Source organism: Demequina sp. NBRC 110057, from assembly GCF_002090175.1.
GTDB lineage: Bacteria > Actinomycetota > Actinomycetes > Actinomycetales > Demequinaceae > Demequina.
The window spans coordinates 55449-280305 of the sequence record NZ_BBRN01000005.1 but is presented as its reverse complement, the minus strand read 5'-3'; the positions used below and the strand labels follow the sequence as shown (position 1 = coordinate 280305).

The 224857-nt window shown below is 70.5% G+C and carries 213 protein-coding genes, 1 tRNA gene, 1 other RNA gene and 1 riboswitch (2 of these 216 only partly in view); of the genes, 142 read left to right on the top strand and 73 right to left on the bottom strand.

What is annotated here, in order from left to right:
• The 5 genes from B7K26_RS09750 to B7K26_RS09730 all read left to right on the top strand — a co-directional run.
• Positions 1-316 carry the final stretch of an ABC transporter ATP-binding protein gene (locus B7K26_RS09750; protein ID WP_084079001.1) on the top strand. 473 nt of this gene lie to the left of the window's left edge, so 316 of the gene's 789 nt are visible here — the last part of the coding sequence; its start codon lies off the left edge, out of view; the stop codon is at positions 314-316.
• A complete protein-coding gene (locus tag B7K26_RS09745) occupies positions 313-1074 on the top strand; it encodes an ABC transporter permease (RefSeq protein WP_084079000.1) in 762 nt (253 codons plus the stop codon). Before B7K26_RS09750 ends, B7K26_RS09745 begins: the two co-directional genes overlap by 4 nt.
• A 106-nt stretch (positions 1075-1180) precedes the next feature.
• The gene (locus B7K26_RS09740; protein ID WP_084078999.1) at positions 1181-1978 is read left to right on the top strand and encodes a Bax inhibitor-1/YccA family protein; all 798 of its coding nucleotides are present in this window, start codon (positions 1181-1183) and stop codon (positions 1976-1978) included.
• An 86-nt stretch (positions 1979-2064) separates the two neighbouring features.
• Positions 2065-3051, top strand: a complete 987-nt coding sequence (locus tag B7K26_RS09735) for an acetylxylan esterase (protein ID WP_084079201.1) — start codon at positions 2065-2067, stop codon at positions 3049-3051.
• Positions 3052-3072: 21 nt separating this feature from the next.
• Positions 3073-4416 (top strand): low temperature requirement protein A, encoded by a 1344-nt coding sequence (locus B7K26_RS09730; RefSeq protein ID WP_084078998.1) that lies wholly within the window; start codon positions 3073-3075, stop codon positions 4414-4416.
• Here B7K26_RS09730 and B7K26_RS09725 read toward each other — a convergent pair.
• Both B7K26_RS09725 and msrA read right to left on the bottom strand, forming a co-directional pair.
• Complete coding sequence (locus B7K26_RS09725) at positions 4370-4858, bottom strand: nucleoside deaminase (protein WP_084078997.1); 489 nt, start codon at positions 4856-4858, stop codon at positions 4370-4372. The genes B7K26_RS09730 and B7K26_RS09725 overlap by 47 nt on opposite strands.
• Positions 4855-5505 (bottom strand): peptide-methionine (S)-S-oxide reductase MsrA, encoded by a 651-nt coding sequence (gene msrA, locus B7K26_RS09720; RefSeq protein ID WP_084078996.1) that lies wholly within the window; start codon positions 5503-5505, stop codon positions 4855-4857. The genes B7K26_RS09725 and msrA overlap by 4 nt, the downstream gene beginning before the upstream one ends.
• Positions 5506-5603: 98 nt before the next feature.
• On the opposite strand from msrA, the gene B7K26_RS09715 reads away from it, so the two are divergent.
• Together B7K26_RS09715 and rlmC are read left to right on the top strand one after the other, a co-directional pair.
• Positions 5604-6911 carry an AI-2E family transporter gene (locus B7K26_RS09715; RefSeq protein WP_084078995.1) on the top strand — a complete coding sequence of 436 codons (1308 nt, stop codon included), beginning with the start codon at positions 5604-5606 and terminating at the stop codon, positions 6909-6911.
• A gap of 4 nt (positions 6912-6915) precedes the next feature.
• On the top strand, positions 6916-8061 hold the full coding sequence (gene rlmC / locus B7K26_RS09710) for a 23S rRNA (uracil(747)-C(5))-methyltransferase RlmC (RefSeq protein WP_084078994.1): 1146 nt from the start codon (positions 6916-6918) through the stop codon (positions 8059-8061).
• A 65-nt stretch (positions 8062-8126) separates the two neighbouring features.
• On the opposite strand, the gene greA is transcribed toward rlmC, so the two are convergent.
• Positions 8127-8609 (bottom strand): transcription elongation factor GreA, encoded by a 483-nt coding sequence (gene greA, locus B7K26_RS09705; RefSeq protein ID WP_234998777.1) that lies wholly within the window; start codon positions 8607-8609, stop codon positions 8127-8129.
• Between the two features lie 88 nt (positions 8610-8697).
• Positions 8698-9108: a DUF4307 domain-containing protein gene (locus B7K26_RS09700; protein ID WP_159449660.1), complete on the bottom strand. Its 411-nt coding sequence runs from the start codon at positions 9106-9108 to the stop codon at positions 8698-8700.
• Positions 9109-9147: 39 nt separating this feature from the next.
• Here B7K26_RS09700 and B7K26_RS09695 point away from each other — a divergent pair, with 39 nt between their 5' ends.
• The gene (locus B7K26_RS09695) at positions 9148-9369 is read left to right on the top strand and encodes a hypothetical protein (RefSeq protein ID WP_084078991.1); all 222 of its coding nucleotides are present in this window, start codon (positions 9148-9150) and stop codon (positions 9367-9369) included.
• A gap of 3 nt (positions 9370-9372) precedes the next feature.
• Here B7K26_RS09695 and B7K26_RS09690 read toward each other — a convergent pair whose 3' ends face one another.
• Positions 9373-10029: a hemolysin III family protein gene (locus B7K26_RS09690; RefSeq protein ID WP_084078990.1), complete on the bottom strand. Its 657-nt coding sequence runs from the start codon at positions 10027-10029 to the stop codon at positions 9373-9375.
• A 76-nt stretch (positions 10030-10105) separates the two neighbouring features.
• Here B7K26_RS09690 and B7K26_RS09685 point away from each other — a divergent pair, with 76 nt between their 5' ends.
• Complete coding sequence (locus B7K26_RS09685) at positions 10106-10870, top strand: isoprenyl transferase (protein WP_084078989.1); 765 nt, start codon at positions 10106-10108, stop codon at positions 10868-10870.
• Positions 10871-11117: 247 nt separating this feature from the next.
• The gene (locus B7K26_RS09680) at positions 11118-12503 is read left to right on the top strand and encodes a PhoH family protein (protein ID WP_084078988.1); all 1386 of its coding nucleotides are present in this window, start codon (positions 11118-11120) and stop codon (positions 12501-12503) included.
• Between the two features lie 150 nt (positions 12504-12653).
• On the opposite strand, the gene B7K26_RS09675 is transcribed toward B7K26_RS09680, so the two are convergent.
• The 7 genes from B7K26_RS09675 to B7K26_RS09645 all read right to left on the bottom strand — a co-directional run bounded on the left by B7K26_RS09675 (position 12654) and on the right by B7K26_RS09645 (position 19577).
• The gene (locus tag B7K26_RS09675) at positions 12654-13493 is read right to left on the bottom strand and encodes a siderophore-interacting protein (protein WP_084078987.1); all 840 of its coding nucleotides are present in this window, start codon (positions 13491-13493) and stop codon (positions 12654-12656) included.
• Positions 13494-13580: 87 nt separating this feature from the next.
• Positions 13581-14681 (bottom strand): ABC transporter substrate-binding protein, encoded by a 1101-nt coding sequence (locus tag B7K26_RS09670; protein WP_084078986.1) that lies wholly within the window; start codon positions 14679-14681, stop codon positions 13581-13583.
• A gap of 12 nt (positions 14682-14693) precedes the next feature.
• Positions 14694-15209, bottom strand: coding sequence for a hypothetical protein (locus tag B7K26_RS09665; protein ID WP_084078985.1), 516 nt, complete (start codon positions 15207-15209; stop codon positions 14694-14696).
• On the bottom strand, positions 15206-16000 hold the full coding sequence (locus B7K26_RS09660; RefSeq protein ID WP_084078984.1) for an ABC transporter ATP-binding protein: 795 nt from the start codon (positions 15998-16000) through the stop codon (positions 15206-15208). The genes B7K26_RS09665 and B7K26_RS09660 overlap by 4 nt, the downstream gene beginning before the upstream one ends.
• A complete protein-coding gene (locus B7K26_RS09655; RefSeq protein ID WP_084078983.1) occupies positions 15997-17028 on the bottom strand; it encodes an iron chelate uptake ABC transporter family permease subunit in 1032 nt (343 codons plus the stop codon). Before B7K26_RS09655 ends, B7K26_RS09660 begins: the two co-directional genes overlap by 4 nt.
• Positions 17025-18017 carry an iron ABC transporter permease gene (locus B7K26_RS09650; protein WP_084078982.1) on the bottom strand — a complete coding sequence of 331 codons (993 nt, stop codon included), beginning with the start codon at positions 18015-18017 and terminating at the stop codon, positions 17025-17027. The genes B7K26_RS09655 and B7K26_RS09650 overlap by 4 nt, the downstream gene beginning before the upstream one ends.
• A gap of 237 nt (positions 18018-18254) precedes the next feature.
• Positions 18255-19577 carry a glutamyl-tRNA reductase gene (locus B7K26_RS09645; RefSeq protein WP_159449659.1) on the bottom strand — a complete coding sequence of 441 codons (1323 nt, stop codon included), beginning with the start codon at positions 19575-19577 and terminating at the stop codon, positions 18255-18257.
• Between the two features lie 53 nt (positions 19578-19630).
• On the opposite strand from B7K26_RS09645, the gene hemE reads away from it, so the two are divergent.
• From hemE to B7K26_RS09620, 5 genes are all read left to right on the top strand, one after another.
• A complete protein-coding gene (gene hemE / locus B7K26_RS09640; protein WP_084079200.1) occupies positions 19631-20722 on the top strand; it encodes a uroporphyrinogen decarboxylase in 1092 nt (363 codons plus the stop codon).
• Positions 20715-22001 (top strand): NAD(P)/FAD-dependent oxidoreductase, encoded by a 1287-nt coding sequence (locus tag B7K26_RS09635; RefSeq protein ID WP_159449658.1) that lies wholly within the window; start codon positions 20715-20717, stop codon positions 21999-22001. The genes hemE and B7K26_RS09635 overlap by 8 nt, the downstream gene beginning before the upstream one ends.
• Positions 22002-22210: 209 nt before the next feature.
• On the top strand, positions 22211-23278 hold the full coding sequence (locus tag B7K26_RS09630) for a hypothetical protein (RefSeq protein ID WP_200811083.1): 1068 nt from the start codon (positions 22211-22213) through the stop codon (positions 23276-23278).
• A gap of 111 nt (positions 23279-23389) precedes the next feature.
• Complete coding sequence (gene hemQ / locus B7K26_RS09625; protein WP_084078979.1) at positions 23390-24064, top strand: hydrogen peroxide-dependent heme synthase; 675 nt, start codon at positions 23390-23392, stop codon at positions 24062-24064.
• Positions 24061-25257 carry a ferrochelatase gene (locus B7K26_RS09620; protein WP_084078978.1) on the top strand — a complete coding sequence of 399 codons (1197 nt, stop codon included), beginning with the start codon at positions 24061-24063 and terminating at the stop codon, positions 25255-25257. The genes hemQ and B7K26_RS09620 overlap by 4 nt, the downstream gene beginning before the upstream one ends.
• Positions 25258-25372: 115 nt before the next feature.
• Here the strand turns inward: B7K26_RS09620 and B7K26_RS09615 are convergent, their stop codons facing one another.
• Positions 25373-27052, bottom strand: a complete 1680-nt coding sequence (locus B7K26_RS09615; protein ID WP_084078977.1) for an FAD-dependent oxidoreductase — start codon at positions 27050-27052, stop codon at positions 25373-25375.
• Between the two features lie 82 nt (positions 27053-27134).
• Between B7K26_RS09615 and B7K26_RS13040 the strand changes: the two genes are divergently transcribed.
• The 3 genes from B7K26_RS13040 to B7K26_RS09605 all read left to right on the top strand — a co-directional run bounded on the left by B7K26_RS13040 (position 27135) and on the right by B7K26_RS09605 (position 29072).
• A complete protein-coding gene (locus B7K26_RS13040; RefSeq protein WP_200811080.1) occupies positions 27135-27293 on the top strand; it encodes a hypothetical protein in 159 nt (52 codons plus the stop codon).
• Positions 27293-27556, top strand: a complete 264-nt coding sequence (locus B7K26_RS09610; RefSeq protein ID WP_084078976.1) for a metal-sensitive transcriptional regulator — start codon at positions 27293-27295, stop codon at positions 27554-27556. Before B7K26_RS13040 ends, B7K26_RS09610 begins: the two co-directional genes overlap by 1 nt.
• A gap of 160 nt (positions 27557-27716) precedes the next feature.
• On the top strand, positions 27717-29072 hold the full coding sequence (locus B7K26_RS09605) for an NtaA/DmoA family FMN-dependent monooxygenase (protein ID WP_200811076.1): 1356 nt from the start codon (positions 27717-27719) through the stop codon (positions 29070-29072).
• Positions 29073-29109: 37 nt separating this feature from the next.
• Here the strand turns inward: B7K26_RS09605 and B7K26_RS09600 are convergent, their stop codons facing one another.
• A complete protein-coding gene (locus B7K26_RS09600) occupies positions 29110-29895 on the bottom strand; it encodes an AraC family transcriptional regulator (RefSeq protein ID WP_200811074.1) in 786 nt (261 codons plus the stop codon).
• Positions 29896-30017: 122 nt separating this feature from the next.
• Here B7K26_RS09600 and fepB point away from each other — a divergent pair, with 122 nt between their 5' ends.
• From fepB to B7K26_RS09575, 5 genes are read left to right on the top strand one after another with little or no spacing between them, the layout of a single operon-like run.
• On the top strand, positions 30018-31046 hold the full coding sequence (gene fepB, locus B7K26_RS09595; RefSeq protein WP_084078973.1) for a Fe2+-enterobactin ABC transporter substrate-binding protein: 1029 nt from the start codon (positions 30018-30020) through the stop codon (positions 31044-31046).
• Between the two features lie 4 nt (positions 31047-31050).
• The gene (locus B7K26_RS09590) at positions 31051-32091 is read left to right on the top strand and encodes an iron ABC transporter permease (protein ID WP_084078972.1); all 1041 of its coding nucleotides are present in this window, start codon (positions 31051-31053) and stop codon (positions 32089-32091) included.
• Positions 32088-33128: an iron chelate uptake ABC transporter family permease subunit gene (locus tag B7K26_RS09585; RefSeq protein WP_234998776.1), complete on the top strand. Its 1041-nt coding sequence runs from the start codon at positions 32088-32090 to the stop codon at positions 33126-33128. Before B7K26_RS09590 ends, B7K26_RS09585 begins: the two co-directional genes overlap by 4 nt.
• Positions 33125-33919 (top strand): ABC transporter ATP-binding protein, encoded by a 795-nt coding sequence (locus tag B7K26_RS09580; protein WP_084078971.1) that lies wholly within the window; start codon positions 33125-33127, stop codon positions 33917-33919. Before B7K26_RS09585 ends, B7K26_RS09580 begins: the two co-directional genes overlap by 4 nt.
• Complete coding sequence (locus B7K26_RS09575; protein WP_143340631.1) at positions 33916-35220, top strand: enterochelin esterase domain-containing protein; 1305 nt, start codon at positions 33916-33918, stop codon at positions 35218-35220. The genes B7K26_RS09580 and B7K26_RS09575 overlap by 4 nt, the downstream gene beginning before the upstream one ends.
• Positions 35221-35305: 85 nt before the next feature.
• Here B7K26_RS09575 and B7K26_RS09570 read toward each other — a convergent pair whose 3' ends face one another.
• Positions 35306-36040 carry a siderophore-interacting protein gene (locus tag B7K26_RS09570; protein ID WP_084078969.1) on the bottom strand — a complete coding sequence of 245 codons (735 nt, stop codon included), beginning with the start codon at positions 36038-36040 and terminating at the stop codon, positions 35306-35308.
• A 196-nt stretch (positions 36041-36236) separates the two neighbouring features.
• On the opposite strand from B7K26_RS09570, the gene B7K26_RS09565 reads away from it, so the two are divergent.
• Positions 36237-36725, top strand: coding sequence for a hypothetical protein (locus B7K26_RS09565; RefSeq protein ID WP_084078968.1), 489 nt, complete (start codon positions 36237-36239; stop codon positions 36723-36725).
• 123 nt (positions 36726-36848) lie between these two features.
• Here the strand turns inward: B7K26_RS09565 and B7K26_RS09560 are convergent, their stop codons facing one another.
• From B7K26_RS09560 to B7K26_RS09545, 4 genes are all read right to left on the bottom strand, one after another.
• A complete protein-coding gene (locus B7K26_RS09560; protein WP_084078967.1) occupies positions 36849-38162 on the bottom strand; it encodes an NAD(P)/FAD-dependent oxidoreductase in 1314 nt (437 codons plus the stop codon).
• Between the two features lie 239 nt (positions 38163-38401).
• On the bottom strand, positions 38402-39805 hold the full coding sequence (locus tag B7K26_RS09555; protein ID WP_375537581.1) for a class II fumarate hydratase: 1404 nt from the start codon (positions 39803-39805) through the stop codon (positions 38402-38404).
• Positions 39806-39909: 104 nt separating this feature from the next.
• Positions 39910-40848 (bottom strand): carbohydrate kinase, encoded by a 939-nt coding sequence (locus B7K26_RS09550; RefSeq protein WP_084078965.1) that lies wholly within the window; start codon positions 40846-40848, stop codon positions 39910-39912.
• Positions 40845-41117: an exodeoxyribonuclease VII small subunit gene (locus B7K26_RS09545; RefSeq protein WP_143340629.1), complete on the bottom strand. Its 273-nt coding sequence runs from the start codon at positions 41115-41117 to the stop codon at positions 40845-40847. The genes B7K26_RS09550 and B7K26_RS09545 overlap by 4 nt, the downstream gene beginning before the upstream one ends.
• A gap of 86 nt (positions 41118-41203) precedes the next feature.
• Between B7K26_RS09545 and B7K26_RS09540 the strand changes: the two genes are divergently transcribed.
• Positions 41204-41635: a hypothetical protein gene (locus tag B7K26_RS09540; protein ID WP_159449657.1), complete on the top strand. Its 432-nt coding sequence runs from the start codon at positions 41204-41206 to the stop codon at positions 41633-41635.
• A 14-nt stretch (positions 41636-41649) separates the two neighbouring features.
• Here the strand turns inward: B7K26_RS09540 and xseA are convergent, their stop codons facing one another.
• A complete protein-coding gene (xseA, locus tag B7K26_RS09535) occupies positions 41650-42912 on the bottom strand; it encodes an exodeoxyribonuclease VII large subunit (protein WP_084078963.1) in 1263 nt (420 codons plus the stop codon).
• Between the two features lie 31 nt (positions 42913-42943).
• Between xseA and B7K26_RS09530 the strand changes: the two genes are divergently transcribed.
• On the top strand, positions 42944-43915 hold the full coding sequence (locus B7K26_RS09530) for a 4-hydroxy-3-methylbut-2-enyl diphosphate reductase (RefSeq protein ID WP_375537580.1): 972 nt from the start codon (positions 42944-42946) through the stop codon (positions 43913-43915).
• A gap of 275 nt (positions 43916-44190) precedes the next feature.
• Here B7K26_RS09530 and rmuC read toward each other — a convergent pair whose 3' ends face one another.
• Positions 44191-45657: a DNA recombination protein RmuC gene (gene rmuC, locus B7K26_RS09525; protein WP_143340627.1), complete on the bottom strand. Its 1467-nt coding sequence runs from the start codon at positions 45655-45657 to the stop codon at positions 44191-44193.
• Positions 45658-45929: 272 nt separating this feature from the next.
• On the opposite strand from rmuC, the gene B7K26_RS09520 reads away from it, so the two are divergent.
• The 4 genes from B7K26_RS09520 (at position 45930) to B7K26_RS09505 (ending at position 51513) form a co-directional block, all read left to right on the top strand.
• Positions 45930-47594: an ABC transporter substrate-binding protein gene (locus tag B7K26_RS09520; RefSeq protein WP_234998775.1), complete on the top strand. Its 1665-nt coding sequence runs from the start codon at positions 45930-45932 to the stop codon at positions 47592-47594.
• Between the two features lie 307 nt (positions 47595-47901).
• Positions 47902-48828 (top strand): ABC transporter permease, encoded by a 927-nt coding sequence (locus tag B7K26_RS09515; RefSeq protein WP_084078959.1) that lies wholly within the window; start codon positions 47902-47904, stop codon positions 48826-48828.
• The gene (locus B7K26_RS09510) at positions 48821-49768 is read left to right on the top strand and encodes an ABC transporter permease (RefSeq protein WP_084078958.1); all 948 of its coding nucleotides are present in this window, start codon (positions 48821-48823) and stop codon (positions 49766-49768) included. Before B7K26_RS09515 ends, B7K26_RS09510 begins: the two co-directional genes overlap by 8 nt.
• Positions 49765-51513 carry an ABC transporter ATP-binding protein gene (locus B7K26_RS09505; RefSeq protein WP_084078957.1) on the top strand — a complete coding sequence of 583 codons (1749 nt, stop codon included), beginning with the start codon at positions 49765-49767 and terminating at the stop codon, positions 51511-51513. Before B7K26_RS09510 ends, B7K26_RS09505 begins: the two co-directional genes overlap by 4 nt.
• 76 nt (positions 51514-51589) lie before the next feature.
• Here the strand turns inward: B7K26_RS09505 and B7K26_RS09500 are convergent, their stop codons facing one another.
• Complete coding sequence (locus B7K26_RS09500; RefSeq protein WP_084078956.1) at positions 51590-51796, bottom strand: hypothetical protein; 207 nt, start codon at positions 51794-51796, stop codon at positions 51590-51592.
• 78 nt (positions 51797-51874) lie between these two features.
• Between B7K26_RS09500 and ychF the strand changes: the two genes are divergently transcribed.
• On the top strand, positions 51875-52960 hold the full coding sequence (ychF, locus tag B7K26_RS09495) for a redox-regulated ATPase YchF (RefSeq protein ID WP_084078955.1): 1086 nt from the start codon (positions 51875-51877) through the stop codon (positions 52958-52960).
• A gap of 115 nt (positions 52961-53075) precedes the next feature.
• Here the strand turns inward: ychF and B7K26_RS09490 are convergent, their stop codons facing one another.
• Positions 53076-54029, bottom strand: a complete 954-nt coding sequence (locus tag B7K26_RS09490) for a DMT family transporter (RefSeq protein ID WP_084078954.1) — start codon at positions 54027-54029, stop codon at positions 53076-53078.
• 80 nt (positions 54030-54109) lie between these two features.
• Between B7K26_RS09490 and B7K26_RS09485 the strand changes: the two genes are divergently transcribed.
• From B7K26_RS09485 to B7K26_RS09470, 4 genes are all read left to right on the top strand, one after another.
• Positions 54110-55027: a LysR family transcriptional regulator gene (locus tag B7K26_RS09485; RefSeq protein WP_084078953.1), complete on the top strand. Its 918-nt coding sequence runs from the start codon at positions 54110-54112 to the stop codon at positions 55025-55027.
• Positions 55028-55226: 199 nt separating this feature from the next.
• Entirely contained in the window at positions 55227-55556 is a 330-nt protein-coding gene (locus tag B7K26_RS09480; RefSeq protein ID WP_084078952.1) for a nucleotidyltransferase family protein, read from the top strand.
• A 20-nt stretch (positions 55557-55576) separates the two neighbouring features.
• Positions 55577-55906, top strand: a complete 330-nt coding sequence (locus B7K26_RS09475) for a HepT-like ribonuclease domain-containing protein (RefSeq protein WP_084078951.1) — start codon at positions 55577-55579, stop codon at positions 55904-55906.
• A 36-nt stretch (positions 55907-55942) separates the two neighbouring features.
• Positions 55943-56281 (top strand): nucleoside triphosphate pyrophosphohydrolase, encoded by a 339-nt coding sequence (locus B7K26_RS09470; protein WP_159449656.1) that lies wholly within the window; start codon positions 55943-55945, stop codon positions 56279-56281.
• A gap of 24 nt (positions 56282-56305) precedes the next feature.
• Here the strand turns inward: B7K26_RS09470 and B7K26_RS09465 are convergent, their stop codons facing one another.
• Positions 56306-56899, bottom strand: a complete 594-nt coding sequence (locus tag B7K26_RS09465) for a class I SAM-dependent methyltransferase (protein WP_234998774.1) — start codon at positions 56897-56899, stop codon at positions 56306-56308.
• Between the two features lie 161 nt (positions 56900-57060).
• On the opposite strand from B7K26_RS09465, the gene B7K26_RS09460 reads away from it, so the two are divergent.
• Entirely contained in the window at positions 57061-57837 is a 777-nt protein-coding gene (locus B7K26_RS09460) for a hypothetical protein (protein WP_143340625.1), read from the top strand.
• 22 nt (positions 57838-57859) lie between these two features.
• Here B7K26_RS09460 and B7K26_RS09455 read toward each other — a convergent pair whose 3' ends face one another.
• The gene (locus B7K26_RS09455; protein ID WP_084078947.1) at positions 57860-58108 is read right to left on the bottom strand and encodes a hypothetical protein; all 249 of its coding nucleotides are present in this window, start codon (positions 58106-58108) and stop codon (positions 57860-57862) included.
• A gap of 182 nt (positions 58109-58290) precedes the next feature.
• On the opposite strand from B7K26_RS09455, the gene B7K26_RS09450 reads away from it, so the two are divergent.
• Positions 58291-58839, top strand: coding sequence for a GNAT family N-acetyltransferase (locus B7K26_RS09450; RefSeq protein ID WP_084078946.1), 549 nt, complete (start codon positions 58291-58293; stop codon positions 58837-58839).
• On the opposite strand, the gene B7K26_RS09445 is transcribed toward B7K26_RS09450, so the two are convergent.
• Both B7K26_RS09445 and B7K26_RS09440 read right to left on the bottom strand, forming a co-directional pair.
• Positions 58800-59711, bottom strand: coding sequence for a pseudouridine synthase (locus B7K26_RS09445; RefSeq protein ID WP_084078945.1), 912 nt, complete (start codon positions 59709-59711; stop codon positions 58800-58802). The two genes, B7K26_RS09450 and B7K26_RS09445, sit on opposite strands and share 40 nt — an antisense overlap.
• 75 nt (positions 59712-59786) lie before the next feature.
• Complete coding sequence (locus B7K26_RS09440; RefSeq protein WP_084078944.1) at positions 59787-60209, bottom strand: iron chaperone; 423 nt, start codon at positions 60207-60209, stop codon at positions 59787-59789.
• Positions 60210-60318: 109 nt separating this feature from the next.
• Here B7K26_RS09440 and B7K26_RS09435 point away from each other — a divergent pair, with 109 nt between their 5' ends.
• Positions 60319-60708: a DUF2510 domain-containing protein gene (locus tag B7K26_RS09435; protein WP_084078943.1), complete on the top strand. Its 390-nt coding sequence runs from the start codon at positions 60319-60321 to the stop codon at positions 60706-60708.
• Positions 60709-60713: 5 nt separating this feature from the next.
• Positions 60714-61214 carry an ATP-binding protein gene (locus B7K26_RS09430; protein ID WP_084078942.1) on the top strand — a complete coding sequence of 167 codons (501 nt, stop codon included), beginning with the start codon at positions 60714-60716 and terminating at the stop codon, positions 61212-61214.
• 10 nt (positions 61215-61224) lie between these two features.
• Here the strand turns inward: B7K26_RS09430 and B7K26_RS09425 are convergent, their stop codons facing one another.
• Positions 61225-62073, bottom strand: a complete 849-nt coding sequence (locus tag B7K26_RS09425; RefSeq protein ID WP_084078941.1) for a helix-turn-helix domain-containing protein — start codon at positions 62071-62073, stop codon at positions 61225-61227.
• Between the two features lie 125 nt (positions 62074-62198).
• On the opposite strand from B7K26_RS09425, the gene B7K26_RS09420 reads away from it, so the two are divergent.
• A complete protein-coding gene (locus B7K26_RS09420; RefSeq protein WP_084078940.1) occupies positions 62199-62966 on the top strand; it encodes an SDR family NAD(P)-dependent oxidoreductase in 768 nt (255 codons plus the stop codon).
• Positions 62967-62971: 5 nt separating this feature from the next.
• Here B7K26_RS09420 and B7K26_RS09415 read toward each other — a convergent pair whose 3' ends face one another.
• Positions 62972-63193, bottom strand: coding sequence for an SCO4848 family membrane protein (locus B7K26_RS09415; protein ID WP_234998773.1), 222 nt, complete (start codon positions 63191-63193; stop codon positions 62972-62974).
• A gap of 182 nt (positions 63194-63375) precedes the next feature.
• Here B7K26_RS09415 and B7K26_RS09410 point away from each other — a divergent pair, with 182 nt between their 5' ends.
• Both B7K26_RS09410 and B7K26_RS09405 read left to right on the top strand, forming a co-directional pair.
• Positions 63376-63864, top strand: a complete 489-nt coding sequence (locus B7K26_RS09410; RefSeq protein ID WP_084078938.1) for a toxin-antitoxin system HicB family antitoxin — start codon at positions 63376-63378, stop codon at positions 63862-63864.
• Positions 63861-64694, top strand: coding sequence for a DUF4097 family beta strand repeat-containing protein (locus tag B7K26_RS09405; protein WP_084078937.1), 834 nt, complete (start codon positions 63861-63863; stop codon positions 64692-64694). Before B7K26_RS09410 ends, B7K26_RS09405 begins: the two co-directional genes overlap by 4 nt.
• 13 nt (positions 64695-64707) lie before the next feature.
• Here the strand turns inward: B7K26_RS09405 and B7K26_RS09400 are convergent, their stop codons facing one another.
• Complete coding sequence (locus B7K26_RS09400; protein WP_084078936.1) at positions 64708-65244, bottom strand: CGNR zinc finger domain-containing protein; 537 nt, start codon at positions 65242-65244, stop codon at positions 64708-64710.
• Positions 65245-65282: 38 nt separating this feature from the next.
• Between B7K26_RS09400 and B7K26_RS09395 the strand changes: the two genes are divergently transcribed.
• The 5 genes from B7K26_RS09395 (at position 65283) to B7K26_RS09375 (ending at position 74931) form a co-directional block, all read left to right on the top strand.
• Positions 65283-66293, top strand: coding sequence for a DMT family transporter (locus tag B7K26_RS09395; RefSeq protein WP_084078935.1), 1011 nt, complete (start codon positions 65283-65285; stop codon positions 66291-66293).
• 346 nt (positions 66294-66639) lie between these two features.
• Entirely contained in the window at positions 66640-69366 is a 2727-nt protein-coding gene (locus B7K26_RS09390) for a helix-turn-helix transcriptional regulator (protein ID WP_084078934.1), read from the top strand.
• A gap of 172 nt (positions 69367-69538) precedes the next feature.
• A complete protein-coding gene (locus B7K26_RS09385; RefSeq protein ID WP_200811071.1) occupies positions 69539-72229 on the top strand; it encodes a glycosyl hydrolase family 18 protein in 2691 nt (896 codons plus the stop codon).
• Positions 72230-72382: 153 nt separating this feature from the next.
• On the top strand, positions 72383-74350 hold the full coding sequence (locus B7K26_RS09380) for a glycosyl hydrolase family 18 protein (RefSeq protein ID WP_084078933.1): 1968 nt from the start codon (positions 72383-72385) through the stop codon (positions 74348-74350).
• Positions 74344-74931 (top strand): hypothetical protein, encoded by a 588-nt coding sequence (locus B7K26_RS09375; protein ID WP_084078932.1) that lies wholly within the window; start codon positions 74344-74346, stop codon positions 74929-74931. The genes B7K26_RS09380 and B7K26_RS09375 overlap by 7 nt, the downstream gene beginning before the upstream one ends.
• 3 nt (positions 74932-74934) lie before the next feature.
• On the opposite strand, the gene B7K26_RS09370 is transcribed toward B7K26_RS09375, so the two are convergent.
• Together B7K26_RS09370 and B7K26_RS09365 are read right to left on the bottom strand one after the other, a co-directional pair.
• Positions 74935-75273, bottom strand: coding sequence for a DUF952 domain-containing protein (locus B7K26_RS09370; protein WP_084078931.1), 339 nt, complete (start codon positions 75271-75273; stop codon positions 74935-74937).
• 88 nt (positions 75274-75361) lie between these two features.
• Positions 75362-77179, bottom strand: coding sequence for a phosphoenolpyruvate carboxykinase (GTP) (locus B7K26_RS09365; RefSeq protein WP_084078930.1), 1818 nt, complete (start codon positions 77177-77179; stop codon positions 75362-75364).
• Between the two features lie 112 nt (positions 77180-77291).
• Between B7K26_RS09365 and B7K26_RS09360 the strand changes: the two genes are divergently transcribed.
• Positions 77292-78728: a helix-turn-helix transcriptional regulator gene (locus B7K26_RS09360; protein WP_084078929.1), complete on the top strand. Its 1437-nt coding sequence runs from the start codon at positions 77292-77294 to the stop codon at positions 78726-78728.
• 6 nt (positions 78729-78734) lie between these two features.
• Here the strand turns inward: B7K26_RS09360 and B7K26_RS09355 are convergent, their stop codons facing one another.
• Positions 78735-79298, bottom strand: coding sequence for a PH domain-containing protein (locus B7K26_RS09355; RefSeq protein WP_084078928.1), 564 nt, complete (start codon positions 79296-79298; stop codon positions 78735-78737).
• 119 nt (positions 79299-79417) lie between these two features.
• Here B7K26_RS09355 and typA point away from each other — a divergent pair, with 119 nt between their 5' ends.
• From typA to B7K26_RS09325, 6 genes are all read left to right on the top strand, one after another.
• Positions 79418-81316, top strand: a complete 1899-nt coding sequence (typA, locus tag B7K26_RS09350) for a translational GTPase TypA (RefSeq protein ID WP_084078927.1) — start codon at positions 79418-79420, stop codon at positions 81314-81316.
• A 153-nt stretch (positions 81317-81469) separates the two neighbouring features.
• The gene (locus B7K26_RS09345; protein ID WP_084078926.1) at positions 81470-81820 is read left to right on the top strand and encodes a hypothetical protein; all 351 of its coding nucleotides are present in this window, start codon (positions 81470-81472) and stop codon (positions 81818-81820) included.
• Positions 81807-84077 carry a VanW family protein gene (locus tag B7K26_RS09340; protein WP_084078925.1) on the top strand — a complete coding sequence of 757 codons (2271 nt, stop codon included), beginning with the start codon at positions 81807-81809 and terminating at the stop codon, positions 84075-84077. The genes B7K26_RS09345 and B7K26_RS09340 overlap by 14 nt, the downstream gene beginning before the upstream one ends.
• 81 nt (positions 84078-84158) lie before the next feature.
• On the top strand, positions 84159-84476 hold the full coding sequence (gene fdxA, locus B7K26_RS09335) for a ferredoxin (protein ID WP_084078924.1): 318 nt from the start codon (positions 84159-84161) through the stop codon (positions 84474-84476).
• A gap of 11 nt (positions 84477-84487) precedes the next feature.
• Positions 84488-85609, top strand: coding sequence for a succinyldiaminopimelate transaminase (gene dapC / locus B7K26_RS09330; RefSeq protein ID WP_084078923.1), 1122 nt, complete (start codon positions 84488-84490; stop codon positions 85607-85609).
• A gap of 57 nt (positions 85610-85666) precedes the next feature.
• Positions 85667-86956, top strand: a complete 1290-nt coding sequence (locus tag B7K26_RS09325) for a citrate synthase (protein ID WP_084078922.1) — start codon at positions 85667-85669, stop codon at positions 86954-86956.
• A 112-nt stretch (positions 86957-87068) separates the two neighbouring features.
• Here the strand turns inward: B7K26_RS09325 and B7K26_RS09320 are convergent, their stop codons facing one another.
• Both B7K26_RS09320 and dapD read right to left on the bottom strand, forming a co-directional pair.
• On the bottom strand, positions 87069-87986 hold the full coding sequence (locus B7K26_RS09320) for a hypothetical protein (RefSeq protein WP_084078921.1): 918 nt from the start codon (positions 87984-87986) through the stop codon (positions 87069-87071).
• Between the two features lie 12 nt (positions 87987-87998).
• Complete coding sequence (dapD, locus tag B7K26_RS09315; protein ID WP_084078920.1) at positions 87999-88946, bottom strand: 2,3,4,5-tetrahydropyridine-2,6-dicarboxylate N-succinyltransferase; 948 nt, start codon at positions 88944-88946, stop codon at positions 87999-88001.
• Between the two features lie 117 nt (positions 88947-89063).
• On the opposite strand from dapD, the gene dapE reads away from it, so the two are divergent.
• The 3 genes from dapE to B7K26_RS09300 all read left to right on the top strand — a co-directional run bounded on the left by dapE (position 89064) and on the right by B7K26_RS09300 (position 91264).
• Positions 89064-90161: a succinyl-diaminopimelate desuccinylase gene (gene dapE / locus B7K26_RS09310; protein WP_084078919.1), complete on the top strand. Its 1098-nt coding sequence runs from the start codon at positions 89064-89066 to the stop codon at positions 90159-90161.
• A 55-nt stretch (positions 90162-90216) separates the two neighbouring features.
• On the top strand, positions 90217-90990 hold the full coding sequence (locus tag B7K26_RS09305; RefSeq protein ID WP_084078918.1) for a TIGR00730 family Rossman fold protein: 774 nt from the start codon (positions 90217-90219) through the stop codon (positions 90988-90990).
• Between the two features lie 106 nt (positions 90991-91096).
• Positions 91097-91264: a DUF3117 domain-containing protein gene (locus tag B7K26_RS09300; protein WP_084078917.1), complete on the top strand. Its 168-nt coding sequence runs from the start codon at positions 91097-91099 to the stop codon at positions 91262-91264.
• An 83-nt stretch (positions 91265-91347) separates the two neighbouring features.
• Here the strand turns inward: B7K26_RS09300 and B7K26_RS09295 are convergent, their stop codons facing one another.
• Complete coding sequence (locus B7K26_RS09295; RefSeq protein ID WP_084079195.1) at positions 91348-91983, bottom strand: O-methyltransferase; 636 nt, start codon at positions 91981-91983, stop codon at positions 91348-91350.
• A gap of 124 nt (positions 91984-92107) precedes the next feature.
• Between B7K26_RS09295 and sigE the strand changes: the two genes are divergently transcribed.
• Genes sigE through B7K26_RS09260 form a run of 7 tightly spaced genes read left to right on the top strand, consistent with a single transcriptional unit; the run spans position 92108 to position 98238 of the window.
• Entirely contained in the window at positions 92108-92704 is a 597-nt protein-coding gene (gene sigE, locus B7K26_RS09290) for an RNA polymerase sigma factor SigE (RefSeq protein WP_084079194.1), read from the top strand.
• Positions 92701-93549, top strand: a complete 849-nt coding sequence (locus B7K26_RS09285) for an anti-sigma factor (RefSeq protein ID WP_084078916.1) — start codon at positions 92701-92703, stop codon at positions 93547-93549. The genes sigE and B7K26_RS09285 overlap by 4 nt, the downstream gene beginning before the upstream one ends.
• A 19-nt stretch (positions 93550-93568) precedes the next feature.
• A complete protein-coding gene (locus tag B7K26_RS09280; protein WP_143340621.1) occupies positions 93569-94933 on the top strand; it encodes a trypsin-like peptidase domain-containing protein in 1365 nt (454 codons plus the stop codon).
• A 17-nt stretch (positions 94934-94950) separates the two neighbouring features.
• The gene (locus B7K26_RS09275; protein ID WP_084078915.1) at positions 94951-95319 is read left to right on the top strand and encodes a twin-arginine translocase TatA/TatE family subunit; all 369 of its coding nucleotides are present in this window, start codon (positions 94951-94953) and stop codon (positions 95317-95319) included.
• A 50-nt stretch (positions 95320-95369) separates the two neighbouring features.
• Positions 95370-96383: a tryptophan--tRNA ligase gene (trpS, locus tag B7K26_RS09270; RefSeq protein ID WP_084078914.1), complete on the top strand. Its 1014-nt coding sequence runs from the start codon at positions 95370-95372 to the stop codon at positions 96381-96383.
• Between the two features lie 4 nt (positions 96384-96387).
• Positions 96388-97401: a YihY/virulence factor BrkB family protein gene (locus B7K26_RS09265; protein ID WP_084078913.1), complete on the top strand. Its 1014-nt coding sequence runs from the start codon at positions 96388-96390 to the stop codon at positions 97399-97401.
• Between the two features lie 60 nt (positions 97402-97461).
• Positions 97462-98238, top strand: coding sequence for a DUF4190 domain-containing protein (locus B7K26_RS09260; protein WP_084078912.1), 777 nt, complete (start codon positions 97462-97464; stop codon positions 98236-98238).
• Between the two features lie 95 nt (positions 98239-98333).
• Here the strand turns inward: B7K26_RS09260 and B7K26_RS09255 are convergent, their stop codons facing one another.
• From B7K26_RS09255 to sdhC, 4 genes are read right to left on the bottom strand one after another with little or no spacing between them, the layout of a single operon-like run.
• Positions 98334-99101, bottom strand: a complete 768-nt coding sequence (locus B7K26_RS09255; protein WP_084078911.1) for a succinate dehydrogenase iron-sulfur subunit — start codon at positions 99099-99101, stop codon at positions 98334-98336.
• Between the two features lie 14 nt (positions 99102-99115).
• Positions 99116-100891, bottom strand: a complete 1776-nt coding sequence (sdhA, locus tag B7K26_RS09250; protein WP_084078910.1) for a succinate dehydrogenase flavoprotein subunit — start codon at positions 100889-100891, stop codon at positions 99116-99118.
• Positions 100892-101341, bottom strand: a complete 450-nt coding sequence (gene sdhD, locus B7K26_RS09245) for a succinate dehydrogenase, hydrophobic membrane anchor protein (RefSeq protein WP_084078909.1) — start codon at positions 101339-101341, stop codon at positions 100892-100894.
• Positions 101341-101676: a succinate dehydrogenase, cytochrome b556 subunit gene (gene sdhC / locus B7K26_RS09240; RefSeq protein WP_084079192.1), complete on the bottom strand. Its 336-nt coding sequence runs from the start codon at positions 101674-101676 to the stop codon at positions 101341-101343. The genes sdhD and sdhC overlap by 1 nt, the downstream gene beginning before the upstream one ends.
• Positions 101677-101767: 91 nt before the next feature.
• Between sdhC and B7K26_RS09235 the strand changes: the two genes are divergently transcribed.
• The 9 genes from B7K26_RS09235 (at position 101768) to B7K26_RS09195 (ending at position 112094) form a co-directional block, all read left to right on the top strand.
• The gene (locus tag B7K26_RS09235; protein ID WP_084078908.1) at positions 101768-102856 is read left to right on the top strand and encodes a mannose-1-phosphate guanylyltransferase; all 1089 of its coding nucleotides are present in this window, start codon (positions 101768-101770) and stop codon (positions 102854-102856) included.
• A 164-nt stretch (positions 102857-103020) separates the two neighbouring features.
• Positions 103021-104109: a BMP family protein gene (locus B7K26_RS09230; RefSeq protein WP_084078907.1), complete on the top strand. Its 1089-nt coding sequence runs from the start codon at positions 103021-103023 to the stop codon at positions 104107-104109.
• Between the two features lie 126 nt (positions 104110-104235).
• Positions 104236-105753, top strand: coding sequence for an ABC transporter ATP-binding protein (locus tag B7K26_RS09225; protein WP_084078906.1), 1518 nt, complete (start codon positions 104236-104238; stop codon positions 105751-105753).
• Positions 105750-106967, top strand: a complete 1218-nt coding sequence (locus B7K26_RS09220; RefSeq protein WP_234998772.1) for an ABC transporter permease — start codon at positions 105750-105752, stop codon at positions 106965-106967. Before B7K26_RS09225 ends, B7K26_RS09220 begins: the two co-directional genes overlap by 4 nt.
• A complete protein-coding gene (locus B7K26_RS09215) occupies positions 106964-108259 on the top strand; it encodes an ABC transporter permease (RefSeq protein WP_084078905.1) in 1296 nt (431 codons plus the stop codon). The genes B7K26_RS09220 and B7K26_RS09215 overlap by 4 nt, the downstream gene beginning before the upstream one ends.
• Before the next feature lie 11 nt (positions 108260-108270).
• Positions 108271-108672, top strand: a complete 402-nt coding sequence (locus B7K26_RS09210; RefSeq protein WP_084078904.1) for a cytidine deaminase — start codon at positions 108271-108273, stop codon at positions 108670-108672.
• Positions 108669-109976 (top strand): thymidine phosphorylase, encoded by a 1308-nt coding sequence (locus B7K26_RS09205; RefSeq protein ID WP_200811069.1) that lies wholly within the window; start codon positions 108669-108671, stop codon positions 109974-109976. Before B7K26_RS09210 ends, B7K26_RS09205 begins: the two co-directional genes overlap by 4 nt.
• 2 nt (positions 109977-109978) lie before the next feature.
• Entirely contained in the window at positions 109979-110986 is a 1008-nt protein-coding gene (locus B7K26_RS09200; RefSeq protein ID WP_084078902.1) for a hypothetical protein, read from the top strand.
• 40 nt (positions 110987-111026) lie between these two features.
• Positions 111027-112094, top strand: a complete 1068-nt coding sequence (locus tag B7K26_RS09195) for an adenosine deaminase (protein WP_084078901.1) — start codon at positions 111027-111029, stop codon at positions 112092-112094.
• A gap of 156 nt (positions 112095-112250) precedes the next feature.
• Here B7K26_RS09195 and B7K26_RS09190 read toward each other — a convergent pair whose 3' ends face one another.
• Complete coding sequence (locus B7K26_RS09190; protein WP_084078900.1) at positions 112251-112565, bottom strand: multidrug efflux SMR transporter; 315 nt, start codon at positions 112563-112565, stop codon at positions 112251-112253.
• An 11-nt stretch (positions 112566-112576) separates the two neighbouring features.
• Positions 112577-112639: riboswitch (guanidine-III (ykkC-III) riboswitch) on the bottom strand.
• 55 nt (positions 112640-112694) lie between these two features.
• Between B7K26_RS09190 and deoC the strand changes: the two genes are divergently transcribed.
• The gene (gene deoC / locus B7K26_RS09185) at positions 112695-113387 is read left to right on the top strand and encodes a deoxyribose-phosphate aldolase (protein WP_084078899.1); all 693 of its coding nucleotides are present in this window, start codon (positions 112695-112697) and stop codon (positions 113385-113387) included.
• 85 nt (positions 113388-113472) lie between these two features.
• Here deoC and B7K26_RS09180 read toward each other — a convergent pair whose 3' ends face one another.
• Entirely contained in the window at positions 113473-115185 is a 1713-nt protein-coding gene (locus tag B7K26_RS09180) for a phospho-sugar mutase (RefSeq protein ID WP_084078898.1), read from the bottom strand.
• Positions 115182-115982 carry a purine-nucleoside phosphorylase gene (locus tag B7K26_RS09175; RefSeq protein ID WP_084078897.1) on the bottom strand — a complete coding sequence of 267 codons (801 nt, stop codon included), beginning with the start codon at positions 115980-115982 and terminating at the stop codon, positions 115182-115184. The genes B7K26_RS09180 and B7K26_RS09175 overlap by 4 nt, the downstream gene beginning before the upstream one ends.
• A gap of 94 nt (positions 115983-116076) precedes the next feature.
• On the opposite strand from B7K26_RS09175, the gene B7K26_RS09170 reads away from it, so the two are divergent.
• Positions 116077-117477, top strand: a complete 1401-nt coding sequence (locus B7K26_RS09170; RefSeq protein ID WP_234998771.1) for an NAD(P)H-quinone dehydrogenase — start codon at positions 116077-116079, stop codon at positions 117475-117477.
• A 2-nt stretch (positions 117478-117479) separates the two neighbouring features.
• Here B7K26_RS09170 and B7K26_RS09165 read toward each other — a convergent pair whose 3' ends face one another.
• From B7K26_RS09165 to B7K26_RS09135, 7 genes are all read right to left on the bottom strand, one after another.
• Complete coding sequence (locus B7K26_RS09165; protein WP_084078895.1) at positions 117480-119435, bottom strand: endonuclease/exonuclease/phosphatase family protein; 1956 nt, start codon at positions 119433-119435, stop codon at positions 117480-117482.
• A 51-nt stretch (positions 119436-119486) separates the two neighbouring features.
• Complete coding sequence (locus B7K26_RS09160; RefSeq protein WP_084079190.1) at positions 119487-121265, bottom strand: biotin carboxylase N-terminal domain-containing protein; 1779 nt, start codon at positions 121263-121265, stop codon at positions 119487-119489.
• Positions 121266-121490: 225 nt separating this feature from the next.
• Positions 121491-122132: a nucleoside triphosphate pyrophosphatase gene (locus B7K26_RS09155; RefSeq protein ID WP_084078894.1), complete on the bottom strand. Its 642-nt coding sequence runs from the start codon at positions 122130-122132 to the stop codon at positions 121491-121493.
• Positions 122133-122219: 87 nt separating this feature from the next.
• Positions 122220-123089 carry a sugar phosphate isomerase/epimerase gene (locus B7K26_RS09150; RefSeq protein WP_084078893.1) on the bottom strand — a complete coding sequence of 290 codons (870 nt, stop codon included), beginning with the start codon at positions 123087-123089 and terminating at the stop codon, positions 122220-122222.
• The gene (locus B7K26_RS09145; protein WP_084078892.1) at positions 123086-124252 is read right to left on the bottom strand and encodes a DUF993 family protein; all 1167 of its coding nucleotides are present in this window, start codon (positions 124250-124252) and stop codon (positions 123086-123088) included. The genes B7K26_RS09150 and B7K26_RS09145 overlap by 4 nt, the downstream gene beginning before the upstream one ends.
• An 8-nt stretch (positions 124253-124260) precedes the next feature.
• The gene (locus B7K26_RS09140) at positions 124261-125445 is read right to left on the bottom strand and encodes a Gfo/Idh/MocA family protein (RefSeq protein WP_084079189.1); all 1185 of its coding nucleotides are present in this window, start codon (positions 125443-125445) and stop codon (positions 124261-124263) included.
• A 435-nt stretch (positions 125446-125880) separates the two neighbouring features.
• Positions 125881-126930, bottom strand: coding sequence for a LacI family DNA-binding transcriptional regulator (locus B7K26_RS09135; protein WP_234998770.1), 1050 nt, complete (start codon positions 126928-126930; stop codon positions 125881-125883).
• Between the two features lie 227 nt (positions 126931-127157).
• Between B7K26_RS09135 and B7K26_RS09130 the strand changes: the two genes are divergently transcribed.
• The 9 genes from B7K26_RS09130 (at position 127158) to B7K26_RS09090 (ending at position 137461) form a co-directional block, all read left to right on the top strand.
• Positions 127158-128081 (top strand): PmoA family protein, encoded by a 924-nt coding sequence (locus tag B7K26_RS09130; RefSeq protein WP_084078888.1) that lies wholly within the window; start codon positions 127158-127160, stop codon positions 128079-128081.
• Positions 128078-128800, top strand: a complete 723-nt coding sequence (locus B7K26_RS09125; protein ID WP_084078887.1) for a cupin domain-containing protein — start codon at positions 128078-128080, stop codon at positions 128798-128800. Before B7K26_RS09130 ends, B7K26_RS09125 begins: the two co-directional genes overlap by 4 nt.
• Positions 128797-129888, top strand: coding sequence for a Gfo/Idh/MocA family protein (locus tag B7K26_RS09120; protein WP_084078885.1), 1092 nt, complete (start codon positions 128797-128799; stop codon positions 129886-129888). The genes B7K26_RS09125 and B7K26_RS09120 overlap by 4 nt, the downstream gene beginning before the upstream one ends.
• Before the next feature lie 380 nt (positions 129889-130268).
• Positions 130269-131600 (top strand): ABC transporter substrate-binding protein, encoded by a 1332-nt coding sequence (locus B7K26_RS09115; protein WP_084078883.1) that lies wholly within the window; start codon positions 130269-130271, stop codon positions 131598-131600.
• A 73-nt stretch (positions 131601-131673) separates the two neighbouring features.
• Positions 131674-132654, top strand: coding sequence for a carbohydrate ABC transporter permease (locus tag B7K26_RS09110; RefSeq protein ID WP_084078881.1), 981 nt, complete (start codon positions 131674-131676; stop codon positions 132652-132654).
• Positions 132651-133562 carry a carbohydrate ABC transporter permease gene (locus tag B7K26_RS09105; RefSeq protein WP_084078879.1) on the top strand — a complete coding sequence of 304 codons (912 nt, stop codon included), beginning with the start codon at positions 132651-132653 and terminating at the stop codon, positions 133560-133562. The genes B7K26_RS09110 and B7K26_RS09105 overlap by 4 nt, the downstream gene beginning before the upstream one ends.
• A gap of 1 nt (position 133563) precedes the next feature.
• Positions 133564-134232 carry a DUF624 domain-containing protein gene (locus tag B7K26_RS09100; RefSeq protein ID WP_084078878.1) on the top strand — a complete coding sequence of 223 codons (669 nt, stop codon included), beginning with the start codon at positions 133564-133566 and terminating at the stop codon, positions 134230-134232.
• 146 nt (positions 134233-134378) lie between these two features.
• Positions 134379-136355, top strand: a complete 1977-nt coding sequence (locus B7K26_RS09095) for a beta-galactosidase (RefSeq protein WP_084078876.1) — start codon at positions 134379-134381, stop codon at positions 136353-136355.
• On the top strand, positions 136352-137461 hold the full coding sequence (locus B7K26_RS09090; RefSeq protein WP_084078874.1) for a glycerate kinase: 1110 nt from the start codon (positions 136352-136354) through the stop codon (positions 137459-137461). The genes B7K26_RS09095 and B7K26_RS09090 overlap by 4 nt, the downstream gene beginning before the upstream one ends.
• Positions 137462-137532: 71 nt before the next feature.
• Here the strand turns inward: B7K26_RS09090 and B7K26_RS09085 are convergent, their stop codons facing one another.
• From B7K26_RS09085 to B7K26_RS09070, 4 genes are all read right to left on the bottom strand, one after another.
• The gene (locus tag B7K26_RS09085; protein ID WP_084078872.1) at positions 137533-138156 is read right to left on the bottom strand and encodes a TetR/AcrR family transcriptional regulator; all 624 of its coding nucleotides are present in this window, start codon (positions 138154-138156) and stop codon (positions 137533-137535) included.
• Entirely contained in the window at positions 138153-139523 is a 1371-nt protein-coding gene (locus B7K26_RS09080) for an MATE family efflux transporter (RefSeq protein WP_200811067.1), read from the bottom strand. The genes B7K26_RS09085 and B7K26_RS09080 overlap by 4 nt, the downstream gene beginning before the upstream one ends.
• Positions 139524-139527: 4 nt before the next feature.
• Complete coding sequence (locus B7K26_RS09075) at positions 139528-140526, bottom strand: phosphotransferase family protein (protein WP_084078870.1); 999 nt, start codon at positions 140524-140526, stop codon at positions 139528-139530.
• A 167-nt stretch (positions 140527-140693) separates the two neighbouring features.
• Positions 140694-142346 (bottom strand): MFS transporter, encoded by a 1653-nt coding sequence (locus B7K26_RS09070; protein ID WP_084078868.1) that lies wholly within the window; start codon positions 142344-142346, stop codon positions 140694-140696.
• 153 nt (positions 142347-142499) lie between these two features.
• Between B7K26_RS09070 and B7K26_RS09065 the strand changes: the two genes are divergently transcribed.
• Positions 142500-142937, top strand: coding sequence for a MarR family winged helix-turn-helix transcriptional regulator (locus B7K26_RS09065; protein WP_084078866.1), 438 nt, complete (start codon positions 142500-142502; stop codon positions 142935-142937).
• 81 nt (positions 142938-143018) lie between these two features.
• On the opposite strand, the gene B7K26_RS13205 is transcribed toward B7K26_RS09065, so the two are convergent.
• On the bottom strand, positions 143019-143519 hold the full coding sequence (locus B7K26_RS13205; protein ID WP_084078864.1) for a MarR family winged helix-turn-helix transcriptional regulator: 501 nt from the start codon (positions 143517-143519) through the stop codon (positions 143019-143021).
• A 98-nt stretch (positions 143520-143617) separates the two neighbouring features.
• Between B7K26_RS13205 and B7K26_RS09055 the strand changes: the two genes are divergently transcribed.
• On the top strand, positions 143618-143977 hold the full coding sequence (locus B7K26_RS09055) for a DoxX family protein (protein ID WP_084078862.1): 360 nt from the start codon (positions 143618-143620) through the stop codon (positions 143975-143977).
• A gap of 7 nt (positions 143978-143984) precedes the next feature.
• On the opposite strand, the gene B7K26_RS09050 is transcribed toward B7K26_RS09055, so the two are convergent.
• From B7K26_RS09050 to B7K26_RS09040, 3 genes are read right to left on the bottom strand one after another with little or no spacing between them, the layout of a single operon-like run.
• Positions 143985-144623: a vancomycin high temperature exclusion protein gene (locus tag B7K26_RS09050; protein ID WP_159449655.1), complete on the bottom strand. Its 639-nt coding sequence runs from the start codon at positions 144621-144623 to the stop codon at positions 143985-143987.
• Entirely contained in the window at positions 144602-144847 is a 246-nt protein-coding gene (locus B7K26_RS09045) for an acyl-CoA carboxylase epsilon subunit (protein ID WP_084078858.1), read from the bottom strand. The genes B7K26_RS09050 and B7K26_RS09045 overlap by 22 nt, the downstream gene beginning before the upstream one ends.
• Complete coding sequence (locus B7K26_RS09040) at positions 144844-146433, bottom strand: acyl-CoA carboxylase subunit beta (RefSeq protein ID WP_084078856.1); 1590 nt, start codon at positions 146431-146433, stop codon at positions 144844-144846. Before B7K26_RS09040 ends, B7K26_RS09045 begins: the two co-directional genes overlap by 4 nt.
• A gap of 38 nt (positions 146434-146471) precedes the next feature.
• Here B7K26_RS09040 and B7K26_RS09035 point away from each other — a divergent pair, with 38 nt between their 5' ends.
• The 7 genes from B7K26_RS09035 (at position 146472) to B7K26_RS09005 (ending at position 158087) form a co-directional block, all read left to right on the top strand.
• Complete coding sequence (locus tag B7K26_RS09035; protein WP_084078854.1) at positions 146472-147344, top strand: biotin--[acetyl-CoA-carboxylase] ligase; 873 nt, start codon at positions 146472-146474, stop codon at positions 147342-147344.
• 355 nt (positions 147345-147699) lie between these two features.
• A complete protein-coding gene (locus B7K26_RS13200; RefSeq protein WP_084078852.1) occupies positions 147700-150102 on the top strand; it encodes a glycoside hydrolase family 3 N-terminal domain-containing protein in 2403 nt (800 codons plus the stop codon).
• Between the two features lie 109 nt (positions 150103-150211).
• Positions 150212-150628 carry a hypothetical protein gene (locus B7K26_RS09025; protein ID WP_084078851.1) on the top strand — a complete coding sequence of 139 codons (417 nt, stop codon included), beginning with the start codon at positions 150212-150214 and terminating at the stop codon, positions 150626-150628.
• A 145-nt stretch (positions 150629-150773) separates the two neighbouring features.
• Positions 150774-153773 carry a glycoside hydrolase family 3 C-terminal domain-containing protein gene (locus B7K26_RS09020; RefSeq protein WP_084078850.1) on the top strand — a complete coding sequence of 1000 codons (3000 nt, stop codon included), beginning with the start codon at positions 150774-150776 and terminating at the stop codon, positions 153771-153773.
• Between the two features lie 117 nt (positions 153774-153890).
• Positions 153891-156302, top strand: coding sequence for a glycoside hydrolase family 3 C-terminal domain-containing protein (locus B7K26_RS09015; RefSeq protein ID WP_084078849.1), 2412 nt, complete (start codon positions 153891-153893; stop codon positions 156300-156302).
• A gap of 12 nt (positions 156303-156314) precedes the next feature.
• Complete coding sequence (locus B7K26_RS09010; protein WP_200811065.1) at positions 156315-157055, top strand: hypothetical protein; 741 nt, start codon at positions 156315-156317, stop codon at positions 157053-157055.
• Between the two features lie 15 nt (positions 157056-157070).
• Positions 157071-158087 (top strand): glycosyltransferase family A protein, encoded by a 1017-nt coding sequence (locus B7K26_RS09005; protein ID WP_084078848.1) that lies wholly within the window; start codon positions 157071-157073, stop codon positions 158085-158087.
• Positions 158088-158135: 48 nt separating this feature from the next.
• On the opposite strand, the gene B7K26_RS09000 is transcribed toward B7K26_RS09005, so the two are convergent.
• The 4 genes from B7K26_RS09000 to B7K26_RS08985 form a co-directional block, all read right to left on the bottom strand.
• On the bottom strand, positions 158136-159395 hold the full coding sequence (locus B7K26_RS09000; protein ID WP_084078847.1) for an alpha/beta hydrolase-fold protein: 1260 nt from the start codon (positions 159393-159395) through the stop codon (positions 158136-158138).
• A gap of 111 nt (positions 159396-159506) precedes the next feature.
• On the bottom strand, positions 159507-160826 hold the full coding sequence (locus B7K26_RS08995; RefSeq protein WP_084078846.1) for an ATP-binding protein: 1320 nt from the start codon (positions 160824-160826) through the stop codon (positions 159507-159509).
• The gene (locus tag B7K26_RS08990) at positions 160823-161539 is read right to left on the bottom strand and encodes a LytTR family DNA-binding domain-containing protein (RefSeq protein WP_084078845.1); all 717 of its coding nucleotides are present in this window, start codon (positions 161537-161539) and stop codon (positions 160823-160825) included. Before B7K26_RS08990 ends, B7K26_RS08995 begins: the two co-directional genes overlap by 4 nt.
• A 137-nt stretch (positions 161540-161676) precedes the next feature.
• Entirely contained in the window at positions 161677-162366 is a 690-nt protein-coding gene (locus tag B7K26_RS08985) for an SOS response-associated peptidase (RefSeq protein ID WP_084078844.1), read from the bottom strand.
• An 87-nt stretch (positions 162367-162453) separates the two neighbouring features.
• Here B7K26_RS08985 and B7K26_RS08980 point away from each other — a divergent pair, with 87 nt between their 5' ends.
• The 12 genes from B7K26_RS08980 to B7K26_RS08920 all read left to right on the top strand — a co-directional run bounded on the left by B7K26_RS08980 (position 162454) and on the right by B7K26_RS08920 (position 178397).
• Positions 162454-163680 (top strand): CpaF family protein, encoded by a 1227-nt coding sequence (locus B7K26_RS08980; RefSeq protein ID WP_084078843.1) that lies wholly within the window; start codon positions 162454-162456, stop codon positions 163678-163680.
• A 1-nt stretch (position 163681) separates the two neighbouring features.
• Positions 163682-164539 (top strand): type II secretion system F family protein, encoded by an 858-nt coding sequence (locus B7K26_RS08975; RefSeq protein ID WP_084078842.1) that lies wholly within the window; start codon positions 163682-163684, stop codon positions 164537-164539.
• On the top strand, positions 164536-165459 hold the full coding sequence (locus B7K26_RS08970) for a type II secretion system F family protein (protein WP_084078841.1): 924 nt from the start codon (positions 164536-164538) through the stop codon (positions 165457-165459). The genes B7K26_RS08975 and B7K26_RS08970 overlap by 4 nt, the downstream gene beginning before the upstream one ends.
• A 44-nt stretch (positions 165460-165503) precedes the next feature.
• A complete protein-coding gene (locus tag B7K26_RS08965) occupies positions 165504-165692 on the top strand; it encodes a hypothetical protein (RefSeq protein WP_084078840.1) in 189 nt (62 codons plus the stop codon).
• Positions 165673-166062, top strand: coding sequence for a TadE/TadG family type IV pilus assembly protein (locus B7K26_RS08960; protein ID WP_084078839.1), 390 nt, complete (start codon positions 165673-165675; stop codon positions 166060-166062). The genes B7K26_RS08965 and B7K26_RS08960 overlap by 20 nt, the downstream gene beginning before the upstream one ends.
• Positions 166059-166568: a pilus assembly protein gene (locus B7K26_RS12855; protein WP_143340619.1), complete on the top strand. Its 510-nt coding sequence runs from the start codon at positions 166059-166061 to the stop codon at positions 166566-166568. The genes B7K26_RS08960 and B7K26_RS12855 overlap by 4 nt, the downstream gene beginning before the upstream one ends.
• Positions 166569-166648: 80 nt before the next feature.
• Entirely contained in the window at positions 166649-167056 is a 408-nt protein-coding gene (locus tag B7K26_RS08945) for a hypothetical protein (RefSeq protein WP_084078834.1), read from the top strand.
• 188 nt (positions 167057-167244) lie between these two features.
• Positions 167245-169527 carry a formate C-acetyltransferase gene (gene pflB, locus B7K26_RS08940; protein WP_084078832.1) on the top strand — a complete coding sequence of 761 codons (2283 nt, stop codon included), beginning with the start codon at positions 167245-167247 and terminating at the stop codon, positions 169525-169527.
• Positions 169528-169538: 11 nt separating this feature from the next.
• Positions 169539-170438, top strand: a complete 900-nt coding sequence (gene pflA / locus B7K26_RS08935) for a pyruvate formate-lyase-activating protein (RefSeq protein ID WP_143340617.1) — start codon at positions 169539-169541, stop codon at positions 170436-170438.
• Positions 170439-170545: 107 nt separating this feature from the next.
• Complete coding sequence (locus B7K26_RS08930) at positions 170546-171727, top strand: diguanylate cyclase (protein WP_084078830.1); 1182 nt, start codon at positions 170546-170548, stop codon at positions 171725-171727.
• A 180-nt stretch (positions 171728-171907) separates the two neighbouring features.
• Entirely contained in the window at positions 171908-174631 is a 2724-nt protein-coding gene (gene adhE, locus B7K26_RS08925; RefSeq protein WP_084078828.1) for a bifunctional acetaldehyde-CoA/alcohol dehydrogenase, read from the top strand.
• A 217-nt stretch (positions 174632-174848) separates the two neighbouring features.
• Positions 174849-178397, top strand: a complete 3549-nt coding sequence (locus B7K26_RS08920) for a 5-oxoprolinase/urea amidolyase family protein (RefSeq protein ID WP_084078826.1) — start codon at positions 174849-174851, stop codon at positions 178395-178397.
• Between the two features lie 30 nt (positions 178398-178427).
• Here the strand turns inward: B7K26_RS08920 and B7K26_RS08915 are convergent, their stop codons facing one another.
• Positions 178428-179072, bottom strand: a complete 645-nt coding sequence (locus B7K26_RS08915) for a TetR/AcrR family transcriptional regulator (protein WP_084078824.1) — start codon at positions 179070-179072, stop codon at positions 178428-178430.
• 118 nt (positions 179073-179190) lie between these two features.
• On the opposite strand from B7K26_RS08915, the gene B7K26_RS08910 reads away from it, so the two are divergent.
• The 7 genes from B7K26_RS08910 (at position 179191) to B7K26_RS08880 (ending at position 187872) form a co-directional block, all read left to right on the top strand.
• On the top strand, positions 179191-180081 hold the full coding sequence (locus tag B7K26_RS08910) for an urea amidolyase associated protein UAAP1 (RefSeq protein ID WP_234998769.1): 891 nt from the start codon (positions 179191-179193) through the stop codon (positions 180079-180081).
• Positions 180078-180755 carry an urea amidolyase associated protein UAAP2 gene (locus tag B7K26_RS08905; protein WP_084078821.1) on the top strand — a complete coding sequence of 226 codons (678 nt, stop codon included), beginning with the start codon at positions 180078-180080 and terminating at the stop codon, positions 180753-180755. Before B7K26_RS08910 ends, B7K26_RS08905 begins: the two co-directional genes overlap by 4 nt.
• Complete coding sequence (gene atzF / locus B7K26_RS08900) at positions 180752-182518, top strand: allophanate hydrolase (protein WP_084078819.1); 1767 nt, start codon at positions 180752-180754, stop codon at positions 182516-182518. The genes B7K26_RS08905 and atzF overlap by 4 nt, the downstream gene beginning before the upstream one ends.
• 88 nt (positions 182519-182606) lie before the next feature.
• Positions 182607-184181, top strand: coding sequence for an ABC transporter substrate-binding protein (locus B7K26_RS08895; protein WP_084078818.1), 1575 nt, complete (start codon positions 182607-182609; stop codon positions 184179-184181).
• A gap of 23 nt (positions 184182-184204) precedes the next feature.
• Positions 184205-185923: an ABC transporter ATP-binding protein gene (locus B7K26_RS08890; RefSeq protein ID WP_084078816.1), complete on the top strand. Its 1719-nt coding sequence runs from the start codon at positions 184205-184207 to the stop codon at positions 185921-185923.
• A complete protein-coding gene (locus B7K26_RS08885) occupies positions 185907-186875 on the top strand; it encodes an ABC transporter permease (protein ID WP_084078814.1) in 969 nt (322 codons plus the stop codon). The genes B7K26_RS08890 and B7K26_RS08885 overlap by 17 nt, the downstream gene beginning before the upstream one ends.
• A 1-nt stretch (position 186876) precedes the next feature.
• Positions 186877-187872 carry an ABC transporter permease gene (locus B7K26_RS08880; RefSeq protein WP_084078812.1) on the top strand — a complete coding sequence of 332 codons (996 nt, stop codon included), beginning with the start codon at positions 186877-186879 and terminating at the stop codon, positions 187870-187872.
• A 12-nt stretch (positions 187873-187884) separates the two neighbouring features.
• Here B7K26_RS08880 and B7K26_RS08875 read toward each other — a convergent pair whose 3' ends face one another.
• Positions 187885-189186 carry an ion channel protein gene (locus B7K26_RS08875; RefSeq protein WP_159449653.1) on the bottom strand — a complete coding sequence of 434 codons (1302 nt, stop codon included), beginning with the start codon at positions 189184-189186 and terminating at the stop codon, positions 187885-187887.
• A gap of 44 nt (positions 189187-189230) precedes the next feature.
• Between B7K26_RS08875 and prfB the strand changes: the two genes are divergently transcribed.
• Positions 189231-190343 (top strand): peptide chain release factor 2, encoded by a 1113-nt coding sequence (gene prfB / locus B7K26_RS08870; protein ID WP_084078809.1) that lies wholly within the window; start codon positions 189231-189233, stop codon positions 190341-190343.
• 32 nt (positions 190344-190375) lie between these two features.
• Here the strand turns inward: prfB and B7K26_RS08865 are convergent, their stop codons facing one another.
• Entirely contained in the window at positions 190376-190906 is a 531-nt protein-coding gene (locus B7K26_RS08865; RefSeq protein ID WP_143340613.1) for a hypothetical protein, read from the bottom strand.
• 131 nt (positions 190907-191037) lie between these two features.
• On the opposite strand from B7K26_RS08865, the gene ftsE reads away from it, so the two are divergent.
• From ftsE to smpB, 4 genes are all read left to right on the top strand, one after another.
• Positions 191038-191730, top strand: a complete 693-nt coding sequence (gene ftsE, locus B7K26_RS08860; protein WP_084078805.1) for a cell division ATP-binding protein FtsE — start codon at positions 191038-191040, stop codon at positions 191728-191730.
• Positions 191730-192641, top strand: coding sequence for a permease-like cell division protein FtsX (gene ftsX / locus B7K26_RS08855; RefSeq protein ID WP_084078804.1), 912 nt, complete (start codon positions 191730-191732; stop codon positions 192639-192641). The genes ftsE and ftsX overlap by 1 nt, the downstream gene beginning before the upstream one ends.
• Entirely contained in the window at positions 192638-194038 is a 1401-nt protein-coding gene (locus tag B7K26_RS08850) for a peptidoglycan DD-metalloendopeptidase family protein (RefSeq protein ID WP_084078802.1), read from the top strand. Before ftsX ends, B7K26_RS08850 begins: the two co-directional genes overlap by 4 nt.
• A gap of 67 nt (positions 194039-194105) precedes the next feature.
• On the top strand, positions 194106-194570 hold the full coding sequence (gene smpB / locus B7K26_RS08845) for an SsrA-binding protein SmpB (RefSeq protein WP_084078800.1): 465 nt from the start codon (positions 194106-194108) through the stop codon (positions 194568-194570).
• 130 nt (positions 194571-194700) lie between these two features.
• Here the strand turns inward: smpB and B7K26_RS08840 are convergent, their stop codons facing one another.
• Entirely contained in the window at positions 194701-196590 is a 1890-nt protein-coding gene (locus B7K26_RS08840) for an HNH endonuclease signature motif containing protein (protein ID WP_084078798.1), read from the bottom strand.
• A 101-nt stretch (positions 196591-196691) separates the two neighbouring features.
• Here B7K26_RS08840 and B7K26_RS08835 point away from each other — a divergent pair, with 101 nt between their 5' ends.
• A complete protein-coding gene (locus tag B7K26_RS08835) occupies positions 196692-197555 on the top strand; it encodes a formate/nitrite transporter family protein (RefSeq protein WP_084078796.1) in 864 nt (287 codons plus the stop codon).
• Here B7K26_RS08835 and B7K26_RS08830 read toward each other — a convergent pair.
• A complete protein-coding gene (locus B7K26_RS08830) occupies positions 197548-198597 on the bottom strand; it encodes a serine hydrolase (protein WP_084078794.1) in 1050 nt (349 codons plus the stop codon). The two genes, B7K26_RS08835 and B7K26_RS08830, sit on opposite strands and share 8 nt — an antisense overlap.
• A 104-nt stretch (positions 198598-198701) precedes the next feature.
• Positions 198702-201266 carry an MMPL family transporter gene (locus tag B7K26_RS08825; RefSeq protein ID WP_084078792.1) on the bottom strand — a complete coding sequence of 855 codons (2565 nt, stop codon included), beginning with the start codon at positions 201264-201266 and terminating at the stop codon, positions 198702-198704.
• A 144-nt stretch (positions 201267-201410) separates the two neighbouring features.
• On the opposite strand from B7K26_RS08825, the gene B7K26_RS08820 reads away from it, so the two are divergent.
• The 6 genes from B7K26_RS08820 to araA all read left to right on the top strand — a co-directional run bounded on the left by B7K26_RS08820 (position 201411) and on the right by araA (position 205852).
• Positions 201411-201956: a TetR/AcrR family transcriptional regulator gene (locus B7K26_RS08820; protein WP_159449652.1), complete on the top strand. Its 546-nt coding sequence runs from the start codon at positions 201411-201413 to the stop codon at positions 201954-201956.
• Positions 201957-202016: 60 nt separating this feature from the next.
• Positions 202017-202384: a transfer-messenger RNA gene (ssrA, locus tag B7K26_RS08815) on the top strand.
• A gap of 82 nt (positions 202385-202466) precedes the next feature.
• Complete coding sequence (locus B7K26_RS08810; protein WP_084078788.1) at positions 202467-203423, top strand: aldo/keto reductase; 957 nt, start codon at positions 202467-202469, stop codon at positions 203421-203423.
• Positions 203424-203484: 61 nt separating this feature from the next.
• Positions 203485-203613, top strand: coding sequence for a hypothetical protein (locus B7K26_RS13175; protein WP_255376077.1), 129 nt, complete (start codon positions 203485-203487; stop codon positions 203611-203613).
• Entirely contained in the window at positions 203610-204332 is a 723-nt protein-coding gene (locus B7K26_RS08805; protein ID WP_084078786.1) for an L-ribulose-5-phosphate 4-epimerase, read from the top strand. Before B7K26_RS13175 ends, B7K26_RS08805 begins: the two co-directional genes overlap by 4 nt.
• Entirely contained in the window at positions 204329-205852 is a 1524-nt protein-coding gene (araA, locus tag B7K26_RS08800; protein ID WP_084078784.1) for an L-arabinose isomerase, read from the top strand. The genes B7K26_RS08805 and araA overlap by 4 nt, the downstream gene beginning before the upstream one ends.
• 189 nt (positions 205853-206041) lie before the next feature.
• On the opposite strand, the gene B7K26_RS08795 is transcribed toward araA, so the two are convergent.
• Complete coding sequence (locus B7K26_RS08795) at positions 206042-207118, bottom strand: acyl-CoA desaturase (RefSeq protein WP_084078782.1); 1077 nt, start codon at positions 207116-207118, stop codon at positions 206042-206044.
• Between the two features lie 148 nt (positions 207119-207266).
• Between B7K26_RS08795 and B7K26_RS08790 the strand changes: the two genes are divergently transcribed.
• From B7K26_RS08790 to B7K26_RS08740, 11 genes are all read left to right on the top strand, one after another.
• Positions 207267-208232, top strand: a complete 966-nt coding sequence (locus B7K26_RS08790; protein WP_084078780.1) for a calcium/sodium antiporter — start codon at positions 207267-207269, stop codon at positions 208230-208232.
• Positions 208233-208289: 57 nt separating this feature from the next.
• Positions 208290-209072 carry an ABC transporter ATP-binding protein gene (locus tag B7K26_RS08785; RefSeq protein ID WP_084078779.1) on the top strand — a complete coding sequence of 261 codons (783 nt, stop codon included), beginning with the start codon at positions 208290-208292 and terminating at the stop codon, positions 209070-209072.
• Complete coding sequence (locus tag B7K26_RS08780) at positions 209054-210670, top strand: hypothetical protein (RefSeq protein WP_143340612.1); 1617 nt, start codon at positions 209054-209056, stop codon at positions 210668-210670. Before B7K26_RS08785 ends, B7K26_RS08780 begins: the two co-directional genes overlap by 19 nt.
• 222 nt (positions 210671-210892) lie before the next feature.
• Positions 210893-211180 carry a DUF3039 domain-containing protein gene (locus tag B7K26_RS08775; RefSeq protein ID WP_084079186.1) on the top strand — a complete coding sequence of 96 codons (288 nt, stop codon included), beginning with the start codon at positions 210893-210895 and terminating at the stop codon, positions 211178-211180.
• A gap of 44 nt (positions 211181-211224) precedes the next feature.
• The gene (gene clpS / locus B7K26_RS08770) at positions 211225-211512 is read left to right on the top strand and encodes an ATP-dependent Clp protease adapter ClpS (protein WP_084078775.1); all 288 of its coding nucleotides are present in this window, start codon (positions 211225-211227) and stop codon (positions 211510-211512) included.
• Positions 211509-212162, top strand: a complete 654-nt coding sequence (locus B7K26_RS08765) for a DUF2017 family protein (RefSeq protein WP_084078773.1) — start codon at positions 211509-211511, stop codon at positions 212160-212162. Before clpS ends, B7K26_RS08765 begins: the two co-directional genes overlap by 4 nt.
• A complete protein-coding gene (gene murI, locus B7K26_RS08760) occupies positions 212155-212967 on the top strand; it encodes a glutamate racemase (protein ID WP_084078771.1) in 813 nt (270 codons plus the stop codon). The genes B7K26_RS08765 and murI overlap by 8 nt, the downstream gene beginning before the upstream one ends.
• Positions 212964-213740 carry an MBL fold metallo-hydrolase gene (locus tag B7K26_RS08755; RefSeq protein WP_084078769.1) on the top strand — a complete coding sequence of 259 codons (777 nt, stop codon included), beginning with the start codon at positions 212964-212966 and terminating at the stop codon, positions 213738-213740. Before murI ends, B7K26_RS08755 begins: the two co-directional genes overlap by 4 nt.
• A 22-nt stretch (positions 213741-213762) precedes the next feature.
• Positions 213763-214515: a ribonuclease PH gene (rph, locus tag B7K26_RS08750; RefSeq protein WP_200811063.1), complete on the top strand. Its 753-nt coding sequence runs from the start codon at positions 213763-213765 to the stop codon at positions 214513-214515.
• A complete protein-coding gene (gene rdgB / locus B7K26_RS08745) occupies positions 214512-215126 on the top strand; it encodes an RdgB/HAM1 family non-canonical purine NTP pyrophosphatase (protein WP_084078768.1) in 615 nt (204 codons plus the stop codon). The genes rph and rdgB overlap by 4 nt, the downstream gene beginning before the upstream one ends.
• 2 nt (positions 215127-215128) lie before the next feature.
• On the top strand, positions 215129-215680 hold the full coding sequence (locus tag B7K26_RS08740; RefSeq protein ID WP_084078767.1) for a mismatch-specific DNA-glycosylase: 552 nt from the start codon (positions 215129-215131) through the stop codon (positions 215678-215680).
• On the opposite strand, the gene B7K26_RS08735 is transcribed toward B7K26_RS08740, so the two are convergent.
• Positions 215677-216219 (bottom strand): NUDIX hydrolase family protein, encoded by a 543-nt coding sequence (locus B7K26_RS08735; RefSeq protein ID WP_084078766.1) that lies wholly within the window; start codon positions 216217-216219, stop codon positions 215677-215679. The two genes, B7K26_RS08740 and B7K26_RS08735, sit on opposite strands and share 4 nt — an antisense overlap.
• Before the next feature lie 136 nt (positions 216220-216355).
• Between B7K26_RS08735 and trxA the strand changes: the two genes are divergently transcribed.
• Entirely contained in the window at positions 216356-216718 is a 363-nt protein-coding gene (trxA, locus tag B7K26_RS08730) for a thioredoxin (protein WP_084078765.1), read from the top strand.
• A gap of 62 nt (positions 216719-216780) precedes the next feature.
• On the opposite strand, the gene B7K26_RS08725 is transcribed toward trxA, so the two are convergent.
• Positions 216781-216862, bottom strand: a tRNA-Leu gene (locus tag B7K26_RS08725).
• Between the two features lie 84 nt (positions 216863-216946).
• Here B7K26_RS08725 and mnmA point away from each other — a divergent pair.
• The gene (gene mnmA / locus B7K26_RS08720) at positions 216947-218032 is read left to right on the top strand and encodes a tRNA 2-thiouridine(34) synthase MnmA (RefSeq protein ID WP_084078764.1); all 1086 of its coding nucleotides are present in this window, start codon (positions 216947-216949) and stop codon (positions 218030-218032) included.
• A gap of 18 nt (positions 218033-218050) precedes the next feature.
• Here the strand turns inward: mnmA and B7K26_RS08715 are convergent, their stop codons facing one another.
• Entirely contained in the window at positions 218051-218977 is a 927-nt protein-coding gene (locus B7K26_RS08715) for an NADP-dependent oxidoreductase (protein WP_084078763.1), read from the bottom strand.
• Between the two features lie 316 nt (positions 218978-219293).
• On the opposite strand from B7K26_RS08715, the gene B7K26_RS08710 reads away from it, so the two are divergent.
• From B7K26_RS08710 to B7K26_RS08695, 4 genes are all read left to right on the top strand, one after another.
• Entirely contained in the window at positions 219294-220640 is a 1347-nt protein-coding gene (locus B7K26_RS08710) for an ABC transporter substrate-binding protein (RefSeq protein ID WP_084078762.1), read from the top strand.
• A gap of 96 nt (positions 220641-220736) precedes the next feature.
• Positions 220737-221690, top strand: a complete 954-nt coding sequence (locus B7K26_RS08705) for a carbohydrate ABC transporter permease (protein WP_084078761.1) — start codon at positions 220737-220739, stop codon at positions 221688-221690.
• Positions 221690-222541: a carbohydrate ABC transporter permease gene (locus B7K26_RS08700; RefSeq protein ID WP_084078760.1), complete on the top strand. Its 852-nt coding sequence runs from the start codon at positions 221690-221692 to the stop codon at positions 222539-222541. The genes B7K26_RS08705 and B7K26_RS08700 overlap by 1 nt, the downstream gene beginning before the upstream one ends.
• Positions 222542-222544: 3 nt before the next feature.
• A complete protein-coding gene (locus B7K26_RS08695; RefSeq protein WP_084078759.1) occupies positions 222545-223645 on the top strand; it encodes a LacI family DNA-binding transcriptional regulator in 1101 nt (366 codons plus the stop codon).
• On the opposite strand, the gene B7K26_RS08690 is transcribed toward B7K26_RS08695, so the two are convergent.
• Entirely contained in the window at positions 223642-224223 is a 582-nt protein-coding gene (locus B7K26_RS08690; protein WP_084078757.1) for a TetR/AcrR family transcriptional regulator, read from the bottom strand. The two genes, B7K26_RS08695 and B7K26_RS08690, sit on opposite strands and share 4 nt — an antisense overlap.
• 61 nt (positions 224224-224284) lie before the next feature.
• Here B7K26_RS08690 and B7K26_RS08685 point away from each other — a divergent pair, with 61 nt between their 5' ends.
• A protein-coding gene (locus B7K26_RS08685; RefSeq protein WP_084078755.1) for an FAD-binding protein crosses the window boundary here: on the top strand, positions 224285-224857 show its start. The gene runs 1098 nt beyond the window's last position; only the first 573 of its 1671 coding nucleotides appear in the window; the start codon lies at positions 224285-224287; its stop codon lies beyond the right edge, outside the window.

Genomic DNA, 224857 nt, shown 5'->3' with positions numbered 1-224857 from the left:
GTTGGACGAGCCGACGACCGGCCTCGACCCGCATGCCCGGCTAGAGGTGTGGGACACCGTGCGCGCGCTCGCTGCGGCCGGCACCACCGTGCTGCTCACCACCCAATACCTGGAGGAGGCGGAACAGTTGGCCCACCAGGTGGCGATCTTGCACGAGGGGCGCATCATCGTCGACGGCACGCTCGCCGACGTGATGGCGCTGGTGCCCCCGGCCACGATCGAGTACGTGGAGCGCCGGCCCAGCCTCGAGGACATCTTCCTCGCCGTCACCGGCGCCGGCACCGCCGGCCCGCACACCACAGGGGAGGAGCGATGACCGCCATCGCCGACACCGCCACGCTTACGGGCCGCAGCCTGAGGCACATCGTCCGCAGCCCCGACACGATCATCACGACGGTCATGATGCCCGTCGCGTTCCTGCTGCTCTTCGTGTACGTCCTGGGCGGCGCGATCGAGGTCGGGACGGACTCCTACGTGACGTACCTCCTGCCGGGCATCCTGGTCATCACGATCGCCTCGAGCGTCTCCTACACGGCCTACCGACTGTTCATGGACCTCAAGGGCGGGATCTTCGAACGCTTCCAGAGCCTGCCCATCGCGAGGTCGGGACCGCTGTGGGCGCATGTGCTGACGACGCTCGTCGCGACGGCCGTGTCCCTCGCGATCGTCGTCGGCGTCGCGTGGGTGATGGGCTTCAGGTCGCCCGCAGGCGTCCTCGACTGGCTCGCCGTCGCGGGGATCTTGGGCCTGCTCACCCTCGCCCTCACGTGGCTCGCGGTGATCCCCGGACTCACGGCGAGCACCGTCGACGGGGCGAGCGCGTTCGCCTACCCACTGATTCTCCTGCCCTTCGTCAGCTCGGCTTTCGTGCCCACGGCCACCATGCCGGGACCCGTGCGCGTCTTCGCCGAACACCAGCCGGTGACCGTGATCGTCGACGCGCTCCGCGACCTCATGGCGGGCCAGGCGCCGGGATCGGGCCTGTGGGCGGCGCTGGCCTGGTGCGTCGGCATCGCCGTGATCGCGTACGCGGCCGCCATGGCGGTGCATCGGCGCCGCGGCGCGAGGTCGTGACGGGGGAACGCCTGTCCGCCCTCAGAGAATCCCCCTCACGGCCGATGCCGACGCCCGGGTCCCGTTCGTTAGTCTGACGAGGACCGTACCCCTCGAGGAGGACCACATGGCCAGCCCCGTGTTCAGCAGCTCCAACAGCGCCTTCAAGCCCGGAGCGACCATCAACCAGGACGGCTCGACCGTCACCGCCGAGGACCTGCAGTCGCAGTTCGACGCCCCCAGCGCGACGTCCCACGACATGGGTCGCATGACCTACGAGGGTGTCACCACCAAGGCCGCCGGCATGATCGTGCTCGCGTTCATCGCGGCGATCCCCGGCTACCTGTTCCCCTCGACCGCCGGCCTCTTCATCTCTGCCATCGCGGGCATGGTGCTGGGCCTGGTGCTCGCGTTCCAGCGCACCACCAACCCGGTCATGGCACTGATCTACGCGGGCGTGGAGGGCTACTTCCTCGGCTCGCTGTCGATCTACATCGAGACGGGCTTCGACGTCCCCGGTGCCGCCATGCAGGCGCTGCTCGCGACCGCCATCACCTCGGGCGTGTGCCTGTACCTGTACCGCACCGGCAAGGTGCGTTACACGTCCAAGATGCGCAAGATCCTCATCATCGGCGGCATCTCGTACCTCGTCTTCTCCGTCGTCAACATCTTTGTGATGATCTTCGGCGGCACCGACTCCGCCTGGGGCCTGCGTGCCGGCTGGCTCGGTGTGGCGATCGGCCTGCTGGCCGTCGGCCTCGCCTGCATCTCGCTCATCGCGGACTTCGACTTCATCGAGAACGGCGTGAAGCGCGGCCTGCCCCAGCAGTACGAGTGGACCGCGGCCTTCGGCCTTGTCGTCACGCTCGTCTGGATGTACACCGAGTTCCTGCGCCTCATCGCTATCCTCCAAGGACGCGACTGACACCCTGAACGCCTGACCGTCCGACCGCCCGTCGCGTACGGCCCCTCGAGGGCCGCGCGGCGGGCGTCGTCATGTCCGGAGCGATGATGCCCCAGTTCGACCTGCCCCTCTCCGAGCTCGAGACCTACCGACCCGACGTCCGCGAGCCCGCGGACTTCGACGAGTTTTGGGCCGGCACGCTCGCCCAGGCGCGCGAGGTCCCCATGGAACCGCGGATGGCCGATGCCGGGGCCGGGCTTGGCGGCGTCGACATCCAGGACGTCACTTTTCCCGGCTTCGGTGGACAGCCGATTCGCGCCTGGTATGCGCGGCCCCGAGGCGCGGCGGCGGATCTTCCGTGCGTGGTCGAGATTGCCGGGTACGGCGGCGGGCGCGGCCTGCCGATCGAGCACACGCTGTGGCCGTCCGAGGGCATCGCGACCCTGTGGGTCGACTCCCGCGGCCAGGGCTCCGAATGGGGCAACGGCGGACACACCGCCGACGAGGGCGCGACCGGTCCCGCGTCGTCCGGCGTCATGACGCGCGGGATCGAGGACCCCCGCGACCACTACTACCGGCGCATGTTCACCGACGCCGTCCGCGGGGTCGACGCGGCGAGGGTCCTCCCCGGTGTAGACCCGTCGCTGGTGTTCTTCGCCGGTACCTCCCAGGGTGGGGGCGTGGCGCTCGCCGTCTCCGGGCTGGTGCCCGACCTCGCTGGCGTGATGGCCGATGTGCCGTTCCTGTGCCACTTCGAGCGCGCCATCTCCATCACCGACGACTTCCCGTACGGCGAGATCGTCCGTTACCTCGCGGTGCACCGGGACGCGCGCGAACGAGTCCTCGCCACGCTGTCCTACCTGGACGGGGCCAACCACGCGCGCCGCGCCCACGCCCCGCTGCTGACCTCGGCCGCGCTGCGCGATGGCATCTGCCCGCCGTCCACGGTGTTCACCGCGTTCAACCGCTACGGGGAACTGGCCGGGGCCTCGCCCGCCAAGCGCATGGAGGTCTACCCCGACAACGGGCACGAGGGCGGGCAGGGCTTCCAGACCGTGAGACGCCTGGAGTTTGTGCGCTCTATTCTGGGCTGACGCGCCACCCAGGGAGGCCCCGTGACCGAGCAGCAGGCGACATCGGCCGTCGAGGAGGAGCGCCACGCCTCGTGGCCCGAACTGTTCTTCGACCTGGTGGTCGTCGCGGGCGCCGGCCTGCTGGCCCACCTCATCGAGGACGGCGAGGGGTGGTCGAGCCTGTTCCTGTTCGCCGTCGCGTTCGGCGCCTTCTGGATGATCTGGACGTGCTTCACGGCGTACGGAAACGTGCGCGGCGACGCTGCACGGCTGCCCACCTTCCTCGTCGGCATGGCGGTGCTGTCCGTCATGGTCGCCGCGGTCCCCGGCATCCACGAGGGGCACGCGCAGGCCTTCGCGATCGCCTACGTGGTGGGGCGCGTCGCCGCGGCCCGGCCGTGGCACGGCGCGGCGGTCGTGGTGGACCTGCCCGTCATCCAGGCGTTTACCGGGGTGCTGCCGTGGGTCGTCTCGTTCTGGGTCGAGGGCGACGCGAAGTACCTCTGGTGGGCGGCCGGCCTCACCATCGACCTGGTCCAGCTGCTGCGCTCGCGCGAGGAGAGGGTGGTCGAGGAGGCGCAGGAGCGCCTTGACCGGCTCACCGACCGGATGGCGGACCGCGAACGCGGATTCGAGCGCAAGGTTGACCGCCTGGCGGAACTCCACGGAGACGAGGTCCGCGGGCACGAGCGGGTCGAGCGGCGGCGCGGACGCTACGCGCGCCATCAGCGCGAGGTCCCCAGCTCGATCGTGACCCTGCGCACCGACAACGTGCACCTCGCCGAGCGCTTCGGGCTGTTCACTCTGATCCTGCTGGGCGAGGGGCTCATCCAGATGCTCAACGCCGCGTCGGGAGCCGAGTGGGACGCCATGCTCGCGGTGGCGTGGGCGGGCTCCTTCGCCCTGATCGTGGGGCTGTGGAACCTCGCGGTGCGACACGGCAGCGCCGGGGTGGCGCTGCTCGCGCACGGCGTGATCCCGGTGCGCCTGCAGTGGGTCGCCCACCTCGTCACGTCGCTGTCGCTCGTGGCCGTGTCCGCCGCGCTCGGGGTCGTGGTGGCCCATCCCGGCCACGCGCTCGAGGACCACGAGGCGTTCATCGTCGCCGGCGCCCTCGCCCTCTACCTTCTGGCGTCGGCGACCGTTCACGCCGTCGTGGCACGCCGCGGAGGCGGGGCCGATGCCGGGCGCCGGGCCGCGTGGCTCGCGGGAGCGGGCGTCTTCGCGCCCGCCGTCGTGCTGCTGGCGCGGGAGGAACTGTCCGCGGCAGCGGTCGTGTGTGTGCTCGCCGCCGCCGTGGTGATCGTGTCGATCGTTGATAGGCGCGGCCGGCTACGCGTCAGCGACCCGAGTGCCGGGCATGCAGCGCCCGCATCGGCGCCGTGAACTGAGCGACCGGACCCTCGACGGTGACCCGCGGGGCGATCGTGTGGATGGGAAGCGGCTGCACCGGCCCGGGCGCCACGCCGTCCTCCGCACGCCACCGCAGCAGCTGCGCGGTCGAGGTCGCGTAGACGATGCGGCCCAGGCCCACCCACGCGTGCGCGGCCGCGCACATGGCGCAGTGCTCTCCGGAGGTGAACACCGTCGCGGCGGCGCGCTCGTCCACCGTGAGGTGAGCGGCCGCCCACCTCGCCAGCGCGATCTCGGGATGCGCCGTCGGGTCGCCGTCGCCGGTGCGGTTGTGATCCTCCGCGAGGACCTCGCCCGCGCCGGACACCAGCACCGAGCCGAACGGCGCGTGGCCCGCCTCCAGAGCCTCGCCGGCGAGCTGCACGCACCTCGCAAGGTGGCCCAGCTCGCCGGCGCTCAGCTCAGGCTCGCTCATGCCGAGACGTAGGACGCCTGGCAGAACCCGTGGTTGCAGTAGCCGCCGGGGTTCTTGTGGAGGTAACCCTGGTGGTAGTCCTCGGCGTAGTAGAAGACGCCGTCGCCGGCCTCCTGCACGGGCACAATCTGGGTCGTGATCTCGCCGAACCCCTTGTCCGTCAGCGCGGCCTGGTAGCGCTCGCGCGACTGACGCGCCGCCTCCAGCTGCGCGTCGGTGGTGGTGAAGATCGCCGACCTGTACTGGGTGCCGATGTCGCCGCCCTGGCGGTGCAGCGTCGTCGGGTCGTGGTTCTCCCAGAAGCGTCCCAGCAGGGTGTCGACCGAGACCACCTCTGGGTCGAACACCACCATGACGGTCTCGGCGTGGCCCGTCTGCGCGGTGCAGGTCTCGATGTAGGTCGGGTTCGGCGTCCAGCCACCCATGTAGCCCACCGCGGTCGCGTACACGCCCTCCGTCTGCCAGAAGATGCGCTCCGCGCCCCAGAAACAGCCCATGCCCACGTAGAGCACCTCGTGACCCTCGGGCCACGGTCCCTTGAGCGGGCTGCCGAGCACCACGTGACGGTCCGCGACCTCGAGCGCGGCGTCGCGCCCCGGCATCGCCTCGTCCGCGGTGATCATGCGAGTCTTGTCGATTCCCAGCATCTGACTTCCTTTCCTCTAGGCCACACAACGCTGCCTGCCGCGCGGGTGTTCCGCGCGCGCCACGGGGAGATGTCCGATGCTGGCGCTAGGCTCGCTGCATGGCCGAACGTGAGCATTCTCCCAGGGGTGCGGGTGACGAGGTGACGCGCCGGGTCCCGCTCGGGCTGCGCGTCTCCGCCGCATGGTCCTGGCGACTGATCGTCCTGGGCATCGTGCTGGGCGCGTTCTTCTGGATGTTCACCACCCTGTCGACCATCGCCGTGCCGCTCATCATCGCGCTGCTCATCGCCGCGCCGCTCGAGCGCGTGGTGCACCACCTCGAACGCTGGCACATCCCGCGCGGGCTGGGTGCCGCGCTGTCGATCATCGTCCTGCTCGGCATCGTGTCCTTCCTCCTGGGCGCCGCCTCGACGTCGATCGTCGCCGGCTTCGGCGACCTCAAGGACGCAGCGCTCGAGGGCTTCCAGACCTTCATGGACTGGCTCGCACAGGGTCCCCTCCACATGAGCGAGGACCAGCTCGACCAGATCGTCGACCAGGTCCAGGGCTGGGCCACCGACAACGCCTCCGGCATCGCCAGCGGCGCGCTGGGCGCTGCCTCCACCATCGGCGGGGTCGTCGCGAGCGCCGTGATCGCGCTGTTCGCCCTCTTCTTCTTCCTGCGTGACGGCCGCAAGCTGTGGCTGTGGTCCGCGCGCCTGGCGCCGGGCGAGAGCACTGACCGCGTCGACAAGGCCGGCATCCACGCCTGGAACACGCTGCGCCGCTACACCCAGACCACGGTGTTCGTCGCGTTCGTCGACGCCGTCGGCATCGGCCTCGCCGCGTGGATCCTGGGAGTGCCGCTGGCGCTTCCCATCGCCATCCTGGTCTTCCTGTTCTCCTTCATCCCCATGTTCGGCGCCACTCTGTCCGGCGCCATCGCGTCTCTCGTGGCGCTCGTCGACGGCGGATGGACCACCGCGCTGCTGATGCTGGGAGCCGTGCTGCTCGTCCAGCAGCTCGAGGGCAACGTCCTGTATCCGTGGCTGTTCGGCAAGGCCCTCAGCCTCCACCCGCTGGTGGTGCTGCTCACCATCTCGGCCGGAACCATCACCCTGGGCCTCGTGGGCGCGGTCATCGCGGTCCCGATCGTGTCCTTCTTCTACGCCTTCTCGCGTGCGCTGCGCTCGGAGTACGAGCCGGACGAGGAGGAGGTACCACCCATCACCGCCACGGTCCCCGTCCTCGCCGAACGGTCCCGCCAGATCGTCAACCGCGCCCGCGGCCGCAAGCCGGCCAGCACCACCGAACTTCCCGTCGGCGGCACGCACGAGTCCGACCAGGACGAGGAGCAGCCGCCCACCACCGGCACCATTCGCGTGCGCCGTCCCGAGGAGCGCGACGGGGACGGCCCCGCCTCGTAACGTCATGCAGTGCGCCTACTGGGACGCCGGCGTGTGCCGGTCCTGCACCCTCATCGAGACCCCCTACGCCGCCCAGCTCGACCACAAGCAGGCGGGCGTCGAGGCACTCCTCGCGCCGCTCGCGCCCGGCCTGACCTGGCGGGACCCGGTGGGCTCCGACGAGGCGGGCTTCAGGACCAAGGCGAAGATGGTGGTCGCGGGCACGATCGACGCCCCGACTCTCGGCATCCTCGACGCCGACGGCCTCGGCACCGATCTGCGTCGCTGCGGGCTGTACCCGCCCGCGCTCTCGGCGGCGTTCCCCGTGCTCGCCGAGTTCGTCACTGTCGCGTCACTCGAGCCCTACTCGGTGCCGGAGCGGCGCGGCGAGCTCAAGCACATCCTCGTCACCCTAGCCCCGTCCGGCGGGTTGATGGCGCGGTTCGTCATGCGCTCCACCGAGGCGCTGACCCGGCTCCGCAAGCACCTGCCGTGGCTGATGGAGCGGCTGCCGGCGCTCAGCGTCGTCACGCTCAACGTCCTTCCCGAGCACAAGGCCGTCACCGAGGGCGACCGCGAGATTGTCCTCACCGCCGCCGACACGCTTCCCATGACCGTCAACGGCGTGACCCTCCACCTGGGCCCGCGTAGCTTCTTCCAGACCAACACCGACGTCGCCTCCGCCCTGTACCGGCAGGTGGCCGCGTGGGTCGACGGCGCCGCGCCCGCGTCGCTGTGGGACCTGTACTGCGGCGTGGGCGGGCTTGCGCTTCACTGCCTCGCCCCCGGGCGCCGCGTCACGGGAGTCGAGATCTCCGACGCCGCCATCGAGTCCGCGCGGCTCAGCGCCGCCGAGATGGCCGCGGCCGGCATCGGCGGGGCAACCGAGGCGGCCTTCCTCGCGGCCGATGCCGTGGCGTGGGCCCAGAATCAGGACTCCGCTCCCGAGGCAGTCGTGGTCAACCCTCCGCGTCGCGGGCTGGGGCCCGACCTCGCCGGGTGGCTCGAGCACTCGGGCGCCAAGACAGTCGTCTACTCGAGCTGCAATCCGACAAGCCTTGCGCGCGACCTCGAGGCGATGCCGTCCTACGTGGCCCGCGAGGCGCGGCTGTTCGACATGTTCCCCCACACCGGACACGGAGAGGTGGGCGTCCTGCTCGAGCGCCGCTAGGACGCCCCGAACGCACCGCGGCCCGCCTGCCGAGGGCAGGCGGGCCGCGGTCGCGCGGGTGAGTGTCAGCCGGTGAACGGCTCCACGGAGATCACCTTCACGGGAATCTGGTTGCCGTTGGGCGCGGCGTACGAGGTCTCGTCGCCAGCCTTCTTGCCGATGAGGGCGGAACCGAGCGGCGACTGGGCGGAGAACACGTCGATGTCGGTGCCGCCGGCGACCTCGCGCGAGCCCACCAGGAAGCGCATCTCGCGGCCCATCACGTCGGCGACGACCACGGTGCCGGAGGCGATCTCGTCGGCCGTGGCCGCCTCGCCCACAGTCGCGGTCTCGAGGATGTGGCGCAGCTGCTGGATGCGGGCCTCCTGCTTCGCCTGCTCCTCGCGGGCCGCGTGGTAGCCGCCGTTCTCCTTGAGGTCACCCTCCTGGCGACGCTCGTCGATCTCCTTCGCGATCGCGGCACGGCCCTCGCCGGCAAGATGGTCGTACTCCGCCTGCAGGCGGTCGTAGGCCTCCTGGGTCAGCCAGGTTCCGGGCGTCTCGGTCACGGGTTCCTCCAAGGTGATGAGCGTGAGCGTGGTCAGCGTGACTGGTCAGGCTACCAACAGGCAACGAAAAGGTGAAAGGGCCGGCGCGCTACTGCGCGACCTCGCAGTAGTTCACCTGGGCGCTCGTGGCCTCCTCGACGGTGGTGATGGGGAGGGTGATGCGCTGGCTCGTGCCCTCCGCGGGGTCCACCGTGACCTCGGCGACGCCCACCTCGGCGTAGCTGGTCGACAGCGCGCGCACCTGACAGACGGCGGGCTCGTCGGTGTAGAGGTGCACGTCGAAGGTGATCTCCGCCTGGGTGGGGGAGTCGATCGCGAATCCCACGTCCTGCCATCGCACGGGCTGGTTCGCCTGCGACAGTCCGAACCAGGCGGCGACGGCCGTCAGCGCGGCGACGCCAAGGATCGACAGCACCCATCCGCGGCGGGACAGCCGCGGGCGGCCGGAGGCGACGTCCTCGACGTCGTCGGTTCCTGGGGTGTGCGCTGGCTCGCTCATCATGAGGCAGGATAGTTCACGGAAAGAAGGTGAAAGACAGTGGCAGATTTCTCAGGAGGCCCCGGCTTCGCGGCGTTCGTCGCGACGTTCCTCATGGTTGCCGGCGCCGTGGTGCTGATGCTGTCGCTGTCGCGGCACCTGCGCAAGGTCCGCACGCACCCGCCCGAGGGCGAGGCGACCACGGCATCGGCCGCCGGTGCCGGCGAGACCGCCGCGTCCACGGAGGCCGCCGGCGAGGAGCCCACCGCAGGCAAGGCCTGATCGTCAGGAGACGGTGAACACCACCAGCGCGATCGCCACGTAGTGGCACAGGAATCCCGCGATGGTGAGCGAGTGGAAGATCTCGTGGAAGCCGAAGTACTTCTCTGATCCGCGGGGCCACTTGGTGCCGTAAATCACGGCGCCCACGGTGTAGCACAGGCCGCCGATGACGATCAGCGTCACCACGGCCGCGCCGCCCGCCTCGTAGAACGGGCCCATGAAGCCCACGGCGACCCAGCCGAGCGCCACGTAGAGCGGCACGTACAGCCAGCGCGGCGCGCCGAGCCAGAAGATCCTCAGCAGCAGTCCCACGAGGGCGCCCGTCCAGACGGTGACGAGCACGGCGGTGCGCGTGGTTCCCTCGAGCAGCATGACCGTCAGCGGCGTGTAGGTGCCCGCGATGATGAGGAAGATGTTCGCGTGGTCCATGCGGCGCAGCACAGCCTTCGCCGTGGGGCCCCAGTTGCCGCGGTGGTAGACCGCCGAGGTGCCGAAGAGCATGACCGCCGTCAACGTAAAGATCGCGGTGGACACGCGTCCCGCGAGCGTGGGTGCCCACACGACGAGCACCATTCCGGCGATGAGGGCGAAGGGGGCCGCACCGAGGTGCAGCCAGCCGCGCATCAGCGGCTTCGCTGGGTCAGGCAGGTTCTCGGCCATGAACCTACGTTACCGTAGGTTAGCGGCCCGGAGTACCGTAGGCCTCGGCACCCGGCCACGCGACGAGAGGACGGCGATGGGACTGCGCAGCCTGCTGTACAGGCCCTATGAACGCGACCTTGAGCGCACCCTGCGCACCTCCGGCCAGACCCCGCGCCACATCGGCGTGATCCTCGATGGCAACCGGCGTTGGGCCAAGCAGTCGGGAACGTCGACCGCCGACGGCCACCGCCGCGGCGCCGACAAGATCTCCGAGGTGCTGGGGTGGTCGGAGGAGGCCGGCGTCGAGGTGGTGACGCTGTGGATGCTGTCCACGGACAACCTCGAACGCGACGCCGCCGAGCTCGACGCCCTGCTGGAGATCATCTGCGAGGCGGTCGAGACGCTCGCAGCGGACGGCCGCTGGCGCTTGCAGCACGTGGGTTCCGCCAACCTGCTTCCGGCCGATGCCGCCGCACGCCTGGGGGCGGCGGTGGACCGCACGTCGGGGGCGACGGGGCTGCACGTGAACGTCGCCGTCGGGTACGGCGGCCGCCACGAGATCGCCGATGCCGTTCGCTCCTACCTGCGCGACGCCATCGACGCCGGGCACACGATGGAGCAGGCAGCCGAGTCCTTCTCCGTGGAGCACATCGCCGAGCACCTGTACACGAAGGGCCAGCCCGACCCCGACCTGGTGATCCGCACCTCGGGCGAGCAGCGGCTGTCCGGCTTCCTCATGTGGCAGTCGGCCCACTCCGAGTTCTACTTCTGCGACGCGTACTGGCCCGACTTTCGGCACGTCGACTTCCTGCGTGCCCTGCGCGCGTACTCGCAGCGCGAGCGCCGGCACGGCCGCTGAGCCGCGCGCTCCCGACCCGGCCCCGGCATCGGCCGCCCCGGCGCGGCGCGACGGCGTGTTGCGCCCGCACCAGCGGCGACCCGCCCGGGCGCGGGGCGGATGTGACGAACGTGTGACACGCGGCGTGTCGCTCCTTGACATCCGGGCCCAGGCGTAGCGTCGGCCTCGTGGTTGAAGCAACACGCCGCGTCCACCGGATGCGGGACTGACACCGAGCGCCGTGGGGCGGTCGGCGCCCTGCGGCCTGATGAGCGGGGAGCCCCACGTGAGCATCACAGAGTTCGACACCACACCCTCCATCAACGCCGCGAACGCGACGGAACTGCGCACCTACGTGCTCGACACGTCGGTGCTGCTGTCCGACCCGCGGGCGCTGAAGAGATTCGCCGAGCACGCGGTGGTGCTGCCGGTGGTGGTGATCACGGAGCTCGAGGCCAAACGCCACCACCCCGAGCTCGGCTACTTCGCACGTTCGGCGCTCAGGACCCTCGACGAGCTGCGCATCCAGCACGGCAAGCTCGACCAGCCGGTCGACGCCAACGAGCACGGCGGCACGGTGAGGGTCGAGCTGAACCACACCGATCAGAGCGTCCTGCCCAGCGGCTTCCGGCTGGGTGACAACGACACGCGCATCCTCGCGGTCGCCGCCAATCTCAAGGCAGAGGGGCACGCCGTCACGGTGGTCTCCAAGGATCTGCCGATGCGAGTGAAGGCCTCGGCCCTCGGCATCGAGGCGGAGGAGTATCGCGCGGAGCTCGCCGTCGACTCGGGCTGGACGGGCATGCGCGAGATCCAGCTCACCGACGAACAGATGGGCTCGCTGTACGACGCGGAGGGCATGGACACCCCGCCGCCCGCCGCCGAGTGCGGCGAGGACCTCGCGTCCCTGCCGGTGCACACGGGGCTCGTGATCCACTCGCCTCGCGGCTCGGCGCTGGGCCGCGTCGACGACGAGGGCGGCATCAGGCTGGTGCGCGGTGACCAGGAGGTCTTCGGCGTCCACGGCCGCTCCGCCGAGCAGCGCGTCGCTATCGACCTGCTGCTGGACGAGACCGTGGGCATCGTCTCCATGGGCGGCCGCGCCGGCACCGGCAAGTCCGCGCTCGCGCTGTGCGCGGGCCTCGAGGCGGTGATGGAGCGCCGCCAGCACAAGAAGATCATGGTGTTCAGGCCGCTGTACGCGGTCGGGGGCCAGGACCTGGGCTACCTGCCGGGTTCCGAGGCCGAAAAGATGAACCCCTGGGCGCAGGCGGTCTTCGACACCCTCGGCGCGATGGTGTCCTCCGAGGTGGTCGAGGAGGTCATCGCCCGCGGCATGCTCGAGGTGCTGCCGCTCACGCACATCCGCGGCCGCAGCCTCCACGACGCCTTCGTGATCGTCGACGAGGCCCAGAGCCTCGAGCGCAACGTGCTGCTGACGATGCTCAGCCGTATCGGCCAGGACTCGCGCGTGGTCCTCACCCACGACGTCGCTCAGCGCGACAACCTGCGGGTGGGCCGCCACGACGGCATCGCCGCGGTGATCGAGGCGCTCAAGGGTCACCCGCTGTTCGCCCACGTCACCCTCGAGCGCTCCGAGCGGTCGGCGGTGGCGGCCCTGGTGACCGACATGCTCGAGCGGCTCGACCTGTAGGCCGAGCCCGCCCCAGAACGACGGAAGGGCCGATGCGATGGTGACCATCGCATCGGCCCTTCCGTGTGTTCCTGGTGGCCGGAAATGCGGCAGGAGCGGTGCCCAGGTGACGCAAATGCGGCCATTTGCGCCAGAGGGCGGGGGAGGGGGTTAGAGTCCGAGCTCCTGCAGGTAGGGCTCCAGCTCCTCCCAGTTGACCTCGTCGGGACGCGACTCGTCCCAGATCTCCATGTAGCGGGCCTTCTGCGCCTCAGTGAGCGCGTCCCACTTGCGCATCTGCTCCTCGGCATCCACGTGCCAGTAGCCGACGATGCGGTACAGCGTGTGGTGGCGGGTCCAGTTCTCGCGGATGAACTTGCGGGCCTTGCGCGACTGCGCGGACTCGCAGGCCACCCACACGTAGGTGTCGCCCTCGGGCGCCTCGAGGCGCTCCATGCAGCTCACCAGCGCCGAGGGGCCGCGGCCGTTGCCGGACACGCGCCACTCGAGGTTGACGGTGGCGGGGGAGGGAAGCGCGATGGCGTCGTCCATCGAGATGAGCTCGATGAGGACGTCGAACGTCTCCTCAGGCGAGGCCTCCTCGAGGATGCGGGCGACGGCGGGAAGGCCCGTCGCGTCCGCGATCAGGAGGCGACGGGTCGAGCCGGCGGGCGGCTCGTAGTAGCCGTGCGCGTCGGACACGGCGACCACGTCGCCCTCCTGGCAGTCGCGCGCCCAGGAGGCGCCGCGGCCGTGGCCGTGGGTGACGATGTCGATGTCGAGGCGACGGTGGGAGGGGTCCCAGCGGCGGATCGTGTAGTGGCGGGCGATGTCGTGGTCGTCCTCCCACCCCTCGGCCGGCTCGGCATCGGGGATGTGGACGTGGACGAACTCGTCGGCCTTGCCGGTCGACTCCCAGCCCTCCAGCGAGGGCCCGGTGAGGGTCACGCGGCGCAGGTTGGGGCTGAGCTGCTCAGCACCGGCGACGGTGACGACGAACGAGTCGGTCATGGTGACTCCAGAGACGGTGGGGTGGGGACTGGCCGTGAGGACGGCCGATGCGGGAGGCGCCGGGGTGCGGCGCCTCCCGCGGGGGTTTTACTCGGCTGCGGCGGGCTCGGTGGCCGGGTCGCCGTCAAGCGCCGCCTCAAGGAGCGGCACGAAGCCCTCGATCGAGTAGGCGATCGACGAGGGGGAGTTCGCGAAGAACGCGCCCTCGAGGACGGTGTCGGTCAGCCAGACGTTGCCGCCGGTCTCGGTCGCGGTGAGCGAGTCGAACAGCGGCAGGGCCTCGAGCTCGCCCTGAGCGTCGGGCGTGGTGGCGACCTGCCACACGACCGAGTCGAGGTCGCCGATGGCGGTGTCGAGCTGCTCGGCCGAGATCTGCAGCCAGGCGGCGTCGGTGCCCTCGACGGCGGTCACGTCGAGACCGAGGTTGGCGAGGAACTGGTTACGCGTGTCGGACGCGGCGTACACGAAGGCCTGGCCCTCGTAGAAGCCGCCGACCTGCGAGGTCATGCCCTCCCACTCGGGGTGAGCCTCACGCACCTCGGCGTACTGGGCGTCGATGTCCGCGATGATCTCTTCGGCCTTGTCGGTCGTGCCGGTGGCCTCGGCGAGCAGGTTCAGCTCGTCCTCGAGGGTGACTCCCCACTCGACGGTCTCGTTGCCCTCGGAGTCGGTGGCGGGACGGGTGACGACGGGCGCGATGCCCGACAGGAGGTCGTACTCCTCCTGCGTCATCTCGTGGTTGGGGTACGTGGCGACGATGAGGTCGGGCTCGAAGGCCGCGATCGCCTCGGCGTCGTACGTAGTGGTGCCGGGCTCGAAGAGCTCGGGCTCGGCGCCGGCGGCCTCGCGGTCCGCGTCGGCCCACGGGCCGGTGCCGTTGTCGTAGCCCTGCCAGGACACGGGCACGGCGACGGGGGCGACGCCGAGCGAGTACAGGTACTCGTGCTCGTGCGAGCCGAGGGTCACGACGCGCTGGGGCTCGGACTCGATGGTGACCTCGCCCATGGCGGTGTCGAGGGTGACGGGGAACGCGGCGGCGTCGGCCGAGGCATCCGCGGAGGCGGACGTGTCGGCGGCGGGGGAGGTGGTCTCCTCCGTCTCGGCGTCGGACGAGCAGGCGGCAAGCAGAAGCGCCGCGGCTGCGGCGACGGACACGGCGGACGCGCCGCGCGTGATGCGCTGGTGCATGGTGTTCCTTTCCTAGGGGTGGGTCGTGCGGGTCGGGTGGGACATGAGGCCGGACGTGGTCAGCAGGTGGGCGACAAGGCAGGCGGCCGATGCGGCAACCGCCGCCTCGTCGAGGTCGCCTGCGGGCACGCGACCCGACTGATCACGGACGGCCACGACGGAGACGCCAAGCGAGGCGTCGGCGCGCACCACTGACTGCAGCGGGGCGCGAGTGTGGCCGGAGTCCCGCAGCGCCGCGACGGCGAGCGGGGCGGGAAGAGGAGTGACGAACCAGCGCACGGCGCCGCGGGCGATGAGGCCCGTCGCGTGGTCGGCGTCGTCGAGGTGGAGCGTCGCGCCCTCGAGGCCCTCGCCGTCGAGGTGGCGCTCGAGCACGAGCGAGCGGAAGGTGTGCCCACACATGGTGGCGTCGTCCGCCGCCCCGGCGACCACGGCATCGGCCCCCGGCACGGTGAGGCGGGCGGTGAGGCCGGGCACGGCGCCAAGGAGGGCTGCCGCGGAGCGGATCTGCGGGGCGGAGACGGTCATCGCGTCACCCCCGGGCGGTGCGACGGGACGATGATGGGCGTCCCGGTGACGGGGTCGGGGACCACGCGTGCGTCGAAGTTGAAGACGCGGCTCACGAGGTCCTCGGTGAAGACCTCCTCGGCGGTGCCGGAGGCTGCCACCACGCCGTCGTGCATCGCGATCACGTGGTGCGCGTACCTGGCGGCCTGGTGGAGGTCGTGGACCACCATGACGATGGTGCGGCCCTGGCGCTCGTTGAGGCGGTGCAGTAGCTCGAGGACCTCGTACTGGTGCGCGATGTCCAGGTAGGTGGTGGGCTCGTCGAGCAGCATCAGCGGGGTGTCCTGCGCGAGGGTCATCGCGATCCAGGCGCGCTGGCGCTGGCCGCCGGAGAGCTGGTCGACGACCTCGTCCTGGATGTCGGTGAGGTTGGTCGAGTGCAGGGCACTCATCACGGCGGTTTCGTCCGAGCTCGACCACGGGCGCAGCACCTTCTGGTGCGGCGTGCGGCCGCGGGCGACCAGCTCCTTGACCGTGATGCCGGCCGGGGCGATGGGCGACTGCGGCAGCAGTCCGACGCGGCGCGCCACCTCGCGGGTGGGCATGCGGTGGATGTCCTGGCCGTCGAGCGCGACGGTTCCCTCGGAGGGCGTGAGCAGGCGGATCAGCGCGCGCAGGAGAGTCGACTTGCCGCAGCCGTTGGGGCCCACGATCGCGGTGATCTTGCCGTCGGGGACGTCGACGTCGACGCCGCGGACGATGGGCTTGTCGCCGTAGCCGATGACGGCCTTGCGGGTCTCGAGCCTGCTCATGAGGGACCTCCTCGGGATGCGCGCCACACCAGCCACAGCAGGTAGGGGGCGCCGATCGCGGCGGTGAAGATGCCGACGGGGAACTGAAGGGTGGCGGGCATGAGCTGGCTGAGCTGGTCGGCGGCGAGCAGCAGCAGCGCACCCATGAGCGCCGAGGGGATGAGGGTGACGCCGGCGTTGCGCGTGAGGCGCAGGGCGAGCGCGGGGGCGACCAGGGCGATGAAGCCGATAGGGCCGGTGATGGCCGTGGCTCCCGCGGCGAGCAGCACCGAGCACAGGGCCAGCACGATGCGCGAGGAGCCCACCGAGATGCCGAGCGCCTTGGCGGTGTCGTCGCCCATCTCCATGGTGCGCAGGGCGCGGCCGTGCCACAGGACGATCGGAACGATGACGGCGAGGATGACGGCGGCGACCGTGACGTGGGTCCAGGTGCGTCCCGTGACCGAACCCACGAGCCAGCCCAGCGCCGTGCCGGCGTCGTGCACGTCCATGCGGGTCAGGAGGTACTGGGTGAAGGACTGCGCCACAAAGCCGACGCCGATGCCCGCGAGGATGAGGCGCAGCGGCACGATCCCGCGGCGCCAGGACAGTGCCAGGATCAGCGCGGACGTGACGAGCGCGCCGATGGCCGCTCCGGCGGCCGTGAACCACAGCGACGTGCTGAGGCCGAGCCACAGGGTGACGACGCCACCGGTGCTCGCTCCCGCGGTGATGCCGATGAAGTCGGGCGAGGCCAGCGGGTTGCGCGTGAGCGACTGGAGGATGGCGCCCGCGAGGCCGAGCGTCGCGCCCACCAAGATGGCGGTGAACGCGCGGGGGGCGCGCACCTGACCGACCACGAAGTCGCCGGGGGAGCCGACCGAGATGCCGACCGCCGCCTTGAGCGAGTCGAGCACCGTGACGTCGGCCTTGCCCCAGGCCAGGGCGAAGACCAGGAGCGCCGCGAGCGTGGCAAGCATGACGAGGCCGACCGCGAAGGTGCGGCGGTGCGTGGTGATGCCGAGCGGCCCGATGCGGAGGATCCTCACAGCTCCACCACCTTCATGCGGCGGGCCATGACGGCGAAGATCGCGCCACCGATGAACGCGGTGGTGATGCCCACGCCGATCTCACCGGGGGGAGCGACCACGCGGCCGATAACGTCGCACACCAGCACCAGGGCGGCGCCGCCCAGGCCGCTCACCACGAGCAGCCACGGCAACGAGGCGCCGATGAGGGCGCGGGCGAGGTGCGGCACCGCGAGGCCCACGAACACGAGGGGGCCGGCGGCGGCGGTGGCCGAGGCCGCGAGCGCGGTCACCGTGACGATGACGGCGATGCGGGTGGCGGTGATGTTGATGCCGAGCGCGCGGGCGGCATCCTCGCCGAGCGCGACGGCCTCGAGCGGCTTGGCGACGATCAGCGCGACGACGATGGCCACGAGGACGAACGGGACGAGCGCCATGACGTCGTCGCTGTCGCGGCCGGTGAGCGAGCCGGCGACCCACAGCCGGTACTGGTCGAGCGTCGCATCGTCCACCAGCAGGACGGCGTTGATGATCGACGTGATGAGCGCGGTGAGCGCCACTCCCGCGAGGGCGAGGCGCACGGGGGCGCCCGCCGCCGCGCCGCGCGCGCCGATCGCGTAGACGATGACGGCCGCGATCGCGGCGCCGAGGAACGCGAAGGGCACCTGGGCGGCGAAGCCGGTGATACCGAGCGTGAGCGAGATGACGACCGCGAGCGAGGCGCCGGCGTTGATGCCGAGCAGGCCGGGGTCCGCGAACGGGTTGCGCGTGAGCGACTGCATGAGCGCGCCCGCGATGCCGAGCGCGGCGCCCGCGAGGATGCCGATGACCGTGCGTGAGACCCTGAGGTCAGTGACGATGAGCTGCTCGGGATCGTTCGGGTCGAGGTCGGTGATCGCCTGCCACACCGTGCCCAGGTCGATGGCCCTGGCGCCGATCGCCAGCGACAGCGCGATCGCGATCAGCAGTGCCGCGGCGGCAGCAACAGCGATCAGGGCGCGCCGGGGCATCGTGCTCCTTGGGACAGGGTGGGGGGCGCACGCCGTGGTGCGCCGGTGAGGCTCACCTAACTTAGATCATTCCCGGGCATTAAAGCAACGCGCTCGTCTGGTAATTGAGTGCGGCCGGGGCGTGGTAGCCGCGCCGTCTGTGGCGCTTTACCAGGGCCGATGCCGCGGGTGCCGCGCGGCGGTGGGGATGCGGCCGGCAGCGTTGTTGCAGAAACGTTGCGCGGCGACGCTGCCGCGCTAGCGCGCGGAGGTGCCGTGGTCGGCGTCGAGGTGCGTCGCGTCCTGGTCGATCTGGTCCGCGGGGCAGGCGTCCGCGGGGAGGTCCACGTCGATCCCGTACAGCGCGCGGATGGCGCCCAGGTAGCGGTCGGCCTGGCCCGCCTGCGCGTGCTCACGTGCACGCACGGTGGGGGTGTGGAGCAGGGTGCGCGCGAAGCGACGCAGCGCCTGCTCGGTCGCGTCGGCCTCGGCGACGGCCTCGGGCGAGGCGCCGGCGGCGGGACGCACACGGGCGACCTCGCGCTCCAGCAGGCCGAACACGTGCTCGCGCAGGGCAACCACCGCGGGGTCGAGGGCGCGGGCCGTCTCGCCGTCGCCGAAGCGGGCCACGGCGTGAGCGACGATGGCGCGCGCCGCCTCGATGGCGTTGATGGACTCGCCGGGCGCCGTGGCGCCCACGGAGTCGAGGTCCACCACGTGCACGCCGCGCATCTGCGCGACGCCGGGGGCGACGTCGCGGTGAAGCGCGAGGTCGACGATGGTGAGGTCGCGCGTGGCCTCCGTGCGGGCGGCGGCCACCATGGCGGGGGTGAGGACGATGGACTCGCCGCCGGAACAGGCGAGCACCATGTCGACGTCCGCGAGCGAGGACCGCAGCTCGTCGAGCGACAGCGAGGCGATGCCATGGCGGCGGCCGAACTCGTCGCCGCGGCCGGACGGCGAGTACACGCCGGCGATGTCGACGCCGCGGGCCAGTAGCGAGCCGACTCCTGTCTCGGCGAGCGCGCCGGTGCCGATGAGCACCACGCGGGCGCCCTCCCAGGTCACGGTGGCGGAGGCGAGGTCGAAGGCGACGGACACGACGGAGCGCCCGGAGGTGCCCAGGCCCGTCGAGGAGGCCACGACGCGCGAGGTGCGCAGCGCGGACTGGAAGAGCCTGTCGAGCACGGGGGACAGGTGGTGGGCCGACTGCGCGTCATTGTGCGCGCGGCGTACCTGGCCGGAGATCTCTCGTTCCCCGACCACCATGGACTCGAGGCCGGAGGCGACGGAGAGCAGGTGCTGCACGGCGTCGTCGCCCTCGTAGGTGGCGAGAGCCTGCTCGATGGCGGCGCGGTCGAGGGACGTGGCCTGCTCGATCGCGTCGATCACGGCGGTGCGTCCCGACTCGACGTCCTCGACCTCGAGGTACACCTCGAAGCGGTTGCACGTCGGGAGCACGACGGCACCACGGATGGGGGAGTCGCCCTGCACCACCGCGGAGCCGAGAGCGTCGGAGCCGACACTCAACTGCTCCAGCACCGTGAGGTCACGGTTGTGGTGGCTGGCGACGAGAGACATCAATACCACGTCGTCCATTCTGACACGCGCGCCGGACAAGGCAGAATCGAGCCATGAGCTTTGACGCATTGCCAGCTGACCACCCCCTCGCGACGGGAGTCACCGCGGACGCCCCGCTCGTGGCCGCGCTCGAGGGAAGGGCCGCCACGCATCGGCCCGTGTGGTTCATGCGGCAGGCGGGCCGGTCGCTTCCCGAGTACCTGAAGGTGCGCGAGGGCACCACCATGCTGGAGTCCTGCCTGAAGCCCGATCTCGCCGCGGAGATCACCCTGCAGCCTGTGCGCCGCTACGGCGTGGATGCCGGCATCTTCTTCTCGGACATCGTGGTGCCGCTCAAGGTGGCCGGCGTGGGCGTCGACATCGCGCCGGGAGTGGGTCCCGTCTTCGACCACCCCATCCGGACGATGGCCGATGTCGACGCGCTGCCCGCGCTGGGCGAGCCCGGCGACGGTGGCGCCATGGACGAGGCGCTCGAGCCCGTGCGCGAGGCGGTGCGCCTCACGGTGGCCCAGCTCGGGTCGACGCCGCTGATTGGTTTTGCCGGCGCACCGTTCACCCTTGCCGCGTATATGGTGCAGGGGCGTCCCTCGCGCGATCACATGGCAGCGCGCGAGCTCATGTGGTCCGCGCCCGAGGTGTGGGAGGCGCTCGTGTCGTGGACGTCGCGCGCCGCCGGCCTGTTCCTGCGCGCGCAGGTGCTCGCGGGCGCGTCCGCGGTGCAGTTGTTCGACTCGTGGGCCGGGTCGCTGTCCGAGAAGGCCTATGTCGAGAAGTGCGCGGGGGGCTCGCGCGCGGCACTCATGGCCGTCGCCGACCTGGGAGTGCCCCGCATCCACTTTGCCGCCAACGCCGGCCACCTGCTCGATCCGATGGGCGCGGCCGGCGCCACCGCGCTGGGCGTCGACTATCGCACTCCGCTCGACGAGGCCTCGCGCGCGGTCGGCGGCCGCTTCCCGCTGCAGGGAAACATCGACCCCGCAATGCTCGCGGCACCCACGGCGACCCTCGAGGCGCACGTCCTCGACGTGCTGCGGCGCGGCGCCGAGGCGCCGGGGCACGTCGTCAACCTCGGCCACGGGATGCCTCCGCACGCCGATCCCGATGTGGTCAAGCGCGTCGTGGAGCTGGTGCACGAGCGTGGCTGAGCCACGCTCCTGGATCGTCATCGGAGCGGGCCCCGCCGGCCTGCTCGCGGCGCGCCGCCTGGCCGCCGCCGGCCACGAGGTCACGGTCCTGGAGGCCGAGGACAGCATCGGCGGTCGCGTGTCACGGGTGCGCGTCGACGGCATCGAGCTCGATGCAGGGGCCGAGTCCTTTGCCACGCGCGGCGGCCACGTCGAACGCCTGGTCCGCGAGCTGGGGCTCGAGGACAGGATGGTCGCCCCGACGGGTGGGCCCGCATGGGTCGTCGCGCCCGACCGCGCGTACCCGATGCCCGCGGCCGGCTGGCTCGGCATCCCCACCGCCTCCCTCGCGCCGGACGTGGTCCGCGCGCTCGGGGTGCGCGGAGCGGCCCGCGCCGCGATCGAGCGGTGGATCCCGCGCGAGGACGTGGCGCCCGACGCGATGCTGGGGGAGGTGGCGCGCCGCCGGCTCGGCGACGTGGCCGTGGACCGGCTCCTCGCGCCGGTGACGCGAGGCATCTTCTCACGCCCCGTGGACGAGCTGCGTGTGGACGCGGCGGCCGCCGGGCTCGCCGCCGAGATCTCCGAGATGGGTCTGACAAGGGCGGCAGCGCGCCGGCGCGCGAAGGCCCCCGCCGGCTCCGCCGTGCTGGGCCTCGTGGGCGGCGTCGCCGGGCTCACGGACGCGCTCGCGGCCGATGCCGTGAGCAGGGGAGTCACGATCCTCACCTCGACCGTCGTGTCCTCGCTGCGGCGCAAGGGCAGGCAGTGGGAGGCGTGGACGGAGGACGGCAGGCACGTCGCCGATCAGGTGGTGGTGGCCGCCTCCCGCCCGGCGGCGGCCGCGCTCGTCCCGCAGGTGGAGCGCGCCCCCGACCGTCAGGTGGCGCTCGTCACCCTGTCCCTCGACGCCCCCGAGCTCGACGCTCACCCGCGCGGCTCCGGCGTCCTCGCGGTGGACGGCGTGACGCGCGCGAAGGCGCTCACCCACGCGACCGCCAAGTGGGACTGGGTGGCCAAGGCTGCCCCGACCCGGCACATCGTCCGCCTGTCCTACGCGCTCGACAACGCCGAGGACCTTGCCCCGCACGCCGTCTCCGACGCGTCCCGTCTGCTCGGCGTCCCCATCGCCGATCGGCAGGTGAGGGACCTGGTGCAGGTGGTGTGGCACGACGCCGCGCCCACGCGCGCGGGGGCCCGCGAGCCGGTGCCCGGGGTCCACCTCGTGGGTGCCTCGGCCGGGTTCTCCGGCCTCGCGGCCATCGTGGACGACGACCAGCGCTCGAGCCTCGGCGAGTAGCCCGCACCGCGCATCGTCCCGCGACACGCCGCCGGCGAGTGACAAAGTGACGGTCTGTCGGGCCGACACGCCGCGCATCGGCATGCGACACGCCGCCGGGCGCCGCGACGACCGTCACGTCGTCACGCGCCCGAAACTCGGGAATGCCGGGCGGCCGCGAGGCGTGTACCTCCGTGACACCGACCCCGACCCCCGTGGAGAGTGCCACCGTGCGCGCACGCGACGACCTCGCGATCGTCATCGCGGCCGACCCGGGCCTGCCCTCACGGCGGGCGGCCGCCATCCAGGACGACGTGCGTGCCTTGCTGGCCGATCTCTACCAGTGCGACGTCAGGGTGAGCACGACGACCTCGACCCTGCGGACGCTTCCCCACGGCGACATCGATACCGCGACGGCGAGCGCGATCGCCGATGACTATGAGCGGTGCGACGCCGTGGTGGTGCTGACCGAGGTCCCGCGCCGTACACGAGGCCAGCCCCTGGTCGCCGAGGCGTTCCCCGACGAGAGCCTCGTCGTCATTTCCTGTCCCACCCTCGGGGCGTGGGCCACACGGGCGCGCATCCAGCGGGTCCTCGTCGACAGCGTGACCCGCGTGGTCGGAGATCCTCCTGCCGGTCAGGAACCGCCTCGTCGCCTGCGCTGGAGCGGATGGTCCGAGCGGGCCTCACGCGGTTCGCTCACCTTGCACGCAGACACCGTGACGGGTGCCCCGCGCCTCGTGATGGGCATGGTCGCGGCCAATGAGCCGGCCCGCACCGCGCCGCGGCTGTCAGGCGCGCTCGCTGCGGCGACGGCGACGGGCGCCTTCGGCGTGTTCTACAGCTCCATCTGGCAGATGGCGGCGGCGCTCAGCCCGCAGCGCCTGGCAGTGATCGCCGTGATGGCTATGGTCGCGATGGTCGCGTGGCTCATGGTGTCCAACCGCCTGTGGGACCGGCGTGAGCGGGCGCGCCTGGCGACCGTCATCCTGCTGTACAACCTCTCGACGGTGCTGACGCTTGCGCTCGTGGTCGCGGCGCTGTTCGTGGTGCTGTTCGTCGTCATCCTGGGGGCCTCCGCGCTCGTGATCGACCCCGGATTCATGGGGCAGGTACTGGGCGAGGACGCGACGGTGGGGTCCTACGTGAGGCTCGCGCTGCTCGCGGCGTCGATGGGAGTCGTGGCAGGTGCGCTCGGATCCAACTTCGACTCCGATACCGACCTGCGCCAGCTCACCCACGGCCAGCGCGAGCGCGCCAGGGTGAGGGACGACGCCGAGGGCGCGCCTGGGACCTAGGTCCCAGATCTGTCAGGGCCGATGCCATCTGCCGGCCTCGTACGGGGGCCAGCTCCGGCATCGGCCGCCCGCGGATTTCCCTCACGGGCGTGCGGCGGTGAGAATGGGGACATGACCGATCAGCCTCACGGTTTCACCCTGTTCTCCGTCCTCGACGGCTACCTCGACACTCCCGATGAGGAGCTGAGTGAGGTCGTCGAGCACTTCGATGCCGCCGTCGAGGAGCTCGCCGAGCACGACGTGGTCCTGCGCGGCATCTACGACGTGTCCGGCCTGCGCGCCGACGGCACCGTCATGCTGTGGCTCCACGGCCCCGACCTCGCCGACCTGCAGCTGGCGCTGCGCGAACTGCGCGCCACGGAACTGCTGGCCGACACCAAGCTCACCTGGTCCGCCGCGGGCGTGCACCGCGCGGCCGAGTTCAACCGCGCCCACGTGCCCGGCTTCCTGCGCGGCGAGCGTGCCCGCGACTGGCTGACCGTCTACCCCTTCGTGCGTAGCTACGAGTGGTACCTGCTGAGCGACGAGGAGCGCGGCCAGATGCTGCGCGAGCACGGCATCAAGGGCGCCGCCTTCAAGGGCGTGGTGGCGAACACCGTCGCCGCCTTCGCCCTGGGCGACTACGAGTGGCTGCTTCCCATGGAGGCCGACGAGGTCACCGACCTTGTCGACATGATGCGCGACCTTCGCTACACCGAGGCCCGCCGCCACGTGCGCGAGGAGGTGCCGTTCTACACGGGCCGCCGCATCGAGACGGCCGAGGCCGTGGAGGTGCTCGCCTCGTGACCGAGACGCTTGCCGCCGCCGAGCGCACGCTCGACGCCACCACCTACGACTGCATCCTGCTGGCCGGCTTCGGCGGCCCCGAGGGCCAGGACGACGTCATCCCCTACCTGCGCAACGTCACGCGTGGCCGCGGGGTGCCGGACGAGCGCCTCGAGGAGGTCTCGCACCACTACCGCCACTTCGGCGGCATCAGCCCCATCAACCAGCAGAACCGCGACCTCAAGGTGGCGCTCGAGGAGGAGATCGCCAAGCGCGGCCTCGACCTCCCGGTGTACTGGGGCAACCGCTTCTGGGCCCCCTACTTTGGTGACGCGCTGAAGGAGCTCCACGCCGACGGCCACCGCAAGGTGCTCGTGCTCGTCACCACCGCGTTCTCGTCGTACTCCGGCTGCCGCGCCTACCGCGAGGACCTCGCCGAGGCGCTCGAGGAGACCGGCCTCACCGGCGAGCTGCGCCTGGACAAGGTGCGCCAGTACTTCGACCACCCCGGCTTCGTGCAGCCCAACATCGACGCGGTGCTGTCCGGCCTGCGCGAGCTCGAGGCCGCCGGCAAGGCCGAGGGCGCCCACGTGATGTTCGCGACGCACTCGATCCCGTCGGCCGCCGCCAACGTGTCCGGCCCGCGCGAGGCGCTGCCCGACGGCTCTCCCGTCCCGGTGAGCGACGGAGAGGAGTGGTACGAGGGCGGCGGCTGGTACGTCGCCCAGCAGCGTGCCGTCTCCGCGCTCGTCATGGACGCGGTGGAGAAGGAGTTCCCCGGCGTGCCGTGGTCGCTCGTCTTCCAGTCGCGCTCCGGCGACCCGTCGATCCCGTGGCTCGAGCCCGACATCAACCTCGCGATCGAGGCGCTGCCGGAGGACACGACCGGCCTGGTGGTGTCGCCCATCGGCTTCGTCTCCGACCACATGGAGGTCGCCTGGGACCTCGACAACGAGGCGCTCGAGACCTGCGAGGAGCGCGGCCTGCCGATGGTGCGCGTTCCCACCGTGGGCGTGGACCCGGCATTCGTCGCCGGCCTCATCGACCTTGTCGAGGAGCGCCACGTGGCCTCCGAGGGCGACTCCCCGCGCGAGCGCGTCGCCCTGACGGACATGGGCCCGTGGCAGGACGTCTGCCCCGCCGACTGCTGCATGAGCCGCGCCAAGAAGCCGACCATCGCGTCGGCGGCCGCGGACGGGGGAGTGGGCGCCTAACCCCCCCTCACTGTGAACCAAGAACGACGCGACGCGCCGGCGGCATCCACCCGCGAGGGGGACGCCACCGGCGCGTCGTGGTCTGTTCCGGTTCAGATTGTCGGGGCGGGAACCGTCAGCGGGCCGATGCCGCGGCCGGCTCGCGCGTGAGGCTCGCCTGGGCGTCGCGCCACGTGAGCCAACCACCGTCGAGGTTGACGGCGTCGTAGCCGAGCTGGCGCAGCAGGCGCGTCGCGGTGTGGCCGCGCTGGCCCACCTGGCAGTGCACCACGATCCGGCGGCCGCGGGGGAGCTCGCCGTGGCGCTCGCGTAGCTCGTCGACGGGGATCACGAGAGGGTCCTGCCACGGCACCGTGACGGTGCCGCGAGCGTGCTCGGCTGCCGTGCGCACGTCGAGAACGAGCGGCGCGTCGTCGGCGGCGGCGAGCTCGTGCCACTGCAGCGACGGCGTCTCGCCCGCGGCGAGGTTCTCGGCGACGTAGCCGAGCATGTTGACCGGGTCCTTCGCAGAGCCGTAGGCCGGCGCGTAGGCGAGCTCGAGGTCGGCAAGGGCCGATGCCGTGAGGCCACCCGCCATCGCCGTGGCGATCACATCGATGCGCTTGTCGACGCCTGCCTCGCCCACGCCCTGAGCGCCGAGGATCAGGTCCGTCGCGGGGTCGACGAGGAGCTTCAGCGCCATCTGGGTGGCGCCGGGGTAGTAGCCGGCGTGGTCCATCGGGTGCGTGTGGATGGCGCGGTACGCGCGCCCCTCGGCGGCGAGGCGGCGCTCGGAGCGCCCGGTCACTGCCGCGGTGAGGCCGAACACGCCGACGACGGCGGTGCCGACGCTCGGGACGGGCCGATGCGCTCGCCCGGCGATCACGTCGGCCACCCGGCGTCCGTGCCGGTTGGCGAGGTTGGCCAGGGGGATGAGCGTGGGCTCGTCGGAGAGGGCGTCGGCCTTCGCCGCCGCGTCGCCCACCGCGAAGATGGCGGGGTCGGACGTGCGCATGTCAGCGTCGACGAGGATCGAGCCGCGCGGCCCAAGCGTGAGTCCCGCGTCGGCCGCGAGGGAGCCCTCGGGGCGGACGCCGATCGCGGCGACCACCACGTCCGCCGCCACCGACTCGGTGGAGCCGTCCGCGGAGGCGACCACGGCATCGGCCGTGCCAAGGCTCTCCACGCTGGCGCCGGTCATGACGCAAATGCCGTGGTCCGTGAGGCGCCGCTCGACGCGGATGGCGAGTTCGGGGTCAAGGGCCGTGAGCACCTGCGGGGCGAGTTCGACGACGGTGACGGCGATGCCGCGCCGCGCGAGGTTCTCGGCGACCTCGAGGCCCACGAAGCCGGCGCCGATCACGACGGCGCTGCGTGCGCTGTCTGCGGCGGCGGTCAGGCGGTCGACGTCGGCGATGTCGCGCAGGGGAAGGGCGCGCGCGGAGCCCGGGACGTCGGGGATCACCGGCGAAGCGCCCGGGCTCAGGATGAGCGAGTCGTAGGGCTCGGCGTAGGTTCCGCCGTCTGCTGTGGCGACGGTGACGGTGCGCGCGGCGCGGTCGATCGCCGTGACGCGCGAGCGCACGCGGACGTCGATGGCGAAGCGCGCGGCGAGCGCGGCCGGGCTCTGGAGCAGCAGGGAGTCGCGCTCGGGGATGACCCCGCCCACGTAGTAGGGGAGTCCGCAGTTGGCGAAGGACGGGTGGTCTCCGGCCTCGAGGACGACGATGCTCGCGTCCTCGTCGAGGCGTCGCAGGCGAGTGGCGGCGGACATTCCGGCCGCGACCGCCCCGATGATGACGACCTTGTGGGTCATGTGTTCCTCCTGGAGTGTTGCATGCAACATACCCCAGGGGGTATCGTCGTCGCAAACGACCCCCCTCGTGAGGAGAACCCCTATGTGCTCACCGACCACCTGCCGCCAGTGCGGCAAGACCACCTGGGCCGGCTGCGGCCAGCACGTCGACTCCGTCAAGGCGACGGTGCCCGCGGCGCAGTGGTGCGGCGGCCACGACAAGCCCGCCGGCCGCTCCTTCTTCCCCTGGCTGCGACGCTGATGGCCGCCGATACGGAGGTGCAGCGCGCGGCGCTGAACCGGCTGAAGCGTGCGCGCGGCCAGCTCGACGCCGTGATCCGCATGGTCGAGGAGGGCGCGGCCTGCGAGCCGACCGTCACGCAGCTCGCCGCCGTGTCGAAGGCGCTCGACCGCGCGGGCTTCATGATGATCTCGACGGGCCTGCGCGACTGCCTGGCCGGCGACGAGGACGACCGTGAAGACAGCCTCGCGCGTCTGGAGAAGGTGTTCCTCTCCCTCGCCTAAACCGTCAAATGGATCCATTTGGCTTGCCTAAGAGCCTTGATGAGACGGAATCGACCGCGTCGCAAGTGCGGCGGCCTTGCGTGGCGCGCAGCGCGCAGGCGGTGACGCGAGGCGCTCACCGATGCCCGCGACGGTGAGCCGGGCGCCTACCTTGGCGTCCGTGCCTCCCGCCGCCGCCTCTCCCGCCGCCTCTCCCAATGCCGTGCCCACGCGCCCCCTCGTCATCGGCCTGTCGCTGTCGCCCACCTGGGTGCGCGCCGCCGCCTGGCGCCGCCCCGATAGCCGCATCGAGGAGGCGTTCGGCCTCGACTTCTCCGTCGACGCCGCCAGGCGCGCCGAGGCCGCTCACCTCGACTTCGTGTTCAAGCCCGATGCCCTCACGCTCGACCCGACCGTCCTCGCCACGGCGCTCGGGTTCGCGACGCTCGACCCCACGGTGCTGCTCAGTGCCGTCGCGAGCCACACCGAGCGCATCGGCCTCATCTCCACGGCGTCGGCCACCTTCGCGCCCCCATACCTCGTGGCGCGGGAGATTCAGAGCCTCGATCGGGTCTCGCGCGGCAGGGCCGGCCTCAACGTCGTGATGTCGCTGGGCGGCCAGGAGAACTTTGGGCTGGCGCAGATGCCGCCGAGCGACGAGAGGTTTACCGCGGCGCACGCCTGGCTCGACGATGTGCGGGCGCTGTGGTCGAGCTTTCCCGGCGAGGCGCTCGTGCTCGACCGCGAGGCGGGCCGGTTCGCCGACGTGGAGCGGATTCGCGCGCTTCCTGACCTGCCGGGAAGGCCCCGAGGACCGCTCGACGTCCCCGGCCACCCGGGAGCGAGGATCCCGATCCTGCAGGCCGGCGGGTCGCCCGCCGGCAAGGACTTCGCCGCGCAGCATGCCGACGCGGTCTTTGCCGCCGCGGCGACGCAGGCGAGCGCCGCCGGGCAGCGTGAGGACCTGCGGGGGCGGGCTGAGGCCCACGGCCGCTCGCCTGGCGGTGTGCGGCTCCTGTCAGGGCTGTCGATGTTCCTGGCGCGTACGCGGGACGAGGCGTTCGCCCTTCACGCGGAGAGCATTGACGGCTCGGACCTGCCGCAGTCCCTGGTGGGCCTGTCCCGACTGGTGGGAATCGACCTCGCCGCGCTGCCGCTCGATGAGCCGATCCCCGCGGCGCTCGCGGCCGGCCTGGCGCGCGAGGAGGCGCCGGTGTCGGCGATCGCCGCACTCATCGACGCGGGCATCACGCCCCGCGCCCTCACGCGTCATCCGGAGGGTGCCGCCAGCCTGCACTGGACCATCATCGGTACGCCGGCCGATGCGGTGGCTCAGATCGTCGCCCGGGCGCGTGCGGGTGCCATGGATGGGTTCATCGCGCTGCCGTCGGGGTCGTGGGAGTCCCTCGCGTTGTTCCTCGACGAGGTGGTGCCGGCGCTTGTCGACGAGGGGCTGTTTCGCGAGCGCTACGAGACGGCGACGCTCGCCGGCCACCTCGGCATCGGCCCGGTGCCTGCGGTCGATTCCGTCTCGTGAACGGTCCTAGACGAGCCACGTGGATCCATGTGACGGGTTAGGCGGCGGTGGCGTGACGCCCCGGCGTGTGGCCGAACTCCCGGCGGAACGCCGCGATGAAGGCCGACGTGCTGCCGTAGCCCACCTTTGACGCCACCGCCGCGACGGGAGTACCGCGGTCGAGGAGCTGGCGGCTGCGCGCCAGGCGCACCCGCCGCAGCCACTCGGTAAACGTCATGCCCGTCTCGTCGACGAACGCGCGCCGCAGGGTCGCCTCCGACGTGAACGTGAGGTTCGCCCACTCGGACAGCGACGTGTGGGAGGCGGGGTCGGCGAGAAGCGCCTGGGCCACCCTCCGCGCCGCCCCGGTCCTGGGCAGGGCGGGGCTGCTGCCGCCGTCGAGGCTCGCGCGGACCTCGTCCAGGACCTCGGGGATGAAGCACTCGGGGGAGTCGAAGAGCTGGGCGCGTAGCTGCCGCGTCACGGCCCGCCGGAGCGCTCCCGTCATGGCGATGCCGATGGGGTGGGGCGGCAGGGTGGCGTCGAAGCCGTCGTCGCCGGTGATGACGGGCAACAGGACCGCATCCTCGGACATGCGCACCGCGTGCACGCAGGCAGCCGGCAGCCATAGCGCGGAGTCCTCGGTGACGTGCCTTTCGGAGCCGTCCTGGAAGCGTGCCACCACGTCGCCAGCGACCACCGCGAGCACCTCGCCCCACTGATGCCAGTGGTCGGTGTGGCCCCACGAGAGCACGGGCACCACATCGTCCGCGAGCGCCGGGTCCGGCGTGCGGGGGGCTGACCGCTCCGCGCTATCGCGTGAGCGTTGATCGACATGGCTCATCAAAACGCAATACTAGCGTTCCGTAAATAGAGCGCGAGGTCGCGCCTCTCACGGCGCCGATGCGCCACCCCCTCACATCCCAGACGCCGGGTGCGCGTAGGCGCACCCACAAAGGAGTTCCGATGGCCCTGCGCCGCCTGTCCGCCACCGTCGCCATCACCGCCGCCGCGGTGGTGTCCATGGCCGGCTGCTCGTCCGACACCGAGACCGAGGAGACCACCACCGCCGGCGCCGAGGCCGCCGCCGTGGAGGAGGCCCCCTCGGAGGCCGCCGCGTTCCCGCGCACCATCACCCACGAGCTCGGTGAGACCGTCATCGAGGAGCAGCCCCAGAACATCGTCTCGACGGCCATCACTGTCACGGGCTCGCTGCTGGCCATCGACGCCCCCGTGACGGCGACCGCCGCGACCACCGTGAGCCCCGGCCTCACCGACGACAACGGCTTCTTCGCGCAGTGGAGCGACGTCGCCACCGAGCAGGGCGTCGAGGTGCTCTACCCGAACCTCGAGTTCGACATCGAGGCCGTCATCGCGGCCGAGCCTGACCTCATCGTCGCGTCCACCACGGGCGCCGACGCCGCTGCCGACTACTACGACGAGCTGTCCGCGATCGCGCCGACGGTCGTCATCGACTACTCGGACAAGACGTGGCAGGAGGTCGCCGAGATCGCCGGCGAGTGGACCGGACTCGAGGACAACGCCACCGCGGTGGTCGAGGACTTCGACGCCGCCGTCGCCGACGCCGCCGCGTCCATCACCCTCCCCGAGGGCACCTCGCAGGCGGTCGTCTACAACGGCCTCGAGACTCAGGCCGCCGTGGGCAAGCTCACCGGCGCGCACGCCACGCTGCTGAGCGCGCTCGGCTTCGACGTGATCGAGGCCGACGAGTCCCTCGACATCTCCGAGGAGGCGCGCGAGGACTTCACCTTCGTCGCCCCGGAGAACATCTCCGCGGGCGTGACCGCGGACTCCGTGTTCCTCGTCAACGGCACCGACGACACCAAGGCCGACTTCGAGTCCGCCGAGGTGCTGTCCTCCCTGCCCTCGGTCACGAGCGGCCAGGTCTACCCGCTGGGCGAGACCTCGTTCCGCATCGACTACTACTCGGCCCTGCAGATCGTCGACACGGTCAAGGGTTACTTCGGCGCCTAAGTCGATGACCACCGCGCTCCTCGCGGGCGCACCGCCGCGGCGGGTCCGGGCCCAGCGCCTTGCGCTGGGCCTCGGGCTCGCCGTCGTGCTGCTCGCGCTCGCCATGCTCGCTTCGCTGCTGTGGGGCACCAGGGCCATCGCGCCCGACGCGGTCTGGCACGCCCTGACGGGGGCCGATGCAACCTCGGACGAGGCGCTCGTCGTCACCTCGCTGCGCGTGCCGCGCACCATCCTCGGCGTCATCGCCGGAGCGGCGCTCGGCACGGCCGGCGCCCTCATGCAGGCGATCACCCGCAACCCGCTTGCCGAGCCCGGCATCCTCGGCGTGAACGCCGGAGCGGCGGCGGCCGTCGCCGCGGGCATCGCCTTCGCGGGAGCTACCGCGGCCGACGTCTACCTCTGGTTCGCCTTCGCCGGCGCCGGGCTCGCCGCCGTCGTGGTCTACGGCGTGGGCGGCGTGCTGAGCGACAAGGGCTCCGTGGTGCGACTCACGCTGGCGGGCGCCGCCGTGACCGTGGTGCTGTCCTCCTTCACCACGGCGCTCCTCATCAACTTTCCCGACGCCTACGACCGCTTCCGGTTCTGGGACGTCGGCTCCATCCAGGGGCGCGGACTCGACGTCGTGTGGACCGTGACCCCGGCGATCGTGGTCGGACTCGTGCTCGCGATGAGCCTCACGGGACGCCTCAATGTCATGGCGCTGGGCAACGAGCTGGGTCGCTCCCTCGGCGCCAACCCGCGCACCACCGTCATCATCGCCGCGATCGCCGTGACCCTGCTCGCCGGCGGCGCGACCGCCGCGGCCGGGCCCCTCGCCTTCATCGGCCTCGCCGCGCCGCACGCCGCGCGCATGATCACGGGCCCCGACCATCGCTGGCTCATCCCGTACTCGGCGGTGCTGGCCGCGGTGATCCTGCTGGGTGCCGACGTCATCGGCCGGGTGATCGCCGCGCCCGCCGAGATCGAGACCGGCATTATGACTGCCATCATCGGCGGCCCCGTCTTTGTCGCCCTCGCCCGGCGCCGGCGTTTGGCGGCGATGTGAGCGCCGCCGCCGCGCCGCCGGTGAGGCGCACCCGCATCGGCCGCCTGTCATGGGTGTGGACGCCGCGCGTCGCCGTGGTGGCCGCGATCGTCGTCTGCCTCGTGCTCGCCGTCGGTGCCGTCGCGCTGTCGACCGGCACCATCACCGTGCCGGTGCCCGATGTGGCGCGCGCCGTCTTCGGCCAGGGCGAGCCGATCACGGTGAAGGTGGTGCGGGACCTGCGCCTGCCGAGGTTCGTGACGGCCGCGCTCGTGGGGGCGAGCCTGGGCATCTCCGGCGCCGTCTTCCAGTCCATCTCCCGCAACCCGCTGGGCTCGCCCGACATCATCGGCTTCACCATGGGCGCCGCGACCGGCGCGGTGGTGCAGATCGTCGTGTTCGGCGGCGGGGCCTTCGCGACGGGCGCGGCGGCGGTGGCAGGAGGAGTCGTGACGGCGGTCGTCGTCTACGGGCTGTCCTATCGCCGGGCGGCGTCCGGGGGCTACCGGCTGATCCTCGTCGGCATCGGCATCGGCGCCATCCTCAAGGCCATGAACGGGCTGCTGCTCACGCGTGCGGACATCGACACGTCCATTGCGGCCCAGCGCTGGCTCGCCGGCAGCCTCGACGTGCGCACCTGGGACTACGTGGTGACCGTCGGTCTCGCGATGGTGCTGCTGGTGCCGGCGGCGCTGTGGTTCCAGCGCCGCCTGGCGTACATGGAGATGGGCGACGACACGGCGCGGCAGCTGGGCATCCGCGTCGAGCGCACGCGGCTGCTGGCGGTCGCCGTCGCCGTGGTGCTGGCCGCTGTGGCGGTCGCCGCCACTGGCCCCATCGCCTTCATCGCCCTCGCCGCAGCGCCCCTCGCGAAGCGACTCACGCGCCACCCCGGGCCGGCCGTCGGCTCGGCGGCGCTCATGGGCGCGCTGCTGCTGACCAGCGCCGACGCGCTCACGCAGTTCATCCCGTGGGACTACGCGATGCCCGTGGGCGTCGTGACCGGGCTGCTCGGCGGCCTGTACCTGGCCTGGATGCTCGGAAGGAGCAGGATATGACCGCGACCCTCATGGCCGATGCCGTGGAGCTCGCCTATGACGAGCGCGTGATCTCGACGGACCTGACCGTCGGCATCCCCGAGCACGAGTTCACCGTGGTGATCGGGCCCAACGCGTGCGGGAAGTCGACGCTACTCAAGGCGCTCGCGCGTCTCCTGCCGCCGCGGGACGGACACGTGACGCTCGACGGCAGGGACGTGAAGGCGTTCGGGTCCAAGGAGTTCGCGCGGGCCCTCGCGCTGCTTCCGCAGTCCTCGCAGGCTCCCGCCGGCATCTCGGTATCCGACCTCGTGGCGCGCGGAAGGTTCCCCCACCAGCGCTTCCTTCAGCAGTGGTCGGCGGCCGACGAGGCGGCGATCGCGCGCGCGATGACCGCCACGGGCGTCGACGAGCTCGCCCTGCGGCCCGTCGACGAGCTCTCCGGCGGCCAGCGTCAGCGCGCATGGCTCGCCATGGTGCTCGCCCAGGACGCGCCGATCACCGTGCTGGATGAGCCCACCACCTTCCTCGACATCGCCCACCAGATCGAGGTGCTCGACCTGTGCGAGTCCCTGCACGCCGAGGGCGGGCGCACCATCGTCGCCGTCCTCCACGACCTCAACCAGGCGGCCAGGTACGGCACTCACATCATCGCGATGAAGGACGGCGAGGTGGTCGCGGAGGGTGTGCCGGACGAGGTCATCACGGTCGATCTTGTCGCCGAGGTGTTCGGCGTGCGCGCCAGGATCCTCGTCGAGCCGGAGTCCGGCTCGCCCTTCGTGATGCCGCTGGGCCTGGTGGGGAGGCCGTGAGCGTGGCCGATGCCGTGGCCGGGTCCGATGCCGCCGTCACCCCCGGCCTGTGGGGTCCCGCGGCGACGCCGCTCGGCGCCGACGGCGCGCCCCGCGGCGTCGTCGAGCCTCGCCTGGCGGCGCTCGCCGACCTGCCGCGCGGGGAGCGCGCCGCCGCGGCATCGGCCCTCCTCGATGCCGCGGGCCCCACGCCCTGGCGCGGCGAGCGGCGGGTGATCGACGGCGTCGCGTGCGTGGCGACCACGTTCGTCGCCGAGGAGCCGCAGGCCGCCCAGGTGCTGCTGCACGTCAACTCTCTGACGGACCGCATCCGCGAGGCCGTCGCCCCCGCGCTGCTCGCGCGCGTCGACGGCACCGACGTGTGGCATCTCACGTGGTGGCTGCCCGAGGACCTGGTGGCGAGCTACAGGATCGCCGCGGGAGAGCCCTTTGCGCTCGACGTGGGCGGCACGCGCGACGGGTGGCTGAGCGTGCACGAGCGGGGACGGCCCGACCCGCGCAACCCGCGCGTGCTGGTCAACCCGCTGGGTCACGACTCGTCGGTGCTCGTGGGGCCGGCCGCGCGCGTGCACGGCGCGTGGGACCGTGCGGAGCCGCCCCTGGCGCGGGCGCGGGTCGACGAGCTGACCATCGAGGACCCGGTGCTGGGAGGGCCGCGCCGGGTATGGCTGCGGGTGCCGGCCGAGGCCACGCGTCTGCTGGTGCTGTTCGACGGCGCGACCTGGCACCGCCACCTTGCGCTCGCTGACGCGCTCGACGCGGCGGGGGACCGGCGGACGGCAGTGGCGATGGTCGACTCCCGCACGCTGCGCGAGCGCTCCGAGGTACTCCCGCACCCGGACCGCGTCTCGGCCCTGCTCGAGGACGGCGTGCTCCCCGCCGTTCACACGGCCCTGCGCGCGGGCGGCATCGGCGCCCCAGGTCCCGAGCGCACCATCGTGGCGGGGGAGAGCTTCGGGGGCCTCGCGGCCCTCGGCGTCGTGGTCACCCGTCCCGACCTTGCTCGGCGTGCGATCGCCCAGTCGCCCAGCCTCCACTTCAAGGCCGGGCGCGAGCGGCGGCGCGACGACATCGAGCCGGGCGACGTGGTGCGCCTTGCCGAGGTCGGCGTGGACCCGACGGTCGAGGCGGTGCTCACCTGGGGGACCGAGGAGGAGCACCTCGCGCTCGCCGTGCCGGCCATGCGCGCGGCCTTCGCGGCATCGGGCGCTGTCCTGCACCCCCGTGCGTATGCAGGCGGACACGACTACGCCTGGTGGAGGACGGGCCTCCTCGACGCGCTGTCGACCCTCCCCGCCTAGCCGCGCCTAGCCGTCAAATGGATCCACTTGGTGCGCCTAAGGCCGTAGAAGAACCACAATCCACCGCTCCGATGCCGTGGCGGCTTCAGTCCGAGGTGCGGCCCCTGAACCAGTAGAACTGGCTGAATTGCTCCTTCTTGCTCAGCCCGAGCCCGTCGGTGAACGCGCCGCGCAGTGCCTTCACGAGCTCCTTCTCGCCCGCGCCCCAGGCGTAGACGGCGCCCGGCCTGGCACCGCCATCGGCGACGGTGGCGGCGAGCGCGTGCCCGCCCTCGTCGGCCGCGGTCCACGTCACGGTGACTCCCGCGCGGGCCGACACAGGCAGGCCCGCGTGGTCATCGCCGTCGTCGGCCACGAAGATTTCGATGGGCATCCCCTCGGGCGCCTGCTCCACCCACGAGTTGATGGCCGGGAGCGCGGTGATGTCGCCAGCGAGCACCAGCCGTTCGGTGTCTTCGGGGACCTTGGGACGTGCGGGAGTGAGCGCGATCTCAACCTCGGTACCCGGAGTGACCGCGGCCGCCCAGGCGCTCGCGGCACCGTGCGGCTCGTGGAGGACAAAGTCGGCGGCAAACGTTCCCGCAGCGATGTCGAGGTCGACGAAGGTGTAGCCGCGCTGCACGAGGACGTCGTCGGTGAGGTGCCTGGCCCAGAGCCGGAACCACAGGGTGGGGAACACCTCAAGATCGGCGACAGCGCCGGGCGCGTGGAACCACACCCGGCGGTACCGGGGTGTGAGGTCCTCGACGCGGCTGACCGTCGCCGGGTGGTTGCGGATGCGATACAGGCGGTTGACCGGGCGATGCCAGGACGGCTTCATCAATGCTCCTTGGGGGGCGGCCGATGCCCCGGTGCGGTGGATTCTGGTTCTTTGACGGCCTTAGGCGCACCAAGTGGATCCATTTGACGGGGGCGTTCACGTTTACGAAACATGAGCATTGCATAATTGGCGTGGCGCGGCTAGCGTAGCCGCATTGCCTCGCACGCGGGGCCCCGCCAGCGACAAGGAGAACCGCATGACCATCCCGGTGTCGACCCTCGTCCAGGTCTCGGCCCTCGCCGCGGCGGTTCCGCAGCTCACGGTCTCGCTCGACACGGACGGCGGCACCACGGTCATCGTGGGCGACTTCCCCGAGGCCTCGATGTGCACGCACGCTTTCCGCCACGTGGTGGCGAACTGGCCCGCCCACGGCGACCACCAACCGTGCGTGGACCAGATTTACTTCGACGGCGCCGAGGACCGGGGTCCCGTCCTCGCCCAGGGTGAGGCGCGCTGGTTCGTCTCCGAGATGGGGGCGCAGCCGACCGTGGTCGCGCTGCGCACCGTCGGCCCTCGCTCGCGCGGCGCGGAGGCGCAGGTGCGCTTCGACTCCGTGCTCGGCGTCTCCGTGGTCCGCCTCGCGTCGACAACGCTGACGCCCGAGGCGCTCGACGAGCTCGCCACCGAGGCCTACGCCGCCTGCGTCACGGAGCACCTGCTCGCCTCGGCGGCCGCCGCGGCGTAAGCGCCAGGTCCCGCGGCCTCAGCGCCCGGGGTACCGGCATCGGCCGCCGGCACCGTCCCCTCGAGCGAGCCTCGGTCACGACCCGCCATCAGTCGTGACCGAGGCTCACCAGGGTGGACGGCGTCAGCTGTCCGCGGCCTCCTTGAAGGCGCGACGCGGCTCGTGGAGGCGGCCCATCGACACGAGGTCGCGACGGAAGAACAGCGCCGTGGTCCAGTCGACCACCACCCGCGCCTTACGGTTAAAGGACGGGATCTGGGCCATGTGATACGTCCGGTGCATGAACCACGCGGGCCAGCCGCGCAGCTTCACACCCATGATCTGCGCGACACCCTTATTGAGGCCCAACGAGGCCACCGTGCCCAGGTGAGCGTGCTTGTACTCCTTCACGGGACGCCCGCCCAGCTTGGCCGCCATGTTGGCGCCCAGCAGCCGCGCCTGACGCACCGCGTGCTGCGCCGACGGGGCACACCAGGCGCCCTCGCCCTTGGCGAGGTCGGGGATCTGCGCGTTGTCGCCTGCGGCCCAGACGCCGTCGAGCACCTCGCCGTCCTCGGTCGCCACCTGCAGCGTGGGCAGGGTGTTGACGTGCCCGCGAGGTCCGGTGGGAAGGTCCGACTCCCCGATGACAGGGTTGGGCTTCACTCCCGCTGTCCACACGACGGTGTCGGCGTCGAACTCCTGGCCGTCGGAGAGCTTGATGCGGCCCTCCTCGCACGACTCGAGGCGGGTGGCGAGGTAGATCTCCATGCCCCGCTTGCGCAGCACCTCGAGCGTGTACCCGCCCATCTCCTCGCCCATCTCGGGAAGGATGCGGGTGGCGGCCTCGACCATCACGAACCTGAGGTCCGCCGGCTGGAGCTCGGGGTAGTGGCGCAGGGCCGCGCGGGCCATGTCCTCTGTCTCCGCGAACGCCTCGATGCCGGCGAAGCCACCGCCGACGAACACGAAGGTGAGGAGGCGGCGGCGCAGGTGCGGGTCGCTCGTGGACGCGGCGCGCGCGATGCGCCCGAGGATGGTGTTGCGCAGCCCGATGGCCTCCTCGACCCACTTGAAGCCCACGCCGATCTCCTTGAGCCCGGGGATCGGGAGCGTGCGGGGGATGGCGCCGAGGGCGATCACGACCTCGTCGTACTCGAGGTCCTGGGTGTCGCCGAAGTCGGTCTCGACGCGTGCGCGGCGCTCGGCGTGCGAGATCTCGGTGACCTTTCCCTGCACGATGCGCACGCCCTTGAGCTCACGGCGCAGCGGCACCACCACGTGGCGCGGCTCGATGGAGCCGGCGGCCGCCTCGGGCAGGAACGGCTGATAGGTCATGTAGGGGCGGCGGTCGACGATGGTGATGTCGACGTGGTTGCCGGCCTTCTTACGCAGCGTGAGGGCCGTGTATAGGCCCACGTAGCCTCCGCCAAGGATGAGGACTCGGGTCGCGGTCATGGGTGCACCTCCGTGAGGGTGCAACCACGCGCGGCCGCACCCTGTTCCGTGCGTCGTGGGGAAAGGGTCGGACGCGGCGACGCGTCGGGCCTGGCGCTGGGACGGGTCGCGGCCGTGCCACCACCCTAGGCGAGAGCCGCGGCGCCGTCACCCCCGTTTCACGACGGGAGAAATGCGGACGGCCGATGCAGCGGCCGGGGCCCGTACGAGGCCCGGCCACCGCATCGGCCGTGAAGGATTTAGCGCTTGCCCACCATGGTGGTGACGTCGAGCAGCGCGTCGAGCTGCTCCTCGGTGATCTCGCCGCGCTCCACGAAGCCCAGGTCGAGGGTCGCCTCGCGGACCGTGAGTCCGGCCTTGACGGAGTGCTTCGCGATCTTCGCCGCGTTCTCGTAGCCGATGACGCGGTTGAGCGGGGTGACGATGGACGGCGAGGCCTCGGCGAGGCGGCGGGCGCGCTCGACGTTCGCGGTGATGCCGTCGATGGTGCGCTCGGCGAGCACCTGCGAGGCATTGCCCAGCAGTCGCATCGACTCGAGCACGCCCAGGGCCATCACGGGGATCTGGACGTTGAGCTCGAACGAGCCCGAGGCTCCCGCGACGGCGACGGTCGCGTCGTTGCCGATGACGCGCGCGCACACCATGAGGGTGGCCTCGGGGATGACGGGGTTGACCTTGCCGGGCATGATCGAGGATCCGGGCTGCAGGTCGGGAAGGGCGATCTCGCCCAGGCCAGTGTTGGGGCCCGAGCCCATCCAGCGCAGGTCGTTGCAGATCTTCGTGAGGGACACCGCGATGGTCTTGAGCGCGCCGGAGACCTCGACGAGCGCGTCGCGCGCGGACTGCGCCTCGAAGTGGTCGCGCGCCTCGGTAATGGGAAGGCCGGTGTCCTCGGCGAGCAGAGCGATGACCCGCTGCGGGAAGCCATCGGGCGTGTTGATGCCGGTGCCGACGGCGGTGCCGCCCAGGGGCACCTCGGCGACGCGCGGCAGGGCGGCGTTCAGGCGCTCGATGCCGTAGCGGATCGCGGCCGCATAGCCGCCGAACTCCTGGCCGAGGGTGACGGGGGTCGCGTCCATGAGGTGGGTGCGGCCCGACTTGTAGACCTCGGCGAACTCGGAGGCCTTGGCCTCGAGCGACTGCGCCAGGCGGTCGAGTTGGGGAAGGAGGTCGTTGACGAGCTGGCTCGTGGCGGCGACGTGGACAGAGGTGGGGAACACGTCGTTCGAGGACTGCGAGCAGTTGACGTGGTCGTTGGGGTGGACGTCGCGGCCCAGCGTGCGGGTGGCGAGCGTCGCGATGACCTCGTTGGTGTTCATGTTGGAGCTGGTGCCCGAGCCGGTCTGGAACACGTCCACGGGGAAGTGAGCGTCGTGGGCTCCCGAGGCGACGTCGTCCGCGGCCGCCACGATCGCATCGGCCACGTCCTGGTCCAGCACGCCGAGTTCGGCGTTCGCGCGGGCCGCGGCCTTCTTCACGCGGGCGAGCGCCTCGATGTGGCGGCGCTCCAGGCGAATGCCGGAGATGGGGAAGTTCTCCACGGCGCGCTGGGTCTGCGCGCGGTAGAGGGCGTCCGCGGGGACGCGGACCTCACCCATGGTGTCGTGCTCGATGCGGTAGTCGGTCTGTGCGTCGTTGCTCATGGCGCTCATTGTGTCAGGACGCCGACCCCGCTCCCTACCCGTCAGATGGATCCCATTGGTGCGTCTAAGGCCGTAAAAGAACCAAGTGGATCCATTCGACGGGGTTAGGGGAGGGCGTCGAGTTCCGCCGCCGTGGGCGGGTTGGCTCCCGCGCGGGAGACGGTGATGGCGCCGATGCGAGCGCACCGCGTGAGGATGCCGCTCAGCGTGGCGTCGTCGATCGCGTAGAGCGCGTCGCGGCGCTCGGCTCCGAGCAGCCCCGCCGACCACAGGCCGTCGATGAGGCCGGACATGAACGAGTCGCCGGCGCCGACGGTGTCCACCACGGTCACGGCCGGTGCCGCGATCGCGACCTCGCGGCCGTCGGGGGTGAGGGCCGTCGCGCCCTCGCCGCCGCGGGTGACGACCACGAACGCCGGTCCCGCCTCGGCCCAGCGCCGCGCGAGCGCCTCGGCGTCGCCGTCGGTCGCCTGGGCGAGCCAGGCGAGGTCCTCGTCGGAGACCTTGACGACGTCCGATGCCGCGATCACCGCGTCGATGCGCGCGAGTGCCGTCGCAGGGTCGCCCATGAGGGAGGGCCGGGCGTTGGGGTCGTAGGTGACCGTGGCGTGAGACCTGGCGTCCCGGATGAGGGCGAGGACAGCATCGGCCCCCGGCTCGAGGACCGCCGCGATGGAGCCGGTGTGCGCCACGACGGCGCCCGGCCGCGGCGCCGCGGAGGCAGCGACGTCCCAGGTGAGGTCGAAGTCGTACGTGGCGGCGCCGGACGCGTCGAGGGTGGCGGTGGCCACCGAGGTCGCGGGGGCGGCGTCGGAGCCGCGCGCGAGAGACACCCCCGCTTCCTCCAGGTGCGCGCGCACGGCGTCCCCGTGGGAGTCCGCCCCCAGCCACGTGAGCAGCTCGGCGTCGCGACCCAGGCGGGCGAGCCCCAGGGCCACGTTCGCCGGAGAGCCACCGGGATGCTCGGTGAGGGAGCCATCGGCGCGGCGCACGGCGTCGACGAGTGCCTCGCCGATGGCGAGGGCGTGGCGCTGCTCGCTCACGAGTCGCCGTCCTCGTCGGCGGGGATGATGCCGATCACGCCGGCGTCCGCCGCGTCGTCCTCGTCGTCGCCGCGGCTCGCGGTGATGCGGTCGCGTGCGCCGTCCAGCAGCTCCTGGCAGCGGGCGGCAAGGGCCTCGCCGCGCTCCCACAGCCCGAGCGACTCCTCGAGGGTGGCGGCCCCCGCCTCGAGCTTCGCGACGATCGCGACGAGCTCGTCGCGAGACTCCTCGTAGCTCAGGGATGCGATATCTGCGTCATTTCCAGCCATGTCGGTCAAAATACCGCGTCATAGTCCCGGGCGTCGTCCCTCTCATGGGGTGCACGTGCCCCCGACATCACAACGGAGTGACTGCCATGTTTAGCGAGAATTACTCACGCCAGACCGCCCTGGCAAGCCTGAAGGACCTCGACGCCGACCTGTCCGACCGCGACCTCGTGACCTACTCCCGATCCGAGGAGGCCATGGTGCGGGCCGCCGTCGCGGAGCGTCCCACGACCCCGCTGACGACCCTGCTCAAGCTCGCGCGTGACGAGTCGCCCACGGTGCGCGCCGGCGTCGCGAGGAACGTCCGCGTGGACATGCCCGAGCAGGTCTACCAGGACCTCGCCGGCGACAAGGTGGTCGAGGTGGTGCTCGCGCTGATCGGCAACCCGCAGGTGCCCGACTCGCTCGTGGCCAAGTTGGGCCGCCAGTTTCACAAGGAGTACGCCGGCGCCGCCCGCGAGCGACTCGCCGGCAAGGGTGGTGCCGCCGGCCTGCTCGGCCGCGTCGGGATCGCCCGCTGACACGCCGATGAGGATCAGGCCGACGCCGAGGTGACCTCGGCATCGGCCGTGCCCGCGGCGAAGCGCAGGTGGAGCGCCTGGCCCGGCGTCAGCGTCGAGGCGTCGCGCACCACGGCGCCGTCGGCGGTGCGCGCTACCGCGTAGCCGCGGTCGAGCGTGCCCTGGGGCGACAGTCCCGTGAGGCGGGCAGCGAGTTCCCGCGCCGCGGCATCGGCCGCCGTGAGGATCGCGACGAGGCCGCGTCCCGCGGCGTCGTGCGCGCGGCCCAACTGGTCTACGAAGGGGTCGAGCATGCGCTGCGGGTGGGCGAGCACGGGACGGGAGCGGAACTGCGCCAGGCCGGCGCGCTCGCGGTCGACGAGGGCAGTGGTGGCGCGGGCCGCGTCGGCCCTGAGCGTGGCGATGGTCTCGCGCTCGATCGCCGCGTCGGGGACGATGCGTTTGCCGGCGTCCGTGGGCGTGGAGGCGCGGTAGTCGGCGACGAGGTCGAGGATGGGGGAGTCCTTCTCGTGCCCGATGGCGCTCACGAGAGGGGTGACGGCGGCCGCCGCGACCCGCACGAGCTCCTCGTCGGAGAACGGCAGCAGGTCCTCGAAGGAGCCGCCGCCGCGGGCGACGACGATGACATCCACGTCGGGGTGGGCGTCCAGCTCGCGGATGGCCGCGGTCGTCTCGGGAACGCAGCGCGCGCCCTGGACCGTGACGCGGCGGATCTCGAACCGCACGGTGGGCCAGCGTCGCTGGGCATTCTCGACCACGTCATGCTCCGCGTCGCCCTGATTGGCGCAGACGAGTCCCACGACGCGGGGGACCAGGGGCAGGTCGCGCTTGCGGTCGGCATCGAACAGGCCCTCCCTCGCGAGGGCGTCCTTGAGTGCCTCGAGCCGTGCCAACAGGTCGCCGAGCCCCACCGCGCGCATCGCGTCGCCGACCATCTGCAGGTCGCCGTTCTTCATCCACCAGCTGGGCTTGGCGTGGATGACCACCCGTGAGCCGTCGGCGAGGGTGCCGCCCAGGGCGTCGACCTCGCTCGCGGGGACAGTGACCTTGAGCGACATCTGCTCGTCGGTGTCGCGCAGGGTGAGGAACACCATGTGCTTCCAGCGCTTGACGTTGAGGACCTGACCCTCGACCCACACCTCGGGCAGGCGCGCCACGAAGTCCCGGATCTTGGGAGAGAGGTGGCGCACGGGCCAGGGCCGGTCAGGGGACGTCTCGGCTGCCGTCGCCGGGAGCGTCACGGAGCCTCGGTCGTTATCGAAGGGGGCGTCGGTCACGCCCCTCAGCCTGCCACGTAGGATGGACCATATGCCTGACACCACCGCCACGCGCGTGCTGCTCGCCGCGCCCCGCGGCTACTGCGCCGGAGTCGACCGCGCGGTGATTGCCGTCGAGAAGGCGCTCGAACTGCACGGCGCCCCCATCTATGTCCGCAAGGAGATCGTCCACAACAAGTATGTGGTCGAGACCCTGACCGACCGCGGCGCGATCTTCGTAAACGAGACCGACGAGGTGCCCGAGGGTGCGCGCGTCGTGTTCTCGGCGCACGGGGTGTCTCCCGCGGTGCGCGAGGGTGCCGCCGAGCGCAACCTCCTCACGATCGACGCGACGTGCCCCCTCGTGACGAAGGTGCACAAGGAGGCCGTGCGCTTCGCGAAGTCGGAGCAGACCATCCTCCTCATCGGCCACGAGGGTCACGAGGAGGTGGAGGGCACCGCGGGTGAGGCTCCGGAGCACACCATCATCGTGAACTCGCCCGAGGAGGCGGACACGATCGAGGTGCCGGACCCCGACAACGTGGTGTGGCTGTCCCAGACCACCCTGTCCGTCGACGAGACGATGGAGACGGTGCGCCGCCTGCGCGAGCGCTTCCCCAACCTCCAGAACCCGCCGAGCGACGACATTTGCTACGCGACGCAGAACCGCCAGGTCGCGGTGAAGAAGCTCGCCCCCGAGTGCGACCTCGTGATCATCGTGGGGTCGGCCAACTCGTCGAACTCGGTGAGGCTCGTCGAGGTGGCGCTGCAGGCCGGTGCCACCGCGTCCTACCGGATTGACCGTGCGGCGGAGCTCGACGAGTCGTGGCTTGAGGGCGTGCGCACCGTGGGCGTGTCCTCGGGTGCGTCGGTACCGGAGATTCTGGTGCGCGACCTGCTGGACCGCCTCGCCGGCCTGGGCTTCGCCTCGGTCGAGGAGGTCACGACCGCGACCGAGGACCTGATGTTCTCGCTGCCGCGTGAGATCCGCGCCGACATGAAGGCGAAGGCCGCCGCCTCCTGACCCCGCGCCGGTGAGCGGGCACATCGCCGACCGCTGCCAGGCGCGCTCGTGGTCACTCAGGGTGTCTCGACGCATCTGGGTGACGCGAAGTGGACGCCCAGGGTGGTGTCCGCTGGTACGTGTCACGTGTCACGTGTCACGTGGCCAACGTTCCATGACGCGTGGGCTCTGCACCCTCACTGACCACTGCGGCGCGCCAACGTGCAGAAGGGCGCCTTCGCTGACCACCATGGCGCAGGATGCACGGTTTCGGCGCGGGAGCCTGCCGTTCGCGGTCAGTCGGTGAGTTCCGGGGCCGCGAGGGTGCGCGGCTCGGAGGCGACCTGCGGCGGAGACTCGAGCTCCGCCTCGATCTGTTGCATCTGCCCAAACCGGCGCGCGCTCACCAGCACGCGAGACTCGAGTGACGCGACCGTCGCGTTGTACGCCTTGGTGGCTCCCTCGAGCGAGCGGCCCACCTTCGAGAGGTGCTCGCCCATGGTGGCGAGGCGGTCGTGGAGGTCCTTACCTGCGAGGAGCACCTGCTGGGCGTTCTTCGCGAGAGCGTCCTCGCGCCACGCGTGAGCGACGGTGCGCAGCATCGCGACCAGCGTGGTGGGGGAGGCGATGAAGACGCGCTTGCCGTAGGCGTACTCCTGCAGGTCGGGGTCCTGCTCGAGCGCCGCCTGATAAAACGCCTCGGAGGGCACAAACATGACGACGAACTCCGGCGCGGCGTCGAACTGGTCCCAGTAGCGCTTGCCTGCGAGGTCGTCGACGTGCTTCTTGACGTGGCGCGCGTGGGCGGCCAGTCGCGAGGCACGCACGGCTTCGTCGTCCGCCTCGAACGCCTCGAGCAGCGCGGACAGTGCCACCTTCGAGTCGACGACGATGGTGCGCCCGCCGGCGAGGTGGACCGTCATATCCGGTCGCAAGACGTTCCCGTCGGCGTCCCTCACCACCTCCTGCTCTGTGAAGTCCACGTGCGGGAGCATCCCGGCAAGTTCCACGACGCGGCGCAGCTGCACCTCGCCCCAGTTGCCGCGCACGTCGGAGCGGCGCAGCGTGTTGATGAAGTCGCCCGTGCGCTTGTCGAGCTGGGCAGAAGCCTCCAGCATCTGGCGCACCTGCTCGGTGAGCTGCGCCTGGCCGGCGGCGCGGGTGCGGTCCGCCTCGGTGGTCTGGCGCTGCACCTCGGCGAGGGCCTTGGCGACGGGCTCCACGAGCTGACGCACAGCCTCCTCGCGCTTGGCGAGTTCGGCGTCGGCCGCCACCCTTTCCTTGCCCAGGCGCTCCTGCGCGAGCTGAACGAGGGCCTCCTGCGAGCCCCGCAGCGCCTTGGCGGACAGTGCCTCAAACTCTCGCCTGAGGGACTCGTGATCGCCCCTGACCTGCGCGACGTAGCGCTCGTGATCGGCGGCGACCTCGCGCAGGCGCTGCTCGTGTTGGGCGACCAGCTGCTCCTCGCGCTGCGAGGCAGCACGCGTGTCGAGCGCCCACTGATCCCGGACGGATTCGAGCCGGGCGGTGGCGCCGGCAGCGTCGGACTGGGCACGAGAAAGCCGTTCGCGCAAATCCGTGATGTCCAACATATGAGACGCGCACGCGTCCTGCTGTACGACCAGTGCCGACGTCGCGGAATCGGCCCGCGCGGACGCGAGCGCGGCCTCGCGTACGGCGGCGGCGGAGCGACGCGCGGCCAGCAGGTAGCCGCAGGCGGCGCCGGCGACCAGCGAGGCGGCGACAAGAAGGATCTCGATCATGCCTACGAGCCTGTCACGGACCTCTGACATCGAAAGCCGTCTCGCATCGCGAGACGGCGAGTCTGTGAGATCCGTCACATTTGGGCCCCGAAACGTCACGATTCGGGAACAAAACACGCACAGGATGGCCGCAGGAAACACATCGGCAAAAAACGCCTGCCTATTCTGTCTGCACCCTGCGGGCACGTCCGTGGGAAACCTGTGTGTCGCTTCGAGACCCGGAGCGTCCCATGCCCAGTCCCGCGCATCCGCACGGGGCGCAAGGAGGAATAGTGAAGAAGAACAAGGCCATCCTGGGTGGCGTGGCGGCTGCGCTGAGCGCGTCGCTCGTCCTCGCCGGATGCTCGTCGGAGGACCCGGCAGAGACCTCGAGCAGCGCCACCGAAGGCGCCACCGAGGCCACGTCGACCGCGGTCATCACCACCAACGGCTCCGAGCCCGCCAACCCGCTCATCCCGGTTGCGACCAACGAGACCGGTGGCGGCAAGATCATCGACGCGCTCTTCGCGGGTCTCGTGTACTACGACGGCGACGGCGCCGCGCACAACGAGGTCGCCGAGTCCATCGAGACCGAGGACTCGCAGACGTTCACCATCACGCTGAAGGATGGCTGGACGTTCACCGACGGCACCCCCGTGCAGGCGCACAACTTCGTTGACGCCTGGAACTGGGGCGCGGACCCGGCCAACGCCGCGACCGCCCTCAACTCGTACTTCTTCGAGCCCATCGAGGGCTTCGACGGTTACAACACCGACGAGGGCGCCTCGAACCCCGCGATGTCGGGCCTCGAGGTCATCGACGACCTGACCTTCTCGGTCACGCTCGCCGCCCCGAACGCCGAGTTCCCCCTCGCGCTGGGCTACTCCGCCTTCTACCCGCTTCCCGACTCGTTCTTCGAGGACCCCGAGGCCTTCGGTAAGGCTCCCGTCGGTAACGGCATCTACACCCTCGCGTCGGCCGACGACTGGCAGCACGATGTCCAGATCGAGCTGGGCGTCAACGACACCTACGCCGGTGAGCGCACCGCTCAGAACGGTGGCCTGCTGATCACGTTCTACTCGACCCAGGACGCGGCTTACGCCGACCTCCTCGCCGGCAACGTCGACGTCATCGACGGCATCCCGGACTCGGCCTTCGCCACCTTCGAGGCCGACCTTGGCGACCGCGCTGTGAACCAGCCCGCCGCCATCTTCCAGTCGTTCACCATCCCCGCGAGCGACACCCGCTTCGAGGGCGAGGCCGGCCTCCTGCGCCGCCAGGCCCTGTCGATGGCGATCAACCGTGACGAGATCACGGACGTCCTCTTCGAGGGCACCCGCACCCCCGCGTCGGACTTCACCTCGCCCGTCATCGACGGCTGGTCGGACTCCCTCGAGGGCTCCGAGGTCCTCGCGTACGACCCCGAGGCCGCCGCTGAGCTGTGGGCCGAGGCCGACGCGATCGAGCCCTGGACCGGCACCTTCGAGCTCGCCTACAACGCCGACGGTGGCCACCAGGCCTGGGTCGACGCTGTCGTCAACTCGATCAAGAACACCCTCGGCATCGACGCGGCGGGCCTGCCCTACGCGACCTTCGCCGAGTTCCGCACGGACATCACCGACCGCAACATCACGGCGTCGTTCCGTACCGGATGGCAGGCGGACTACCCCTCGCTCGAGAACTTCCTCGGCCCGCTGTACTACACCGGCGCCGGCTCGAACGACGGTGACTACTCGTCCGAGGCGTTCGACTCGCTGATCGACGAGGGCAAGTCGGCCACCGACACCGCCGCCGCGACCGAGGCGTTCCAGGAGGCCCAGGAGGTTCTGTTCCAGGACCTGCCCGCCATCCCGCTCTGGTACTCCAACGTGACCGGTGGTTACTCCGAGTCCGTCTCGAACGTCGTGTTCGACTGGCACTCGGTCCCGCTGTTCTACGAGATCACCAAGGCTGAGTAAGCCCTAGCGATCCACATCCGGACGGGCCCGCCTCGCCCCTAGGCGCGGCGGGCCCGTTCGTGTGTCCGTCAGGACACCGGCCGATGCGACGGTCACCACCCGCATCGGCCACTCCCGCCCGGACCAGGGCACCCAGGCCGCCGCACCCCGGCGCCGGCCGACCCGCAGGGACGCTGCGACGGCGACGAGATCGCGTCGCGCCCGCGCCTACGGGTACTCTCGCTGACAGCATGCGCTACCCGTGTGCGTGTTCACACTAGAATCGGCACCCTATGCATTCACTGACTCGAGCCCGAGGAGTGCGCAGATGACGCTTTATGTGCTCAAGCGCCTGCTCCAGGCCATCCCCGTGTTCTTCGGAACGACGTTCCTGATCTACTTCATGGTCTTCTCCATGCCGGGAGACCCCGTGCTCGCCCTCTTCGGCGACCGCACGCCCAACCCGGCAGTGCTGGAGGCGGTCCGGGAGCAGTACAACCTCGACCAGCCCTTCATCGTGCAGTACTTCCTGTACATCAAGGACTTCTTCACCGGTGATCTTGGCGTCACGTTCTCGGGTCAGTCCGTGAACGAGATCTTCGCCCGAGCATTCCCGACGACGCTGATGCTCGTCACGATCGCGGTGGTCGCCGAGTTCATCCTGTCGGTGGGCTTCGGTCTCCTGTCGGGCCTGCGCAAGGGCAAGTTCGCCGACCACGCGTCGCTGCTGCTCGCGCTGGTGCTGAACTCCATCCCCCCGTTCGTCGCGCTGTTCGTCGCCCAGTACTTCATCGGCATCAAGCTCGGCTGGGCGCCCGTGACCGTGGGTGCGAACGTGACCTGGGGCGCGCTGATGCTCCCCGGCATCACGATCGCGCTCACCATTTACGTGGTGGGTATGCGCCTGATGCGCGGCTCGGTGATTGAGGCGCGCGAGGGCGACTACGTCCGCACCGCCTACGCCAAGGGCCTCACGTCGAAGCGCGTGATTCCCGTGCACGTGGCGCGTAACTCGCTGATCCCGGTCATCACCAACACGGCGGCGAGCTTCGGCGCGCTGATCGCCGGTACGACCGTGACTGAGGGCATTTTCAACATCCCCGGTATCGGCAAGGTGCTCTACGACGCGATTGGTCTGAGCGAGGTCTCGACCATCGTGTCGTTCGTGACGATCCTCACGGTGATGTACATCATCGTGAACATCCTCGTCGACCTTCTGTACGCCGTGCTCGACCCGAGGATCCGCTATGTCTGACCGCCACCCCGATCACTACGTCGCCCCGGTCGACGAGACCCAGCCGGGCGCGGTCGACCAGGTCAAGCTGTCGGCCCGCAAGTCCAACATGTGGCTCGACGCCTGGCGCGACCTGCGCAAGCGTCCGCTGTTCTACGTTGCCCTGGTGCTGGCGCTGCTCGTCACCGTCGTGGCGCTGTTCCCGTCGTGGTTCACGCCGCTCGACCCCAACGCCCCCGGCGCGTGCCTCCTTGCCGACAGCAACGGCGCGCCCGTCGACGGCCACCCCCTCGGCTTTACTCGCCAGGGTTGCGACGTCTACTCGCGCATCATCTACGGCGCCTCCACGTCGCTGACCGTCGGCCTCCTGGTCGTCGCCATCACCGGCGCCATCGGTATCCCGATGGGTGCCATCGCCGGCTTCTACGGCGGCTGGGTGGACTCGTTCCTGTCCCGCGTGGGTGACATCTTCTTCTCGATTCCTTACTTCCTCGCGGCCGTGGTCGTCATGTCCGTCATGTCGGAGTACCGCAACCCGCTGGTGATCTCGTTCGCCATCGGTGGCTTCGCGTGGGCATCTCTCGCCCGCATCGTGCGTGCCGAGGTCTTGAGAAACAAGAACCTCGAGTACGTCATGGCGTCCGAGGCGATCGGCCGCTCGCGCGGCTCGACGCTCCTCAAGCACGTGCTGCCCAACTCGATGGGCCCCGTCATCGTGACCCTGACGCTGTCGCTCGGTGCGGCCATCACCGCGGAGGCGACGCTGTCGCTGCTCGGTATCGGCCTCAACGGCTACATGTCGTGGGGTAACGAGATCGCCCAGGCCCAGCAGACGCTGAGGACCAACCCCTCGGCCCTGTTCTGGCCCTCCCTGGCACTGACCCTGACGGTGCTCGCCTTCACCTTCCTCGGCGAGCTCATCCGTGACGCCCTCGACCCGAAGGCGAGGGCCCGACGATGACGGAGACCATCCCCGTGACCGACTCGCACGGCACCGTGCCCGTGGCCGACCCGAACCAGCCGCTCGTGTCGGTGCGTGACCTGGAGGTCACGTTCCGGACCCAGAACGGCCCCGTTAACGCCGTCCGCGGCGTCTCGTTCGACATCTTCCCCGGCGAGACCGTGGCGATCGTCGGCGAGTCCGGCTCCGGCAAGTCCACGACCGCGACCGCGCTCATGAAGCTGCTGCCCGGCAACGGCGGCATCTCCGGCGGCGAGGTCCTCGTCGAGGGCACCAACATCGTCGACCACGACGAGAAGAAGATGGCGGCCATCCGTGGCGGCGTCATCGGCTACGTGCCCCAGGACCCGATGTCGAACCTCAACCCGGTGTGGTCGGTCGGCTTCCAGGTCCGCGAGGCTATCCGCGCCAACGGCGTGGCCAGCGGCAAGAAGGAGATCGAGGCTCGCGCCATCGAGGTTCTTCAGCAGGCCGGCCTGCAGGACGCGGAGCGTCGCCTGAGCCAGTTCCCGCACCAGTTCTCCGGCGGTATGCGTCAGCGCGTGCTGATCGGCATCGGCCTCGGTGCGGACCCCAAGCTGCTCATCGCGGACGAGCCCACCTCGGCGCTCGACGTCACCGTCCAGAAGGTGATCCTCGATCACATCGAGTCGCTCACCAAGGACAACGGCACCGCCGTCCTGCTCATCACCCACGACCTGGGCCTGGCCGCCGAGCGCGCCAGCAAGGTCATCGTGATGAACCAGGGCCGTATCGTCGAGGCGGGCCCCAGCAAGGACCTGCTGACCAACCCGCAGCACCCGTACACGCAGCGCCTCATCGCGGCGGCCCCGTCGCTCGCGTCGCGTCGTCTCGAGTCGACGTCCGCGCGTGAGGAGGGCGCCGATGCGGCGACCTTCGACATGGCGCAGATGGCGGAGCGTCGTGCGGAGTCGGTGGATGCCGACGCGGCCCCGGTCGTCTCGGTGAAGAACCTGACGAAGGACTTCTCGATCCGTAAGAAGGGCTTCCGTTCGGAGCCGTTCCGCGCTGTCGACACGATCTCCTTCGACATCCCCAAGGGCACGACGCTTGCGCTCGTGGGCGAGTCAGGTTCGGGCAAGTCGACGGCGGCGAAGATGATCCTGGGCCTCGAGGAGCCGACCAGCGGTGAGATCACCGTGAACGGCACCGCGATGACCGGTGTGTCCCGCAAGGACCTGTTCAAGCTCCGCTCGCGTATGCAGCCGGTGTTCCAGGACCCGTACTCGTCGCTCGACCCGCAGCGGTCCATCGCGTCGTCGATCGCCGAGCCCATGCGCGTGCACGGCATCTCCGACAAGTCGGTGCGCCGCGAGCGCGTGCTGGAGCTGCTCGACCAGGTCTCGCTTCCCGCGGAACTGTTCAACCGCTACCCGAACGAGCTCTCCGGTGGACAGCGTCAGCGCGTGGCGATCGCCCGTGCCCTGGCGCTGAAGCCGGACGTGGTCGTGCTCGACGAGGCGGTCTCCGCCCTCGACGTGCTGGTCCAGGCGCAGATCCTGCAGCTCCTTGCCGACCTGCAGGCCGAGCTGGGCCTCACCTACCTGTTCATCACGCACGACCTCGCGGTGGTGCGCGTGATCGCCGACAACGTCGCGGTCATGGAGCGGGGAAAGATCGTAGAGTCCGGCAGCACCGACGAGATCTTCGAGTCGGCCAAGCAGCCGTACACGCAGCGACTCCTCGACGCCATCCCCGGCGCGGGGCTCGACTGGGGCGTCTGACCCTTCGCGTTTCACACGGCCCGGTACCCCTCAGGGGTGCCGGGCCGTTCGGCTTTCTGGCGGCCGATGCTGTGGCTCAGCCCTCGTCGCGCCTCACCCGCGGCGGCTCGGGCAGAATCGCGGCGTCGGCCGTGCCGATGGCGGGGATCACCACCTCGCAGCCGTCGTCGGTGATCAGCGGGGGACTGGGAGCCGGGACTGGCGCGGGCAGCACCTTCTCGCGCGCCAACTCATCGATGGCATCGGCCGCTCCGGGAAGGAAGGCCTCCTCGAGTCCACTCATAGCCGTCACGCTACGCCGGGTGGGGTGTGACCGCCCGCCGGACCCACGCATCGGCCGTCGCTACTAGAATGAACGACCGTGGCTCTCACTATCGGAATCGTCGGCCTGCCCAACGTGGGCAAGTCCACCCTCTTCAACGCCCTCACCCGCGCCGAGGTGCTCGCCGCGAACTACCCGTTCGCGACCATCGAGCCCAACGTCGGCGTGGTGCCGCTCCCCGACGCCCGGCTGGGCCAGCTCGCGGAGAAGTTCGGCTCGGAGAAGCTGGTGCCCGCGACGGTGTCGTTCGTCGACATCGCCGGCATCGTGAAGGGCGCCTCCGAGGGCGAGGGCCTGGGCAACGCGTTCCTCGCGAACATCCGTGAGGCCGACGCGATCTGCCAGGTGACCCGCGCCTTCGCCGACTCCGACGTGACCCGCGTCGACGGCTCGGTGGACGAGGCCGGCGACCTCGAGACCATCTCGACCGAGCTCATCCTTGCCGACCTCCAGACCATCGAGAAGGTGCTCCCGCGCCTCGAGAAGGAGGTCAAGATCAAGAAGGGCTCGCCCGAGCAGCTCGCCGCCGTGCAGCAGGCCAAGGAGGTCCTCGAGGCAGGCCAGACGCTGTTTGCTGGCGCGGCCGCTGCGGGCATCGACGCCGCCGAGCTGCGTGAGTTCAACCTGCTGACCACCAAGCCCTTCATCTACGTCTTCAACACCGACGACGAGGGCCTCATGGACGAGGACCGCAAGGCCGCGCTGGAGGCGCTCGTCGCCCCCGCGAAGGCGATCTTCCTCGACGCCAAGTTCGAGTCGGAGCTGATCGAGCTCGACGGAGACGAGGCGCGCGAGATGCTCGAGTCGACCGGTCAGAGCGAGTCCGGCCTCGACCAGCTGGCGCGCGTGGGCTTCGACACGCTCGGCCTGCAGACCTACCTCACGGCGGGTCCCAAGGAAGCGCGCGCGTGGACCATCCCCAAGGGCGCGACCGCCCCGCAGGCGGCCGGCGTTATCCACACCGACTTCGAGCGCGGCTTCATCAAGGCCGAGGTGGTCTCCTTCGACGACCTCATGGAGCACGGCTCGATGGCCGATGCCAAGGCCGCCGGCCGGGTGCGCATGGAGGGCAAGGACTACGTCATGGCCGATGGCGACGTGGTGGAGTTTAGATTTAACGTGTAGTGGCTCGGCCGCAGGGGCTGCGCGCCGTGGCGTGTTGCGCTGGGTGCTGAGAGGCATCGGTTGTGCCCGCGATGTGGGCATCATCGCGGGCGTCGATCCTCGCGGCCGTGCGCCGTCACGCGTGGGGGCCTCCTGGCGCTCTCATCTCGACGCCGGGTGCCGTCGAACGGAGATTGGCTCGGTGATTCTTGCCCGAGTCGATGGACTGCCGGACGCGCTTGCGCTGGCTGATGACCATGACCCCTGCCACGATGATCAGCCCACCGGCAATCTCGGCGACGAGCGGGACGTCGCCGATCCAGGCCCACGTGATGAACACTGCGACAGGCGGCACGAGGTAGAGCAGTGATGTCGAGGCTGCGACTGGCATCCGCCCCACCGCGTACGCCCACAAGACAAATCCGAGGGCCGAGGGAAGCAATCCGAGGTAGATCCCTGCCGCCCAAGCCCCGCCAGACGCGCTGACCATCTGTGGCCATCCGAAAGGCACTAAGGGGATGGTGAACAGTGTGCCAGCGACCATGGCGTAGGTGGCGACCTCCAAACCCGTGTAGTGGCGGGTCAGGGGGCGCTGGAGCGGGTGATAGATGCCTTGCACGATCATGGCGGCTAAGACGATGGCGACAGAAGCTGAGAGTGACACGTGCGCACGGGCGAGGCACACGAGGGCGACGCCGCCGAAGGCGATCGCGCTGCCCACTACAGTGCGGCGGGTGACGGGCTCACGAAAGAGCACCCATGCGGTAGCCACCGAGACGAGGGGTGCGGCGGAGACGATGATGCTCGCGGTTCCCGCCGGCACGAAGATTTCGCTCGCGTTGAGCAAGAGCTGATAGGCGAACATGCCGAAGAAACCTGCGGCGGCGATCCACGGCACGTCTTCTCGCCTGGGCATCCGAAGCCCGACAAGCGCGCCCACGGTGAGCAGGGCGGCTGTCGCGACCGCAAGGCGGACGAACGAGAGTCCGATGACGCCGAGATCAAGCACGGCGACGTGGATAGCGGGGAAGGCGCTTGCCCACAGGACTACGACACACAGGCCGGCCAGGCGGGCGCGATCGATCTTCATGGTCCAAGCATTGCCCACGCACGATGTTCAACACAATTGAATTATTGTTGAGCAAAAGATCAGCATGCTTTAATGATCGGATGATCGATGTGAGGAAGCTCGGGATGCTCGCCGCGCTTGACAGGCTGGGCACCATCGCCGCCGTAGCTGATCACCTCCACCTCACAGCGCCAGGGATCTCCATGCAGTTGCGCTCGCTCGAGCGCGAGATAGGTCTTCCCCTGACCGAACGCCGGGGTCGGCGCCTGGTGCTGACGCCGGCCGGGCGGCGGCTTGCGTCGCATGCGCACGACGTTCTCAACCGACTTACCCTCGCCGAGCACGAACTTGACGCCCTCAGGAGAGGTGAGTCGGGCTCCTACTCCGTCGCGGCGTTCCCGTCGGCTGCCCGGACAATTGTCGCGGAGCTTTGGGGAGAGCTTGCCTCCGCGGGAGAAGGGCCCGTCCTTCGGCTCACCACTCTCGAGCCTGAAGCTGCGCTCGCCGCGGTGGCGAAGGGCGGCGCTGACCTCGCAGTCGTGCATTCTTACTCAAACGTCCCGCGCGATATCCCGGATGCCGTCATCACCACGCCGTTGATGACCGAGCCCGTCTGGATTGCCATTCGGGCCGATGACCCTGCGGTGAACGAGCGCATCGACCTTGCAGATCTGCACGGAAACAGTTGGGTCGCGCCCGCCACGGATCTCACGTGCTTCACGATGATGGAACGTGCCTGCGGCATCGCCGGGTTCCGCCCTCGGGTCGTCGCAGAGTCTTCGGACTTCGACGTATTGCTTGCGTTGGTCTCCGCGGGCGTCGGTGTCGCGCTCGTGCCCGACCTCGCGGTGGCATCGCTTCCAGAGAACGTCATCCTCGTCGCCCCCGCCGCACCCATCGCGCGCCACGTGCACTGTGCGCGCAGGGCGTCGCAGAGCACAGACCCTGGACTGAACGGCCTGATCCGAAGGCTCGAGGCTCGTGCTCACGCTCGAGCAAGGCCGACGGAACTTGGCTGACAGGTGGTCACCATGGCCTCGTTGTGGGGCGAGCGCAAGAAGTTGTTCGGCTTCGGAACGTGGTGGATTTCTGCTTCAACGTGTAGTTTTCGTCGCAGATCTGTCGCATAGAGACGGCGTCCACCATGCCTGGCCGCGTAGGGGACGCGGTCTGTCTGCTTCTTCGACCGTTGGCGAGACGGACCCTATCCTTGGGGGTATGTCTGCCACCGACGTGACTCCCGAAAGCCTTGCGCTTCGTGGACTCGTTGAAGCGCGCCGCGAGGAGTTCGAGGCCCTGTTGGTCAAGTACGCGGCGACTGGTCCGCGGCTGTTCGGTTCTGCCGCGCGAGGCACGGCCCAAGAGGGCAGTGACATCGACATCCTCGTGGAGATGGATCCCGCCGATGGCAACCTCCTCATGCGGGCTTCGGGCTTGATGGAGGAGCTTCGGACACTGTTCGGCCGTGACGACATCGATGTCTTCCCAGTGCAATTGCTGAAGCGGCAGATCTCGCAGACAGCCATTGCCGATGCGGTCGCTTTGTGAGCTGAGGCGTCGAGCACAGGATCGCCGACATCCTCGAGGCGATCGCGCGGTGCGAGCGATATGTCGCTGTTCTTGATGGCGGCTACCCCGACGTCATCGACATGGCTGAGGATGCGATCGAACGCAACCTTCAGATCATCGGCGAGGCCGAAAACCATCTGACCGCCGAGGTCTTCGCAGCGCACCCCGAGATTGCCTGGCCCCAGATACGCGGCTTCCGCAATATCCTGGTGCACGAGTACTTCGGCGTTGACATCGACGTGATCCGAGACGTGGTGAATAACTTCCTCCCGCCGCTCGAACGAGCGATGCGCCAGCATGTCGCTGCTAATTCGCGTGAGGATGCCTGAGCCCTCAAGAGGGGGATTTCCGGCATCATGGGCGCCATGGGGAAACTCATCCGCGATGGAGTACCGGCCGCGGTCCAAGCAAACGGCGGACACATCGTGACACGGGCGCTCTCACCCGCGCAGTTCACAGAAGCGCTACAAGCCCAACTCGTGGAAGAGGCACACGAAGCGGCAGTCGCGCGCACCGAGGAGCAATTGCTCGAGGAGCTTGGCGACCTGTATGAGCTGATCTCGACCTTGGCGCGAATGCGCGGTTTCTCGTTGACGGACGTCGAGCGGGCGGCTGACTCGAAGCGCTCGAACTACGGTGGGTTCAGCCTGCGGCTCGAGTCTGTCGAGTACGTGGCTGGCGACGGGCGCCCGTCGGGGCGGTGAGGGTGTCGCGCCGCGATCTCCCCGCTACGGCCGTCCAATACGTGTGGCGGTGATGAAGCCGTGCGTACGTGTGGCGGACTCCACGCGCGTCTGGCTCATGGTGACCGCGAATCCGCATGCCTCGATCCGCTCGGCAAGCGCGGATGCCGGCCACTGGTAGGTGGTTGCCACCGCATGGTCGAAGGGCTCGCACTCGTCACCCGCGAAGTATCCGATCGCCAGACCGCCGCCGGGTCGCACGCAGCGCGCGAACTCGGTGAGCGGTGAGTCGATCCCCGCGGGCGGGGTGTGAATCAGCGAGTACCAGGCGAGCACCCCATCGAGCGTGCCGTCGTCCACCGCGAGATCCTCGGCGTCGCCCAGGTCGAAGTTCAGATGTGGGTGCTGTTGTCGTGCGGCCGCGATGAATGCAGGTGTCGGATCGACGCCGGCGACCGTCAGCCCATGCCGCGCGAGGTAGCCCGTCCATTGCCCGGGACCACAGCCGACGTCGAGCAGCGGCCCTTGGAAGTCGCGCGCCCAGTCGAGCACTGACCGGCGGTCCGCGGCCGCAGCGTCCTCGATGCGCCCGAAGCGCGCGACGTATTCGGCGGCCCGTGCCTCGTACGCGTCGATCACGGCGGGAAGGCTCATGCCTTGGAGCGTAGGTCTCGGGCGGGCTGGTCGCGGCCACGTCCCCCGGCGCTTCCTCGAGCGCGGCGGCCAGGCTTGGCTAGTCTGAGCCGATGGTCACGCCAGCGTCCGTGAGGCAACTGCTCAGCACCGGTCGACGCGACGACATGCTCTCCGAGCTCGCTTCCCTTGATGATGAGGTGAGGCGGACCATCTGTCAGCCTCTCGTGGGGCAGGCGCGGGCGATTCTGAGCGTCTCTCAGGGATCGACGGTGACGAGTTGGCTTCGCGGCCTCCGGCCGGATTATCCCGGCGGACGTGAGCAGTTCATCGGTGCGTGGGAGGGCCGCATGACGGATCGTCATGGCGACGCCGCGACCGTTGTCCTGCTGGCGGCCCTCCCGCCGGCCCGTGCCGCACAGGTGTGGCCGATCCCATCGGATCCCTCGTTTGCGGGCGCGGTTTACCCGATGCTGTTCCCGAGGGATCTGTCGATCTTCGTGGAGAGATGGTCCGCGGACTACGCGGCGAACCCCAAGCACGGGGACCGCAACGGCGGACGCTCGGTGATGTACGAGTGGATCGAAGAGGAACTGGTGCCTGCTCCTCACCACGATGGCGCGGTCCTCATGCTCTTCAGCGGATTAACCGCCGAGCCCGGTCGGCCGCTGTTGACCTGGTTGCTCGCGCGGCCGATCGTCACAGAACGGCTGTTCACCCGAATCTTCACTACCCCCGGGGTTAAGGCGGCCTCGTTGGCTCAGCGCGACCTCCTTCCGCACGGTGATGGGACGATCCGCACAGTGGTCGTGCCGGGTCTCGTGAAGGCGGGTCTCTGGACCCGTGACTTCGTGGTGGAGAGCACCCAGTCGGCGCTACGGAGCGACCTGTCCGAGTATCAGAAGCGCTGGTTTGCGAGCCTCGCGCGCGACCTCGCGCTCTGAATCCGCCTCGCGGAGTCTCGGGCTACGGGCACACGGTGGCCCGGTCGACGAACCACTCGGTGGTGCCCGTGACGTCAACCGCCGTCACCTGCAGCGTGGAGTCGCCGCGGGTGAACACCTGATCGTCGCCGCCGTCGGACGTGAGCGACCAGCCCGTGGGATCCAGGTCGCCGAGGCCGCGGTCCCCGGCGGACTCGATCCACGCCGCGACCGCCCCGGTGGCCGTCGCCTCCCCGCCGGACCACGGATTGATCTCGCCGACGAAGCTCACGCACTCCGAGCCGTCCCCCGCGCCGCATCCGGAGCCAACGAGCGTCAGGGCAACGAACGCAATCCCCGCGGCTACACCGCCGCGCCGCCGTGACCGATTCACGTCCCACCCCCATCCGTGAGCACCCGCAAGGCTCATGCCGGTGAGCCTACGCCGGCGCCGCTACCGCTAGCGTGTCCGGCATGACCCGTCCCGCCGACGGCACTCCCGCCGTGATCCGCCGAGCCACCCCCGACGACGCCGCGGCGATCGCCCGGATGCACGTCCAATCGTGGCGAGAGTCGTACGGCGCTGAGCTTCCCGCCGGCGCGCTCGACGACGTGGACCTCGACGCACGCGCGGCACGCTGGGCGGACACGCTACGGCTCGACGACGTCCACACGTACGTCGCCACGGTGGCCGATGCCGTGGTGGGTTTCGCGAACGCCAGCGAGGGCCGTGACGACGACGCGCCCGTGGCGCGCGAACTTGAGGGGCTGTACGTGTTGGCCGCGCACCAGCGCGGCCGGCTCGGCACCCGCCTGCTCACCGCGGCCATCGGCGCGGGCGACGCCTACCTGTGGGTGTGGACGGGAAATCGGCACGCCCTCGCCTTCTATCGCGCCCACGGTTTCTCGTTCGAGGGAGCAGTCAAGGAGGTCCCGCTCGCGGGACACCCGATGGAGGTCGCACGCATGGTGCGCGAGTCCGCCTACGAGGAGGGCCAGGTCAGCGCGAAGCCGCTCGCGTAGTCCCGCTCCGCGCCGTCGAGAGGGTCGGTGAACCGCAGCCTGCGCGCGACCAACTGCAGCGGCGCGTCGTAGTCGTCGGGGGCATCGGCCGCCACCACGGGGTACAGGGGGTCGCCGACGAGGGGAAGCCCGGCATCGGCCATCTGGAGGCGTAGCTGGTGGGTCTTGCCGGTGACGGGGGAGAGGCGATACCTCGCCCAGGAGCTGCGCACCTCTGCCACCTCGACGAGCGTCTCCGCATTGGGCTCGCCCGGCACCAGGGCGGCCTGGAGGCTGCCGCGATGCTTCACGATGCGGCCCACGAGCCGCAGCGGGAACGCGAGCGAGGGGTCGAACGGAGCGATCGCCTCGTAGGTCTTGACGGCGGCCCGCGACTGGAACACGCCCGCATACGCGCCGCGCACCTCGCGTCGGGTAGTGAAGACCAGCACGCCGGAGGTGAGCCGGTCGAGCCGATGCGCGGGGGCGAGCTCGGGAAGCCCCAGCTCGACGCGCAGGCGGATCAGCGCCGTCTGTGTCACGTGGGCGCCGCGGGGAGTGGTGGCCATGAACGGGGGCTTGTCGGCGATGACCAGGTTCTCAGTGCGGTCGAGCACCGTCAGGGGAAACGGGATCTCGGCCTCGGGCGCCACGGGGCGGTGGAACCACACGAACCGGTGCGGCCGATACGGCTCGTCGCCGGTGAGCGGGACGCCCGCCTCATCGACGAACTCGCCCGCCGACAACATGCTCGCCACCTCCGCACGCGCGGGCAGGCGGTCGTGGAGAAACGCGCCGACCGTGGCCCACGCCTGGGTCGCCTCCGAGGGGCCCGGCATGCGGACCCACGCGGCGTCGAGCCCGTGGCGCTGGGGCAGTGGCGAGCGAGGCATCAGGCCGATGCCGGAAAGACGGGGGCGAGCACGCCGCCCATCGTACGGACCACCGCGCGGCGAGGGCCGCGCCCGTCACCCCATCGCGCGCGTGACGAGCTCCGTGATCTGCTCCGCCTCGGCCGGGCCCAGCGCGGTGAGGGCGAAGGACGCTGGCCACATCACGCCGTCGTCCAACGCGGCGACGTCCTGGAAGCCGAACGTGGAGTACCGCGAGTCGAACTTGGTGGCGGGCTGGAAGAAACACAGCACCTTGCCGTCCTTCGCCCAGGCGGGCATGCCGTACCAGGTGCGCGGCTCGAGCCGAGGGGCGGCGGCCATGACCAGGCTGTGAATGCGCTCGGCGATGAGCCGCTCGGCGTCGGGCATTTCGGCGACCTTGGCCATCAGGTCCGCCAGGGCATCGGCCTTCTTCTTGCCGCCACGCTCCGAGCGCAGCTCCTCGGCGCGCTCCTTCATCGCGGCCTTCTCCGCCTCGGTCCAGCCGTTCTCGCCCATGCCTGCTCCCTCGCTCGGTCCTCCGACGATGCTACGTCGCGCGGCCGCGTCGCGGTCGATAGGCTCCGAGCGTCGCCAACGGTGGCGACCACGAGTGACGGGGGCAGGCATGGCGAACGCCGCGGCAGGGTGGTACGACGACGGCACTGGCAAGGAGCGCTGGTGGGACGGGGAGGCCTGGACCGAGACGACGCGCGACAAGGCACCCGAGGGTGGCGGCGTCTCGGGGATGATCGGCCGCGCGCAGGCCGATGCGGTCTCCGGCGCCCAGCCGCGCCCCGGTGCCGCGGGCGCAAGCTACGTGGTGCTGCAGGTGGTCCTCAAGGAGAAGATGTGGGGATCGGGATCCAACAACCTCACCGAGCTCGAGCGCGTCATCAATGGGCAGGCAGCGCTGGGCTACCGGCTCCACACCATCACCACCGCGTCGTCGGGCACCGGCGGCCTGGGCGGCGGTGACCGCATCCAGGCGACCATGGTGTTCGAGCGGCTCACCTGACGCCGGTGGCACGCTGCGTCCTCATGTGCGGGCTGGCGGGCGCCGGCAAGTCGACCGTCGCGCGGGCGCTCGAGGCCGACGGCTGGCTGCGACTGTCGATCGACGTCGACGCCTGGGAGCAGGGTTATCGGCAGCACCCCCTCCCGGGCGACGTGCGCGATCGCGTCGTGGACGCGCATCGCGATCGTCTCGTCGTAGCGCTCTCACGGGAAGCCGATGCCGTGGTCGACTACTCGTTCTGGTCGCGCGCCATGCGAGACGAATTTCGTCGGCTCGCGGCCTCGGCCGGAGCGCGTGTGACCGTGGCCTTCCTCGACGTGCCGCTCGCAACCCTCCGCGACAGGCTCGACGTGCGCGCCACCGGAGCGCCCGCGCCGGACGCTATCGACGTGCCCGCCGCGCTTCTCGACACCTACGCCGCAGGCTTCGAGCGACCGGCGTCGGACGAGACGGACGTGATCACCGCACCGGACGCGGGGGACATGCTTGCCGCCCTGAGGAGGTAGCGGCTGCTCATCAGCCCGGCGTCACCACGTCCTCGACGCCCACGACCGCGAGCAGCGCCATCTTCTCCGCGGCGTCCGTTCCCTCGCGCGGGCTGAACCACAGCAGGCGCTGATAGCCGTCGTCGGTGTGCAGGCTGTGGCACAACAGGTCGATCTCGCCGATGCTGGGGTGCACGAATACCTTCGCGTCGGCGCGGCGCAGCCTCACCTCGTGCGCCTCCCACAGCGCCCTGAACTCGGCCGATGCCTCGGCACAGTCCGCGACCAGCCTCGCCAGGCGCGGGTCGTCCGGGCCGCGCCGCCCGGCGGCCACGCGGAGGTCCGCCACGAGGGACTCCGAGAGCCGCGCGTGCTGGTGCTCGGGATGCATCCATCGGCCCGCCTCGGGGGTGACGAACCAACGGTAGATCTGTGACGAAACGGGCCAGGCCATTCCCGTCTTCTCTCCCATGAGCGCGACGGCGAGGCGGTTGGTGACGAGCGCCTCGCCGAGGTCGTTGACCACGGCGGCCGCGGTGTCGTCGAGCCTGTCGAGCAGGGCGAGCATCGCGGGGTCTACGTGGGCATCGTCGCCCCGCGCGGGCACCGGTCGCCCCGCCAGCCGGAAGAGGTGATCGCGCTCGTCGGTCGAGAGCCGCAGGGCTCGCGCCAGCGCCGCCAGCATCTGTTCGGACGGCTGGGCCTTCGAGCCCTGCTCCAGCTCCGTGTAGTACTCCACGGAGGCGCCGGCGAGCACCGCCACCTCGTCGCGGCGCAGCCCGGGCACGCGCCGCCGAGGTCCCGGCACCAGTCCGACGGCCGCGGGGGTGAGGCGGTCGCGACGCGTGCGCAGGAAGGTGCCCAGTCCGGTGAGGTCCATGCCTCCCAGTATGCGGGGGTCGCACGTGCTCACCCTGGGGACGTCATCCCCAGGGTGAGCGGCGCCTGGTTCGCCGCGCCGGGCCGCCCCAGGCTGGGACCACACCCCAACCAAGGAGGCATCCCATGACAGACATCACCCTCATCACCGGAGCCAACCGCGGCATCGGCCGTGCGACGGCCCTCGAACTCGTCCGCCGCGGCCACGACGTGGTGCTGACCTACCGTTCGCACCGCGACGAGGCCGATGCCGTGGTCGCCGACATCGAGGCGATGGGCCGCCGCGCGGTGGCGCTGGAGCTCGACATCGCCGACGCCGACGCGATCGCGCCGTTCGCCCAGGCGCTGCGCGCCGCGCTCGCCGAGCACTGGGACGGCGCCGCGCTGACCGCGGTGATCAACAACGCCGGCCAGGGGGCCGACACCACGCTGGCGACGACCGACGCCGCGACGCTCGACGCCCTCTACGCCACCCACGTGCGCGGCGTGTACCTGCTCACCCAGGCGATCGCCGCTCCCGCCAACGGGGCGCCGCTGCTCGCGGACGGGGGAGCGGTGCTGCTGCTGGGCACCGGGCTCACCCGCTTCGTTCACGTGGGCCGCGACGCGTACGCCGCGATGAAGGGCGCCGTCGACGTCCTCACACGCTACTGGGCGCAGGAACTCGGCGGGCGCGGTATCCGCGTGAACCAGGTGGCGCCCGGCCCGGTCGAGACGGCGTTCTCGGGCTGGGAGGGAAACGAGCAGGTGCGTCAGGTGTTCGCCGAGGGCACGGCGCTCGGGCGATCCGCGACGGCCGACGACATCGCCGGGGTCATTGCCGGCGTGCTCGATCCCGGGGCGGCGTGGGTGACCGCGCAGCGCATCGAGGCCTCGGGCGGCTACCGCCTCTAAGCGGCCTACGCGAGCGACGCGAAGCCGATGACCGCCGCCACGAACGCGACCGCCGCCAGCACGAGTGCGGTCGAGATCAGCACGAGGTGCACGGTGAAGAACCGGGTGCGCTTGCCGGCGGCATCGGTGGAGCGTTCGTCGGCGGCGATGCGCCTGAGGAACGGCGGCCACACCGTGAACGAGAAGACGGCGTTGATCAGAAGGATCAGGCTGAGGAAGAGGACCACTGTCGCACTGTAGGCGATGGATCGCGCTGCGCGGTGCGGCCGCCGATGCATGATCCGGGGTGATGAGCCCCGGCGGCCACACTCGCGTGCGGGGTGGGACCTAGGTCCCACCACAAGTGTACGTCAGCGCATCCGCGCCGCCCCTACTTGCGATGGTGTCAGATTGGTGTCACCATGACGCCATGGAACTCATGCACTACACCGAAGAACTGCAGCGCCAGCTCGTGGCCGCCGCGGGCGCGGGGACCGACGAGACCCGGGAAACCGCGGAGCGCCTCGCCGCAGCGCTCGACGCCGCGACGCGCCTGGTGCTCGTCGAAGCACTGTCCGAGGCGGCGGGGGAGATCTCCAGCGACCTCGCCCCCGGTTCCGTCGACCTACGCGTGCGCGGGCGCGACGTCGGCTTCGTGGTGACACGGCCCGAGGGCGAGGCGGCCGCCGAGCCCGCCGTGGCATCGGCCGCGCCCGAGGTGGTCGGTGACGACGATGCGACCTCCCGCACCACGCTTCGCCTTCCCGACGCGCTGAAGGCGCGCGCCGAGGCGGCTGCAGCGGCCGAGGGTGTGTCGCTGAACGCGTGGCTGGTGCGCGCCGTCGCCGCCGCCGTGAGCCCGGGGCCGCAGTCCCGCCGTGGTCGTGCCGCCGCGTCCTACCAGGGGTGGGTCCGATGAGTGAGCGAGAGATCGCGGGCGTCAGGATCGAGATTCCCGCGGGGCGCATCGAGGTGGTGGGCATCGCGGGCCGCGCAGAGGTGTCCGTGGTGGTCAACCCCTCCAACCGCCTGCGGGCGGGGGACCGCGAGGCCGCCGAGAACGCGAACGTCGAGAGGGTGGGCGCGACGGTGGTCGTGACCGTGCCCGCCCGCACCTCGATGCTGGGGCGCCCCGACGCGGTTGACGTCATCGTCGAGGGGCCCGAGGGGCTCGACGTCGACGCGTCCACCAAGTACGGCGAGGTGCGCCTGGTGGGACGGCTCGGCGCGGCACGGGTGGCCGCCTCGTACGGGGCCATTCGTGTCGAGCGGGCCGATGCGCTCGAGGTCGCCGGCGGTCACGGCTCGGTGCAGGTGGGCGAGGTCGTGGGGGAGGCCCAAGTGCGGCTCACCAATGGCGCCGCGAAGGTGGGGCGTGTGGGTGGCACGCTCGCGGTGCGCGGCACCAACGGCTCGCTGAGCGTCGACGATGTCGCGGGCTCCGCCACGCTCGAGACGACGAATGGGTCGATCCGCGTGGGCAGCGCCAGTGGCGGCGTGGCAGCACGGTCCACAAACGGCTCGATCAAGGTGGGAGCGCTCCTCGAGGGGGCGTCCCGTTTCGAGGCGACCCACGGCTCGGTCAAGATCGGCGTGCGACGCGGTACAGCGGTGTGGCTCGACGCGTCCTCGTCCCACGGGGACGTGCGCACCGAACTCGACGCCGACCACGGGCCGGTCGAGGGCGAGCGTTCTGTCGAACTTCACGCCCGCACGGGCTACGGATCGATCAGCGTCTACCGCGCGTAAGGCACGGGGCGCGTCAGTCCTCGTCGGCCTGGCGCGCCCGGTACGCCTGCACGGCCGCACGGTTGGTGCAGGTGGTGGTGCAGTACTTCCGGGAGCGGTTGCGCGACAGGTCGAAGACCACCCCGTCGCAGTCGTCCATCTCGCAGCGCCCAAACCGGCTGATCTCGTCGGAGCGGATCACGTCGATCATTCCCATGGCGGTCTCGACGAGGATGCGCTCGTGGAAGGGTTTGTCGTCGCTGATGGCGTGAATGTGCCAGTCGACGTCCCCGTGGCGCACCACCTGGGGAAGCGCCTGGTGCTCGGCGAGCACGGCGTTGACGAGCGGCACCGCGCCGTCGCGCGTGGCCTTGAACATCTGGCGCAGCTGCGTGCGGATCGCGCGCACCGGCTCGAGGTCGGCGGCGGTGGGGCGGTGACCCGTGTAGTGGAAGTCATCGAAGAACGCCTCGAGGTGCTCGAGCTCGGTCAACGTATCGGGCTCGAGCTCGGAGTTGGCGAGGAAGACGCCGGACTCGAGCGCCTCGGCCGTGTCACTTGCGAAGACCATTTTGACACATTACCACTTGGGGTCTACTGTCATCAGTCATGGCGACTTTGACTCATGACACGATCGCGCCCTCGGTGGCGCCGCGACTCGGCTCCGGCCTTGCCTTCGCACTCGTGGCATCGGCGTCATTTGGCATGTCGGGATCGCTCGGCCGCGGGCTCATGGATCTCGGCTGGACCGCGGGCGCTGCGACGCTCGTGCGCGTCGCCATCGCCGCCGCGGTACTGCTGATCCCCGGCATCGTCGCGCTGCGCGGCCGCTGGCACCTCGTCCGCCGTTCGTGGGCCACGATCGTGGCCTACGGAGCGTTCGCCGTCGCCGGTGCGCAGCTGTTCTACTTCATGGCCGTCCAGCACCTTCCCGTCTCGGTCGCGCTCCTCATCGAGTACCTCGCGCCCGTGGTCGTGGTGCTCTTCATGTGGCTGCGCCACGGGCATCGGCCCACCCGTCTCACGCTCGGCGGCGCCGGCATCGCCTTCGCGGGCCTCGTGCTGCTGCTCGACGTCCTCGGCGGGGGCGAGATCGACCTCGTCGGCATCCTGTGGGCCCTGGGCGCCATGGTGGGGGCGTCCGTCTACTTCATCCTGTCGGGCGACGACTCCAACGGCCTGCCGCCGCTCACCCTCGCCGCTGGCGGCATGGTGAGCGCGCTCGCGATCCTGTCGATCGCCGCGCTCACGGGCATCGTCCCGATCGCCTTCGCCACGGGAACGGTGGAGTTCGTGCCGTTCGACGCGCCCTGGTGGCTCGTGGTCGCGGTCCTCGGAGTGGTCACCGCCGGGGTCTCCTATGTCGCGGGTATCGCCGCAAACCGTCGCCTCGGCAGCCGCCTGGGGTCGTTCGTGGCGCTCACCGAGGTGCTCGCCGCCGCGCTGTTCGCCTGGTTCCTGCTGGGCCAGGTGCCCGGCCCCATGCAGATCGGCGGCGCGCTGCTGGTCGTCGCAGGTGTCATCGTGGTGAAGCTGGGCGAGCGTCCCGCCGAGTCCCCCCTCGAGTCCGTGATGGAACCCCCTGCGGTCACCGATCCTCCGGCCCCCGTGGCCGTCTGACGGATCCCCCAGACCTGGCGGTCCGGGCCGGCGCACTCCCCCTCCTTGCGCGCCGCCCGGGCCGCCATTTTCTTGTGTGCGGGCTGTCCTCGAACCGATCCGAGCACGTAGCCTTCCCCACACGTGCGCGACGGGGCGGACGCTCTTGGCGCCTCGTCGGTCACGGTCACGCGCGCGTCATCTGCGTGAAAAAGTACGCGGCTACTATGTCCGTTACCGGTGCGGTACCAGGGGTGACGGGAGGTTGACGATGGCGTCGACGACGAGCGTCAGAAGTGATGCAGTGGCAGGGCCGGCGCGCTCAGGCGCGGCGGCACGTGCGGGTCTCTTGCGGGAGCCCGAGGTCATGCGCGCCGTGTCTCTTGTGGCCGATGCGCGCGGCGCGATCGTGTGGTGGGGTGAGCGCGGCATCGGCCGCAGCGTGCTGCTCGATGCGATCGTCGAGCACCTGACTGTTCCTCGTAGCGACGGCGTCGCCATCCTGCGCTGGTCCGGCGGCGAGTCCGGCCGGGTGGGGGCCGATGCGAGAGTGTCCTCGTTGCTCGTCGAGGCGTTGGGTGCACCCTCGCTGTCGTCCGAGGGCATCGCGGAGTGGGACTACGTGCTCGCGGGGCGGACGCTCGTCGTCGTGGCCGATGACATCGATGACCTCCCGCGGGAGGCGGGTGACCGGCTCCTTGCCCTGGCGGCGAGCGACCTGGGGGTGGTGGTGCTCGCCACCGCGACCCGATGCCCCGACCTGCCCCGCCTGCCCCACGGAATCGACGTGCGTGAGTTGCCGGCCGTGGAGACCGCGGGTGCGATGGAGGTCCTGGCGGAGGCGGGCTGTCCGCCCGTGGCGCCCCACGTGGCGAGCAGGCTCGTGACGGCGTTGCGGGGAAATCCCGCGTGCCTCGTCCAGACCGCACGACTGCTGCGTCCCGAGCACCTGGCGGGGACCTCGATGCTCCCGGATCCGCTTCCGCTTGTCCCCGCCGTCGGCCAGGCGCTGAGCGCCGCCGTGGAGGAGTTGTCTGCCAGGGATCGCGAGATCCTGCTCGTGGCCTGCGTCATGGTGTCCGACCGGGTGGAGGTGCTGGCGAGGGCGTCCGGCGTGGCAGTCGAGCGCCTGACCGACTCCGACGTGGCGTCTCACCTGACCCTTGTGGCGGGGCGGTTCCGCTTCCGCGACCCCCGCCTCAGGGCGTTCATTCACGGTGAGGCGACGCTGGCGGAGCGCACCGCGGCGCATGCACGCCTCGTGTCTGCTTACGTGGACGATCCCGACGCCGCGTTGGGGGCGTGGCACCGGGCGCTGTCGGCGCTCGAGGGCGATGAGGGGGTGGTTCAGCCGCTCCTTCGACTCGCGAGGAGGCACCTGCGGTGGGGGGACTGCGAGTGGGCGCACGCGGTGGCACGCGAGGCGGTGGGGCATGCGACGGGCGCGGCGCGTAGCGCGGCGTGCGAGGTCACCGGCATCGCCGCGACCCTCGCGGGCCACGTGCACGATGCGGAATTGTGGCTGCCGCACGCGTCGCCCGGAAGCGATATCGCCGCTCGCGCGCGGACCTTGGTGGCGACGACCCTGGTGCAGACCCTCACCTCCGGACGCATCCCGGACGACATGCTTGAGGGGGTGTGGCGCGCCGTCGAGTCGGGCCAGGGCATCGACGCTCGGGTGAGGTCCGATGCCGCGCGCGGCTTGTCGATCGCCGCGTGTCTGCATATCGAGCGCGGTGCCACCGCCGATGCCTGGCGTATGGCACAGCGAGCGAGCGAGATCTCTCCCGAAGACGGCGGCGCGGCGCGACTGGCGCGTGCGTGGCTGTCGAGCTACGCCGCGGAGTCGGGGGCGATGGCGGTCCTTCCCGCGGAATCCGCGCACGCCGACGACGAGGCGCTGACCGCTGTCGCGCGCGCCGTGACCCTCATGCATCGCGACGAGAGCGACGCCGCCGCCCGCGTGCTCGCGAGCACCGCTGCGCACCTCGCCCCCGTGCGGTCCGGAGCATCCTGGTTTGCCGGGCCCGCCCGCGTGGTCTCGCCGATCGTCGAGGCGCACCTGAGGGTGGTGCAGGCGCTCGTGGAGATGCGCGCGGGAGACCTGGACCGCGCCGCGACGACCCTGCGCCAGGCCGCCGAGCGCTTGCCCCTTGGTCACGTCCTCGCCGGGCTCGCCGTCGTCTTGTCCCGGCGTCTCGATATTGCCAGGGACGGCCGCGTCGGCATGGTGTCGCGGGCGCTGGAGTCGACCTCGCTGTGCCGGGCTCTGGCCCCCGTCCACCTGGGGGGACTCGTGGATCGGGCGATGGTCGTGGCCTTCGCTGGGCGCCACGAGCATGCGGCGGCGATGCTCGACATCGTGTCCGAGCGCGAGGTCCGTGAGCGCAGCGTTGGCCTGGCGATGCCGGGGCTCGAGGCGACCGAGGAGTGGGCGATGGCGGGGATGCTGCCTGAGGCGCGCCACGCGCTCGAGCGGCTCCGACTGCGCACACGGGCGCTCGCTCCGGGGGTCGGGGCCCTGCTGCTCGCGCGCGGCGAGCTCGCGGTGGCGCCGCACGACGAGGTCGCCGGCCGACTCGACGCCGTCCACGCCGCGGCGAGGCGTGTGGGGTCGCCCTACGAGCTCGCGCGCACGGCTGTCAGTGTGGCGCGGGCGCACGCCCGCCAGGGCGCAGCGTCGCTGGCGCGGGCCCACTACATGTCGGCGATCGACCTCTTCGATCAGGCCGGCGCGGGCGCGTGGGTGCCGATGGTGCGCGCCGAGGCGGAGCGGGTCTCCGTCGCCGCGCCGGCCGCCGCGATGGACCGCGCGGCCGGCCCCGTGATCGAGCCGGTGCCGACGGTTCCTGTGGAGACCGCCGTGCCGCGCGAGTCGCGGCCGCCTGGGGCGTGGAGTGCAGGCCTCACCGAAAGGGAGCGCGAGGTCGCGTCGCTCGTGGCGCAGGGCCTCCCCAACCGCGACGTCGCGGAGCGGCTCTTCATGTCCGTGCGCACCGTCGAGGTGCATCTGGGGCGTGTCTATCGCAAGGTCGGCGTGCGCTCGCGCGTCGAGCTCGTGATGCACGCGCATGGTGGCGCCGCGATCGACTGACCTCGACAACTTGCGTACGGGATACCACGTACGCGGAGTTTGTCAGGAAGGTTAACAATGTGGAACTCCCCGATGGCAGGGGCGGGACGGGGGTCCCTACCGTGAGTCGACGGCCGCCTCCCCGGGTGGCCCGACGACGCAGACGTCACGGTAGAGAGCGAGGCACTGTCTCATGGCCCACCTTCCCCGAGCCCGGCGATCCGTCGCGGCCACGACCCTGACCGCGATGCTCGGCGCCTCACTCGCCGCCCTCGCCGTCACCGCGACGGCGACGGGCGCCGCGGCCGAGGACTGCGCTCCCGCGTGGGTCTCGACCGGCGACTACCGGCAAGACTCCGTGGTGTCGTACGACGGCCAGAACTGGAAGGCCAAGTGGTGGCCAGGAAGCTGGGACGTCCCCGGCGCCTCCGCGTGGAACGCGTGGGCATCGCAAGGAACGTGCGGCGAGCCGACGACAGAGCCGACCGTCGAGCCCAGCGTGGAGCCCAGCGTCGAACCCAGCGTCGAACCCAGCGGTGAGCCGTCGACCGAACCCACCGTCGAGCCGACGGTCGAGCCGACCGTCGAACCCTCGACCGAGCCCACCGTCGAACCGTCGACTGAGCCCACCGTCGAGCCGACGCCCGATCCCGAGGGCAACCCCGACGAGATCTGCCGCCCCGACGGCATGGCGCCCACCGAGGGCGTCGACACCCCGTACTGCGACGTGTACGACACCGACGGCCGCGAGATCCTGCCCAACGATCTCGAACGCCGCGTGATCGGCTACTTCACGTCGTGGCGCACGGGAAAGAACGGCCAGCCCTCGTACCTCGCGAGCGACATCCCCTGGGACAAGGTGTCCCACATCAACTACGCCTTCGCGCACATCGGCCCCGACAACACGGTGTCCGTCAACGAGGACGTCGCCGGCAACGCCGCGACCGATATGACCTGGCCGGGGGTCGCGGGCGCCGAGATGGACGGCTCGCTCCCGTACACCGGGTACTTCAACCTCATCCACCAGTACAAGGAGGCCAACCCCGGGGTCAAGGTCATCCCCGCCGTCGGTGGCTGGGCCGAGACGGGCGGCTACTTCGACGGTGACGGCAACCGCGTCGCCGACGGCGGCTTCTACACACTGACCGAGTCGCAGGCGAGGATCGACACCTTCGCCGCATCCGTCGTGGACTTCATTCGCGAGTACGGCTTCGACGGCATCGACATCGACTACGAGTACCCGACGTCCAACGCGCAGGCGGGCAACCCCGACGACTTCGCGTTCTCGGACGCGCGTCGCGGTGAGCTCTTCGAGGGCTACGTCGCGCTGATGAAGACGCTCCGTGAGGAGCTCGATCGCGCCGGCGCGGAGGACGGCGAGTACTACATGCTCACCACCGCGGTCCCGTCGTCGGGATGGCTGCTGCGCGGCATGGAGGTCAACCAGATCACCGAGTACGCGGACTACGTCAACATGATGACCTACGACCTGCACGGCGCCTGGAACAAGTACGTGGGCGGCAACGGTGCACTGTACGACGGCGGCGACGACCCCGAGCTCGCGGCCGGCGGCATCTACGGCGCGTACAAGGGCATCGGCTACCTCAACGGCGACTGGTCCACCCACTACTGGCGCGGCGCGATGCAGGCCGGCCGTATCAACCTGGGCGTGCCTTTCTACACGCGCGGCTTCCAGGACGTCGTGGGAGGCAGGCACGGGCTGGGCGGCACGGCCGCCGCCCCCGCCGGCTACACCTGCCCGGCCGGCACCAGCGGCAAGTGCGGCAACGGTGCCGACGGCATCGACAACCTTTGGTACGACTCCGATCCCGCCGGCATCGCCATCCCTGCAGGAGTAAACCCCATCTGGCACGCCCTCAACCTCGAGGACGGCGTCGTCGGGGACTACACCGACGACTACGGGGTGCCCTCCGAGATCCAGGGTGACTACGTCCGCTACTTCGACGCCACCACCAAGATCGAGTGGTGGTGGAACGAGACCACCAAGACGTTCCTCTCGGGCGATTCGAGCGAGGCGATCGCCGCCAAGACCGATTACGTGGCGGGCCAGGGCCTCGGCGGCATCATGATCTGGGAGTTTGCCGGCGACTACGAGTACAACCAGGACAAGCGACAGTTCGAGATGGGTGACACCCTCGTCACCCAGATGCACGACGCCCTGTCATCGACGACTCCCTATGGGGCGACCAAGGCGAACGCGGATCGCGATATGCCCTCACAGGCGCTCGACCTGTCGCTTGAGTACACGGAATTCGCGCTGGGCGACAACAACTACCCCATCGCGCCCAAAGTGATCTTCACCAATCACGGCACTGTCGACATCCCGGCGGGTGCCATGATCGAGTTCCAGTACGGCACCTCCGACACCGGCGAGATGTCCGACTGGAGCGGGTACGGCACCACCACAGTGGCGTCGGACCACCGTGGCGACAACGTGGGCGGCCTCGACGGCGACTTCCACACCGCCCGATTCACGGTGCCCAGCAGCGGCATCCCCGCGGGCGGATCCATCACGAACACCCTGAAGTGGACGCTTCCCGTCGCTCAGTTCTCGAACCTCATCGTCACGATCGACGGGGTCGACTACGCGACCACCTACGACCACCCCCGCGGGGTGACCGTGGTCGAGGCCGACTCAGGCGCCGGCTCGGACGACGACGGCACCGAAGCCCCGGGCGACTCCGGCGGCGACACGGATCCCGGCACCTGCAGCGCCGATGCCTGGAGCGCCTCCACCGTGTATCTCGGCGGCGAACTGGTGTCCTACGACGGTCACGAGTTCACTGCCCGTCACTGGACGCAGGGCTCCGCTCCTGTGGTCGGCAACGCCTACGGCCCCTGGACCCACGTCGGGGCCTGCTGACCGCTCCTCACCGTCCGGGGCCACCCGCCCCGGCGCCAACGCCGAGCGCATCCCTCAGCGCGCATCGGCGTCGGCATTCCCGGTGGTGGCGACCCACACGCTCGCCACCACCGGGGCACCGCACACACCCCCCAACCATTAGAGGAACACACCATGACCTCATCGACGAGCCCCGCCCGGCGGGCCCCCTGGGGCCGCTTCGGCGCGATGGTCGCGTCGCTCGCGCTCGCGGGAACGGTGGCCTTTGCCGCCTCCGCCAGCGCCGCACCCCCGGTGCAGTCCGCACCTCTGGCCGCCCAGGCCCAGAGCACGGACGATGGCGACAGCGAGATCAACGGCTTCCGCAGCGTCGGCTACTTTGCCCAGTGGGGCATCTACGGCCGCAACTACAAGCTCGCCGACGTGCAGAACTCCGGCACGGCGGAGAACCTGACGCACCTCAACTACGCGTTCGGCAACATCCACTACCAGGACGGCACCTGCTTCATCGCGAACAAGGCGCAGGGAACGGGCCCCACCGGCTCCGACGGCGCCGGTGACGCCTGGGCGGACTTCGGCCGCGGCTTCAACGCGAGTGAGTCCGTCGCCGGCACCACCGACACCTGGGACCAGAAGCTCGCGGGCAACTTCAATCAGCTCAAGCAGCTCAAGGAGAAGAACCCCGACCTCAAGGTCATGATCTCCCTCGGCGGCTGGACCTGGTCGAAGAACTTCTCGACGGTCGCGGCCACGCAGGCCTCACGTGAGAAGTTCGTGTCCTCCTGCGTCGACCTGTACATCAAGGGCAACCTTCCCGTCATCGACGGTCGCGGAGGCACCGGCGCCGCCGCCGGCGTGTTCGACGGCATCGACATCGACTGGGAGTGGCCCGGATCCACCGCCGGCGAGGTGGGCAACGTGGTCGACGAGGACAACGACGCGGAGAACTTCCGCCTGCTGCTCGCCGAGTTCCGCCAGCAGCTCGACGCGTACGGCACGCAGACCGGCGACGACTACCTCCTGTCCGCCTTCCTCCCCGCGAGCCCCGCGGTGATCGAGGCCGGTGGGTGGAACGACCCGCGGATCTTCGAGTCGCTCGACTACGGCAACGTCCAGGGCTACGACCTTCACGGCGCGTGGAGCCCGTCGCTCACGGGTCACCAGGCGAACCTCTACGACGACCCCGCGGACACGCGTGCGGAGGGCGAGCAGTTCTCCGTCGACAAGGCGGTCTCGGCGTACCTCGACGCGGGCATCGACCCGTCCCAACTCGGCATGGGTCTCGCCCAGTTCGGGCGTGGCTGGAAGGGAGCGACGTCGGCCGATGCCTGGGGCAGCGCGACCGGTGCCGCACCAGGGACGTGGGAGGCGGGCAACGAGGACTACTCGAAGCTGAAGGACCTCGGCACGGCCTACTACGACGAGGACATCGTCGCGTCGTGGCGCTACGACGGCAATCAGTGGTGGTCGATCGATGACGCCAAGACGGTCGCCGCGAAGGCGGACTACATCCGCGCCAAGGGCCTTGGCGGAGGAATGTTCTGGGAGCTCGATGGTGACCGCGCGGGCGAACTGCCTCAGGTGCTGATCGACCACCTCGGTACCGGTAGTGCAGGGCCCGTGGGCGATGGGTCGGACCCCCACCCGGAGCCGACGGCCACCACGGATCCCGAGCCCACCCCCGAGCCGAGTGAGACCACGGATCCCGAGCCCACCCCCGAGCCGTCGGAGACCACGGACCCGGAGCCGACGCCCGAGCCGTCCGCCACGACCGACCCCGGCACTGGCGAGTGCACGGGACAGGCCTGGTCGGCATCGGCCGCCTACCCGGGCGGGTCCGTCGTGACCTACGACGGCCAGACCTGGAAGGCCAAGTGGTACGCCAACGCCGGCGAGGTGCCCGGTGGCACCACCTGGGGCGCGTGGGAGAGCCTCGGAACCTGCTCGGGCGAGCCCGAGCCGGAGCCCGAGCCCACGGTCGAGCCCGGCGTCTGCGCCACCGCATGGAACGCGAGCACCGTCTACACCGGTGGCGAGACCGTCACCTACGGCGGTCACGCCTGGCTGTCCAAGTGGTACACGCAGGGCGTCACGCCCGGCTCCTCCGCCTGGGACGGCTGGGAGGACCTCGGCGCGTGCTGACCTCCCGCATCGCACGGGCGCTCCCCGTCGCCCTCGCCGTGAGCGTGCTCGCGGCGGGGTGCGGCGGGGGCGCCCCTGCCGCCAACGCCGAGGGTGACGCGGCCGACGCAGCCGCGACGGCATCGGCCGCACCGGCGCCGATGACGGTCGCGAGCATGACGCTCGAGCCCGAGGCCTACTGGGTGGCGCCCGTCGTCGACGGTGACGCGACGCGAGTGTCGGTGGGCGGGTGCGCCGACGGCGCGCCCTGCCCGGGCTTCGTCGTCCTCACGGGAGACTCCGCGGGTGAGGGCGCCGAGGACGCCGTGCTCGACGACGGCGTCGCGTGCCCGGGTGACGAGGCCGGCATACCCATCGACGCCACCCTCACGGAGACCGCCCAGGTCACCGTGGCCCACGCCGAGGCGCGGCTCCTGGTGTTTGACGTCACCTGTGCGGCGCAGGACGGGTCCGAGTCCGTCGTGCAGCAGCGTCAGTGGGTGGCCTCAGGTGCGGGCGGGACCACCGTCATCGTCGACCGGTGGGGCCTCGACGGGCTCGACCGCGCGCTCGCGGAGGCCACGTGGAGCGGCGCCGCGTAGTGGTCACCAGGTGAAGGCCTCGCCGTCCCAGGTGGCCGGCCGCACCTCGTCGACCCACGCGGGGTCGACGGCGCCGTACAGGTGCGGGAACAGCTCGGACGCGCCCTCGTCAATCACCTCGACCCCCGCCGCCCGCGCGCGCTGCTCGTCGACCACGAGCACCACCAGGTCGGCGGGGCGATCGGGCCAGATGCGCGCGGCAGTGGCGGCGCACTGGTGGGGGTACGAGAAGTGGATGAAGCCCTCGTCGGCAAGGCTGAGGTCGCGGCCCGAGATTTCGTAGGTGCCCGCCGCTCGGGCGGCCTCCCAGTCGGCGCGGCGCGTGACATGCAGGATCGTCATGGCGCCAGTGTGGCACCCGCACGCGGCGAGGCCCCGGCGGCCCGTGGAATCCACACGTAGCCGGGCCGCCGGGGCACAGACGGGGCGGTCAGCCGATGCGCCGGCGCAGCTCCTCGTGCTGCTCGCGGACCGCGGCGGGCACCTTGGCGCCGAAGCGGGCGAGGAAGGCGTCGGTGTCGTCGGCCTCGACCGCGAGCGCGGCGGGGTCCTGGGCGAACAGCGCGTCCCAGTCGGCACGGCTGACCCCCGCGGCGGCGAAGTTGATGGCGCCGTCGACCGGGGTGAGGCCGTGGGGTGAGTCGACGCCGTGAGCCCTGCCGTCGACACGATCGATGATCCAGGCCAAGACGCGGGCGTTCTCGGAGAACCCGGGCCACAGGAACCGGCCGTCGGCGCCCTTGCGGAACCAGTTGACCTGGAAGATCGCTGGCGCCTTGTCGCCCAGGCCTGCTCCCACGTCCAGCCAGTGCTGCCAGTGGTCGGCCATGTCGGTGCCGCAGAAGGGAAGCATCGCGAAGGGGTCGCGGCGCAGCTCGCCCACGGTGCCCTCCGCCGCGGCGGTGCGCTCGGACGCGAGGGTGGCACCCAGGTAGACCCCGTGCTCCCAGTCGCGCGCCTGGGCGACGAGGGGGACGTTCGAGGCCCGGCGGCCGCCGAAGATGATGGCGTCCAGCGGGACGCCCGCGGGGTCGTCCCACGTGTCCGCGATGGTCGAGCACTGCGCCGCCGAGACGGTGAAACGCGAATTGGGGTGGGCCGCGGGGGTGGGGGAGTCGGGTGTCCAGTCCTCGCCGCGCCAGTCGATGAGGTGCCCGGGAGCCTCGGGCGTCAGCCCCTCCCACCACACGTCGCCGTCGTCGGTGAGGGCGACGTTGGTAAAGATCGTGTCCTCGCCCAGCATCTCCACCGCGACGGGGTTGGTCTCGACCCCCGTGCCGGGCGCCACGCCGAAGAAGCCCGCCTCGGGGTTGATGGCGCGCAGCCGCCCATCCTCGCCCGGCGCGAGCCACGCGATGTCGTCGCCGATGGTCTCGACGGTCCAGTCGGGGATGGAGGGCTGCAGCATCGCAAAGTTGGTCTTGCCGCAGGCGCTGGGGAAGGCCGCGGCGATGTGGAACACGCGCCCGCGCGGATTCGTGACCTTGAGCAGCAGCATGTGCGCGGCGATCCAGCCCTCGTCGCGGCCGATGGCGGAGGCGATGCGCAGCGCGAACGCCTTCTTGGCGAGGATGGCGTTGCCCCCATATGCGGAGCCGAAGGACCAGATCTCGCGCGTCTCGGGGAAGTGGACGATGTACTTGGTGTCGTTGCAGGGCCACGCCACGTCCTCGTCGCCCGGGGCGAGCGGCGCGCCCACGGTGTGGACGGCTGGCACCCACTCGGTGTCCGGGCCGATCTGCGCGAGCGCCTGTGAGCCCATGCGCGTCATGGTGCCCGTCGACAACACCACGTAGGGCGAGTCGGTGACCTGGACGCCCAGGCGGGCGAGCGGGCTTCCCACCGGGCCCATCGAGAACGGCATCACGTACATGGTGCGCCCGCGCATCGACCCCGTGAACAGGGGGTCGAGGGTGGCGCGCATCGCCTCGGGATCCACCCAGTTGTTCGTGGGGCCGGCGTCGGCGGCGTCCGCCGAGCAGATGAAGGTGCGCGACTCCACGCGGGCGACGTCGTCGGGGTGTGAACGGGCAAGGTAGGAGCCGGGCCGGCGCTCCTGGTCGAGGGCGATCAGGGTGCCGGCCTCGACCATCCGGGAGATGAGGCGGCGGCGCTCGGCCGCGGAGCCGTCGCACCATACGACCTCCTCCGGCTCGGTGAGGCGGGCGATGCGTTCCACCCAGGACACGACCTGGGGGCTGGCCGATGCGGGGGCCGTGGTGACGACGTCGGCGGCGGTCACGGTCATGTCACTCCTCCTGAGAAAGACTTGCTGTGTCTTCACGCTACGAGCGGCTGACGTGTCCCGGGCAACAAGTGAAGGGATGAAGTTTGGCGATTCTTCTTCTATCGTGAAGAACATGGCAGACCTTTCGACGCTGGGGCGTCGCATTCGTCACTTCCGCACGGAATCCGGGCTGACCCTCGACCAGGTCAGCGAGGCGACGGGCACGGCGCCGAGCCACCTGTCGCTCATCGAGAACGGGCGGCGCGAGCCTCGCTTGTCGCTCCTGGAGTCCATCGCCGCCGCGCTCGGCGTGACCGCGGCGACGCTGCTCGACCCCGCGCCACCCAGCCCGCGCGCCGCGCTCGAGATCGAGCTGGAGCACGCCCAGGCCGCCCCCGCGTATCAGGAACTCGGGCTTCCCCAGCTGCGCCCGTCGCGCTCGATGACGGACGAGACGCTGCGCACCATCGTGGGCCTCCATCGCGAACTCGACCGGCGCGCGCGCCAGTCCATCGCGACTCCCGAGCAGGCGCGCCAGGCGAACACGCAGCAGCGCCTGGAAATGCGCGCCGTCGACAACTACCTTCCCGAGATCGAACTCCTCGCGCAGCAGGCCACCGCCCGCGTGGGTCACACCGGGGGAGCGCTGACGCACCGCACCGTCACGCAGATGGCCGACGACGTTGGCCTCACCATCGTCCACACTGACGACCTCCCGCACTCCGCGCGCTGCGTCGTGGACATGGAGCGCGGCCGCATCTATATCCCGCCGGCCTCGATCCCCGGCGGCCACGGCCTGCGCTCCCTCACGCTGCAGGCCATCGCGCACCAGGTGCTCGAGCATCGGCCGCCCGCCGACTACGCCGCGTTCCTGCGCCAACGGCGGGAGGCGAGCTACTACGCGGCGGCGTGCCTCATGCCGCGCGACGCCTCGGTCGCCTTCCTCACCGAGGCCAAGCGCGACCGCAACATCGCGATCGAGGACCTGCGCGACGCGTTCGGCGTCACCCACGAGGCAGCGGCGCTGCGCTTCACCAATCTCGCGACCGAGCACCTCGGCCTCACGCTTCACTACCTGAGAGTCAACGGCGACGGCACCGTTACTGGCGCGTACGAGAACGACGGCCTGCCGCTCCCGCTCGACGCGACGGGCTCCACCGAGGGCGAGGTGGTGTGCAGGTATTGGAGCGCGCGCCGCGCCTTCGAGCGCCGGACCCGCACCACCGAGCACTACCAATACACGGACACCCCCGCCGGGACCTTCTTCGAGTCCACGCAGACGGGGACGGGGACGCCTGACGACTTCTCCATCACGCTGGGCGTGCCGTACGGGGAGTCCAAGTGGTTCAGGGGCCGCGAGACTCAACTGCGGGCGAGCTCCACGTGCCCGGACGTCGCGTGCTGCCGGCGCCCCGAGGACGGCCTCGCCGAACGCTGGGAGGGAAAGGGCTGGGCGAGCCCTCGCGTGCGCAGCCACCTGTTCGCGCCCCTGCCGCACGGCACGTACCCCGGCGTGGACGACCGCGAGCTGTACGAGTTCCTCGAGACCCACGCCGGGCTCGAGGCCTGACGGGCGCTACCCCAGCAGTGCGAGCGCGAGCCCGCCCACGGCCACCACGAGGCAGCCGACGCCGGCCCAGTCGATGCGGCGCGTGAAGGCGGGTCCGGTGGCGGGGGCCGATGCGGTCAGCGGCTCGCCGGGAGCGGTCAGCGGCGTGGGGCGGGAGCGGTAGGCGTCCCATGCGGCAGTGACGAGGCCCGCGACCTCCGCCGACTTCCCCTCGTCGGGAGACTTCAGGCGGTCGCGGCCCGACCGGGCGGGGGCCGCAAAGGAGCCCGCCTTCGTGCCGTCGTCGCCCACGAGCTCAAGCGACCAGTGAGCCTCGAGGCCGTCGAGGCGGGCGAACGGCACGACCACGGTCTGCGTCACGTTGCGCAGCTCGACGTGGTCGTCACCCACGGCCACCGCGGGGCGCAGGAACGCCGCCGCGCCCATGCCGGCGAAGGCGAGCGCCATGCCGAGCGCGACGTGGATCTGCTCGAGGCCCGAACCGATGAGCTGGACCAGCAGGATCGTCCCGCCGATTCCCACGCACAGCCAACCCCACACGCGCGACGACTGGCTGCGATAGATCTCCATGGCGACCATCGTCGCACGCGGCGGGCACCGCATCGGTCGTGCTGACGTGCGCCCTATACAATGGCCCGGTCCGTCCCGTTCGGGACCGCCATCCCACCTCAACGAAACGAGACCCCGCTATGCCTGTGCGCTCCGACTTGCGCAACGTCGCGATCGTCGCCCACGTCGACCACGGAAAGACCACCCTCGTGGACGGCATGCTCGTCCAGGGCGGCGCCTACGGCGACCACGCCCACGTCGAGGAGCGCGCGATGGACTCCGGCGACCTCGAGCGCGAGAAGGGCATCACCATCCTCGCGAAGAACACCGCCATCCGTTACACGGGTGAGGCGGCGACCGAGGGTGGCGTCACCATCAACGTGATCGACACCCCCGGCCACGCCGACTTCGGTGGCGAGGTCGAGCGCGGCCTGTCGATGGTCGACGGCGTCGTGCTGCTCGTCGACGCGTCCGAGGGCCCGCTGCCCCAGACCCGCTTCGTGCTGCGCAAGGCCCTCGCCGCGAAACTGCCCGTGATCATCGTCGTCAACAAGGTTGACCGCCCCGACGCCCGCATCGACGAGGTCGTCGAGGAGACCCACGACCTGCTGCTGGGCCTCGCGTCCGACCTGTCCGACGAGGTCCCCGACCTCGACGTCGACTCGCTGCTCGAGGTGCCCGTCGTGTACGCGTCGGCCAAGGCCGGGCGCGCCTCGCTGACCCAGCCCGCCGACGGCCAGCTGCCCGACTCGGAGAACCTCGAGCCGCTGTTCCAGACCATCATGCAGCGCATCCCCGGCCCCGCCTTCGAGGAGGGCCACCCGCTGCAGGCGCACGTCACCAACCTCGACGCGTCGCCGTTCCTCGGCCGCCTCGCGCTGCTGCGCGTCTTCAACGGCGAGCTCCGCAAGGGCCAGCAGGTCGCCTGGGCCCGCGCCGACGGCTCGACCCAGACCGTGAAGATCACCGAGCTGCTGGAGACCAAGGGTCTCGAGCGCGTCCCCGCCGAGGTCGCCCGCCCCGGTGACATCGTCGCCGTCGCCGGTATCGAGGAGATCACCATCGGTGAGACCCTCACCGACATCAACGACCCGCGCCCGCTGCCGCGCATCACGGTCGACGACCCCGCGATCTCGATGACCATCGGTATCAACACGTCGCCGCTGGCCGGCCGCGTCAAGGGCGCGAAGGTCACCGCGCGTCAGGTCAAGGACCGCCTCGACAAGGAGCTCATCGGCAACGTGTCGCTGCGCGTCCTGCCCACCGACCGCCCCGACGCGTGGGAGGTCCAGGGCCGCGGCGAGCTCGCGCTGGCCATCCTTGTCGAGCAGATGCGCCGCGAGGGCTTCGAGCTCACCGTCGGCAAGCCCGTCGTCGTCACCAAGGAGATCGACGGCAAGAAGCACGAGCCGATGGAGCACATGACCATCGACGTTCCCGAGGAGCACCTCGGCGCCGTCACGCAGCTCATGGCGAGCCGCAAGGGCCGCATGGAGTCGATGTCGAACCATGGCACCGGCTGGGTCCGCATGGAGTTCATCGTTCCCGCGCGTGGCCTCATCGGCTTCCGCTCGACGTTCCTCACCGAGACCCGCGGCACGGGCATCGCCTCGTCGCTCTCGCACGGTTACGCCCCGTGGGCCGGCCTCATCGAGTACCGCACCAACGGCTCGCTCGTTGCCGACCGCCAGGGCGCCGTCACTACCAACGCCCTGCTGACGCTCCAGGACCGCGGCACGTTCTTCGTGAAGCCCACCGAGGAGACCTACGAGGGCATGGTCGTCGGCGAGAACTCTCGCAACGAGGACATGGACATCAACATCACCAAGGAGAAGAAGCTCAACAACATCCGTTCCGCCACGGGTGACGAGCTTGAGCGCCTCACGCCTCCGCGCCAGCTGACGCTCGAGGAGTCCCTCGAGTTCGCCAGCGACGACGAGTGCGTCGAGGTGACGCCGGAGAACATCCGCATCCGCAAGGTGATTCTCGACGCGACCGAGCGTGGCCGCGCCGCCTCGCGCGCCAAGCGCCAGGGCTAGTCTTCCCCAGCCGCTCATGTGGCCCCGTCCGGTTCGCCGGGCGGGGCCACACGCGTCTGCGGGCCGCCGGGTCCGGCGCCCCCCGTCATGCGCGCGTCGGCCGCCCAGGGTGGCGGCGCGGGGGTCAGCGCTCCAGCGCCTATTCTGGACCGCATGAAGGACTCCCTCGGCTACGTCATCATTGCCGTCGCCGGCCTGTTGGTCGCGTCGGTGGGGGCGGTGGCGTACCGCTCGATCCCGCCCTTCGGGGACGTCCTGAGCGTGCTGATGGTGTTGCTCGCCGCGGTCTTCGCGCGCACGTGGCTGTCGTGGACCGGCCTCGGCCTGTTCGCGACCCTGTGGGCGCTGATGACGTATGTGTGGACGCTCGCCGGACCCGGCGGGTCCGTCCTGATTGCCGCTGACGGGCTCGGCTACGGCTGGCTCGCGGGCGGTGTGGTCGCAATCGTGGTGGCGTCGGTGCTGCCCAGGAAGCTGCTGGTGGGGAACGATGTCCAAAGCTAAGAACGCGGCACGGCTCGAGGCCGAGGCACGCGTCGCGCGCCGCCGCCAGGGTGCGGCGCACCGCGCCCTGCGCTCCCGGGCCACGCGAGGCAAGGGAGCGCGTTCTGACGCGAGCCCCGCGGCAGAGGCCGCCGCCCAGCACCCGCCCACGGCCGAACTCGCGACCCCCACCTGGCTGGCCGCCGAGAGCGACAACCCCGAGCTCGGTGCCGCAGCGGCATCGGCCGCCACCCCGAGCGAGCCGGACGCCACTCCCGACTCCAGGGCCGTCACGCGCGTGAGCGCCCTGGCCGCCGCCGGTGCAGCCGCCAACGCCGCGCGCCGCGAGGACGAGCGCAAGGCGAGCGAGCAGGAGGCCGATGCCGCCTCGACGCCTGACGAGCCCGAGGCCGCGCCCGACGACACCGCCGTGCTCACCACCCCCGTCGAGGAGACGGCCGTCATGAGCCCGGCCTTCGCCCCGCGCGAGTCGGCCCCGGCGTCGGCGTGGCCCGCTACTGTCGACGACGTGCGCACCCAGGCCATAGTCGAGTCAGCAGGCGGCTCCTCCACCTCCACCGGCGAGCGAGGCGCCCACGCGAAGAAGCGTGGACGGCGCTGGCTCGCGGTGCCGATCGTCATCATCGTGCTCGCCGGCCTCTACGTCGGCGCCCAGGCGCTGCTGTCGGGCACCGTGCCCCGCGATACCGAGACGCTTGGCGTGCAGATCGGCGGCAAGTCGACGGGCGCGGCCCTCGCCGCCATTGACGGCGCTGCCGACGAGCTGGGCGCCGCCGACATCACGCTGACGGTCGAGTCGGAAGGTGAGTCGGTGGGCATGCCCGCGGCCGATGCCGGACTCGGCATCGACGCTGAGGCCACCATCCAGGACCTCACCGGGTTCACGCTGCGCCCCGAGCGGTTGTGGCAGCACGTCACGGGCGGCGGACACATCGACCCCGTCCCCACCGTCGACGAGGACGCGCTCGACTCCGCCGTCGCCGACGGCGCCGCCGAGCTCGATCGCGACGCTGTCGACGCGAGCGTCGAGATCGTCGGCACCGCGGGAGTGGCGCACCCCGGAGAGAACTCGATCAGCGTGGACGCCGACGCCACCGCCGAGCTGGTGCGCGACGGCTGGCCCACGACGACCGCCGTCGAGGCGGTCGCCACGGTGGAGCCGCCGGCCATCACCAACGAGGCTGCCGAGTCCTTCGCCGACGACCTCTCCTCGCAGCTGCTCGCCGGCGACGTCACGCTGTCCTCCGACAACGGAGACGCGACCATCACCGCGGACCAGGTGGCCGAGAATTCGACGGTCACCACCCAGGAGGGCACGCTTGCCCTCGATATCGACGGCGAGACCATCGCCGCCGACCTCGTCAAGAAGAACCCTGATCTCGAGACCGAGCCGGAGGACGCGTCCTTCACGTTCACCTCCAGCCACCAGCTCAAGGCCGAGAAGAGCACCGACGGCGTCACGGTCGATGGTGCCGCGCTGGGCGACGCGATCACCGCCGCCGCGCAGACCCAGCAGCGGGCCGGCGAGCTTCCCACGAAGGCGCTCGAGCCCGACACGTCGAGCGATGACATCGGCGTGGGCGACCTCAAGGAGATCGTCGCCTCCTTCGACACCCCGCTCACCGCCGAGCCCGTCCGCACGCAGAACCTGCGCACCGCGGCGGCGGACGTCGAGGGCACGGTCGTGCTTTCCGGCGAGGAGTTCAACCTCCACGACGTGCTGAGCCCCATCACGGAGGCCGAGGGCTACGCCGACGCCCACGTGATCGTGAACGGCGTGCTGACCGACGGCATCGGCGGCGGCCTGTCGCAGATGGCGACCACCAGCTACAACGCCGCCTACTTCGCGGGCTACACGATCGAGCAGTTCCGCCCGCACTCCGTGTGGTTCACGCGATACCCGGCGGGACGCGAGTCGACCATCTGGGGCACCACCATCAACGTGCGTTTCACGAATGACACCCCCTACGCGGCTGTCCTCAACAGCTACGTCGAGGGCGGCCGCCTTCACGTGGACATCTGGTCCACCAAGTACTACGACGTCACCACCTCCGCCTCCGACAAGACCAACGTCAAGTCGCCCGGCGTCAAGGAGGTCTCGAGCGCGAACTGCCAGGCCAAGAGCGCTGGGCAGGACGGTTTCACCATCACCAACCGCCGCGTGGTCAAGCACGCGGGCGAGACCGTGAAGGACACGTCGTTCACCTGGACCTACCAGCCCGATGACGCCATCAAGTGCGTCTCGAGCGACGACTGACGCCCAGCTCGCGGTGTCTCGCGGCGCCTCACCCGGCGCTATGATGAACCGACCCCGAACGCCCCTGTTGGAGGAGACGAAGTGACCTACGTCATCGCGCTGCCTTGTGTCGACGTCAAGGACAAGGCCTGCATCGACGAGTGTCCGGTCGACTGCATCTACGAGGGCGAGCGCTCGCTGTACATCCACCCCGACGAGTGCGTGGACTGTGGAGCCTGCGAGCCGGTCTGCCCCGTTGAGGCGATCTACTACGAGGACGACGTCCCCGACAAGTGGGCGGACTACTACAACGCCAACGTCGAGTTCTTCTCCGAGATCGGTTCGCCCGGCGGCGCCGCGAAGATGGGTCTGATCGAGCATGATCACGACCTCATCAAGTCGCTTCCGCCGCAGAACTGACGCGCGCGAGCATGGGCCTGAACCCGCGCTCCCTCCCCGACTTCCCCTGGGATTCGCTCACTCCTTACCGTGAGCGTGCCGCCACGCACCCCGAGGGCGTCGTCGACCTCTCGGTCGGCACCCCGGTGGACCCCACGCCGAGCGTCGTCCGCGACGCGCTGGCGGAGGCGTCGGACGCTCCCGGCTACCCGACGACCCAGGGCACCCTGGCGCTGCGCGAGGCAGTGGTCGACTGGTTCGCCCGCACGCGCGGCGTCGCCTCGCTGGAGGCCGATGCGGTGCTCCCCACGGTGGGCTCCAAGGAGCTGGTGGCGTGGCTGCCTGCGCTGATGGGCCTGGGTGAGGGCGACGTAGTGGTGCACCCGGCATCGGCCTACCCCACCTACGACGTGGGAGCGCGGCTTGCGGGCGCCACGGCGCTCGCCACCGACGACGTGGCCGACTGGGCCGGGCGCGCGGACGTGCGCCTGGTGTGGATCAACTCGCCGTCCAACCCGACCGGCCGCGTGCTCGACCGCGAGGAGCTTCGGGCGATCGTCGAGGCCGCGCGGAGCATCGGCGCCGTGGTCGCCTCGGACGAGTGCTACGCGGCCCTCGCCTGGGAGGAGCCCTACGCGTCGGCCGGCGTGCCCTCCGTGCTCGACCCCGAGGTGTGCGGCGGCTCGCATGAGGGCCTCCTCGCCGTGTATTCGCTGTCCAAGCAGTCCAACCTCGCGGGGTACCGCTCGGCGTTCGTCGCCGGCGACCGTGCGCTGGTGGGATCGCTGCTCGAGACGCGCAAGCACGCCGGCATGATCGTCCCCGCACCCGTCCAGGCCGCCACCACCGCGGCGCTGGCCGACGACGCCCACGTGGCGGTCCAGCGCGAGCGCTACCGGGCCAGGCGCGAGGCGCTACTTCCCGCCGTCCTCGACGCCGGTTTCGACGTCCCGGGCTCGGAGGCCGGCCTGTACCTGTGGGCCACCCGCGGCGACGATTGCTGGGAAACCCTCGGGTTTCTCGCGGACCGGGGCATCGTTGCGGCGCCGGGTGCGTTCTATGGTGAGCAGGCGCGCGAGTTCGTGCGGATCGCCCTCACGGCGACCGACGAGCGCATCGGGCAGGCGGTCAAGCGTCTGTCCAAAGGTAGGTAAACTCGCGCCTAAGCGAACGCACACAATGGCGCTGCGGTGCCGCGGAGGGTTTTCGGAATGACACGAGTGGTCGACGCACGTCTCACAGTCGACGGGACGGCCCGCGAGCTGCCCATCGAGCGGTCAACGATCGGCAATGACGGCATGTCCGTCTCCACGCTGCTGAAGGACACCGGGCTGGTGACGGTGGACCCCGGGTTCATGAACACCGCCTCGTGCGAGAGCGCGATCACCTACATCGACGGCGACGCCGGCATCCTCAAGTACCGCGGCTACCCGATCGAGCAGCTCGCGGAGAACTCCACGTTCCTCGAGGTCGCCTACCTGCTGATCCACGGCGAGCTCCCCACCGAGGACCTGCTTGCCGCGTTCAACAACCGTGTCTCGCGCCACATGCACGTGCACGAGGGCATCAAGACGTTCCTGGGCGCCTTCCCGCGCGACGCCCACCCCATGGCGGTGCTGTCCGGCGCGATCTCCGCGCTGTCGACCTTCTACCCCGAGTCAGTGGGTAACTCCGAGGAGGAGCTCGAGCTCGCCACGGTGCTGCTGCTGGCCAAGAGCGCGACCGTCATCTCGTACCTCCAGCGGCGCGCGTCGGGCGGCGAGCTCATCGAGCCCCGCCGCGGCGGCCACTACGTCGACGAGTTCATGCGCATCTGCTTCTCCGGTGCCGACGGCGAACTCGACGTCGACCCCGTCATGCGCAAGGCGCTCGACCTGCTGCTGATCCTTCACGCCGACCACGAGCAGAACTGCTCCACCTCGACCGTGCGCATCGTCGGCTCGTCGCAGGCCAACATCTACGCCTCCGTCGCCGCCGGTGTCGGCGCCCTGTCCGGCCCGCTGCACGGCGGCGCCAACGAGGCAGCGCTACGCATGTTCGACCAGATCAAGGAGTCCGGCGACTCGGTCGAGACGTTTGTCGCCAAGGTCAAGGACCGCGTCGAGGGCGCCCGCCTCATGGGCTTCGGCCACCGCGTCTACAAGTCGTACGACCCGCGCGGTGCCCAGGTGAAGAAGATCGCCAACCAGATCCTCTCCGACCTCGGCGGCAACAACGAGACCTTCGAAATGGCGCAGCGCCTCGAGGAGATCGCGCTGTCGGACGAGTACTTCATCGAGCGCAAGCTCTACCCCAACGTCGACTTCTACACCGGCCTGCTGTACTCGGCCATGGGCTTCGACACCCCCATGTTTACGCCGCTGTTCGCGCTGGGCCGCATGCCCGGCTGGATCGCGCACTACCGCGAGATGCTCGCCGACCCCCGCACCAAGATCGGCCGCCCGCGCCAGATCTACACGGGCGAGACGGACAGGGCCTACACGCCCATCGCGGAGCGCTAACCCCACCCCTCTTTCTTCGTGCGCAAATGGCCGCATTTGCGTCACTTCGGTCGCCGTCGTGACGCAAATGTGGCCATTTGCGTCGAACGGGGGGGGCGGGGAGCGGGGGCGCTTAACCCTCGTCCGCCGGCGTGGACGTGCGCAGCCAGACCTCGGTCCCCTCGCCGTCCGTGAGGGTGCCCGGCCGGGGTGAGGTCTCGACGGCATCGGCCGCTCGTACCCAGGTGTCGCCGCCGTGCGCGGCCACCGTCACGCCCTCGACGGCGCTGACCGCGACCGCCCACTGCGCGAGCGCCGCGGTCGCGGCCGCCGTGTCTCCCGTCGCCTGCAGCACGGTGTCCGAGCGTGCGCCGTCCGTGGCGGCGACCCCCACGGGCGCCAGCACGTACGCATCGGCGCCGAAGTCCGCCGTCACGCGTTCCGCGAAGGCGGCCGTCGTGGTGGGCTCGGAGGCGGGGGACAGGTCACACGCGACGGTGCCGCCGTTGCCGGTGAGCGCCGACGCCCACAGCCGCCCCTCCTCCTCGTGGTCGGCGTAGGCAAGGGGGAAGCCGGACCGCTGGACGGCCTGGGCCGCATCGGTGATTTCGGCGTCCTGCCACCCGTCGACCTTGATGAGCGCCTCGTAGAACCGGTCCGTCGCGTAGTACGGATCCATGATCTCCTCGACGGTTCCCCAGCCCTGGGAGGGGCGTTGCTGGAACAGGCCGATGCTGTCGCGGTCGCCGTAGTCGATGTTGCGCAGCGTGGATTCCTGGATGGCGGTCGCCACCGCGATGGTCGCGGCGCGCGCGGGAAGACCCCACCGCATCGACCCCGCGACGATGATGGCGATGTTGTTCGCCTGCTCGGCAGTCTTCGTATCGGTGCGGTCGCCGAGCGTCACGGTGCAGCGATCCGTGGCGAGGTACTCGTCGCCGTAACGCTCCAGGATGCGGGGCACGTAGACGACTGCGGCGACGGTCACCGCCGCGATGAGGACGAGCGCGAGCCAGCCAGGGCCGCGCCCGCGACCCCGGCGCGCGCTCAACGGACCGTCACGTCAGTTGGCGTGCAGCGCGGCGTTGAGCTCGACTCCCGAGCCCTCGCGCGCCACGACCTCGAGGGCACCCGTCTGCGAGTGGCGGCGGAACAGCAGGTTGTTGCGGCCCGCGAGGTCCTTGGCCTTCACGACCACGGGCGCACCGTCCTCCGTGGTGGCGCCCACGACGCGGACCTTGGAGCCGGCGGTGACGTACAGGCCGGCCTCGACGATGCAGTCGTCGCCCAGCGGGATGCCCAGGCCGGAGTTGGCGCCCAGCAGCGAGCGCTCGCCGATGGAGATGACCTCCTTGCCACCCCCGGACAGCGTGCCCATAATCGACGCGCCACCACCCACGTCCGACCCGTCGCCCACGACGACGCCCGCCGAGATGCGGCCCTCGACCATCGAGTGGCCCAGGGTCCCTGCGTTGAAGTTGACGAAGCCCTCGTGCATGACGGTCGTGCCCTCGGCGAGGTGCGCGCCCAGGCGCACGCGGTCGGCGTCGGCGATGCGCACGCCGGACGGCACCACGTAGTCCACGAGGCGGGGGAACTTGTCGACGCCGAACACCGTGAGGTGCTGGCCGGCGGCGCGGAAGCGCAGGCGCGTGTCCTCGAGGGTCGCGATGGCGCACGGGCCGGCGGAGGTCCACGCGACGTTGGTGAGCGCGCCGAACAGCCCGTCGAGGTTCTGTCCGTGGGGCTGGACCAGGCGGTGCGACAGGAGGTGAAGACGCAGGTAGGCGTCCTCGACCGAGGCAGGCGCCGTGTCGAGGTCGATCTCGGTCAACACGGCGCGCACGGTGACGTCGCGCAGGGCGTCGGTGCGCTCGGCGGCGGCGAGCGCGGCGGGAATCTCACGGTCCGCGGGAGCCTCGCCCAGCGCGGGGGAGGGGTACCAGGTGTCGAGGGCGGTCCCCTCGGCGTCGTAGGTGGCCAGTCCGAATCCGTAGGCAGGTCGCGTCATGGCGACCATCCTACGGGCGGCCGATGCGGTGGCCGGCGGAGTACCAGCCTCCTCGACGTGGGGCTGGGAGCGCTCCCGTGAGTCCTGGTGTTCCTGCGGCGTGGATAGGCTGGCGGCATGGCCTCGATCGACCTCACCGCGCCCGTCGAGCAACTCGCCGCGGATCTCATCGACATCCCCTCCGTGAGCGGTGGCGAGCACGCCATCGCCGATGCCGTGGAGGCCGCGTTCGCGGCCCAGGCGCCGCACCTGAGCGTTACCCGCGACGGTGACGCGATCATCGCGCGCACCGAGACGGGCGCCGCCGAGCGCGTCATCATCGCCGGGCACCTCGACACCGTACCGATCAAGGACAACGTGCCGTCGCGGTGGGATGACGACGGCGCCACCCTGTGGGGCCGCGGCGCGACCGACATGAAGACCGGTGTGGCGGTCATGCTGAGCCTCGCCGCCCAGCTCACCGCCCCCACGCGCGACATCACCTGGGTGCTGTACGACCACGAGGAGGTCGAGGAGTCGAAGAACGGCCTCGGCCGGCTCGCGCGCCGCCACCCCGAGCTGCTCAAGGCCGATTTCGCGGTGCTGTGCGAGCCCACCTCCGGCGTCATTGAGGGTGGCTGCAACGGCACCCTGCGCGCAGAAGTGCGCACCGGCGGCGTCGCCGCCCACAGCGCGCGCGCCTGGAAGGGCGTCAACGCCATCCACGGAGCCGCGCCGCTTCTCGCCGCGCTCGCCGCCTACGAGCCGGAGCAGCATGAGGTCGACGGGCTCACGTATCGCGAGGGCCTGAACGCCGTGCTGGTGCGCGGCGGCATCGCCACCAACGTCATCCCCGACGAGTGCGTCGTCACCATCAACTACCGCTTCTCCCCGCGCTGGAGCCTCGACGAGGCCAAGGACCGCTTCAAGGGATTCGTTGCCGACGCGGGCCTCAGCGACTGGAGCCTCGAGTTCACCGACCTGTCCGGCGCGGCGCGCCCCGGCCTCGACGCACCCCTCGCGGCGTCCTTCGCCGCGGCCGTCGCCGCCACGGGCGTGGACGCCCCGCGGGCGAAGCAGGGCTGGACGGACGTGGCCCGCTTCGCCGCATTGGGCATCCCCGCCGTGAACTACGGACCCGGCGACCCGGAGCTGGCGCACACCGACAACGAGCACTGCCCGGTGAGCGACATCCACGCCTGCCGGGCCGGACTGGAGTCCTGGCTCACCCACTGAGCCCGGCCCCGCCGGGCCACGGCATCGGCCACCCCCACCCACCCGAGGAGGAACCATGAGCGAGTACCGCAAGGGCCCCGTGCTGCTGCGCGGCCCGAACATCCCGAAGACCTCGACCTCGGGGAGGCTGCTGGGTGGCCAGGACGAGCCCGACTGGCTCCACGGCGACCCGTGGCGGGTCCTCAGGATCCAGAGCGAGTTCGTCGAGGGGTTCGGCGCGCTCGCGGAGCTCGGGCCGGCCATCTCGGTGTTCGGCTCGGCGCGCACCAAGGAGGATGCCCTCGACTATCAGCAGGGCGTCACCGTGGGTCGCCGCCTTGTCGAGGAGGGCTTCGCGGTCATCACCGGCGGCGGGCCTGGCGTCATGGAGGCCGCCAACCGCGGCGCGCAGGAGGCCGGGGGAGTGTCGGTGGGCCTCGGGATCGAGCTGCCGTTCGAGCAGGGCGTCAATAAGTACGTGAATCTCGGCATCAACTTCCGCTACTTCTTTGCGCGCAAGACCATGTTCGTGAAGTACGCCCAGGGGTTCATCGTGTTGCCCGGCGGGTTCGGCACCATGGACGAGCTGTTCGAGTCGCTCACCCTGGTGCAGACGCGCACCATCACGAAGTTTCCCGTGGTGCTCGTGGGACACGCGTACTGGGACGGGCTCGTGGCGTGGCTGCGCGACTCGATGGTGGCCGACGGCAAGGCCGCTGCGACCGACCTCGACCTGTTCCATGTGACGGACGACATCGAGGAGGCCGTGCGCATCGTGGTCGACTATTCGCGAGGCGAGGGGACCGGCCCCGTCGAGCCAGAGGACGGGCCCACTGCCGAGCCGATGTGACGCCCTTCGCGGCGCGTGTTGGGACCGTGGTCCCAAGCCCCGTAGAATAGTGCTCGGTGCCGCGTGCCTGCGCGGTGCAGCAGGTGAGTTCCAAGGAGAAACGCATATGGCTGCGATGAAGCCCCGTACCGGTGACGGCCCCATGGAGGTCGTGAAGGAGGGTCGCGGCTATGTGATGCGCGTGCCGCTCGAGGGCGGTGGCCGCCTGGTCGTCGAGATCAACGCTGACGAGGTCGCGGCACTGCGCGACGCTCTCGCTGGCGCCCTTCAGTAAGGGCCCGACTCACCCCAGTACTTCACCCAGTCCGGGCGGCCGATGCAGTGGTCGCCCGGATTTTGGTGTGTCCGGGCGACGTCCTACGGGGTGTTCTTGACGGCGACGAGCAGGCCGTCGCCCGACGGCGTCAGCACCGCGGTGAGTCGCTCGTCGTCGCGCACCAGCTTCAGCGTGGAGCGCACCGCTGTCGTGGACTCGTCCCGCTGAGCCGGGTCCGGCACGCGGCCGTGCCACAGCGAGTTGTCGATCACGACCATGCCGCCCACCCGCAGCAGGCGCATGGCCTGCTCAAGGTACTGGGGGTATTCGGCCTTGCGGGCGTCGATGAGGACCATGTCGTAGCCGCCGTCGGTGAGACGCGGCAGCACCTCGAGCGCACGGCCGGTAATCATGCGCGCGCGCTCGGGCCTGATGCCCGCCGCCGCGAGGGTCCGCTTCGCGGCCTTGTGGTGCTCGGGCTCGACGTCGATGGTGGTGATCACGCCGTCGGACCCCATGCCGCGCAGCAGATAGGTGGTGGACACCCCCGCGCCAGTGCCGATCTCGACGATCGACTTGGCGCCGGAGACCTGCGCGAGCACCTGCAGGAGTTGCCCGGCACCGGGGTGCACGGGGACACAGCCCAGTTGATCCGCCACATCCCGCGCCTCGAGGAGCACGCGGTCCTCGGGACGGAAGTCCTCGCAATAGGCCCAGTTCGCCGCTTCGATGCTCATCGTCATCCTCCTGCGGTCATCGTATCGGCCTGCCAGGGACTTCCGTCTCAGCAAACTCCCAGGAACGCATGGGAACATGGTCCTATCACCAACCGTTGACCGTGACGTGGAGGAGGGAAAGCGCATGACGCAGACGCAGGAGATCGCTACCGTGTCGTCCTCCACCGGCTCGACCGCCCCGCACGACCTGACGTGGGAGCGCATCGTCGAGGAGCACTCCGGTCGCGTGTATCGACTGGCCTACCACCTGACGGGCAACCAGCACGACGCCGAGGACCTCACGCAGGACGTCTTTATCCGCGTGTTCAACTCGCTGTCGCAGTACAAGCCCGGCACGTTCGAGGGCTGGCTTCACCGCATCACCACCAACCTGTTCCTCGACCGCATGCGTCGCAAGAAGCGCATCCGGTTCGACTTCATGGCCGATGATGACGCGTCCGTCGCCACGTCTGACAGTTTCGACCGCCACGAGCGGTCGGGACAGCCAGAGGACGCCTTCGACATGTCCCATCTGGGTGACGACATCATCGCCGCCCTCGCCGACCTCCAGCCGGAGTACCGCGCCGCCGTGGTGCTGTCCGACATCGAGGGGCTCTCCTACGAGGAGATCGCCGCCACGCTCGGCATCAAGATGGGTACGGTCCGCTCCCGACTGTCTCGCGCTCGTGCGAAGCTCCGTGAGTCCCTGGCTCACCGCGCGCCGACGCGAGGTGACGGGTGAGCGACGCACACCTCGGAGACCGCCTCCACGACCTGCTCGACAACCGCCTGAACGTCGAGCAGACCGCGGAGGCGATGAAGCACCTCGACGATTGTGCGGACTGCCGCCTGCGCTGGGACGACCTGCGCGCGGCCCGTGAGGCGCTGCGCACCTCGTCCGCGGGAATCGACATGACCTTCGCCCGTCAGCTTCTCGACCGTGAGCGCATGGCCGAGATCGCGAAGGGCGAGTCCAAGCACGTCGCGCGTGCGGCATCGGGCCGGGGACACCGTCCCGTCCTGCTGTTCGCCGTCGTGATGGCCGTACTCGGCGCCTCGGTGGGCGTCCTGTACTCGATCGGCGCACCGACTCAGGTGACGCTCGCGTCCGCGGAGGGCTCCGCCGCATCGGCAGCCACGGACCCGGTCGTCTACCTCGAGGCCGCGTCGGTCCGCAGCGGGGAGGAGCTGCATGGCTGGGCGAGTCCCGACTGGGACGAGTCCGACCTGGTGCCCGTCGAGGGGCGCGTCGTGACGGACAGCTCGGGTGACTCCGTGCTGGTCGTGTCGATGCTTTCCAATATGGACACCGTGGTGATCACGGAGCAGCGCGGCCGCCTGGCCGACGGGCTCGGCGATCACTTCTCGACGGTCGACCTGGGTCACACCGTCGCGTACCTCGTGAGCGAGGATCCGCGACAGGTGGTGTGGCAGGCGGGGGACATCGTCATCTCTGCGACGTGCGAGTGCGCCGCCGCGACGCTCGAGGCCGTCGCCGAGAGCTTCCCCCATGACGACTCCTCCGGGATCGTGAGCCGCGTCTTCGAGGGCGTGGAGCGGGTCGCGAGCGTCGTCGCCGGAGACTAGGCAATCCAAAGGAGCCCCCATGACTGACAACCCCTTCGCGTCCCCGAACGGCGACAACCGCCCCAGCAACGGCAACGGCGACGCCGCCGCTCGCCACGAGGACACCGAGGTCATCCCCACGCACGCGGCGCCGTCCGAGCCCGAGGTGGCGCCCACGGCGGCCCACCCGGTGGCCAGCCACCCCGCGTCGGAGCAGCCGGCCGCGGCGCCCCTGACACCCGCGAGTGACGGCACCATGTCCACGGCGCAGCCCGCCTACGACGGCTCCGGGTATGCGGCTCCCGCCGCGCCCGTGAAGGAGAAGAAGCGCGGCGCGGGTGCCGGAGCGGTGGCGGGAATCGCCGTCGGCGCGCTGCTGCTCGGGCTCGGCGGAGGGTTCGCGGGAGCGTGGGCGTACGACGAGTGGGGCTCGCCCAGCGCCTCGCTGTCGGTGTCGGAGGGCGAGTCCGTCGACCGCGACGCCGGCTCCGTCGCCTCGGTGGCCGCGGCGGTCATGCCGTCGGTGGTGTCCATCGAGTCCACCATGGAGGGCGGTTCCGCCACCGGTTCGGGCTTCGTCATCCAGGAGGACGGCTACATCCTCACCAACAACCACGTGGTCGACGGCGCCACCGCGATCACCGTCGTGTTCTCCGACGGGTCCGAGCACGACGCGGAGATCGTGGGCACCACCGCCGACTACGACCTCGCCGTGATCCACGTCGATCTCGACGGCCTCACCCCGCTGACCTTCGCCGACTCCGACGAGGTGGTGGTGGGGGACGCGACCATCGCGGTCGGCTCGCCGCTGGGCCTCGAGGGGACGGTCACGACCGGCATCGTGTCGTCGATGCACCGCCCCGTCACCGCGGGCGACACCCAGACGCAGGCATACATCGACGCCCTGCAGACCGACGCCGCGATCAACCCGGGCAACTCCGGTGGCCCGTTGCTGAACGCGAAGGGCGAGGTGATCGGTGTCAACTCCGCGATCGCCACGCTGTCCGGTACATCGTCCGAGACCGGGTCGATCGGCCTGGGCTTCGCGATTCCGTCGAACCAGGCGCAGCGCACCGCCGAGCAGCTCATCGAGAACGGCGAGGCCACGTACCCCGTCATCGGCGTGCAACTCGACGGCCGCTACACCGGCGAGGGCGTCCAGGTGGTCGACGACTCCACCGGCGTGGTCGAGGGTGGCCCGGCCGATGCCGCCGGCATCGAGCCCGGCGACGTCATCACCGCGATCGACGGCCGCCCCATCACTCAGACCGACGAGCTCATCGTCGCGATCCGCGCGAAGGCGGCGGGCGACGAGGTCACCCTCACCGTCCAGCACGGCGACTCGTCCGAGGACATCACCGTCACGCTCGGCTCGAGCGACGAGGTGACCTACGAGCAGCCGTAGCGAGGCACAATAGTCCGGTGTTTGACATCAACGGCGGCGAGCTCCTCGTCATCATCCTGGTCGCGATCCTGGTGGTCGGGCCGGAGAGGATGCCGGAGTACGCCAAGAACCTGCGCGAGTGGGTGGTGCGCGGCCGTGACTACGTCAACACCAACAAGGACCAGCTGAAGTCGGACGTCGGCGTCGACGTCGACTGGAAGCAGTACGACCCCCGCCAGTACGACCCCCGCCGGATCGTGCGCGACGCGCTCGCGGAACCTACCGCGACGCGTCCCGCGCCCCCGGCGGGGGCGACTGCGGCGGCCACCCCGGCTGCGGCATCGGACGCGGCATCGGGCGTGAGCGTCACCGCGACCGGCATCCCTTACGACGCCGACGCGACCTGACGCGAGGGGGCGGGTACTCGCGCCCCCGGCGAGTTTGGAATGATGGGGCCATGAAGCCTCGCGTCTTTTCGGCCATGCAGCCGACCTCCGACTCCCTGCACCTCGGTAACTACCTGGGCGCGCTGGTCAACTGGGTGGCGCTGCAGGACGACTACGACGCGATCTACGGAGTGGTGGACCTCCACGCGCTCACCGTGGCCCCCGAGCCCGCGCTGCTGCGCGAGCGCACCCGCCGCACCGCCGCGCAGTTCCTCGCCGCGGGCGTGGACCCCGAGCGCTCGCTCGTCTTCGTCCAGTCGCATGTGCCCGAGCACGCCGAGCTCGCGTGGCTGCTGTCGACCTTCACCGGCTTCGGCGAGGCGTCGCGCATGACGCAGTTCAAGGACAAGTCCGCCAAGGTGGGGGAGTCCGGCACCAACGTGGGTCTCTTCACCTACCCCGTCCTGATGGCGGCCGACATCCTGCTGTACGACACCGACCTAGTGCCGGTGGGTGAGGATCAGCGCCAGCACCTCGAGTTGTCGCGCGACCTCGCCGAGCGCCTCAACACACGCCTGGGCGAGGGCTCCGCGGTGATCCCCGAGCCGTACATCGTCAAGGAGACCGCGAAGATCTACGACCTCCAGGAGCCCACCAAGAAGATGTCGAAGTCGGCATCCAACGGCAAGGGCCTCATCGAGATCCTCGAGGACCCCAAGAAGGTGGCGAAGGCCATCAAGTCGGCGGTCACCGATGCCGGCAGTGAGATCCGCTTCGACCGCGAGGAGAAGCCCGGCGTGTCGAGCCTGCTGTCGATCTACTCGGCGATCGATGGCCGCTCGATCGAGCAGCTCGTCGACGACTACCAGGGCAAGATGTACGGCCACCTCAAGGTGGATCTTGCCGAGGTGGTCGTCAACTACCTCACGCCCATCCGTGACAACGCGATGGAATGGATCGAGTCCCCCGAGAGGTTGGACACGGTGCTGGACGAGGGCGCTCAGAAGGCCTCCGCTATCGCGCGGGGCACGCTGGAGCGGCTGTATGACCGGGTGGGACTGCTGAAGCCACAGCGCTGGAGGTGACGCGATGAGTGGTCGCGAGACGGACTCGACCGCGATCGACCAGGCCAAGGACGCCATCGATCAGGCTAAGGAGAAGAAGGCCTGGTTCGAGACGACCCGCCCGGGGCGCACCCTCGAGACGATGAAGCTGCGGAACGGGATGATCCTGTCGGGCGGCATCGCGTACTACTCGCTCACGTCGCTGGCCGCCGGCGTCGTCATCGCCATCACGCTGTCGAGCTATCTCCTTGCCGGCAACGAGGAGTGGCAGGACAGGTTCTACTCCTTCCTCAACGACGCCATCCCGGGTGTCATCACCACCGAGGACGGCGGCGAGGGGCTCATCTCGCCCGATTCGATCGCCCCCGAGACGATCACGGGAGTGGTCGGACTCGTGTCCTTCCTCATCCTGTTCAACACCGCGACGCGCTACCTGCGCGGCGTGCGGCTGGGCGTGCGCGCGATGCTTGGCCTCACGGAGGCGAAGCCCTCCCAGGGCAAGATCCGTGACTTCATCGCGCTGTTCGCGATCTTCCTGCTGGTGCTAGCCGGCATTGTGCTGCAGGTGCTCGCGTCGCAGTTCTCCTCGGTGCTCGCCTCCTTCCTGTCCGACGGCTTCGCCTCCGAGTGGATCATCCGCGGCCCCGCCATCGCGGTCGGAGTGCTGCTCGACGGCGCCTTCGTGGCGCTCGCCATCGTGGTGCTCGGACGCTACCAGGGGCCCGTCAAGCCGCTGCTGTGGACGCTGCTCGCCGCAGCGATCGCCATCGGCATCCTTCGCCAGGGCGTCACCTTCATGGTCACGAGCGTGTCGGAGAACCCCGTCCTGGGGTCCGTGACGGCGGTGTTCACGATCATGATCTTCGTCGACTTCACGGCGCGCATCATGATGTTCGCCGCCGCCTGGCTCGGCACCCACCCCGATGTCGTCACGGGCGACGAGGAGGAGCCGGAGGTGGGCGAGATGGAGACCCCCGCGCGCCGCCACCACGGCACCGTCACGACTGCCAGGGCCACGGGCAAGACCAGGAGGCCCTAGCGCGACCCGCGCTCTGCCAGTACATTTCCTCCCGTTGCCCTGACCTGCGAGGAGAGACCCGTGACCGATACCGACCCCTTTAAGAACCCCTCGTCGGGGTCCCGGTCCGACGTGCCGGTCACCGAGCCGATGCCCGTGACCCCCGCCCCGTACGGGCAGGAGCCGGCGCCGTCGTGGGCCCCTCAGGCCGACGCCGGCTCGCCGGGGTACACCCAGCACTCCTACGGACAGGCCGATGCCTCCGCCTCCCCGTACGCGGCTCCGGCCGGGCAGCCGGGCCCCTACGTGGCGCCCCCCATGGGCGACGCGTCGCAGTACGGCACCACTCAGTACGGCTCGGCGCCATACGGGACGCCGTCACAGCAGCGCGGCACCGACGGGGTGTCCATCGCCGCGCTCGTGACCGGCCTGCTGAGCCTCGCCTTCGTCGCGATCGTGCTGGGCGCGATGGGACTGCGCCGCACCGCACAGGGGGCGCGCAAGGGCACCTGGATGGCCGTGACGGGACTCGTCCTCGGCATCCTCGGAACGATCGCCTGGACCGCCGTCATCACCGGCGCCATCGTGGCCAGCCTCGACGTGGCGGACCGCGTCCAGGAGACCATCGAGGACGGTGACTGGGGTTCCGACTATTACAACTCGGACGCCCAGGCCTACGGCGACGACCCGACGCTCGACGCCCTGTACGACCAGTGCGGCGCGGGCGACGATGCCGCGTGCGACGAGCTCTACTGGTCGACCACCACCGGCACCGAGTACGAGGAGTTCGCCCTGGACTGCGGCGGACGCGGCATGCCCACGGGCCAGTGGTACTGCGACCCCGAAAGCCAGTGGTGACCGGAGCGCCGCACGTCTCCTGATGGCCCGTTCTGCGGCACTTCAGGCCGTTTCGTGCCGCAAATGTGGCCATTTGCGGCACGAAACAGCAGTGCCTAGACCTCGCCGGTGGTGAGGGCCTTCTTGACCTCGGAGATCGCCTTGGTGACCTCGATGCCGCGTGGGCAGGCCTCGGTGCAGTTGAAGGCCGTGCGGCACTTCCACACACCGGCCTTGTCGTTGAGGATCTCGAGCCGGTCCCACTCGCCCTCGTCGCGCGAGTCGAAGATGAACCGGTGCGCGCCCACGATGGCCTGCGGGCCAAAGTACTGGCCGTCGGTCCAGAACACCGGGCAGCTCGTGGTGCACGCGGCACACAGGATGCACTTGGTGGTGTCGTCGAACTTGGCGCGGTCCTCGGGGGACTGGAGACGCTCCCGCTCGGGAGTGGGGCCGCTCGTCATGAGGAACGGCATGATCTCGCGGTAGGACGCGAAGAACGGCTCCATGTCGACGATGAGGTCCTTCTCGACCGGCAGGCCCTTGAGGGGCTCGACGGTGATGGGACGCGCGGGGTTGAGGTCCTTCAGCAGCGTCTTGCACGCAAGGCGGTTGCGCGCGTTGATGCGCATCGCGTCAGAGCCGCACACGCCGTGCGCGCATGAGCGCCGGAATGCGAGCGAACCATCCTGGTCCCACTTGATCTTGTGGAGGGCGTCGAGCACACGGTCGGTGGCGTGGGCCTCGACCTGGAACTCCTCCCAGTACTCGCTGCCCGGCTCGCGGCCGTCGAGGCCGTCGGGGTCGAAGCGCAGGATCTTGAGCGTCACCGTCATCGACGGGATGGCGCCCACCTCGGCGGGTGCGTCTGCGGTTGCGGTCATGTCCGTGCCCTCCCTTAGTACTTGCGCTCCATCGGCTGGTACTTGGTCACCACGACGGGCTTCCAGTCCAGGTCGACGGTGCCGTCGGCGCGCTTGTAGGCCATGGTGTGCTGCATGAAGTTCTCGTCGTCACGCGTGGGGAAGTCCTCGCGGTAGTGGCCGCCGCGGGACTCCTTGCGGGCCTCCGCGCCAGCCACAACCACCTCGGACAGCTCCAGCAGGAAGCCCAGCTCGATGGCCTCGAGCAGGTCGGTGTTGAAGCGCGTGCCACGGTCGTGGATCGCGATGGACTTGTAGCGCTCCTGCAGGTCCTTGACGACGGCGTGGGCCTCGGCGAGCGACTCGGCGGTGCGGAACACCTGGACGTTGCGGTCCATGGTCTCCTGCAGCTCCTTACGCAGCTGCGCCACCCGCTCGGTGCCGTCGCCGCCCACGGTGGCCCGCAGCGAGGCGACGGTCTCCTCGAGCCTGGCCGAGGCATCGGCCGGCAGGGAGGGGATCTCAGTCACGCCGTTGGCGTACTCCGCGGCGGCGATGCCTGCCCGGCGGCCGAACACGTTGATGTCGAGCAGCGAGTTGGTGCCCAGGCGGTTGGCGCCGTGCACCGACACGCACGCGCACTCGCCGGCCGCGTACAGGCCCTTGATCACGTGGGTGTTGTCGCGCAGCACCTCGCCCTGGACGTTCGTGGGGATGCCGCCCATCGCGTAGTGCGCGGTGGGGAACACCGGCACGGGCTCCGTGTAGGGCTCGACGCCCAGGTAGGTGCGGGCGAACTCCGTGATATCCGGCAGCTTCTCGTCGATGTGCGCCGGCTCCAGGTGCGTGAGGTCGAGGAGCACGTAGTCCTTGTGCGGCCCGCAGCCGCGACCCTCGCGCACCTCGTTGGCCATCGCGCGCGCCACCATGTCGCGCGGCGCGAGGTCCTTGATGGTGGGGGCGTAGCGCTCCATGAAGCGCTCGCCCTCGGAGTTGCGCAGGATGCCGCCCTCGCCGCGAGCGGCCTCGGACAGCAGGATGCCGAGGCCCGCGAGGCCTGTGGGATGGAACTGGAAGAACTCCATGTCCTCGAGCGGGATGCCGGCGCGCAGCGCGATGCCCATGCCGTCGCCGGTCAGGGTGTGGGCGTTCGATGTGGTCTTGAAGACCTTGCCGGCGCCGCCCGTGGCGAAGATGATCGACTTCGCACGGAACGTGTGCACCTCGCCCGAGGCGAGCGAGTACGCGACGACGCCGGAGGCGGACACCTCGCCGTCCTCGCCCGCGGCCTGCGGGTCACCGTCGAGGATGAGGTCGAGCGCGTAGAACTCGTTGAAGAACTCGACCTCCTGCTTGATGCACTGCTGGTAGAGCGTCTGCAGGATCATGTGGCCGGTGCGGTCCGCGGCGTAGCAGGCGCGACGCACGGGAGCCTCGCCGTGCTCGCGGGTGTGGCCGCCGAAGCGGCGCTGGTCCACCTTGCCCTCGGGCGTGCGGTTGAAGGGAAGGCCCATCTTCTCGAGGTCGAGGACCGCGTCGATGGCCTCCTTGCACAGGATCTCCGCCGCGTCCTGATCCACCAGGTAGTCGCCGCCCTTGACGGTGTCGAAGGTGTGCCACTCGGCGTTGTCGTCCTCGACATTGGCGAGCGCGGCGGCCATGCCGCCCTGCGCCGCGCCCGTGTGCGAACGCGTGGGGTACAGCTTCGTGATGACCGCCGTGCGGGCCCGCTGGGAGCTCTCCAGGGCGGCGCGCATGCCGGCACCGCCCGCTCCCACGATGACGACGTCGTACTCGTGCTCGATAGCCATTTAGATGTCCTCGCAAAGGCTCGGGAGAAGGGACGCGGGGGCGTCCGCGGGGCAGGGGTCGAAGGTGAACAGCACGAGGGTGCCGAGCACGATGATCACGACGGTCGAGATGCGCAGCGCCCAGTGCAGCGTGGCCTTCAGCCACGGGGTGTGCGCGTAGTCCTCGATGATCATCCGCATGCCGTTGGCGCCGTGGATCATCGCCAGGGTCAGCATGAGGAAGTCGAACCACTGCCAGAACGGGTTGGCGAGCTTGCCTGCCACGAAGGCGAAGTCGATCTGGTTGATGCCGTCGCCCGACCACAGGTTCACGAACAGGTGCGTGAAGATCAGGACGATGAGGATGACGCCGGAGACGCGCTGGAAGATCCAGGACCAGCGCTGGGCGCGGCCAAGGGTCGAGTGGCTGACCGGGCGCCTGGGGGACTTGAGCTCGGGAGCGGTGCTCATCATGCACCCCCGAACGCGTGCATGAGGTGGCGCGGCAGGAAGCCGAGCATGAGGATCGCGAAGCCGATCCATACCCACCACACGAGCTGCTTCTGGTGGCGTAGTGCCCAGGTCGAGCGATCCACGGCGATGACGCGCAGGCCGTTCAGGGCGTGCAGCGAGATCGCGGCGACCAGGCCCGCCTCGACGATGGCGTAGAGCGGCGTCTTATATGAGCCGATCACCTCGTTGTAGGCCTCGGGCGACACGCGCACGAGCGCGGTGTCGAGGACATGGACGAGCAAGAAAAAGAAGATCGCGACGCCGGTGGTGCGATGCACCACCCACATCCACATCCCCTCGTGGCCCCTGTACAGCGTCGTCGCTGGCGACACGGAGACTCCTTCGATGGTTCCGGGATTCCGCGACCCATCCTAATGTGGTCGCATGACCGCTGAGGCCACCCCCAATGATTTCGTACACGATCTTGTCGCCGTCGTGCCCGCGGGGGGTGTGGGGTCGCGCCTGTGGCCCCTGTCGCAGCCCACGCGACCCAAGTTCCTCATCGACCTCCTCGATTCCGGCGCCACGCTGATCCAGGACACCGTCGCGCGCCTCGCGCCGCTCACGGCCGATGTGGTGGTGGTCACGGGCGCTCGACACGCCGATGCCGTGGCGGAGCAGCTTCCCGACCTGGGTCGCGATGCGATCATCGCCGAGCCGAGCCCGCGGGACTCGATGGCCGCCATCGCGCTCGCGGCCGCGGTCATCGAGGCTCGTCACGGCGAGCGGATCCTCGCGTCCTTCGCCGCCGATCACGTCATCCCCGAGGCCGAGCCGTTCCGCGCCGCGGTGCGCACCGCCGTCGTGGCCGCCCGCACCGGAAAGGTGGTGACCATCGGCATCACGCCCGATGCCCCCTCGAGCGCGTTCGGCTACATCAAGGCGGGACAGGGTCTCGCCGAGGCGCCGGGCGCCTTTGCGGTGGAGGCCTTCACGGAGAAGCCCGACGAGGGGGCCGCCGCCGCGATGCTCGCGGAGGGGGGCTACTCGTGGAACGCGGGAATGTTCGTGGTGTCCACCTCGGTGCTGCTGGCGCACCTGTCGCGTCTCCAGCCGACTCTCGCCACCGGCGTGCGGGAGATCGCCGCAGCGTGGGACAGCCCCGAGCGCGACGACGTGCTGGCGCGTGTGTGGCCCACCCTGACCAAGATCGCTATCGACCACGCGATCGCCGAGCCCGTCGCGGCCGAGGGCGGCGTGGCGATGGTGCCCGGTGACTTCCCCTGGCACGACGTGGGCGACTTCGACTCGCTCGCCTCTCTGTTGACGGCGGGGGACGACGGTGCCATCCGCATCGGCCGCACGTCGCCGGTGTCGCTCGTGGACGCCGACGGTGCGGTGGTCGTGGGCGGCACCAAGCCGCTCGCCGTCGTGGGGATCGCCGATGCCGTGGTGGTCGAGACCGACGAGGCGATCCTGGTGACGCGGCGCCCCGCCGCGCAGCGCGTGAAGGACGTCGCGCTTCCCGGGTGATGCGGTGATGCCGTGGCGTGTCCCCGTTACCAGGACGGATTGATACCGAACCGTAGCCTGAACGCAACACAGGCGCGCCGCGCCGAAACATAACCGGCCGTAGCATGGGCGACAACGCACCAGCCTGGCGTACCCCTACAGGCACGACAAGTGAGGAATTTCTCATGAAGACCACGATCCGTGTCGGCGCCCTCGCCGCCGTGTCCGCGCTCGCGCTCGCCGCGTGCGCCTCGGCCCCCGAGGACGAGACCAGCGAGTCCGCCACCTCGGGCACGTCCGAGTCCGCCGCTCCCGCCGAGTCCGTCGACTACATGGCCTGCATGGTCTCCGACGCCGGCGGCTTCGACGACAAGTCCTTCAACCAGTCGGCCTACGAGGGCCTCGAGCGCGCCGTCGACGAGCTCGGCATCACCAAGGCGCAGGCCGAGTCCACCTCGGACTCCGACTACGGCCCCAACCTCGAGGCGCAGGTCGCCGCGGGTTGTGACCTCATCATCACCGTCGGCTTCCTGCTGAGCCAGGCCACCGTCGAGTCGGCACTGGCCAACCCCGACGTGTCCTACGCGATCATCGATGACCTCGCCGACAACGACTTCGACGGCACCACCGATGCGCCGAACATCAAGCCCATCACGTTCGAGACGGACGAGGCGGCGTTCCTCGCCGGCTACGCGGCCGCCTCGGCCACCGGCACCGGCACCGTCGGCACCTTCGGTGGCATGGATATCCCGTCCGTGACCATCTTCATGGACGGCTACAACGCCGGTGTGGAGTACTTCAACGAGCAGAACGACGGCGACGTCTCGGTGCTCGGCATGGACTCGTTCTCGGGCAACTTCGACGACCAGCCCGCGGGTAAGAACCTCGCTCAGGGCCAGCTCGACCAGGGTGCGGACATCATCATGCCCGTCGCCGGTCCCGTGGGCCTCGGCGCCGCGTCGGCCATCCAGGCCGCCGGTGACTCCTGGCTGATCGGTGTGGACTCCGACTGGACCGCCACCGCCCCCGAGTACTCGGACATCGTCTTCACCTCGGTGCTGAAGAACATCGCGAACTCGGTGTACGACACCATCGACGCCACCATCACCGACGGCTTCTCGGCCGAGCCCTACGTGGGCACGCTCGAGAACGAGGGCGTGGGCGTGGCGGACTTCGCCGAGGGCACCGTCTCCGACGACGTGCTCGCGGAGCTCGACGAGATCTCGGCTGGCATCATCGCCGGCGACATCGAGGCCTCCGGCGCCGCCGAGTAATCCAGCAGTACCAGGGGGACTGACCCCCCATCTCGCGAGGGGCGTGCCGCGTGGACGCGGCACGCCCCTCGTGCTTGACTTGCAAAGGACGGCCGCGGTGGCGCGGCCACGGAAGGGACGACAGGCGTGAAACTGGAGCTGCGGGGGATCACGAAGAGGTTCGGTGACTTCACCGCCAACGACAGCATCGACCTGGTGGTCGAGTCGGGCACGGTGCACGCGCTGCTGGGCGAGAACGGCGCCGGCAAGTCGACCCTCATGAACGTGTTGTTCGGCCTGTACGACGCCGACGGCGGACAGATCCTGCTCGACGACGAGCCGGTGGTGTTCGTGGGTCCCGGCGACGCCATGGCCGCCGGCATCGGCATGGTGCACCAGCACTTCATGCTCGTGCCCGTCTTTACCGTCGCGGAATCGGTGATGCTCGGTCACGAGGAGGTCAGGGGTCCCGCGAAGCTGCTCGACCTCGACGCCGCGCGGGCGCGCGTCAAGGAGATCTCCGACCGCTTCGGCTTCCACATCGACCCCGACGCGACCATCGAGAACCTGTCCGTCGGCGCCCAGCAGCGCGTCGAGATCATCAAGGCACTCTCGCAGGACGCCAAGGTCCTCATCCTCGACGAGCCCACCGCCGTGCTCACGCCGCAGGAGACCGACGAGCTGCTCGAGATCATCGGCCAGCTGCGCGACGCCGGCACCGCGGTGGTGCTCATCACCCACAAGCTGCGCGAGGTCAAGGCGATTGCCGACCACATCACCGTCATCCGGCGCGGCAAGGTGGTCGGCACCGCCGAGCCCACGGCCTCGCAGGAGGAGCTTGCCTCGCTCATGGTGGGGCGCGACGTGTCCATGACCGTCTCCAAGGACGCCGCCCAGCCCGGCGACCCCATGCTCGAGGTGGAAAACCTCTCGGTGGTCGACGAGGCCACCTCGATCAAGCACCTCGACTCGGTGTCGTTCGAGGTGCGTCGCGGCGAGATTCTCGCCGTCGCCGGCGTCCAGGGCAACGGCCAGACCGAGCTCGCCGAGGCGATCCTCGGCATCGTCGCCGCCGCCGAGGGAAACGTGAAGCTCGACGGCGAGGTCATCACCGGCCGCTCGATCCGCCAGGCGCTCGATGCCGGCATCGGCTTTGTGCCCGAGGACCGCACCGAGGACGGAGTGGTGGCGGACTTCACCATCACGAACAACCTCATCCTCGACCTTTACGACAAGGCTCCCTACTCCAAGGCCGGCGCGATCGACAGGCGGTACGCCTCGCAGAACGCCGCCGAGCAGGTCGAGCGCTTCGACGTCCGCACCACCTCGTCCGAGGCCCTCGCGGGGTCGCTGTCGGGAGGCAACCAGCAGAAGGTGGTGCTCGCCCGCGAGCTCGCGCGCGACCTCAAGCTGCTGATCGCCTCGCAGCCCACCCGCGGCCTTGACGTGGGATCCATCGAGTTTGTCCACAAGCGCATCATCGAGGAGCGCGACAAGGGCGCCGCGGTGCTCATCGTCAGCTCCGAGCTCGACGAGGTGTACGCCCTCGCCGACCGCATCGCGGTCATGTACCACGGGCGCATCGTCGACATCGTGTCGCCCGACACCGACCGCGACACGCTCGGCCTCATGATGGCCGGAGCCCACGAGGAGGAGGCCGCGTGAGCGCCACGACCGAGGCCGCGGCGCCGCAGAAGCCGCAGACCCCCAGCCGCGCCCAGCAGGTGCTTCGCGAGATCCTCGAGAGCTCGACCCTCGTCGTCATCATGGCGATCGTGGCATCGATGCTCATCGGCGCGATCCTCATCGCCTTCGCCGACGAGGAGGTGCGTGCAGCATCGGCCTACTTCTTCTCCCGCCCGGGTGACACGCTGTCCGCGATCTGGGAGGCAGTGTCCGGCGCCTACACCGCGATGTTCCAGGGCGCGATCTACAACTCGAACGTGGACTCGTTCGCGGGCCAGATCAAGCCGTTCACTCAGACCCTGACGCAGGCCACGCCGCTGATCTTCGCGGGCCTCGGCCTCGGCATCGGCTTCCGTGCCGGCATGTTCAACATCGGCGCCCAGGGCCAGATCATCATCGGTGCCACGCTCGGCGGCTGGGTCGGCTTCGCCTGGCACCTGCCCGTGGGCCTGCACCTCCTGGTCGCGATCATCGGCTGCGCGCTCGGCGGCGCGATCTGGGGCTTCATCCCCGGCATCCTCAAGGCCAAGACCGGCGCCCACGAGGTGATCGTCACGATCATGCTCAACTACGTGGCGCTCAACCTGCTGAGCTACCTGCTGTCGCTCGAGGCCTTCCAGCGCGAGGGCCAGGACAACCCGATCTCGCCCACAGTCGACACCAACGCGCAGTATCCGCTGCTGCTGGGCGACCAGTTCCCGCTGCACTGGGGCTTCGTACTCGCGCTCGCGTGCGCCGGCGGAGTGTGGTGGCTGATGGAGCGCTCGACGCTCGGCTTCGAGTTCCGTGCCGTGGGAGCCAACCCGCGCGCGGCGCGTACCGCTGGAATGAACGTTGCGAAGGGCACCGTGCTCGTCATGGTGGTCGCCGGCGCGCTCGCCGGACTCGCGGGCTCCGCCCAGGTGCTCGGCACCGAGAAGAACCTGACGCTCGACGTCGCCGGATCGATCGGCTTCGATGCCATCACCGTCGCGCTCCTGGGCCGTTCGCGGCCCCTCGGCACCGTCATGGCAGCGATTCTGTTCGGCGGGCTCAAGGCGTCCGGGCCCACCCTGCAAGTCCAGGCCGGCCTCCCCGTCGACATCGTGTTTGTCATCCAGGCGACCATCGTGCTGTTCATCGCGGCGCCCCCGCTCGTCAGGTCGATCTTCCGCCTGCCGGCCCCCGCCCACGAGAAGGAGGTGGCGGCATGACCACCACGACCGTCACCCCCGGCGCCCCCAGCGACGCCCTCCCCGAGGAGGTGCTGCGCACCAAGTCGTGGAAGGGGCCCATCGGCCTCGCCGTGGTCGCCGTCATCTCGCTGCTGGTGTTCGGCATCGGCACCCCGTCCGGCACGCAAACCACGTTCTCGGTGGCCACCAGCTCCGACTTCGTCCACCTGCCGACTGCCACGGTGCCCTCCAAGCTCGCGGCAATCCTGCTGTCGGTGGTCGCTCTCGCCCTCGCTGGCTACGCGGCCTACCTCGCGAACCGCTACCGCAAGCCCGGCATCTGGCTCCCCATCGTCTATGGCATGGCCGTCATGGGCGCCCTGCTCACCTGGGCGGGTGCCGGTCGCGACAGCACCAACATCCAGATCACCGGACTGCTGACCTCGGCGCTGTTCCTCGCCGTCCCGCTCATCTTCGGTGCCCTCGCCGGCACGCTGTGCGAGCGCTCGGGCATCATCAACATCGCTATCGAGGGTCAGCTCCTGGCCGGAGCTTTCTTCGCCGCCCTCGTCGCGTCGATGGTGGGCAACGCCTACGTGGGCCTCATCGCCGCGCCCCTCGCCGGCGCCCTCGTGGGAGCGATCCTCGCCATCTTCGCCACCAAGTACTGGGTCAACCAGATCGTGGTCGGCGTGGTGCTGAACATGCTCGTCGTGGGCCTCACCAGCTTCTTCTTCTCGACAGTGATGTCGGACAACCCCGAGCTCAACCAGTCGCTCGGGCTGGAGGCGCTGCCCATCCCAGTGCTGTCGACCATCCCGGTCATCGGCCCGGTGCTGTTCGACCAGAACCTGCTGGTCTACACGATGTATGTCGTCGTCATCGTGTTCCAGATCATGCTGTTCAAGTCGCGTTGGGGCCTGCGCGTGCGCGCCGTCGGCGAGCACCCCAAGGCCGCCGACACGGTCGGCATCAAGGTCAACCGCACCCGCGTGCGCAACACCATCCTGGGCGGCGCAATCGCCGGCCTTGGCGGCGCGTTCTTCACCGTCGCGTCCGGCCTGGCCTTCGGCAAGGAGATGACGGCAGGCAAGGGCTACATCGCGCTGGCCGCGATGATCCTTGGCCGCTGGAGCCCGCGCGGCGCCCTCGCCGCGGCGCTGCTGTTCGGCTTCGCCGACGCGCTGCGCGTGCAGCTGGGCATCATCGGCTCCGACATCCCCTCGCAGTTCCTCGCGATGTTCCCGTACCTCGCGACCATTTTTGCCGTCGCCGGACTGGTGGGACACTCGCGCCCGCCGGCCGCCGAGGGCACCCCGTACAAGAAGTAAGAAGGTCTGCTGTGCCCGAGATTGACTGGGATGGCCTGCGCGCCGCGGCCCGCGAGGCCTCGACCCGCGCGTACGTCCCGTACTCGCACTTCCCCGTGGGCGTGGCGGCGCTGACCGACACCGGCCAGGTCGTCATCGGCGCCAACGTCGAGAATGCGTCGTACGGGCTGACCCTGTGCGCCGAGTGCGCGCTGGTGTCCAAGCTCCACACCGACGGCGCGGGTTCCCGCCTTGTCGCCTTCACGTGTGTGGGCGGCGACGGCGAGGTGCTCGCCCCGTGCGGCCGATGCCGTCAGCTGCTCTTCGAGCACGGCGGCCGCTCGCTGCTGGTCGAGACCGCGGCGGGAATCATGACGATGGACGAGTTCCTGCCCGGCGCGTTCGGGCCGGAGGATCTGGAGAAGGCCAAGTGACCGAGCGACACGATGCCGTGGACGTCATCCGCGTCAAGCGCGACGGCGGCACCCTGAGCGACGACCAGATCGACTGGGTGGTCGACGCCTACACCCGCGGCGTCGTGGCCGACGAGCAGATGAGCTCGCTCGCCATGGCGATCCTGCAGCGCGGAATGTCGCGCGCCGAGATCGCGCGCTGGACGGCCGCCATGATCGCCACCGGCGAGCGCCTGGACTTCTCCGGCCTGGGCAGGCCCACCGCGGACAAGCACTCCACCGGCGGCGTGGGAGACAAGATCACGCTTCCGCTGGCACCGCTGGTCGCCGTGTACGGAGTGGCCGTTCCCCAGTTGTCGGGCCGTGGCCTCGGCCACACCGGCGGCACGCTCGACAAGCTCGAGTCGATCCCCGGCTGGCGCGCGGCGCTCAGCAATGAGGAGATGCACGCGCAGCTGCGCGAGGTGGGTCCTGTGATCTGCGCGGCCGGGTCGGGACTGGCTCCCGCCGACAAGAAGCTGTACGCGCTGCGCGACGTCACTGGCACCGTGGAGGCGATCCCGCTCATCGCGTCCTCGATCATGTCGAAGAAGATCGCGGAGGGCACCGGCGTGCTCGTGCTCGACGTCAAGGTCGGCTCCGGCGCGTTCATGAAGGACATCGACCAGGCTCGCGAGCTTGCCGAGACCATGGTGAACCTTGGCGCCGATGCCGGCGTGCGCACGTCCGCGCTGTTGACCGACATGTCGACCCCGCTCGGCTACGCCATCGGCAACGGCAACGAGGTCAAGGAGTCGCTCGACGTGCTCGCCGGCGGCGGCCCCGCCGACGTTGTCGAGCTGACCGTCGCCCTCGCTAAGGAGATGTTGGCCGGCGCCGGCATCACCGATGCTGACCCTGCCGAGGCCCTGCGTGATGGCCGCGCCATGGACATGTGGCGCCGCATGATCGCCGCCCAGGGCGGCGACGTGGACGCCGAGATGCCCGAGGCCCCCCACGTCGAGGAGGTCCGCGCGGACCGCGACGGTGTGCTCACCCGCGTCGACGCGCTCGGCTTCGGAGTCGCGGCGTGGCGCCTGGGCGCCGGGCGTGCGCGCAAGGAGGACCCCGTGCAGGTCTCGGCGGGCGTCATGCTCCACAAGACCCTGGGGGAGACGGTCAAGGCCGGCGACGTCATCGCCACCCTTCACACCGAGACCGAGTCGCGCATGCCGCGCGGCCTTGCGGCCCTCGACGAGGCGTGCGGGGGAGACGGCGCCATCGCCATTGGCGACGGCCCTGTCGAGCGTCGCATCGTCCTCGACCGCGTCGAGTCGGCGATCTGACGGTGGGCTGGACCCTCACCTCACTCGCAGCGAAGGCATCGAAGGCGCTCGGCGCGACCCCCGCATGGGCGCGCCCCGACGGGGTCGCGCACGCCGCGGCGGTCGCCCAGCGCGGCGTCCGCGGCGAGGGTGACACCGTCTTCGCGCGCGTCCACGCGCGCCGGCTCACGGCCGCCTCACCCGCGGACCGCAAGGCGCTCGAGGCCGCCGTCAGCGAGTTGGGGGCCGATGCAGCGGTGATCGAGCGCGCCACCGCGAGCGGCGCGCCGCTCACCGCCGTGGCGGCGCTCGCCGCGGCGTGGCACCGGCTTCCCGACACCGCGAAGGAGACCATTCGTCACCCCGCCGGCAGCGGCATCGGCTCCGTGAGATTTGGCGCCATCCGCGCCGTGCAGGTGGACCAGACCACCTGCGGAGCCGCCGTGATGGCGATGATGCTGATGACGGGCGACCCCTTCGTCGCGGCCTGGGTCGCGACCGGGCGGTCGCTTGGTGACCACCTTCCGCCCGAGTGTGCTGCCGCGCTCGAGATCGGCGCCCGCACCATCGAGGAGCGCTGGCAGTCGCTGCAGCGCGTCCTTCACCGCGAGGCGACCCACGGGGCGCTCGGCCCGCTGCCGTGGCCGCGCGCGTACGGCACGCCGCCGTGGCGCGTCGACAACGCGACCCGCTTCGCCGGGCTGCGGTTCCGCGGGGCCATCGTGGACGACACCGACGGGGAGCGCGTCGCCGCCGCAGTCGCCCACGCATCGGCCGCACTGAGGGACGGCATCCCGGTGCCCGTGTACACGGGAGGTGACTCCGCCAGCGGGCTCGACCAGGTGGTGCCGCGTCACGTGGTGCTGCTGACCGCGCGCAGCGAGGCGGGTTTCGAGGTGTACGAGCCGTCGTCCGGGCGCGTGCTGCCGCTGGCGGTCGACCGCGTGTACGGGGGTGGGGCCAAGGAGCCGGCCCTCGGGCACTGGACGCGCGTGTGCTGGATGGTCCTGCCGCGCGCCCGCAAGCGCTGACGTCGCGTCGAATGTGGGTGCGCGCCGTTAGCCTGGTGCCATGACCCTCACCCACGACGAGATCGTCGCCCTTCCCAAGGTCCTGCTGCACGACCACCTCGACGGCGGCCTGCGCCCGTCGACCCTCATCGAGCTCGCCGCCGAGATCGGCCACGAGCTTCCCTCGACCGACCCGGCCGAGCTTGCCCAGATCTTCGCCAGCAACGCCAACTCGGGTGACCTGGTGCGCTACCTCGAGGCCTTCGCGCACACCACCGTCGTGATGCAGACGGCTACCAACCTGCGCCGCGTGGCCCGCGAGGCGGTAGTGGACCTCGCCGCCGACGGCGTCATCTACGCCGAGCTGCGCTACGCCCCCGAGCAGCACGTGTCCGGCGGCCTCGACCTCCAGGAGGTCGTCGAGGCGGTGCAGGCCGGCATCGAGGAGGGCATCGCCGAGGCCGCCGAGGCGGGCAACACCATTCGCGTGGGCGCGATCCTCGACGCGATGCGTCACCTTGACCGCTCGCCCGAGATTGCCGCGCTCGCCATCGTCAACCGCGACAAGTGCTGCGTCGGCTTCGACATCGCCGGCCCCGAGAACGGCTTCCCGGCCGACAACCACGCGCCAGCGTTCGCCGCGCTGCGCGCCGCCCACTTCCCCGTGACGATCCACGCTGGCGAGGCCGACGGAGCGGACTCCGTGGGTGACGCGCTGTTCCAGGGCGCCAGGCGCATCGGCCACGGCGTGCGCATCCACGAGGACATCGAGGACTTCGACGGCGAGGAGCCCTCGCTCGGCCTCGTCGCCCGCCACGCGGTGGACCAGCAGATCCCGCTCGAGTGCTGCCCCACGTCCAACGTGCAGACCGGCGCGGCCTCCTCGATCGAGGACCACCCCATGCACACGCTGCGCGACCTCGGCTTCGCCGTGACGATCAATACCGACAACCGCCTGGTCTCCGGCGTGTCCATGTCGGGCGAATTCGGCGTGCTCGTCGAGGCCGGCTGGACCAAGGAGGACCTGCTCGAGGCGACGCTGACCGCCGCCTGGGGCGCCTTCCTCCCGTACGAGGAGCGCGGCGACCTGGCCGAGACCATCCTCGAGGCCTACGGCTTCGGCGAGTAACTCGTCTGCAGTGCCCGGCGCGCCCCGGCGCCCCCGGGCGAGCTTCTCGCTCGCCAGTGGACGCCGAGGGCGCGCTCGTGTCTCTGGGTGTTCGCCAGTGGGCGCCGAGGGCGGTGCCGGTGCGGGGCGCTCGCGGGGCCCGCTCGGGGCGCGCCGCTAATGCAGGACCTTGAGCCCCACGACGCAGCCCACGATGCCCAGGATCAGCAGGATCTTGGTGATGGAGGCGGCCTCCGCGCCCGACGCCATCGCGTAGCCGACGGTCAGCGCCGCGCCGATGCCCACCCAGATGGCGTACGACGTGCCCACGGGGAGGGTGCGCATCGCGTACGCGAGCCCGCCCATCGACGCGACGAGCGCCACGAGGAAGGTGATGGTGGGGGCGAGGCGGGAAAAGCCCTCGGACTTCCCCAACGCCGTCGCCCAGACTGCCTCCAGGACTCCCGAGATCACGAGAACGACCCAAGCCATGATGTCTCTCCAGTGAGACGTCTTGTCGCAATGCCGGGTACGTCACTTCGTCCGGGAGCCGGCTGAGGCTCTGCCACTAGGGTCTCAAACCCCGCGCGCGGTGGCAACTTCCGCACGTAGTCTGGTGACATGACTCTCACTCGCGCCGAGCTGGCCCAGTACGTCGACCACACCCTCCTCAAGCCGGAGTCCACCCCGGCCGACGTCGAGGCACTCGCCGCGGAGGCCGCCGACCTCGGCGTCTTCTCGATCTGCGTGTCGCCGTCGATGCTTCCGGTGGATGTGCCGGAGGGCGTCGCCGTCGCCACCGTGTGCGGCTTCCCCTCGGGCAAGCACCACTCGTCGGTGAAGGCCGCCGAGGCCGCCCTGTCGATCGCCCAGGGCGCCGACGAGGTCGACATGGTGATCGACGTCGCCGCCGCCATCGAGGGCCGTTTCAAGGAGGTCGAGGCGGACATCGCCGCCGTGCGCGCCGCCGTGCCGGAGGGCAAGGTCCTCAAGGTCATCATCGAGTCCGCCGCGCTGAGCGACGAGGCGATCGTCGGGGCCTGCGAGGCCGCGGTGCGTGCCAAGGCCGACTTCGTCAAGACCTCCACCGGCTTCCACCCCGCCGGGGGCGCCTCGGTCGAGGCGGTCGCGCTCATGCGCAAGACGGTGGGCGACGCCCTGGGCGTCAAGGCATCCGGCGGCATTCGCACGGCCGATGCGGCCCTCGCCATGATCGAGGCCGGCGCCTCCCGCCTGGGGCTGTCCGGCACCCGCGCGGTCCTGGACGGGCTCGACGGCGTCGTGGCCGAGGACGCCGGCGACGGCGGGTACTGACACCGAAGATCTACCGCCAGAACGCGAAGAAGCCCCCACTCCCGCCGTGTATCTACCGCGACGGGGTGGGGGCTCTCGCGTATGTCTAGACGCCCAGCAGTGACCTCACGTCCGCCTCGAGGGCGTCCATCGCGTCCTCGGCCCGCTCGCGCGAGTCCTGGACCGACGCGGAGGCTGGCTCGACCACCTCGAGGTAGGCCTTGATCTTCGGCTCGGTGCCGGAGGGGCGGATGATGACGCGCGCTCCCGACTCCGTCGCGAGGTGCAGCCCGTTGGTGGGCGGCAGGCCGCGGAAGCCGGCGTTCATGTCGTCCGTCGACGTCACCGGCGACCCCGCGAGGGCGTCCGGGGGAGAGGCGAGGAGCCGCTCCATGAGCGCCGGGATCTCGGCGATGTCGGTGAAGCGGGCCGACACCTGGCGAGTGAGGTGCACGCCGTAGTCCCTGGCGAGGTCGTCGATCGCGTCGGCGAGGGTGCGGCCCGCGGCCTTCAGCTCCGCAACGTACTCGGCCACGAGCGCCGCGGCCGAGACTCCGTCCTTGTCCCGCACCAGGTCGGGCGCGACGCAGTAGCCGAGCGCCTCCTCGTAGCCGAACACCAGGCCCGGCTCGCGGCCGATCCACTTGAAGCCCGTGAGCGTGTACGCGTGGGTGAGGCCGTGGGCCTCGGCGATGCGCCCCAGCATCTGGGAGGACACGATCGAGTTGGCGAGGACGGCGCCGTCCGGGTGGCCGCCGCGCGACGCGACGCGCTCGCCCAGCAGCGCTCCCACGACGTCGCCGTGAAGCATCTGCCAGCGACCGTCGATCTCGGTGGCCACGGCGCAGCGGTCGGCGTCGGGGTCGTTCGCGATGACCACGTCCGCGCCCACCTCCTCGGCCAGGGCGAGCGACAGGTCGATCGCTCCGGGCTCCTCCGGGTTGGGGAAGTCCACGGTGGGGAACTCGGGGTCGGGCGCGGCCTGCTGCGCGACGGTGTGGGTGTCGGTGAAGCCCGCGGTGGCGAGGGTCGCCTCGACGGTGCTGCCGCCCACGCCGTGGAGCGGGGTGAGGACGATGCGCACGTCGCCGCGCGAGCCGTCGGCCGGGGGCATGCCCACGAGCCCGGCGACCTCGGAGACGTAGCGAGCGAGGACCGTCATGTCGAGGTCCTCCCAGCCGTCATCCGCGCGCGGCACCGAGGCGACGTTTTCCACGGCGGCGATGCGTGCCGCGATCTCGGCGTCGTGCGGGGGCACGATCTGCGCGCCCTGCCCCTCATCGCTCACGACGCGTCCGCCCAGGTAGACCTTGTAGCCGTTGTCCTGCGGGGGGTTGTGTGACGCCGTCACCATGACGCCTGCGTCGGCCTCCAGCGCGCGCGTGGCGTAGGCCAGCACGGGGGTCGGGAGTGCCGACGGGAGCACCATCGCGTGGTGGCCGGCGGCCGTCATGACCGCGGCGGTGTCGAGCGCGAACGCGTGCGACCCGTGGCGGGCGTCGTAGCCGATGGCCACGCGGGCCGGGCCCTCGATTCCCGCCGCCTTGAGCGAGTCGGTGAGGTAGCGGGCGAGCCCGGCCGCCGCGCGGATCACGACGGCGCGGTTCATGCGGTGGGGGCCGGCGCCCAGGCGGCCACGCAGCCCGGCGGTGCCGAACTGCAGCATGCCGCGGAAGGCGTCCTCGAGCTCGCCGACCGCGTCCTCGTAGCCCGCCTCGGCGGCGACGATGAGCGCCTCGAGCTCCTCGCGCGTGCGCTGGTCGGGGTCGTCCTCCGCCCACGCGCGCGCTGCGGCCAGCGTTCCCTCGAGGGCGCTCATCGCATGGCCTCCACGATGTCGGCCAGCAGGCGCGAAATGCGCGGTGCGGCAGCGGCGCCCGCGTCGAGCACCTCCTGGTGGTTGAGAGTCTCGCCGCCGATGCCCGCGCCAAGGTTGGTCACGAGCGACAGGCCGAGCACCTCAAGGCCGGCCTCGCGAGCGGCGATCACCTCAAGAGTGGTCGACATTCCCACGAGGTTGGCGCCCAGGACGGTGGCCATCTTCACCTCGGCGGGGGTCTCGTACTGCGGGCCCTGGAACTGGGCGTAGACGCCGACGGGAAGCGACGGATCGATGGACCGCGCGATCTCCTGCAGCCGCGGCGAGTACGCCTGGGTCATGTCGACGAAGGTCGCGCCCTCGAGCGGCGTCGCGCCCGTGAGGTTGAGGTGATCCTCGAGCAGGACCACCGAGCCGGGGCCCACCTCGGGGCGGGTGGATCCACAGCCATTGGTCACCACCAGGGTGTGGCACCCGGCCGCCGCCGCGGTGCGCACCGCGTGCGCCACCTTGCCCGCGTCGCGGGTCTGGTAGAAGTGCTGGCGGGCGCCGAGCACGAGCACGTTGCGGCCGTCGGCGGTGCGCAGCGAACGGAGCGTGGCGTGGTGGCCGGCGACCACGTGGCCGCCGAAGCCGGGGATCTCCTCGGCGGGCACCGACGCGATCTCCTCGCCGATGAGGTCGGCGGCGCCGCCCCATCCGGAGCCCAGGATCAGGGCGATGTCGTGGTGGTCGACGCCGGTGGCGGCGGCGAGGGACTGGGCTGCCTCGGAGGCAAACGTCGCGGCTTCACTCATAGGCCGAGCCTAATGCGGCAACCCGGCCGATGCATCGGCCACCCTCCCAGGGCCGATGCGCCGCGGGGGTCTCAGCATGCGGGACAATGGTCCTATGTCCCCACGCATCGTCATCGTCGGTGGCGGCCCGGGCGGGTATGAGGCCGCCCTCGTCGCCGTGAAGCAGGGTGCGGAGGTCACCCTCATCGAGCGTCAAGGCCTGGGTGGCAACGCCGTCCTGACCGACGTGGTCCCCTCCAAGACCGTGATCGCCACCGCCGAGTGGCGCACCATCGCCGACCGCGCACCCCAGCTGGGCATCCGCGACCGCGACGGCTCCGACACCTCGGAGCGCTCCGAGCACAGCGTCGACCTCAAGGCCGTTAACGACCGCGTGCGCAAGCTGGTCCTCAAGCAGTCCTACGACATCGCGACGCGCATGGCCAAGAACGACATCCGCGTGGTTCAGGGAGAGGGCCGCCTGGTCAGCCCCACCCGCGTCGAGACCGACGACGACGCGTTCGAGGCCGATGCGATCCTGCTCGCGCTCGGTGCCCGCCCGCGCATCCTCCCCGACGCGCAGCCCGACGGCGAGCGCATCCTCACCTGGACGCAGCTGTACGACCTGAAGGAGCTCCCGGAGCACCTCATCGTTGTCGGCTCGGGAGTGACCGGCGCGGAGTTCGCCGGCGCCTACAACCTGCTGGGCTCCCACGTGACCCTCATCGCCTCGGGCGAGCGGGTGCTGTCGACCCAGGACCCCGAGGCCTCCGACCTCATCACCGAGATCTTCCACGAGCGCGGCATGGACGTGGTCGGCGGGCGCGCCCAGGCGGCCGTCAACACCGGCGACGGCGTGCGTGTCACGCTGTCCGACGGTCGCGTCATCGAGGGAAGCCACTGCCTCATGGCGGTCGGCTCGGTCCCCAACACCGCAGGCGTGGGCCTCGAGGAGGCCGGCGTCACGCTCGACGAGCGCGGCTACGTGATGGTCGACAAGGTCTCGCGCACGTCGGCGCGCGGTGTGTACGCGGCCGGCGACTGCACGGGAGTGTTCCCGCTCGCATCCGTCGCGGCGACCCAGGGCCGCATCGCGATGGCGCACGCGCTCGGCGATGCCGTCACCCCCATCGACCTGCGCCAGGTGGCGTCCAACGTGTTCACGGCCCCCGAGATCGCCTCCGTGGGCGCGAGCGAGGCGGAGTTGAAGGAGCGCGGCATCTTCTACGAGGTCTCGAAGCTCGACCTCGCGCGCAACCCGCGCGCCAAGATGCTCGGCATCGACCAGGGCTTCGTGAAGATCTTCGGCCACACGGTGACCGGCCAGGTGCTCGGCGCCGTCATCGTCGGCTCGCGCGCCGGCGAGCACATCTTCCCCCTGACGCTGGCGCTCGCCCACCACCTCACGGTGGACCAGATCGCCTCGGCGTTCACTGTCTACCCGTCGCTGTCGGGCACCGTGTCGGAGGTGGCGCGCCGCCTCCACCACATGGGAGACGTCGCCAAGAAGATCTGAGGTCAGTCGCCGCTGACGCTCACGCTGGGCGAGGGTGAGGCCGATGCGCTTGGGCTCGCCGAGGCGGACGGCTGCGGGTCCCCCTCGTCCTCGCCGGCGTCGCCGGGTGCCGTGGCGCCCGTGGTGACACGCGCCACGAGCGGCGCGTGGTCCGAGCCGACGGTCGCGACCACCGACACCTCGTCGAGGGTGACCGCGCGCCCGATCATCACGCCGACCCCCGCGGCCTGCTCCCCGTCGACAGTGGCGGAGCCGTGGGCGAGGGAGTCGTAGCCGAGCGAGGTGAGCGCGGCGAGGGCGGGGGCATCGGGCTCTCCCGTGCCGAACACCTCGCCCAGGTCGGCTCCCACGACGACCTTCTCCGAGCCCTCGACGGCATCGGCGAGCGCCTGCGCCTGGGCCGTGGCGGCCTCCTCCTGATCCCCGGAGAGCTGGGCGGAGGCGAACTCGGCCCCCATGAACGTGACGGCCAGGGCGGAGCGGGCCGGCCCGTCGGGAGCCTCGGGAAGATCGATGGTGTGGACGGCCGTGTGGGGGCGCGAGGTGAGGATGGCGTTGCCCACCTGGCGTCCCGCGGCGGGGGCGTAGGAGATCTCCATGCCGGTCTCGCCGGCGAGGTACTCCACCATGTCGGTGCCGCCGCCCAGCAGGCCGCCGCGGTCCACCTCCTGCAGCATGGCGACGTCGACGCCGTCGAGCGCCGCGGTGACGCGGTCGAGCCGCAGCGCGGGCCCGCCCTGATCGCTCGGCGTGATGCCCTGGTGCACGTTCCACGTCATCGCGACCGGCGTGGCAAGAAAGTCGGTGGTGGTGGCGCGCGGCTGCTCGTACGTCTGCCACGTCCAGCCGGCGAGCCCGGCGCCGAGCAGCGTGAACACTCCGACGCGCAGCCAAACGCCGCCGAGCGCGGCTCCCGTGGGGATCGCCCACCCGCGCACCCCGCCGCCCACGATGACCGCGATCACGGCGACGGCCATGACCGCCTCGGCCGCCAGCGGCACCTGAGCAAACCTATCGATGGAGGCCAGCGCGAGGGGGACGAGCACGGCGGCGATGAACGTGAAGGTGGCGCCCAGGCGTGCGGCGGGGGAGACCTCCCCCGGGCGGATGGCCAGCGCCGCCCCCAGCGCCGCAGCGGCGGCAGCGACGGGCAGCGCGACGGCGGCCGTGGTGCCCGAGCCGAGGAAGGCGAGCGCGGCGGCGACTGCGCCGAGGCCGAGGATGCCCATACGCAGCGGAAGGGTCAGCGCGTGCGCCTGCGAGGCGAGGTGGGCTCCCAATACGGCGCCGAGCATGCCGAGGATCAGGCCTCCCGACATACGCACATCGGCCTGCACGTCGATCCAGGCGAGGTTGGCGAAGCCGAACAGCAGCGCCGCCCAGTACAGGCCGTAGGCCCACCAGCCGCGAGAGGACGGGGCCGGCTCGAGGTCGCGGCAGCGGATGCCGTTGACGACGGCGAGGATGGCGACCACGGCGAGCGCGTTCCAGCCCCACTCGTCCTGGCGCCAGGGGGCGTCGTACGTGCGCAGCAGCGCCTGCTCGGCAAGCGCGGCTCCGGCGCCCAGCGAGGTGCCCGCGAGCAGGGCGGGGCCGCCGCCGTTGCCGAGCGCCACCCGGGCCGTCATCACCACGGTGGCGAGGGCGAGCGCCAGCAGGTACAGGCCCACGCCGATCAGCCACATCCCGGACAACACGGGAAGAGCCAGGCGGAACAGCGCCACCACCGCGAGGAGGAACGCGACGGTTCCTCCGTGGCTGAAGTGGCGCGCGGTCTCCGACGCGATCCACGCGATGAGGCCCGCACCGAGCGCGGTGGCGACCGCGGCGAACACCGCCGTCGCGGTGCCCGTCTCGGACAGGTCGAGCAACAGCGGGCCAGCCGTGCGCAGGGAGTCGATGAGGAGCCATGCGGCCATGGCGACGAGTCCGAGGGCGCGACGCTGTGCGGAATCCATGGCGTTCACGCTACCCCGCGGGCCACGCGGGGGGCGAAAGGGACGAACGGGTTAGGCGATCTCGCAGATCACGGTGCCCGAGGACACCGAGGCGCCCACCGCGTGGGACAGGCCGGACACGGTGCCAGCCTTGTGTGCCACGAGCGGCTGCTCCATCTTCATGGCCTCCATGACCACGATGAGGTCGCCCGCCTCGACGGCCGCACCGTCCTCGACGGCCACCTTCACGATGGTGCCCTGCATGGGCGAGGTGAGGGCGTCTCCGGTCGCGACGCGGGTTGAGCCGCCGTTCGCGCGGCGAGGAGTGCGGCGAGCCGCACCCGCGCTGCGGGCGTTTGCGCGCCCGGCGCGGGCTAGGGAGGCGGGCAGGACCACCTCGAGGCGCTTGCCACCCACCTCGACGACGACGCGCTCGGTGGCGGCGGCATCGGCCATGTCCTCGCCGGAGCCACCGCTCGAGCCGAGCGTCGCGACGGTGTCGGCGAACTCGGACTCGATCCAGGTCGTGTAGACGCCGAAGGCGCCGTCGGCGGCCGTGAACTGGGGGGCGTCGAGGACGGCGCGGTGGAAGGGCACGACCGTGGGCATCCCCTCGACGACCATCTCCGCGAGGGCGCGACGGGCACGCTGAAGGGCCTCGTCGCGCGTGGCGCCGGTGATGATGACCTTCGCGATCATCGAGTCGAAGTTGCCCGAGACGGTGTCGCCCTGGCGCACGCCGGCGTCGATGCGGACGCCAGGGCCCGAGGGGAACACCAGCGTGGACAGGGTGCCCGGGGCCGGCATGAAGTTGCGGCCCGGGTCCTCGCCGTTGATGCGGAACTCGATGGAGTGGCCGCGCGTGACGGGCTCCAGGACGGAGATGGGCTCGCCTGCGGCGATGCGGAACTGCTCGCGCACCAGGTCGACGCCGGTGACCTCCTCGGTCACGGGGTGCTCCACCTGCAGGCGCGTGTTGACCTCGAGGAAGGAGATGGTGCCGTCGACGCCCACGAGGAATTCACAGGTGCCAGCGCCCTCGTAACCGGCCTCCGTGAGGATCGCCTTGGACGACTCGACGAGACGCGCGTTCTGCTCATCCGTGAGGAACGGCGCGGGGGCCTCCTCGACGAGCTTCTGGTGGCGGCGCTGCAGGGAGCAGTCGCGGGTCGAGACGACGACGACGTTGCCGTGGCTGTCGGCGAGGCACTGGGTCTCGACGTGGCGGGGCTTGTCGAGGAAGCGCTCCACGAAACACTCGCCGCGGCCAAACGCGGCGACTGCCTCGCGGGTCGCCGAGTCGAACAGCTCGGGGATCTCCTCGCGGGTGCGGGCGACCTTGAGGCCGCGGCCGCCGCCGCCGAACGCCGCCTTGATTGCGACCGGAAGGCCGTGCTCGTCGGCGAACGCGAGGACCTCGTCGGCGTTGGCGACAGGGTCCTTGGTGCCCGGGACGAGGGGGGCGCCGGCGCGCTGCGCGATGTGGCGCGCGCTGACCTTGTCGCCCAGGCCCTCGATGGCCGCCGGCGGCGGGCCAATCCAGGTCAGCCCGGCGTCGATGACCGCCTGCGCGAACGTCGCGTTCTCCGACAGGAAGCCGTAGCCGGGGTGGATCGCCTCGGCGCCCGAGCGCTGGGCGACGTCGATGATCTTCGCGATGTCGAGGTAGGTCTCCGCCGCGGTTGAGCCGCCCAGCGCGTAGGCCTCGTCGGCGAGCCGCACGTGCGGGGCGTCGCGGTCGGGCTCGGCGTAGACGGCGATCGACGTCAGGCCGGCATCGGCGCACGCGCGGATGACTCGGACGGCGATCTCGCCACGGTTGGCGATCAGGACGGAGGAGAAACGGGACACGCCGCCACGGTAGCGCGCGGTCAGGGCGGCGCCTCGGTCCCCGGCGGGGGCGCCGGTCAAGTTTGGACCGCGGGGACACGCCGCCGGGCGGCCTTTGTAGGGATCCGACAACGAACTTGGCGATTGCTTGGGTTACGTGGGCGTAGGTTGTGGTCTTCCCACAATCGGCCGATGCCATGGCCAGCCCTGCGAGGGCCCGACGGGCCGCCGCCGGGGGAGCCGCGGTTAGGCGCGCAGGGCGTGGATGGGGACGCCGATCTCGGCCAGGAGGTGGCGCAGGAGGGGGAGGCTGACGCCCACCACTCCGTGGAAGTCGCCGTCGATGCCCTCGACGTAGGGGCCGCCAAGGCCGTCTACCGTGAAGCCGCCGGCGACGTTCAGCGGCTCGCCGGTGGCGACGTAGGCGTCGATCTCGTCGTCGGTGAGGTCCGCGAAGCGGACGGTCGTCGCGCTCGAGGCGCCGAGCGAGCCGCGGCTGCCGTCCTCGCGGTCGTCGACCAGCCAGTGTCCGGTGTGGAGCACGCCGGTGCGGCCGCGCATGGCGCGCCAGCGCTCGCGGGCGGTCTCGGCGTCCCTTGGCTTGCCGTGGATGGCGCCGTCGATCTCGAGCATCGAGTCGCAGCCCAGGATGATCGCGTCGGTGTCGTACTCGGCCGCGATGTGCTCGGCCTTGGCGCGCGCCAAGGCGAGCACGGCATCGGCCGGATCCGGCTCGCCCCACCCCTGCTCCGTGTGGAGGGCGCGCAGGCCCGCGAGCACCGCGTCCTCGTCGACGCCGCTGACGAGGACCTCGGGCACGATTCCCGCGGAGCGCAGGGTCGCGAGGCGGGCGGGGGACTGGGAGGCGAGCAGGAGCGGCACTGTCATGCCGCCGACCCTAAGCCCCTCCCGTCAATGGGATCCACTTGGTTCTTTTACGGCCTTAGGCGAGCCAAGTGGATCCATTTGACGCTTCTAGGGCGTGGCGAGGTGCGGGGCTACCGCCGCGCCGAACGACTCCGCGGTGCGGCGGGCCACCTCGTCATAGGGGGCTGCCCAGATGTCCTCGTTGAAGATCTCCACCTCGACATCGCCGTCGTAGCCCGTCGCCTCGACCGCCGCGGTGAGCGATGCGAAGTCGATGACGCCGTCGCCCGTGTAGTGGCGGCCCAGCAATACGTCGGCCGGAAGCGGCGTGGCCCAGTCGCACACCTGGTAGGTGGCGATGCGGCCCTCCCGGCCAGCGCGAGCGATCTGCTCGAGCACGGCCGGATCCCACCAAATGTGGAACGTGTCGACAGCGGCCCCCACCACGGACGGGTCGAAGGGCGCCGCCAGGTCGAGCGCCTGCCCCAGCGTGGACACCACCGCTCGGTCCGAGCAGTACATGGGGTGAAGCGGCTCGATGGCGAGGGTGACCCCCGCGGCAGCGGCCTCGGGTGCCAGGGCGGCGAGGGCATCGGCTACCCGCGCGCGGGCGCCGACGAGGTCGCGCGAGCCCTCGGGGAGCCCTCCCGCGACAAGCACCAGCACGGCGCGAGAACCGGGGGCGCCGGCAGCGGCGAGCGCCGCCGTCTCCTCAATCGCGCGCCGGTTGTCGTCGAGCGACGCGGACCGCGCGGGGCCGTCGGGCATGGTGAAGAAGCCGGCGCGGCAGTGCGTCGAGACGCGCAGGCCCGAGTCGGCGATCATGCGGGTCGCCTCGTCGAGGCCCACCTCCTGCACGGGCTCGCGCCACGTGCCGATCGCCTCGTAGCCGGCTCCCTGTACGGCGGCGATGGCCTCCGCGAGGGTCGCCTTCTTGAGGGTCGCCTGGTTCATCGACAGGCGCGGGTGCGCGGTCATGCCGCCTCGATTCCGTTGAGCTCCAGGAGCGAGCGCCAGCGCGTCGCGGCCACGTCGGGGTGCTCGAGGGCGCCGCACGCGTTGGCAAGCTCGACGATGCGTGACAGGTGGGGGAGCGATCGTGCCGAGTGCAGCCCGCCGACCATCTGGAACGCCGCCTGGTGGTTGTTGAGCCAGGCCATGAACGCCACGCCGGTCTTGTAATAGAAGGTGGGGGCGGCGAAGATCTGGCGGCTCAGGTCCTCGGTGGGCGCGAGGATCTCGCGGTACCGCGCCGTGTCGCCGTCGCCGAGCGCCTGGATCGCTCCCGACGCGTGGGGCGCGAGGGCGGCGAACGCCCCCAGCAGGGCGTCGGAACCGCCGTGCTCGTCGCCCTCGATGAGGGAGCAGTAGTGGAAGTCGTCGCCGGTAAACATGCGGGCGCCCTCGGGCAGGCGGCGACGTACGGCGATCTCCGACTCGGCGTCAAGCAGGCTCATCTTGATACCGGCCACGGTGTCGCGGTTGGCCTCGATGATGGCGACCACGGCATCGGCCGCCACCCTCCAGTCGTCCGAGCCGAAGTAGCCGGCAAGCTGCGGGTCGAAGGCGGTGCCCAGCCAGTGGAGCACCACGGGGGCGCTCGCGACGGACAGCACCTCGTCGTAGACGCGGCGGTAGTCGTCGGCGGACTGGGCGGCGCGCGCGAGGTGGCGGCTCGCCATGAGCACCGCGCCCGCGCCGGCGTCCTCGGCGTGGAAGAGCTGCTCCTTGTAGGCGTCGATGACCTTGCCGAGCGAGATGACCTCGTCCTCGACGTGATCGGTGTTGACTCCCACGACGATGCGGGCGCCGGCCGCGCTCGCCTCCGCCGCCGAGCGGGAGATGAGCTCCCTGACCGCCGCCGGATCGAGGCCCATGTTGCGCTGGGCGGTGTCCATGGCATCCGCCACGCCCAGGCCCCACGAGAACAGGTGGTGGCGGAACGCGAGGGTGGCATCCCAGTCGATATCCGCGGGCTGACCAGGGGTGTTGTCGGCCGATGCGCGCGGCACCACGTGCGCAGCCGCGTACGCCACGCGGCCCGTGAGGGGGCCGTGGGGTCGGGTCAGTTGCGCCGCGGGGGCGAGGTCGACGGCCCGGGTAGAGCCGTCGGGGTCGAGCAGAGTGAGGGTGTCCGTCATGGTGCGCGTCAACGCTCCGTGCGGGCAGGCTCGCCGGCCTCGGCGCCCTCGGCGGTGTCGGGGACGCGGTCCGCGGAGATCTCGGGCAGGTCGATGCGCGCGCCGGTGCGGTGCGACTCGAGGCCCTTCTCGGCGAGCAGCATGCCGCGCGCGCCGGCCAGGAAGTCGTAGCGGTGCTCGGTGTTCGCGATCACGTGGCGGATGAACTCCTCCCACTGGGCGCGGAAGCCGTTGACGGACTCCTCCGTGTCGGGGACCTCCACCCACGTGGAGTCGAAGTCGATCTCGTTGCGCAGGTCCGGGTTCCACACGGGCTTGGGGGTGGCGTTGCGCGGCTGGATCTTGCAGCCGAAGAGGCCCACCACGGCGGAGCCATGCGTGCCGTCGACCTGGAACTCGACAAGCTCGTCGCGGTTCACGCGGGTGGTCCAGCTCGAGTTGATCTGCGCGGTGATGCCGCCGGCGAGCTCGAAGATGCCGTACGCGGCGTCGTCGGCCGTGGCGGCGTAGGCCTCGCCGGCCTCGTCCACGCGCTCGGGGATCTCGGTGACGGCGCGCGCGTAGACGGACTCGACGCGGCCGAAGAGGTTCTCCAGCACGTAGTTCCAGTGCGGGAACATGTCGACGACGATGCCGCCGCCGTCCTCGGCGCGGTAATTCCAGCTGGGCCGCTGGGAGGGGTGCCAGTCGCCCTCGAACACCCAGTAGCCGAACTCGCCGCGCACCGACAGGATGCGGCCGAAGAATCCCGAGTCGATGAGGCGGCGCAGCTTGATGAGGCCAGGCAGGTAGAGCTTGTCGTGGACCACGCCGTTCTTGATGCCGGCGGCGGTGGCGAGGCGCGCGAGTTCGAGCGCCTCGTCGAAGGACTCCGCGGTGGGCTTCTCCGTGTAGATGGCCTTGCCGGCGGCGATCGCCTTCTTGATGGCGGCGGCGCGTGCCTTGGTGACGAGGAAGTCGGCGTAGATGTGCCAGCGGTCGTCGGCGAGTGCCGCGTCGAGGTCGGTCGTGTAGTGCTCGATGCCGTGCTTTGCGGCAAGCTCTGCCAGCTTGGCCTCGGAGCGGCCGACGAGCAGTGGCTCTACCTGGACCTTGGTGCCGTCGGGGAGTTCCACGCCGCCGGCGTCGCGGATGGCGAGGATGGATCGCACCAGGTGCTGGCGGTATCCCATGCGTCCCGAGACGCCGTTCATGATGATGCCGATGGTCTGAGTTGCCACGTGGGTCCCCTCACGGTTCGTCGCCGGCGGGCCTCGTTGCCCGGGCGGATGACTGCATTTGGAAAGCGTTTACCGAACTGTACGTGGGCGGGTGGCGATCGCGCAAGGGGTGCGTGCCGAGAGCTCGGTTGCCCCGGCCTGCGCGTCCTTGCGTGTCAACGTGACGGTTGTCGCTCGCGACACGCAGGTACGGATGGACGATGCGACGGCGTGGCGCCCGTACCTACCGTCACTTTGGTGCGCGGCTATGGGGCGACGCAGGGCGACCCAGGACGACGCAGGGCGACGGGGCCGGGCGAGTTGGGGAACCCGGGCGACGGCGCGTGCGGGGTGCCGAGGACCAGGACCCTCCCAAGGGGGTCATCGGCGTGCCGAAAATGGGCGAGATCTACCCACCTTCGCAGGGGGTTAGCGCGCCGGGGTGGACTCCCGGATCGCGACCTCCGCGGTGATGGGTGCGGGCGCCTCGGCGCCGTCGGCCAGCGCAAGGGCGAGCGCCTCCTCGCCCACGCGCTCCAAGGGCAGGCTCGCCGTGGTCAGGCGCGGGGTCACGTCGCGCAGCGTCGGGATGTCGTCGAAGCCCGCGACGGCCACATCAATCCCCGGCTCGAGCCCGGCGTCGCGCAGCGCGCTCATCGCGCCCACGGCCATGACGTCGTTGACGGCGAACACGAGTTCGACGCCGTCGAGGCCCGCGCTCAGCAGCGCCTGCATTCCCTCGTAGCCGCCGTCACGGGTGAAGGCGGTCCAGCCGACCCGGGCATCGGCCACCTCGACGTCGTGCCCCGCGAGTCCCTCGCGGAAGCCCGCCAGGCGGTCGCGGGAGGTCAGCAGCGCGGGCGCGCCGTCCTCGTTCGCGGGGCCGGCGAGCACGGCGACGCTCCTGTACCCGAGCGCTCCCAGCCTGTCGCCAAGCGCGCGTGCCGCGCCGCGGTTGTCGACCTCGAGGGTGCGGAAGGGGGCATCGGCCGTCGAGATGAAGACCACCCGGCCGCCGTCGGCCTCGAAGGTGGTGAGCTCCCTCGTGAGCGCCTCGGCGTGGGCGTCGCCCGCGCGCCTCGAGGCCGCGAGGATGATCGCGCGGGGACGCTGGCCGCGCAGGGCGCGCACGAGCTCGACCTCGCGCTCGGGATCGCGCCTGGTTTCGGCCATGGTGACGATGAGGTGGTGGTCCTCGGCGGCGCCCACCACGCCAGCGGCGATCGAGGAGAAGTACGGGTCGGCGATGTCGCCGACCAGGAGCGCCACCGTGTTCGACGTGCCGCGTGCCACGGCCTGCGCTGAAGCGTTCGCCGAGTAGCCGAGGCGCTGCGCTGCCTCGAGGACGCGCTCGCGGTTGGCCGCCTTGACGTTGCGGGTCGACCCGTTGAGGGAGCGGGAGGCGGTGGCGAGCGACACTCCCGCCTCGCGCGCGACGTCGTGAAGGGTCACGGGGGACGTGCGGGGTGTCTCGCTCACGGCTACCTCTCGTTGTGGTGCGGCTCCCTCGAGGCGCGCATCGGGAGGTCGCGCGAGCCTGCACGTCGCCATTGAGTGCCGATGCGACACCTCCGTGCCGTTAGCCTGGCACGGTCCGGCGCGGATGTCATGGACGCCGCGCGGAAGTGCCGCTACGTTGGAGAGCGCTTTCCAACGATGCCGAGTGCGCCGCGGTCCTCCGTCGCGGCGCGGGAAGAGGGTCATCGATGACCTCCCTGACCGTGGACGACCGCGGCGATCGCGTGGTGCTGAGCCATGCCGGCCGCGAGCTCGCTCAGTACGTCTACCGCCCCACCGACGTGCGGCTCGAGTCGCCGCGCCCCTACCTGAGCCCAGTGCACACCCTGGGTGGATCGCTCGTGTCGCTGTTCAGGCCCCATGACCACGTGTGGCACAAGGGCATCGCGTGGTCTCTCCCGGTGGTGGGCGACGAGAACTTCTGGGGTGGCCCCACGTTCGTGCGCGACGAGGGCTACGTGCAGCTCGCCAACAACGGCGAGCAGGTACACGTGGGCTTCGCGAGCCTGGACGGCGGCGACGAGGCGCGCATCGTCGAGACCCTGGACTGGGTCACGGAGGCGGGCGAGCTCGTGTTCACCGAGGCGCGCGCGATCGGCGCCAGGGTCCTCGACGACTCCGCCTGGATGCTGACCTTTGAGACCCGCATGCGTAACGCGACCGATCGCGTGATCCCGATCGGCTCGCCCACGACCCGTGGCCGTGAGAACGCCGGCTACGGCGGCCTGTTCTGGCGTGGCCCGCGATCCTTCACGGGAGGGACCATCCTGTCGCCCGAGGGCGAGGGTGGCGAGGAGATGCGAGGCAGCCGCGCCCCGTGGATGGGGTTCCGTGGTCGCCACGACGGCACCGACCGCGCCTCCACCGTGCTGATGGTCGACGCGCCCACCAACGTCGCTCATCCGCCCGAATGGTTCGCGCGCACCGAGCAGTTCGCCTGCCTGTGCCCCGCGCCGTTCTTCTCGACGGAGCGGGAGATCGCGCCGGGGGAGACGCTGCGCGAGCGCTACGCCGTGGTCCTGGCCGATGGCGGTCTGACGGCCGACGCCGCAGGCGCCCTGGCGGCGAGGGTCGCCACGATCCTGGGTGACGGCGGGGAGGGTGCCGCGTGACGCACGCCCCCGCCTTTCCCTCGGGGGCGTCGGTGAGCGAGCTCGAGGTGTATTCGTCGACCGCGCCCGACGGCCTCGCCGGCGGCACGCCGCACCTGCATACGGTCGCGTCCGAGGCGTACCTCGTGATCGCGGGGGCGGGGGAGCTGCACGCCGTCGACGCGTCCGGCGCCTCGGTGACGCCGCTGACCGCTGGCGACACCGTGTGGTTCACGCCCGGGGTGGTGCATCGCGCGGTCAACCTCGGCGGACTGCGCGTGCGCGTCGTGATGTCGCACGCTGGCCTACCCGAGGCCGGCGACGCCGTCATGACGTTCCCCGACGACGTCCTCGCCGACCCCGAGGCGTATGCGGCCGCTGCCGCACTGCCCGGCCCCGAGTCCTCGCATGACGCACGCCTCGCCGCGGCAGCTCGCCGGCGCGACCTCGCGGTGGAGGGGTACGCGGCCCTCGCACCCGGCGGCGTCGTCGACCCCGACGCGCTCGCCCGGCTCTACCGACGGGCGGTCGCGCTTGTCCGCCCGCGCATCGGCGGGTGGACCGACACCTGGCGCCGCGCCCACGAGGGCGCGACCCGCGCCACCGAGACTCAACTCGCGGCTCTCGCCCAGGGCGAGCCTGGCTCGCTCGCTGCCGGGCGCATCGGCCACCCCCAGACCTCGCCCGCGTACGGCATGTGCGGGCTACTCACGACCATCGCGTACGAAGGAGAATTATGACCGCCACGCTCAGGGCCGCCATCGTTGGCACCGGGGCCATCGCCCATGCCCACGCCGAGGCGCTCGCGGCACTCGACGGCGCCCAGCTCGTCGCGGTGACGGACCGGGACCCCGCGGCGGCGGAGCGCTTCGCGCAGGAGCGCGGCGGGCAGGTCTACGCCGACCTCGACGCGCTGCTTGCCGAGTCCCGGCCCGACGTGGTGCACATCTGCACCCCTCCAGGCGTCCACGCGCCGCAGGCCATCGCCGCGATGGAGGCTGGAGCCCATGTGGTGTGCGAGAAGCCCGCCGCGCTGTCCCTTGCCGAACTTGACGCGATGGTGGCCGCCTCCGAGCGGACCGGCAAGCGCCTGGCCGTGGTGTTCCAGCAGCGGACCGGGACGGCGGCCGCGCACGTCAAGGCGCTCCTGGAGGAAGGCGCGTTCGGACGCCCGCTGGTCGCGGTCTGTCAGACCCTGTGGTTCCGCGATCAGGCCTACTTCGACGTGCCCTGGCGGGGCTCGTGGGCGACCGAGGGGGGCGGGCCCACGCTCGGCCACGCCATCCACCAGATCGACCTCCTCGCGTACCTGCTCGGCGACTGGGAATCGGTGCGTGCGGACCTGTGGCGCGTGGGCCGCGAGACCGGCACCGAGGACTCGTCGACGGCCACCGTCGCGTTCGCGAGCGGCGCGGTGGCGACGGTGGTGACTTCGGCGGTGTCTCCGCGGGAGGTGTCGGCGATGCGCATCGACACCGAGAAGGCCACGATCACGCTCGAGCACCTGTACGGCCACGGTCACGATCACTGGCGCATCACGCCGGCGCCGGGCGTGCCCGATGCCGAGGTGGCGCGGTGGGCCATGCCGGCCGCCGAGGAACCCAGCGGGCACGTCCCGCTCCTGCGTGGCGTCTACGGCGCGCTCGCGGCAGGGGAGGACCTGCCCATCGAGGCCGCCGACCCCGCGCGGTCCTTCGAAATCGTGACGGCCGTCTACTCGTCTGCCGCGCACGACGGCGCTCGGGTGACCCCGGCCTCACTGCGCCAGGACGCAGCGCGCATGGCGAGCCTCGAGGCGCCCGTAACGGAGCGCCGCCCGGGCCGGTAGCCCGACAGTGCCGCCCCTCCGTCGCCGCTTGCTTCCTGGCGGGACATGCGTGTCGGAATCCGGCACGATTCGACACTCATGTCCCGCTGGGCGCCGGGCGGGGCGGGGGCGGACTGCGGCGTGGCGTGACGGATTCCCGACATTTCCCCCCGCCACGCCGCCGCACGTCGGGACCCGTCGCCGTGCCCCGGTAAGGTCGCCGGCAACGAACAAAAATGTCTCGAATCGGTCACGATTGAAACGTTTTTGATCTGGGCGTTGACCGCGCACAGGTCATGGGTTACGTTACGGATAGCGCTTTCCAAAGGAGGGGGCGCAGCGGCCCGCCCCGGCGGGCGGTGCACCACGAGAGAACAACGAAGTTTTCTGGGAGGAAGACCATGGTGAACGTTCACAAGCGCCGCCGCTTCATGGCGGTCGTCGCTCTTACGGCGGCCAGCGGCATTGCCCTGAGCGCCTGCTCGTCCGGCTCCGACGCGGACCCGAGCGCCTCCGGATCGTCCGGCGGTGGGGAGGCCGCCAGCGGCGAGGACGTCACGCTCGACTTTGCCTTCTGGGGCAACGACGTCCGTGCCGACATGTACACGCAGTCCATCGACCTGTTCATGGAGGAGTACCCGAACATCACGGTGAATTCCACGTTCCTGGACTACCCCGCTTTCTGGGAGAAGCGTCAGACCGAGGCCGCCGGCGGTGGCCTGCCCGACGTGATGCAGTTCGACTACTCGTACCTGCGCCAGTACTCCGAGAACGGCCTGCTGCTCGACCTCGCCCCCTACCTGGGCAACGAGATCGCTACCGACGGCCTGTCCGAGCAGATCCTGGGCATCGGCGTCGTGGGCGACCAGACCACGGGCATCGCGACGTCGACCAACGCCTGGGGCATGTACACGAACCCCCAGCTGCTCGAGTCGGCCGGCGTCGAGGAGTTCGGCGGCGGCTCGTGGGACGACTACAAGTCGTGGGTGGCCGAGGTGACCGAGGCCTCGGGCGGCGAGGTCTTCGGCGGCACCGACTACACCGGACGCATCCAGAACTTTGAGGTGCAGCTGCGCGCCGAGGGCAAGAACCTCTTCAACGAGGACGGCACCCCCGGCTTCGACGAGGCTCGCCTCGCCGAGTTCTGGGAGTCCGGCGCCGACATGCGCGGCGAGGACGGCTCCGGCATCTCGCAGCAGAAGCTCGAGGAGATCTACCCCGTGTCCGGCTTCGGCTCTGCTCTCACGGCCTCCGAGCTCACCTGGGACAACTTCGGTGCCGGCTACCTCGGTGAGCTTGGCGAGTCGTACACCGAGCTCGGCCTGGTGGCCCCGCCCGTGACCGTCGAGGGCGCCAAGGACCTGTACCTCAAGCCGTCGATGCTGCACAGCGTCTCCGCCTCGACGGAGCACCCGGCCGAGGCCGCGATGCTCGTCGACTTCCTGGTCAACTCGCCCGAGGTCGGTGCCATCTTCGGCACCAACCGCGGCCTTCCCGCCTCCACCACCATGCAGGAGGGCATGACGTTCGAGGGCCTCGACGCCCAGATCCGCGACTACGAGGAGTCGGTCGCCGACCGCCTCGGCGACGCCCCGCCCGTGCCGCTCGTCGGCTACGGCACGCTCGAGGAGAAGTTCCGCGTCCTCGGCACCGAGCTGGGCTTCGGCACCGTCACCGTGGAGGACGCCGTGTCGCAGTTCTTCTCCGAGATGGACGTCGTCCTGAACTCCTGACCGTCCGCCCCGTGGGGCCCGAGCCGTCGCTTGGGCCCCACGGGGTACCCTCACTCACGCGACGGAAGGATCAATGGTGACCAGCACCGCGCATCGTGTCGACGAGGACACGCGCCAGAAGGCCCCGGCCCCGCATCACGCGGAGGTGGCCGTCTCTCAGAAGCAGCGCCACTGGCGCGAGTCGCTAGCCGGCTACGGCTTCCTCGCCCCCTGGCTCGTCGGCTTCTTCGGCCTTACCCTCGGGCCGATGCTCTACTCCCTGTACCTGTCGTTTACGCGGTACAACCTGTTCCAGCCGCCCCAGTGGATCGGCTTCGACAACTACATTCGCCTCTTCACGGACGACCCCAACTTCACGCAGTCGGTCAAGATCACGCTGATCTACGTGTTGGTGGGAACTCCCATCAAGCTTGCGGCCGCGCTCGGCGTCGCGATGCTCCTCAACTACCGCGACCGCGGCGCCGGATTCTTCCGCTCCTCGTTCTACGCCCCATCCCTCATCGGCGCCTCGGTGTCCGTGGCGATCGTGTGGCGCGCGATGTTCTCCGCCGACGGCCCCGTCGACAACACGCTGAGCATCTTCGGCATCACCATCGGCGGCTGGGTCGGCAACGTCGCCCTCGTGGTGCCGATGATGATCCTGCTCGCGGTGTGGCAGTTCGGCGCTCCCATGGTCATCTTCCTCGCGGGCCTCAAGCAGGTCCCGCGCGAGCTGTACGAGGCTGCCGACATGGACGGTGCGGGTCCGGTGAAGAAGTTCCGCTCCATCACGCTGCCGATGCTGTCGTCCGTCGTGTTCTTCAACCTGCTGCTCGAACTCATCGGCGCCTTCCAGGTGTTCTCGTCGGCGTACATCATCAGCAACGGCACCGGCGGCCCCGCCGGCATGACGAACTTCTACACGCTGTACCTGTACAAGCGCGCCTTCAGCGACGGCCAGATGGGCTATGCCTCCGCGATGGCGTGGGTCCTCCTCATCGTGGTGGCGATCATCGCCTTCGTGCTGTTCCGCACCTCGAAGTCGTGGGTGCACTACCAGGGAGAGAACCGATGACCGGCCGGGGAGACGTCTGGGTCAAGCACGACTCGGACCAGGAGCGCGTGGTCCAGCCACGCCCGTATTGGAACCGCAAGCGCGTCACCACGCTGATCTGGTTCGTGGCGCTCGCCATCCTCACGGCGATCGTCATCTACCCGCTCATCTGGCTGCTGTTTGCGACGTTCAAGCCCTCGAGCGAGTTCGGTCAGAACCAGGGCCTCATCCCTGACCAGCCCACCATCGACAACTACATCAAGGTCATGGACGGCATCGCGGGCGTGCCCATGTGGAGGTTCTTCGCCAACTCGGCCATCATTGCGATCGCCGCGACGGTGGGCACCGTGCTGAGTTCCGCGATGGCCGCCTACGCCTTCGCTCGGATCCGGTTCAAGGGCGTCGGGATCTTCTTCACGGCGATGATCGGCACGCTGCTGCTGCCGTTCCACGTCGTGATCATTCCGCAGTACATCATGTTCAACAAGCTCGACATGATCGACACCTACTGGCCGCTGCTGCTCCCCAAGTTCCTCGCTACGGAGGCGTTCTTCGTCTTCCTCATGGTGCAGTTCATGAGGGGCATCCCGCGCGAGATGGACGAGGCGGCGCGCGTCGACGGCGCTGGCCACGTGAGGACCTTCGGGTCCATCATGCTTCCCCTGATCCAGCCAGCCCTGGTGACGAGCGCCATCTTCTCCTTCATCTGGACCTGGAACGACTTCCTGGCGCCGCTGATGTACATCACCAGTCCGGAGAAGTACCCGCTGCCCATCGCGCTGCGTCTCTACAACGACCAGACCAGCACCTCGGATTACGGCGCTACCGTGGCGGCGAGCTTCCTCGCGCTGGTGCCGATCCTGCTGTTCTTCCTGGTCTTCCAGCGATTCCTCGTCGCAGGCGTGGCCACGCAGGGCCTCAAGGGCTGACATGACCACCAGGAGGCAGCGCCGCGCGGCCGCCCGCGCCGAGCTCGACGGCACGGGACCCACCCGCCCCGGGTGGGTCCCGCACGCCTGGCCAGGTGCACATACGGGCTTCGCCCTGTGGGGTGAGGTGCTGCTCACCGGCGTCATGGTGGCGCTCGCAGCGCTGCCGATCCTCACCGCACCCGCGGCGTTGGCGGCCGGCACCCGCCACCTCACGCGCTACCTGCGCGGTGAGGCGTCTCCGTGGTCGCGGTATTGGATTGACGTGAGGCAGGGTGCGATCGGCGGCGCGGGCATCGGGCTCGTGACGGCGGTGATCGCGACCATCCTGGTCGTCGACATCCAGCTCGCGGGAACGGGCCTCCTGCCCGGCGGCGGAGCCATCGCCGTCGTCGGGTGGGTGGGCCTCGCCGCGCTCGCCGTGCTGTTCATGGCGGCCGCGGGACAGTGGGACGCCGATGCCGGCTGGCGCAACGCCGTCGCGCGCGGCGTCTCGCAGCTGCGCGGCGACCTCGGCGGCGCCGCCTACCTGGCGTGCACCGCCGGCTTCGTCGGAGTCGTGACCTGGATGCTCACGCCCCTCATCGTCCCCGCCCTCGGTTGCGCGGCGCTCGCGATCGTCGCGATCCCCGCCCGACCCCGCAAGGGCGAGCCCGAGCGGCTCGGGTAGCCGCCGCCCGGCGGCGACGCCGAGCGCGGCCGAAGCCCGACAAGACCGACCGCGCCCGGCCGGCCACCGCATCGGCCGCCCGCACTGGCGTGTCGCGGTGGCGCTAGGCCAGGCTGGAACCCCCACCCCAGAGACAAGGACAGCGCATGCACTACGGAGGCGACTACAACCCCGAGCAGTGGCCCGAGGAGGTGTGGGTCGATGACATCGCGCGCATGCGCGAGGCAGGCGTGACGATGGTCAGCCTCGGCATCTTCTCGTGGAGCCGACTCCAGCCCGCGGAGGGCGAGTTCGACTTCGCGTGGCTGGACAGGGTGATTGACCTGCTGCACGAGGGTGGCATCGCCGTGGACCTCGCGACCGCTACCGCCTCGCCGCCGCCGTGGATGCACGAGACGTATCCCGAGATCCTTCCGGTGACGGCCGACGGCGTCACGCTCGGCCCCGGCAGCCGCCAGCACTACGCTCCCAGCTCGCCCGTCTACCGGCGCCTCGCCGCGGACCTGGTGAGGGCCCTCGCCGAGCGCTATGTGGACCACCCCGGCGTCGTCATGTGGCACGTCAACAACGAGTACGGCTGCCACCTCCACGAGGACCACTCGCAGGCCGCGCAGGAGGCCTTCCGGGCCTGGCTCGAGGACCGCTACGGCAGCATCGACGCGCTCAACGAGGCGTGGGGAACAGCCTTCTGGTCGCAGCGCTACAGCAGCTTTGAACAGGTGCGGACCCCGGCCGCGGCCCCGTACAGCCACAACCCCGGCCAGCTGCTGGACTTCCGCCGCTTCACCTCCGACATGTTGCTCGAGTGCTACCTCATGGAGAGGGAGATCATCCTCGCCGCGGGGGCGACGCAGCCCATCACCACCAACTTCATGGGCCCGTTCAAGCCCGCCAACTATCCGCAGTGGGCTCAGCACATGGACGTCGTCACCGACGACGCCTACCCCGACCCCGACGAGCCGGAGTCGTTCCGCGACGCCGCCTTCCAGCGCGACCTCATCCGGTCCATGAAGCCCGAGGTGCCGTGGATGCTGATGGAGCAGGTGACGGGCGCCCTCAACTGGCGGCCCACCAACGCGCCCAAGGCGCCGGGCCAGATGGCCGCGCTGTCCGTCCAGTGCATCGGCCGCGGCGCCGACGGCATCCTGTTCTTCCAGTGGCGGCAGTCGCGCGCGGGGGCCGAGAAGTTCCACGCCGCGATGCTTCCCCACGCGGGCACCGACACCCGGATCTGGCGCGAAGTGAAGGAGCTGGGGGCGCAGTTGGCGTCGCTTCCCGAGCTCCCCGCGGGGACGGCCGATGCCAGGGTCGCCCTGGTCATGGACTGGGAGAGTTGGTGGGCGGTGGAGAGCCCCGACCACCCGTCGAACGTGCTCGACTACGTGGCTGTGCTGCAGCGCTGGTATCGCGCGCTGCACCGCCGCCACGTGATGGTGGACATCGTGCCGCCCGAGCGGGTGACGGCATCGGCCTACGACCTGGTGCTCGCCCCGGCGCTGTACCTGCTGCGGCCCGAGGGCGCCGCGGCGCTGACGGCGTTTGTCGCGGACGGCGGGCACCTGCTCGCCGGGCCCTTCACTGACGTGGTCGACGAGCGTGACGCCTTCCTCGACGGCGGCTTCCTCACGCGCCTCGGGTCGGCTCTCGGGGTCACCATCGAGGACTTCGGCGCGCTCGCCAGGCCCGGCGGGGCGGGCCAGTCGGAGGCAGCGCTCACCGGCCCCTTCGGAACGGTGACCGGCACGCTGCTCGCGGAGGAGGTGGTGCTGCGCGGCGCCACCCCGGTCGCGGAGTTTGGCGGCGGGCGCCGCGACGGCGACCCCGCGCTGACGGAGCACTCCCACGGCACGGGCGTGGGCTGGTACCTCGCGACGGTTCCCGACGCGGCGGGGGCCGATGCCCTGGCGGGCTGGGCGCTCGAGCGCGCCGGGGTCGCGCCGGTGCTGGAGGGGCTTCCCGCGACCGTCGAGGCCGCCCGTCGCGGCTCGGTGGTGACCGTCATCAACCACGGCGACGAGCCCGCGGTGGTGCCGGTTGCCGGCCGCCACCTGCTGACGGGGGAGCGCGTCACCGAGGTGGCCCTCGACACGTTCGGCTACGCGCTGGTGGACACGGAAGCATGAGGGTCGTCGTCGCCCCGGACTCGTTCAAGGGCACGGCCGACGCCGCCGACGTGGCGCGCGCCATCGCCGACGGCTGGCACGACGTGCGTCCCGGCGGTGACATCGTGACGCTTCCCATGGCCGACGGAGGGGAAGGCACCCTCGACGCGCTCGCGGCCACGCCCGGCGCGGTGCGCCACCCCGTGACAGTCACGGGCCCCGACGGCCGCGACGTGGACGCCTCCTGGCTCGAACTTCCCGGCACCGAGGGTTCCGTGGGCGTCGTGGAACTCGCGTCGACGTCGGGAATCACGCTCATCGGCGAGCTGGTGCCGCTCGACGCGCACACCCTGGGTTTTGGCCAGGCGATCGCCGCCGCGCTCGACGCCGGCGTGCACTCGCTGCTGCTCGCCATCGGGTCGTCGTGCTCCACCGACGGGGGAGCGGGCGCGCTCACGGCGCTGGGCGCGCGGCTGCTCGACGCGGCGGGTGCGCCCGTGGTGCTCGGGGGCCGGGGGCTGGCCGAGGTGGCGACGGTGGACCTTTCCGGGCTCCGCGCGCTGCCGCTCGGCGGCGCCAGGGTGCTCTCGGACGTCACGAGCCCGCTCACGGGACCCGAGGGTGCCGCCGCGGTCTTTGGCCCTCAGAAGGGGGCGACGCCGGACCAGGTGGCGCTCCTCGACGCGGGGCTATCGCGGTGGGCCGATGCGGCGGATGCGGGCGATGCCGCGCGCGCCGACCGCGCGGCGCCGGGGGCCGGCGCCGCCGGCGGCACGGGGTTCGGGCTGGCGCTGTGGGGCGCCGCGCTCGGCTCGGGCGCGGCGGCGGTGGCCGATGCCGTCGGGCTCTCCGACGCGCTGCACGGAGCCGACCTCGTCATCACGGGCGAGGGTGCTTACGACGGGCAGTCGGACGCCGGCAAGGTGGTGTCGGAGGTGCGCCGCCGCGCCGCGGCGACCGGGCCCCCGGTGGCGCTCGTCGCAGGGCGGGTCGACGCCGCGACCGATGCCTTCGCATCGGCCGTCTCGCTGACGGACCTGGCGGGAAGCGGCGACGCCGCGATGGCTCAGACCCTGCGCTGGGCGCGCGAGGCGGGAGCGGCGCTCGCGGTCGCGTTCACCGACTAAACCGTCTCGGTCAAATGGATCCCTTTGGTGCGTCTAAGGGCCTAGACGCACCAAAGGGATCCATTTGACTCTCAGTGCCAGATCGAGGTCGCGAGGACCTCGTCCAGTCGCGCCCGCACCCGCGCGGGGATATCGACGGCGGCCGGCTCGACGAGCCACTGGATCTGCAGGCCCTCCATGAGCGCGATGAGCTCGGAGGGGAGGTGCCTGACATCGGCGCCCTCGCGCAGCAACCCTCGGCGGGCCAGGTCGCCCAGCGCCGCCGCCAGGTGCTCGCGCAGCCACGAGTACCGCTCCACGAAGTACCCGTGGGCGGCGTGACCGGGGGTGATGGCCTCCGTCGAGAGCTTGGCGAACAGGGCGATCACCTCGCGTTGCGTGGTGTTGTGCTCGAGCACCGCGAGGAGCCGGCGCAGGTAGTCGGCGCCGTCCTCGCCGCGGCGCACGCCCGCGAAGAACCTCTCTCCGTTCAGGCGGTCGCGCTCCTCCAACACGGCAATGAGCAGCGCGTCCTTGGACGGGAAGTGGTGGGCCAGGCCAGCGCGGGACACCCCGCACGCCTCGGCGATGCTCGCCATGCTGGCGCCCTCGAAGCCCGCGGCGGCGAAGGCCTCGAAGGCAGCCGACACGATCTGGGCTCTGCGCCGCTCGCCCTTGGGGTAGGTGCCGCGGGAAGCTGGAGTCGTGGAGGTCATCGGAGACGATCCTGCCCGATGCGCCGGCGCGCCCGCGCGAGCACCGCCAGTGCGGCTGCCGCCGCGAGCACCTCGCCCGCCGCGAGCGCCACCCACACACCCGTGGGCCCGAGCCCGCCCAGCACGAGCACCAGCGGCACCTTGATGACGAGCAGCGTGCCCAGCGAGATCACATACGACGGCCCGGGCATGCCGCGGGACTGGAACGAGGCGGCGATGAGCGGCGGAAGGCCCGCAACAGCGACGCCGATCATGACGATGCGCAGCGCGGTGACGGCCTCGCCATGCGCCGCGGCATCGGACACGAAGAGGGAGGCCACGGGGCTCGCCGCGACAGCGATGAGCCCCGCGGCGCCGATGCCGTACAGCACCGTGGCCCGCAGGCTCAGCGTGAGCGTGCGGGCCACCCGCGCGTGGTGGCCCCTGCCGTGGTTGTAGGCGACGATGGGCTGGACGCCCTGGGTGATGCCGATCTGGGGCATGGTCACGAACGTGCGGACCCGCTCGGCCAGCGCGTACGCGGCGAGCGCGGCGACGCCCGCGGTGGCGAGCGCGGCGTTCGCGAGCGCCACCAGCAGGGTGGAGCCGATGCCCGCGAGCAGCGACGGCGACCCGATCGCCACGGTGTCCCTGACCGTCGCCGCCTGGGGAATGAGGTCGCGCGCGCCCACGCGGTACGGGCGGCGGCGCCTGCCGAAGAAGAACCACAGCGCCATCGCCGCGGATACCGCCTGGCCGCCGACGGTGCCGAGCGCGGCGCCCGTGACCCCCATGTCCAGGCCGTAGATCAGGAGCGGGTCGAGCGTGATCTGGACCGCGACGGCCGCGACCCAGATGGCCGTGGAGTACCCCACCTGCCCCTCGGCGCGCACGATGGCCGAGAACCCGGTGGAGAACACGGCGCCAGCGAGCAGCACCGCGGCGTAGGGGCGCGCGTAGGGGAGGGTGGCATCGGTCGCACCCACGAGCCGCAGGAGGGGGTCGAGGAAGGCCAGGCCGATGCCGGTGGTCGCGAGGGCGGTGGCCCAGAACAGCGAGAAGGCGTTGCCGGCGGCCCGTCCGGCGCTCGCCGGGTCGCCCCCGCCGAGTCGCCGCGCCACGAGCGAAGCGGCGCCGACGCCCACCGTCGTCGAGACGGCGCCGAGGAGGAGGAGCAGTGGGGCGACGAGGTTGACCGCCGCGAGCGCCGTCTCCCCGACGCCCCGCGAGACGAACCACGCGTTGGTGAGCGCGTAGATCCCGTAGACGCCGACGCCCAGGGTGGTCTGGGAGCAGGACCACCACAGCAGGCTGCCCAGCGGACGCGTCGCCAGGTCTTCGGCGCGGTCGGGGCCACCAGTGCGGTCGGGGCGGACGGGGGTGCTCACCGGGTTACGACACTGGCTGTGCTTCGCCCGCGAGCGCCACCATGAGGAGGTCCATCTGCTCGCGTCCCAGGTCGTACACCTCGGTCGTGGTGTGCCCGCGGTACTTAGTCTCGACGGTCATGATGAGGGCCAGGTACAGCGAGTACAGGCGTCGCCGCGTGCGCTCGCCCGGTGTGAGATCCGTGACGCCGAAGCCCTCCATAAAGGCGGTCGGGTCGCCGAAGATGGGGATGTCGAGGCCGGTGAAGCCGGCCTCCATGATCGGGTCTCCCCAGATGGCGCGCTCGTGGTCGAGCACGGCGACGATGCGTCCGTCCCTGATGATCGAGTTCTTGTCCCACAGGTCCACCTCGATGAGGCGTGGCTGCGTCACCTCGTCGAGCGTGTGGGCGTGGGCGGTGAAGGCGGCGCGCAGCGCCTCGGGGGAGTGTCCAAGGTCGATGCTGACGGCCACGCCGTCGGCGAGCGTCTCGTCGACCATCGCCATGAAGGCCTCGCGCCAGGTGGCGAAGCCGGGCCCCACCATCGGCCCAAAGCGATCCCCGATGACCGAGGTGATGTCTCGATTGAGGGCGCCGAGCTGGCGGTTCCCCTCGTAGGTCTCGTCGGCTGTGAGCAGGCCGGCGGCGGCGAACCCGAGGTTGTCGCCCTCGACGAACTCCATGAAGAACAGGTCGGCGTCGACGACCTCGTGGGTGAGGTCCACGTGGTCGATGCGGGGGATCGGCACCGCGGTGTGCTCGGCGACGAGGCGCATCGCCTCGAGCTCGGCGCGCATCATTCCGACCTCGCGGGTGAGGACGGGGACGTCGGCTGGCGGGGCGATCTTGAGGATGACGCGTCGGCCGTCGGCGAGGGTGAGGCGGTAGATGACGTTGAACCAGCCCTCCGTGACCTCCTCGGCGAAGTCGTCTCCCGAGGGGACGGCGGCGTCGCCGTAGGCACGGCCGATGAGGGTGCGCAGCACGTCGAGCGGCTGACGGTTCTTGGTGGTGCTCTCCATTGAGCGGCTCCTTCGATCACGCGAGTCAGTGAGGGAACGCTACCACCAATACCTGCAGGGGTGTCGGTTTCTGTGCACCCTTCGCCCCCTGTCGCAAATGGCCCCATATGCGGCTCCGCGGTGCGCGAAGTGCCGCAAATGAGGCCATTTGACGGAGGGGGGAGGGGTCAGCGGGCGACGTCGGCCTCCGCGGCGTGGTGTGCGGCCTCGGTCTCCTCGAGGCTCATGCCGGGCTCCGCCGACAGGGCCTTGTCGCCCTTGGGGAGCGTGAGGAGCATAAGCACCGCGGTGGCGCCGGCGATGATCGCCGAGATCAGCATCGCGTGCTGGCTGGCATCCATGAAGGCGGCCTGAGCGACGTCCACGATCTGCGCGGCCATGCTCGCGGCGTCGCCGCCGGCGGCGGTCATCTGCTCGGACACCGCCATGGCGCCTGCCAAGGAGTCGGACACCGCGTTGCCGGCCTCGGCGGGAAGGGCGGCGGCGGCATCGGCCACCCCGTCGGTGTACTGGTTGGCGATCAGCGAGCCCAGCAGCGCGATGCCCAGCGAGGCTCCCAGCTCACGCGTGGTGTCGTTCATGGCCGAGCCCATGCCGGAGCGGTTGCGCGGCACGGAGGACATCAGCATGTTGGTGGCCGGGGTCATGACCAGGGCCATGCCTGCCGTGACGAGCGACATCGCGATGAGGAAGTCCCAGTAACTGGGCACGGTGGGCCACGTCGTCATGAGCAGGAAGCCGCCCGCGATGACGACGAGGCCGGGCACCACTGTCCAGCGCGTGCCGACCTTCTCGACGAGGCGCGGGACCAGGGGGCCGAGGATCATCATGGGCAGCATCGGCGGAATCATCGCGACGGCCGACGTGAGCTCGTCGTACCCCATGACGAGCTGGAAGATCTGCGTCATCGAGTAGAAGGCGCCGATCATCGCGAAGAAGGTCAGCGTCACGGAGATGACGGACAGGGTGAAGCGGCGGCGCTTGAACAGCGACAGGTCGAGCATGGGGTGCTCGACGCGGTTCTCCCACCAGATGAACGCGGCAAGCGACGCGGCGCCGATCGCGGCGGCGACGACGGTCAGGGTCTCCCAGCCGTGCGAGGGGGCCTCCATGATCGTGTAGACGATGCCGGCGAGGGCGAGCGTGACGAACAGGCCGCCGATCCAGTCCACGGGGGTCGCCTTCTCGTCGACAGATTCGGGGACGATGCGGGCGGTAAGCGGGATGGCGATGAGGCCGAACGCGGCGCCCAGCAGGAACGCGGAGTGCCAGTCGAAGAAGTGAAGCAGCAGGCCGGTGAGCACCGAGCCGATCATCATGCCGACACCGGCGACGGCGGCCCAAATGGCGATCGCCTTGGGGCGCTCCTTCGAGGGGAACACCACGTTGACGAGCGACAGGGTGGTGGGCATGACGAGCGCGCCGCCGATTCCCATGATGGCGCGCGAGGCGATGAGCTCGCCTGCGGTGGTCGCGAAGAAGGGGGCGTACGCGGAGGCGAGCACGAAGATCACGAGGCCGACCATCATCACGCGCTTGCGTCCATAGCGGTCCGCGATGGCGGCGGCGATGAACAGCAGTGCGGCGAAGACCAGGGTGAACGCCTCGACCACCCAGGTGAGCTGGAGCTGCGTCATCGAGAACTCGACAGCGAGCTCCGGCAGCGCCAGGTTGAGGCTCATGTTCGCGATCATCGCGGTCATGAGGCCGAGGCAGAGGGTGGCGAGAATCGCCCAGCGGCGTCGGTACGTGGACTCCGAGATGCCCTCGGCGAGGGCCTCCTCGAGGTTCGCGTGCGTCGCGTCGGTTGACGTAGACACAGTCGTCTCCTGAGAACGGGTGAAGGGGATGATCCCGTCGGCGGGATATCGGCTACAATAATTCACGTCAGGCGAACAATCAAGTTCGCGTGACGCGAATTATTGGCCGATGCCGTGGCCGGGTCGGCGACCCGGCAACACCCAAGGAGCACCATGGCTCGCGACGACGCGATCGCGGAGATCCTGCGCTTGCAGCACCGCATCATGCGCGACTCGATGCGTCACCACTCGCGCACGATGGTGGACGAGGGGCTGACGCCCGCGCAGTTCCACCTGCTCGTGTTCCTCCACGGCAGCGAGGGTGTGCCGACCGCGGAGGCCGCCGAGGCGCTGGGAGTGAAGCCCAACATCGCCTCGGGAGTGGTGCAGCGCGTCGTGGACCGCGGCTGGGTGTGCAGGCACGCCTCGCCCGAGGACGGGCGCGTGCGGCTGCTGTCGCTCACCGTCGCGGGGGTGGAGCTCGTCAACGAGGCCGTCCAGGAGGCCGAGCGCGGCTTCGTGACGCACCTCGACGTGCTGAGCGACGAGCAGATCGCCCAGCTGGCGTCGATCATGCAGACCATCGTCGACGCGGGAGCTAACGACGACTAAACCCGTCAAATGGATCCCTTTGGTTCGTCTAAGGCCGTAAAAGAGCCAAATGGATCCATTTGACGTTGTGGCGATTAACCCTTAGCGCCCCGTGAGGTCCGCGTCGATGGCCGAGCACTGCTGGGCGACGGCGCCGGGCAGCAGCTGGGTGAAGAGCTCCGTGAGCTCCGCGCGCAGGTGGGCGGGGACGCGGTCGATGAGGGCCTCGCGCTTGAGCATGTCGTAGGCCTCGCGGGCCTGGCCGACGACGCGCACGCCCTCGTCCGTCAGCACCGCCCAGTTGGCACGGCGGTCGTGATCGCACGCCTTGCGGGCCACGAGGCCGTCGGCCTCGAGCTTCGAGATCGTGTGCGACAGGCGCGACAGCGACGAGTCGGCAGCCTTGGCGACCTCGGCCAACTGCAGGGTGCCGTCGGGGTGCGCGTCGAGCGTCGACAGGATGGTGAACTGGAAGTGGTTGAGCCCGGTGAGGGAGCGCAGGCGCTCGTCCAGCGCGGCGGGGACCGTCGTCAGCATCGCCGAAAAGCGGCGCCACAGGAGCTCGTCCTGGGTGCTCAGCGTGCGGGTGGCCTCGACAGTCATGGGCGCCACGATACTCCGCTTGACGCTTCAACGAAAGGTCACTACTGTCTCCCAAGTTGAATCGACAATGATTGAACCGTCAACTTAAGGAGTTCTTCGTGACCGTCGCCTACTGGATCGTCGCCGCGATCCTCGCCCTCGTCATGCTCGCCGCCGGCTCGAGCAAGCTCGTCCAGTCCGAGGAGAAGCTGCGGGCGTCCGTGCTCCCCGAGCGCCGCTCGCTCGGCACGGAGCGCTTCATCGGCGCCGTCGAGGTCGTCGGCGCGCTGGGTCTCATCCTGCCTCCGCTGACCGGCATTGCCGTCATCCTCGCGCCGATCGCAGCCGTCGGCCTGGCCGTCACGATGCTCATCGCGGTGATCGACCACGTGCGCCACAGCGAGCCCTTCCCGCCCGCGCTCGTGCTGATGGTCGTGTCCATCGCGGTCGCCGTGCTCGGCTTCCTCGCCTGGGCGTAAACGCGGATCAGGGCGCGGCGTCGCTGCCGGGCAGCGCGTCGCGCCCGATCTCGAGCGCGGCCTTCCACGTGGCCGGCAGCTCGCGGCCGTAGCCCAGGACCGTATGGGGCTTCGCGAGGATGGGCGGAAACGCGCCCTGGACCTCGAGCCCCACCGACCTGCACAGCCACATGGCGCGCGGCAGGTGGAACTCCTGCGAGCACACCACCACGCTGGCCAGCCCCAGGTTGTCGCGGGCGTTGAGGGCCGATGCGCGGGTGTCGTGGCCGCCCGGGTCCCTGACGATGTCCGCGGAAGGAACGCCCAGCTCGCGGGCAGTGCGCTCCATCGCCTCCGTCTCGTCGAGGCCCTCGCGGTTGTGGCCGGCCCCCGTCATCACGAGCCGCGGCACCAGGCCCCGCTCGTAGAGGGCGACCCCCGCCTCGACGCGCTGGCGCAGGAACAGGCTGGGCCGCCCGTCCTCCCACACCCGCGCACCCAGCACGAGTGCGGCATCGGCCGCCCGAAAGTCACCCGAGGCCGCGGGGTGCAGCGCCCCCACGGCACTCACGCGCGCAAAAACCTGCGGCGCCGCGAGCGCCGCCCCCAGGGCCGCACCCACGCCGAGAACTCCGCGAGCCGCCCTCACCGCAGCGAGTGCCTCCACGCCGTGTCGCCACGGCCCAGGGGCAGGTCGCGGTGCGAGCCGCGAAGGGTGCGGGTGCGGTCCATCCACGCGGACGTGGGAGAGCCGGGCGCCTCGTCCGGCTCGCCGGCCGCCGCGACGGCGACCATGCCGGCCACGAGCGCGGCTAGCTCCTCGGCATCGGGCGTCCCGCGGACCACGCGCAGGCCCGCTGCCGCCTCCGCCACCTCGTCGGCGCCGCTCACAGCGGGATGTTTCCGTGCTTCTTGGGGGGCATCGAGGCGCGCTTGGTGCGCAGCGCGCGCAGCGCGCGCGTGATCTGCTCGCGGGTCTCGTGGGGCTCGATGACGGCGTCCACGTAGCCGCGGTCCGCGGCGTCGTAGGGGTTGACGATCTCGTCCTCGTATTCCGCGGTGAGGCGGGCGCGCTCGGCCTCGACGTCGCCGCCCTCCTCGGCCACCTTCGCGAGCGCGCGGCGCTGCAAGATGTTGACGGCGCCGCCGGAGCCCATGACGGCGATCTGCGCGGTGGGCCAGGCGAGGTTGACGTCGGCGCCCAGCTGTTTCGAGGCCATCACGATGTACGCGCCGCCGTAGGCCTTGCGGGTGATGACGGTGATGAGCGGCACCGTCGCCTCGGCGTACGCGTAGATCAGCTTCGCGCCGCGGCGGATGATGCCCTGGTGCTCCTGGTCGACGCCGGGCAGGAAGCCGGGGACGTCGACGAAGGTGAGGACGGGGATGTTGAACGCGTCGCAGGTGCGCACGAACCGCGCGGCCTTCTCGGACGCGTTGATGTCGAGCGTTCCCGCCATCGACTGCGGCTGGTTGGCGACGATGCCCACCGACTGGCCCTCGAGGTGGCCGAAGCCCGTGAGGACGTTGGGGGCGAACAGCGGCTGAATCTCGAACAGCTCGCCGTCGTCGAGCACCGTCTCCACGACCGTCTTCATGTCGTAGGGCTGGTTCGGGGAGTCGGGGACGATGCCGTCGAGCGCCAGGTCCTCGTCCGTCAGCTCGAGGTCGGCCTCGGCCTCCCACGTGGGGGCGTCGGTGAGGTTGTTCTGCGGCAGGTACTGGATGAGGTGCTGGACGTACTCGATCGCGTCGTCCTCGTCCTCGGCCAGGTAGTGCGCCACGCCGGACTTGGCGTTGTGCGCGTGGCCGCCACCCAGGTCCTCGAACGTGACCTCCTCGCCGGTGACCGACTTGATGACGTCGGGGCCGGTGATGAACATCTGGCTGGTGCCGTCGGCCATCACGATGAAGTCGGTCAGGGCGGGGGAGTAGACGGCGCCGCCCGCGCTCGGGCCGAGGATGAGCGAGATCTGCGGGATCACTCCCGAGGCCGCCACGTTGCGGCGGAACATCTCCGCGAACTGGGTGAGCGCCGCGACGCCCTCCTGGATGCGCGCACCGCCGCCGTCGGAGATGCCAATGAGGGGTACGCCGGTGCGCAGCGCAAAGTCCTGCACCTTGGTGATCTTCTGCCCGTGCACCTCGCCCAGCGAACCGCCGAACACGGTGAAGTCCTGGCTGAAGACCGCCACCTGGCGGCCGTCGATGGTGCCGTAGCCCGTGACGACGCCGTCGCCGTAGGGGCGGTTCTTGTCGAGGCCGAAGTTGCGGCTGCGGTGGCGCGCGAGGGCGTCCATCTCGACGAAGCTTCCCTCATCGAGCAACTGGTCGATGCGCTCGCGGGCCGTCTTCTTGCCGCGCGCGTGCTGCTTCTCGGCGGCGACGGCCTCGTGGCTCGCGACGGCCTCATTGATCTTGCCGCGCAGGGCCTCGAGGGCGCCCGCGGTGGTCGCGGTCGGACGGGGTTCGGACACGGTTCTCCCTTGACTTGGCTGACGGATAGCCTAGCCGCGTGAACCCCGAGTCGCCCTCAGCCGTTGCCGCCTCGCGCGCGCCCCTCACGGCCGATGCCCTGGCCGGCGTGGTGGGGCCGTCCCGCCAACTGGGTCGGCTCGACGTCGTGGCGGCCTCGCCCTCGACCAACACGGCGCTGCTCGCCGCGACCTCCGCCGCCCCCGACGAGTGGCCGGGGATGTCGGCGCTGCTGGCCGACCACCAGACCGCCGGCCGCGGCCGCGCCGGGCGCTCGTGGGCGACGCCCCAGGGGGCCGCCCTCACCGTGTCCTTTCTGCTGCGTCCCTCGGTCGCGGCCGATGCTCTCGGCTGGGCCCCGCTCGTCGTGGGCCTCGCGACGGTGCGGGCGCTGCGCGACGCCGGGGTGGGCGCGTACCTCAAGTGGCCCAACGACGTGGTGGTCGAGGCCGGAGCCAAGGAGATTCCCGGTTGGGGACGCTGGCGCAAGGTGGTGGGGATCCTGTGCGAGGTGGTGCCGGGCTCGGTGCAGTCCGAGGCGGGGCCGGCCGTGGTGGCCGGCATCGGCATCAACGTGTCGCAGTCCGCGGGCGAGCTTCCCGTGCCGCACGCCGCGTCGCTGTCGACGCTCGGCGCCGCCTCGCTCGACCGCGTGGCGCTCATGCGCTCGCTCACTGCCCACCTGACCGATGCGGTGGCCATGTGGGAACTCGACGCCGACCTGCCGCGGGTCCACGACGCCGTCGAGGGAGTGTGCGCGTCGATCGGCTGGGACATCACCGTGGAGCAGCCGGGAGGCGAGTCCGTGGCCGGCCGCGTCACGGGCCTGTCGGCCTCCGGCGCGCTGCTCGTGGTGACCCGCGACGGCGAGCGCGAGGTGCTTGCCGGCGATCTGCGCGTGCGTCGCGCCTGACGCATCGCCCCTGCTATCGAAACGTTTTGCTGACCGCTGGTAGGTCACGGAACGGTCACGACGGGTCACGCTCGGGTCACGCCGACGACAGATCGTGCGCCCTCACCGACAGGTTGTGTCCGCGAGATCACGGGCACACATCCGCCTTGTTTCACTCGTGACACATCCTTTTCTGCTGCGTCAGGTCACATCGAGGTCACCTCGGCACTGACGCCCCCGGGACGCGGCGGCCAGGGATGCGGGGCTCGCGCGGTGCGGGCCTGACGACGTCCGATCTGCGGTGCCCGGCTGAGGGCAGCGCCAGCGACTCAAGGAGGAGAAGCAGCATGATCCACACCCAGGAGGTGACGCTCTGATGAGGGCATCACGTATCGCACGCTCCACTGCGTTCTTTGGCATCTTCGCGCTCGCGGTCGCGGGCTGCTCGGGCGATTCTGAGGACCCGGCACCCGAGACCAGCGCCAGCGAGACCGCCGAGGCGACCGGCGACTACACCACGCGTGACGTCACCGACGGCACCACCGAGTTCACCATCGTCACGAACCCCGACGGTGGCGCCCAGCTGTCGTACTCCAAGGACGGCGGCATGACGCTGCTTGAGGAGGAAGTCGATGGCCAGACCCTCGCCTTCAAGGACATGAACGCCAACGGCGAACTCGACGCGTTTGAGGACTGGCGCCTCGAGGCGACCGAGCGCGCCGCCGACCTGTCGGCCGACCTCTCCGCCGAGCAGATCTCGGGCCTCATGCTCTTCAGCTCGCACGAGTCGTCGCCCGGCGACGGCCTGACCGAGCCCCAGGAGACCTACCTGTCCGAGTCCCACCTGCGCAACGTGCTGAACGCGGGCGGCTCCGACACCGAGGAAAACGTCACCTGGGTCAACGAGATGCAGGCGTATGTCGAGACCCTCGCGACCGAGGACAACCCGTACATCCCCGCCAACTTCTCCTCCGACCCCCGTTCCGAGGCGCAGTCCGGCTCGAGCTACGTCGAGACCGGCGCCGGCGTGTCCCTGTGGCCGTCGGTCCTGGGCCTCGCCGCGACGTTCGACGCGGAAACCATGGAGGACTTCGGTCGCGTCGTCTCCGAGGAGTACCGCTCGCTCGGTATCTCGAACGCGCTCAGCCCCCAGATCGACCTCGCGACGGAGCCGCGCTGGCTGCGCGTGTCGGGCACGCTCGGTGAGAATGCCGACCTGGCGTCGGAGCTCGCCGCGGCCTACGTGACCGGCTTCCAGTCGACCTACGACGACGAGGGCAACAACCTCGGCTTCGGTCTCGATTCGGTGCCCACCACCATCAAGCACGCGCCCGGCGACGGCGCGGGCGAGGGCGGCCGCGAGTCGCACACCTCGGTGGGTAAGTACGGCGTCTTCCCCGGCGACAACGTCGACGAGCACGCGTCCGTCTTCGAGGCGGCGTCGGACTCGCTCGGCATGATGACCAACTACTCGATTCAGCTCGACGGCGAGGGCAACCCGCTGTTCGGTGACGAGGCAGTGGGCACCGCCTACAACGAGGAGACCCTCAACTACATCCGCGAGGACATCGGCTTCACCGGCGCCATCGTCACCGACTGGGGCGTCATGAGCGCTCAGGGCGACGAGGGTGCCTTCATCGCCACCGGTTGGGGCGCCGAGGACATCGAGCCCGTCGAGCGCTACTACCGCGTCCTCGCCAACGGCGTCGACATGTTCGGCGGCGTCAACGACGCCACCCTCATCCTCGAGGCCTACGACCTGTGGACCGAGCGCTACGAGGCCGGCGAGATCGACGTCGACGCCGACACCCGCTGGCGCGACTCCGGCACCCGCATCCTCACCGCGTACTTCGCACCCGGGCTCTTCGACAGCCCGTTCGTCGACCTCGACGAGGCGCTGGAGACCGTCGGCTCGGAGGAGGCCGTCCAGGCCGGCTTCGACGCCCAGCTGGACTCCGTGGTCATGGTGAAGAACGACGGCACCATCTCGGCCGACGCCGACTGGTCCGACAAGACGGTCTACATCCCTCACACCTACGACACCGGCCACGCCGGCCTCTTCGGCGACGCCACCTACACGGAGGGCGCGACCCTCTCGGTCGAGTCCGCCCAGGAGCTGTTCGGCACGGTCGTCACCGACACCGTCGAGTACGACAAGGATGGCAAGGTCACCTCGATGACGGCGCCCGACCTCACCGACGTCGACCTGGTCCTCGTAGGCCTGCGTTCCCCCAACAACGGCGAGCCCTTCACCGCTGCTGGTCAGGATGCCGAGACCGGCGAGTGGTACCCGTTCTCGCTGCAGTGGGCGGAGTACACCGCCGACGGTGACAACGTCCGCACCGAGTCCATCGGTGGAGACACCCTCGAGGACGGCTCCAAGGAGAACCGCTCGTACTTCGGCAACACCTCGCGCATCTCGAACGAGGCCGACATTGACGCGTTCAACCGCGCGACGGAGGCCGTCGAGGCCGCCGGCGGCGACATCCCCGTCGTGACCGTGGTCAAGGCCAACAACCCGGTGGTTCCCGCCGAGTTCGAGGAGGCCTCCAACGCGGTTCTCGTCGGCTTCGGCGTGAGCGACCTCGCGACCCTCACGGTGGCCGCCGGTGAGCACGAGCCCCAGGGCCGTCTCCCCATCGGCTTCCCGGTCGACATGGACACCGTCGAGGCCCAGAACGAGGACGTCGGCGAGGACTACGAGACCTGGGTCGACGCCGACGGCAACGACTGGAAGTTCGGCTTCGGCCTCAACTACTCGGGCGTCATCTCCGAGTAACGCCTCACCCCGGTGCGGTGGCGGCCGGGGAGCGATGCTCCCCGGCCCTCACCGCCCTCACCACCCTGGGCCGGGACACCCGTCCCGACCGACACTGAAGGAGTAAGAAATGAACACCAAGAAGATGCGGGCTGGCGGCCTCGCGTTCGTGATCGCCGCCACCGGTGCCTTCGGCCTCACGGCCTGCTCGAGCGACTCTGACGCGGGCGCCAGCACCGACACCGAGGTCTCCGAGGAGACCACCGTCGACGTCGCCGCGGACCTCGAGACCGCGAAGGCCGCCGTCGACGAGGCGCTCGCCGAGGACCCGAGCTGGACCCAGGTCATGCTCGCATCCGACGTCGAGTCGCCCACCCAGAAGTACGGCCTGCTCGTCATGCCCTACGTCCCCACCGACGCGGTGGAGCACGTCACCGGCACCGTGAACATCGACGGCGGCAACTACGTGATCGAGGCCGAGTCGGCCGCGACCGGCGAGACCTGGCAGATCGACCAGGACGGCACCATCTCCGAGGTCACGGAGTAACTCCGACCCTCCCGCGGCGCGTCCGCCCGGCCCCCGCGGCCGGGCGGGCAGCGCAGCCGGTGCCCACCGCACTGGCCGGCCCCGCCGCCTCCCCCCAGACTTTTCCCAACCGCCCGTCACCCCTCACCTCTGAAGGAGTCCCGACGTGAACGCACGAGCGTCGAAGGACACGGCAGCCGTCAAGGCGCCCATGTCCAACAAGAAATTCCTCTCGATCTGGATCCCCGTCGTCGCCTTCGTGACCGCGATCCTGATCGTCGCCAACATGGCGCTCGTCATCGCGGGCGGCTGGGTCGCCTCGCAGTTCGGCTCGGGCACCTACACCTTCACCAACTCCGAGGAGTCGGAGGGGTGGGACACCGAGTACTACGAGTCCGACTACTCGGACATGGACGAGGTCGACGTCGCCGCACGTGACCTCGTCGAGGACATCGGCGACGGGGGCATCGTCCTCGCCAAGAACGAGGGCGACGCGCTCCCGCTCGAGAAGTCCTCGAACCTGACCATGCTGGGCCGCGCGGCGGCCGACCCCGTCTTCGGTGGCGCAGGCTCCGGCTCGGTCGACACCACGACCGCCGTCGACGCGCGCACCGGTCTCGAGAACGCGGGCTTCTCCATCAACGACGAGGTCTACCAGACCATCGACGCGTACGCGCAGGAGAACAAGCGCGGCCACATCGAGATGGACCTGCCCCTGGACTCCACCTACACGATCGGCGAGCTGCCTGTCGAGGAGTACGAGGCGCACCAGTCCTCGTTCGCGGAGTACGGCGACGCCGGCGTGGTCTTCATCGGCCGTCCGGGTGGTGAGGGCGGTGACCTCGCGCAGGACATGCTCGACATCCCCAACCCGGACAACACCGACCCCCGCGCCCAGGAGGGCGAGCACCAGCTCGAGCTGAACCAGGACGAGAAGGCCCTCATCGCGCTCGCCGAGGAGAACTTCGAGACCGTCGTGGTCGTCATCAACGCCTCGACCACCCTCGAGCTCGGCGACCTGCAGGACGACGAGGGCGTCGACGCCATCCTCCTTGCCGGCTCGCCCGGTGCCACGGCCTTCAACGGCCTGGGCAACATCCTCGCCGGCGACGTGAACCCCTCGGGTCACACCGTTGACGTGTGGTCGCGCGACTTCACCGCCGACCCCACCTGGGTCAACTTCGGCTCGGACATCTACGAGAACATCGAGGCCTCGTACCCCGTGTCCGCCACCGAGTCCGCGACGTCGAACGCGACGGTCACCTCCGAGGCGCCGTTCGTGAACTACGCCGAGGGCATCTACTTCGGCTACCGCTACTACGAGACCGCCGCGGTCGAGGGCTTCATCGACTACGACGAGGCAGTGGTTTACCCGTTCGGCTACGGCCTGTCCTACACGGACTTCGCGTGGGAGGTCGCCGGCTCGCAGCTGGGCGACGTCGACGGCGAGATCTCCGTGGACGTCACCGTGACCAACACCGGCGACGTCGCGGGCAAGGACGTGGTCCAGGTCTACGTCAACGCTCCCTACACGGCCGGCGGCATCGAGAAGGCCGAGGTGGTCCTCACCGACTTCGTGAAGACCGGCACCATCGAGCCCGGCGCCTCCGAGACCGTCACCCTGACGTTCAACGTCGAGGACATGGCGTCCTACGACTACCAGGAGGCCGGCGCCTACGTCCTCGAGGCGGGCGATTACGAGATCCGCGTCCAGTCGGACTCGCACACCATGCCCGAGGGCATCGAGCCGATCGCTTACACGGTCGACGAGACGATCGTCTACGACGAGTCGAACCCCCGCAGCACCGACGAGGTCGCGGCGACCAACCAGTTCGACGACGTCTCCGCTCAGCTGACGGCCAATGGTGCCGACGGCACCGTCCAGATCATGTCGCGTGCCGACTTCGCAGGCACCTTCCCGACCGCCCCCGAGGGTGACGACTACGTCGCCTCCGAGGCGATCGTCGAGGGCTTCGAGGCCTGGGACTACGACGATGCCGCCGACGCCTTCGAGGGTGACATGCCCACGACCGGTGCGGACAGCGACCTGTCGCTGATCGACATGCGCGGTCTCGACAAGGACGACCCCGCGTGGGACGAGCTTCTCGACTCCCTGACCGTGGGCGAGATGACGGACATGCTCCTCAACGGCGCCTACCAGACCGCGCCCATCGGCTCGATCGGCAAGCCCCAGACCCTGGAGCCGGACGGCCCCGCGGGCTTCTCCTCCTTCATCAACTCGTCGATCAACGGCGTGGCCTACCCCTCCGAGGTGCTCATCGCGCAGACCTGGGACACCGACCTCGGCGCCGCCATGGGCGAGATGCTCGGCAATGAGGCGCTCCTCAAGGGCATCAACGGCTGGTACGCCCCCGCGGTGAACCTGCACCGCTCGCCGTTCGGCGGCCGTAACTTCGAGTACTACTCGGAGGACCCGCTGCTCTCGGGCGCGATGGCGACGTCGGTCGCCAACGGCGTCGCGGACAAGGGCGTGTACGTCCTCGTCAAGCACTACGCGATGAACGAGCAGGAGACCAACCGCGTCAACAACGGCATCTCCACCTGGGCCACCGAGCAGACGATCCGCGAGATCTACCTCAAGCCCTTCGAGATGCTGGTGGACGACGTCACGATGGACGTCACCTACCTCGCCGACGACGAGGGCACCACCGAGACCACGACCGTGGGCCTCGGCGGCATGATGAGCTCCTTCAACCGCATCGGCGCCACCTGGGCCGGCGGCTCCGAGGCGCTGATGGACACCGTCCTGCGCGAGGAGTGGGGCTTCGACGGCTTCGCGATCTCCGACTTCAACCTGTACCCGTACATGAACCCGAACGAGGGCATCAGCGCGGGCACGGACCTCACGCTGACGTTCCAGCCGTCCAAGTCCTTCGGCGACACGTCGTCGGCCAAGGCGGTCACCGACATCCGCAACGCGACCCACAACATCCTGTACACGGTCGCCAACTCGAACGCGATGAACGGCCTCGCCCCCGGCGCGACCGTGGACTACACGCCCCCGACGTGGGTCGTCATCCAGATCGTGTCGACTGTCGTGATCGGCCTTGGCCTCGCCGGCACCATCGCCTGGATGGTCGTGCGGGTCCGTCGCCACAGCGGCAAGGCCGAGCAGGCCGCGCCCACGGCGGACGCCACCGCGTAACGCACCGTGCGGTGCCGGGCCGGCACCTCCCCCTCCCGCCGGCCCGGCACCGCCACCCCTTCCTTCTTCCCGCGACGCCCCGCGCGTCCCCCTCGGTCCCCGTCTGGAGCGAACGATATGTCCCACGAGCTGACAGCCCTCGAGAAGGCCGCGCTGCTGAGCGGCGAGAACATCTGGCAGTCGCGTGCGTTCCCTCACGCCGGGATCCGCTCCCTCTTCTTCGCCGATGGCCCCCACGGCCTGCGTAAGCAGACCGGCTCGGGCGACCACCTCGGCATCGCCGCCTCCCAGCCCGCGACCTGCTTCCCCACGGCCGCCACCGTCGCGAATGGATGGGACCCGTCGCTCGCCGAGGAGATCGGCGAGGCGCTCGGCGCGGAGGCCGCCGACCAGGGCGTCGACGTGGTGCTCGGCCCCGGGCTCAACGTCAAGCGTTCGCCGCTGTGCGGCCGCAACTTCGAGTACTTCTCCGAGGACCCGTACCTCGCGGGGCACCTCGCCGCCGGCTACGTGCGGGGCATCCAGTCGCAGGGGATCGCGGCGAGCCCCAAGCACTTCGCGGCCAACAGTCAGGAGCTGCGCCGCATGGCGTCCGACTCCGTGGTGGACGAGCGCACCCTGCGCGAGATCTACCTCACCGGCTTCGAGATCGTGGTGCGCGAGGCATCGCCGCGCGTGGTGATGTCCGCGTACAACAAGGTCAACGGCACCTACGCCCACGAGAACGCCCACCTGCTGAGCGACATCCTGCGCGACGAGTGGGGCTTCGACGGCGCCGTCATCACCGACTGGGGCGGCGGCAACGACGCCCCGGCCGCGATCCGCGCGGGCGGCGGGCTGGAGATGCCCTCGCCGGGCCTCGACTCCGTGCCCGCCATCCTCGACGCGCTCGACCACCACGAGCTCAGCATGGAGGACCTCGACGCGAGGGTCGCCGAGCTCGCGAGCCTCGGCTCCTGGGTCGACGGGTCGCGTGCCAAGAAGGTCGACGCCGACGCGCACCACGCGCTCGCCCGCCGCGTGGCGCGCGAGACGGCCGTCCTGCTGCGCAACGAGAACTCCACGCTGCCGCTGGCCCCCGCGACGCGCGTCGCTGTCATCGGCGACTTCGCCGAGACCCCGCGCTACCAGGGCGCCGGCTCCTCGCTCGTCAACGCGACGCGGCTGTCGACGCCGCTGGAGGCGCTGCGGGCCTCCGGCCTCGACGTGGTCTCCTACTCGCCCGGCTTCGAGCGCGACGGCACCCCCAATGACGCCCTCGCCGCGCAGGCGGCCGATGCCGCGATGGGTGCCGACGTCGTGCTCCTTTACTTGGGCCTCGACGAGGTCGCCGAGTCCGAGGGCAAGGACCGCGAGCACCTCAAGCTTCACGCCGCCCAGACCGACCTGCTGGCGCGCCTGCGCGACGTCACCGACCGCATCGTCGTGGTGCTGTCCGCCGGCTCCGTCATCGAGATGCCGTGGGTCGAGGACGCCGCGGCGATCCTCCACGGCTACCTGGGCGGCCAGGCCGGTGCCGAGGGCATCGTCGACCTACTGACCGGCCAGGCGAGCCCCTCTGGCCGCCTCGCCGAGACCTACCCCCACGCGCTCGAGGACACGCCCACCGCGTTCTCGTACCCCGCGACCGGCCCCTCCGCCGAGTACCGCGAGGGCCTGTACGTGGGCTACCGCTACTACGCCACGGCCGGCGTGGACGTGCGCTTCCCGTTCGGCTTCGGCCTCAGCTACTCGACCTTCGCGTACGCGGACCTGTCCGTGACCGAGGCCGGCGCGTCCTTCGCCGTCACCAACACCGGCGACGTCGCCGCCGCCGACGTGGCGCAGCTGTACGTGCGCCGCGTGTCCGACGGCGCGATCCGCCCCGCGATCGAGCTCAAGGGCTTCTGCAAGGTGCGCCTCGAGCCCGGCGAGACGGCGCGCGTGACGATCCCGTTCGACCGCCACACGTTCCGCCACTTCGACGCCGCGGCCGATGCCTGGGTCACCGAGTCCGGTGAGTACGAGATTCTCGTGGGGCGCTCGAGCGTCGAGCACCCGCTCGTCGCCACCCACACTGTCGACGGGACGCCGGCATCGGCCCCCGCGACGGACCTGCCGTCGTACGCGTCAGGCGCCATCAAGCACGTGAGCGACGCCGAGTTCCAGGCGCTGCTGGGCCGCCCGCTCACGACCGCACAGTCCGGAGACCTGGGCCTCAACGACCCGGTGCGCGCCATGCACGACGCGACGAGCCCGCTGGCCCGCCTTGCCGCGAGGATCCTGCGCTCGCTGATCGACCGCTCGGAGCGCAAGGGCAAGCCCGACCTCAACCTGTACTTCCTGTACAACATGCCGTTCCGCGCGATCGGCAAGATGACCAACGGCTCCGTGTCGACGCCGATGGTCGAGCAGATCGTGCGCATCGTCAACGGCCACTTCTTCCGCGGATTCGGGGGCCTCGTGGGTGCCTTCTTCCGCAACCTGTCCACCTCAAAGCGCCTGCGCCGCGAGCTCGAGGCGACGGCCGCCGCGGCCGCCGCGAAGTAAGGAGAACCCGACATGACCGCGATCAAGAACTGGTGGCGAGGCTTCGAGGAGCGCCACACCGGACTCGCGCAGTTCCTCATGTTCTTCGTGTTCTCCAACGCCGTGACGGTGCTGCAGTTTGTGCTGATGCCGGCCCTGCGCGGCTGGTTCTCGAGCACGGACCTCGTCAACACCGACTTCCAGGTGTTCCCCGTGGGCTCCAACGTCGACGGCTCGCAGTACTACATGTTCGACTACCCGGCGGGGGAGATCTCCGACGGCGGCGGCGGTGGCCTCGCCTACTTCCTCGCGGTGCAGATCACGCTCGCCGTGGCGCAGATCATCAACTTCTTCCTGCAGCGCAACATCACCTTCAAGTCGAACACCTCCGCGTGGGTGGCGGCCGCCTGGTACTTCCTTGCCTACGTCATCATCACGTTTGTCGCCGCGGCCGCGCAGGGCTTCTACAAGGAGCCGGTCTACTCGTTCTTCATGGACACCCTCGGCTGGGGCTCCACGGGCGAGACAGTGGCCGACGTGACGACCATGATCATCAACGCCGCGATCTCGTTCTGGGTGTTCTTCCCCATCTTCAAGATCATCTTCAAGCGCGTCCCCGAGGACGAGCTCGAGGCGGGCGACGCTGCCCCCGCCGGTGTGGGACAGGTCACGGACGCCTCCGTCGTGGGGCACGCCGCGGACGCGTCGCGCGTTGGTACCGAGGATGCGCAGGCGAAGGACGCCGCGCCGCACGACGGCCCCGAGGGCCGCTGACCTCGGGAGCCCCAGATGAAGACGCTGAGCGTGGTCGTCCCCGCCTACCAGGCGGAGGGCTGGCTGGAGCGTTGCGTGGACTCGCTGCTCGTCGGTGCCGACGACCTCGAGATCCTCATCGTCGACGACGGTTCGCGCGACGCCACCGGCGCCATCGCCGACCTCTACCAGGCGGCCCACCCGGGAATCGTGCGGGCCATCCACAAGCCCAACGGGGGCCACGGCTCCACCATCAACGTCGGCATCGACGAGGCCACCGGCACCTACCTCAAGGTGGTCGACTCGGACGACTGGGTTGACCCCGAGGCGTTGCTGACGCTGCTCCACACGCTGCGCGGCTTCGCCGCCGACGAGCCGCCGGTGGACCTTGTCATCAGCAACTTCGTCTACGAGAAGGTGGGCAGGCGCCACAAGCGCGCCGTGCGCTACCGCAACGTCCTGCCGCGCGGCAGGGTGATCGGCTGGGAGGACGTGGGCCGGTTCCGCGCCAGCCAGTACCTCATGATGCACTCTCTCGTGTATCGCACCCAGGTGCTGCGCGAGTGCGGCCTGCGCCTTCCCGAGCACACGTTCTACGTGGACAACCTCTACGTCTACGAGCCGCTTCAGCACGTCCAGTCGCTGTACTACCTTGACGTGGACCTGTACCGGTACTTCATCGGGCGCCCCGACCAGTCGGTCAACGAGGCGGTCATGATCAAGCGCATCGACCAGCAGCTGAAGGTCAACAAGCTGCTGGTGGACGTCGAGGTCAGCCCCTACGAGGTGCCGCCGGCGCTGTACCGCTACCTGCTCCATCACCTGCGGATCGTGTGCGTCATCTCCTCGACCATGCTGCTGCGCTCGGGCCGCGACGAGGACTTCGCGCGTCGGGTGCAGATGTGGAAGGAGCTGCGCTACGACGACCCCGTGGTTTACCGGCACCTTCGCCGCAGCGCGATCGTGCAGTTGATGACCCTTCCCGGCCGTCCCGGCCGCACCGTCTCCCAGGCCGCGTACCGCTCCGCCTGCTGGGCCCTGCAACTCAACTGAGCGCAGGCGCCGGTACCCCAGCGCCGCTGTCGCTCGTGGGAAACAGCCTCACCGCCTCAACGCCGTCGTCTCCAGGAAGTCGGCGAGCATGCGTCGCCATACCCACCAGGCGTGGCCGCCGTCGGTCTCGAGCGTGGTGGCCAGCATGCCGGCGCCCTCGTAGGCGGCGGCGAGGTCCGCGAACTCGCGCGGCGTGGGGGTCAGGGAGTCCTGCGCCCCGGTGCCCAGGTGGACGGCCGATGCCGTGGCGGCCGTGGTCAGTTGCGCCTGGGTGAGCGCGGCGGCCGGGGTGTCGTTGACGGCCGCCGGCATGGACCACATGCCGTACGAGCCGAAGAGGCCGGGCTGGGTGAGCATGAGGTGCTCGGCAAGGCGGCCTCCCATGGACAGGCCCGCGAAGGAGCGGTCGGCGGGGTCCGTCGAGGTGTGCAGCTCCCGCTCCGCGTAGGGAAGGACGCTGGCGGTGATCAGGTCCACGTAGAGGTCGAAGAACTCGGGGTCGTCCATCCCGGCGGCGGACAGCCCGGTGAAGTCGGTCGTCACGGCGACCGTGGGCTCGATGACGCCGGCGGCGATGGCGTGGTCCAGCTGCTCGGCGGCGCCGCCCTGGGTGAACCACGCCGTCTCGTCGTCGCCAGCGCCGTGGGAGAGGACAAGCAGGGGATAGGGCTCGGCGCGGTCGGGGTCGTAGCCCGCGGGGAGGTAGACGCCCAGGTCGGGGTCGTCGACGCGGGAGACGGTGCCGCGCTGGTCGGCGTCGACGGGGATCTCCGTCGACGCGTCGTAGGTGGGGTGGTCCTCGTCGACGGGGACGAACACCTGCGACCACGCCTGCGTGGCGGTATTGGCGGTCGCGAGGGGTGGCGGGTTGGCGGGGTCCTCGGCGACGGCGCACAGCAGGATGAGGGAGCACCCGCTGGTGACGAACCCGTAGTTCCACAATCCGGCGGGCACCGCGGTGGTGATCTCCCAGACGCCGTCCTCGCCGCGCGTGAGCTCCGCCAGATCGGTGGCGACGGGAAGCGTCGAGGCGTCGCCCTCCGTCCAGTCGTCGCCCAGCCACGACTGTGTGGCGCCCTCGAGCCGGATGTCGGCGGCGTCGGCGTAGTAGAGGTCACCCGCGAGCCACACCCGGTCCGCCTCGGCGTCCTCGTAGCGGAAGGTGACGGTGTAACCCGAGGGGGCGGAGGTATCGGCGACCACCTCGGGGCCGAGCGCGACAGATTCCCGCGAGCCGGCATCGGCCGTGCAGGCCGTGAGAGCGAGCGCCGCCGCCGAGAGCCCGCACGCGCGTGCCACCCAGCCCATGGATCCTCCTCGACCGCGCGCGGGTGCGCGCACGCGCCAAGTCAAGCGGGCATCGGCCCCGCCCACCGAGCCCGGCGCACGGACTGTCGTGCTGCGTGCACGACCTGCCCGTCAGCGCCTGGCGGCGGGCTGGGGGAGCAGCACGCGCAGGACGAACCAGCCGTCCTCGACGCGCGCGGTCATGGAGCCGCCGTAGCGCTCGGCGGTGTCGCGCATGTTCTTCAGCCCGTAGCCGTGGTGGCGAGCGTCGCCCTTGGTGGTGGTGGGAAGCCCCTGGACGGTGCGCAGGGTGCCCGCGAAGTAGTTCTCGACGCGCACCATGGTGAGGGAGTCCTGGCGGTAGATCGCGACGCGGATGAGGCGCTTCTCGGTGTCGGGGATGCCGGCGACGGCCTCGATGGCGTTGTCGAGAGCGTTGCCGATGATGGTGACCAGATCCATGGCGTCGAGGAACCCGACGGCGGTGCCGTCCGCGACCACCGTCATCGTGATGCGGTAGCGGTCCGCCTGCTGGCTCTTGGCGGTGAGCATGGTGTCGAGGACGGCGCTGCCGGTGTCCATGCTGGAGCGCTCGTAGCCCTTGATGGACTCCTCGAGCTCGTCCATGTAGCGGGCGCGCTCCCCGGGGTCGGACTCGGCGCGAATCGCATGGATGTAGTGCTTGAGGTCGTGGTACTTGCGGTTGACCTCGTCGATGTCGTGCTTGGACTGGAGGTAGCGCTCGCGCTGGTTGGACAGCATCATCGACACCGTCTGGACCTCCTGGGCGCGGTGGAGCTCGAGGCGCTGGCCGCGCAGGGCGAACAGGATGACGAAGCCGCACAGGTCCACGAGGGTGCGGATGTAGAACACCTCGGCGTCAAGGCGGCCCGAGAACGGCGTCGCGGTGGTGACGAACGACAAGTTGGACATGAGGAACGTCACGACGGCGACGGCTACCACGGAGATGAGCGTGCGGGCGTCGACCGGCAGGGGGTGGTCGCGCGGGAAGTGGCGCCGCTCAGCCAGGTGGGCGCCGATGAACACCGGGATGTACACGCCGAGCATCATCACGATCTCGAGCGTGAGGCGTGCTTCGGGGCCGAAGAAGAAGACGTGGAGCTGCCACTCGAGCGAGGCGACCAGCTCGGCGAGCACGAAGGCGCGAGCGGTGAGGTCGCCGGCCTCGCGCGGCCGCGTGCGGGTGGTCAGCAGGATGAAGGCGTACATGGTGCCCGCCGACATCACCATGCCGAGGGTCCATAGGCCGATGGGCAGCTCGGCCACCAGCAGTTGGACGCCGATGAGGACGGGGAGGGCGGCGGCGCACGCTGCCACCATGACCCAGCGGGAGAACCGCGGGCGCATCAGCAGGATGTAGACCAGGCAGGCGGCCCACTCTGCGATGCCCGTGACGAAGCGGGGGATATCCGGGAGGGAGTCGACGATCATCGTCGGGCCCGGCGGTCCACGTGATCCGTGAGCGCGTCCAGGAAGCCCTTGCGGCGGGGGCGGCTCACGGCGAGCTCGTCGCCGCCGGTCATGACGCAACTGGTGGGTTCGACCGACGTGACGTGGCGCAGGTTCACCACGTAGCAGTTATTCGAGCGGTAGAAGCCCTTGCCGTCCAGCTCCTCCTCCACGGCCTTGAGGGTGCCGGAGAAGACGTACTCGCCCTCGAGGGTGTGGACGGTGATGCGGTGCTTGACCGACTCGACGTAGACGATGTCGGTGGTGGCCAGGCGCGCCACCCTGCCGCCCACGTTGAGCATGACGGTGTCGTCCTCGCCGCGGCGCAGCCTCGCCAGCGAGCGGGTGAGCTCCTGCGCGAAGGCGAAGTAGGGGACGGGCTTCACGAGGTAGGACAGGGCGTCCACCTGGTAGCCCTTGATGGCGTACTGCGCCATGTTGGTGACGAAGATGATGACCACCTCGGGGTCCACCTCGCGGATGCGACGGGCGGCCTCGAGCCCGTCCATGCGGGCCATCTCGACGTCAAGGAAGAGGATGTCGTACTGGGGGCGGTAGCCCTCGACAAGGTCGGCGCCGTCGGTGTACTCGCGGGTCTCAAACTCGACCCCGTGCTCCTCGGTGTAGCGAGCCAGATGGTTGAGGAGGTCGACGCGGTTGGATTCGACGTCCTCGGCGATGCCGACTCGGATCACGCTTCTCCCTCGATGCAGGTCTCGCGCACGCGCGCGTGAGAATCGATGCTACCAACCCTCCCCGTGGCGGTAGATACACGGCGGGGAGGCGGGCGCGCGGCGATCGTCGCGGTCTTTTTTCGGTGGTGACGCGGTGCTTAGAGCGCCGCGATGTTCTCCGGGGCGTTGTTGTGGGGGCTGCCCACCTCCTTGCGCACGGGGTGCCAGGCGAGGTCGGGGGCGGGGGCGGCGATCACGTCGAAGAGCGTTCCCTGGTCGGCGTCGCGGTCCAGCCAGGCGTCGAGCGCGTCGCGCGTCATCATGACGGGCTGGCGGTCGTGGATCTCCTGCATGGGCCCGCGCGCGGCGGTCGTCACGATGGTGGTGGTGACGAGCCACGGGGCGTCCTCGCCCAGCACCTTGTCCTTCCAAAACTCGTACAGCCCCGCGAAGGCGAGAGGCGCATCGTCCTCGGGGTGGAGGTAGAAGGGCTGCTTGCCGTCCGGCCCGGTCTGCCACTCGAAGTAGCCGCTCGCGGGGACGACGCAGCGGCGCTTGGCGAAGGCGGTGCGAAAGGAGGGCTTCTCGGCGATCGTCTCGGAGCGCGCGTTGATCATGCGGGGGCCGATGCTGGGGTCCTTCGCCCAGGACGGCACCAGACCCCAGGTGGCGGCCTCGAACCGCCGGCCCGTGTCGTCGGCCTTACCAGGCACGACGATGGCGACCTGCTGGGTGGGGGCGATGTTCCACGAGGGGTCGAACAGGCGCGGCTCGTCGGCCGCCGTCGCGATGGCGAAGTGGTCGATGAGTTCCTGTTCGCTGAGGAAGTTCGCGTAGCGCCCGCACATGGGCCCATCGTCGCACGCGGGTGCGCTGTCCACAGGGCGGGCCGTTCCGGTGGCAGGGTCATGCGTGCCGCACTACGTTCGTGAACCATGACGGCCGAGCCGGTCACTCGCATCGAGTCCGACGTGCGGCGCCGCATCAGGGAGTCCGGCATGGATCCCGCCCGCGACGTCGCGGCCGTTCGCGCGCTCGTGATGGACGAGCTCGCGGCGTGGGACAGGCGGGCGCTGTCCGGCCTCGAAGCGCCGGTGGCCGATGCCGTGGGCACCGCCAAGGCAGTCCTCGACAACGTCGCGGGGCTGGGCCCGCTGCAGCAGTACCTCGACGATCCCGAGGTGGAGGAGATCTGGCTGAACTCCCCGAGCCAGGTGTTCGTGGCGAGGCGCGGCACCGCTGAGCTCACCACCACGGTGCTCACGCACGACGACGTGACAGACCTCGTCGAGCGCATGCTCAAGTCGAGCGGACGGCGCCTGGACCTCAGTAGCCCCTTCGTCGACGCCACCCTGCCGGGCGGGGAGCGCCTGCATGTGGTGATCCCCGACGTGACGCATCGGCACTGGGCCGTCAACATCCGCAAGTTCATCGTGCGCGCGAGCAGCGTCGAGGACCTGGTGGGGCTCGGTTCGCTCACCCGGCCCGCGGCCGCGTTCCTCGCCGCGGCGGTCGATGCGGGCCTCAACGTGCTCGTGTCGGGCGCGACGCAGGCGGGAAAGACCACCTTTCTCAACGCCCTCGCCGGCTCGATCCCGCCGCGCGAGCGCGTGATCTCCTGCGAGGAGGTCTTCGAGCTCCGCCTGCCATGTCGGGATGCCGTGGCGCTGCAGTGCCGGCAGCCATCCTTGGAGGGCACCGGGGAGATCCCGCTGCGACGGCTCGTGAAGGAGGCGCTACGCATGCGCCCCAGCCGGATCATCGTCGGCGAGGTGCGTGAGGCCGAGGCGCTCGACATGCTGATCGCCCTCAACGCTGGAGTGCCAGGCATGGGCACGGTCCACGCGAACTCCGCGCGCGACGCCATCGTCAAGATGTGCACCCTGCCGCTCCTCGCGGGCGAGAACGTCTCCGACCGGTTCGTGGTCCCCACCGTCGCCTCCGCCATGGACCTCGTGGTGCACCTCGACATGGACCCGCGCGGCCAACGTCGGGTCCGCGAGATCGTCGCGGTCACGGGGCGCGTCGAGAACTCGGTGGTGGAGACGGCCGACCTCTATGTCCACGATGGCGTCCAGTTGGTGCGCGCGGGCGGATACCCGCCCCGGGACGATCGCTTCGCCCGTGCGGGGTACCGCCTCGAGGACCTCCTGGCGGCGTGACATGGGGACGCTGTGGGGACTCGTGGCCGGCCTCGGCGTCTTCATGGTGTGGTGGTCGTTCTGGGCGCCCGAGCCGAGGGAACGGTCCGGGCGCGGCTGGGACGCGCGCATGGCCGATCGCCTCGTCCAGGCCGGCGCCGGCGCCGTCACCCCTGCCGCGCTCATCGCCGCCTCCGTCGGGGTCGGGCTGGTGGTGGCCCTCCTGATCGCTGGGCTCTCGGGGTCGATAGTGGTGGGACTGGGCTTCGGCGTCATCGCGTCGCGGGGGCCGTTCGCGCTTGTCGGTGCCCGTGCGCGCCGCCGCGCCGCTGAGGCCCGCCGGCTCTGGCCCGACGTTGTCGACTCGCTCGCCTCGGGAGTGCGCGCGGGGCTCACGCTTCCCGAGGCCGTCTCTCAGGTCGGCACCCGCGGACCCGAGCCGCTGCGCGAGCCCTTTGTGCTCTTCGCGGAGGACTACCGCGCCTCGGGACGTTTCCAGGAGTGCCTCGACCTGCTCAAGGCCCGGCTCGCGGACCCCGTCGCCGACCGCATCGTCGAGACGCTGCGGCTCACGCGCGAGGTCGGCGGCACCGATCTCGGCACGACCCTGCGGACCCTCGGCGAGTTTCTGAGGGCCGATGCGCGGGTGCGCGGCGAGATCGAGGCCCGCCAGAGTTGGACGGTCAACGCCGCGAGGCTCGCGGTCGCCGCGCCATGGATCGTGCTGGCCATGCTCGCCTTCCGAGGCGGCAGTCTCGCGGCGTACAACTCGACGGCAGGCGTGACCGTCATGGTGCTTGGCGGCGCCGCCACCGTCCTCGCGTACCGGGTCATGGTGCGCGCCGGGCGGCTGACGACGGACGAACGGGTGCTGCGATGACGTGGGCGGCCCTGCTCTGGGGCGCGACGCTGGGGCTCGGGATGGTGCTCGTGCTGGCGTGGGTTCGCGCCAGGCGCCCGAGCCTCGCCGAGCGCATCGCGCCCTACGTGCGGGCCTCGACGGCCGAGGAGATCCGGCGTCGGTCGGTCACGGTGACGCCGCTGCCCACGCTCGAGCGCCTGCTTGCGCCCGTCCTCCGCGATGGGGTGCGCGTCCTGGAGCGCTATGGGTCGCCCGCGGAGCAGGTGCGTCGGCGGCTGCGCAGGGCGGGCAGTCCACTGAGCGTCGATCAGTTCCGGGCCCAACAGGTGATGTGGGGGCTGGCCGCCCTCGCGGTGGGGGTCGCGCTCTCGCTGGCCCTCGCCGCCTCGCGCGGCACCGGGGTGGTCCCTCTCGCGATCGTGGTCCTGGTGGCGGTGGCCGCCGCGGTGCTGGGGCGCGACGCGTGGCTGACCAGGGCCGTCACGCGGCGTCAGCGGCGCCTGCTCGCCGAGCTGCCGACGGTGGCCGAGATGCTCGCGCTCGCGGTCGGTGCCGGCGAGAGCGCGAGCGCCGCGCTCGAGCGTGTGGCACGGCTCACCCGCGGTGCGATGGCGCAGGAGCTCACGGTGGTGCTGGGCGACGTGCACGCGGGGGTGCGGCTTCCCGTCGCGCTCACCCGGATGGCCGATGCGGTCGAACTGCCGGCGCTCACTCGTTTCGCCGAGGGGGTGGCGACGGCCGTCGAGCGGGGGACACCTCTCGCGCAGGTGTTGAGGGCGCAGGCCGCGGACGTGAGGGCACGGGGCCACCAGGCGCTGATGGAGGAAGGCGGGCGGCGCGAGATCGCCATGCTCGTCCCCGTCGTCTTCATCGTGTTGCCGGTCACCGTGCTGTTCGCCGTGTTCCCCGGGTTGGTGGCGATCCAGCTGGGGTGGTGACACTCATGCCCCGGCCGGGGCGACACAAGGAAAAGGGGAGGCACATGAAGGAGAAGTTGACGAGGGCGCTCATGGAGCGCCTCGCGCTCGCGCGTGACGACCGGGGTGATGTGCCCGGTTGGGTGCTGATCACGCTGATGACGGCGGGGCTGGTGGCCGTCATCTGGGCGATTGCCGAGCCCACGTTCACGGGCCTGTTCAACGACGCGATCGATGGTGTCACGGGCGGCTAGCTGGCGCGACGACCGCGGCAGCGCGACAGCCGATTTCGTCATGATCGCCGCCCTCGTGGTGGTGATCGCGCTCGCCCTGCTGCAACTCGTGCTTGCCATGCACGTGCGCAACACGCTGCTGTCGAGCGCCCAAGAGGGCGCGCGGCACGCGGCCGCCGCGGATCGTGGCGTCGCCGAAGGAGCAGCGCGGGCGCTCGAGGTTGCCGCAGCGTCGATTCCCGGAACGCGGGCGTCCGCGGGTGCCGACGCGACAACCGTCGACGGCGCTCCCGCCGTGCGCGTCACCATGACCGCCCCGGTGCCGATGCTCGGGTGGTGGGGTCCCGTCGACGTCACCGTGAGTGCGCGGGCCCTCGAGGAGGAGCAATGACGCGGGGCGCCCACCGACTTCTGCCGCGGTCGCGGTCGTGCGGCCTCGGAGGGCGCGGGCTGCGTTCGGATGCCGGCGGGGCGCTCGTGGAGTTCCTGGGCGTGACGGTGGTGGTGCTGGTACCGCTGGTGTACCTCATCGTGGCGGTCGCCCAGGTGCAGTCGGCGAGCTACGGGGTCGAGGCGGCGGCGCGAGAGGCGGCCCGCGCGGCCGCCGTGTCGGGCGTCGAGGCGGTGGCGGCAGGGGAATCGTCGTCGCGGGCGCTTGCCATCGCGTCGTCACGTGCGACCGCCGCGGTGAGCCTGACGGCGGAGGACTTCGGGCTCGAGGACGCCGACCTCAGCCTTGAGTGCTCCACGGCCTGCTTCGATCCTGGGTCGGACGTGGTGGCCGACGTCAGCGCTACCGTCCGCCTGCCGGGGGTGCCGACGGCGTTGCTGGCGATCGCGCCGCTGTCCGTGACGGTCACCGCTCGAGGTGCCTCGCCGGTGGACGGGGTGTCGTGAGGCTCACGATGGCGGGTGAGGCCCCGCGCCGGGCTGCGCCGGCCAGGTTCCCCCGCGCCGTGGCCGGGGATGACGGGTCTGTGTCGGTGCTCACCCTCGGGTGGATCGTGGTGGTCGCCGTCGCGCTTCTCGTCGTCGCCGCCGCCACCCAGGTCCACCTCGATCGGTTGAGGCTCCTCGCGCTCGCGGACGAGCTCGCCTTGGACGCCGCCGATTCGATCGACGGCGACCTGTACTACTCGGCCTCGTCGCCATCGGTGCGACTCGATGCGGCACGCGTGAGGGACCAGGCGCTCGCCGGGTTGAGCGCCGACGCCGCGCGGCCCTGGGTCGAGGACGTGACCCTGATCGAGGCCGATGCCCCCGACGGCGAGTCGGCGCGGGTGGTCCTGGGCCGCGTGGTGCCCTTGCCGTGGAACCTCGACGCGCTCGCGCCGTGGTCGGACGGCGTGGCCATCACGGCCAGCGCGACGGCGCGCGTGAGCTGACGGCGACCACGATCTCCCCAGGGGAGCGCCCGAGGCGCGAAAAGTGGGCGACATCTACCCATCGTGGTGGGGCCCGCAGCGAAGGGCCGAAAGTCCCGAGGTAGCCCCCGTTCCCGGGCGTACTTTCGAAGGGAAGGTTCGAGCCGCGCGGAACCACCGCCTCCGGCTCACCGTCCAAGGGAGACATCATGACCGCCACTGAGCCCACCACCGCCGCCGTGGATGCCGCTGACCAGATCGCCTACTCCACCGAGTGGCGTTCGTTCGAGCGTGGCCCCTGGTCCGAGGGCATCGACGTGCGAGGCTTCCTGCAGGCGAACTACACGCCTTACGAGGGCGACAGCGCCTTCCTCGCCGGCCCCACCGAGCGCACCACCCGTGCGTGGGAGGCCATCACCGCGATGTTCCCGGCCGAGCGTGAGAAGGGTGTCTACGACGTCGACGCCCACACGCCGTCCACCATCACCTCCCATGCCCCCGGTTACATCCGCGAGGGCGAGGACGTGATCGTCGGCCTCCAGACCGACGCGCCCCTGAAGCGCGCCATCATGCCCAACGGCGGATGGCGCATGGTGGTGAAGAGCCTCGAGACCTACGGCTACCCCGTTGACCCCGAGCTCGAGACGATCTTCTCGACCTACCGCAAGACCCACAACGACGGCGTGTTCGACGTCTACCCGCCCAACGTGCGCGCGGCCCGCTCGAGCCACATCGTCACCGGACTTCCCGACGCCTACGGCCGCGGCCGCATCATCGGCGACTACCGCCGCGTGGCCCTGTACGGCGTCGACGCCCTCATCGCCGGCAAGAAGCGCGAGCGCGCCCTGCTGGACATGGAGCGCTCCACCGAGGAGATCATTCGCGACCGCGAGGAGAACTCGGAGCAGATCAAGGCGCTGAACGAGCTGAAGGCCATGGCCAAGAGCTACGGCTACGACATCTCCGGCCCCGCGAAGGACTTCCGCGAGGCCGTCCAGTGGCTGTACTTCGGCTACCTGGCCGCCGTGAAGGAGCAGAACGGCGCCGCGATGTCGCTGGGCCGCACCTCGACCTTCCTCGACGTCTACGCCCAGCGCGACCTCGCCGAGGGCACGGTCACCGAGAGCGACGTCCAGGAGATCGTCGACGACTTCGTCATCAAGCTGCGCATCGTCCGCTTCCTGCGCACCCCCGAGTACGACAACCTGTTCTCGGGCGACCCAACCTGGGTCACCGAGTCCATCGGCGGCATGGGCGACGACGGCCGCACCCTCGTCACCAAGACCTCCTTCCGCTTCCTCCAGACCCTGTACAACCTCGGCCCGGCCCCCGAGCCGAACCTCACCGTGTTCTGGAACGCCGCGCTGCCGCAGGGCTTCAAGGACTTCTGCGCACAGGTGTCGATCGACACCTCGTCCATCCAGTACGAGTCCGACGAGCTGATCCGCACCCAGTGCGGTGACGACGCCGCGATCGCCTGCTGCGTGTCCGCCATGGAGGTGGGCAAGCAGATGCAGTTCTTCGGCGCCCGCGTGAACCTCGCCAAGGCGCTGCTGTACGCGATCAACGGCGGCCGCGACGAGGTCTCGGGCAAGCAGGTCTCGCCCGCCACCGCGCCCATGACCGACGAGGTCCTCGACTTCGACCAGGTGGTCGCCGCCTTCGACAAGACGATGGACTGGCTGGCCGAGACGTACGTGGACGCGCTCAACTGCATTCACTACATGCACGACAAGTACGCGTACGAGCGCATCGAGATGGCGCTGCACGACAAGGAGATCCTGCGCACCATGGCCTGCGGCATCGCCGGCCTCTCGGTCGCTGCCGACTCGCTGTCCGCCATCAAGTTCGCCCAGGTGCGCCCCGTGCGTGACGAGACCGGCCTCATCACCGACTACGAGGTCACCGGCGAGTTCCCGACCTACGGCAACGACGACGACCGCGTGGACGCCATCGCCGTCGAGCTGGTGCACCGCTTCATGGACAAGGTCCGCCAGCAGCAGACCTACCGCAACGCGAAGCACACGCAGTCGGTGCTGACCATCACCTCGAACGTCGTCTACGGCAAGGCCACCGGCAACACCCCCGACGGCCGCCGCGCCGGCGAACCGTTCGCCCCGGGCGCCAACCCGATGAACGGCCGCGACACGCACGGCATCGTCGCCTCGGCCCTGTCCGTCGCCAAGCTTCCCTACGACGACGCTCAGGATGGCATCTCGCTCACCACCACCGTGGTGCCCGCGGGACTCGGACGCGACAAGACCGAGCAGATCAAGAACCTGGTCGGCGTGCTGGACGCCTACGCCATCGAGCACGGCTTCCACATGAACGTCAACGTGCTGAACAGGGACACCCTCGAGGACGCCATGGAGCACCCCGAGAACTACCCGCAGCTGACCATCCGCGTCTCGGGTTACGCCGTGAACTTCGTGCGACTGACCCGCGAGCAGCAGCTCGACGTCCTGTCGCGCACCTTCCACGGCTCCCTGTAAGGAGACCAGTCATGACCGCCACCGTCCCCGCCCGGGTGGCCACTGCATCGGCCACGGACGCCACGCCCGAGCCGATCACGATCGCCGGCCCGTCGCTCCCCATCGTGGGAGCGGCGGGGCCGACGCCGGCCTCCATGGCCACCGCCGACGAGGAGATGCGCGCCGGTACCCGCCACACCAAGGGTGAGGAGGGCACCGTCCACTCGTGGGAGCTCGTCACCGCCGTCGACGGCCCCGGCACCCGCCTCACCTACTTCCTCGCCGGCTGCGCCCTCAGGTGCCTGTACTGCCACAACCCCGACACGTGGATGATGCGCAACGGCACCAGGGCCACGGCCGATGAGGTGCTCGCCAAGGTGCGCCGCTACGCCCCGGTCCTCAAGGCATCGGACGGCGGCCTCACCATCTCCGGCGGCGAGCCGCTCCTGCAGCCCGACTTCGTGGCACGCATCTTCCGCGGCGCCAAGGAGATGGGCATCCACACCGCGCTGGACACCTCCGGCTTCCTGGGCGCCCGCGCTAGCAACGAGCTGCTGGCGGACACCGACCTTGTGCTGCTCGACGTGAAGTCGGGCGACCCGGCGACCTACAAGAAGGTCACCGGCCGCGCCCTGCAGCCCACCCTCGACTTCGGCCGCCGCCTGTCGGCGCAGGGAGTGGGGATCTGGGTGCGTTACGTGCTGGTGCCCGGCCTCACCGACGACGAGCACAACGTCGACATGGTGGCCGACTTCCTCGCGGAGCTCGACACAGTGCAGCGCGTCGAGGTGCTGCCCTTCCACCAGATGGGCCGCGAGAAGTGGCACGCGCTGAACGAGCCCTACGCCCTCGAGGACACCAAGACCCCCGAGCCGGAGCTTGTCGCCCGCGTGCGCGCCCAGTTCGAGCGCCGCGGCCTCATCACGTTCTGAGCGCGCTCGGTAGCGACGCCCGCGCCACCCGCGCGGCACGCCCTGGTGAGTCTCTCACCAGGGCTTTCGCTCTTCCCAGGGCGGTGCGCTCACCGTAGGCTCATCGCATGCTCGACCTGGAGACGTTGCGTGTGGCACAGGCCGCGGTGGGTCTCCTGACGTTCGCGCTCGTCTTCTTCGGCACCTACCTGGCCACCCGCGCCCCCTATGCGCGGTGGTGGAGCCTGGTGGTGGTGCTGTCCTCGACCAGCTCCGTCCTGTACCTGCTCGACAGCGGCGTCGGGATCGCGGTCGCGGACGCGGCGGGCAACGCGCTGTCGGTGCTGAGCGCCGGGTTCGCGTGGGCCGCCGCCCGCTCCCTGCGCGGCCTTGCCACGGACGCGTGGCGCCTCGCCGCAGTGCCTGTGCTCATCGCGGTGGCCACGCTCGTGGGTCCGCGCGACGGCGGGGCGGTGTCGGGAACCGCGGCGCTCATGCTGGGCATGGCGCTGCAGTTCGGGCTCGCCGCGTGGCAGCTGTGGCTGCTGCTGGGGGAGCAGCCGCGTGCCGTCCAGGGGGACAGGCGCGGTGGTGTGCGCGTCGCCGTCGCCTCGGTCGCGCTGACCGCGACGGTGCTCGCGGCCTTCTACGCCACGCGCGCGCTCACCTACGTCACGCTGGGTCCCGCGTCGGACGCGTACACGGTGTGGGCCGGTCCCGCCACCACGACCATCGTCGTGATGCTCGCCATGGTGGTCGTCACGTACTCGGTGACGGAGATCAGCCGCTTCGAGGTGGCCGAGCGGTGGCGGCGACGCGCCGAGCGCGACGACCTCACCCGCCTGCTCACCCGCGACCCGTTCCTGCGCCGCGCGGGGGCGGTGCTCGCGTCCCGCGGCGAGCGTCCCGCGACCGTCATGCTCGCCGACTTCGATCGCTTCAAGGAGCTGAACGACACCCACGGCCACGCCGCGGGCGACGCGGCGCTGGTCGCCTTCGCCGACGCGTGCCGCGCCGTGCTGGGGGCCGATCCTCTCGCCTGCCGGTGGGGAGGCGAGGAATTCGCGGCCGTCATCGAGGACGCCGACGCGGAGGCGGCGCTGGCTGCCTCGGGCGAGTTCGCGCGGCTCATGGCGGTGCACACGGCCGATGCTCCGGCCGGCTCCACGGTGAGCTTCGGCCTCGCCGTCGTGGAGGCGGGGGAGGGCCTCGTCGACGCGCTCGCGCGCGCCGACGAGGCGCTGTACGCGGCCAAGTCCGCCGGCCGCGACCGTGCCGTGGTGCACGGCGACACCCTCGCCTCGTCGTAGCGCGAGGGGCCACCGGCGCACGGTGGTGGCCACAGCATCGGCCATTCTCAGAAGCGAAACCCCTGGTAGGACATTGGTCCTACGGGACGTAGGCCTCATGTGACGGGGATCACGCGGGCGTAGTTTCTTGAGTATCAGGGGAGCCGCCAGGAGCCCCTCGTCAAGGGAGAAGAGAACACCATGACCGCCACGCAGGAATCCCCGGTCCAGGAAAGCCAGTCGCCCATCGCGGCCGAGATCGACCGTCTGGTCGCCAACGGCCAGCGCGCCCTCCAGGCCTACTCCGCGTTCACGCAGGAGGACGTCGACATGCTGGTGAAGAAGGCGTCGGTCGCGGCGCTCAGCCAGCACGGCGACCTCGCCATGCAGGCGGTCAACGAGACCGGCCGCGGCGTCTTCGAGGACAAGGCCGTGAAGAACATCTTCGCGTGCGAGCACGTCACCCACTCCATGGGCCCCATGAAGACCGTGGGCGTCATCCACGAGGACGAGCTGCTCGGCATCACCGAGATCGCCGAGCCCGTGGGCGTCATCGCGGGCATCACCCCGGTGACCAACCCCACCTCGACGGCGATCTTCAAGTCGCTCATCTCGCTCAAGACCCGCAACCCCATCATCTTCGCGTTCCACCCGAGCGCCCAGCAGTCCTCCGTGGCGGCCGCCAAGGCCGTGCGTGACGCGGCGATCGCCGCGGGCGCCCCCGAGCACTGCATCCAGTGGGTCGAGCACCCGTCGATTGACGCCACCAACCAGCTGATGAACCACGACGGCGTCGCGCTCATCCTGGCCACCGGCGGCAACGCGATGGTCAAGGCCGCGTACTCGTGCGGCAAGCCCGCGCTCGGCGTCGGCGCCGGCAACGTTCCCGCCTACATCCACGCCTCCGCCAACCTCAAGCGTTCCGTCAACGACATCGTCATCTCGAAGGCGTTCGACAACGGCATGGTGTGCGCCTCGGAGCAGGCCGTCATCCTCGACTCGTCGCTGTACGACGAGGCGCTGAGCGAGTTCGACCGCCTCCACGCCTACCGGGTCACCCCCGAGGAGAAGGCGCTGCTCGAGGAGTTCATCTTCGGCGTCACCGCCTCCGGCGAGAACTGCGCCGGCGCCAAGCTCAACCCGAACGTGGTGGGCAAGCACCCCACCTGGATCGCCGAGCAGGCCGGCTTCACCGTTCCCGCCGACACCTCGATCATCCTCGCCGAGGTCTCGACCGTGGGCGAGTCCGAGCCGCTGACCCGCGAGAAGCTGTGCCCCGTCCTCGCCGTGCTGCGCGCCGAGACCACCGAGCAGGGGCTCGACTACGCCGAGCGCATGGTCGAGTTCCACGGCCTCGGTCACTCCGCCGCGATCCACGCGACCGACCAGGCCGTCATCCAGGAGTTCGGACAGCGCGTCAAGGCCGTCCGCATCATCTGCAACTCGCCCTCCTCGCAGGGTGGAATCGGCGACATCTACAACGCCTTCCTCCCCTCGCTCACGCTCGGCTGCGGCTCCTACGGCCACAACTCGGTGTCCAACAACGTGTCCGCGATCAACCTGATCAACGTCAAGCGCATCGGCCGGAGGAACAACAACATGCAGTGGTTCAAGGTGCCGGCGAAGACCTACTTCGAGCCCAACTCGATCCGCTACCTCAAGTCGATGCCCGACGTGGAGCGCGTGACGATCATCACCGACGCCACCATGACCCGCATCGGCATCGTCGACAAGATCCTCGACGTGCTGAACCGCCGCAACAACAAGGTCTCCGTCCAGATCATCGACAACGTCGAGCCCGAGCCGTCCATCAAGACGGTCACCGCCGGGGCCGAGGTGCTGCGGGCCTTCAAGCCCGACACCCTGATCGCCGTGGGTGGCGGCTCGCCCATGGACGCCGCGAAGGTCATGTGGCTCATGTACGAGCACCCTGACGTGGTCTTCAGCGACCTGAAGGAGAAGTTCTTCGACGTCCGCAAGCGTGCCTTCGCGTTCCCGCAGCTCGGCGAGCTCGCCCAGCTGGTGTGCATCCCGACCACGTCGGGCACCGGCGCCGAGGTCACGCCGTTCGCTGTCATCACCGACACCGAGACGGGCCGCAAGTACCCGCTCGCCGACTACGCGCTGACCCCGTCGGTCGCGATCGTCGACCCGGTCCTGACCCGTGCGCTGCCCTCCCGCGTGGCCGCCGACTCCGGCATGGACGCCCTGACCCACGCCACCGAGGCATTCGTCTCGGTCTACGCGAACGACTTCACCGACGGCCTCGCGCTGCAGGCGATCCGCCTGGTGTTCGAGAACATCGCGACGTCCGTCGAGGGTGGCCCCGAGGCGGAGAAGGCGCGCGAGAAGATGCACAACGCCGCGACCATCGCCGGCATGGCCTTCGGCAACGCGTTCCTTGGCCTGGTGCACGCCATGAGCCACGTGACGGGTTCCACCTTCCACGTCGCCCACGGCCGCACCAACGCCGTCTACCTGCCGCACGTGATCCGTTACAACGGCAAGGTGCCCACCAAGCCCACCTCGTGGCCCAAGCAGGAGTCCTACGTGGCTCCCGAGCGGTTCCAGGAGATCGCCAAGGTCCTGGGCCTCGCCCACTCGACGCCCGATGAGGCCGTCGAGGCCTACGCCACGGCCGTCGAGGAGCTGCGCGCCGCCGTGGGTATCGAGGGTTCGTTCCAGGAGATCGGCATCGACGAGACCGAGTTCATGGCCTCGCTCGACACGCTCGCCATGAACGCCTACGAGGACCAGTGCGCACCCGCCAACCCGCGCCTGCCGATGCTTGCCGACATGAAGGTCATGATGCAGGCCGCCTACTACGGCATCCGCTACGAGGACGTCGCCGCCCGCGAGGAGGAGGCCGCCGAGGCCGAGTCCAAGGCGAAGGCCCCGCGTAAGGCGCGCAAGGCCGCCAAGTAACACCGAGCCACACACGGCGAGCCCCGGTCCCCTGGAGGGATCGGGGCCTCGTCGTGTCGCGTGCCGGGCCTCGCCGTGTCGGCGGCTTCTCCCGTCGCGTGCGGACGGCCGATGCGGTGGCCCGGCCGCGCGCGCATCGTTTCCTCCCCGAAACACGCCAGTAACTATCGCCCGATAGAGTCGTCGCCATTCGGCAGCACGACGAAGGGCGGCAGTCATGGCCATCGGCAAGGTCCTCATCGCGAACAGGGCGGAGATTGCGGTGCGCGTCTCGCGCTCCGTGACGGCACTCGGGGGCACGTCCCTCGCCATCTACGCTGACGACGACGGCGCGAGTGCCCACGTCCACGCGGCCGACGAGGCGGTGAGGCTCGAGCGCCGCGGCGACACCGACCCCTACATGGACATCGCGCAGATCGTCGAGGTCGCGCTCGCCCACGGCGTGTGGGCCATCCACCCCGGCTACGGCTTCCTGTCCGAGAACGCCGCCTTCGCCCGCGCTGTCGAGGCCGCCGGCATCGTCTTCCTGGGGCCGGGCCCCGACCACATCGACGCCTTCGGTGACAAGCAGGCGGCCCGCGCCCACGCGGTGGCGGCTGGCGTCCCGCTGGCCGCTGCGACAGAGGACCTCGCCGACGCGGAGCACGCACGCGCCGAGATCGAGCGCATCGGCCTTCCCGTGATCATCAAGGCGGCCGGCGGTGGCGGCGGCAAGGGCATGGCGGTGCTGCGCGACCTCGCCGAGGTCGAGGCCGCCTTCGCGACGGTGCGGCGCGTGGCAGACGTCGCGGGCGGCGGCGTCTTCGCCGAGCGCTTCATCGACGACGCGCGCCACGTCGAGGTCCAGGTCTTCGGCGACGGCGCCGGCGGCGTCGTGACGCTGGGGGACCGCGACTGTACCCTCCAGCGCCGCAACCAGAAGGTGGCGGAGGAGGCCCCTGCCTTCGACCTCGATCCCGCGGTGCGCGCCGAGCTGCACTCGACGGCTCGCGCCCTCGCGGCGTCGGTGGGCTACCGCAGCGCCGGCACCGTCGAGTTCGTGGTCGACGCCCGCACCGGCGAGGCGTCGTTCCTCGAGATCAACACCCGCCTCCAGGTGGAGCACCCTGTCACCGAGGCCATCACCGGCGTCGACCTCGTCGAGTGGATGCTGACCCTCGGCACGGGCGACGCGAGCTTCCTCGACCCCTACCGCGCCACCGGCGAGGTCCCCGTGAGCGGCTACGCCGTCGAGTCCCGCGTCTACGCCGAGGACCCGGGCTCCGACTTCCGCCCCAGTCCCGGCACCATCACGCGCGCGGTGTTCCCCGCCGACGCCCGCATCGACACGTGGGTGGCGGCCGGCACCGAGGTGAGCACCCGCTACGACCCGATGATCGCCAAGGTCATCACCGCCGGCGCCACCCGCGCCGAGGCGTGGGAGCGTCAGGCGGCGGCCCTGGCGGCCACGCGCATCGACGGCATCCAGACCAACCTCGCGCTGCTCTCCGCGATCGCGACCGCCCCCGTCGTCGCCGCGGGTAGGCACACCACCGCGACGCTCGGAAGCGGCGACATCGCCGCCATCGACGACGTCCGCGTCGAGGCCCCCGGCTTCCTCACCACTGTCCAGGAGGCGGGCGGCCGCACCGGCCTGTGGCACATCGGCGTGCCGCCGTCGGGCCCCATGGACGACCGCAGCTTCCGCCTGGGCAACGAGGCCCTCGGGAACGACCCGCAGGCCGCCGGGCTCGAGTGCACCGTGTCTGGCCCCCGCCTGCGCCTCGGCGTCGAGCGCCGCGCCATCGTCACCGGCGCGCCCGTCTCCGTGAGCGTGGACGGCGTCCCCGTGCCGATGTGGGAGCCCTTTGTCATTCCGGCCGGCTCCACCGTCGAGGTGGGGCAGGTCGAGGCGGGCCTGCGCGCCTACCTGCTCATCGAGGGCGGCATCGACGTCCCCGAGCACCTCGGCTCCAAGGCGACGTTCACGCTCGGCCGCTTCGGCGGCCACGCGGGGCGCGCCCTCGTCCTCGGCGACGTCCTCACGCTCGGCGAGGCCGTGACGACGGCCGATGCGGTGGCGACGGTGCCGCTCGAGGCTCGCCCGAGCATCGGCCGCACCTGGGAGATCGGGGTGCTCGACGGGCCGCACTCCGCCCCCGACTTCTTTACTCAGGAGGATGTCGACGCCGTGCTGTCGACCCCCTACGAGGTGCACTTCAACTCCGACCGCACCGGCGTGCGCCTCGTGGGCCCCAAGCCCCAGTGGGCGCGCCAGGACGGCGGCGAGGCCGGCCTGCACCCCTCGAACATCCACGACACCCCGTATTCGGTGGGCGGCATGGATTTCACTGGGGACACCCCCGTGCTGCTGGGCCCCGACGGCCCGAGCCTCGGCGGCTTCGTCACCCCGGTGACGATCGCCAAGGCCGAGCGGTGGAAGCTTGGCCAGCTTGCGCCGGGGGACACCGTGCGCATGGTGCGCCTCGAGCCCGCGCACCCCGAGCCGGCCGGCGCGCCGCGTGGCGTCCTGGCCGACCGCGACGGCCTGGTGCTGCGCCGTCAGGGAGACGACTCGGTGCTGATCGAGCTGGGCGAGCTGGAGCTCGACCTCATGCTGCGCGCCCGCATCCACGTCCTCCACCGTGCCCTGCGGGAGAACCCGCCCGCCGGGCTGCGCGACCTGACGCCCGGCATTCGCTCGCTCCAGGTCACCTTCGAGGACCCCGCGTTCGTGACCCGCGAGGCGCTCGACGGCCTCCTCGCGCTCGCGGCCGACGTCGCCGACGCGGAGGACCTCGTGGTGCCCAGCCGCCACGTCCGCCTCCCGATGTCGTGGGACGACCCCGCGACGCGCGAGGCCATCGCCCGCTACGAAGCCGGCGTGCGCGACGACGCCCCGTGGAACCCGTGGAACATCGAGTTCATTAGGCGCGTCAACGGCCTGGACAGCGTGGACGACGTCTACCGGACGCTGTTCGACGCCCAGTACCTGGTGCTCGGCCTGGGTGACGTGTACCTTGGCGCGCCCGTGGCGACGCCGCTCGACCCGCGCCACCGCCTGGTGACCACCAAGTACAACCCCGCCCGCACCTGGACCGCCGAGAACTCGGTGGGCATCGGCGGCGCGTACCTGTGCATCTACGGCATGGAGGGCCCCGGCGGCTACCAGTTCGTGGGCCGCACCACCCAGGTATGGGACCGCTGGGCATCGTTTGCCGGCGACGACCGCGCAGTCGACGGCACGCGCCCGTGGCTGCTCGACTTCTTCGACCGCATCTCCTGGTACCCCGTCGAGGCCGACGAGCTGCTGCGACTGCGCGCCGACTTCACGGCGGGCCTGTGGCGGCCCGAGATCGTCGAGGGGACGCTGTCCATGCGGGAGCACGCTGCGTTCCTCGCGGACAACGCGGAGGAGATCGCCGCGTTCCGCTCCACCCAGCGCGCGGCGTTCGCCGAGGAGCGCGAGCGGTGGGAGGCGTCGGGCGAGTTCAACCGCGCCATCGAGCCCGCCGCGGCGACCGCGGCCGCCGAGATCCCCGAGGGCTGCGTCGCCGTCGAGGCGCCCTTCGCCGCCAACGTGTGGAAGGTGCTGGTCGCCGAGGGTGACGAGGTGGCCGAGGGCGACGTGGTCGCCGTCGTCGAGGCGATGAAGATGGAGACGGCGCTTGTCGCCACCCACGCGGGAATGATCGAGGCGGTGCTCACGCCCGCGGGCTCGACCGTCGCCCCCGGCGACGCCGTGGTCGCCGTGCGGACAGCCGAGGTCGCGGCGGCCATCGCCTAGTCCCGGGCCCCGGCGCGGCGGACCGCTGGACTACAGCGTCGCGCCCAGGATCCTTAAGGTCGCCGTCTCGATGCCGTCCGCGACGCGGGCGGCATCGAGGTTGCGGTCGTCGGCGCGGCGCAGGATGACGCCCTCGACAAGGGAGAACAGCAGGGCGGCTGTCGCGGCGGGATCGTCCACGTCGGCGCGGCCCGCGGCGATGGTGCGCCGCAGCAGCGCGCCGTAGGTCGACACCAGCTCCTGACGCAGCGCCTGGAACGTGCCGAACATCGGCTCGTTGGTCTCGGGCAGCAGGTACAGCGCGCCGATGTTGGACGGGCCCGATGCGAGCAGGTGGACGTCGAAGCGGATCAGCTCGAGCAGGCGCGCCAGGGGGTCCCTGTCCTCGTCGGCGAGCAGTTCCCGTGCCTTCGCGATCGACGGCTTCGCGGTGTCGATCAGCAGCTCGTTGAGCATCGCCGCCTTGTTGGGAAAGTGGTAGTACAGCGACGGCTGCTTGATGTTGACGGCCGCGGAGATCTGCCGCGTCGTGGTCGCGGCGTAGCCCTGTTCGACGAACAGCACCGCGGCGGCCTCGAGGATGCGGTCGCGTCCCACGGGTTCCTTCCCGTGGGGGCGCGAGCGGCGCGCGGGCGTGGCGGAGGCGGGGGCCGAGGAGGCGTCGTCGTTCGTCATGGCCGCTCCAGGCTATCCGGCCCCGCCGGGATTCTTTCAGAGGTTGCGCGGGCGAAATGTCGATGTAACAGTCCGCGCTTATGCTCGCTGTTACCTATCGAGCGAAAGGTAGACGGCCGTGACTACAGACGCAGTGACGACAGACCCCACCATCGACCTCGGCGCGGGGCGCCGCTCCGGCACCGCCACCCTGGCCCAGGCGCGCGACGATGCGCGCGGCCGCGCGGACATCTCCGTGGAGGCGATGCCCTATCTGCCGCCGTCGTCGTCTCCCCACGTCCCCGCGGGCGTCGACCCGGCCGCGCTGACGTGGGCAGAGACCGTCGCCGGGCCCGGCTACACGCACGCCACGGTGGCGCGCGGCACGCGTATCCGGCTCGAGGATGTTGAGGGAGACGCGTGCGCGCACGTGGTGGTCTACTCCGCCCTCAATACCGCCGAGCGGCTCAACGTCGCCGACACCCAGAAGATCCCCTGGCAGGCCTACCTGGGCGCCGGCCACCCGCTGCTGTCGGGAGACGGGCGCGTCCTCGCCACGATCGCCACTGACGGCGCCGGCGGTCACCACGACGCCTTCTGCGGCGTGACGACGCTCGCCGGTAACGCCAGCCGCTACGGCGCGGGCGAGGCCCACAGCGCGACAGCCGCGGGGCGCGAGCTCCTGCGCCTGGCGGGGACCAAGGAGGGCCTCGAGCCCCGCGACCTGCCGCCCAGCGTGTCCTTCTTCAAGGGCGTGCGCGTCGCCGCCGACGGCGCACTGGAATGGACCGGCGCCGCGGGCGCCGGGGCGAGCGTCGAACTCATCGCCGAGATGCCGCTGACCATCCTCATCGCCAACGCCGCGCACCCGCTGGACCCGCGCGACGACTACACCGTCACCCCGCTGAGGGTGCACGCCTGGGCGGCCGCGGCATCGGCCCCCTCCGATCCGTGGTGGTCCGCCACGCCCGAGCGCACCCGCGCCTACCTCAACACCCAGCAGCACCTTCTCGTCAAGGGGATCCGATGACCGTCACCTGGGCCACTCACGAGGCCGACTACTTCGACCGTTCCGAGCCGTCCGTCCCCGGCGCCGTGGTGCTCGACGAGGAGATCGCCCCGCGCGCCGGCTGGTCGGCAGTGGTGCGCGCCGGCCACGTCTTCACGCTGGTGGACGTGGGAGGCAACCAGTCGGGCGACTGCCTCGTCTTCGACGCGGCCGACCACGCCGAGCGCTATTCCGTTCAGGCGACGCTCGTCGCCCAGCGCAATGCCTACCTCGTCGACGGGTCGGTGCTGCTGTCCAACGAGGGAAACCCGCTCATGACGATCGTCGCGAACGAGGTCGAGCGTCAGGACACGATCGGCGGCGCGTGTTCCAAGGAGTCGAACACGCTGCGCTACGGCCACCACACCAGATTCCACCACGCGTGCCGCGAGAACTTCCTGCTCGAGGGCGCAGCGCACGGGCTGGGTCCGCGGGACCTGGTGTCCAACATCAACTGGTTCATGAACGTGCCCGTGGAGGCGGACGGCACGCTCGGCATCGTCGACGGCATCTCGGGGCCGGGCAAGCGGGTCGCGCTGCGCGCGGAACGCGACGTCTTGGTCGTGATCTCCAACTGCCCGCAGGTCAACAACCCGTGCAACGACTTCAACCCGACTCCGCTGCGGGTCATCGTCACCGACCCGGGTGAGGCGTGAGCGCGGCCGATGCGGTGGCGCGGTTCCGCGCCGCCGTCGCAGTGACCGAGCGGCCGGAGGCGTGGATTCACCTGGTGCCGGGCGAGGCGCTCGCGGACCAGGCCGAGCGGGTCGACGCGCGCGCGGCGGCCGGGGAGGATCTGCCGCTCGCGGGAGTGCTCGTCGCCGTCAAGGACAACATCGACGTGGCCGGCTGCCCCACCACGGCGGCTGCTCCCACCTACGGCTATGAGCCCGCCGCCGACGCCCCTGCCGTGGCGCGGCTGCGCGCGGCCGGCGCCGTCATCGTCGGCAAGACCAACATGGATCAGTTCGCCACCGGGCTGGTGGGCACCCGCTCACCCTACGGTGCCGTGAGGCATGCTGCCGATGCGACCCGCATCTCGGGCGGCTCGTCCTCGGGCTCCGGCGTGGTGGTCGCGCAGGGCCTTGTCGACCTGGCGCTCGGCACCGACACCGCGGGGTCGGGTCGCGTGCCTGCCGCCCTGCACGGGATCTGGGGGCTGAAACCCACGCGCGGACTCGTCCCCACCACAGGCGTGGTGCCCGCGTGCGCCTCGCTCGACTGCGTCACGGTGTTCGGGCGTGACCCGCAGCTCGCGGCGCTCGCCGTGGAGATCATGTCCGGCCCCGATGCCGGCGACCCGCTGTCGCGCCGCGCGCCGGTCCCGGCGCCGCTCGGCTCCGCGGCCCGCACCCGGCTCGTGGTGCCCACCGAGGCGGACCTCGGCGAGCTCGCGCCCGGCTGGGCCGAGGCGTTCGCGCGGGTCGTTGAGGCGGCCCGCGGCGCCGGGTACGAGGTGGTCGAGCGCTCGATCGCCCCGCTGCTGGACGCCGCCCGCATGCTGTACGAGTCCTCGTTCGTCGCCGAGCGCTACGCCGCGGTGGGGGCTCACCTCGAGCAGCACCGCGACGCGATCGGCGGGGACCTCGACCCCACCGTCGCGGGCATCGTGCTCGCCGGCGCAGGTCACAGCGCGGCGGCGCTGTTTGCCGACCAGCGCACGCTCGAGGGCTACCGGGCCGAGGCTCGCGACCTGCTCGCGGACGCCGCGGCGGTGCTCACCCCCACCACCACGTGGCACCCCACCCTCGCTCAGGTGGCCGCGGACCCGGTGGGGGCGAACTCCAGGATGGGTCGCTTCACCAACTTCGCCAACCAGCTCGACATGGCGGCGGTGGCGCTTCCCGCCGGACGCGTGGGCGGCGGCGAGTTTGGGGCCATGCTCACAGGGCATGCCTTCTCTGACGCGCGGCTGCTGACGATCGCGCGGGAGCTGTCGACGGCGGTCGTCGGCGCCGAGGTGACGGCGGGCGGGGAGCCGGCCGCGGCATCGGCCGCACGCTGTCCCGAACCCGACGAGGCGGACCTCTTCGTCATCGGCGCCCACCGCACTGGCCAGCCTCTCAACCGGCTGCTCACGGCACGCGGCGGGCGACTGATCTGGCGCGCGACGACGGCGCCGGCGTACCGGCTGTATGCGCTCCCGGGGGAGCCGGCGCGCCCGGGAATGGTGCTCGCCGAGGGGTCCGCGGACGGCGCCCCGATCGTGGGCGAGGTGTGGCGGCTTCCGCTCGCCGGGTTCGGCGCCGTGGTGGCGGAGATCCCCGCGCCGCTGGGCGTGGGACAGGTGTTCCTCGCAGACGGTTCCGCGGTCACCGGCTTCCTGTGCCAGGAGGCGGCGACGCGCGACTGCGAGGACCTCAGCGACGTGGGCGACTGGGTGCTGTGGCGGTCGACCGCCGCGCTGCAAGACAGATGAAACATGACCGCAACCGGGCGCGCGACGGTATGTAACTAGCGGCCGATAGGTTGCACTTGTCCGACAGGGAAAGCCCTCAGGAGGAACCGTGAGATTCTCGCTCACCGCCCGTGCCGCACTCGGCCTCGCCGCCGCGGCCCTGGGGCTCGCGGCCTGCCAGCTGCCCGCCGGCGAGCTGCCCGAGGTGGGGGGAGCGTCCGTCGTCGCCACCGACGCGACGGCGCTGACGCTCGCGCTCGCGAGCGACATCCCCGCACCCGACCCTGACACCGCCTACAACGGCTACGAGATGACGCTCGTCAACTCCGCCTACGAGGGCCTGGTGGGGTACGCGACCGGCACCGACGAGCCCACCATCGCCCCCGAGCTGGCGACGGACTGGTCGGTGAGCGACGACGGCCTGACCTACACGTTCCACCTGCGCGAGGGCGTCACCTTCCACGACGGCACTGAGTTCACGTCCGCCGCGGTCGAGCCGTCGTTCGCGCGCCGCCTCGACATCGGCGCGGCGGGGCCCGGCTATATGGTCGCCGGCGTCACGGACATTGCGACGCCGAGCGACCACGAGGTGGTCCTCACCCTCGACGCCCCCAACGACTCCTTCCTCGACTACCTCGCCTCGCCGTTCGGCCCCAAGATGGTCTCGCCGGTGGCGCTCGCGGAGCACGCCGGCACCGCCGGCCTCGACTGGTTCTCGACGCACGACGCCGGCACCGGGCCGTACGAGTACACCGACTTCGCGAGCGGTTCCTCGTACTCGCTCATCGCCTACGACGACTACTGGGAGCCGGCCCCGGCGTACGACCTCGTGACGTTCCGCGTGATCGAGTCCGCGACCACCATCCAGCTGCAGCTCGAGACAGGCGACCTCGACGGCATCGTGGGAGGCATGACCAAGGAGGTGCTCGCCTCCCTGGGCGACAGCGACGAGGTCTCGACGTACCTGTTCCCCTCCATGACTGCGGCGCTCATGTTCCTCAATCCCGCGTCGGACCTGTTCACCGCCCAGGAGGAGCGCACGGCGTTCCTGTCGGGGATCGACCGCGACGCGCTCGCGGCCGCGGCGCTCGGGCCCATCGCGGCGGACGCTGACGGCCCCTACCCGTCGCTCATGGTCGACGCCGCCACCAACGTGGACGCCGTCGAGTACGACCCGCACGGCCTCGACGCCTTCGAGGGCGAGCACGTCCGCATCGGCTACCCCGCGTTCCTGCCGGGCGCCCAGGACCTCGCGGATCACCTCACGGCCACCCTCAACGCCGCGGGCATCCCCACCGAGTCCGTCGGGCTCGAGTCGGGAGTGTTCTGGGCGATGTCCCCGGAGGACGAGGACGCCCCCGACATCACGCTGTTCACCAACTGGCCTGACGCGGCGCACCCCGACACCTGGGCACGCATCTTCTACACGCCCGCCGGAGGCCTCGACCTGTTCGGCGCGGAGGTCGAGGGGCTCGAGGGAGAGCTCGACGCGATCCTCGCCGACGGCGACCGGTCCCGGTACGCGGACATCGCCGCCCAGGTCAGCGGGTCGGGCTACTGGACCACGCTCGCCAACCTCGACACGCCAGCGCTGTTCCGTACCGAGGTCACGGGCGTCGAGGAGGCCCGCAACCCCGTCCTCGGCATCGACCTCGACCTCTCCCAGCTCGCTCCCGCGTCCTGACCAGCGATCCAGGAGGGCCCACCATGACGACCGCCAGCCCCGTCCTCACCATCGACGACCTCACCGTCCAGTACCGGGCGCGAGGCCGCACCGTCACCGCCGTCAGCGACGTCACGCTCACCCTCGCCGCGGGCGAATGCCTGGGTCTCGTGGGGGAGTCGGGCTCCGGTAAGTCCACCATCGGCGCGGTGGTGCAGGGCATCCTCCCCGCCGACGGTTCGGTGACGGCGACCGGCGCCGTGGCGATCGACGGCCGGCCGCTCGTTCCCGTCACCGACCCCGCCTGGCGCGAGATCCGCGGCCGCGCCGTCACCACGGTGTTCCAGGACCCGATGCGCTCGCTCGACCCCACCATGCGCATCGGCCGCATGCTCGACCGCTATACGGGGTCGGCCGACGCCTCCGCCGAGGCCCTCGAGCGCGTGCAGATCCGCGACCCGCGCCTGGTGCTGCGCAAGTACCCGCACCAGCTGTCCGGCGGCATGCGCCAGCGCATCATGATCGCGCTCGCGCTGTCCCGCAAGCCGTCGATCCTCGTGGCCGACGAGCCCACGACCGCACTCGACGTCTCCGTGCAGGCCGAGGTGCTGACGGTGCTCAAGGAGGCCGCGAGCGACGCCGGCTGCGGCGTCATCTTCGTCACTCACGACCTCGGTGTCGCGCACCACATGTGCGACCGGCTCGCCGTGCTGCAGCGTGGACGCGTGGTCGAGCAGGGCCCCGTGGACGAGGTCATCGGCGCGCCCACCCACGAGTACACGCGCAGGCTCATGGCGTCCCGGCTCACCCTCGACCTCGACAGATCGCGGCCCGTCGGCCCCGTCGACGACGCCGTGGTCGCGGCGATGGCCGATGCGGGGGCCGAGTCCACCGTGCCGGCGGACCTCACGCGCCGCTGGGATGCTGGCGAGCTCACCTGGGACGCGTTCGTGGGTGAGACGGCGGCGCTCGGCGCCGCCACCGGCACGCCTCCCGCCCACCTCGTCAGCCACGTCACGCGCACGTCGCTGTCGCTCAACGGGATCTCCAAGAGCTACCGCGGCCACGGACGCGGCAAGCGCGGCCTGCACCAGGTGCTCCACGACGTGAGCCTCGAGGTGGGATACCGCGAGGCGGTGGCGCTCGTGGGCGAGTCGGGATCGGGCAAGTCCACGACCCTCAAGATCGCCGCCGGCATCGAGAAGCCTGACGCGGGAACCGTGTCGCGTCAGGGCGTCGCAGGCGAGGGCACCCAGGTGGTCTTCCAGGACGCTGGGGCCTCCCTCACGCCGTGGCTCACGGTGGAGCAGATCCTGCTGGAGCGCATCGAGCACACCCGCACGGGCGCCGTCCTCAGCAAGGAGGCGCGCCTGGCGCTCGCGGCCAAGACCATCGGGCTGGTGGGGCTGCCCCCCGAGGTGCTCGCGGCGCGGCCCACCCAGCTCTCCGGCGGCCAGCAGCAGCGCGTGGCCATCGCCCGCGCCGTCGCGGTCCCGCCCTCCGTCCTCCTGTGCGACGAGCCCACGAGTGCCCTCGACGTCTCGGTGGCGTGCTCCGTCCTCAACCTCATCAGCCTCCTGCGCCACTCGCTCGGCATCTCCGTGCTGTTCGTGACGCACGACCTCGCCGCCGCCCGGCTCATCGCCGACCGCGTCGCGGTGATGACGGCGGGGCGCATCGTCGAGACGGTCCCGGGGGAGCGGCTCGCGCACGACCTCACCACGGAGTACGGAAGGAGACTGGTCGATGCCTCTCTCGCGTAAGGGGATCCAACTCGCGGTCGCCGAGGCGGCCGGCGCCAGGACCCTCGTCAGGAAGGCCCCGGCGGCCGATGCCGGTGCGGGGCCCGCCCCGTCGTCGCCGTCGCCGTGCCGACGTGGCGCGGACGGCTCCGCGAGGCGCTCGGGCCCGGCCCTGGGGCTGGGCGACCGCCTCGCCCTGGGGGCTGTGGGCGTGGTGGTGGTCCTCGCGATCGTCGGGCCGTGGCTCGCCCCCTACGTGGCGACGGTCCCGTCGGGCGAGGCCTTCCTGCCGCCGCTGAGCGACGGCCACCTGCTGGGCACCGACGCCATCGGCATGGACATCCTGTCGCGCGTCCTTGTCGGGATGCGCTCGAGTCTGGGCGCCGCGGTGGTGGTCACGCTCGCGGCAGCGGCCTTCGGCACGGTGATCGGCGTCCTCGCCGGATTCCGCGGCGGATGGCTCGACTCGGCGCTCATGCGCGTCACCGACCTCTTCCTCGCGGTGCCCGCGACCATCATCGCGATGGTCATGGCCGCCGCGCTGGGCCAGACGCTCGGCAGCGCGATCATCGGCATCGCCGTCGTGTGGTGGCCGCTGTATGCGCGGCTTGTGCGTGGCGAGGTGCGCCGGGTGGTGGCCCTTCCCCACGTCACCGCCGCGCAGGTCTCGGGGGTCAAGGGGTGGCGGCTGCTCACCCGTCACGTGGCCCCTGCCGTGAGCCCCACCGTCGCTGTCACGGCGAGTATCGACATCGGCGGCGTCATCATGACCCTCGCCGCGCTGTCGTTCCTTGGCCTCGGCAGCCCCGCCCCCACGCCGGAGCTCGGCCGCATGGCGGCCGACGGGATGCGCTACCTCCTCAGTTCCTGGTGGATCCCGGTGATGCCCAGCCTCGCCATCACGGTGATGGCCTTCGTGTTCAACTACGCCGGCGACGCCTGGCGCACCCTGCTGCGCGGACGAGGAGTCTGAGATGTTGTCCTTCACCCTGCGTCGCCTCGCCTCCGTGGTGGGCGTGGTGCTGTTCCTCGCGCTCGCGGTCTTCGCCCTGGGCAAGGTGGGCAACGCCGACCCTGTCCGCACCTACATCGGCGCCAACGCGAGCGCCGAGCAGGTGGAGCAGGCACGCGCCGAACTGGGGCTCGACGACCCGCTCCTGACGCAGTTCTGGAACTTCCTGACGGGAGCCGTCCAGGGCGACCTCGGCATCTCGCTGTCCACCAAGCACGCCATCGCCGACGACCTCTCGACCCGCCTGCCAGCGACCCTCGAGCTCGCCGGCTGGGCGCTCGGCTTCGCGGTGATCCTCGCCGTGGTGCTTGCCGCGGTGGCCGCCCTGGGCGGCAAGGTGGCCGCGGTGCTGCGCTTCGTGTTCTTCTCGGCGGCGTCCGCGCCGGCGTTCCTGGTGGCCATGCTCGGGGTCCTGGTCTTCTACCAGGCGTGGGGCCTGCTTCCCGCCTCGGGCCGCACGTCCTACGGGGTCTACGACGACTCCACGGGGTTCTACGTCATCGACGGGCTCCTCCACGCGAGCCCGCTGTATGCGGCCGATGCCATCGGCCACCTCATCCTGCCGGCCGTCGCCGCCGGGCTCGCGCCCGGCGTCGCGCTCGCCCGCGTCCTGTCCGACGGCCTTGGCGCGTCAATGTCCTCGCCGTTCGCCCGCACCGCGCGCGCCATGGGGGAGTCGGAGACGACCATCCTGCGCCGCCACGGGCTCCGCAACGCGTCGTCGCCGGCGCTGTCGATGCTCGCCGTACAGGCGGGGCTGATGGTCTCGAGCCTCGTGGTGGTGGAGCAGGTATTCGCCTGGAACGGGCTCGGCACCTACCTCGCGAACGCCATCGCGGCGGGCGACTTCAACGCGATCGCTGCGGTATCGCTCATCCTCGGCGTGGTCTACGTGGTGCTCAACGCCCTCGTCGAGGTGGCGCTCGCCGCGGTCGACCCGCGCGTGCGGCTGGGCTGAGCCCGCCTCGCCCTACTCCGGCGGCTGGTGGCCCGCGTGGGGCGGAAGCTTCGCGTGGTGGACGAGCATCTCCGGTCCCGACGTGACGATCAGCCACACGGGCAGCACGATCACGCAGATGGACGGCAGGATGGCGACGTCGCCCACGAGGGCGACGCCCATGAAGATGGCGAGCCAGCCGTCGCGGCCGATCGCGAGGATCGACCCGACCGCGCCGGCCGCCAGCGCCATGGCGAGCGAGGTGTCGGGCGCCAGGGAGTGGCCGGCGAGGCCCACGGCGGTGCCGATGAAGACGGCGGGGAAGATGCGACCGCCGCGGAATCCGGCGGCGGCGGACACGGTGAGCGCGGCGACCTTCACGACGGCGAGGCCGAGCAGCGCCCAGAAGGAGTACTCGGCGGCACCGGCGACGATCTCGGCGCTCTGCTCGGCGCCCTTGAACATCGACACGGTGCCGCCGATGGCGCCGAGGATGCCCACCAGGATGCCGCCCAGCGTGGTGAACACGATGGGGTTCGGGAAGCGGCGCAGGAGGTGCCACAGGTACGGCATCGCCCAGGCCCCCGCGAGGGAGAGTGCGGCGGCGCCGAGCGCAATGGGGATGCCGACGTAGAGATCGGCCCAGTTGGGGCCGGCGTAATCGTCCAGCCCGCCGGGGATGAAGGCGATGCCCAGCCAGTTGGCCACGAGGGCGCCCGAGGCGCCCGCCGCCACGGGGGCGAAGAGCTTGTCCCACAGCAGGCCCGGGCCCTTGATGCCGGCCACCATCTCGGTGAGCAGCAGGGCGGCGGCCACGGGGGAGCCGAACATGGCGCCGAGCATTCCCGCGCCCGCGACGAGCAGGATCTGGCCCGCCTTCGCGTTCGGGAGGATGCGGGCGAGGCCCCACACCGACAGGCCGACGGCGATCGAGATGATGGGGCTCTCGGGGCCCAGCGAGACGCCGGCTCCGAGAGACACGATGAGGGCGGCGGCGATGCCGGGCAGGGCCTTGAGGGGAAGCGGGGGAGCGACCAGCTCGGTGGTGGCGGAGTCGTAGCCGGCGTGTCCGGGCGCATAACGCACGATGGTGCCCACGGCGGCGCCCGCGAGGCCCAGCACGATGATGGGCCACCACCAGGACTCCGAGTCGAAGCCGCCCACCTCGGGCAGCCAGTGCCACATCACGTGCGTGACGCCCTCGGCCGCCATGTCGATGGCCCACAGCACCACGGCACACATCGCGCCGACGGCGATGGCGGGGAGGGTGATCTTGATAAGGGTCCTCGCCTTGGCCGGCTTGCGCTCATCGTGCGTGAGGGTGGCGTCGCTCATGGCCCCGAGCATAGGGGTCGCGCACGCGACTAGACTGGCTGGTCGTGGCCACCGACTTTCCTGCAGAGATCTCCGCGCTGAACGCGACCTTCCACCAGATCGAGGCCGTCAGCGACCCCGAGAAGCTCGCGGCGCGCATCGCCGAGCTCGAGAGCCAGGCCGCCGCGCCCGACCTGTGGGACGACCAGGAGAACGCCCAGGCCGTGACGAGCGCGCTGTCCGTCGCCAACGCCGAGAAGGACAAGCTCGACCGGATGCGCCAGCGCCTCGAGGACCTCGAGGTGCTCGTCGAGCTTGGCACCGAGGGCGAGGACGAGGACACGCTCGCCGAGGCCGACACGGAGCTCGCGAGCCTCAAGAAGGACCTCGAGTCGATGGAGGTGCGCACCCTCATGTCGGGCGAGTGGGACGAGCGCAACGCCGTCGTCACCATCCGCTCGGGAGCGGGCGGCGACGACGCCACCGACTTCGCCGAGATCCTGCTGCGCATGTACCTGCGCTGGGCCGAGCGTCACGGCCACGGCACCAAGGTCCTCGACACCTCCTACGCCGAGGGTGCGGGAATCAAGTCGGCCACCTTCGAGGTCAACGCGCCCTACGCGTTCGGCACCCTCTCGGTCGAGGCGGGCACCCACCGCCTCGCCCGCATCAGCCCGTTCGGTTCCGCCGACAAGCGCCAGACCAGCTTCGCGGCCGTCGAGGTCATCCCGCAGATCGAGTCCACCGACCACATCGAGGTCGCCGAGGCCGACATCAAGGTCGACGTGTTCCGCTCCTCGGGCCCCGGCGGCCAGTCGGTCAACACGACGGACTCCGCCGTCCGCCTGACCCACCTGCCGACCGGCATCGTCGTGTCGATGCAGGACGAGAAGAGCCAGATCCAGAACCGTGCCGCCGCCATGCGCGTCCTCCAGTCGCGACTGCTGCTCCTGAAGAAGGAGGAGGAGGCGGCGCAGAAGAAGGAACTGGCCGGCGACATCAAGGCGTCGTGGGGCGACCAGATGCGCTCCTACTTCCTGTACGGCCAGCAGCTCGTCAAGGACCTGCGCACCGGATACGAGGTGGGCAACCCCCAGACCGTTTTCGACGGCGACCTCGACGGCCTCATCGACGCTGGTATCCGCTGGCGCAAGCAGCAGCAGGCCGAGCAGGACTGACCCCTGCGGCGTCGCTTCCTCGCCGACGCTTCCTACCCGCCGCTGGGCGTGGGTGTCGTGGTCGGCATCGGCGCGCACTGACTCGTCGTCGTCATCTCGACGGTGGTGGCGTCGCCGTCCACGATCACGCGCACGTTCACCACGCTGAGGTCGCGGCCGACGATGGTGAGGTCGAGAGGGGAATCGTCCTCGGACCCCTGACCGGCAGTGACGTACCAGCCGTCCGCCTCGGGGAAGGCCTCGGCAAACTCCTCGTCCCACGCTCGGATGACCAAGGCGTGGTCGAGGGCGAACGACTCGTGCCGCTCGACGATGACGCCGCCACCCTCCACGGGGCACGGCTGCTCAGTCACCTCGCTCACGGCGTCGACGACGGCATCGGCGGGGAAGGTCGCGCGCACGCGCTCCAGGGATTCCTCGACCGCTGCGTGTGCCTCTTCCAGTGTCGGTGCCTGGTCGGGGGTCCGCACGATGCCGACGAGGACGCCGCCAAGGACCACGATCGCGACGGTGCCCGAGGCGATCAGCCCCTTCGCTCCGCGTGACATGCGTCGCTTGCTCACCGTGTCCCCCTTGCCCCGTCCTGAGACTGTAGCCGCCGCACCGGACAAACGGCGCGCCTCCCCGCGACGCGCTTGACGCGTTCTTACGATGCTGGCGGAAGCGCGTGACTACCCCTCGCGCAGGTGAACACATGATTCGACTCGACAACATCTCCAAGGTCTATACCCGCGGCGCCCGCCCGGCGCTCGACGGTATCGACGTGGAGATCGAGCGCGGCGACTTCGTCTTCCTGGTCGGGTCGTCGGGTTCGGGCAAGTCCACGTTCCTCAAGCTGGTGCTGCGCGAGGAGCGCCCCACGAGCGGCGACATCTGGGTCGCGGGACGCCACCTCAACCGGCTGTCCAGCTGGCGCGTGCCGCACCTGCGCCGCGAGATCGGCGCGGTGTTCCAGGACTTCAGGCTGCTGCCCAACAAGACCGTCTACCAGAACGTCGCGTTCGCGCTGCAGGTCATCGGCAAGTCCAAGCGGGACATCCAGCAGAACGTGCCCGAGATGCTCGAGCTCGTGGGCCTCGCGGGCAAGGAGCGGCGCCTGCCGCACGAGCTGTCCGGCGGCGAGCAGCAGCGGGTGGCGATCGCGCGCGCGTTCGTCAACCGGCCGCCCATCCTGCTGTGCGACGAGCCGACGGGAAACCTCGACCCCGGCACGTCCGTGGGCATCATGCGCCTGCTCGACAGGATCAACCGCACGGGCACCACCGTGCTTATGGCGACCCACGACGACGAGATCGTTGACCAGATGCGCAAGCGCGTCATCGAACTCAAGGGCGGTCAGCTGGTGCGCGACCAGGACCGCGGCGTCTACGGGCTGGAGACCGTCTGATGCGGCTGCGTTTCATCTTCGGCGAGGTCTTCAACGGGATCCGCCGCAACTCGACCATGGCGCTGTCCGTCGCGCTCGTGACGTTCGTGTCCCTCACCTTCGTGGGCGCCGCGGCGCTCACGCAGATGCAGGTGCAGCAGTTGAAGGACGCCTGGTACGGCAAGGTCGAGGTGTCGATCTTCCTGTGCCCGCCCGACTCGTATGAGGAGAACTGCGCGTCGGGACCGGTCACCGACGGCCAGACCGACGACATCGTCGCGGTGCTGGAGGACGGCAACGTGTCCGACCTCGTGGAGTCCGTCTACGTCGAGTCGCGTGAGGAGGTCTACGAGAACATCGTGGCCGCCGACGACTCCGGCGTGTACTCCCAGCTGGAGCCCGAAGACCTCGCCCCCGTGCTGCGCGTGAAGCTCACCGACCCCGAGGAGTTCCAGGTGGTGGCCGATGCCACGGCGGGGCTTCCCGGCGTGGAGTCGGTCTACGACCAGCGAGAGGTCTTCGACGACCTGTTCGACTTCCTCAACGCTGCGACCATCGTGGCTGCGGCGCTCGCCATCGTCATGATGGTGACGGCGATGCTGCTCATCACGACCACCATCAGGCTGTCGGCGCTGTCGCGTCGGCGAGAGACGACCATCATGCGCATGGTCGGCTCGTCGCGGTCGCTGATCCAGCTGCCGTTCATGCTCGAGGGAGCGGTCGCCGCCACGGGTGGCGCGCTGCTCGCGATCGGCGGGCTGTGGTTCGGCGTCCAGTACCTCGTCGAGGGTTGGCTGACCGGCTCGATCTCGTGGGTCGACTACATCGGCCGCGAGGACGTGTGGTCGGTCGCCCCGTGGCTCATCCTCATCGCGGTCGGCCTGGCCGGCGCCGCGTCCCTGCTCACCCTGAATAGGTACACGCGCGCATGACGACCGAGACCCGACGCCCCCTCATCCTCATCATCGCCGTGCTGCTCACGGCGGTGCTCGGCGGCCTGGCCATCGGCCTCGCGGGCTCCGCTGTCGCCGACGACTACGACGACGAAATCGACAAGTACCAGGATCAGATCGACAAGGCCGAGGACGGACTGGCCGACGCGAACGCCGACAAGAGCGCCGCGCAGAACCGCGCCGAGGAGCTGGAGAGCGCCCTCGAGGACACCGACGCGAAGATCGTGGACGCTGCGCAGAAGGTCGAGGACCTCGAGGCGCAGGTTCCCGCACTGCAGAAGGCGCTCGACGACGCTCAGGCCGCCGTCGATGCTGCCGTGGTGCAGCAGGGAATCGTCGCGGACAAGCTCGACGCTGCCGAGGCGCAGGACGAGGCGATCACCGAGCAGATCGCGTCCGACGAGGAGAAGGTCGACGAGCTCGAATCCCTGGTTGCGGCCATCGCCCGCGAGTCGTACAAGGGTGGGACTGCCGAGGAGAGCCTCGGCATCGTCTTCGGCGCCGCGGATGAGGACGAGTTCGTCGACGAGTTCACGGCCCAGCAGTCTGCATCCCGCGTCCAGGCCTCGACGCTCGCCGAGCTCGACGAGTTGGCCGCGGTGAACCGCAACCGCGGTGCCCGCCAGGAGGCGGTGCGAGAGTACATCACCGAGCTCAAGGCCCAGGCCGACCAGCTGGTCGAGGAGCGTCAGGACAAGGAGGCCGAGGCGCAGGAGGCAAAGAAGGCCCTCGACGCGAAGGTCGACGAGGCCGCCGACGCGAAGGCCTACCTCGAGTCGCAGCGCGACGAGTACCTTGCGCAGCAGGCTGAGAACGATCGCGCGCAGCAGGAGATTGCCGACCAGGTCGCCGCGCTCTATCAGGCGAAGAAGAAGGCCGAGGCCGGCAAGTCCAATGCGGAAGACGAGAAGGCCGCCGCCGAGGCGAAGGCGGCCGAGGAGGCAGCGAAGGGCTCTGGCGGGGCGTCAACGGCCTTCGGCTACTTCGCGTACCCGACGAAGAACGTGCACATCACATCCACGTACGGGATGCGCTACCACCCGATCTTCCACTACTGGCGACTGCACGCTGGCACGGACTTCCGCGCGTACTGCGGAACGCCGATCTACGCCTCCGCGCCGGGTACCGTGCAGTGGGCCAAGAGCGTCTTCGGTCTGGGTAACCAGGTGATGATCGACCACGGCAAGGTGGGCGGCGACTACGTCATGTCGAGCTACAACCACCTGTCGAGCTTCGCCGTGTCGAGCGGACAGAAGGTCTCACGTGGACAGCTCGTCGGGTATTCGGGCACGACCGGTTCCTCGACCGCCTGCCACCTCCACTTCGAGACGTGGGTCAACGGCGTGCACGCCAACCCCATGTCGCTCCTCGGTTGAACGATCGCCTACACTCATAGATCGCCCTGGCGGTAGGCCAAGCAACGAGGAATCGAGGAGGTGTGTCATGGCGGATGAGTTGAAGGTGGTCGCGAGTAATCGTGCCGCGCGTCACGACTACTTCATCGACGAGACGTTCGAGGCTGGACTTGTCCTGTGGGGCACCGAGGTGAAGGCGCTGCGCGCGGGACGCGCCTCGATCGTGGATGGCTACGTGCACGTCGAGGGCACCGAGGCGTGGCTCGAGAACGTCCACATCCCCGAGTACACGCAGGGGACGTGGAACAACCACGCCCCGCGCAGACGCCGCAAGTTGCTGCTTCACCACGCCGAGATCGACCAGCTGCTGATCAAGACCCGTGAAAAGGGCTTCACGATCGTTCCGCTGCGCCTGTATTTCGTGAAGGGGCGCGCCAAGCTGGAGATCGGCATCGGCCGCGGTAAGAAGCACTACGACAAGCGTCAGACGCTTCGCGAGAAGCAGGACAACCGCGAGGCCGAGCGGGCCATGAGCCTGCGCCGCCACGACTGATCACGACTGGCGCCGATTGACCGCGACTGGCGCCGATTGACCACGACTGGCACCGGCGAGCGCCGATGGGCGCCGACTGAAAACTAGCGGTGCGCTCACACGGACGCCGCTGACACGGAGCGCCGCTCACTCAGGGCGGGTCGGTGTAAGGCAGTCCGGTGTGGAGCCGTCCCGTGTGAGGCAGTCCTGTGTGGGGCGGGCCGTGGGCGCCTGCGGCGACCTTGGGCCTGGTTGCGGTGCCCAGTCGCGGCGCGACCACGAAGTGTGGCGATCGCGATCGCGCGTCCGCATGCGCCGCCGGAGGTCGATGGCGCTGAAGCCATGAGCGGAGCGTGGTCTCGACCCGGAGCTCATCCGCCCGGCCGCGGGGATGCCGTTCACGCCCGGCTCGGTCGTTGAGAGCGCGTTTCGGTCGGGTGGCCCGAGCGCTCACGCTGGGCACCGGAGCGATGGCGCACGCGACGCTCTCGTCGGTTCCCCGCCGAGCACGTGGAGGCGGTCGTTTGCCGGCGCGATCGCCCTGGCGATCACTTTCGGCGGCGTCGATGATGTCGGCCAGCGGTGTCGCGTCGAACGCGAGCGCGTCAAACAGTCGGCGCCCTCCCGGCCGGCGCCGACGGGCGGGATCGATCGTGGCGGGTGGCGTGAACCACACCTCAGTCGGGGTGGCGTGGATCGTCCAGCTGTCGCGATGGATGTCGTGGTGGCAGCGCACGCAGAGCATCACGCCGTTGGAGAGATCGGTCGCGCCGCCGTGCGCCCAGTGCCGAATGTGGTGGGCGTCGCACCATGACGGTGGTGCGCCACACTTGGCGCAGCCGCCATCGCGGGCGAGCAGGGCCTGCTTTTGCGCGGGGGAGAAGTCTCGTTGCCGGCGCCCGTGGTCAAGAACCTCGCTCTTGCCGCCGAGGACCTGCGGGATGATGCCAGCGCCGGCAAGCATGCGACGCAGCTGGCCGGCGCTGGGCGTCGACGACAGCCCGTCGACCTGGACACACCCGCCGGGCGCCCCGCCGTCACGGTCTGCCATGGCCAGTAGGTCGTCATAGTTCATGCGCACCACGACGGTCACGCCGGCGCGGGGCAGCACGTCGACCGTGCAACCGGCCAGGTGGCGGGCGAAGTCGCCCATCGCGTCGGCACGCACCTGCTCGGGGGTGCGGTCATCGACGGACACGTCCTCGCCGGCCTTGACCGCGTCCAGTGCCTTCTTCCTGTTGCGAAAGTTCTGGGTGACCATGGCATCCAACACGGCGACGAGGGGTGCGCCGTTCTCGGGGTCGAGTTGGCCCGACAGGCGGATCATGCCGTCGGCGTTCTCCCCGATGCGCACAAACCTTCGCGCACGCCTCGTCTCGGCAAGCTCCTCCAGATGCGCCGCATCCAGGCGTGCCTCGTGGCGGTTGATCAGTTGGTACAGCCGCTCCAGAGGCATATGCGCCGCCGCAGTCACGAGGTCCCGCTCGCTCCGTGCGACCTCGTCCGCGCCACACCGCTGTGCCACCCGGGACAACATTCGCGTGATCGCTGTCGAGGCATCCACCCCTAGCCTGCCGGTCCGCACCGCCGCCGCTACCTCGGCAAACACCGGGCGCGAGGCCTCGACCGCAAGGTCCTTCCCGTCCGCGCCCCCACTCCCGGTGTGACCGTCCGCGCCACCCTCCGCGGCCCTCTCTGCCGCGACCAGCGCCTCACCCATCTCGATGAGCCGGCCGGCATCGGCCGCCGACCCGCCCGTCTGCCCCGCGACGAGGCCTCGCTCGTCGCCGCGACCGCGCCGCCGTGCCAGGCCCGCACCAGCACGCCCCACGTCCGCCCGCGACCGCGACGCCTGCTCCGCCGCGACGACCGCGAGCATGCGATCCACCCCGCGCCGCACGGCACCCGCCGCGGCCCCCAGCGCGACTAAGTCCTCATCCGACATCGCCGCCACGTGAGACCCGCGCACCTCATGCCCCGATCCCAACACCGCCAACACGCGCTCCTCCCACGACGGGACGGAAACGGGCGAAACGGCCATAAACCCATCTCACCACCGACCACTGACATCGCGGCGGCATCGGCCGCGCACCGGACCAAAGGCCCTGCTCAGCGCCTCTATCGGCGCTTACCGTCGTAGGCATGCTCTCGATCCCCGATGCCGTCGACGCCCAGGCCGAGGCGGCCGCCACCAAGGTCGCCGCGACCCGTAGCCCACTGCGCTTCCTGGTCTCCGCGATGCTAGCGGGACTGTGGGTGGGCGGTGGCGTCTACGTGATGTTTTCCGCCGCCGGTCCGTTCTTCGTCGCGGGTGACCCCGCCACTCGCCTGGTCTCGGGTGCAGTGTTCGCCATCGCGCTCACCTTCGTGGTGTTTGCGGGCTCGGAGCTCGCGACGAGCGCCATGATGATCCTGCCCATGGGCGCGCTGCGCCGCACGATCACGTGGCTGCAGGGCCTCGGGACGCTCGCATTCATCCTCATCGGCAATCTGCTGGGTTCGCTTGTCCTCGCGTGGGTGTTGATCCAGTCGGGGATCTTCGGCGACGCCGCGACGGGCGGGATGCTGGACGGCACCCTGACCGCGAAGATGAGTCACACCCCGAGCGAGATCTTCTTCCGCGGCGTCATGTGCAACATCCTGGTGTGCGTCGCCATCTGGGCGGCCGGCCGCGTGAAGAGCGAGGCCGCCAAGGCGATCGTCATCTTCTGGGGAGTCTTCGGCTTTATCGCGTCGGGCTTCGAGCACGTCGTGGCCAACATGACGATCTTCGGTCTCGGGGTGCTGGGCGGCTCGACGGTGGACGTGACCTGGGCCGACTTCGGCACCAACATGCTGTGGGCGGGGCTCGGAAACCTCGTGGGCGGCATGGTCGTGATGGGGCTGGGCTACCACTTCATCGCCGGCCGCAGGAAGGCCGATGCGCCGGTCGCCGAGGCCATCGACGCCGCCGACGCCGCGGTGGCGCAGGACCAGCGGCAGCAGGAGCCCGCGCGCGTCAGCTAACCTCGGCGCGCAGCCGCTCCAGCATCACGAACCCGGGGTGGTCCACCCCCGACGCGCACGCCGACACGACCCCGACCGCCACTCCCGCCGCGCGGTCCACGCCCACGAAGGACGCGAACCCGCCGGTCTGACCGTTGTGCCAGGTCACCTGCCGCCCGCGGACGGCGGAGGTCATCCACGCGTGGCCGATGCGGGTGCCGGGCATCGCTCGCTTCTTCACCGGCTCGCGGGGCACCAGGGCGCCCACCCACGGGGCCGCGCCGGGAGGCGCGTCGAGCGGGTCCACCGGCAGGCCGCCTGGCACGATGCCGGCATCGGCCGTCCCGACCGCCGCCAGCGCCGCGACGAGCGCCTCGAGATCGGCCGCCGTCGCGCGCACGCCGCCCGCGGGGGCGATCCCCTCGCCCACCCACGGGTCGTGAGGCAGGCCGCGCTTGCTCACGCCCCTCAGCGCCCCCTCCCGCAGCGCCTCCACCGACCCAGCGGTGTACGCCCCGCGCATGCCGAGCGGCTCCAGCACCCTCAAGCGCAGCGCCTCACCGTAAGGAAGCCCGAGGCGCGCCGCCACCGCGTGCCCCAGGAGCGCGAAGCCCAGGTTGGAGTACTCGAATCGCTCCTTGCCGACCGCGGCCTCGCGCGCCTGCGCCAGCAGGCCGTCGACGCTCTCGCCGTACGGGTTCTCGCCGCGGCGCCACATCGCCCAGGTGCGTGAGAGCAGGGACGGACCCTCGACCGCCGGCCCCAGCCGCGGAAGCCCCGAGCGGTGCGCGGCCAGCGCGCCGAGCGTCACCCCGGCGGCCGGGCCGTCACCCAGGTCGAGGAACTCGCCCAGGCGCGAGTCGGCGCGTACCTCGCCGCGCGCCAGGGCGTCGGAGTAGAGCATGCCGGTGAGGCCCTTGGAGACCGAGCCGATCTCCGCATCGGCCGCCTCCTCGCACCCGACGGCGCGCGACGCGGAGCGGCCCCCGGCGGCGACGGCCAGCAGGACGATGCGGTGGCGGCGGGGCAGCAGAGAGTGCAGGGTGTCGAGCGCGGCGTCCATGGTCCCCGACCGTAGCGGCCTCGCCCGGCCCCGGCATCGGCCGCACGAACGACGACGCTCCCGGCCTCCGTGAGGAGACCGGGGGCATCGTGAGCCGGGTGGGATCAGGCGGTGGGCTTGTCCGCCGCGGCGTCGCCCGCGGGCACCGGGTGCTCACGCTCGAGCGCCGCGCCCTCGACGTCGACGTTCGGCAGGATCTTGTCGAGCCACTTGGGCATCCACCACGCTCCCTCGCCCACGAGGTGCATGAGCGACGGGACGATGAGCATGCGGACCACGAAGGCGTCGAACAGGACACCCGCCGCGAGGCCGAAGCCCATCGGGCGAATCATCGTGATGTGCGAGAACACGAAGCCACCGAACACGGAGGCCATGATGATCGCCGCTGCGGTCACCACGGCGCGGCCGTGGCGCAGACCGGCCGTGACGGACTCGCGGGCGTTGGAGCCGTGCACGAACGCCTCGCGCATTCCCGACGTGATGAACAGCTGGTAGTCCATCGCGAGCCCGAACAGGATGCCCGTGAGCATGATCGGCAGGAACGACAGGATCGGGCCGGGGGAGTGGACCCCGAACAGGTCGGACAGCCAGCCCCACTGGTAGACCGCGGTCACGGCGCCGAAGGCGGCGAAGAGGCTCAGCACGAATCCGAGCGTCGCAATCACCGGCACCAGGATGGAACGGAACACCACGATGAGGATGATGAGCGACAGGCCCACCACGACCGCGAGGTACACCGGCAGCGCGTCGGAGAGCTTCTCCGAGATGTCGATGTTGCCCGATGCGGTGCCGGCGACGCCGATCTCGGTGCCGTCCTCGAGCGGGGACAGGTCGCGCAGCTCGTGGACTAGCTGCTCGGTCGACTCGGCATTGGGTCCCTCGTTGGGGATGACCTGGAACGCGAGGAAAGTGCCCTCGTCGTTGGTGCCGGCGGGCGCGACGGCGGAGACGTCGTCGTTGTCCATGAGGATGTTCTCGATCTCGACCTGGGTGGCCAGCAGATCGTTGCCCTCGACGGCCTCGGGGAGGTCGGCGGTCACCAGGATGGTGCCGTTGAGCCCCTCGCCGAACTTCTCGTCGATGGTGGTGTACGCCTGGTACGACGTCGAGTCGGGGGTGTCCTGGTCGCCCGAGGGCAGGCCCAGGCGCATCGAGAACGACGGGATTGCCAAGACCGCGAGCACCGCGATGCCGGCGAGGACGTTGAGCCAGGCGCGGCCGGTCTTCATGGGCGTGTAGGGGGCCTCGGCCTCCTTCTTCTCGCCGATCGCGGCGCGCGACTTCTTGGAGATCGCCTTCATGCCGACGAGGCCGAGCACGGCCGGGACGAGCGTGATGGCCACGAGCACCGCGATGACGATGCAGAAGGCCGCGACGTTGCCCATGACGCCGATGAAGGGGATGCCCGTCACGTTGAGCGCGAGCAGGGCGATGAGCACGGTCGTGCCGGCGAAGACCACCGCGTTGCCCGCGGTGCCGTTCGCGAGGCCGATGCTCTCGTGGACGTCCATCCCCAGCTTCAGGTTGGTGCGGTGGCGGTTGATGATGAACAGCGCGTAGTCGATGCCGACCGCGAGGGCGAGCATCACGCCGAGGACCGGCGTGACCGACGACATGTCGACCGAGCCAGACAGGGCAAGCGAGGCAGCGACGCCCACGCCGACGCCCACCACCGAGGTGATGATCGGGGTCAGGGCGGGCCACACCACGCGCATCATGACGAACAGCACCACGAGCGCGAGCAGCACGCCAACGACCTCACCGACGCCGAGAAGGCCCGAGACCGACGTGGCGATGTCGGAGGAGAAGTAGACGTTGACGCCGTCGAGCTCTGCGGCCGAGATGGAGTCCATGACCGCGTCCTTGTCCTCCTGGGACAGGGTCAGCGCGTCGTCTGCGAACTGCACGGCGCCGAGCGCCGTGGTGCCGTCCTCGGACAGCGACGTGATGGAGGCGGCGTTCTCGGCGAGCTGGGCGCCCAGCTCGAGCTGCTCCTCGTTGCTCGCCAGCTCCTCGCGGCCCGCGTCGATCTGCGCCTGCTGCTCGTCGAGCTGGGCACGGTTCGCGTCGAGCTCGTCCTGCTGGGCGTCGATCTGGGCCTGCTGCTGGTCGAACTGCGCCTGCGCGGCCTCGTACTGGCCGGCGTCCTTGGCCTGCTGGACCGCCGCGTCGAGCTGCGACTGGGCGTCGTCGATCTGGGCCTGGCCGGCCTCGATCTGCTCCAGGGCGGTGTCGATCTGCTCCTGGCCGGAGTCGAGTTCCGCCTTCGCGTCCTCGATCTGGCTGCGGCCGTCCTCGATCTGCGCCGCCTGCTCCTGCGCCTCCTGGGCCGTCTGGAACGGGTCGATGACAGCGGTGACGAAGTCGAACTCGGCCACGTCGGCGAGGGAGTCGGAGATCTGCTGCTGCTGGGCGTCCGTCAGCTCCGAGTCGTCCTCGGTCTGGTAGACGATGCGTGCCGTGGCGCCGCCCGCCGCGGGAAGCTCCTCGGCGAGCTGGCTCGACACGCGGTCAGTCTCGGTGCCGGGGATCGAGAAGGAGTCGGTGAGCGTGCCACCGAAGGCGAGGAAGCCGCCGGCCGCCGCGGCGAGCGCGACGATCCACGCGACGATCGCGATGAAGGGCCGGCGCGCGGAGCCGCGCCCGAGCCTGAAGAGGAAGTTGGCCACGTCTGTGCCTTTCACAGGGGTTCGGGGAGCAGGGAGAAGAGGCGACGATGCCTGCGCGCCAGTCTAACCCCGGCCCGGCGAGTTAATCGACACTTGTCGGTTATCGGTTGGCAACCCCCGCATCGGCCCGGCACAATGTCTCCCATGGACGCCCGCATCGTGAGAACCCGCGCCCGCCTGCAGGCGGCGCTGTTCGCGCTCGCGGGCGAGCGTGGCGTGGACGCCGTCTCCGTCTCGGACATCGCGGAACGGGCTGGCGTCAACCGCTCGACGTTCTATCAGCACTACTCCGACAAGGAGACGCTGCTGGCCGATGCGCTGGACGAGGTAGCGCGAGAGGCCGGGGCTCAGCTCGAGGGCATCGACCCGACCGCCCCCGACGCTCCTCCCGTCCTCGTCGACTTCCTGGCCCACATCGAGGCCCACGCTGCGCTTTACCACCGGGTCTTCACGGAACCCGGCTACGGGGCCGTCGTGGTCCGGCTACGCGCCCACATTCACGAGGCGATCCTGACGGCCGCCGAGGCCAACGGGCTCGCCCCGCAGATGCCCGTCGACATCCTCGCCGCGGGCGTCTCCGGCTCGATCGTGGGGGTGATCGGCGCGTGGCTCGAACGCGACCCGCGCCCGCCGTCGACCCAGGCGGCGCAATGGGTGTGGGAGGTGATTCTCGGCCCACCGACCGCGTAAGGAAGGCGCCTCCTTGGAGCATGTCGGTGCGTCCCGTAGACTGGTGACCACAACTGCACAGGGGATGATCGGTTTCGACGTGTGTGCTTTCCTCAGGGGAAGCGGGCCGAGGACGTCACGTTATCTCGTTAACGCTCGTGGCAAACCAATAGGTGCCGATTCCAAGCGCACCGACTTCGCCCTCGCTGCCTAAGCGAGCCCCGAAGTCCGTCAGCCCAGGCTAGATCCCGTCCTGGACCCTGGCGTCATCTAGGGAACTGGCTCCACTCCTTCGCCAACGGGGAGTGGGGGACTCTTAGTTGGCTGGGGCTATCGCACAGCTCGTCTGAAGGTCGTGCGGGTCCGAGACAATGAGCATTCAGACTGCGCCCGGAGAAGACCTGTCGTCGTACATGCGGACGGGGGTTCGATTCCCCCCATCTCCACGATTTCATCCCTGTAGGTGACCGAAAGGCCGCCATCCCCTCGCGAGGATGGCGGCCTTTCGTGTGCCCGCGTTACGGTGGCGACATGGAGCTTCGACCCCTCGGATCCGCCCCGTTCGCCGTCTCCGCGGTGGGACTGGGGTGCAACAACTTTGGCCGCAAGGACACCGCGAGCGAGTCGCAGGAGGGCACCGACGCGGTCCTTCACGCCGCGCTCGACGCCGGGGTGACCTTGCTCGACACCGCCGACCTCTACGGCGGGCAGTGGGGGCTCAGCGAGACGCTCATGGGCCAGGCGCTCAAGGGGCGGCGCGACGAGGCGGTGCTCGCCACGAAGTTCGGCTTCACCGAGGTGGCCACGCCCCTCGACGACCTGGGCCCCAAGGGCTCGCCCGCCTACCTCCGCGCCGCGTGCGAGGCGTCGCTGACGCGCCTTCAGACGGACCGCATCGACCTCTTCCAGCAGCACCAGCCCGACCCGTCCGTGCCCATCGAGGACACGCTCGGCGCGCTCGCGGACCTGGTGGGCGAGGGCAAGATCCTCGCCTACGGCGTCTCCCAGTTCACGGCGGATCAACTGCGGGCGGCCGATGCCGTGGCCGGCGACCGCGGCTTGCCTCGGCTCGCGTCTAGCCAGGACGAGCTGTCGCTGATCGCGCGCGGCGTCGAGAAGGACGGGCGGCTCGCCGAGGCAGGCCGCATCGGCGCCGGGTTCCTGCCCTTCTTCCCGCTGGCCAACGGCCTGTTCACCGGCAAGTTCACGCGGACCGACAGGCCCGCCGACTCCCGCATCGCGCGCCAGCGTCCCCACATCGCCGACAACGCGGACTGGGACGCCATGGAGGCCTTCCAGTCGCTCTGCGACGACTGGGGAGTGACGATGCTGGAGGCCACCTTCGGCTGGTTCCTTTCCCGCCCCGGCGTCGCCTCGGTGATCGCCGGCGCTACCCGGCCCGAGCAGGTCCGCCAGAACGCGGCATCGGCCACCTGGAGGCCGAACGCCGAGCAGGTGACCCTCATCGAGGCGCTCTTCCCGGCATAGGCCGCGCGACGCGGGACCTTCCGACTGGCCGCACGCATCGGCCGCCTGTTAACGTTCACCTATGACGCTCGACGCCGGCGGCACCGTAGCCGCCACGGCCCTCATCGACGACGCCGGGTCCGCCCCGCGCGCCGCCGCGACACGCGTCATGCCGCGACCGCATCCCGTCCGCAAGGAGGACCAGCAGTGAGCCAGTTCAGCGCTTCCGTCCAGGAGGCCATCGACAAGATCCGCGAGGACGTGGCCCGCCTGCACGGCGAGCTCACCCGCTACGAGCTCGTGGTGTGGACCGGCGGCAACGTCTCCGGCCGCATCCCCGGCGAGGACCTGTTCGTGATCAAGCCCTCGGGCGTCAGCTACGACGACCTTGCCGCGGACAACATGATCCTGTGCACGCTCGACGGTGAGGTCGTCCCCGGCACCCCCGGCTCCGACCGTTCGCCCTCCTCGGACACCGCGGCCCACGCCTACGTGTACCGCAACATGGAGCACGTCGGCGGTGTGGTGCACACCCACTCGACCTACGCGACCGCCTGGGCCGCCCGTGGCCAGGAGATCCCGTGCCACATCACCGGCATGGCCGACGAGTTCGGTGGACCCATCCCCGTGGGCCCCTTCGCGATCATCGGCGACGACAGCATCGGCCGCGGCATCGTCGCGACGCTCGACGGCCACCGCTCGCGTGCCGTCCTCATGCAGAACCACGGCGTCTTCACCATCGGTAAGGACGCCAAGGACGCCGTCAAGGCGGCCGTGATGTGCGAGGACGTCGCCCGCACCACCCACATCGCCCTCCAGGGCGGCCCCCTCATCGACATCCCGCAGGACAAGATCGACGCCCTGTTCGATCGTTACCAGAACGTCTACGGACAGCCCGGCACCGCCGCCGGAGAAGGAGACAGCAAGTGAGCGCCCGTTCCGTCATCCCCCACCTCGCCGAGTACGAGGTCTGGTTCCTCACCGGGTCCCAGGACCTCTACGGCGAGGAGACCCTGAAGCAGGTCGCCGAGCAGTCGCAGCAGGTTGCCGCGCTCCTCGACGGTGCCGACGCGGTCCCCGCGCGCATCGTGTGGAAGCCCGTCGTCAAGTCGCGTGACGGCATCCGCGAGGCGATGCTCGAGGCAAACGCCAACGACAAGGTCATCGGCGTCATCGCGTGGATGCACACGTTCAGCCCCGCGAAGATGTGGATCACTGGCCTCAACGTCCTCGACAAGCCGCTGCTCCACCTGCACACGCAGGCGAACGTCGACCTGCCCTGGGGCGAGATCGACTTCGACTTCATGAACCTCAACCAGGCCGCGCACGGCGACCGCGAGTTCGGGTACATCGAGACCCGCATGGCGATCCCGCGCACCACGGTGTCGGGCCACGCCTCGCACGCCGCGACCCAGGAGCGCGTCGGCACCTGGGTGCGCGCCGCCGCCGGTCGTCACGCCACCCAGAACATGCGCGTCGCCCGGTTCGGCGACAACATGCGCTTCGTCGCCGTCACCGAGGGTGACAAGACCGAGGCCGAGATCAAGATGGGCGTCCAGATCAACACCTGGAGCGTCAACGAGCTCGCCGAGCGCGTCCACGCCCAGGCCGATGCCGACATCGACGCCCTGGTCGCCGAGTACCTCGACGAGTACGAGGTCGACGAGGAGCTGCGCCCCGGCGGCGAACGCGCCGAGTCGCTGCGCTACGGCGCCGCGGTGGAGCTGGGCCTGCGGTCCTTCCTCGAGGAGGGCGGCTTCACGGCGTTCACGGACTCGTTCGAGGACCTTGGCGACCTGCGCCAGCTTCCCGGCCTCGCCGTCCAGCGCCTCATGGCCGACGGCTACGGCTTCGGCGCCGAGGGCGACTGGAAGACCGCTGTCCTGGTGCGCGCGGCGGCCGTCATGGGCGCTGGCCTGCCCGGCGGCGCGAGCCTCATGGAGGACTACACGTACCATCTGGAGCCCGGCAACGAGCTGATCCTCGGTGCCCACATGCTCGAGGTGAACCCGGCCCTGTCGTCGAAGAAGGCGCGCCTCACGATCGCCGAGCTCGGCATTGGCGGCAAGGAGGACCCGGTCCGCCTGGTCTTCACGGCCGATGCGGGCCCCGCCGTGGTCGTGGCCATGTCCGACATGCGTGAGCGCTTCCGCCTGGTCGCCAACGTGGTCGAGAACGTGGACCTCCCGGCGCCCATGCCGAAGCTCCCCGTGGGCCACGCGGTGTGGAAGCCCGCTCCCGACTTCACGACGTCGACGACGGCGTGGATCCAGGCCGGTGCTGCCCACCACACGGTGATGTCGAACCAGATTGGCGTCGAGGTGTTCCGCGACTTCGCCACCATGAGCGAGATCGAGCTGCTCGTCATTGACGAGGACACCACGCTGACCGGCTTCGCTGCCGAGATGCGCGCGAACGCCGCGTACTACCGCCTCGCGCAGGGGCTGTAGGCCCCCACAACGGTTAGGGCCCGGCGGTCCGATCCTCCCCGTGCAGGGGGATCGGGCCGCCGGGCCCTTTTGTGTGTCGCGCCCTCTCCCGCGCGCCCCCGGCCGCACATGGCCGCATTTGCGGCAGCGCGGACTGCGACGTGCCGCAAATGTGGCCATTTGCGGCGTGAGGGCGGAAGAAGGAGGGGGCTAGCGGCCCAGCGCCGTGCGCTCGGGGCAGTCGAACGGGTCGCGCGCGGCAAGGCCCACCCGGTTGAGGTAGGCCACGACGATTCCGTAGGACTCGATGAGCGAGGTCTCCGTGTAGGGGACGTCGTGCGCGGCGCAGTACTCGCGCACCACCTCGCGGGCGCGGGCCAGGTGGGGGCGCGCCATGTTCGGGAACAGGTGGTGCTCGATCTGGTAGTTGAGGCCGCCCATGAGGATCGACATCGTCCAACCGCCGCGGATGTTGCGGCTGGTCAGCACCTGCTTCGAGAAGAAGTCGAGCTTGGTGTCCGCGTCGACGATCATCATTCCCTTGTGGTTGGGGGCGAACGAGGCCCCCATGTAGACGCCGAAGACGGCCATCTGGACGCCCAGGAACGCGAAGGCCATGCCGAGGGGCAGGAACCAGAACAGCGGCACCAGGTACAGCGCGAAGTGGCCAAGGATCATCGGGATCTCGGTCCACCGCTGCTTGCGCGTGCCCACCGTGACGAGCGATGCGAGCGAGCGGTAGTGGAGGTTGAGGCCCTCCAGCGTGAGCAGCGGGAAGAACAACCATCCCTGGCGCTGGTTGATCCACCTGATGAGGCCGCGGGTCTGGGCGGCGTCCTCCTCGACGAACGAGATGGTGTCTTGCTCGATGTCGGGGTCGGCGCCGCGCTTGTTGGGGTTGCCGTGGTGGCGCGAGTGCTTGGTCATCCACCACTGGTGGCTGATCCCGACGATGAGCGCGGACAGCACGCGCCCCAGGCGGTCGTTCGCGGGTCCCGACTTGAAGACGGTGCGATGCGAGGCCTCGTGGCCAAGGAATGCCACCTGGGTGAGGACGATGCCGAGGCCGGCCGCGATGAGCAGCTGGAACCACGAGTCGCCCAGCAGGATGAAGCCGGTCACGAGGCCGGCCATCGCCACCGTCAGGGCCGCACCAAACACCGCGTAGAACGTGTACGAGCGGTGCAGCAGGCCCATGTCGCGGACCGTGCGCGCCACCTCGGTGAAGGACAGCGTGAAGGAGTTGACGTGCGAACGGGGGGCATCGGCGCGGGGCGTCGGTGTCATGAGTCTCCGTAGGTCGGGGGCGACTTCCCAGCCAGGGTCGAGCGGTCGCTCATCGTGCGGATTCGGTCACCCTACGCGACCGTAGGTTAGATGTCATCACCCTTGCGGACGAGGTCGCGCCGAGCGTCGTCCGGCTAGCCTGGGGCGCATGCTGGTCCCCGTCATCGCGACCCTTGCCGGCCTCAGTGTGCTCGCGTGGAGCGCCGACCGCTTCGTCCTGGGCGCCTCGACGGTCGCCCGCTACCTCGGCATGGCGCCGCTCATCGTCGGCATGGTGGTCATCGGCTTCGGCACGTCCGCACCGGAGCTGGTCGTGTCGGCCTTCGCTGCGGCCGACGGTTCCCCGGAGATCGCCCTGGGTAACGCGTTCGGCTCCAACATCGCGAACATCGGCCTCATCCTCGGTGTGACAGCGATCATGCTGCCGATCGTCGTGAAGCGGGGAGTGCTGCGGACCGAGCTCCCCCTGCTGGTCGTGGTCACCGCCATCGCGTGGCTCCTCATGAGTGACGGCGAGTTGTCTACAGGCGACGCGGGGGCGATGCTGCTGCTTCTCGCGGTGCTCCTCACGTGGCAGATCCTGCAGGCGAGGAGCCACCAGGGCGACCAGCTCGAGCAGGACGTCGAGCACCATGCCGCGGATCACCCGCTGAGCCGCAAGGCCGCCTGGATCTGGCTCGTCGTGGGCCTCGTCATCCTCGTGGTGAGCAGCCGGGTCCTCGTGTGGGGCGCCACCGAGATCGCGACGGCCCTGGGCTGGTCCGATCTCGTCATCGGCCTCACCGTCGTGGCCATCGGCACGTCCGCGCCCGAGCTCGCCTCCTCGATCGCCGCCGCGCGCAAGGGCGAGAACGACCTGGCGCTCGGCAACGTCATCGGCTCCAACCTCTTCAACACGCTCGGCGTGGTCGGCGTCGCCGGCGTCATCAGCCCCGCGATGGTGTCGACCGACCTGCTGCAGCGCGACCTGCCGGTCCTCATGGGCATGACGCTGCTGCTGATCGCCTTCGGATTCCGCTGGCGCAGGGACGGCCGGATCAACCGCCTCGAAGGCGTCGCGCTCCTCACCCTGTGGCTGACATACACCGCCTACCTGGTGGCCGCGGGAGGATGACGAATCCGACGCATCGGCCCTGGTCACATGGCCGATGCGCGGGGCTAGGCTGACCGCATGACGCAGGCAGCCGCCACCCCCCAGCGCGCCACCGCGCTGTCGCTGAGGGGCCTCACCAAGCGGTTCGGCGCGACACTCGCCGTGGACCGCGTGGACCTCGACATCCCCACGCACTCCTTCTACGGCGTGGTGGGACCCAACGGCGCGGGGAAGACCACCACCCTGTCGATGGCCACCGGCCTGCTGAGGCCCGATGCAGGGGTGGCGCTGGTGCACGGCGTCGACCTGTGGCGCGAGCCGGCCGCGGCGAAGGCCATGGTGGGCGTGCTTCCCGACGGCCTACACAGCTTCGATCGCCTCACCGGCGGCGAACTGATCTCGTATGCGGGGCTGATGCGGGGGCTGCCTCGCGAGACGGTGCGCGAGCGGCGCGACGACCTCCTCGCAGCGCTCGACCTGGAGGGCGCGGGGTCGACCCTCGTCACCGACTACAGCGCGGGCATGACCAAGAAGATCGGCCTCGCCTGCGCGCTGGTGCATGCGCCTCGCGTCCTGGTGCTCGACGAACCCTTCGAGGCAGTGGACCCCGTCTCTGCCGGCGCCATCAGGCGCATCCTGCAGGAGTTCGTGGCCAGCGGCGGCACGGTGGTCATGTCGAGCCACGTGATGGCGCTCGTGGAGAGGCTGTGCGACCACGTCGCCGTCGTGGGTCACGGGCGCATCCTCGCCGCCGGCACGCTCGACGAGGTGCGCGCGGGGCAGGACCTCGAGCAGCGGTTCGTGGGGCTCGTGGGCGACATCGAGGATCAGCGGGACCTCACGTGGTTGCGACAGTCCTAAGGCTCAAGTACACGACGGTGCGCCACCAGCTGGCGCGCGAGTGGTGGAGGGCACTGCTGCTCATCGGCGGCGCCGTGTGGTCGTTGTCCCTGGTGCCAGCGGTGTTCTGGGCGAGCCGCCAGCTCCTCGAGGAGTCGCCCGACGTACGCGCCGACATCCTGGTGGTCGTCGCCGCGATCGTCATCGCCGGCTGGATCGCGGTGCCCCTTATGGTGACGGGACTCGAGGACACCCTCGATCCCGGCCGGTTCGCGACCTTCGGGGTGTCCGCCAGGCAGATCGCCCCGGGGCTCACGCTGGCCGCCTTCCTCACTCTTCCCGCGCTGTTCTTCACCGCCGCGCTCGTGGTGCTGGCGCTCAGCTGGCGCGACGAGGGGGCCGCGACGCTCGCCGTGGGGCTTGCCGGCGCGCTGCTGACGGTGGCGGTCATGGTGCTCGGCGCCCGCGTGGCCGTCGCGTGGGCGGCGCGCGCCGTCAACGACAGGCGCACCCGGGGCGTCCTGCTGATCGCGGTGGGCCTCGCGGTCGCCGTGTTGGGGTCGGTCGCGTGGCTGGCGCTGCGGGACGGGCTTGACTCGGCGCTCGAGTACGAGGGCCAGACGCTCATCGAGTGGCTCGGACGCACCCCCGTGGGGGCGGGGATGGCGGCCACGGAGGCGGCCTCCTACGGGCGCTGGTGGCCCGTCGCGTGGAGGCTGGGGATGATGGCGGCCACGGCGGTGATTCTCGCGGTCGCCTGGCGCGACTCGATCGCCCACGCGCTGGTTCACCCCGTTCACCGGGGTGGCGGTCGCAGGCGGGTGGCCGATGCCGTCCTCGCCAGCGCGGCCGACGACGGCCGCGGCGGGGCGTGGTGGCCGGCATGGCTTCGCGCGGACGGACCCACGCGCGCGGTGCGTTCCCGCCTGCTCGTGTCGTGGGCGACGGACGCGCGGTACCTCGTCGCGGCATCGGGCGTCCTGGCGCTGCCGGTGATCTTCTTCGCCATCGCGATGCCCATCCTTGACCTCGACACGCGATGGGCGTTTGTCGCGCCCGTGATCCTCGCGGCGTCGATCGGCTGGGGGCGACACAACGACATCGCCTACGACCACACCGCGTTGTGGCTCGACCTCGTCTCGGGCAGGCTTGGCCGCCAGATCATGATGGGGCGCGCGCAGGCGACCCTCGTGTGGGCGGCCCCCGCGTGCGCGCTCGCCGCGATCGGCATCCTCGCGTGGTCGGGCAGGTGGGACGCCGCTCCGGGCCTGATGGGGGCCACGCTCGGGACGCTGGGGGCCACGCTCGGCGTCGCCGCCGTCGCCTCGGTGCTTCTTCCGTATCGGGCGCCGGCGCCGGGGGAGAACCCGTTCGGTGCGGAGGTGGGCTCGCTCGGGGCGTCGCTCGGGTCGCAGCTGCTGTCCTCGGCGGCGACGCTCGTGGTGCTACCGCTCGTGACGGTGCCGATGGTGCTGTCGCTCACGGTGCACGCCGGCTGGGGCTGGGTGTCACTCGTGACGGGCCTCGTCGTGGGTGCGGGCTTCCTGTGGGGAGGGGTGCGTCTCGCCGGCGTGCTGTACGACGCCCGATCGGGCCGCCTCCTCGCCCGCATCTCCTAACCGTCAAATGGATCCCATTGGTGCGTCTAAGGCGCTAGATGAGGGGAAAACGACCGCGAGGACAGGAACCCGGCCGATGCACGGGCCAGGTCTCCTCCGAACCGGAACCACGGCATCGGCCGTACGTGCGGTGCGGCTCAGCCCGCGGCGGTGGATTTCCCCTCATCAAGGCTCTTAGGCGAGACAAATGGATCCATTTGACGGGGACGTAGGATGGGCCGCATGAGCGAGACCCTCGAGCCGCAGCCCGACACCGGCGCCCCCCAGGGAGGCACCACCACCATCGAGCGCGTCGAGCAGCGCGAGCTGAGCGAGCCCGGCGACGCCGAGCGCTTCGCGCACTACGTGCGCAAGGAGAAGATCATGGAGTCGGCCATGTCCGGCGAGCCCGTGATCGCCCTGTGCGGCAAGGTGTGGGTGCCCGGCCGCGACCCCCAGCGCTTCCCCGTGTGCCCGGCGTGCAAGGAGATCATCGACGGCCGCTTTGGCCCCGAGGACGGCGACGACTGAGCCGCCTCCCACGCTGCGCCGCGCGGCGAGCCTAGGCTAGAGCCGTGTCCACCGAGGAGCAGGTAGAGCGCGAGGGCGCAGTCGCGACCCGCCTCGATGACGCCTGGGTCACCATCGTCTGGAACGACCCCGTCAACCTCATGAGCTACGTCACCCACGTCTTTCAGACGTACTTCACCCTCACCCGCGACGAGGCCGAGGCGAAGATGCGTGAGGTCCACGAGCGCGGCCGGGCCGTGATGAGTACCGGAGGACGCGAGCGCATGGAGGTCGACGTGCAGGCGATGCACGGCTACGGCCTGTGGGCCACCCTGCAGCGGAGCGGCGAGTGAGGGCTTTCGAGACCCGCGGCGCCGTCGCGGTCGCGACCCTGGACGACGAGGAGCGGGCGGTCATCGCGCGCATCGTCGCGGACGTGGGCCAGCTCCTCGACGGCGATGCATTCGCCGCCCCCGCGGGCGACGACGACCCCGAGGGGTCCGCCCGCGGCGAGGCCGATGACGTGTTCCGCTCGCTCGCTGGCCTCCAGGAGCCGCTCGCGGAGCCGAGCGATCCCGCCGTTCGCCGCGTCCTTCCCTCCGCCTCCCGGGACGACCGCGAGGTGGCCGACGAGTTCCGCCGGCTCACCGAGGGCGACCTCCGCACGCTCAAGGTCGACCGCCTGCGCACCATGTGGGAGCAGTTGAGCGAGGACGGCGACGAGTGGGAGGTGAGCCTCGACGAGGCCCTCGCCACGGCATCGGCCCTCACCGATGTGCGCCTTGTCCTCGCCGCCCGCCTGGGCCTCGAGACCGACGACGACGCCGAGCGCCTCCACGCCGAGATCGACCTCGCGACCCACGCGATGGATACCGACGCCCACGAGGACCTGGGAGTCGACCCCGAGCGGGTGTGGCTCGGCATGCTGTATCAAGCGCTGACGTGGCTGCAGGAATCCCTCCTGCAGTGCCTCATGACAGGAGAAGAGGAGCAGGATGTCTGACGCGCCCATCGGGGTGTTCGACTCGGGAGTGGGGGGCCTCACGGTCGCCCGCGAGATCATGGACATGCTGCCGCACGAGTCCGTCCACTACGTGGGGGACACAGCGTTCGGGCCCTACGGTCCGCTTCCCATCTCCGAGGTGCGTGCCCACGCGCTGGACATCATGGACGGCCTGGTCGCCGACGGCGTGAAGATGCTCGTGATCGCCTGCAACACCGCCTCCGCCGCCGTGCTCCGCGACGCCCGTGAGCGGTTCGCGCGCGAGCGTGGCGTGCCCGTGGTCGAGGTCATCGTCCCCGCCGTCCGGCGTGCAGCGACCCTCACCAAGTCGGGCAGGGTGGGCGTCATCGGCACCGCCGCGACAGTGACGAGCGGCGCCTACGACGACGCCCTCGCCGCGGCCCCCGGCGTCGAGGTGTTCTCGCAGGCCTGCCCCCGGTTCGTCGAGCTGGTCGAGGCGGGCATCACGTCCGGCCCCGAGGTCATCGAGGTGGCACGCGAGTACCTCGCGCCCCTGCAGGCGGCCGATGTCGACACGCTCATCCTGGGCTGCACCCACTACCCGATGCTCGCCGGCGCCATCGGCTACGTCATGGGCCCCGACGTCACCCTCGTGGACTCCGCGACGGAGACCGCGATCGACGTGTTCCGCTCGCTCACCCGCCACGGGCTGGCGCGCGACACCGGCTCCGTGGCCGAGCACCGCTTCTCCGCCACGGGCGAGACCGAGCGCTTCGCCGCCCTCGCCCAGCGCTTCCTCGGCCCCGTCGTCACCTCCGTCGACTCCCTGGGGGTCGCGCGGTGAGGCTCACGATCGTCGGCTGCTCGGGCTCGGTGCCGGGTCCCGCCTCCGCCTCCAGCAGCTACCTTCTCGAGGCCGATGACGCGGCCGGGCGCACCTGGCGGCTCGCCCTGGACATGGGGGCGGGAGCCATGGGGGCGCTGCAGCGGTTCTGCGACCCGCGCGACCTCGACGCCGTGCTCATCAGCCACCTGCACCCCGACCACTGCGCTGACCTCGCGCACCTCGACACGTACCTGAAGTACCACCCGGAGGGTCCCTTCGAGCCGGTCCCGGTCTACGGCCCGTTCGGCACCTCGAAGCGCATCCAGCAGATGGCCGGCGCGGACGACGTCACCGACAAGCTGCCGTGCACCGTGTGGCAGGCCTCGGGGGAGACCCGCATCGGCCCCTTCCTCATCACCGTCGAGGCCGTCCGCCACCCGGTCCCCGCGTACGCCATGCGCATCGAGGGGCCCAGCGAGCACCGGGCGAGGGCATCGGCGATCCTCACCTACACGGGTGACACTGACGAGTGCGACGGCCTCGACGTGGCCGCCGCCGGCGCCGACGTGCTGCTGAGCGAGGCGTCGTTCCTCACGACGGACGATGCCCCCGCCGGCATTCACCTCACCGGCCTGGCCGCGGGGGAGGTCGCGGAACGCGCCCAGGTGGGCCGCCTCATCCTCACCCACATCCCGCCGTGGGCCGACTGCCCGAGCATCGAGGCGGAGGCCGCGCGCGGCTTCTCCGGCGACATCGCCCTGGCCCGTCCCGGGATGCGCGTCGAGGCCTGAGGCGCGCCGTTAGGCTCGTCGCATGAGCGACATCACCCGCGCCGATGGGCGCACCCCCGACCAGCTGCGACCCGTCTCGTTCGAGCGTGGCTTCCAGCGCAACGCCGAGGGCTCGTGCCTTGTCACGTTCGGCGGCACCCGCGTCCTGTGCTCGGCCTCCTTCACCGAGGGCGTCCCGCGCTGGAAGAAGGGCTCAGGCGAGGGTTGGGTCACCGCCGAGTACGCGATGCTCCCGCGCGCCACCAACACCCGCAACGACCGCGAGTCGGTGCGCGGCAAGATCGGCGGCCGCACCATGGAGATCAGCCGGCTCATCGGCCGCTCGCTGCGCGCCATCGTGGACGTGAAGGCGCTGGGCGAGAACACCATCGTTGTCGACTGCGACGTGCTCGACGCCGACGGTGGCACCCGCACCGCGGCCATCACCGGCGCCTACGTGGCGCTCGCCGACGCCGTCGCGTACGGCCGCGCCCAGGGCTTCATCAAGCCGGGCCGCAGCCCGCTGACGGGCTCCGTGTCCGCGATCTCGGTGGGCATCATCGACGGCACCCCGATGCTCGACCTTCCCTACGTGGAGGACGTGCGCGCCGAGACCGACATGAACGTCGTCATGACCGGCGACGGCGGCTTCGTCGAGGTGCAGGGCACCGCCGAGGGCAAGCCGTTCTCCAAGGCCGAGCTCGACGAGCTGCTCGCGCTCGCCACGGCGGGCAACGCCGAGCTCACCCGCCTCCAGAACGCCGCTCTCGACGCGACCGACGGCCCCGTGCGATGACCGCTCGCCTCGCGATCGCGACCCACAACGCGCACAAGGTGGGGGAGATCTGGGCCATCCTCGCGCCCGCGGTTCCCGGCCTGACCAGGGAGGACGTGGCATCGGCCAAGGAGCTGGGGGCTCCCAGCCCGGTCGAGGACGGCACGTCGTTTGCCGAGAACGCTCTCATCAAGGCGCGCGCGCTCGCCGCGTCGACAGGCCTTCCCGCGATCGCCGACGACTCCGGCATCGCCGTGGATGTCATGGGCGGCGCGCCCGGCATCTTCTCGGCGCTGTGGTCGGGCAGGCACGGCGCGGACCAGGAGAACCTCGACCTGCTTCTCGCCCAGATGGCCGACATTCCCGACGAGCACCGCGCGGCGTCGTTCGTCTGCGCCGCCGTGCTCGTGATGCCCGACGGCCGCGAGGTGGTGTGCGAGGGACGCCAGCCCGGCCGCCTGCTGCGCGCCCCGCAGGGCGACCACGGCTTCGGCTACGACCCCATCTTCGTGGGTGAGGGTCAGACGCTGTCCAACGCCGAACTCGACGCCGATGCGAAGAACGCCGTCTCGCACCGCGGTGCCGCGTTCCGTGCGCTCGCCCCCGAGGTCGCCAAGGTCCTCGGCTCCTAGCGATGGCCGATGCCGGCGCGGCGGGGCAGGACGGGTTGCCCGTCCTGCCCGACCGGCTCGGGCCGGGGCTCGACGTGGTGTTCTGTGGCACCGCGCCGGGGCTGATCTCCGCCGATCGCGGCCACTACTACGCGGGGCCGGGGAATCGCTTCTGGACGTACCTGCACGAGGCCGGGTTCGTGGCCGTGCCCCTGTCTCCGGCCGACGACGCCGGCGTGCTTGACCATGGCATCGGCCTCACGGACCTGGTGAAGACCATGGCGCAGTCGCACGACAGGGGACTGCCGTACGACGCCGCGAGCCTCGAGCGGAAGGTGCGGGAGCATCGGCCCCGGTGGATCGCCTTTACGTCGAAGGAGGCGGGTAAGGCCGCCGCGCGGCACGCCGGCGAGCGTCCTCCGGCGCTCGGACGTCAGGAGTGGACGTTCGGCGGCGCGCGGGTGTTCGTCCTGCCCAGCCCCTCGGGCCGCAATCAGGGCCGCGAGGCCTACGACGGTCGCGGCACCCGGCTCGAGTGGTGGGCCGAGTGCGCGCGGCTCGTGAGGGACGCCTAGGAGATCAGCCCGCAGTGCGCGAGGGCTTGGCGCAGCAGGGTGTGCTGGCCGCCCATCATGTCCGAGGCGACGTCCTCGCTCGCGGCCTCCTCGGGGCTCAGCCAGACGATGTCGAGCGCGTTCTGGCTGGGCTCGCAGTCGCCGTCGACCGGCACCACATAGGCGAGCGCCACCGCGTGCTGGCGGGAGTCGTGGAACGGCGTGACGCCCTTCGTGGGGAAGTACTCCGCGACCGCGAACGGCACCGGCGAGGCCGGGATGCGGGGCAGGGCCACGCCTCCCAGGTCCTTCTCGATGTTCCTGATCAGGGCGTCCCTGATGCGCTCGTGATAGAGCACGCGGCCGGCGATGAGGGCGCGCGAGATGGCGTCGTCGTCGGCGCGCAGCAGCAGGCCTACCTCGGTGACCTGGCCCGTCGCATCGAGCCTGACAGGCACCACATTCACGTACACCAGGGGCAGCTGCCCGCGCACGTGGGTGAGCTCGCGATCGCTGAGCCATCCGGAGGGTTCGGGGGGGAGCTCCGCCATATCCGTCATGCTCTCCTTTGTACCGTGCCGCGGGCCCGGTGTTCTCCACGCGCGCCGAGTCATGGGAAGGTAGTCGGAATAGCGCCAGGGGTGGATGTGTTTCCTCAGGCGATCCAGGGGAGCAATACAAGGAAGGACACCCCCTATGGCAACCGTTGATCTGACCACCGAGACCTTCGAGGAGACCGTCACCAAGGACGGCATCGTGCTGGTCGACTTCTGGGCCGAATGGTGCGGTCCGTGCAAGCGCTTCTCGCCCATCTACGACGCGTCCTCGGAGACGAACACCGAGGTGGTGCACGCCAAGGTGGACACCGAGGCCGAGCAGCAGCTGGGCGCCCAGTTCGGCGTCACCGCGATCCCGACGCTGATGGCATTCCGCGACGGCATCATGGTGTTCCAGCAGGCCGGCGCGCTTCCCGCGCCGCAGCTCCAGCAGGTCGTCGACGCCGTCGCCGGCCTCGACATGGACGAGGTCCGCGCCAAGCTCGCCGAGCAGCAGGCCTAACTCTCTTCACACGTCGGCCCCGGCCACCCGCGAGGGTGACCGGGGCCGACGTGCTGTGAGGGTGCGCGAGGCGGGACTTGAACCCGCACGTCCGAGGACACTGGAACCTAAATCCAGCGCGTCTGCCAATTCCGCCACTCGCGCGCGGCCACCAGGATACGGGTCCGCGCGTGCCCGCCGGTGCGCGCCCCGCGTACCATGGACGGGCCGCAATCCAAGGAGGTCCCCATGCGCGTGCTCGCCGCCCTGTCCGGTGGAGTCGACTCCGCCGTCGCGGCCGCGCGAGCGGTCGACGCCGGCCACGACGTGGTGGGCGTCCATATGGCCCTCAGCCGCAACCGCGACGAGTTCCGCTCGGGATCGCGCGGCTGCTGCTCCCTCGAGGACAGCCACGACGCGCGCCGCGCGGCCGACAAGCTGGGCATCCCGTACTACGTGTGGGACCTCTCGGACGAGTTCCACGACCTCGTGGTGCGTGACTTCCTCGACGAGTACGCGGCCGGCCGCACCCCCAACCCCTGCGTGCGCTGCAACGAGCACATCAAGTTCGACACGCTCCTGGAGCGAGCGGAGGTGCTCGGCTTCGACGCCGTCGCCACCGGGCACTACGCCCGCGCCGTCATCCGCGAGGACGGCGTCAGGGAGCTGCACCGCGCGCGCGACGCCGCGAAGGATCAGTCGTACGTCCTTGCCGTGATGGGCCCCGAGAAGCTGGCGCGCTCGATGTTCCCCCTGGGCGACATGGCGTCCAAGGCGGAGGTGCGCGCCGAGGCCGCCGCGCGTGGCCTCGGCGTGAGCAACAAGCCCGACTCGTACGACATCTGCTTCGTCGCCGACGGCGACACCAAGGGCTTCCTGCAGCGCGAGCTGGGGGAGAGGCCCGGCGAGATCGTGGACCAGGACGGCGCCGTGGTGGGTGCCCACCAGGGTGCGTACGCGTACACCGTGGGCCAGCGCAAGGGCCTCGGGCTCGGCCGCCCCGCCGCCGATGGCGCTCCCCGCTACGTCACCGGCGTCGACACCGGGCGCAACGTCGTCACGGTGGGCCCCGAGACGCTGCTGTCGGTCTCGACGCTCGTGGGCGAGGACACCGTGTGGCTCGCCCCGGACGTGACGGCCGATGCCCCGGTCGCCTGCGAGGCTCAGGTGCGCGCCCACGGCGCGCCCACCCGCGGCACGGTGGTCAGGGAGGGCGACCGCCTGACGGTCCGCCTCGACGAGCCGATGCGCGGCGTGGCGGCAGGCCAGTCGTTGGTGATCTACCAGGGCACGCGGGTGCTCGGTCAGGCCACCCTGGCGAGCCGCGACGCCTGACCGCTCGGTCGCGCCGTCCTAGCGGACGGTGACGACGATCTTGCCGCGCGTGTGTCCGCCGGCGAGGTCACGGTAGGCCTCGGCGGCCTGCTCGAGCGGATACGTGCGCGCCACCTCGACCCGCACATGGCCGTCGTCGATGAGGCCCGCAAGCGTGGCGAGGTCCTCCGACGAGGGTCGGACCCACACGTAGTGGCCGCCCAGTTCCGTGGCCGCGCGCGCATCGGCGATGGAGGCGACGGTGCCGGTGGGCGCCAGGAGTGCGGCGGCCGAGTCGAGCGAGGCGCCGCCCGCGAAGTCGATGATCTTGTCGAAGCCTTCGGGGGCGTGTTCGGAGGCGTGCTCGACGAGGTGCTCGCCGTACTCGACGGGCTCGGCGCCGAGGTCACACACGTAGTCGTGGTTCGCGGCCGATGCCGTGCCCACCACGTGCGCGCCCAGGTGCCTGGCGATCTGGACGCCAAACGTGCCCACGCCGCCGGCGGCGCCGTGAATCAGCACCCTGTCTCCTTCGGTCACGCCCGCGCGGCGCAGCGTCTGCAGCGCGGTCAGGCCGGTGAGGGGGACCGCCGCGGCCTCGACGAGGCTCAGCGACCGCGGCGCGAGGGCTGCGGTGCGCACGGGAAGTGCGACGCGCTCGGCGAGCGTGCCGCCGCCCACGACGTCCTTGCGCGCGTACGCGAAGACCTTGTCGCCCACCGAGAACTCCGGGGTGTCGAGGCCCGTCTGGACCACCACGCCGGCGACGTCCCAGCCCGGGACGGCGGGAAAGTGGGTGTCGAGGACGCCGTCCAGGTGACCGCCGCGCAGGTAGTTGTCGACGGGGTTGATCGCCGCGGCATGCACCTCCACCACGACGCTGTCGGGGCCCGGGTGGGGATCGGGGAGATCGGTGACGGACAGGACCTCGGGGCCGCCGAAGGCGGAGTACGCGATGGCTTTCACGCCACGGGCAACGGTCCCCGTGGCGCGGACATTCCTCCCGGCCGATGCGGTGGCGAGGCCTCGGGGGCGCCCGCCCCAGGCTGTGACCGGTCCCAGGGAGGAGGTGATGTCGGGGCTCGCGAAGGAGCGGTCGCAACGTTTCGATAACCCAAGGTCACGAAACGGTATCGAAACGTTTTGAAACGGGACATCTGGATGGACACCACCCCCGCCCGGGGGTACGGTCATCTCGATTCGTGGGAGCGCTCTCACGCACGAGAGAGCGCTCTCTCCAGCGAATCTTGGTCACATCAACAGGACTCACAAAGGAGTGAACGTGAGCTTCACACGCCGCAAGAAGACGCTGGCCCTCACCGCAGGTGCCGCGATCTTCGCCCTGACCATCGCCGGCTGCTCCAGCGGCGACGACGAGGAGACCACCAGCTCCTCGACCGCAGAGACCTCGGAGGACGGCGGCTCGGGCGAGCCTGTCACCCTCACCCTCGCGACCTTCAACACCCCTGGCTACCAGGACAGCGAGACCCCCGACGAGGGCGACTACCAGTACGACCTGATTCAGGAGTACATGGACCTCAACCCGAACGTCACCATCACCTACGACCGCAAGGCCGAGTCGGGCGACGCTCGCGAGAACTTCTTCACCAAGCTGGGCCCCGGTGGCCTCGCCGACGTCGAGATGATCGAGGTCGACTGGATGCCCGAGGTCATGCAGTACTCGGACCTCCTCGAGGACCTCACCTCGGATGAGACGGCCGACCGCTGGCTCGAGTCCAAGACCGCCGACGCGACCGACGCTGACGGTCGCCTCATCGGCGCCGGCACCGACGTCGGCCCCGAGGCCGTCTGCTACCGCTCCTCGCTGTTCGAGGAGGCCGGGCTGCCGAGCGACCCCGAGGGTGTCGCCGAGCTGCTCGACGGCGACTGGGCCAACTTCTTCGAGGTGGGCCAGGAGTACTCCGACGCCACCGGTAAGGGCTTCTTCGACTCGGCCGCCGGCATCTGGCAGGGCATGGTCAACCAGCTTGACCCCGCCTACGAGGACGCCGACTCGGGCGACATCATCGCGCTCGACAACGCCGACGTGAAGGCCGCCTACGACCAGCTCACCGCTGCCACGCCCGACCAGTCCGCTCACTACACCCAGTGGTCGGACGACTGGTACGCCGGTATGTCGAACGGCGACTACGCGACGATGCTGTGCCCGCCGTGGATGCTCGGCGTCATCTCGGGTAACGCCCCCGACACCACCGACTGGAACATCGCCAACGTGTTCCCCAACGGTGGCGGCAACTGGGGTGGCTCGTGGCTGACCGTTCCCTCGAGCGGCGCCAACGTCGAGGAGGCCAAGAAGCTGGCCCTGTGGCTGACTGCCCCCGAGCAGCAGGCCAAGGCGTTCGCCAACGCGGGCACCTACCCCAGCCAGCCGGCCGCCTACGAGGACCCCGCCGTGGCCGACGCCACCAACGAGTTCTTCAACGACGCCCCGATCGGCACGCTGTTCGCCGACCGCGCTGCGGCCGTCGCGCCGTCCGCCTTCAAGGGTGAGTACTACTTCCAGATCAACACCTCGATCACGGACGCTCTGAACCGCGTGGAGGGTGGCACGGATGACGCCGCCACCTCGTGGGACAAGGCCGCGAGCGAGATTCAGGGCCTCGGCTAAACCAGCTGATGCTTGACAGTCCGGGGCGTCCCTCACGGAGGGGCGCCCCGGACCCGCTCCCCTCAGCCACTCGCCGCGACCGTCCAAAGGAACCTCATGGCAACGACAGAAGTTGAGCCTCGCCCCGCGCAGTACACGTGGCGCGACAGGCTCGGGCGCTGGGATGTGAAGGCGTCCCCGTACCTCTACATCGCACCGTTCTTCATCGTGTTCGGCCTCACCGGCCTGTTCCCGATCATCTACACCGCCGTGATCTCCTTCATGGACTGGGACTCGATCCGCAACACCGGAGAGTTCCTCGGCTGGGACAACTTCCAGTACGTCCTGAATGACCGCCAGTTCTGGATCGCGCTGCGCAACACCTTCTCGATCTTCCTGCTGTCGTCGGTCCCGCAGGTCATCATCGCGACGTTCATCGCGGCGATGCTCGACCACAACCTCCGCGCGCGCACCTTCTGGCGTATGGGCGTCCTCGTCCCCTACGTCATGATGCCGGTCGCCGTCGCGCTGATCTTCTCCCAGCTCTTTGGCGACACGTATGGCCTGATCAACCACTGGCTCGGCTACATCGGCATCGGGCCCATCGCCTGGCACATTGACGTGATTCCCAGCCACATCGCGATCGCCTCGATGGTGAACTTCCGCTGGATCGGATACAACGCCCTGATCCTGCTGGCCGCCATGCAGGCGATCCCGCGCGAGCTGTACGAGGCCGCCGCGATCGACGGCGCTGGCAAGGCGCGCCGGTTCTTCTCGGTGACGCTGCCGCAGATTCGCCCCACCGCCATCTTCGTGATCATCACGTCGACCATCGGTGGACTTCAGATCTTCGATGAGCCGCGCATGTTCGACACCACCGGTACCGGTGGCCCCGACAAGCAGTGGCTCACGATCACGATGTACATGTACAACACGGGATGGGGTCAGTTGAACTTCGGCCGAGCCGCGGCAATCGCGTGGCTGCTGTTCCTGATCATCCTCGCGTTCGGCCTGCTGAACTTCTGGCTCACGCGACGACTCATCTCCTCCGACACGTCCGGGAGCAAGTGATGGCGATCAAGCGCAAGGGAATGGTCAACCTCAATCGACCCGGGATCTTCGTCTACGGCGCCCTCGCCGCGGTGCTGATCGCCTCGCTGTTCCCCTTCTACTGGTCGTTCCTCATCGGTTCGGGCGACTCGACCACGGTTCGCGACCCCAACATGTCGTGGATCCCGCTGGGCAACTTCTTCGAGAACGCCTCGACGGTCATCAACGCCGACGCGGTCAACTTCTGGAAGGCGCTGGGCAACTCCCTGATCGTCTCCACCACGGTGTCTGTCACGACCGTGGTGCTTTCCACGCTCGCGGGCTACGCGTTCGCCAAGCTGCGCTTCAAGGGCAGCGGCGGCCTGTTCATCGCCGTCATCGCGACGATGGCCGTGCCTGTCCAGCTGGGCGTGGTGCCGCTGTACATCATCATGTCGCGCTACGGCTGGACGGGATCGCTGTGGGCGGTCATCATCCCCGCGCTGGTGACGGCGTTCGGAGTGTTCTGGATGACCCAGTACATGGAGCAGTCGCTTCCCACCGAGCTCATCGAGGCCGCCCGCGTGGACGGCTGCAACATGATCCGCACGTTCTGGCACGTGGCCGTCCCGGCCGTGCGCCCGGCCGCCGCGATGCTGTTCCTGTTCACGTTCGTGCAGTCGTGGAACAACTTCTTCTGGCCGTTCATCGTGCTGGACCAGTCCAACCCCACGCTGCCGGTGGCGCTGTCCGTGCTGCAGGCCAGCTACTTCGTCGACTACTCGCTGGTGCTGGCGGGCGTGCTGCTCGCCACCGTGCCGCTGCTGATCCTGTTCGTCTTCACGGGTCGCCAGCTGGTCTCGGGCATCATGGCGGGAGCCGTCAAGGGTTAACCCATGACACAGGCACCCGGCGTCCGCGCGCTCAACGGCGAGCGAGGGGGCGGCACCTCAGCCGCCCCCCGCTCGCCGGGAGCCCCCGAGCGAACCTACACGCGCCACGTCGCGCCCACCCTCGAGGCGGTCGCGGCGCTGGCGGGGGTCTCCCGCGCCACCGTCTCCCGCGTGGTGAACGGCTCGCCCAAGGTGCACCCCGACTCGGCCGCGGCAGTGCGCAAGGCGATCGCGGAGCTCGGCTACGTGCCCAACCGCGCCGCGCGCTCGCTCGCGAGCCAGCAGAGCCATGCCATCGCGCTGGTGGTTCCCGAGGACACCACGCGCTTCTTCGGCGACGTGTACTTCGCCTCCATCGTCGCGGGCATCAATGACCGACTGGAGCAGTCGGACTACGTCCTGACGCTCATGATCGCCGACCATGCCCCGCAGGGAAAGATGCTGCGCTACCTCGCCGGCGGCGCCGTCGACGGAGTGGTGGTGGTCTCTCATCACACGTCGGACACGTCCCTGACTCAGATCGGCCAGATGCTGCCGATGGTCTTCGGCGGTCGCTCCGGGCTCTCGGGAGTCGACTGCTGGGTCGTCGACGTCGACAACGTCGACGGCGCGGTGACAGCCACCCAGCGCCTCGTGGACCGCGGCTGCCGCAACATCGCCACCATCTCCGGCCCGCTGTCGATGCAGAGCGCCCTCGACCGCGTCGAGGGGTGGCGGTCGACGCTCGAGACGGCCGGGCTCACCCCCGGACCGGTCATCGACGGCGACTACTCCGTGATCGGCGGCGCGCGTGCCGCACGCGAGCTCGTCGAGATCTACCCCGAGGTGGACGGCGTCTTCATCGCCTCGGACCTCATGACGAGCGGCGCCATGCCCGTGCTCATCGACCGTGGCTTCTCGATCCCGGGTGACATCGCAATCGTGGGGTACGACGACAGCCCCGCCGCGCAGTCGTGCGAGGTGCCGCTCACGACGGTGCGCCAGCCCTCCGTCGAGATGGGGCGTGAGATGGCCGACATCCTGCTGGAGGTGCTGGCCGGGAACACCGACCGCCAGCGCACCACGGTGCTTCCCACGCGCCTCGTGGAGCGCGAGTCCGCCTAAGCCTCGCCGCCGCGCGCCGCGACGGGGGCCGCCTGGCCGATGCCGGGGCCGAGCAGGCTCCAGGCACGCTCGGCGATGCGGTGCCGGTCCGCGGAGGGGGAGAGGCTGACGGCGGTCGCCACCATGCTGATGGCGAGCATCACATCGTCGGCCGTCACGCCGTCGGGAGCCTCAGCGTCGGAGGCCTCCCACGCGGCGGCGACCACCGCCCGCAGGCGGTCCGCAATGTGCTCCACCCGCGCATCGGCCCTCTCCGTGGCGATGAGTTGGATGAGGGCGGTGGCGCCCTCGACCTGGTGGGTGACGAGGTCGGTGACCGCCCGCAGCGACGGCGCGCCCGAGGCGCCCAGGGCCTCGATCTCCTCGATGTTCTCCTCGAAGGCGGCGACGGCGAGCGCGACCCTGTCGGGGAAGTGGCGGTACAGGCTTCCCTGCCCCACGCCAGCGCGCTTGGCGATCGCGGACAGCGGCGCGTCGATGCCGCGTTCCTCGAATTCGATGCGCGCCGCGGCGATCAGCGCGGCGCGGTTGACGCGCCCCGCCGCCACGCCGCCGCGTGGTCCCGGGACGTTGGTCATGTGCCTAGACTAGACACCGGACAGAGTTGTCCGGTAGGACGTGCAACAGAGAGGCACAGGCATGGCACAGCAGAAGTGGGACGAGGAAGTCGACCTTCTCGTCGCCGGTACCGGCGCGGCAGCGATGAGCGCCGCGATCGCAGCAAGGGATGAGGGCCTCGAGGTCCTCGTCGTCGAGGGATCCGACAAGTGGGGCGGCTCCACGGGCATGAGCGGCGGCGGCTGCTGGCTGCCCACCCACCCCGGCATGAAGGAGATCGGGGTCGACGACTCCGAGCAGGATGTGCTGACCTACCTCGACGCGTGCGTGGGCACCCCCGAGGAGGTGGGGCCGGCCTCCTCGCTCGAGCGCCGCCAGGCCTTCGTGCGCACCGCTCCCGTGGTCCACTCGTGGCTCGAGCGCCACGGCATGGTGTGGAAGACCGCCAAGACGTACCCCGACTACTACCCGACGCTGCCGGGCGGCAAGGAGGGCGGCCGCACCGTCGAGCCCGCCCCGTTCGATGCCAAGAAGTTCGGCGACTGGTGGCAGCACGCGCGCTTCGCGATGCCGCCCGGCCTGCCGCTGTTCGCGGGTGACACGTATCTGCTGGCCCGCGCCTGGTCCACTCCCTCGGGCTTCGTGGGCGGCGCG

Excerpts from the sequence above, each read along its gene's own strand:
- B7K26_RS09745 (WP_084079000.1), top strand. The coding sequence starts at position 313 with ATGACCGCCATCGCCGACACCGCCACGCTTACGGGCCGCAGCCTGAGG.
- B7K26_RS09740 (WP_084078999.1), top strand. The coding sequence starts at position 1,181 with ATGGCCAGCCCCGTGTTCAGCAGCTCCAACAGCGCCTTCAAGCCCGGA.
- B7K26_RS09735 (WP_084079201.1), top strand. The coding sequence starts at position 2,065 with ATGCCCCAGTTCGACCTGCCCCTCTCCGAGCTCGAGACCTACCGACCC.
- B7K26_RS09725 (WP_084078997.1), bottom strand. The coding sequence starts at position 4,858 with ATGAGCGAGCCTGAGCTGAGCGCCGGCGAGCTGGGCCACCTTGCGAGG.
- msrA (WP_084078996.1), bottom strand. The coding sequence starts at position 5,505 with ATGCTGGGAATCGACAAGACTCGCATGATCACCGCGGACGAGGCGATG.
- B7K26_RS09715 (WP_084078995.1), top strand. The coding sequence starts at position 5,604 with ATGGCCGAACGTGAGCATTCTCCCAGGGGTGCGGGTGACGAGGTGACG.
- rlmC (WP_084078994.1), top strand. The coding sequence starts at position 6,916 with ATGCAGTGCGCCTACTGGGACGCCGGCGTGTGCCGGTCCTGCACCCTC.
- B7K26_RS09700 (WP_159449660.1), bottom strand. The coding sequence starts at position 9,108 with ATGAGCGAGCCAGCGCACACCCCAGGAACCGACGACGTCGAGGACGTC.
- B7K26_RS09690 (WP_084078990.1), bottom strand. The coding sequence starts at position 10,029 with ATGGCCGAGAACCTGCCTGACCCAGCGAAGCCGCTGATGCGCGGCTGG.
- B7K26_RS09685 (WP_084078989.1), top strand. The coding sequence starts at position 10,106 with ATGGGACTGCGCAGCCTGCTGTACAGGCCCTATGAACGCGACCTTGAG.
- B7K26_RS09680 (WP_084078988.1), top strand. The coding sequence starts at position 11,118 with ATGAGCGGGGAGCCCCACGTGAGCATCACAGAGTTCGACACCACACCC.
- B7K26_RS09675 (WP_084078987.1), bottom strand. The coding sequence starts at position 13,493 with ATGACCGACTCGTTCGTCGTCACCGTCGCCGGTGCTGAGCAGCTCAGC.
- B7K26_RS09670 (WP_084078986.1), bottom strand. The coding sequence starts at position 14,681 with ATGCACCAGCGCATCACGCGCGGCGCGTCCGCCGTGTCCGTCGCCGCA.
- B7K26_RS09665 (WP_084078985.1), bottom strand. The coding sequence starts at position 15,209 with ATGACCGTCTCCGCCCCGCAGATCCGCTCCGCGGCAGCCCTCCTTGGC.
- B7K26_RS09660 (WP_084078984.1), bottom strand. The coding sequence starts at position 16,000 with ATGAGCAGGCTCGAGACCCGCAAGGCCGTCATCGGCTACGGCGACAAG.
- B7K26_RS09650 (WP_084078982.1), bottom strand. The coding sequence starts at position 18,017 with ATGCCCCGGCGCGCCCTGATCGCTGTTGCTGCCGCCGCGGCACTGCTG.
- B7K26_RS09645 (WP_159449659.1), bottom strand. The coding sequence starts at position 19,577 with ATGTCTCTCGTCGCCAGCCACCACAACCGTGACCTCACGGTGCTGGAG.
- hemE (WP_084079200.1), top strand. The coding sequence starts at position 19,631 with ATGAGCTTTGACGCATTGCCAGCTGACCACCCCCTCGCGACGGGAGTC.
- hemQ (WP_084078979.1), top strand. The coding sequence starts at position 23,390 with ATGACCGATCAGCCTCACGGTTTCACCCTGTTCTCCGTCCTCGACGGC.
- B7K26_RS09615 (WP_084078977.1), bottom strand. The coding sequence starts at position 27,052 with ATGACCCACAAGGTCGTCATCATCGGGGCGGTCGCGGCCGGAATGTCC.
- B7K26_RS13040 (WP_200811080.1), top strand. The coding sequence starts at position 27,135 with ATGTGCTCACCGACCACCTGCCGCCAGTGCGGCAAGACCACCTGGGCC.
- B7K26_RS09610 (WP_084078976.1), top strand. The coding sequence starts at position 27,293 with ATGGCCGCCGATACGGAGGTGCAGCGCGCGGCGCTGAACCGGCTGAAG.
- B7K26_RS09600 (WP_200811074.1), bottom strand. The coding sequence starts at position 29,895 with ATGAGCCATGTCGATCAACGCTCACGCGATAGCGCGGAGCGGTCAGCC.
- fepB (WP_084078973.1), top strand. The coding sequence starts at position 30,018 with ATGGCCCTGCGCCGCCTGTCCGCCACCGTCGCCATCACCGCCGCCGCG.
- B7K26_RS09590 (WP_084078972.1), top strand. The coding sequence starts at position 31,051 with ATGACCACCGCGCTCCTCGCGGGCGCACCGCCGCGGCGGGTCCGGGCC.
- B7K26_RS09580 (WP_084078971.1), top strand. The coding sequence starts at position 33,125 with ATGACCGCGACCCTCATGGCCGATGCCGTGGAGCTCGCCTATGACGAG.
- B7K26_RS09570 (WP_084078969.1), bottom strand. The coding sequence starts at position 36,040 with ATGAAGCCGTCCTGGCATCGCCCGGTCAACCGCCTGTATCGCATCCGC.
- B7K26_RS09565 (WP_084078968.1), top strand. The coding sequence starts at position 36,237 with ATGACCATCCCGGTGTCGACCCTCGTCCAGGTCTCGGCCCTCGCCGCG.
- B7K26_RS09560 (WP_084078967.1), bottom strand. The coding sequence starts at position 38,162 with ATGACCGCGACCCGAGTCCTCATCCTTGGCGGAGGCTACGTGGGCCTA.
- B7K26_RS09555 (WP_375537581.1), bottom strand. The coding sequence starts at position 39,805 with ATGAGCAACGACGCACAGACCGACTACCGCATCGAGCACGACACCATG.
- B7K26_RS09545 (WP_143340629.1), bottom strand. The coding sequence starts at position 41,117 with ATGGCTGGAAATGACGCAGATATCGCATCCCTGAGCTACGAGGAGTCT.
- B7K26_RS09540 (WP_159449657.1), top strand. The coding sequence starts at position 41,204 with ATGTTTAGCGAGAATTACTCACGCCAGACCGCCCTGGCAAGCCTGAAG.
- B7K26_RS09530 (WP_375537580.1), top strand. The coding sequence starts at position 42,944 with ATGCCTGACACCACCGCCACGCGCGTGCTGCTCGCCGCGCCCCGCGGC.
- rmuC (WP_143340627.1), bottom strand. The coding sequence starts at position 45,657 with ATGATCGAGATCCTTCTTGTCGCCGCCTCGCTGGTCGCCGGCGCCGCC.
- B7K26_RS09515 (WP_084078959.1), top strand. The coding sequence starts at position 47,902 with ATGACGCTTTATGTGCTCAAGCGCCTGCTCCAGGCCATCCCCGTGTTC.
- B7K26_RS09510 (WP_084078958.1), top strand. The coding sequence starts at position 48,821 with ATGTCTGACCGCCACCCCGATCACTACGTCGCCCCGGTCGACGAGACC.
- B7K26_RS09505 (WP_084078957.1), top strand. The coding sequence starts at position 49,765 with ATGACGGAGACCATCCCCGTGACCGACTCGCACGGCACCGTGCCCGTG.
- B7K26_RS09500 (WP_084078956.1), bottom strand. The coding sequence starts at position 51,796 with ATGAGTGGACTCGAGGAGGCCTTCCTTCCCGGAGCGGCCGATGCCATC.
- B7K26_RS09490 (WP_084078954.1), bottom strand. The coding sequence starts at position 54,029 with ATGAAGATCGATCGCGCCCGCCTGGCCGGCCTGTGTGTCGTAGTCCTG.
- B7K26_RS09485 (WP_084078953.1), top strand. The coding sequence starts at position 54,110 with ATGATCGATGTGAGGAAGCTCGGGATGCTCGCCGCGCTTGACAGGCTG.
- B7K26_RS09480 (WP_084078952.1), top strand. The coding sequence starts at position 55,227 with ATGTCTGCCACCGACGTGACTCCCGAAAGCCTTGCGCTTCGTGGACTC.
- B7K26_RS09470 (WP_159449656.1), top strand. The coding sequence starts at position 55,943 with ATGGGGAAACTCATCCGCGATGGAGTACCGGCCGCGGTCCAAGCAAAC.
- B7K26_RS09460 (WP_143340625.1), top strand. The coding sequence starts at position 57,061 with ATGCTCTCCGAGCTCGCTTCCCTTGATGATGAGGTGAGGCGGACCATC.
- B7K26_RS09450 (WP_084078946.1), top strand. The coding sequence starts at position 58,291 with ATGACCCGTCCCGCCGACGGCACTCCCGCCGTGATCCGCCGAGCCACC.
- B7K26_RS09445 (WP_084078945.1), bottom strand. The coding sequence starts at position 59,711 with ATGCCTCGCTCGCCACTGCCCCAGCGCCACGGGCTCGACGCCGCGTGG.
- B7K26_RS09440 (WP_084078944.1), bottom strand. The coding sequence starts at position 60,209 with ATGGGCGAGAACGGCTGGACCGAGGCGGAGAAGGCCGCGATGAAGGAG.
- B7K26_RS09435 (WP_084078943.1), top strand. The coding sequence starts at position 60,319 with ATGGCGAACGCCGCGGCAGGGTGGTACGACGACGGCACTGGCAAGGAG.
- B7K26_RS09425 (WP_084078941.1), bottom strand. The coding sequence starts at position 62,073 with ATGGACCTCACCGGACTGGGCACCTTCCTGCGCACGCGTCGCGACCGC.
- B7K26_RS09420 (WP_084078940.1), top strand. The coding sequence starts at position 62,199 with ATGACAGACATCACCCTCATCACCGGAGCCAACCGCGGCATCGGCCGT.
- B7K26_RS09410 (WP_084078938.1), top strand. The coding sequence starts at position 63,376 with ATGGAACTCATGCACTACACCGAAGAACTGCAGCGCCAGCTCGTGGCC.
- B7K26_RS09405 (WP_084078937.1), top strand. The coding sequence starts at position 63,861 with ATGAGTGAGCGAGAGATCGCGGGCGTCAGGATCGAGATTCCCGCGGGG.
- B7K26_RS09400 (WP_084078936.1), bottom strand. The coding sequence starts at position 65,244 with ATGGTCTTCGCAAGTGACACGGCCGAGGCGCTCGAGTCCGGCGTCTTC.
- B7K26_RS09395 (WP_084078935.1), top strand. The coding sequence starts at position 65,283 with ATGGCGACTTTGACTCATGACACGATCGCGCCCTCGGTGGCGCCGCGA.
- B7K26_RS09390 (WP_084078934.1), top strand. The coding sequence starts at position 66,640 with ATGCGCGCCGTGTCTCTTGTGGCCGATGCGCGCGGCGCGATCGTGTGG.
- B7K26_RS09385 (WP_200811071.1), top strand. The coding sequence starts at position 69,539 with ATGGCCCACCTTCCCCGAGCCCGGCGATCCGTCGCGGCCACGACCCTG.
- B7K26_RS09380 (WP_084078933.1), top strand. The coding sequence starts at position 72,383 with ATGACCTCATCGACGAGCCCCGCCCGGCGGGCCCCCTGGGGCCGCTTC.
- B7K26_RS09370 (WP_084078931.1), bottom strand. The coding sequence starts at position 75,273 with ATGACGATCCTGCATGTCACGCGCCGCGCCGACTGGGAGGCCGCCCGA.
- B7K26_RS09365 (WP_084078930.1), bottom strand. The coding sequence starts at position 77,179 with ATGACCGTGACCGCCGCCGACGTCGTCACCACGGCCCCCGCATCGGCC.
- B7K26_RS09360 (WP_084078929.1), top strand. The coding sequence starts at position 77,292 with ATGGCAGACCTTTCGACGCTGGGGCGTCGCATTCGTCACTTCCGCACG.
- B7K26_RS09355 (WP_084078928.1), bottom strand. The coding sequence starts at position 79,298 with ATGGAGATCTATCGCAGCCAGTCGTCGCGCGTGTGGGGTTGGCTGTGC.
- typA (WP_084078927.1), top strand. The coding sequence starts at position 79,418 with ATGCCTGTGCGCTCCGACTTGCGCAACGTCGCGATCGTCGCCCACGTC.
- B7K26_RS09345 (WP_084078926.1), top strand. The coding sequence starts at position 81,470 with ATGAAGGACTCCCTCGGCTACGTCATCATTGCCGTCGCCGGCCTGTTG.
- B7K26_RS09340 (WP_084078925.1), top strand. The coding sequence starts at position 81,807 with ATGTCCAAAGCTAAGAACGCGGCACGGCTCGAGGCCGAGGCACGCGTC.
- dapC (WP_084078923.1), top strand. The coding sequence starts at position 84,488 with ATGGGCCTGAACCCGCGCTCCCTCCCCGACTTCCCCTGGGATTCGCTC.
- B7K26_RS09325 (WP_084078922.1), top strand. The coding sequence starts at position 85,667 with ATGACACGAGTGGTCGACGCACGTCTCACAGTCGACGGGACGGCCCGC.
- dapD (WP_084078920.1), bottom strand. The coding sequence starts at position 88,946 with ATGACGCGACCTGCCTACGGATTCGGACTGGCCACCTACGACGCCGAG.
- dapE (WP_084078919.1), top strand. The coding sequence starts at position 89,064 with ATGGCCTCGATCGACCTCACCGCGCCCGTCGAGCAACTCGCCGCGGAT.
- B7K26_RS09305 (WP_084078918.1), top strand. The coding sequence starts at position 90,217 with ATGAGCGAGTACCGCAAGGGCCCCGTGCTGCTGCGCGGCCCGAACATC.
- B7K26_RS09300 (WP_084078917.1), top strand. The coding sequence starts at position 91,097 with ATGGCTGCGATGAAGCCCCGTACCGGTGACGGCCCCATGGAGGTCGTG.
- B7K26_RS09295 (WP_084079195.1), bottom strand. The coding sequence starts at position 91,983 with ATGAGCATCGAAGCGGCGAACTGGGCCTATTGCGAGGACTTCCGTCCC.
- sigE (WP_084079194.1), top strand. The coding sequence starts at position 92,108 with ATGACGCAGACGCAGGAGATCGCTACCGTGTCGTCCTCCACCGGCTCG.
- B7K26_RS09280 (WP_143340621.1), top strand. The coding sequence starts at position 93,569 with ATGACTGACAACCCCTTCGCGTCCCCGAACGGCGACAACCGCCCCAGC.
- trpS (WP_084078914.1), top strand. The coding sequence starts at position 95,370 with ATGAAGCCTCGCGTCTTTTCGGCCATGCAGCCGACCTCCGACTCCCTG.
- B7K26_RS09265 (WP_084078913.1), top strand. The coding sequence starts at position 96,388 with ATGAGTGGTCGCGAGACGGACTCGACCGCGATCGACCAGGCCAAGGAC.
- B7K26_RS09255 (WP_084078911.1), bottom strand. The coding sequence starts at position 99,101 with ATGACCGCAACCGCAGACGCACCCGCCGAGGTGGGCGCCATCCCGTCG.
- sdhA (WP_084078910.1), bottom strand. The coding sequence starts at position 100,891 with ATGGCTATCGAGCACGAGTACGACGTCGTCATCGTGGGAGCGGGCGGT.
- sdhD (WP_084078909.1), bottom strand. The coding sequence starts at position 101,341 with ATGAGCACCGCTCCCGAGCTCAAGTCCCCCAGGCGCCCGGTCAGCCAC.
- sdhC (WP_084079192.1), bottom strand. The coding sequence starts at position 101,676 with ATGTGGATGTGGGTGGTGCATCGCACCACCGGCGTCGCGATCTTCTTT.
- B7K26_RS09235 (WP_084078908.1), top strand. The coding sequence starts at position 101,768 with ATGACCGCTGAGGCCACCCCCAATGATTTCGTACACGATCTTGTCGCC.
- B7K26_RS09230 (WP_084078907.1), top strand. The coding sequence starts at position 103,021 with ATGAAGACCACGATCCGTGTCGGCGCCCTCGCCGCCGTGTCCGCGCTC.
- B7K26_RS09215 (WP_084078905.1), top strand. The coding sequence starts at position 106,964 with ATGACCACCACGACCGTCACCCCCGGCGCCCCCAGCGACGCCCTCCCC.
- B7K26_RS09195 (WP_084078901.1), top strand. The coding sequence starts at position 111,027 with ATGACCCTCACCCACGACGAGATCGTCGCCCTTCCCAAGGTCCTGCTG.
- B7K26_RS09190 (WP_084078900.1), bottom strand. The coding sequence starts at position 112,565 with ATGGCTTGGGTCGTTCTCGTGATCTCGGGAGTCCTGGAGGCAGTCTGG.
- deoC (WP_084078899.1), top strand. The coding sequence starts at position 112,695 with ATGACTCTCACTCGCGCCGAGCTGGCCCAGTACGTCGACCACACCCTC.
- B7K26_RS09180 (WP_084078898.1), bottom strand. The coding sequence starts at position 115,185 with ATGAGCGCCCTCGAGGGAACGCTGGCCGCAGCGCGCGCGTGGGCGGAG.
- B7K26_RS09175 (WP_084078897.1), bottom strand. The coding sequence starts at position 115,982 with ATGAGTGAAGCCGCGACGTTTGCCTCCGAGGCAGCCCAGTCCCTCGCC.
- B7K26_RS09170 (WP_234998771.1), top strand. The coding sequence starts at position 116,077 with ATGTCCCCACGCATCGTCATCGTCGGTGGCGGCCCGGGCGGGTATGAG.
- B7K26_RS09165 (WP_084078895.1), bottom strand. The coding sequence starts at position 119,435 with ATGGATTCCGCACAGCGTCGCGCCCTCGGACTCGTCGCCATGGCCGCA.
- B7K26_RS09155 (WP_084078894.1), bottom strand. The coding sequence starts at position 122,132 with ATGACAGTGCCGCTCCTGCTCGCCTCCCAGTCCCCCGCCCGCCTCGCG.
- B7K26_RS09150 (WP_084078893.1), bottom strand. The coding sequence starts at position 123,089 with ATGACCGCGCACCCGCGCCTGTCGATGAACCAGGCGACCCTCAAGAAG.
- B7K26_RS09145 (WP_084078892.1), bottom strand. The coding sequence starts at position 124,252 with ATGACGGACACCCTCACTCTGCTCGACCCCGACGGCTCTACCCGGGCC.
- B7K26_RS09140 (WP_084079189.1), bottom strand. The coding sequence starts at position 125,445 with ATGAACGGCGTCTCGGGACGCATGGGATACCGCCAGCACCTGGTGCGA.
- B7K26_RS09130 (WP_084078888.1), top strand. The coding sequence starts at position 127,158 with ATGACCTCCCTGACCGTGGACGACCGCGGCGATCGCGTGGTGCTGAGC.
- B7K26_RS09120 (WP_084078885.1), top strand. The coding sequence starts at position 128,797 with ATGACCGCCACGCTCAGGGCCGCCATCGTTGGCACCGGGGCCATCGCC.
- B7K26_RS09115 (WP_084078883.1), top strand. The coding sequence starts at position 130,269 with ATGGTGAACGTTCACAAGCGCCGCCGCTTCATGGCGGTCGTCGCTCTT.
- B7K26_RS09110 (WP_084078881.1), top strand. The coding sequence starts at position 131,674 with ATGGTGACCAGCACCGCGCATCGTGTCGACGAGGACACGCGCCAGAAG.
- B7K26_RS09105 (WP_084078879.1), top strand. The coding sequence starts at position 132,651 with ATGACCGGCCGGGGAGACGTCTGGGTCAAGCACGACTCGGACCAGGAG.
- B7K26_RS09100 (WP_084078878.1), top strand. The coding sequence starts at position 133,564 with ATGACCACCAGGAGGCAGCGCCGCGCGGCCGCCCGCGCCGAGCTCGAC.
- B7K26_RS09095 (WP_084078876.1), top strand. The coding sequence starts at position 134,379 with ATGCACTACGGAGGCGACTACAACCCCGAGCAGTGGCCCGAGGAGGTG.
- B7K26_RS09090 (WP_084078874.1), top strand. The coding sequence starts at position 136,352 with ATGAGGGTCGTCGTCGCCCCGGACTCGTTCAAGGGCACGGCCGACGCC.
- B7K26_RS09085 (WP_084078872.1), bottom strand. The coding sequence starts at position 138,156 with ATGACCTCCACGACTCCAGCTTCCCGCGGCACCTACCCCAAGGGCGAG.
- B7K26_RS09075 (WP_084078870.1), bottom strand. The coding sequence starts at position 140,526 with ATGGAGAGCACCACCAAGAACCGTCAGCCGCTCGACGTGCTGCGCACC.
- B7K26_RS09065 (WP_084078866.1), top strand. The coding sequence starts at position 142,500 with ATGGCTCGCGACGACGCGATCGCGGAGATCCTGCGCTTGCAGCACCGC.
- B7K26_RS13205 (WP_084078864.1), bottom strand. The coding sequence starts at position 143,519 with ATGACTGTCGAGGCCACCCGCACGCTGAGCACCCAGGACGAGCTCCTG.
- B7K26_RS13200 (WP_084078852.1), top strand. The coding sequence starts at position 147,700 with ATGAGGGCATCACGTATCGCACGCTCCACTGCGTTCTTTGGCATCTTC.
- B7K26_RS09025 (WP_084078851.1), top strand. The coding sequence starts at position 150,212 with ATGAACACCAAGAAGATGCGGGCTGGCGGCCTCGCGTTCGTGATCGCC.
- B7K26_RS09015 (WP_084078849.1), top strand. The coding sequence starts at position 153,891 with ATGTCCCACGAGCTGACAGCCCTCGAGAAGGCCGCGCTGCTGAGCGGC.
- B7K26_RS09010 (WP_200811065.1), top strand. The coding sequence starts at position 156,315 with ATGACCGCGATCAAGAACTGGTGGCGAGGCTTCGAGGAGCGCCACACC.
- B7K26_RS09005 (WP_084078848.1), top strand. The coding sequence starts at position 157,071 with ATGAAGACGCTGAGCGTGGTCGTCCCCGCCTACCAGGCGGAGGGCTGG.
- B7K26_RS09000 (WP_084078847.1), bottom strand. The coding sequence starts at position 159,395 with ATGGGCTGGGTGGCACGCGCGTGCGGGCTCTCGGCGGCGGCGCTCGCT.
- B7K26_RS08995 (WP_084078846.1), bottom strand. The coding sequence starts at position 160,826 with ATGATCGTCGACTCCCTCCCGGATATCCCCCGCTTCGTCACGGGCATC.
- B7K26_RS08985 (WP_084078844.1), bottom strand. The coding sequence starts at position 162,366 with ATGTGCGGGCGCTACGCGAACTTCCTCAGCGAACAGGAACTCATCGAC.
- B7K26_RS08980 (WP_084078843.1), top strand. The coding sequence starts at position 162,454 with ATGACGGCCGAGCCGGTCACTCGCATCGAGTCCGACGTGCGGCGCCGC.
- B7K26_RS08975 (WP_084078842.1), top strand. The coding sequence starts at position 163,682 with ATGGGGACGCTGTGGGGACTCGTGGCCGGCCTCGGCGTCTTCATGGTG.
- B7K26_RS08970 (WP_084078841.1), top strand. The coding sequence starts at position 164,536 with ATGACGTGGGCGGCCCTGCTCTGGGGCGCGACGCTGGGGCTCGGGATG.
- B7K26_RS08965 (WP_084078840.1), top strand. The coding sequence starts at position 165,504 with ATGAAGGAGAAGTTGACGAGGGCGCTCATGGAGCGCCTCGCGCTCGCG.
- B7K26_RS08960 (WP_084078839.1), top strand. The coding sequence starts at position 165,673 with ATGGTGTCACGGGCGGCTAGCTGGCGCGACGACCGCGGCAGCGCGACA.
- B7K26_RS12855 (WP_143340619.1), top strand. The coding sequence starts at position 166,059 with ATGACGCGGGGCGCCCACCGACTTCTGCCGCGGTCGCGGTCGTGCGGC.
- pflB (WP_084078832.1), top strand. The coding sequence starts at position 167,245 with ATGACCGCCACTGAGCCCACCACCGCCGCCGTGGATGCCGCTGACCAG.
- pflA (WP_143340617.1), top strand. The coding sequence starts at position 169,539 with ATGACCGCCACCGTCCCCGCCCGGGTGGCCACTGCATCGGCCACGGAC.
- B7K26_RS08930 (WP_084078830.1), top strand. The coding sequence starts at position 170,546 with ATGCTCGACCTGGAGACGTTGCGTGTGGCACAGGCCGCGGTGGGTCTC.
- adhE (WP_084078828.1), top strand. The coding sequence starts at position 171,908 with ATGACCGCCACGCAGGAATCCCCGGTCCAGGAAAGCCAGTCGCCCATC.
- B7K26_RS08920 (WP_084078826.1), top strand. The coding sequence starts at position 174,849 with ATGGCCATCGGCAAGGTCCTCATCGCGAACAGGGCGGAGATTGCGGTG.
- B7K26_RS08915 (WP_084078824.1), bottom strand. The coding sequence starts at position 179,072 with ATGACGAACGACGACGCCTCCTCGGCCCCCGCCTCCGCCACGCCCGCG.
- B7K26_RS08905 (WP_084078821.1), top strand. The coding sequence starts at position 180,078 with ATGACCGTCACCTGGGCCACTCACGAGGCCGACTACTTCGACCGTTCC.
- B7K26_RS08890 (WP_084078816.1), top strand. The coding sequence starts at position 184,205 with ATGACGACCGCCAGCCCCGTCCTCACCATCGACGACCTCACCGTCCAG.
- B7K26_RS08885 (WP_084078814.1), top strand. The coding sequence starts at position 185,907 with ATGCCTCTCTCGCGTAAGGGGATCCAACTCGCGGTCGCCGAGGCGGCC.
- B7K26_RS08880 (WP_084078812.1), top strand. The coding sequence starts at position 186,877 with ATGTTGTCCTTCACCCTGCGTCGCCTCGCCTCCGTGGTGGGCGTGGTG.
- B7K26_RS08875 (WP_159449653.1), bottom strand. The coding sequence starts at position 189,186 with ATGAGCGACGCCACCCTCACGCACGATGAGCGCAAGCCGGCCAAGGCG.
- ftsE (WP_084078805.1), top strand. The coding sequence starts at position 191,038 with ATGATTCGACTCGACAACATCTCCAAGGTCTATACCCGCGGCGCCCGC.
- ftsX (WP_084078804.1), top strand. The coding sequence starts at position 191,730 with ATGCGGCTGCGTTTCATCTTCGGCGAGGTCTTCAACGGGATCCGCCGC.
- B7K26_RS08850 (WP_084078802.1), top strand. The coding sequence starts at position 192,638 with ATGACGACCGAGACCCGACGCCCCCTCATCCTCATCATCGCCGTGCTG.
- smpB (WP_084078800.1), top strand. The coding sequence starts at position 194,106 with ATGGCGGATGAGTTGAAGGTGGTCGCGAGTAATCGTGCCGCGCGTCAC.
- B7K26_RS08840 (WP_084078798.1), bottom strand. The coding sequence starts at position 196,590 with ATGGCCGTTTCGCCCGTTTCCGTCCCGTCGTGGGAGGAGCGCGTGTTG.
- B7K26_RS08835 (WP_084078796.1), top strand. The coding sequence starts at position 196,692 with ATGCTCTCGATCCCCGATGCCGTCGACGCCCAGGCCGAGGCGGCCGCC.
- B7K26_RS08830 (WP_084078794.1), bottom strand. The coding sequence starts at position 198,597 with ATGGACGCCGCGCTCGACACCCTGCACTCTCTGCTGCCCCGCCGCCAC.
- B7K26_RS08820 (WP_159449652.1), top strand. The coding sequence starts at position 201,411 with ATGGACGCCCGCATCGTGAGAACCCGCGCCCGCCTGCAGGCGGCGCTG.
- B7K26_RS08810 (WP_084078788.1), top strand. The coding sequence starts at position 202,467 with ATGGAGCTTCGACCCCTCGGATCCGCCCCGTTCGCCGTCTCCGCGGTG.
- B7K26_RS13175 (WP_255376077.1), top strand. The coding sequence starts at position 203,485 with ATGACGCTCGACGCCGGCGGCACCGTAGCCGCCACGGCCCTCATCGAC.
- B7K26_RS08795 (WP_084078782.1), bottom strand. The coding sequence starts at position 207,118 with ATGACACCGACGCCCCGCGCCGATGCCCCCCGTTCGCACGTCAACTCC.
- B7K26_RS08790 (WP_084078780.1), top strand. The coding sequence starts at position 207,267 with ATGCTGGTCCCCGTCATCGCGACCCTTGCCGGCCTCAGTGTGCTCGCG.
- B7K26_RS08785 (WP_084078779.1), top strand. The coding sequence starts at position 208,290 with ATGACGCAGGCAGCCGCCACCCCCCAGCGCGCCACCGCGCTGTCGCTG.
- B7K26_RS08775 (WP_084079186.1), top strand. The coding sequence starts at position 210,893 with ATGAGCGAGACCCTCGAGCCGCAGCCCGACACCGGCGCCCCCCAGGGA.
- murI (WP_084078771.1), top strand. The coding sequence starts at position 212,155 with ATGTCTGACGCGCCCATCGGGGTGTTCGACTCGGGAGTGGGGGGCCTC.
- rph (WP_200811063.1), top strand. The coding sequence starts at position 213,763 with ATGAGCGACATCACCCGCGCCGATGGGCGCACCCCCGACCAGCTGCGA.
- rdgB (WP_084078768.1), top strand. The coding sequence starts at position 214,512 with ATGACCGCTCGCCTCGCGATCGCGACCCACAACGCGCACAAGGTGGGG.
- B7K26_RS08740 (WP_084078767.1), top strand. The coding sequence starts at position 215,129 with ATGGCCGATGCCGGCGCGGCGGGGCAGGACGGGTTGCCCGTCCTGCCC.
- B7K26_RS08735 (WP_084078766.1), bottom strand. The coding sequence starts at position 216,219 with ATGACGGATATGGCGGAGCTCCCCCCCGAACCCTCCGGATGGCTCAGC.
- trxA (WP_084078765.1), top strand. The coding sequence starts at position 216,356 with ATGGCAACCGTTGATCTGACCACCGAGACCTTCGAGGAGACCGTCACC.
- mnmA (WP_084078764.1), top strand. The coding sequence starts at position 216,947 with ATGCGCGTGCTCGCCGCCCTGTCCGGTGGAGTCGACTCCGCCGTCGCG.
- B7K26_RS08705 (WP_084078761.1), top strand. The coding sequence starts at position 220,737 with ATGGCAACGACAGAAGTTGAGCCTCGCCCCGCGCAGTACACGTGGCGC.
- B7K26_RS08700 (WP_084078760.1), top strand. The coding sequence starts at position 221,690 with ATGGCGATCAAGCGCAAGGGAATGGTCAACCTCAATCGACCCGGGATC.
- B7K26_RS08695 (WP_084078759.1), top strand. The coding sequence starts at position 222,545 with ATGACACAGGCACCCGGCGTCCGCGCGCTCAACGGCGAGCGAGGGGGC.
- B7K26_RS08690 (WP_084078757.1), bottom strand. The coding sequence starts at position 224,223 with ATGACCAACGTCCCGGGACCACGCGGCGGCGTGGCGGCGGGGCGCGTC.